The organism is Arcanobacterium pinnipediorum (assembly GCF_023973165.1).
Taxonomy (GTDB): Bacteria; Actinomycetota; Actinomycetes; order Actinomycetales; family Actinomycetaceae; genus Arcanobacterium; species Arcanobacterium pinnipediorum.
In genome coordinates this window covers 461,371-692,056 of sequence record NZ_CP099547.1, presented here as the reverse complement: position 1 = coordinate 692,056, position 230,686 = coordinate 461,371, and the positions used below count along the sequence as shown (strand labels likewise).

The following is a 230,686-nucleotide window of genomic DNA, read 5'->3' as shown; positions in this document are numbered from 1 at the left end:
TCCTCACACAACTCATTCCTGCTAGCCAGGCATGGCTAGAGCGAATAGGCGGAGTGTGGGTTCCGTGGCCTGACGGTGCTCCACAAGGATATGAAAATCCGCACCTAGACCTCAACGCGCCCGAGATCTCTCTGCCATCCTTACAAAGCCAGCTCTCTACTATTTCAGACAAACTCAGTGCCACTGACAATATTGATCCACACCTATCTGTTTCTATCGCAACCAGTGCCCGCACTTTCGCCGCCAATCTAGCAGACCCAGCACAACGTCTAGAAATATGTTCAACTCCCGATGTGGCGGCTCTTAGCAGCGCAGTAAACACCGCCCCAGCAATCGTCAATGTCGATACCGCTCGGCAATGGCTTGAATATCACGCTGCCCTCCTTGACCCAGGTGCTCGCCAAATTGAACTACATAAAATCAACCTACTGACCGAGCTGACTCATAGTGCTTTAGAAAACGGCGGAAAAGACGAGCGCCATCCCATAGCGCCACTTCCCCAATCAGCCGATGTCGATACCTCCGTCAGCTCACTAATCGCAAGCGAGCTACTTAGCCACGCACCCCAACTCGATCACCAGCAGCGCACTGCCACCGTAGCGTTGCTATGCATACTAAGCCCCCAATCCCCCATAGCTGTTCTTCCAGGAGCACAATAGACACACTCAGCCCACCCAGCTAACGAGCATTAACGTTTGCACATCCATAATGACTCCATCAGCCTTCAAATATGTTTGTGGGGAGCTACCAAAGTAGCTCCCCACAAACATAGGTAATATCAACCCACACCATCCAGTGCAGGCGAGTCACATATTACTGCGCGTTGGCCATAACCTCATCGAGCTTAGCCATAGCATCTGCTACTGCCACTTCGAAACTTTCGCCACTGCGCCGATCACGTACTTCAACTTTGCCGTCGGCTAAACCGCGACCAACCACGATCGCGAACGGAACACCGATAAGCTCATAATCGGCAAATTTCACACCGGCTGAAACCTTCACCCGATCATCATAGAGAACGTCGAGACCACGATCGGAAATCTGTTGCGCAAAATCTGCGGCAGTACCGAAAATCTCCTCACCCTTACCGGTGGCAATCACGTGCACCTGTGCCGGAGCTAAGTGCAACGGCCACTTCAAACCAAGATCGTCCGAATTGAGCTCAGCAAGAGCAGCCATCACGCGCGAAACGCCAATACCATACGAGCCCATTGTGACAACGGTGGTCTTACCATTTTGGTCCAAAACAGTAAGCCCAAGCGCTTGAGCATACTTGCGCCCCAACTGGAAGATATGCCCAATTTCAATACCGCGCTCGATTGTGAGCGGACCCGAACCATCGGGAGCTTCGTCACCTTCGCGCACTTCCACAGCTTCAATGGTTCCATCTGCTTCAAAATCACGGCCGTAGACAAGATCAAAAACGTGCTGATCTACCGCGTTTGCACCCGAGATCCAACGCGAACCGCGAGCAATATGCGGATCGAGCAAGTAACGTACCGATCCAGAAATCTCACCTTCATCGTTGACCTGGCGGTCAACAGAATTCGGGCCGATAACCTGCGGACCAATATAACCCGCAACGAGTTGCGGATGCTTAGCTAGATCTTCTGGCGTAGCCATCTCAACTTCTGCCGGCGAAACACTCGCTTCAACCCGCTTGAGATCAACTTCGCGATCCCCTGGCACACCAAGAACCACAACTTCACGTTCACCATCAGGATGCACAAAACTCACTACGACGTTCTTCAACGTATCGCTTGCCTCCCACCGGCGATCCGCACGCGGCGCAACCTCGTTGGCCATCTCTACCAACGAAGCAATCGTTGTTGCCCCCGGCGTTGGTACCACGTGTGGCTGAGGAACGTTCGAAAAATCTTGCTCAGGCTGAGGTGGAGTAGTGACAGCTTCAGTATTGGCCGCATAGCCCCCAGCAGACATCACGAACGTATCTTCACCAATAGCGCACGGAGCAAGAAATTCTTCCGAACGCGATCCGCCCATAGCACCAGACTGTGCCGAACAAATGACGAACGGGACACCAAGACGATCAAAAATACGCTGATATGCGCCACGCATAGTCTCATACGAACGATCCAAACCGGCGTCGTCAATATCAAAAGAGTAGGCATCCTTCATAATAAATTCGCGAGTGCGGATAATACCAGCACGCGGACGGGCCTCATCACGATACTTATGCTGAATCTGGTAGAGCGAAACCGGAAGATCTTTATACGAAGAATACATGTCCTTTACGGCAAGGGTGAACATTTCTTCATGGGTAGGCGCCAACAAGTAATCGTTATCGCGCCGATCCTTCAACCTAAAAAGATTTGGCCCATACTCTTCCCAACGATTAGTAGCCTCATACGGCTCGCGAGGGAGCAACGCCGGAAAGTGCATTTCCTGAGAGCCAGCAGCATCCATTTCTTCGCGGACAACTGCTTCAACCTTACGAAGGACTTTGAGTCCTAGTGGCAACCAAGTGTATATTCCTGGCGCAGCGCGACGTACATATCCGGCACGTACGAGGAGTTTATGGGAGCGGACCTCTGCATCGGCCGGATCATCGCGCAGGGTTCGGACAAAGAGTTCAGACATTTTTAACACATAACTAGTCTAAGCTGTTTGCGAGGCCTGACCCTATTCGCATCCGCTCATCTTTCGTGGCGTTGACAACATCTTCCACAACACAAGCGATCTAAAGCATGACCGTAGCAAATTCTCCGACGACGTCGAACCCAGCCTTGTCATAGGAACGTATCGCAGCGTAATTGTAGTCATTGACGTAGAGGGATACCGTAGGGGCAATCATCTGCGTAACGTATTGCGCCACCGCAAGCATCGCCGGGCCGGCTAAACCACGCCCGCGCACATCAGGATGAACCCATACGCCCTGAATCTGCGCCACTCCACCGCCAAGGGCACCAATATCAGCTTTGAACTCAACGAATGGGCTACCCTGGCGCGAACCCATACGCACAAAAGTTTGACCATCGCGCACCAGGCTATGGACACGTTGGGCATAGGCCGGGCCATAACTGGTCGGATCATAACCAACCTCTTCGATAAACATCGCTACCGACGCCGGAACAATTAGCGCACTTTCTCCGAGATGAGCGAGGCGAACTGTAGGGTCTGGGGCACATCGCCCAGTTCCACTCCACACCATAGACAGTTGGTGGGCGCGGATATCTCGTGGCTCGGGGAACCAGGCCTCGATCCGATCCCACAGCCCAAGAACTTGGTCTGCTGGACCAACAATAGAGCTTGCCCGCCGCCCATGGCGAATAATATAGCGAGCCAACGAATCCAAGCCGTCCTCAGTAAACCCTAACGGAACAATATTTGCACCGATATGGCACAATGCACTAAGGCCAGCTCCAGAAGTGTAACCTAGGGTGTGAGCCATTCCCGGCGCTTGGGCTTCAACAGGCACCCGTGCTAACACTGAAGCTACCGGATCCTTGTTGAGAAAATCTCTGACCTGGCCCAGATCTGCCGGACCTAGTCGGCGAAGCCGCGATTCACGACGTCGTGCCCACCGCATCTTAGACGATCACTTCAGGTGAAGCCTCTGCGTCTTCTTTCAAACCAAGTTCTTCAGCAACAATCCGTGCGCGGGCAATAAGCGTTGGCACAATATCGGCTTCTGGAACAGTATCAACAACCTTGCCACGAACGAAAATCTGACCTTTGCCATTACCCGAGGCAACGCCCAGATCCGCTTCACGTGCTTCACCCGGACCGTTAACAACACAGCCCATCACCGCTACTCGAAGCGGGAACGAAACATCCTTAAGACCTTCAGAAACCTGCTCGGCTAACGTATAGACATCAACTTGGGCACGTCCACAAGATGGGCACGAAACAATTTCGAGCTTCTTGGGCCGCAAATTCAACGAACGTAGAATCGCTTCGCCAACTTTAACTTCTTCTACCGGAGGCGCAGAGAGCGAAACCCGGATAGTATCACCAATACCTTGAGCTAACAGGGCGCCAAATGCAACCGAAGACTTAATTGTTCCTTGGAATGCAGGGCCTGCTTCAGTTACCCCCAAATGTAACGGCCAGTCTCCTGCTTCGGAGAGTAACTCATAGGCGCGTACCATCGTCACCGGATCGTGATGTTTGACCGATATAGCGAAATCATAAAAGCCCGCATCTTCGAAAAGTCGAGCCTCATTAACAGCTGACTCTACCAGGGCTTCCGGAGTTGCTTTGCCATACTTTTTCAGCAAACGCGGATCGAGGGAACCGGCATTAATACCGATACGCATCGCCGTACCATTGGCATTAGCTGCCGCAGCAATCTCCGGGATTTTGTCATCAAACTTTTTTATGTTTCCGGGATTGACGCGCACACCGCACCCCGCCTCAATAGCCGCAAATACGTAGCGTGGCTGGAAATGAATATCAGCCACCACCGGAATCTGAGACTTTGCGGTAATAATCGGCAACGCCTCAGCATCTTTATCTGTCGGGCAAGCTACTCGGACGATATCACAACCAGCAGCAGTCAATTCAGCAATCTGCTGCAAGGTCGCGCCAATGTCGTGGGTTTTCGTCGTCGTCATTGATTGGACCGATACCGGAGCATCGCCCCCAACCAAAACATCGCCCACACGTATCTGGCGTGTTTTCTTTCGTGGAGAAAGAACCGCAACTGGTTCTTTGACGGTTGGTATTCCTAAAGCAACTGGCATATTCACGATCAGTATTATTCCACTCTTAATCAGTTCTCACACGATGGGATTAACAATATCTACCACGATAAGCAAGATAGTCATAAAAACAAAGAACATAATCATGGCATAGCTCACTGGCAATAACCGGGCAGTATCGAAAGCTCCGGGATCTGGTTTTCCTTGAGCGAATGCGATTTTCCGGCGAGTTCCTTCGATGATCGCACCTAGAATGTGCCCGCCGTCTAGCGGCAACAACGGGATGAGATTAAAGATGAATAACGTCATGTTCAGCCCTGCGAGTAGCATGCACAAGTCCGCGAGTCGATCAACGAATCCATAATTTTGTGCTTGGGTGGCACTAATTGATCCGGCAACATCAGCAATGCCCACTAAACCGACAACAGAGTCTGGGCTACGCTTTTCCCCAGTTACTAAAGTTGATGCTGCGTCCCACAATTTCATCGGAAGCTGGAGCAGAATCTTCGCTGTTCCACTAGCCATCTGCCATGCTTGATGAGGAACATCGGCAATACTACCGGGCTGCCGATCAATAACTGGACCAATGCCCACATACGGCTTGGTTATGACATCCCCACTACTATCTGTGAACTCACGCAAAACTGGGGTAACTTCGACGCTTTCTTTCTTCCCGGCACGCTCGAGAACGACGTCGATCGGCTCGCTGCCGTGGGCGAGAATCGCCTGTTGGATTTCTTGCCATGAATCTACTTGAGTTTTTCCCCAGGAAATGATTCGATCGCCAGGATCGATGCGGTCCCGCGCCGGAGCTGGAGTACAAGAGATCGTAGAATCAACACAGTCAGCCACCGTAGCAATGGTGGTTGAGGCATGTGGCAATCCGATACCTAACGTAACCCCAGCGAGTAACAAAACACTCAATACTAGATTCGTCAACGGGCCACCGAACATCACAATGAATTTCAATCGCGCAGGTAGACGCCAAAAAGCACCCGGTTGGGCCGGGTCATCAAATTCCTGGGCTGATTGCCGGCGCGCTTCTTCGGCTAACGTCAGCGAGCCATCTTTCTTCGTAATAACAGTGTGTGGCCCAGCTGGTGGCAACATTCCAGAAATCGAAACGAATCCACCCAGTGGGATCGCCTTGATTCCCCATTCAGTTCCGCCCTTATGAGTAGACCACAATGTTGGCCCAAATCCCACAAAATATCGGCTCACTTTTGCGCCGAACTTTTTTGCTGGAATTAAGTGCCCTAACTCGTGGATCGCCACAGAAAGCACAAGGCCAACAATCATAAATAAAATTCCAGGAAGCATCCCAGCCATCCGTCCTTAATTCGCTCGGCGAGACATCAACATGTGGGCATATTCGCGGGCACGACGTTCAGTATCAAGAACGGTCTCGACGTCGGTACCGCATGGGAAATCCAATGTTTCCAAAACCTCACGCACTGTATCAATAATACCTAGATAGGGCAGTTTTCCTGCAAGAAAAGCATCAACGCATTCCTCGTTAGCTGCATTAAGTGCTGCCGGATGCAAGGTAGAGGCCGCAACGGCAGTTTGAGCTAACCTAACCGCGGGGAAAACCTCATGATCGAGTGGTTCAAACCTCCAGGCTACCGGCTGATCCCAGGCATTGGGAGTGGCGATATTCGGCAAACGCTGTGGCCAGGAAAGCCCCAATGCAATCGGCAAGCACATATCTGGCGGTGAGGCTTGCGCAATTGTTGATCCGTCACGAAACTCCACCATTGAATGAATAATAGATTGTGGATGAACTACTGGGACAATATTTTCTGGTTCGACGTCGAATAAGTAGGCTGCTTCAATAAGTTCAAGCCCTTTGTTCATCAACGTTGAAGAATTAATAGTAACTACCGGGCCCATCGACCATGTTGGATGATTCAAGGCTTGTTCGGCTGTCACATCGCTGAGTTCACTGCGACTCATCCCCCGGAACGGGCCTCCCGAAGCGGTAAGGATAATACGCGAAACTTCGCTAGAACCATCCACAATGGGAGAGGTCAGACCCTTGTGATGGCGTCCAGATCGCAAGGCTTGCGCGATAGCAGAATGTTCAGAATCAACTGGCACTATCTGGCCAGGCCATGACATCGCATCGGCGATCAAAGCGCCACCAACAACTAGGGATTCTTTATTTGCCAATGCGAGCGTAGCTCCAGAATGCAAAGCAGCTAAGGTAGGTAACAGGCCAACTGATCCTGTTATACCGTTAACGACAACATCAGAATCACTTATGCTAAATCCACTACCTAGTCTTGCGAGCTCAACCATTGCCTGGCTGCCACCCACAAGATGTGGCATCGTACGATCACTATAGCGTTGGGACCAAAGCTGGCTAAATTCTGTCAGCTTCGCTTCAGTTGCGATCCCAACAACGTCAGGTTCAAACAATGCCACCTGCTGTGCTAAGAGTTCGAGCTGATTGCCTCCTGCCCCCAACGCACGCACCTGGAATTGGTCACGGTGGCGGGCGATAACATCAAGAGTCTGGGTGCCGATAGAACCAGTAGACCCAAGAATAATAACGTCACGCATTACTCAACGCTCATCAATACCGAAACGACCCGGTCAAGGAAGACATCCACGACGCTCTCTTCGTAGGCATCCGCACCCTTTGCCCGGGTAAAAGTTATATTGCGAACTTCATTGGAACTCAAAGGTTGCGCCTTATCAAAGAATGCGATCACACGCTCAATGAGCTGATCTACTTCGCTAACTGAATACCCATGCCGCTTCGGATGCGCAAACCGCTTACCTTGTGGGCGACGCAAACGCGGATACAAGCTAGTTGCCCGATCATAAATCATGCGGACCCATTCTTCTTCACCTTGATCACGCACACAGATAGCTCGGCGTCGTTGCACAAAGGCTCGTTCGAGCCGATCTAAAGCTGCATCGACAAGCTGAGCATGATAGCCGTTGCGCACCCAGGGGAAAGAAACATCTCGCACGCTTGCCTCGGTAAACTCTTGCGAGTGTTCACTAGCATTATCGTAAGCGAGTTTTGCACGCTCAAAAAATGAATCAACCTCAGCCGGGCTATACCCAGAATGTAGCCAACCGACCCTCGAGAAAGTATCACTCATCGTCGTCATCTCCATTATGTGTGGCAGAAATTGCTGCCAGTGTTGAATCAAAATCTTGCGGTTGATGGCGGTGAGCATCAATACGAGCATCCACCGCTGCTTGGGCTTGTGCAGCTCGGCGCGATACATGGTCACGATCAACGACTTCAGCTGCCAACTGCCCGCAGGCACCATCAATATCTGAACCACGAGTATCGCGGATAGTGGTCGAAATTCCGGCGCGAGTCAATGTTTTGACGAAAGTATCAGTAGCGTGGGCAGTTGAAGCAGTCCAGATCGAACCGGGTGTAGGGTTTAGCGGAATCGGATTGACATGCGCCCAACCCCGCCCACGCGAATTGAGCTCGGCAGCAAGTAATTGGGCACGCCATTGGTGGTCATTCATATCTTTAATTAAAGCGTACTCAATAGAGACTCGGCGTCCAGTTCGCACAAAATAGTGGCGAGCAGAATCTAAAAGTTCGCCAACCTTGTGGCGCGAATTAATCGGAATCAAATCATCGCGCAACCCATCGTCAGGAGCATGCAACGATACAGCTAACGTCACCGGCAAGCCTTCGTCAGCAAGTTTGTTGATCACAGGTACTAGCCCCACAGTCGAGACAGTCACGTTGCGTGCTGACATTCCAAAACCTTCCGGCGCAGGATCAATCATGCGATGTAACGCATCTCGCACGGCGCGATAGTTCGCCAGTGGTTCTCCCATTCCCATAAAGACCACATTTGATACTCGAACAGGCTCTCCAAAAATACCCTCAGCTGCTGCTTGGCGTGCATAGCGCAACTGTTCGATAATTTCAGCTGTGGTGAGATTGCGGGTCAGACCCGCCTGGCCAGTAGCACAAAACGGACACGCCATTCCGCAACCAGCCTGCGAAGAAATACATAAGGTGGCTCGATCGGGATATTTCATTAACACAGATTCAACAACTGCCCCGTCGAAAAGTTTCCACAACGTTTTTATCGTCTTGCCCTGATCAGCTACCTGATCACGAACTTTTGTGATAAGTGGCGGGAGGAGTTGTTGCACAAGATCTAAACGTTGGGATTGCGGGATATCGCTCATCTGTTCCGGATCGATACAGTTATGTTCAAAATAATGTTTCGATAGCTGATCGGCACGATACTGTGGGTAACCAAGATCAGCTACCAGTTCCCGGCGTTCAGTGCGCGATAGATCAACCAAATGGCGTGGTGGTTTCCCGTGTCGCTGAGCAGTAAATGACAATGATGGCCGTGGCCCTTGCTCAACTCGTGGTAAAACCTGTTTCGTTTTCTTCATTCCAGTCCTTCACAACCCCTCAACTGCGCCCTCAATTGCCTCTGGCTAGTTCAAGCCGAATCCATAGGTGAGGACCACGTAGAGAATTGGCGCGCAAAACAACAATGAATCTACCCTATCGAGGACGCCACCGTGGCCTGGAAAGATAGATCCCATATCTTTAACGCCAAGATCACGTTTCAACAGTGACTCCGAGAAGTCACCAGCAGTAGCAAATATCGGGATGGTTAATCCGATAATTACCGCTGCATACCAAGGCAAACCAAGCCCTAACCAGACGGTGAGAAATGCAGCGAGCAGTGCCCCGAGAGTGGATCCGACGTATCCCTCCCAGGATTTCTTCGGTGAAATCGAGGGCGCAATGGGATGCTTGCCAAACGTAATACCGGCAAGCCACCCACCGGTATCGGAAGCAACAGGAAGCAAAACCAAGGCCACAACAGCAAATGCACCATGTTCGAGTGCAGCCAAAGCGAGGGCAAACATGGAAAATATCCCGATCCATGCCAACGCAAAAACCCCAGCAACGCCATCTGTAAGGGCGTTGCCTTTAGGCATATATGTTCGCCACAGCATTGACAGTGGCGCGGCAACAACAAAAACGATCAGGCCACTTTCCAAACCCCAAAACCATGTTGCCAACATCATGCCTACTCCGGCAATGATCAACGGAATAAACGGGATCCGTATGTTGCGTGCAAGAAATGCACCCGCAATCTCCCAGAGCCCGGCAACCATAAACGCGATCGCCAAAGCAACAAAGATTTCGATCTTGTATGCCAAGGATAGGCCCACCACGCTCAACAATCCCAGCCCAGTGGCAACTGCCGCCGGGACGTTTCTACCTGCACGCGAGGTCACCTCTTGTGGCGGCCGCGGTGGGTGCGGCACGAGGCGGCTAAGAAAAGTTGAGGTTTTTGTTGAGCTTGGAACGGCCAAAATCAGATCTCCATTAATTCCTTTTCCTTGGATTCAAGAAGCGCATCCACTTTATCAACATACTTCTTAGTCAGGGTTTCAAGTTCTTTTTCCGCGCGCTCGACGTCATCTTCACCCGCATCGCCGTCTTTCTTGATCTTATCTAGCGTTTCTTTGGCCTTACGGCGGATAGCCCGGATAGAAATACGCGCATCTTCACCCTTAGTTTTTGCCAATTTGACGTATTCGCGACGACGTTCTTCAGTTAGCGCCGGAAGATTAATCCGCAACACCTGCCCATCATCGGTTGGGTTTAAGCCAAGGTCTGACTCTTGAATAGCGCGCTCAATATCTTTCATAGCAGAACGATCATATGGAGAGATAAGAACGGTGCGCGCTTCTGGTACCGAAACAGTTGCTAACTGTTGGAGTGGGGTTGGCGCACCATAGTAATCTACAACCAGCGATGTGAATAGTTCTGGATTTGCTCGACCAGAGCGGATTTTAGAAAAGTCGTTGTGGGCAACCTCAATCGCTTTACCCATCTTCTCTTCAGCTTCAAGCAGTGTTTCGTCAATCATTATTTTTCCTCAATTGTTGGTAGTTGATGTCACTAGGGTACCGATCTTTTCGCCGCGTAGCGCGCGCGACACGTTTCCTGGGGTACCCATCCCAAAAACGCGCATAGTCATTCCGTTATCTTGACACAGCGAAAATGCTGCAGCATCGACAACCTTCAGGTGGTCTCGCAATGCCTGCTCATAGGTCAGTTCCGCTAGCATCACGGCATTAGGATCGGTGCGCGGATCAGCGGTATAGACGCCATCAACACCATTTTTACCAACCAATAATTCGTTACAGTGGAGTTCAAGTGCACGCTGGGCAGAGACTGTATCTGTAGAGAAGTAAGGCATTCCAGCACCAGCACCAAAAATAACGACGCGCCCTTTTTCCAGGTGACGGATAGCACGCAACGGGATATATGCCTCAGCAACTTGGCTCATGGTGATCGCGGTTTGCACTCGCGATGGAATACCTGAATTCTCAAGGAAATCTTGCAAAGCCACTGCGTTGATCACAGTTCCCAGCATTCCCATATAATCTGCTCGCGCTCGATCCATTCCGTTTTCTTGAAGTTCAATGCCACGGAAGAAATTTCCGCCACCGACGACGACGGCGACCTGCACCCCGGCACGCACCGCTTCGGCGATTTCTTCGGCAGTTCGACGCAACACTTTGGTATCGAGGCCAATGCCGCCACCACCAAACACTTCGCCAGAGAGTTTGAGTAAAACACGGCGAGTACCGTGTGGAGCTGGTTGAGAAGACATAGACTACCTTTCCTCTAATTCACGCTACCCAAATTCTACCCTATGTGACCATAGTTAGAATCACGTCGACGAATTCGGTCCAATTCGCGTCGCTCTTTCTTCGTTGGTCGCCCAGTTCCGCGCTCCCGGGTAAACAGTGGAACATAGACTTTGGGGCGGTGCGGGCTTTTATCTATGTAACAAAGTTGTGCTTGGGTGGCACTGGTGCGTTTGGTTATCAGCGCACTGACCTGCAAGACCCGGTCAAACCCTTGGAATCGGTAGCGCACTTCGTCGCCTATTTTTACTGGCGACGACGGTTTGGCTACATTGCCGTTGATACGCACATGCCCGGCTTTACATTCACTTGTGGCAAGGCTGCGCGTCTTGGTTTGGCGTACCGACCACAACCACAGATCTATTCGAACCGACTCACTCATAACATCTACCCTAAATGGTCAGGAAAATCACCACAACATTGTGCCCACCAACACTTTAGTTGAAATCTAAATAGACTAAACTCAAAGTGTTAAAAAGATAAAAAGTAACGCCGTGTTAATCGATATCTGAGCACGATAACACCACATTCTTAACCTACATCAGGTTTCGAATCAGCTCGATAATAGCTGGACGAACTGCGATATGAAGATCACGGCACTTAGAGGAGTAAACGATGGCACCACATGAATTTAGCGTTCCTGGATCACCGCGCATATATGATCGCCGCCAACTACTTGCCGTTCTCCTCATTCCATTGATGATGGCTCTTGTTCAGGTAAGCTCAGTAAATAACGCACTCCCAGCCTTGACCCAAGCGCTAGGATCTTCACCGTCGGAAGTCCAATGGGTGCTTTCTGGTTATACCCTCGCTATCGGCGTGATCCTTGTTCCCGCTGGCAGACTCGGCGATATCTTCGGACGCTCTTCGCTATTTATGATCGGACTGGTGTTATTCACCCTCGCATCTCTAGCCGCTGGCCTGGCTCAAACCACCATGACGCTCAACATCTTGCGTGTTTTCCAAGGACTGGGCGCTGGAATACTTTCACCACAAACCACCGGATTGATTGTGCAATACTTTCAAGGCAAAGCTCGCACCCAAGCATTCGCATTATTCGGCCTAGTTGTTTCGATATCAGTAGCAATCGGGCCTATTCTTTCTGGCTTGCTCATTGGCTGGTTCGGCAATGATCTAGGCTGGCGTGGCGGCTTTGCAGTCAACGTACCGCTAGGTGTTCTCGGGCTTATCCTCGGCGCTCGATGGCTACCGTTTGGAAAAGAACGCCGCACGCTCGGACCAGATCACGAAGCTGTCCAACAAGAATATCGCGACCAGGAAATAGCAGCCGGCAACACCGTCGTCGAACGGCGCGAAAAAATCGATATCGATCCGGTGGGCATAACGTTGCTCACGGTAGCTGTTTTGTTCGTTATGTTGCCCTTTATCCACCCCACACCTACATTCTGGATATTGCTCCCCCTCGGTGTTGTCGGTGGCGTGGCCTGGATAGCGTGGGAAAAACGCTATAAGGCACGCGGGCACTATCCGATGATGGATCTCGATCTTCTTAAACTGCCCAGCTATGGACTAGGAACTCTAACCGGTTCGCTCTTCTTTTTAGCCGGCCCAGCGATCATGGCGATCGTCGCGATCTACCTACAAAACGGTATCGGAGTAAGCGCACTCAACGTCGGACTCCTAACCTTGCCAAATGCTGTTTTTTCTGCAATTGGAGCGATGTGGAGTGGCCGACGAGCCTACGATAACGGCGGTGTAATCCAAGTTCTTTGTACACTCATCATCGTATTGTCCTCGGTGGCTCTGGCATTCATCGTCTGGGAAATCGAACACGGTGCAAACTTCTGGTGGGCTACCCTGCCGCTGGCGTTCCAAGGCTTTTCTTTCGGCGCCTTCGGGGCTGCCAACCAGACCCTAACAATGATGGACGTGCCGCGAGCACACGGTGGCATTGCAGGCGGCTTCCTCCAAACCGGACAACGCATGGCCACAGCCATCAGTATCGCAATGGTCACTGGCGTATTTTTCGCAGGTCAAAACCTCGGATCTACCAGCCCGAACTGGCTAGCTGGAATGTTGCTAGCCTTAGGACTCGTCACGTTCTTAGCCTCACTCACCGCAACATCGGCATTCGTCATGTTGCGCCGAGTTCCTAAACCAATCCGCTAAACTAGGCCTCAGCCTTCGCGGTAGCTGATCCCCATCCCAGATTCCGGATAGTGCCAACTCAACGTTCCAGATGGAGCTAGAGCTAAACACGTGCCACACTCAAGGCAGGCAGCGTATTCGGCAGCAACCGTACCATCAGGATTCTTCGAATAGACCTTCGCCGGGCAGATCCGGATCAACGTATCTGCAAAGCCGCTCGCTGCCAATGCTTCTTGATGGATTTCAATATGCGAATTTCCATCATCTGTTTCGTAGGCATTGCCTGCCAAGCGTCGATTGAGTGGCGGAAGTGAAAACTTGCTCTCAGCCATCACAGACCTCCTTGAATCTTGCGAACAATCTTCGCGAGCTTCCACACGCTCAACCCGGATGCCTTCATCTTCTTAACTATGAGAGAGGAGAGCTTCCTACGCGGAGTTTGATCCATGCGGTAAACACCGCGCAACGCGCTAGCCGCATACTCCCCCAACTGACCGTAGAGCTCTGGCGTGCTAGCAAGAAGCTCTGGAGCTTTCTTAAACGTAGCCATATCCTTACCCAGCCACGATGCGGCAATATTTTCCGCATACGCCGCCAATCCGGCTGCCGAATAATCTCCTGCGCGCAACGCGACGCCGATTGCCTGAGCAGCGCAGCGTCCCGATTCAGCAGCTAAATCCATGCCGCGAATAGCAAAACCGTTGTTGATCGTAAACCCGCCGGCATCGCCAACAATCACCGCACCGTCGAACGCGAGGCGGCCGACCATTGCTTGCCCACCTTCGGCAACCATGTGGGTACCGTACTCGAGTACCTCACCGCCGGCAATAAGTGGCTCGATGAACGGATGGGTAAGAAGGTGATCATGGAGATCAACGACGTCGTGCCCGGATTTTGCTAAGTCAGCAACATTGACCACGATGCCTAAACTGATCGAATCCTTATTCGTATAAAGGAACGCACCGCCTGGTACACCGCGGGTGGCATCACCAACGAGCGCGTAGGCAACGCCGTCGTCGCTACTGACTCCGAAACGCTGGTTCACCGCGTCTTCACCGATACGAATAACTGACTTCACTCCCACTCCAAGATGGGCAGGAGCTGGCGCCGGACGCAAGCCCACACTACGAGCGAGGAAAGAATTTACCCCATCAGCCAAGACGACGATCTTCGCATACAACACATCTTCGCCGGCACGAATACCGCAAACTGCACCCGATTCGCTCTTGACCAGCTCATCGACCTTGACTCCGTTCATCACCGTCACACCGGCTTCTTCTGCCTGCTCGGCAAGCCACGGATCTAGCTTGGCGCGCAAAACTGTTACCGCATTTGTTGGCTCGGCAAGCGACGCATCCCAATAGTCCACTGACACAGCTGACTCAGCATTCAGCAAGGTCAATACGTTACGGGTAATCGAACGCTCAACGGGTGCTTGGGTGGAGAAATTTTCGAAAATCTCATCCATCACACGCGAATAGAAAACCCCGCCGGAGAGATTCTTCTCCCCCGGTTCGTTACCGCGTTCTGCCAACAAAACCTCGTGCCCATCTTTTGTCAACAAGTACGCTGCTGTTATGCCAGCAATGCCAGCTCCCACCACGATAACGTCAAAATCGTATTCGATATCCATCAAGCTTCTTTCACATATTGCCGGCGTAGAACTAGTTAATCGGTGTTAGCTGAGTCAGTACCGAACCCAAAAGCCGCAACCTAGTTAGCTAGTGCGGCAGTGAGTTCTGGCAAGACCTGGTATAGATCACCAACAATGCCATAATCAGCAAAATCAAACATCGTTGCCAGCTCATCGTTGTTGATTACCACGATTGTTTGCGAATCAGTCACGCCAGCAGTGTGGTGAATCTGGCCGGAAATACCGATAGCGACATAAAGTTCCGGCGCAACAATCTGACCTGAGACGCCGATGTAGCTTTCGCGCGGCATCCAACCGTAGCCTTCTGCCAACGGGCGCGATACGCCGAGCTCGGCACCCAAGGCGTCTGCGAGGTTCTGTGCGAGCTGCAGATCTTCTTTGTTTTCGAAACCGCGACCAGCGCAGATCACACGCTGAGCATGCGCAATATCAATATCTGAGGTTTCGCTGACGTCGTAGGCGCTGACGCGCGCAGGCAACGGCTGACCGGTAGCGCTTTGTGGCGCTACTGCTTCGCCCTCGATCGCTGAACCGCCGGCGTGAACGCCAACAACTGGACCATCGAACTGGACTGTTTGTAACGTGATGGCGCCAAATCGTGAAACTTGGGCGGTATGGGCTCCTAGTGATTGCACCCCAGTAAGCACTGGCGCATTAAGCTTGGCAGCCACTGCCCCGCCCAAAACGCGATCTGGTGGCGTATCTGCTACGAGTACGACGTCGTCGGGACCTGCTGAAACAGTTTGTGCAACAACTGGCGCTAAGGCTTCAACCGGCATATCGGCGTCGAGAGCTATAGTAATCGCTGAATCTACGCCCGCAACGTCTGCGTCACCAACGACGACGGCGGTGATGCCGTCACCGCGCTGACGGCCAAGTTCAACCAGGTCAGCGATTTCTCCAGTGGAGGTAAGAATCCAAGTGGTTGCCATCAGGCTTCCTTTCCGTCGAGTACGCCGTCTGTGCGCAGGGCTTGAACGAGTTCATTAACAGCGTCTGGGCCAGTAAAAATGATGCGCTTGCGTTCGCGCTCAGCTGGCTTGGCGTGACCGGTGATCGTTACACCAGCAGGTGCTGATTCGACGTCAGCCATCGAAACAACCTCAACTGGCGTCTTTCCGGCAGCGAGAATTTCTTTCATCGACGGCGCAGGGACGCGTGCCGCATCCGAAGTCACCGCAACAACAACTGGTCCAGCAACTTCCACCCTACGACTACCGCCGGGAACCTGCTGGGTAAGGACAAATCCATCGCTTTGTGGCTCAATCTTTTCCACCTGCTGGAAGGTTGGCCAACCAAGGTAACCGCCGAGGATTGCCGAAGTCATGGAAGCACCATTATCGATAGAGGCATCGCCGGTGATAACAATGGTGGCATCTGCGATGCGGGTAACGAGCTGGGAAAGTAGCTGTGCGTATTGGGTTGGGTTGAGATCGGTGGCTTCATCGTCAGCCAAAATCAATCCGCGGCTAAAGCCTTTAGACATCGCGTTCTTGCGCGCCATCGAACCACCGATAACAGCTGGCCCGACGCTGATACCGATAGATTCAGTACCAAGCTTGGCGGCGAGCTCTTTGCCCACCTGTGCCGCTACTGGATCATAATCGCTCATTGCTGGTTTTGCACGTGACCAATCAACTGTTCCATCCTCACTCACCCGAGCATCTTGCGGGTTCGTGGTGTACTTGTAGGCAACAACCACGCTCATGAATGTGCTCCTTAGTATCGCGGACTAAATATGCTATGCGTTCTCGATAACGACGCCGGTTCAGCGCCGAGTACCGCTTAAAACTAGAACTATTCTACCGGGTCGCGGCAGATAGTAGGCATGGGACTACGGTGGCATTAGTCGCTAAACCTTGGGCGGGCTGGTACTACGATGGGCTGGGTCTTTGGCGGGCAAGAACTGTTGCTAGGCTGGAAATGTTGTTAGGCAGGAACTGTTGCAGGGCTGATGCTGGCCCTGGCCTGATGGAAAACCCCTCGGGCCGTGACGCTCCGAGGGGTTTCGACAATTGCTGAGCAAAATGGCTAGCTCAGCTGCGCTAGCTTCGTCTCGAGTTTGATACGTTTCTTATTCAACCGAGCAAGGCCGAACGAATGCTGGACGATAAGTTTTCCGATTTCCTCAGCGCTTGGCAGTCCGCGGCTAGCTAGCTCGTCATCGATATGTGCTTCACGTCCTTCTTCTTTGAATTGTTCGATCAACGCACTAGCTTTGGAAACAGAGCTTTCAGATAACGGATTATTCGCGATTTCGCGATTGACCTCGTCGAGCTCTTGGCGAAGAGTCTCAAGACTTTTCTTCCAGAACACGCATACCTCCTTTTCGTCTGGTTTCAGCTTATTCTAGCAATACGCTCCCTCGGGGTGACAAAAGATGGTGAACTGAGAGCCACTCAGCCACAGTCTTGCGTATGGGCATTCTGGCAAGCAGGGGAAAATAGTTCATCAACACTTTCTGACTATCATCGATCCTGCACACTGCCTGTAGGTCCATTCCGCTGTACCTCCACCTGCGACAACAAGGTCGCGATACAAGCTATACCGAGTCAGCCTCACGATCGCTGTAGCCTTTCGCCTGAGTAGCATAATCTGAGCGTATACTCCACCGGCTGACACTAAAGCATGATGCCTTCCGCTTTCTAGGAGCTGACCCTCACCGATGACTAAAATCTCGTCTGCCATACGCACTGTTGAAAAACGATGAGAAATAAGGATTTTCGTAGCTTGTGAAGCTTCGTCATTTATCTGTTGAAAAACTGCTTCCTACGCATGGGAGTCAAGCGTAGCCGTTGGTTCGTCCAACACGATGATCGGAGTATTACGGAAGAAAGCCCGAGCAAGCGCGACACGCTACCATTCACCGTCAGACAGTTGCAGACCGTCTGCTAAACCATTTTCCAAGTTGTGTGTCAATCCCCTTAGGGAGATGTTCAACTACATCCATGAGCTGAGCTCGTTGAATTGCCCCTAGGACACCTTCAGTATCTTCTAGATTCTCAATACGCCCGAAGCCTACATTCTCACGAAGTGAAGCTTCATACTGAATAAAGTCTTGGAACAACACAGCAAGTGAAGTGTACCGGGTTTTCTTCCTAGGCTTTTGCCCTGGTTGGTGTTTGTATTTTCTGTGTTGTGTTAACGGTGTGCCAGTAGTCGTTTTCAACTTCGAGTGGTGTGCGGTAGTCGAGTGCTTGATGTAGCCGTGTCTTATTCCACCAACTTACCCATTCAAAAGTAGCGATTTCCACTTCGAGTACGTCTTGCCATGTACGAGGATGAATAAGCTCGTTTTTATAACAACCATTGACATTCTCAGCTAAAGCATTATCGTAGCTATCACCCACGCTACCGGTTGAGGGAATAATCCCTCCCCTGTGCTAGGTGCTCGTTATATACAATCGAAGCGTACTAGGAACCATGATCACTATGATCTACTAGCCCGCTGACCTCCTTCGCACAAGCAATTACTTGGTTTAACGCCTGTAGTGGTAAAGCCTGGGTTCGCATAGAATCCGACAACGCCCACCCCACGATCTTAGGGCTGAAAACATCCACAACAAAAGCCGCATACACAAACCCCTGACGTGTTCGACCATACGTAATATCGCCCCACCCATAACTAGCCGGGTTTAACGGCACAGAAATGACGATTAACTAAATCAAGACGAGTATCTTCACATCTTCTTAGTCAACTCACCACCGAGGATCGGCCTTTACCTTTGCCTAACAACCCGGCTAAACACATAAACCTAGCTGTTTGTTCACACCCAATCATGATCCAGGCACGCCCTAAAGCACGCCACATCTTACGCACCCCATACACACCATAATTCGAGGCATGAATATCCACGCATAATCCTCACAAGATCACTATCACGTCTGGCTCGAGCGCTTAACAGAACCGACCTGGCATAACAATAGCCACGAAAGGTAATGAATCCTCCCTCACGATACTTAATTCAACGTCACGCACATGAAACACTACATGCGAAACGATCCTTATGTTCATCAATAAACGCAATCATTTCCCAACACCCACGAGCCAAGTTCGGACGCGAAAAAAGCTGACGCAGCTTATCTGACCTCATTCGTATCACGTAGCTCCTAGATTTCTCGGCCCAGCCGAGCATTTTCCGTAATAACCTCTTCTTAAGCCCGTCTAACCCCACCCGAACGCCGTGATTGTTGAACCCATTGCCACCCCCGAGTACTACGAAACCCCAAGCTTGGGTGCTATAGCTTGGCAAGCAGCCTAGATAGTCAACCCCTCGCTCAGGATCCTATCTTCGACAAGCCGGACCACCCGATCCTTAGCATCCGAAACAAATTTCTTTGGCATGATAAACATTTCCCATCCTCTCAAACGCAAGAAAACCTAGGACACTTCATTACGCCCCTAGATCACTGGTAGACCAACGTTGGTAGCTTCAATCACTATTGGTGTTGAAGCTTCATTGAGGGTTCCGGATATGAATACATCTTGCCCGTCGGGAAAAATATCGGTGTTCTCGGTCAAGAACGCCCCGCATCTCAGTTTTCACGGCTTACCAGCCATTAACTACACCGACTAATGCCATACCGCAGGAAAAGAAAACCCTTTGAAAGCCACGTATTTCCAAAGAAAACACGTCCCAAGGGGTTAATCCCTGGCCCAAATTTTTGTATCAAAATGAGCGTCTTAATGGTTGAATACGGAAAATTAGAAGAACCAAAAAACATTTATAGATATGGTTGGTAATTAAACAGATGGTTCCATTGCTCTAGCCTTTAGATGCGATTACATATTGTTCCTGGGCTTTAAACACAATGTGGATACTGCCGTGTTCGTTGACTACTGCATGGTTGACGAGTAGATTCCATGCGTCGTCGGAGTATTCTAGGGGTGATTGGGGGGCGAGGTAGTCGTGTATTGCTTTAGCTTGTGCGAGACGGTTTTGACGGTTGGTGATTTCGTCAACGGTACGTGCGTATTTCTTGGTGGCTTTCTTACGTCGGGTTTCGAGCATATTGTATTGGGCATCGTAATCGCCTGCGTCCATTGCTACTTCCAATCAATCAAGGTTCAATTCCTCTACATCTTTTGTCACAGCATCCACGCCTCACTCTTCCATCATCACCCGTTTAGCGGCCTCTGCGGTACCTCGCCATGCTTCACGTATTTCTTCATCATTCATCCCCGGTTCCCAAACCCTCAGCAAGATGACAGATACCAGCTCCACAGCTATTGCGAGCACTACCATGATCCCTGCCGACGCCAGAGAGCTAATTAGCACGTACGACGCTGCGAAATAGGTAATTGCTAACAGAAAAAGCTTTACAAATATGGGTCGCCAACCACCTGGAGAATTATGTTTCTTTTTTCTTGCGTAAAACTGATCAAACATGGTCGATAGTGTTTCGCAAACAACCACGCTTAATCCCACAATAATTATCAATAGACGCACAGGCATCTTGTAGGGTATTAGCCAAAACACAATGCCAGAGACTATGAAAACACATAAACCAATAATAAATCCGGTGATTATATGCCCCCACCAGGCGTAAGAAAACGGGACAGGCTTCCACGAAGTATCCATATCACTTCTCCATTCTCACCCGAAGCAAGCGGAAATTACCCCATCAAATCCGAGGATCATCTCGAGAGCTTGAGCACCTTCCTCGCCAATCTCAGCAAGGGCTGCTCCACTTTTAATGGCTCTCCAAATGCCGCTTACACCACCCCAAATTTTCCGTGCCTCTTTCAACCATTTGAGTACTTTGCCCACAGGAAGGCCATACTGAAAAATTATACTTGCTACCTCACCACCACACTGCCACCACGATGCTCGAGTAGCTATCCCTCCAACACTCATTCCGTTCAGCGTTCGAGAAAGCTGCCCCTCATAATTCGGCGTTGTCCTCGGGTTCGCATTCCTTAAGTTTTCTGGAACTCTATCTAACGCCAGAATAAGACGGTCAAGTTCTGCGTCACTCAGCGAAGGCGAAGTCGAATTTAAGTTAACCGATGTCGAGACTACTGGAATCGAAATACCGCTCCCCTCACTCACGCTAGCAGCAGCTACACCGGTACCTGCCAATCCGAGTGCCAAACTTACAGAGGCCCCAATAACCATATTGCGGATTTTCATTTTTCTCCTCCTTTATATTTATCTCGTTGTCGGCATCATGTCGGCAACCTCTGTGCCGCAGTAAGCGCCAGTGCTCGCTGCAGTGAAACAGCATTTGCGCAACAACTTTCGTTGCTTAAATACCGTTATTAATATAATAACGTATCTCACATTGTGCTGTAAACGGGAAATTCTCGTTATCCTACAAAACAGGTAGCTCACGCTGATCGTAGATGCTGCCGTTCATGGTTCTTTGGCCGCATCTGATTGCACGGTCGAGTGCCATGATCGTAGCGACCACACCGTCGATCTTCTCGGTGGGTTTTTGTTTTTCAGGTTTGATGTTGCCGGCCGGGTCGGTACGCACGTAAATGTTGCCCACCATCCACGACAGGACCGGATGGGCGCCGTGAGCGAGCCATCCTTCGAGGGCGAGTTTCATCAGTTCTTTCGGCGGTGGACTCATGTCTTTGAAGCCCTGCCCGAACGGTACAACGGAAAAACCGAGCCCTTCGATGAAGCCTTCAATCGCGCCGTAGTGGACTACATTACCTTCCGCGATCTGCAGAAAACCTTGCTGCTACCACAGGTCATAGGACACGTGGCCACGGACAACGCGGAGTTTGAGATTGTCTTGCGATCTCCAAAATCATGATGCAATCACATACGCCTCAGCACTGAGTACCTAGTACAGTGCCGCCCGAATATTCACTCGTACACGTAGCGCGCACAATCTTATAAATCTCATACCAATACACATTCACCTGCGCATACGATTCAATCAAGCGCGGGGCCACAAACTGCGAACAGCCACGTACATCAAGCCACTGCCACGTTTCCCGGTAAACTAGCTCAGCACCAAGGGGTTTATTATCACGCTGAACCTCAGAAAGATAATCCGACGGTTCGGGCATCACTTCACCAGCAAGCACCACACCATCACCAATATCGGCACCAATGAAGTCGAATGGCTCATTGAGTGGATCTTCCAGCCGAGTAGCCGAGCGGCCTGCTGCGAGCTTCTCATTCAACGCATCAAGCTTCGCTCCCGCTCGCACACGCCGGACACCTCGGCTGGTGCCATCTTTAGATATAATAGACTAAATCTTCGATTAATATTAAAATTTTCCCTACATACTAACTCTACCTTTTCGACGCTTGAGACAAGAACGAAGCTGAACTTAAGGTCGAAGTATTGAAGTATGAAGAGAACTGAAAGTAAACACCATACCAACAATGAAGTCGGCAGTCCAATCGGCAGTTGCTACAATTCTGGCAATCCTTCTTGCAGTCGGGTCAACAGGTAGTGCCAACGCGACAGAACTACATTCATCCAACCAGAGCCTATCGCTTCACGGTACGACAATCCAAGCTGAGTCATCCGCACGCTATCCGGAGCCGTCTGTGCAGGACATTCTACTCTTTGGCACTGATGATCCGGAAACAGTTTATCTCCTCAATCAGATGAGTGAAGACTTTGCAAAGTTTGGAGATAAGGGCGCTTACGATAGTTTAATAGTGGGTTCTGATGCTCCTATACGTCCAGGAACCATAACGACACAAGACTGGAACTCTTTCGCGTCATGCGTAGGTAGCGGATTAGCGCAAAGCTTCGGATTGGACGTTCTTAAGAGGGCGTTCGATAGTCAAGTCCGTAACGCCCTAAAATCACATCAATGGAAAGTTGCCTCCTCTATTATGCACCGCAACCTAACAAGACTTCTTGGAAAAAAAGGGGCCTCCTTTGTGATTAAAAAGATTGCCGCCAAGGCCTTGCCGGGAGGATTACCTGGCCAGATCGCATGGTAAGTCGGGAAATGCGCCTTAGGGGAAATTTGGTGAAAATAGATGAAAAGAAATAATAAGGTTTTACCTAAACCGCTCGCTCTCGCCTTTACGATTACAGTCATTCTTGCCATCCCGTTACCTTTTGCACTATATCTTGGCGGCATCGACTGGATTATCAGCGGAAGTCACGCGGGCTTGAAAGAGTTTGTCATTTCCTACCTCGTTGGACTTTTGGTGTTATGCGGCGGCCTCGCGATCACCATCTTTAAAGACCGTCGAGAAAAGCGTAACAGAAAGCTCCATAGCCCCTCCCAGAACAATGGCAAAAACCTATAAATTCTGTTGTCATCTAAAAACAGCGAATCAAGCAGGTAATATCCTGTTTGATTCGCTGTTTTTGTCTACGGCGAGCCCCGCCCGCTGAGGAGCAGACAGCCGATAGAGATTCGAGACACCCAGCTTGGGTGCGACCACCTGACAGGCGCCTGCAACGACAGGCCCTCTAGCCAAGAATACGGTCTTCACCCGTGCGGACGATAAGGTCCTTCGCATCCTGATCAAATTTCTTTGGCATAGTCCAGACTATGCCCATCTACTCAAACGGAACAAAACCTGGGACACTTCACACCCCCTAAAGCACGCCACATCTTACGCACCCCATACACACCATAATTCGAGGCATGAATATCCACGCATAATCCTCACAAGATCACTATCACGTCTGGCTCGAGCGCTTAACAGAACCGACCTGGCATAACAATAGCCACGAAAGGTAATGAATCCTCCCTCACGATACTTAATTCAACGTCACGCACATGAAACACTACATGCGAAACGATCCTTATGTTCATCAATAAACGCAATCATTTCCCAACACCCACGAGCCAAGTTCGGACGCGAAAAAAGCTGACGCAGCTTATCTGACCTCATTCGTATCACGTAGCTCCTAGATTTCTCGGCCCAGCCGAGCATTTTCCGTAATAACCTCTTCTTAAGCCCGTCTAACCCCACCCGAACGCCGTGATTATTGAACCCATTAACGCCCCGAGTACCACGAAACCCCAAGCTTAAGTGCCACAACCTGGCACGCAGCACTAATAGTTAGTCCTTCTGCAAGGATCCGATCTTCAATAAGACGAACAACCCGACCCTTAGCATCCGAAACAAATTTCTTCGGCATGATAAACATTTCCCATCCTCTCAAACGCAAGAAAACCTAGGACACTTCAACGTTCGCAAAATCAGCATAAGCCTGCTGACGCAAGATTGCATCGACGTCGGGAATCTCCGGCACAAAGGAGAACAATATGATCCGCACCCGCACCCCATATGTATGAGCGTATCTTTTGACATGCTCGTAACCTGATCTATTTACACAACCGAGAGGTGATCAAACCATAGATCAGTATTTATTGCGACAACTGTGGACACTTTGATGTGCGGGATGATTTCTTTCATTAATTCAACGCGCTGTCCGACGATCACCAGTGACCGGATGCTTGCCTGGCGAAAGTAATGAATAGCCTCGATTAGATCATCGATTTCATAAGATGTGAAGGTTGCCGGCATAACGTAATGTCCGTTGGCGCACGCCAGACGTTCAAAGGCATAAAACGCCTACATACGACCATAGGGAAGATTACCAATCGTGAGCATACCGATGGCTTTTGAGGTGCCTGAAGCCAGCATCTACCCTGCAATGGAAGGTTGATAGCCTAAATATTCGATAGCATTCCGCACGCGCCGTTCAGTTTCTGGGCGGACTGTGCCTTTACCGGACAACACGCGTGAGACAGTTTGCGAAGATACTTTAGCAAGCTTGGCAACGTCGGCCATAACAACACGTCGCTCCACAACACTCTCATCACAATTAGTACCTTGGAGTATATATGCCACCAATAAGTCGCAAGTTACCCTCCCCTGCGAAAGGTCCTGCTCAATCTCAAAACCTTATCGGAGTGGGTGTCCCGCGAATAGAAACAATAATGGCGAGGTTTTTCAACCTCGCCATTATTGAGAGTAAGTATCTAGCTATAAGCTATGTTGAACTCCGAAGAGTTTCCTAGCTTCTAGCTCACTCAGCGTCGCTGGCAGCTGCTGCAGCAGCTTCGCCTACGCGAACGCGCTTGAAACCAGTGACCTTGCCGCCAGCAGCGTCAACAACTTGACCAACCGAGAGCTTCGGATCACGAGCAAATGCTTGATCAACAAGCGTAATCTGCTTGAAGAAGCCCTTGAGGCGACCTTCTACGATCTTTGCCACGGCAGCTTCTGGCTTGCCTTCTGCGATAGTGATTTCGGTAGCGATGCGACGCTCGTTTTCCACAACCTCAGCTGGGACATCTGCTTCGGCCAAGTACTGTGGATTCATAGCTGCAACGTGAACTGCAACATCGTGTGCAACTTCGCTGCCAGCCTTGTCAGTAGCTACGAGAACCGCAACCTGTGGTGGAAGATCGGTTGCAGTGCGGTGCATGTAAGCTTCAACATGCTCACCGGAGAGAACTTCGAGGGAGCTAATTGCAAGCTTTTCGCCAATAACACCGGTGAAGGTGTCAATGCGATCTTTAACAGTGCCTTCTTCGAGTGCAACACCAAGGAGTTCCTCAACGGAGGTGGACTTGGAGTTAACAGCGGCTTGGAGAATTTCCTCAGCGAAAGCAATGAACTTTTCGTTCTTTGCAACGAAGTCAGTCTCAGAGTTAGCTTCGAGAATGTAGCCGGTCTGGCCTTCCTCAGAGTCAACAATCTTAGAAAGAACAAGACCTGCACTTGCGGTGCGGCCTTCGCGCTTTGCAGCAACCTTGAGGCCCTTTAGGCGTAGCAGTTCTTCAGCCTTAGCGGTATCGCCGTCAGCGTCAGCCAAAGCCTTCTTGACATCGAGCATGCCGGCGCCGGTCTTCTCACGAAGAGCCTTAATATCAGCAACAGTGTAGTTTGCCATAGAATTTACCTTCCAGTATGCCTAAGATCAGGCTTCAGTCTTTTCTTCTGTGGACTCAGCTTCTTCAGCAGGAGCTGCTTCCACTACGGCTTCTTCCGCTGCCTTCTCCTCAGCCTTTTGCGCTGCGAGCATCTCGCGCTCCCATTCAGGCATTGGATCTTCTTCAGCGTTCTTGCCACCGCCACGAGCGAGCAAGCCTTCTGCAACTGCGTCAGCTACAACGTTGGTGAGGATTTCGATGGAACGGATAGCATCATCGTTTCCTGGAATTCCATAATCGACGGTATCTGGATCACAGTTTGTGTCAAGAATGGCAACAACTGGGATATTGAGCTTCTTAGCCTCAGCAATAGCGAGGTGCTCCTTGTTGGTATCGACAATCCAGATCGCGGAAGGAACCTTGCCCATATCGCGAATTCCGCCAAGAGTGCGCTCGAGCTTTTCCTTCTCGCGGCGCATCATCAACAGTTCTTTCTTGGTGAACTTAGAACCAGCGACGTCGTCGAAATCGATGAGTTCAAGTTCCTTCAATCGCTGAATACGCGATGCCACAGTGGAGAAGTTGGTGAGCATACCGCCCAACCAACGCTCGTTGACGTACGGCATGCCAACGCGCTCAGCAAGTTCGCGGATTGGCTGCTGAGCCTGGCGCTTGGTACCAACGAAAAGGATGTTTCCACCGTGTGCAACGGTTTCCTTCACGAAATCGTAGGTGGAGTTAATATCGTCAACGGTTTTGCGAAGGTCAATAATGTAAATGCCGTTGCGTTCGGTCAAGATGAAACGCTTCATCTTTGGGTTCCAACGACGGGTCTGATGACCAAAGTGGACACCAGCTTCAAGCAGCTGGCGCATAGAAACGACTGCCATGGTCGTCCTTTCTCAGGCGCAGATATCCTGCGCATAGTTACGGTTACTGTTTACTGACCGGATTGCCAATAAACTCTAGCGCGCCAACCAGCACAACATAAGCACCGATGCACTGCAGGCCTTTCGGCAAATACGCGCGTGTATTTGCTATTTTCATAGCCTGTTCATTCTAGCTGAATACGCGAAATAGTGCGACTAACGCTGTTTCTTCGCAGCGTGGTATTGGCAACATTGTCCACCCTTACACCTTCCCGCAAAGATATCCACAGTTTCCCGGAAATTACGCGGTACTCCCAGCTCATCACCAATACTAGCTATATGGTTTATTTACGTCAGATTCTTTCTTTGGCTGGCGCCGTCGGCGCTGTTACAGCTCTTACGCTGGCAATTCCCACCGCACGCACCGAGCAGCCCTCTATCTCAGAAAACTTGAGTTTCCCGGCGCAGGCACCGGCTGCTATATCCGAGGCTCAATCTCCGCCATATCGCATCGAGTTTGATCGAATTGATACTGACCGCAGCCTTGATCTGGTTGATGGTGGCAGTGGCAGAAAAACACTGCGGTATTTATGGCCCACTGGTAGCCCGGCTGAGGTACTAAGAGATTTTTCGATCGCGGAACATAACTGGCTACCGGGCCATCGTGGCGTGGATCTAAAAATAGATACTGGCGGCTCAGTTTTTGCGCCGGCAGATGGCATGGTTATTTATGCGGGCCGCATCAATGATCGAAGCGTTGTTTCCATCGAGCATCCAGATGGTATTCGCACCACCTATGAACCAGTTCTTCCACTAGTTACAGCGGGCCAACGCGTTAAACAAGACCAAATAATTGCAACGGTAGAGCCGGGCCATTGCCCAGAGCACACCTGCTTGCATTGGGGAGCAAAGCGCGCTCTAAATCGTTATCTTAATCCGCTCCATCTTTTGGAAGGTGCAATAATTTTGCTGGAGTAGGAAAACCTCATCGAACCATAGCATCTGCCAGGTACTGCTCTTTCCGTGAAGCTGGCACAGTGTTACCTGCTAGATACACCCTGCACGCTAATACCGCGAGCGCGCAATCAAACTCAAGCCCGTGGATGGGCTTGACCAAAAGCAGCTCGCAAGCGCTGGGCGCTAACATGGGTGTAACGTTGAGTAGTTCCAATCGAAGAATGGCCCAGTATCTCTTGAACAGTGCGCAGATCCGATCCGCCATCGAGAAGATGAGTGGCAGCCGAATGGCGTAAATCGTGGGGAGTGATGTCTGGAAGGTGAGCATAGGCAGTTAATTTACTCAACGACGCACGCACGATTCGTTGGTCGATTCTTTTTCCGTGCGCACCGATAAACAGTGCTTGTTCCGTTCTGCGGTATGCCTGCCCAGCTACATCTTGCTCAACTACATTCTGCCCAGCTACATCTTGCTTACCCCTATCGTGGGCAGCTAAAAGCTGAGCACGGTCAGCCAACAGGCGCGCGCGAACAGGTAGCCATTGCATGAGTGTTTCTCGTGCCGGGCGGCCAAAAGGTACGATACGCTCTTTGTTCCCTTTTCCGATCACACGCAAGGTTCCTTCAGGGGAAATATCTGCGATATTGGCACCCGTCAGTTCACTAACACGAATCGCAGTAGCATACATTAGCTCAAAGATCGCTCGATCTCGAATAAGAATCGGATCGCCTGTTTCAGCTCTCTGGCGCGCGGCAGCAAGTAACGTTCTGGCTTGTTCTACGGAAAGTACATGCGGAAGCTCATTTGCTGCCCGTGGTGCTTTGAGTTGAATTCCTGGATCTGAGTCGATCACTGCAGTTTTATACATCCACGCCGTGAAAGTTCGTATTGCTGCGGAATGGCGGGCAATGGAAGAACGCGCATGGCCCGACTTTTGCCGCTGGGCCAGCCAGGCACGTAAGTCTCGAATATCGATATAGGCTAAGGCTTGACCGGCATCGTCACTGCGCTGAACCAAAAAATTCAGTAGGGATCGCGCCTCACTAAGATAAGCACGGCAGGTGTGGGCTGATAACCCGCGCCGGACTTGCAATTCACGGCCATAGTCATCAAGAATGGTTTCTAATTCTACCGGTAGCTCAATGTTCACCATTCGATCTTAGCGTTTCCATCCGCGAACTGAACGACTGACTCGGCCGTTCAGTTCAAGCAATGCTAGTTTTGCTTGAGCTTGCTGCACACTCACGCCAGCTACCCGCGCGATGGCAGTCACATCGGCAACCGAACGCACAGGAACAGCCTCCCAGACCCGTTCAATCAACGGATCATAACCATCGTCGCTGGGCATGGAGAAAATATCTTCCCCCACAGGTGCCCCCAATTCGAGTTGCTGCCAAGAGACCATTTCGCGCACATCATCCGCATGGCGAATCAAAGTAGCTCCATCGCGAATAAGTGCATGGCTTCCTTGCGCGGCTGGCGAATCTACCTGCCCAGGACACGCCCCTACCGGCCGGCCAATTTCAATCGCATGGCGAGCTGTTGATAATGCTCCTGATCTCATCGGAGCTTCAACCACCACGGTTCCAGTGCCCAGGGCCGCAATAATCCGGTTGCGAGATAAAAATCGGTGCCGGTGAGGCGCAGAGCCGAGCGCCGATTCTGATATTACGGCACCATGCGCAATTGTTTGACTAAAAAGATCAGCATGAGCGGCGGGATAGGGCCGATCTACACCACCGGCAGAAACAATAACCGTCGCTTGTGAATGATGTAGAGCACCACGATGCGCTTGAGCATCAATACCGAATGCTCCGCCAGAAATAATGACGTGACTATCAGAAAGTTCGTATGCCAGGTTTCGTGCGAGGCGTTGCCCGTAGCCACTAGCAGCACGCGAACCAACAATTGCTATCCCAGCTGTGTTTAACACTTCAACATCCCCGCGTACCCATAAAGCTAACGGAGGATGAGGTATCTCGTTAATCGAAGGTGGCCACTGGCGATCTGTTGGGATAATACATTGTGCCCCTAGTCGTGCCAAAGACACATCTGAGATTTCACTGTAATGGTCTAGACGAAGCTGCCAGGCCCGGATCGTGCGGTGAATAACTGCTTTGCTATGGCCAAGCCGGGCCACAGCGTCTTCACATTCTTTACCAATCGAACTGCCTGTTCCATACTCTGCCACCCACGCCAATGCGTGTTCGTAAGAGCTGGCCTTAATGAAGGCATGAGCTACTTGGTTGCCGCCTTCAGCAATATAGCTCCATGCTCGGGCGGCGCGATGTTCGGCGTCGGTCATGATGCCTCCAATGCAGTGCGCAGTGAAAACGCAAGCGCAATATCGTCGTCACTTGGTTGGTCATGGCCAGCTAGATCAGCCACACTCCATGCCATCCGCAACACTCTGTCCATTCCACGCATCGATAATTGCCCCGTGCGCAGCTTGGTATCTAATAGCGCCGATATGGTCGAACTCAGCGCAGTATTTTTACGCAGCCACGAACCAGGCAACCGGCTATTGAGCATATTGGCTCGAGCATACTGTTTTTCGCGTGCGCACATCACGCGGCTACGAAGCTGGGCTGATGAGGGGGCTGAAATCTGCAAATCGCTGCGCGTTGGTCGGATAAGTTCAACGACGACGTCGATACGATCGCGTACCGGTCCGCCCAGTTTTGACTGATAGCTTCGTAACTGCCGTGATGAACACGTACATGCCCCCGGACCGTCGAGTATTTTTCCGCAAGCGCACGGATTTGCTGCCGCAACAAGTTGAAACTGCGCCGGAAAACGTACCGTGGCACGCGAGCGTGCGATTTCAACATACCCACTTTCTAGAGGTTCTCGCAGAGCTTGAATTGTGCGTACCCCAAATTCGGCAAACTCATCGCAAAACAAGATGCCGTGATGAGCCTGGCTCACGGCTCCTGGCCGCGCGATTGCACTACCGCCTCCGATAAGTGAGGTAGTAGAAACCGTGTGATGTGGTGCAGCAATGGGAGGTCGTTGACGCAACCGAGTGATGTGCTTTCCTTGAATCGAATCAATAGCAGCTACATCAACTGCTTGATCATGACTAAGATCGGGCAAAATCGAAGGGAGACGGTGGGCGATCATCGATTTTCCCACCCCAGGTGGTCCCACCATTAAAATATGGTGTCCGCCAGCTGCCGCTACTTCAATCCCAGTAATCGCCGCTTCTTGGCCGTGAACGTCAGCCATATCCACAGCTTGGTCATCATCATAGGCATTGTGAGATATGTGCTCGGTGTTGTTCACTGCCACCAAGGTTGAGTGTGGAACCGGGATATCACTGCCCATCCACTGTGCCACTTGGGAAATATGGCTGACTGCAATGATCTCGATGCCCTGAACTAATCTCGCCTCATCAGCGTTTGCCGATGGGACGATTGCGTGGGTGAAGTGGTGTTCTTTGGCCGCGATAATACTTGGCAAGATCCCACGTGTTGGTCTGATAGTTCCATCTAACCCCAGTTCACCAATCACTACCGTGGTCTGGCTCAGCGGCTTATATCCTTGGGCAGCTAAGAGCGCTACCGCAACACCGAGATCTAACGCCGTACCTGTTTTGGGTAGTGAAGCTGGCGAAAGATTGATCGTGACCCGTTCATGCGGCCAGCGCAAGCCCACGTGAGAAAAGCTTGCCCGCAAGCGCTCTCGCGCCTCGGTAACTGCGACGTCAGCTAAACCCACCATCGACCAATGCGGTAGGCCAGGCAAGATTACTGCTTCAATAACAACAATATGAGCTTGGATTCCAACGAGAGTCATGCCAACTGCGCGTCCCACAATTCCGGTACTCATGCGACACCTTTTAGGTGGCGGAGGCGAAAATCGTCAGCAGAATGGCAGGTCAGAGCGATAACGTCAATCGCCATACTTGAAGCGCGCCGATGTTGACTATAGAGCCAGGCGGTAAACGTTTTACGAATCCGAGTTAGTTTCTCGGTTGTTATCGACTCTTCAGCTATTCCAAAGCGTTGCGAACGCCGAGTCTTGACCTCTACTGCAACTAGGGCATCTCGTTGCGGATCGAATCCGAGAATATCTATCTCACCACTGGCACATCGCCAGTTACGATCTAGAATTGTCCAACCATGGGATTGCAAATAGCGCGAGGCTGTTTCTTCACCCCACACACCAATCGCTTGTGCATCATCTATGTTTTCCATACTTCAATAAGACCAAACCCCGCTATGCCTGCGTTGTTAAAAAGACGAAGGTGTGGAAAACCGTTCCAGTACTCGATTCTGTGGATTAAGTGTCGTGGTAAGTGCTGGATTAAGTGTTGTGGGAGGTGTTAGCCTTCTTGACGCATCTGTAATTCGTGCGAAAAATCTGGCTTGTTCAATTCTTCAACATTGACGTCCTTAAACGTCACCACCCGCGCCTCACGGATAAACCGAGAGGGCCGGTAAATATCCCATACCCAGCCATCTTTGAGCATGACTTCGAAGAAAATATCTCCGGAGGCTGAGGCACGAACCTTGACATCGACGTCGTTAGCTAAGTAAAAACGTCGCTCAGTTTCGACAACGAACCGGAACAGATTAACGACGTCGCGATACTCCCGATACAGCGCGAGCTCGGCGTCGGCTTCAAAGTTTTCCAACTCACTCATGTTTACTCCCGTTCGTAGTTGCTTGCGCTACCCCAGGTAGCTTCCATGCAGTGCGATGAACACTGCTAGGCCCTAACCTGGTAAGAGCCGCAATATGGGCCGGCGAAGAATACCCCTTGTTCTGTTCAAAACCATACTCTGGAAACTGTTGGGCAACCTCAACCATCATTGTGTCACGTTCGACCTTGGCAAGCACGCTTGCCGCAGCAACAACCGCACACCGGGCATCGCCTTTAACTTCCATCCGCACCGGAACAGCAGGCAACGACGCACCCGGATCGAAAAGACCTTCTGAAGACCACCAATCATGGCTGCCATCGAGCAATACTGCGCCGATCGGGAAATCACTAAGCTGCCCCACCGCCCGGCTAGCTGCAATCCGTAAGGCACCCATAATGCCAAACTGGTTCACCTCTTGGGCACTGGCGTGTCCCACTGCATAGCTGCGCACCCAGGCGCGCACTGGCTGCACTAAATTCTCGCGTGCGCGTGCAGAAAGTAGTTTTGAATCGCGCAGACCTGCTGGAAAACTATCCGAAGTTTCGCCATCAATCACCGCAATGCCCACCGTAGCTGGTCCAGCTAACGCGCCACGCCCCACCTCATCAACTCCAGCCACAAACATTCCGTTGGCGGTTGTGTCAAGTAGTTCTCGTTCAATGGACCGATCTGGAAGTAACACCCACTCCAGCCTTTCACTGCTTGGGCGCGCGAACGCCTTCGAATACCTCGGAGGCGTCTGGAAGTTGCCCGAATCGTGAAAGAGGCAAGATACGCAACCATGCTCGGCCTTCAACATTGCGAATCGGCACGAACCCTGAGCCTTCGACTCGGTGATGATAACGCGAATCGCTCGAATCTGAGCGGTTATCTCCCATCACCCACAGATGCCCGCGCGGTACCGTGACGTCGAATGGTTCATTGGAAGGCGAAACACCGGGCTTGAGATACGTTTCATCTATTCCAACGCCGTTGACTGTGACTCGGCCTTTATCGTCACAGCACGCTACATGATCGCCAGGCAAACCAATAAGACGTTTGATGAGATGGCTATCAGCATTGCGAGGCAACAATCCGAGCGCTTCACCAACAGTTTGTACGCCGCCGCGCCAGCCTGAAAGCTCTTGCTGTGTAGTGCCGACTAACCAATGCCCTGGATCGAGGAAAACAATGATATCACCACGGTTTAGCTCCTCGGCGCTATCGGCTAGCTTATTAACAATGACGCGGTCATCGATGATGATCGTATCTTCCATCGACCCTGAAGGGATTTCGAAGGCTTGTAAGAAAAAGGTTTTCAGTATTACCGAAAACAGCAAGGCGATAGCGAGCACTGTTCCTATTTCGAGCAGTGATGAAAGAATTTTGCGTCCCAGACTTACCTCTGTTTGCTGTGAATCAGGCACAATAATGCGCAAGCGTTGCGCGCGAGCTTCCTCAAGTGATTCCGGCTCAAAACTCGGTGGCATCTCTTGTGGAGCCGGCGCGTAGCGTTCGGCATCAAATTCTGCATCGTCGTGCGATGACATCGTGCTCCCTGACCTTAAATAACTCTTCTTCTTAAGATTACATAAGTGTCTGGGATTGTGTGTAGGGCACAGCCAGCGAGTCAGGTATCAGTTCTATCACAAAACAAAATGCCCTGGTAAAACCAGGGCATTTCGACGATTGTGATCAGCGAGCTTCGTTACGCTTTTCCTTGATCTTAGCTGCCTTACCGCGTAGGTTACGTACGTAGTAGAGCTTTGCACGACGCACGTCACCACGGGTAACGACCTCGATAGAATCAACATTTGGCGAGTGCAATGGGAACGTACGCTCCACACCAACACCGAACGATGCCTTGCGAACCGTGAAAGTACCATTAACACCGTTACCGCCCTTGCGAGCAATAACTAGGCCCTGGAAGACCTGAATACGGTGACGGTTACCTTCAACAACCTTGACGTTGACCTTAACGGTATCGCCTGGACGGAAGGAAGGACGCTCAGTGAGCTGGGACTCAGTAATTTTCTTTAGAAAATCCATGATTCTCTCAACCATTCTGCGCGCAGGCCAGAATGCTTTCCGGGATATACCCCGTTCGTATCTGCATTATTCTTGCCCCATATACCGCCCCCTGCGGCAGGCGTGCGTATATGTTTTTACAGCAAGCTATCTTATTCTGCCAGATTTAATGGCCGTACTAAAGTGACATCAGTATTATCCACGTCACCTACAACGAAAATTCGTTTCCCATATTGAGTAAAACCAGTTTTTTTATAGGCGTTGATAGCTAGTCGGTTAGTTTCATTAGTTCCCACCCACACCAAAGTTTCGCCTTCTTGAGGAAGAATTAAACGAATTTGAGCCAAAGATGCTTCCATAAGCAGACCCGCTAACCCACTGCCGCGCCATCGTCGCTCGATATAAAATTTCGACAAATACGCTAGCTGATCATTATCGCCTACCGCAGGCGCACCTGGGGCGCGCGCTTCGCTAACGCCTGTGAAAACCACGCTATAGCCAATAAGTTCATGTTCAATCTCAGCTACCACGACAATGGTGTGTGGATCGTTAATCCAGTCCCCAAACTCATCTTGTGTCAAGTGTGTACGCAGATGCTCATCAATAGCCTCGCGGGGAAGATCAGGTGGACATGCATCTGGAAACGTTAAGTGCGCAAGTGAAACAAGGCGTTCGACGTCGTTCTCCCGCGCGGTTCGCAACGTAACTGGCCGTAACGGATCGGTTGTTTTTCGGGGCCGAATCCAGCCGTAGCGTGCCAGCACGGCGCAGTCTTTTTTGTCAAGATCGGTCAAGCGCGCAATCATGTCGGGGCGACGCTGGGCGGTACGTTCAAGGGCACGGTCGCGGCGCCAACGATCAACCGCCTGATGGTTTCCCGACGTTAAAACCTCTGGAACTGGGATGCCTCGAAATTCTGCCGGACGGGTATAGACCGGATATTCGAGCAATCCGGATTTGCCGTGGGATTCTTCAACGAGCGACTGTGGGTTGCCAACCATTCCCGGAACGAGGCGACCAACTGCTTCGACAAGCGCGGTGGCCGCTACTTCCCCGCCGTTGAGAACGTAGTCGCCGAGCGAATATTCATAGACGACGACGTTGGGTTGTTCGGCGTAATATTGCGCGACACGTGAGTCGATGCCTTCGTATCGGCCGCAAGCAATAATCATGTGGGCTGTTTGGGCAAGCTCGTAACATTTTTGTTGCGTCAACGGCTCACCTGAAGGGGTGGGAATTGCAAGGACGCATGTTGCTTGGGCATCGGTGTAGCTGCGCACTTCGTCAATGGCACGCCCCCACACGTCCGGCTTCATCACCATGCCAGCTCCGCCACCAAATGGGGTATCATCAACGGTTCGGTGTACGTCTGTTGTCCAGTTGCGAACATCGTGGACGTCGATACTTAACAATCCGCGCTGGCGGGCTTTGCCGACGAGAGAGACGTCAAGTACCGAGAAGAACTCCGGGAAGACCGTCATGATGTCGATACGCATTAGTCGATCTCCAGCTCTGCATCGGAAAACAAGCCGGTTGGGGCATCAATAATAACGCAGTTATCGTCCAGATCAACTTCAGTAACAATGGCTTTAACAAATGGGACACGAGTTAGGATCCCATCTGGTTCACGCACAACCAGATAATCGTGGGCCGGCCCAGGTTCTAGGCCGGTGACTTCGCCAAGCTCATACCCTTCTGGGTCAAGTGCTTCTAAGCCAACTAATTCGTGGGCATACCAGGCATCTTCTTCGATGTCGTCTTCGTCGGTTTCGACGACGAGTTTGACGCCTCGCAGCGCTTCGGCACCGGTGCGATCTGCGTATTCAGCAAAAGTGACGTAGGTGGAACCTTTGTGCGAGCGTACCGAGGCGATAGTTACTGGCCCTAGTTCTGCTGGTTCGGTTTCATACATTTTTCCGACGACGAGGCGACGCTCGGGTGCATCAGTACGCACATTGAGTTTCACATCGCCTTTAAGCCCGTGTGGCGCCCCAACAATCGCAACAGTTAACAGCATCAATAGCCTTTCTAAGAAATAGACCCGCCCTCGATGTTCAAGGGCGGGTCTATGACACGTAAATTCAGCGATCTGTTTCGATCACATCAACGCGAACGGAACCGTTCGTAGCCAGTGCGCCCATAACGGAACGCAATGCCTTGGCCGTACGGCCATTGCGGCCAATCACGCGACCCAAGTCCTCCGGGTTTACGCGAACTTCAAGAAGTTCGCCACGGCGGTTGGTTCGTGAGGAAACCTCGACATCGTCGGGGTTATCCACGATTCCACGGACGAGGTGTTCCAAGGCTTGGGCTAACATCAGGCTTCCTCAGTCTCTTCAGCTGGGGTCTCAGCTTCGGTTTCTGCTTCAGCAGCTTCGGCAGCGGCCTCAGCTTCAGCTTCTTCACGAGCCTTAGCCTGAGCAGCACGACGCTTTTCGGCTTCGTCTTGGACAGCTGCGATAGCTTCTTCACGAGCCTTTTCTGGATCGAGCTTTTCGAGAGTCTTAAGGGTGGAACCACCTTCAAGACCCTTAGCTGCTTGCCAATCACCGGTGATCTTCAACTGGGCGAGTACTGCTTCAGATGGCTGTGCGCCAACGCCGATCCAGTACTGAGCACGCTCAGAGTTGATGTCGATAACTGACGGGTTGGTGTTTGGGTTGTAGTAACCGATCTCTTCGATGACGCGACCGTCACGCTTCTTACGAGAATCGACAACAACAACACGGTAGTGCGCTTCACGGATCTTACCCATGCGCTTTAAACGAATCTTGACTGCCACTGTAGTGGTCACTCCTGGTTCTTTAGTTGGGCGGAATTCTAAGAATTTACGGTGGGAAATACACGTAGAATCTCATTATTCCTAACTGAGGTATTCATCCGGTGAGAGGCCCGAATTGCAACCTGAGTACAACGTTCTATTGTGCCAGAATTCGCGCTACTTCGCTATTCTTCGGACAAAAGCTTAAAGGTGGCATCCCTCACCTATCATTGTGCGAATGGCCACGATCATGGGCACAATAGGAGTATGAATTCATCGCCTGATTCACCGCGTGACTTATCCAAGTATGCTTGGCTTTCTGTGGGGGCTGCAACTGCCACCATCGCTTTGAAGTATATTGCCTACGAGATTACCGGATCAGTTTCGTTGCTTTCCGATGCGATGGAGTCGGTCGTGAACCTCGTAGCAGCTATCGTGGCGGTTATTTCGCTCAAACTTGCCGCGCAGCCAGCTACTGCTCGTTACACCTTCGGACGTGCAAAGGCAGAATACTTTTCGGCTGCTCTAGAAGGAGCAATGATCTTCGGGGCGGCCGCGTTAATTATCTTCTCTGCTATCGGCCGGATTTTACACCCGGCTCCAGTCGAATCGATCGGGCTCGGTATCCTCGTCTCCTTCGTCGCCGGTCTCATTAATCTCGCAACCGGGCTGGTATTGCTCCGGGCGGGCAAACGCCACCACTCCCCGTCGTTAACTGCTGACGCTCATCATCTGTTCACCGATATCGTCACTTCACTCGGGGTTATTCTCGGAGTTAGTTTGGTGGCACTGACGCATTGGGTCTATCTCGATCCGATCGTTGCGATTCTCGTGGCGCTCAACATTATCTATGTAGGGATTCGCCTGATGCGAGATGCCCTAGCCGGGCTGATGGACGTGGCACTACCAGACGATGAAAACCAGATAATCGTGGCGATTCTCGCGGCCCATTCGCATCCGCGAATGATCGCGTTCCACGGCTTACAGACTCGCGTTTCTGGTCACCAGCGTTTCATTAAGTTCGATGCGCTGGTTCCTGATTCATGGACAGTGAAAAAAGGTCATGATTTTGCTGAGATGCTCGTGACCCAGATAAAAGAGAGCCTTGAGGACGCCGTCGTGACCGTGCATGTCGAGCCAATTAACGATCCAGAATCCTATAAAGATATCCCGCAGGGCTTTATCCCGTTGGCGGAATGATTCCTTGCAGTGTGCCTAAAACTGGCACGTGACATATCTGGAAACTTGTTGCCATTATCGACGCCGGTGTGGAGGCTTTCCATTCGTGTCAATCAACTTCGTTGTAGACTCTTGTGGGCATTATGATCTTGCATGCCGTATTGGTGATGTTGACGATGTATAAGCTGTGTTCTTGCTCACGCCTGTCAAACAATAAGTCTGTAATCAAAGCTTTTCCGAGATCACGTATACCTCTTGGCATGGTAACTAGACGAGGCTCTTAAACTCTGACATCCAATGAAACCGCCGTCTATACGAGAATAGTAGCAGCGAGGTTAAAAGCACTCATAGTAAATTATTCATAAAAAGAAGAACGAACGATCTTAATATCTCCAAGATTATCAGCACTAAAATCCGACCACGTATACGTCACCCAATTATGGATCACCCGATCAAACAACAACTCATCCGATGCCACCTTCACATCTTCAACCGACACCCCATGATCAGCCAAATACTCCCGCAACTCCGCATCGTCTAAAGGAACAGCAGGACCATTTTCCGATCGCAGATAAACATTCTCTCTCAACACATGAGCCTGAAAATCATACCCATACGTGATAGTCAAGTCGACGCCTTTTTCTTCATCGTGACCGTTGAAAAATATAGAAAACTGCTCATCACCAGGAATGTAACTAAAAAAGAAATCAATCTTCCAGCCATCTAGTGTTGAGGTATCAAACTCAGCCGCATACGCCTCATCGATAGTATACGAATCCAACTCAAAAGCTCGAGAACGTATAACAAAATATTCTTGCCCTAAAATATTTGGCAGATCACGAAACGAACTCCACGGCAAAACCTCAGTGAAAATGCCACGCTCATCTTCATACATCTCCTCAAACACATTCGCATACTGCGGCGTGATCCACCACCACACCACCACGCCAACAGCAACCAAAAACGCACCAAAAACACCCCAACGATACGTCTTCTTCGACATCACAGCCCCCCCCCTTCACAACCTCGACCGTTCTTCACTTGCTGAGCAACTCACCGAGCCTTCAGCTCATTATTCCCCTGCTGTAAATTACAAACAAACTTATGCCCAACAGGATTCGCTTCCCGAAGAGCTTCTAGATCGCCCACTTCAACACCAGCATCCTCACAGATTTCTTGGATAACATAATCAATACCTTGAGTATTTTCATCACCGCCAACGTTCTTATCGAATAGATCCACTCTGTTCCATGCGCCAGTTGCCATATTCAGCTCGTTATTATTATTTTTCCCCTCATCTATCCACAGGCTTACACGTTCGTTATAATCCATCAGTAGCTTCTTATAAGAAGTACCAGGATGTTTCCTTATCATAGAATCAAGATTAACCGCATCAATATCAGCTTTATAATCGTCAGCACCTAATGACGGATCCTTCTCTAATAACCATACACCCGTAGCATCACCACGCCAGCCCGCTAGCTCACTGACTTTTTCAGACGACAAACCATTCAGCACCGGCAAGTTACTCCCCCACAGTAAGCTAGCCGTGGTAATAGACTGGTGAGCAAAATCAGTTCTACCGGAGAAACTATCCTGATTCCTATCCCACATAGCCACAAATTCATCCTCCGATAAATCTGCACCATAAGCTTGGCGAGCTGCGATTAACTCTTCGTTGTATTTTATTGCCATTTTGTTCTGAGTATCAGCATCTTTCCCCGTCGCAATCCCCTGAGCTGCTTTGCGCATATCATCAGCCAACCAAATCTCAGGTGCACCCGCAAAACGATTCTGAATCTCGATACTGTATTTCATTTTCTGATACTCCGCTAGCGTTAGGCCCAGTTGCTCAAAAGCCCACGCACGATCAGGCTTTGGTGTATAAGCAACACCCGGTCCCTTTGCCGGCAGATAAGAAACCCTTTCTAAAACAAAATCTGCATAATCAAAATAATCGGACCAAGACCCGGCAGTCACATCCCATACAATTCCGTCATAAGCAAACGAGCCCATGAGTCGATTAAAGAGATGCGCCTGTTCTGCTGGAGTCATATCTGGGAACTTCTTTTCTATTCCTTCAAATGCCTTAACAACTATTGACGCTGTTTCATGGTCAAAACCATACGCATCCATGACATTGGACACAAACCTCATACGCTCAGCTTCAGCTGGATCAAGCTGACCGGGCAACAACCAGTTCCGGTGAGTAGATAATAAAATAATAAATAGCCCTCTAGCGCCTATGCTTTGCCCGCCAGCTTCCCGGAAAGCCTCGGCAATATCTTCAATCCACAAACCAATACGCTGCACATAATCGACAGAGATTCGTAAATGATCAAAAACTCGAACCTCAGATACTTCTACCCAGCTACATGTGTTACAAAAGAGCCTAAAAGCACTCAAACAACTATCTAAATCCGCACGCAATGCGTCGCTAGCGCCACGTACCCAAAAGCTAAAAGATTCCAGCCGGACAAGATCTGCGGAACACTTATCAGAACTCAAAAAACCAGCAAAAAACGGAGTATGAACATCAATACTCGCATGAGCATGGAGTTGAGGGGCAGGCAATGGGAACTCGCGTATCGCACTAAGTTTCACTCGAGGATTAGGAGCAAATCTTTCATACGCTTCCCATCGCGCAATCTCAGCACGCCGCTTACGTTCTTCACGAGCCATAACAATTGCCTGACGTACTTGATCAGACAAATCTTCGCAAGCGTTCCTCACCCGTACCTGATTACCAGCTACCGCCTCGCAATGTTCTTTAAACAAATTCGCATACGGCCCTACAAAGTCAACCACAGCATTTTCTACCTGGACACGCCTTGACAACTGCTGGTCTTCTAACGTCATACACAATCTATCGATTGCCGCAAGAAACGTCTCAGCACTTTGGAAATGAAAAACATATCCACTATGAGCTACCTTCCCAAAACAACATCTAACCCGCCATAACTCCCGAAATTCTCGATAAATTCTAATATGCAGTCGATAGGGTCATATGTTTACGATCGCGGTAGCGATGATAGCACTTAGTAGGTTCTCCACTACCACCAAACTAGAAACTATTAGTAGCACACCCTGGAAACCGGATCCCATCGATAAACACCGAGGCGGGATGTAACGTGTGCGTAATATCTACTTCCGGATCGCTATCGTAGATGACGAAATCTGCCGGAGCACCTTCTTCCCAGGTGGGGAATCCGAGCCGGCGCCGGCCTTCATAGCTCGCGTTTGCCATGGCGAATTTTGGAGAAAAACCGTCTTCAACCGCATCAATGAGTTCGTGGGGCATAGCGACCTCGGTGACATTTTCCGCTGTGTCTGTTCCCATCAGCATCGCAACACCGGATTCAATCATCAGTTCAAGATGCTCGCGGCGGCGGGCGTCCATGCCCAACATTCGCTGCACATACTTCGGGAAACGCGCTCCGGCACGCGCAAATTCCGGAAATCGGCGGATCTGATGAACAGTAGGAGTAATCAGAATTCCGCGATGCGCAGCTTCTTGTAGATGTTCGGCGGTCATTCCAGTGCCGTGCTCGATACCATCAACTCGCGCTTCGAGTAAATCATCGATGGTTTCAGTACAAAACGAATGCACAGTCACTTTTCCGCCACGCTCATGCACAGCAGCGACTGCCTCAACGAGTGCTTGGCGAGGCCACACCGGAAGGTTGTCCCCTGCTTCACGATCGATCCAATCGCCAACGATTTTGATCCACCCATCAGATTTTTCGTATTCGATCACTGCTTGCGCAACCAGATCTTCAGGTTCGACTTCTACCGCCAAATGCCGGGTGTAGCGGCGTGGACGCGAAATATGTTGCCCGCAATGAATAATACGTGGAAGACCATCGGCGCGATCATTGCTCGGATTTTGTTGACCACCACTATCACGTACCGCAGTCACACCCCAACTACGCAAAGCTTCTAATCGCCTGCGGACCTCTTGGCGCGGTAACAGGTTACCGTCGCGGTTCAGGCCCGGATGAGTATGGGCATCAAGCAAACCTGGGTAGACGTACCCACGCATGTCAATCACTCGCCCTTGTGGCGAGCGATACGATATCACCCCATCGACGATCCACACTTCGTGACGTTGGGTTCCACGCAACGTGCCACTGAGGCGATAGTTTGCCATCGGACTTTCTACCTCGCTACTTACCGCAAGAACTTCGCAAGGCTATCGATATCTACCTCTGGTTGGCCGGTATCAGTGGCACCAAAAGCTCCACCCTTTTGCTGCTCTTTCTTCTGCGCAGCTTGAAGTTCTTGCTGGCGACGCTTTGCTGGATTACCCGAGCGTCCCTTCTTCGAACCGTTCTTCTTCTTGGCCTTTTTGTTTTGCTTCTTAGTAAAACCACCGCCTACGCCCGGCAAGCCAGGCATCTGTGGCATCCCAGGCACACCACCGCCACGAGCCATGGAGGTCATCATCTTCTTTGCCTGCTCGAAACGCTCCATCAGCGAATTAACTTCTTGGACGGTAGTACCCGAACCCTTCGCAATACGCTGGCGACGTGAGCCGTTCAGGATCTTCGGATTTTCACGTTCTTTTTTAGTCATCGATAACACGATGGCTTCTTGACGATCAATCTCACGCTCATCGAAACTTTCAATCGCATCACGGAACTGCCCCATACCAGGGAGCATTCCCATCAGTTTCTTCATCGAGCCCATCTTACGCATCTGGTTTAGCTGAGCTAAGAAATCTTCAAGCGTAAACGTACCACCGGCCATCTTCGTAGCCAGATCGACGGCTTCTTCTTCGTTCCACGTGCGCTCAGCCTGTTCAATAAGGGTGAGGATGTCACCCATATCGAGAATACGTGACGCCATTCGATCAGCATGGAAGCGCTCAAACGCATCAAGTTTTTCGCCAGTGGAAGCAAAAAGCACGGGCTGACCAGTTACCCCGCGAACCGAAAGTGCCGCACCACCGCGCGCATCGCCATCTAGCTTAGAAAGTACGACGCCGGTAAAGCCAACGCCATCGCGGAACGCAAGCGAAGTATTGACCGCATCTTGACCAACCATCGCATCAAGGACGAACAAAATTTCATCTGGAACAACTGCATCACGAATCTGGCGAGCCTGCTCCATCATCTCTTCATCGATACCCAACCGGCCAGCGGTATCGACCACGACGACGTCGAAACCGTTCTCACGAGCGTGCGCCACACCCGTGCGAGCAACCTGAACCGGATCACCAATACCATTACCTGGCTGCGGCGCCCAGACCGCTACCCCAGCTTGCTCGGCAACAACCGAGAGCTGCTGAACAGCGTTTGGCCGCTGTAAATCCGATGCCACAAGCAATGGCCGCTTTCCACTTTCCCGTAACCACCGGCCAAGCTTTCCAGCAAGCGTCGTCTTTCCAGCACCTTGGAGACCAGCAAGCATGATAACCGTTGGAGCATTACCGGTTGCCCAGTTCAGCTCACGGGTTTGCCCGCCAAGAACCGAAATCAGTTCTTCATTAACGATCTTGACAACCTGCTGCGCTGGATTCAGCGCCTGCGAGGCCATTGCCCCGACAGCTTTTTCACGGACAGCTGCGGTGAACATGCGAACTACGGGAAGTGCGACGTCCGCATCAAGTAGCGCCCGGCGGATATCTGAGATAACCGCTTCGACATCCTGCTCAGATAGCCGGCCCCGCTTACGTAAATTACGTAATGAGCCAGTTATGCGATCAGACAGGGAGTTGAACATGAGGTGCCTTTCAACGGTTATTTATTCACAGACTACAAGGTTATCAACAGTAGCGGTATCGCGAAGCGCTCGGAGCCGCTACGTAACTCACTAAGCAAGCAAAGAATCGACGAAGTTTTCTGCATCGAACGGTGCGAAATCATCAGCGCCTTCGCCAAGGCCAACGAACTTCACTGGAACGCCAAGTTCACGCTGCACCGAGATAACGATTCCGCCCTTGGCAGTTCCATCAAGCTTGGATAAAACAATTCCGGTGATACCAGTAGCTTGCGCAAAAACCTTGGCCTGGGCCATACCGTTTTGCCCGGTAGTGGCATCAAGAACAAGCAAGACTTCAGAGGTAGGAACCGTCTTTTCCATCACGCGCTTGATCTTAGCGAGCTCGTCCATCAAACCGGCCTTGTTTTGCAATCGGCCAGCTGTATCGACGACGACCACATCCACATTGTGATCAGCTCCATGTTTCACCGCTTCGAATGCTACCGACGCTGGATCTGCACCTTCGCGATCCGAACGCACAACCTCAACACCAACTCGTTGCCCCCAGGTGGCGAGCTGATCGGCGGCAGCGGCACGGAACGTATCAGCTGCCCCCAAGACTACGCTGCGCTCTTGAGCAACAAGTAACCGTGCTAGTTTTCCGGTGGTAGTAGTTTTACCAGTTCCGTTTACGCCAACCATCAAGATTGTAGCGGGCTTGCCCGTGAGATTCAGTGAGCGATCCTTATCAACCGAAACTGCTTGTAAAAGCTGCTCGCGCAGCAACTCGCGCAAATCAGCATCGCCTCCGGCTACCTTAACCGCAGTGCGGAGATTTTCCAGGATCTCGGTTGTGGCGGTTAAGCCCACATCGGCCATGAGTAACGTATCTTCGAGCTCTTCCCAATCACTGGCCGAGAGATCACCTCGAGAAAGAATACCTAAAAGTACCTTGCCTAGTCCGCCAGAGTGTGCCAACCGCGCACGCAGGCGCTGCATGCGAGAAGGAATAGACTCTGGGATTTCTACCGCAGACTCTTCTTCCACGCCTTCGGCTGTGGCAGGCAGGCTATCTAGATTTTCTTCTTCAGGTTCTTCACCAGCTGGCAAACCTTCACGACGAACCGGCGGGAGCTGGTTGTTTCGCCGAGTTACGACGTAAGCGATTGCGCCACCGATAACGGCAACACTGAGTACAGAGATGACAAGGACAATGAGCGTAAAAGTATTCACCTAATAATTTTCTCCCAGAAGACGAGAAAAATAAACTCTAGGCGGCGTGATCTTCCTTTTTGAAACGATCTGCGACTTTTATAACCTTATCCACACCTGCCACTGCGGTTAATTCGTGGACCGCGGAGTTCAGTTCACGCGGGCTCATGTAGGCTTCGCCCTCAAACTGGGTGAACGAAGAAAAAACATCAGCTACCGCAATATCGTGGTGTTCGACGTCGGCCATGACGTCGTCTTGGCGATGATTACGCAACGCTTTAACGCTTTCCTTGTAAGCCTCAACAAAACCTTGTCGGGGACGACGTTGAAATGCAACAAGTCCAATAACACTTGCTGCGCTGCCAGCAACAAAAATAACGATACTCAAAGCGATCCACACACTTTTAGTGTGCCCAAAAATCTCCACAGATACGAAGAAGCAACGCTATATAGTCGATCACATTTTAACGTCGCGCTCACGGGCTAACATCTTTGAGGCGTTGCGAAATAACTGAGGTCACACCGCCCTCACGCATCGCCACTCCGTAAAGCGCATCGGCTATCTCCATCGTACGTTTGTGGTGAGTGATAACCAGCAACTGCGAGTTGTCTTTTAACTCATTAAAAATATCGAGCAACCGCGTTAAATTAACATCATCTAACGCAGCCTCAACCTCATCCATCACATAGAACGGAGAAGGGCGCGCCTTAAAAATTGCCACCAAGAACGCCACCGCCGTCAACGACCGTTCCCCGCCAGAAAGCAGCGACAAGCGCTTTACTCGCTTTCCTGGGGGACGCGCTTCAATATCAATCCCCGTCGTCAAAATCGACTCCGGATCAGATAACACTAACCGACCCTCGCCACCGGGGAAAAGCCGGGCAAAAATATCGGAAAATTCGCGCGCCACATCCGTAAACGCCTCCGCCATCACATCGTGAACGCGCTGGTCGATATCGGCAACAATACGTAACAAATCCGTACGTGATTGACGCAGATCGGCAAGTTGCTCCGAAAGATAGGTGTGGCGTTGTTCGAGCGCAGCGTGTTCTTCTAACGCCAACGGGTTAATTTTCCCTAACTTCACCAAATCACGCTCCGCGCGCGCCAAACGCTTTTCTTGCTCCGCGCGCACATACGGGTAACGACGAACTGTAGGCGTATCGGAATCTTCGTCGCTAGTAACCCCGCTGCGGTCATCTACCTTGGGCGTATGATCAGCAACTGGCTCAATTTCTTCGATCAGTTGGTGCGGCCCGTATTCATCGATCAACGTCTCAGCTTCCATGCCAACTTCCGCAATTGCCCGCTCAGCTAGCTGACGGTAGGTCAAAGTCAGCTCTGCCAACACTAACTCATGTTGGTGGCGAGTATCGGCTAACTGACGTTGCTCGGCCAACGCAACATCGAGAGCTTTGCGGGCTAACCCAAGCTCGGTTTCACGCATCAGATGGGCTTGTTGAAAATCGGTTCGCTGGGCACTGGCCGTATCAACTATACGTTGAGCAATTATCAGGGCTTGATCAGCATAATCATAAATCGAACGGGCAACCGTAGCTGCTTGTGCCCGGCGTATAGCTGCACGTTCTTCTTGGGCAATCCGTCCCGCCACCGACTGCGCCATATTTTCCAAACTCTCTGCCCGTCCGGCAATTGCACGCAATCGTTCTTCAGCAGTGCGCAAGGCCAACCGTGCCTCAGTTTCGCTAGTTCTCAGTTCAACAGTTGTGCGATGTGCTTCTTCGCGCTTGTTGGTGAGCTGGAGGAGAATATCTCCATCGTTATCTGGATCAGTTGTTGCTCGCTGCTCGCGTTGGACTAGCTCTTCTTGCTCGGCACGGCGCGCACGAAGATCAGCATCGATTCGCTCGATTCGTTGCGCATACCGTTCCTCCTCACTTTGAGCCCCAGCCAGGGTTTGACGCAAGACGCCAAGTTGGGCGCTAACAGCTGCCATATGCGAATCACGGCTAGTGAGTTGGCTTTGAAGGACGTCGAAGTATTCTTGGGCCTGAACTACTTGTGCCTGGGCTTGTTCGATCTCCTGGCGGGCTTGGGCTTCATGTTCGCGCGCTGCGTGGGCTTGGGCAACAGCATCATCGTAGAGGGCTTGGCGCGCTAACGTTGCACTGTGTTCGACTTCGCCCCCACTTGCCGTTGCCGGGGTCAGCAGATCGCCGGCGAGGGTGGCCACGCGTTGGGCTCCAGCATGCATAAGTTCGCGTGCGGTTGCTAAATCTACCGCGATAATCGTATCGCGTAACGCATAGCGCAAAGCATGTGCAACCTCGTCCGTTCCGTGAATAAGTGAGGGAGCAGAACGTGCCTGGTTATGTGCAATCCCCGATTTTTCGACGACGGCGAGCGCGTCGTCTCCGTCAGCTTTCACTCCCGAGACCAACAGCTCGACGTGCCCCGCGTCAGCCTCTCGCGCAGCGCGCAACGCATCGATTGCGTGATCAATACTGCCAGCTACGACTCCTTCAGCGATACCGCGTAGTCCAGCTTCGATTCCGGCTTCCCAACCGGAGTCGATATGAATTGCGTCCCGCACAAGTCCACTGATGCCACTGCGATAGGTATCAAGTGCCCATGCGGTTGCATCTTCTGGAGCGAGGGATAGTTTGAGGGTTTCGGCTTTGGTCTGCCAGGCCACCGTTTGCCCCTGGGCCGAAGTGAGTGCGGCCCGGGCGGCTTCACGTTTTTCTTTAGCCTGAGCTAGATCCTTGGCAGCCTCCTCATGCTCGATAGCGAGCGTATCATCGCCATTCGTATGCGCCACAACGTCTTGTTCGAGCTGGGCTACCTGCTGGGCAGCTTCGTGGGCACGCCGCTGAGCGTCGCCAGCAGCGCTCACAACACGTTCACGTTCGGCATTCAATGCCTCAAGTTTCGATGAGACGGTTGCCAGTTGCCCGGTAAGCCGGGCGCGCGCTTCTCGCCGGTCAGCAATCGAACGATTAAGCGTGGACAGCTCGGCATCGACTTCTCGTTCGGCGCTTTCTGCTTTTTCGCGGTTGGCGACGACGACGGTGAGGTTGTCGTGGGCTTGCTGGACCGCGCCGCGCAACTCATCTTCTTCTTTGCGCGCAGCCTGGGCCCGTTCCCGGATAGATTCTGGTGATTCGCCGCGATGGATCTGCGGGCCCACCTGGGTTAGTGAGCGCTGGCGTTCCAGCGCCAGGGCACGCAGGGAAGAAAACCGTTCCGTAAGAGAGGTGGCTCGTTGCCAGGTATCGGTAAGCTGCTCAAGTTTGGGCATTTCTTGGGCAAGTTCAGCTTCGAGAGCGTCAACTGCTGTGCGGGCGCGAGTTACAGACTGGTCGATCTCGGCGCGGCGCTCGGCTAGGACCACTTCGTTGGTTGTGTGGCTTGCCAGGCGTGCCTGGGCTTGAGCTACATCGTCGGCAAGGAGGCGAGCCCGGGCGTCAAAAACATGTTGCTGGATGGCTTGGGCGCGCCGTGCTGTTGAGGCTTGGCGCGCCAGTGGGCCAAGTTGCCGCCGCAGTTCAGTAGCTAAATCTTCGATACGAGTGAGATTTACCTGCATCGCTTGGAGTTTGTGCAACGCTTTTTCTTTACGACGGCGATGCTTAAGTACCCCGGCAGCTTCTTCGATAAAGGAGCGTCGATCTTCGGCGGTTGCAGTTAAAACTTGATCGAGTTTCCCTTGGCCAATAATGACGTGCATTTGCCGGCCCATGCCAGTATCGGAAAGTAGTTCTTGGATATCGAGTAATCGGCACGCAGTGCCATTAATGGCATACTCAGATCCTCCGGCACGAAACAGTGTTCGCGAAATTGTTACTTCTGAATAATCAATAGGTAGTGCCCCATCGGTGTTGTCAATCGTCAGTGAGACTTCAGCTCGACCTAGTGCCTGCCGGGAGGCCGTACCAGCGAAAATAACATCAGCCATATTTCCGCCGCGCAGATTCTTAGCCCCTTGTTCTCCCATCACCCACGCCAGAGCATCGACGACGTTAGATTTCCCTGATCCGTTAGGGCCGACAACACAATTGATCCCTGGTTCAAAATGCAGGGTAGTTGCCGATGCAAACGACTTAAAACCACGCAAGGTGAGGGTTTTGAGATGCACGAGTCTAGCTCACAGATTCATGTAGTGCCTGGAAGATCAGTTGCGAAGAAGCTGCCCCTGGATCCATGTGCCCTACAGTTCTCTCACCTAAATATGATGCCCGTCCCTGAGTGGCGACCATGTCGATTGTTGCCTGCGCAGCCTCGCAGGCACTTTGATCAACCAGCTCGCACAACTCCACGATATCAGCGCCATTATCAACGCCTTGATTGGCCACATCGGCAACTGCACTCCACACGTCGAACATCGTTTTTTCGCCCACCTGGACGTGTCCACGTTTTTGTATTCCGCCCATTGCTCGATCAAGCATGGCTGCGATCACTGTTGGGGTGAGCGTAACAGCTGCTACCTCCCCCATACGGGTAAAGGCAGTTCCGTAGAGCGGACCTGATGCTCCACCTACGTGAGCAATCAACGTAAACCCAATACCTCGCAGCAAATCAGCTGGCGTTTCCTGATCGGTTGTAGCTAAATACTCAACCACAGCACGAAAGCCGCGGTCGAGGTTTTCACCATGATCGGCGTCGCCGATAACTCGATCCAACTCAATCAGATATTCTCGATTTTCGGTGACTAACTCCGAACAACGCCGCATCCACTGCTCGATCCACATCAAAACCACACAGCCAATTCAAGCTCGGCAGATTCTTGAGAATCCGAGGAATGGATAAGGTTCTCGATCGCGTCCGAACCGGTGTCATAACCAAAATCGCCCCGAATAGTTCCTGGTGCTGCGGTGGTTGGATCAGTTGCGCCACTAAGCGTACGCACACCTTCAATCACTCGATATCCGCTGACTCGCACCGCTACCAACGGGCCAGACATCATATAGCGCACAATCCCGGGATAAAAAGGTTTGCCCACATGCTCATGATAGTGGGCGGCTAGTTGTTCCTCGGTGGCTTGAAGTATACGAATATCGTCAAGGACATATCCTTTGGCCTCGATGCGACCCAGAATCGCGCCGATCAAACCGCGCCGAACACCGTCAGGCTTGATCAAAACTAAGGTTGTTTGTTTCTGACTCATGGGTGGGACTCCATATCAACTCTGCTCGCCCCCAGCAGGTCACGAGCATGTCCAGCTAACATTATAGATCCTAAAATCGTAACCGATGCCGGAGCGATTGCATCCGGATCAACAGTTTCGGCAATATCGACTGCGAGCGTAATCGCATCGAGAAGTTCAGTTTCGATACGTACTCGTTCGTCACCAAAAATATCAACAGCGATCTCGTGCAGGTCGTCAATGTCCATCGCTCGCTCTCCTGGCATTTGCGTTAAAACGATCGAATGGAAAGCAGGTTCAAGTTCAGTCAATATGCCGGTAACATCTTTATCTGCCATCGCACTAAAAACAGCTACTCGCGGACCTGGGAAGTACTCTTCGAGCCCTTCACGGCTAACGCGAGCACCCGCGGGATTATGTGCTGCATCAACAATAATCAGCGGTGACGACCTCACTATCTCTAGCCGGCCCGGTGAGGAGGTAGACATTAACGCATGCTCAACTACATCTGCCGGTAGCGCCGCACCGCCAAAGAACGCTTCAACCGCACTGAGGGCTGCCGCAGCATTTTCTGCCTGATAGGCACCGAGCATAGCTAGCGGAATATCTTCATACACAGCCGCCGGGGTACGCAACGTAATGAGCTGGCCACCAACAGCTGCCTCGCGACTAATAACACCAAAGTTATCTACAATATTGGCCTGGACGCGGTGAGCCTGTTCATAGGCCATCCCACGCACATCTGGATCTTGCGGAGCCAAAATAAGCGTCGAACCGGGTTTGACGATCCCTACCTTTTCAAAAGCAATATCAGCAAGCTCATGCCCTAGCCACTTTTCGTGATCTTGCGAAATCGGCATAATCATGGCAACGTCGGCGTCGATCACGTTGGTAGCATCCCAGCGTCCGCCCATACCAACTTCAACAACAGCCACGTCCACTGGGGCCATTGCGAACGCGGAATACGCCATCACTGTAAAGACTTCGAAGAAAGACATTCGCGGCCCACCATCTGCCTGAGATTGAGCATCAACCATGGCAATAAATGGTTCAACATCTTCCCAGGTTTGCACAAAATCGGTAGCTGTTATCGCCTGTCCATCAATCGAGATCCGCTCCCGAACCGAACTCAAATGCGGGGAAGTAAAGCGCCCAGTGCGCAAACCGCGTTCACGCAACAATGCCTCAACGATGCGGGCAGTCGAGGTTTTCCCGTTCGTTCCAGTGATATGAATAGTCCGGAAAGATTCATGCGGATTGCCCATCAAATCCAGCGCACGCCGTACTCTATCTAACGACGGTTGCACCTTATGTTCGGGGGCACGACTAACGATATCTGCATAGATCTGTTGAACTCGGGCGTGGGTTTGCGCATCTTCTACCCATTGGGCAGTTTCGGCATCTTCTTGGCGCTGGACGTCAGAAATGACGCTTGGATCCGGCCCAGCAAAAAGCGGGGAAGCAAACAGCGCAGCTAAAGCTTCGTTGTTCTCATCTACCTCATCGGGCATAGAAGCCGGATCCACAGCGTCATTCATTTAATTCACCTTTTCTACAGCGACCTGGAATTGTCCGCCCACAAGTTCACATTCTACCGCAAGAGTTTCGGTGCAAATCATCTCACGATACGTTTGCACTGCAGCCATGCGTTCTTCTGGAACAGTCAAAGTTAGCCGAATGCGATCAGCAACGTGCAAATCTTCTGCCTTACGCTGATCTTGGACTGCACGAATCACGTCACGCGCATAGCCTTCAGCTTCAAGTTCTTCATCAACTACAGTATCGAGCACAACGAAGGCACCTGAGGCAAGCACACTGGCAACAGAACCTGCTTCGGCACTTACCGACGTCGTCAATTCATATTGATGTGGTTGGAGCACAACTTCGGGATCAATGAGCATCTTGACTCCGCCGTCAACCTCTTCCCACTGTCCACTCTTAGCTGCCTTGAACAAAGCCGAGGTGAACTTACGAACTGACGGATCAAGCTCGCGCGGCAACACAGTCAAATCAGTGGAGACTTCCAAACCAGATTCGTGTGCTGAACGAATCTGAACGTCCTTGACATTGACTTCGCTCTTGATCAGTTCCGCATATGGGTCTAAATCAAGGCTAGTAACAACTGTCAAGGTACGCAAAGGTTGGCGAACACGCAGCTTGTGTGCCTTGCGCAATGAATGGGCAGCCGAGACCACGTTGCGCACCTCATCCATCACCGCAACCAGATCGGCGTCGATCTCGCCAACTTCTGGATAGTCGGTCAAATGGACTGAACGCCCACCGGTCAAACCACGCCAAATTTCTTCCGAAATCAGTGGAAGCATCGGCGCAGCAATACGCATCAAGGTTTCCAAAACCGTAAACAACGTATCGAAGGCAGCCTTATCTTCGTTCCAGAAGCGATCCCGGGAAGTACGCACATACCAGTTAGTCAGCAAATCAAGGTAGGCGCGCACTGCTTGAGAAGCTGCCGGGATATCGAGCGCGTCAAGGTGATCGCGCACCTCTTGTGTCAGCATTGAGGTTCGCGATAGTAAGTAACGATCCATCACGTCAGTTGGTTGGCTGGTCAAGCCCTTCGAGACATATCCCTTACCACCATCAACCGTGCCAGCATACAGTGCGTAGAAGTACCACGTATTCCACAGTGGCAAAATCACGTGCCGCATGGCTTCTCGAATACCAGCTTCGTCAACGATTAGGTTTCCACCACGCAAAACTGGTGAACTCATCAGCATCCAACGCACTGCATCGGAGCCATAGGCGTTAAACATCTCCATTGGATCTGGATAGTTTCGCAAAGACTTAGAGGCTTTACGCCCGTCGTTGCCGAGAATAATACCGTGGGAAATACACGAGGTGAAGGCTGGCTTGTCGAACAGCGCAGAAGCTAAAACATGCATGACGTAGAACCAGCCACGAGTTTGCCCAATGTATTCGACGATGAAGTCACCTGGGAAGTGAGAATCGAACCAGTTTTCATTTTCAAACGGGTAATGTACCTGAGCGTAAGACATCGAGCCGGAATCGAACCACACATCGAGAATGTCGGTGATCCGACGCATGGTTGATTTGCCGGTTGGATCATCTGGGTTTGGTCGAGTGAGATCGTCAATAAATGGGCGATGTAAATTCGGTTCGCCGTCACGTCCACGAGGCAGACGCCCGAAGTCGCGTTCGATTTCTTCGAACGAACCGTAGACGTCGATACGTGGATAGTTCGGATCATCAGACTTCCATACCGGGATCGGAGTTCCCCAGTACCGGTTGCGTGAAATTGACCAGTCACGCGCGCCTGCAAGCCAGTTTCCAAAAACGCCGTCCTTGGTGTGCTCTGGCTGCCAAGTGATCTGTTGGTTGAGTTCAACCATGCGGTCCCGGAACTTAGTGACGGCAACAAACCATGAGGTCACTGGCTTGTAAATCAGTGGTTTACGGCATCGCCAGCAGTGTGGATAGGAATGCACGTATGACTTTTCTTGAACTAGCACTGCGCGCACCGATGGATCGCGGCGGGCCATCGGGCCGGTGGCGTCGCGCAGATCGTTAATGATTGGCCGGTTGGCCTCAAAAACGTGCATACCAGCGTAATCAGAGACGACGTCGAAGAATTTCGCTCCCGCATCAACGGTTTCGACAATTTCTACTCCGGCTGCCGCGAGTACAAACATATCGTCTTCACCGTATGGTGCGGTGTGTACTAGTCCGGTTCCATCCTCGGTAGTGACATAGTCAGCTAGGCAGAATTGCCAGGCGTTTGGGCCCGGGGCTTCACTATCACGGGTGTAGTAGTCAAAAATTGGCTCATAGCGCAAGCCTTCTAGGTCGCGACCTTTGAGTTCTTTGATCAGGCGCGGTTGTTCACCGAGTTCTTTTGCGTAGGCGCTTAACCGTGCTTTGCCGATCAAGACGTGTTCGCCAGCAAGGTCACCTTCGGTTGGTTCGACGACGACGTAGTCAATATCTGGGCCGACGGTGATGGCAAGGTTAGATGGGAGCGTCCACGGGGTGGTGGTCCAGATCAGAGCCAATTCACCAGTTTCCATACGCAAGCCAACGGTGACGGTTTGATCTTGACGATCTTGGTAGATGTCGTCATCCATCTTCAATTCGTGGTTGGAGAGCGGGGTTTGATCGTTCCAACAATATGGCAAGACGCGATAGCCTTCGTAGACCAGGCCTTTGTCATAGAGGGACTTGAATGCCCAAATCACTGACTCCATATAGGTTGGGTCAAGAGTTTTGTATCCGCCATCGAAATTAACCCAGCGCGCCTGGCGAGTGACGTATTCTTTCCATTCGCCAGCGTATTTCATCACGGAACTGCGGCAGGCATCGTTAAATTCTTCGATACCGATTTTTTCGATCTCAGATTTATCTTCGATACCAAGGATACGCTCTGCTTCAAGTTCGGCGGGCAAACCGTGGGTATCCCAACCAAAGACCCGCTCTACGCGGTTTCCCCGCTGGGTTTGGTAGCGGGCCACGAGATCTTTGACGTAGCCGGTGAGCAGGTGACCATAGTGCGGCAGACCATTAGCAAACGGAGGGCCATCATAGAAAACGAATTCGCGGCCGTGGCGCTGGTCGATTGAGGCCTGGAAAGTCTCATCTTTTTCCCAATAGGCCAAAATGTCTTCCTCTAGGCGCGGGAAGTTAGGGGATGCCACCACATCATCGGTGCGGTGGAGCGGATAGCGGCTAGATGTAGACTGCTCGCCCATGAAAGAACTCCTTGGTAGGTTCGGTCAGGCGAGGACGCATAGCCACCTTGGGGCGTTTGCGCGGTACCACCTCGCTTGCCAAACCGTGATCGCGCACCGAATAATCTTCAGCATGCGGAGCCTCGGCGTGGCCACTCGTTCTAGGCGATGACGAGCCCATCCGTTCGGTTCTAGTAAGCAGGCTCCAAGCACTGCCGTTCTTCCGAATACTCCCCGGTGATTGCCGGATCTTCGCACTTTTCGAGTGTAGTCAATCTTTAGCTACTTTTCTACAGCGGATGCGGTTTTCTCCACGTGATGTGCATCGCCAGTTCTGCCTCGTCTACTCGGCTCTCACCGTCGTTATAATCCTGATCACATTCACCACTTATGGTAAACACTTCAATCTGATAATGTCGCTATCTTCGGTGAGGTGGACAGCGCGCCTATAGTGCGCTTTTCACTGGAACCCACTCAAGCCTGTGTCGCGAAAGCGCCAGATTCGATGCCCAAAAAACCGCCGTCGTACACTGTCGCATCCACCAGACTCAGGGTACCCTTAGTAAGCAGTGAACAATAAGTATTGTCTAGCATGGGAGAACGCCGTGTCTAAAGCTCAACGACGCGATCACCGCCCCAAAGTCCAGGTCATTTCGCCCGCCGGATCCAAAGGCACCCGCTACACCGCAATTATGCGAGTACTGGTCGAATTAGGCAGCGCGGTTGCACTCGGGGCGACCGCCCACCAACTCGGAACCTATCTGGGGGGTGCAACACCTGCAGGTCGTGGCTGGATCATTGGCGGCATCGCCGCTGTGGTCGCCGGTATCTTCGGCATCTTGGAAATAGTTTCCGGAGTATCTCAGGCGCGGGCGGAAGAAAAACGTATTCGGCACCGGATACTGTCCCATATCTTCACCTCGAAGTCCTTGCCCAAGAACGACTCCGATCAGTTCTCCTCAGCTAAGCTCATTCAGCTAATGACCGATAATGCCGAACGGCTAACCGATTTCCGTCAACAATACCTCGGCTCAACTCTAGCCGCACTACTCACCCCGGTGCTGCTCGTGGGCTACATCGCCACCCGGATCGATGTGCGCCTCGGACTGGGAATGGCGATCAGCATTCCGCTCGTCCCCCTCCTCGTAGGCGGTTTCCTGCGCGTATTTCGCGGAGTTTCGGCCCGCTCTCGCGCCGAACGCGCCAAACTCACCACCCAATACCTAGACGCGATTCGTAACCTGACTGCCGTGCGCCTCTTCGGCGCCGGCCCCCGCCTAGAAACCACACTACGTGCTCAAGGTGAAACCAACCGCAAAGCCATTATGAAAATCCTGGCAGGCAACCAGGTCGTCATTATTGTTTTAGACGGAGTGTTCTCTCTCGTCTTTATCTGCTGGTCGGTGTTACTTATTTCGTGGGGTATCGACGCCGGGCGCATCGGCATCACCGAAGCACTCACCGCACTATTCTTGCTCGTGCTTTTACTTGAGCCACTGAACCAAGTAGCCGGTTTCTTCTATATTGGCATGGGCGGAATCGCTGCCCAACGCGCAATCAAACGCTATCTCGAACAACACCCACAACCCGAACCAAACACCCCGAAACCATTGGAATCGGCACCAAGCGAACACCTTATCGACGTGCGCGAAGTCAATTATGACTACGGGCGCGGCGAAGTATTACACAACGCACATCTGCACGTCGATACCGGGCAAAAAGTCGCCGTTATGGGACCATCGGGAGCAGGAAAATCCACACTCCTCGGACTGCTCAAAGGTTCCCTGCCACTCCAAGACGGTTCCATCGTAATTTCAGGCCAACAGCTAGCAAGCCTGTCGCCAGCAGACATCCGCAAACTCGCCGCATCGGTTTCCCAAACTACCTGGCTCTTCACCGGCACCATCGCAGACAATCTGCGCTTGGTACGAAAAGACGCCACTGAGGAAGATATGTGGGCAGCTCTCGAACGCGCCCACGTCGCCCATGATATCCGCCGTATGCCCGCTGGCCTCAACACCGATGTAGGCGAACGCGGTTCGCGCCTATCTGGCGGCCAAGCCCAACGTATTTCACTGGCACGGGCGTTCTTATCCGGACGCGAGATCGTCTTCTTAGACGAACCAACCTCGCACGTCGACGTCGAATCCGAAGCTCGTATTATCGATGCCATCGCTGAAATTGGTAGTGATCTGAGCGTCGTCATGGTCACCCACCGCGAAGCACTGCTACGCATCGCTGACAAACTCTACACTGTCACCGACGGCACCGTCACCGAAGGAGCGCGCTCATGAGTGAAGCAACCACGCACACCCAGCCAACTAACTCCGGGCAACCTCTTGCCGCTGAGCAATCGTCGCTCACTGCGCAAGTAACCGAACCACGCCCACTTGCCCAACCCACTAACCGAGAACTGCTCTCCTGGCTAACTTCCATCACCCGCCCAGTTCACGCTCCACTACTAGTATCGACCTTCTTCCGGTTTATTAACCTGATAATGGACGTCGTGCTCTTCGCATGGGCGGCATGGACAGTTGTTCACGCCTTAGCTGGCGAGCCAATCGGCTCCCATCTTCTTGCCATCGTAATTGTGGCAGTTATTAAAGCACTTGCCTACTATTTAGAACAATTCCTCGGGCATTTCGTAGCATTTAAGGCACTGGAACTATTGCGCGGCTACGCCTTTTCTAAACTCTGGCCGCAAGCCCCCATGATTACTACGCGCACCCGATCTGGCGATCTCCTAGCGTCTTTGACCCGCGATGTAGACCGTATCGAAGTGGTCTATGCCCACACGTTTGCCCCGGTCGTGTCTGCGATCGTCGTCCCACCAATCATTTTCCTTGCGATCGGAATGAATATTGGTTGGTTGATTGTAGCCCCACCAGCACTATGCTATCTGCTGGCTATGACGCTCGTGCCGTGGCTGGGCGCACGTCATTCCTTCGAAGCAACCACAACTCAGTTGGCACACCGCGCCGACCTCGTCTCCCACGTCACCGATTCGGTGTTCGGTGCTGAAGAAGTTGTTGGTTATGGTTTGGAAGACGAACGCTTAAGCGTGATGGAAAAATTAGGCACAATCGTGGCTGGCGATACCCGTCGCCCGGCGCTCTTCCGGGGTCTGCGTCGCGGCCTGAATATTTCCCTCGCACTGTTGTCAGTTATTGGCATGGCCGCAGCCGGTTATGCTACTGGGGTTGAACCCGCACTTGTTATTGCGCTCAGTGCCGGTATGTTACGAATTTTTGAAGGCCCAAAGGGAGTTGAAGACGCTGTAGGCGCACTCGACGCTTCCTTCGCCTCCGCACGCCGGATCTGGACGATTGCCCACAGCGATTACGGTGTTGACGACGGCGAACTGGACTATCCGACGTCGTCTGCTAACTCGACGATCGAATGGCGCAACGTCACCTACCACTACCCGCTAGCTGGCGAGGATTCCCAGCCTGCACTACGCGAGGCTAACATCGTCGTTGCGCGCGGTTCGCACACAGTTTTCGTGGGCCACTCTGGTTCGGGAAAGACGACGGCGGCGCAGTTACTCTTGCGCTTCGACGATCCGAGCACCGGAGAGATTCTGATCAACGGCGTTAATGCCCGCGATATTCGCCTCGATGAACTGCGCTCCCACGTGGTGCTCGTGACTCAAAAGAATCAGATTCTTGACACCACTATTGCCGACAACGTTCGCCTCGGTGCACCAAACGCAACTGAGGAAGAGGTCTGGGCTGCGCTCGAGATAGCGGAACTGGCTGATGAAGTTCGCGCTATGCCTGATGGTTTACACACTCGAACTGGTCAAGATGGCACCCAGCTTTCGGGCGGTCAGGCCCAACGCTTAGGTTTAGCACGCGCGCTTATCATCAAGCCAGAGGTGCTGGTGCTTGACGAGTTTTCCGCGAATTTGAATGTTGAACTCGATGCGCGGATCCGCGAGCGCTTAGCGCGTGACCTGCCTGAGGTGACGATTATTGAGGTTACCCACCGGTTGGCGCACACCGAGCATGCCGATCAGGTCTACTCTTTCGATCGCGGAACGGTGGTTTCTCAATAAAGGTTGATGCTAGTGTTTTACTATGCATAGCTGGCAAAAGATTCTCCAAAATCAAATCCAAGCACCAGATCCAGTTAGGGACAGCGCCACTGGACATGCCGTATTTGCTAAGTTAGCCGGCGGCGAGCTCGCCGATATGGAGCTATACGATGATGTTTCGGATCTAACTGACCCCGTAAAACTTCGCCTACTCCTGACGCATAAAGCTGGCGAACGAAACACTGGTAAGCATTGTGTGGTTATTGGAATGAATCCTTCGACGGCTTCGGCTTTCCAAGGAGAAAAAGCAGACAATACTGCACGGCAAGTTTACAATTGGTTCGCAAAAGCTTCAGCTCTTGAGGACTATGAGCGGCTTACGATGATTAATCTTCTGCCAATTATCGAAACAGAGAGCAAAAAGGTATCACAGCTTCTCGATAGGAATTCAGATCACTATCGAGAAATCTTTCATCGGACGCTCGACGCACTGCTTCGGACCGAAAAATACGATCTCGAACGCATGCTATTGATCTGCGCATGGGGTTCATCGAGCAATAACCGTTGGGTTCGGGACGGACAAGCATGGTTCTACGAATACCTAGATGCGCACGAAGAAATACCGCGTAGCAATATCCAAAGACTAAAATACAAATCCCTAGGATCTCAAACATGTTATCCTCCTCATCCGCGTGGTTCTAAAGCGCTACAAAACGGAAATGTACTAACCGAAATGCCTAAGCAAAATCCTGACAGAAAATCTCGGCGGTAACCTCATGACGACTCTTGGTTTTATTGGCGCCGGTTCGATGGCCAGCGCGATCATGAACGGTCTTGTTTCTTCCGGAACACCTGGCGAGCAGATTATTTTTTCGCGGCGCAACGCCGACGCCGGCGCCCAGCTTGCCACCGAACTCCGCGCCCGCTTCACCACAGATAACACGGAGGTGGCGGCGGCCAGCCAGATCCTCGTCCTCGCAGTCAAGCCTTATTTGATTGGCAGTGTGCTCGACGAGATCAGCCCTCACCTGTCCCCTGACACGCTTCTGGTCTCGGTAGCTGCTGGAGTTTCGCTCGCAGATATTGCCAGCCATGCCCCGGCCAATCAGCCGATTGTGCGCGCAATGCCAAACGTTAATTCCCATATCAGCATGGGTATGACGGGGTTGTGCCCTAACGATTTCGTTTCCTCCACTCAATTCGCCGACGTCGAAGCCCTCTTTGGCGCGATTGGAGAAGTTGCGACCCTTCCAGAACATCTTTTCTCCGCATTTTCCGCGATCGCTGGTTGTTCACCGGCATGGACATACACCTATATTGATGCGTTGGCACGTGCCGCGCTCGCCGAAGGCATGACGAAGCGCGAAGCCGTGCGCGTTGCCGCCCAGGCAGTGCTAGGTTCAGCTCAGATGGTTTTGGATTCACTCGACTCTGCTGTCCCAGCCGAACTGGTCGATCGCGTAACCTCACCGGGCGGCACCACGATCGCTGGTTTGTTAGCGATGGAAGATGCCGGGTTCTCCCCAGCCGTCGTCGCTGGGGTGCGCGCCGCCGTCGAACGCGACAACGCATAGGTATCTACAAAACCCTAACGTGATACCTGCCACTGTTCTCATCGGCGCACGGCAGGACTAAATCATGGAAGAATAGAGCCATGACTGAAAATAATTCCGCATTGCTCGATAACACCGAGGTTCCGGACAAAGTATCACTCGAAGGCCTTGAAGACCGCTGGGGTAAGGCTTGGGCCGAAAACGGCACCTACCGTTTCGATCGCGACACTGAGCGTAGCCAGGTCTATTCAATCGACACCCCACCACCAACAGTTTCTGGTTCACTGCACGTTGGCCACGTATTTAGCTATACCCATACTGATACGGTTGCGCGCTATAAGCGTATGCAAGGCATGAACGTCTTTTACCCGATGGGTTGGGACGATAACGGCTTGCCAACAGAACGCCGGGTACAAAACTACTATGGCGTGCGCGTAGATCCGTCCCTACCCTACGTGCCAGATTTCGTCCCCCCACATGATGGTGGCGATGGCAAGTCGATTAAATTCGCAGACCAGATGCCCATTTCTCGACCAAACTTTGTTGAGCTATGTTGGAAGCTAACCCAAGAAGACGAGCAACAGTTTGAAGCATTATGGCGTCATCTTGGCTTGTCCGTTGATTGGGAGCAAAACTACCAGACGATCGGCGCCAAAGCCCAAAAGGTGGCCCAGGCTGCATTTATTAAGAACTTCCAGCGTGGGGAAGCCTACCAAGCCCAGGCTCCTGGCTTGTGGGATGTTACCTTCCAAACTGCGGTTGCCCAAGCTGAACTAGAAGCGCGCGAATATCCAGGCGCCTACCATTCGCTTGCGTTCCATCGTAGCGACGGCGGTGCCGACGTCGTTATCGAAACCACTCGCCCAGAGCTGTTACCGGCGTGTGTGGCACTCATTGCTCACCCAGATGACGAGCGTTACCAGGCGTTGTTTGGCACGACGGTTATCTCCCCTGTTTTCGGGGTTGAAATTCCGGTTTTAGCCCATCCACAAGCCGAAATGGATAAGGGTGCCGGTATCGCTATGTGTTGTACGTTCGGTGATGTGACTGACGTGGTGTGGTGGCGTGAACTTGATCTGCCAATGCGTTCGGTGCTCAGCAAAGATGGTCGCCTCCTCAACGAAACTCCACAGTGGATTACGGATGCCGCCGGCGTTGCCATGTATGAAGAGATGGCTGGCAAAACCACTTTCTCTGCTCGTAAGGCACTGGTTGAGAAATTGGCTGAAACCGGGGAAATGTTGGGCGAACCAAAGCCAACCACTCGTATGACGAACTTCTTCGAAAAGGGCGATAAGCCACTCGAAATCGTCACCTCTCGCCAATGGTATATCCGCAATGGTGGACGCGCCTATGTACAAGATAATGGCAAGGATTTGCGCGATAACTTAGTTGATCGCGGTGCGCAAGTTGCCTTCCATCCGGATTTCATGCGGGTGCGCTACAACAACTGGGTTGAAGGTTTGAACACTGACTGGCTGGTTTCGCGTCAGCGCTTCTTTGGTGTTCCGTTACCGTTGTGGTACCGGGTGAATGAAGCTGGCGATATTGATTATGACGACGTTATCGTTCCGTCCATTGACCAGCTCCCTATTGATCCAACCACCGACGTTCCAGATGGCTTCACTGCTGAGCAACGCGGCCAAGCAGGCGGTTTCGTTGGCGAAGTAGACATTATGGATACTTGGGCTACCTCCTCACTAACCCCACAGATCGCAGGTGGCTGGTTAACTGATGAGGAACTATTTGCCAAGGTTTATCCGATGGATGTTCGCCCCCAAGGCCAAGACATCATCCGTACCTGGCTCTTTTCCACCATGGTTCGTGCCCATCTTGAATTTGACGATGTGCCGTGGAAGCATGCCGCTATCTCAGGCTGGATTTTAGATCCCGACCGCAAGAAGATGAGTAAGTCGAAGGGGAATGTTGTTACCCCGATGGGCTTGTTGGAAAAGCACGGCTCAGATGCAGTACGGTACTGGGCTGCTTCGGCTCGTCTTGGTACCGATGCGGCTTTTGACGAACAGCAAATGAAGATTGGTCGCCGCTTGGCGATGAAGCTTCTCAATGCGTCGAAATTCGCGCTCCAAATGGGTGGCACCGGGACTAAGATCGATCTAGATTCGTCGGCAGTGACCGAACCAATTGACCGCGCGATGCTTGCCGAGTTGGTTCAGGTTGTCGAACAAGCTACTCAAGCCTTTGAAAACTATGACCACACGCGGGCGCTGGAAATTTCCGAAACCTGCTTCTGGGCTTTTTGTGATGACTACCTAGAATTGGTCAAAGATCGCGCCTATGATCGCGACGGCACGTATGCTCAGGCTGGTCAAGAGCAGGCTGTGCGTTCGGCTCGGGTTGCATTGAACTTAGCTGTTGATACCTTCGTTCGTCTCTTCGCTCCGGTACTGCCCTACGCGGCTGAAGAAGTATGGTCATGGTATCGTACTGGTTCAGTCCACCGGGCACAGTGGCCCTCTATTGTTCCGTTGGCTCAAGCCGCCGGCGATGCTGATCCAGCAACCTTGCACGTTGCCGGGCAGGCTCTAGCTGCATTGCGCAAGGTTAAGTCGGAAAATAAAGTTTCTCAGCGTACTGCGTTCTTATCCGCCACACTCAGTGTACCCGCAGCTGATGAAGCTAAGATCGCAGCTGTTCGAGGCGATCTTCTCGCTGCCGCCCATGTTACTGGTGAATTCACCGTGGTTACTGACGGTACCGAAGGCGCTCATGTAACTGGTTACGAGTTGGCTGAACCAGAGCCAAAGAAGAAGTAGTTTTCGGCAATTATTCGGAGGTGGGGTTCGCGTTGTAGCCAACCCCACCTCCGTCGTCGTACATGCCTACCCAAACTTTTAAGTCTTCATTGGCGGAAAAGTCACACGGCAAAAATCACCCACAAACTCATAACTTACGGTATCGTAGGAAACGATAAACTTTCCTAGGAGGACCTCCGTGAGTAAATATATTGAAGACGAAGGCGTAGCGTTCATTCCCGGTCTCGTCAAAATAGAAGACAAAATGACCGTGCCAGCAACAATCCGTCGCTACGGTGAAGAACGATCAAAACACGTCGTCATTGAACGTAAATCAAATCTTGGTAACACTTGGGTACCTGTCACCTGGCATCAACTCATCGACGAAGTCCGAGAACTAGCCCGTGGTTTTATCGGATTGGGCGTCCAACCCGGTGACCATATCGCTATCATGGCCCATACCTCCTACGAATGGACCCTTTTCGATTTCGCCATCCAGTTCGCCGGCGCACACGCCATCCCTATCTACGAAACCTCATCTACCGCCCAGGCCGAATGGATTATTAGCGATGCTAAAATCCGATTTGCCATTGTTGAAGATCAGGGAATGCACAATATCGTCGCTCCTATTCTCGACAAATACGATCACTTTGAAAATATCTTTGTTATCAGCGACAACGCCCAAAGCAAAATTGCAGCGCACGGACGAATACAAGACGATCACATCATCGATGAACGAATCGACGCACTGCGCGCCGATGATCTGTGGACCATTATTTACACTTCGGGCACCACCGGGCGTCCCAAGGGAGCAGAGCTCACCCACCGCAATGTCCTACATGTCTCGCTCAACGGTCCGGCAGATGAAGGGCTGATCAACGTCATCTCCTACAAGGGCTCACGTACGCTCCTATTCCTGCCGCAGGCCCACGTCTTTGCTCGTTTTATCAATATTGTTGCCATGATTGGCAACGCCACTGTGGGATATTGCGATACGAAGAATCTGGTGGCAGATATGCAGTCATTTAAGCCAACTTTCATTTTGGCAGTGCCACGGATTTTCGAAAAGATCTACAATTCTGCTGATGCGAAAGCTGGCAAAGGATTGAAACTGCGAATGTTTCGCACGTTTGCCAAAGTGGCGATTAACTATTCGCGAGCACTGGACACCGAAGAAGGGCCTTCTGCGAAACTTACCGCACAGCATCGGTTGGGAGATAAACTCGTTTACGCAAAGTTGCGTGAGATCACCGGCGGAAAACTCCGTTGGGCCGTCTCTGGCGGCGCACCTCTCGGCGAACGTCTAGGTTCATTTTTCCGCGGCGTAGGGCTTACCGTTTTGGAAGGTTATGGCCTAACCGAAACATCTGCTCCAACCACTGTGAACCGTTCGAATAATATACATGTGGGTTCAGTTGGTCCGGCTTATCCGGGGTGCTACGTCAAAATTGCTGATGATGGTGAAATCCTTGTTAAAGGTGACCACGTCTTCCGTGGCTATCATAATAACCCTGAAGCTACTCAGGCAGCCTTTACTGAGGACGGCTGGTTCCGAACCGGAGATATTGGTCAACTTGACGACGACGATTTCTTGTGGATAACAGGGCGAAAGAAAGAGCTCATCGTTACTGCTGGTGGGAAAAACGTGGCACCTGCCGCCCTTGAGGATCGGTTGCGTTCCCACCCGATTATCTCCCAGGTCGTTGTTGTTGGAGACCAAAAACCATTTGTGGCTGCCCTAGTCACTCTCGATGCCGAAGCGCTACCACAGTGGTTAATTAACCACGAACTTCCGCCGATGACGGTTGCCGAAGCGGTGAAGGATCCACAGATTCTAGCTGCTATTGACCGCGCAGTTAAGCGAGTTAATGAAAAAGTCTCCCGGGCTGAGTCGATTCGTAAGTTTACGATTTTGCCTACTGATTTTACGGTGGAAAATGGCTACCTCACACCTTCATTAAAAGTGCGCCGCAATGTTGTCTTAGAAGGGTTTGCCGATAAGGTCCGCGAAATCTATGGTGAATAGTTTCTGCATGTAGTAGGTGGGGCAGTTCATTGAACTGCCCCACCTACTTTGATGTAAAACTCTACTTCTTATGTAAAACTCTACCTCTTATGTAAAACTCGCCTCTTACGTAAAAGTCTAACTCTTATGTAAAACTCGCCTTTATTTATTTCTAGCTACAGCGTGTGTTGGGTTTGGTCTACCGGCGCTTGGCTAGGCGCTTTGGTGTTCGGCTCCGCGCAATACTAGTCTTGGCTCGGCTTTACCAGCAACAACATCAGCGTCGATAATTGCGCGCTCGACGTCGTCGCGCGAAGGAATGTCAAACATCAATTCACGCAACAAATTCTCCAAAATAGAGCGCAGACCGCGAGCGCCTGTGCCACGCTCAATTGCTTCTTCTGCTATCGCACGCAAGGCATCATCAGTTAAGTCAAGCGTTACGCCATCGAGGTCAAACATCTTTTGGTATTGCTTAACAAGTGCATTCTTCGGCGTCGTCAGGATTTCAACCAAGTCATCAACTTTGAGTTCTTCGACATTCGTAATAATCGGCAACCGGCCAATTAGTTCTGGAATGATACCGAATTTGTGGAGATCTTCTGGAGTGACTTCGCTAAAGACTTCAGCGCCACGATCGCCCTCGTGCAGCTGTGCACCAAAGCCAATCCCACGCCGGCCAGTGCGAGAGGTAACGATATCTTCCATTCCGGCAAACGCACCGGCGAGAATGAAGAGCACATTCGAGGTATCTATCTCGATGAACTCTTGTTGAGGATGCTTGCGCCCGCCTTGCGGTGGCACCGAAGCTACAGTGCCTTCGATGATCTTAAGCAGTGCTTGCTGGACGCCCTCACCTGAAACATCGCGAGTAATCGATGGATTTTCTGATTTGCGGGAAATCTTGTCGATTTCGTCGATGTAGATGATTCCGCGTTGGGCACGCTCGATATCATCACCAGCTGCCTGAATAAGTTTGAGCAAGATATTTTCTACGTCCTCGCCAACATACCCGGCTTCGGTTAAAGCCGTAGCGTCTGCAATAGCAAACGGCACATCAAGCATTTTCGCTAACGATTGAGCGAGGTAGGTTTTCCCTGTTCCAGTTGGCCCCATGAGTAAGATATTGGACTTGCCGATTTCGATTTCGTCGCCATCTTGCTTGTTTTTAAGCGACGAGGCACCCTGTTGGGATTGGATCCGCTTGTAATGGTTATACACAGCAACGGCAAGAGTGCGCTTGGCTCGTTCTTGCCCAACAACGTATTGATTAAGAAACTCAAAAATTTCAGCAGGTTTAGGAAGCTCTTTTTCTTCATGAGGCTGGGCATCACTGCCAAATTCCTCTTCAATAATCTCGTTACATAACTCGATGCATTCGTTACAGATATAGACACCTGAACCGGTGATCAGTTTGCGTACCTGACGCTGACTCTTTTGGCAGAAAGAACACTTGAGTGCGTCTGCCGCATCGGCGGTCCGTGTCACGTAAGTCTCCGTTCGTTGAGATTTTCTTCTGTCTCTATTCCACACTATATTTGTGCCAGTGTGAAGTTCTTCGTCTCTGGGCGTGTATAGCTTCACGTTTGCCGTGCTCGGCGTCGCACTACCGTGGCAATAAGTAAGCTCGCCCGTCACCATAAGTCAAGCACGCACGTAGATCTGCACGTTGCGATAAGTTAAGTCCGCATGTGGCCCGAAAAGGTTACGGTGGAGTCAAACGTCACGTTTGACTCCACCGATGATAGAACGATTATTACGTCCTACAAGTATTTCGCTGATCTGTTACTTTCCAACTTGTGGGGAAACAGCTTTACGCGATGTCAAAACCTGATCGACTAGGCCGTATTCTTTAGCCTGTTGCGCGGTAAGAATCTTATCGCGTGCGATATCCTTCTTGATGATTTCGCGATCCTTGCCGGAATGAGCGGCAAGGGTATCGATTAGCCAGTCACTCATACGGTCAATTTCATCTGCAACAATGGCGATATCGGAGGCTTGTCCTTGCATACCTTCCATAGCTGGCTGATGAATGAGCACACGGGCATTTGGCAACGCTAACCGGCGACCAGGCGCACCTGCAGCGAGCAGAACTGCAGCAGCCGATGCGGCTTGTCCCAAGCACACGGTCTGGATTTGTGGCTTGATGTACTGCATGGTGTCATAAATTGCAGTGAGTGCAGTAAGTGAGCCACCCGGAGAGTTGATGTACATCGTGATGGGTGATTCTGGATCAATTGACTCTAAGACGAGCAACTGTGCCATAACATCATCTGCGGAGGCATCATCAACTTGAACGCCAAGGAAAACGATGCGGTCTTCGAAAAGCTTGGCGTAAGGATCTTGGCGCTTGTAGCCATAAGGCGTACGCTCTTCGAAGTTCGGCAAAATGTATCGGTTTGATGGCATTTGAGGTGCGGTACCACCGGGCATCATTCCCTGCATTCCAGCCCCCATCATTGGCATCTGATTCGGGTTCATTGCGTTCATCATTTGCGTCTCCTTCCTCAGTTTTCGCCTAGTTCTGCAGAGCCACGGTCGACTCCGCCACCACCCACAACAGCTGATGAGTCTTCAATAATATGGTCAACAAAGCCATACTCAAGTGCTTCTCGAGCGGTGAACCAGTGGTCACGATCGGAATCAATGAGAATCTGCTCAACGCTCTTGCCAGTGTGCTTAGCGTTGAGTTCCGAAAGCTCTTGCTTCATCTGCAAAATTAAGTCAGCATTGATACGAATCTCAGTCGCAGTACCACCTGCGCCACCTAACGGTTGGTGCATGAGCACACGTGTATGTGGCGTAATGTAGCGCTTGCCCTTTGCGCCCGCAGTTAATAAGAACTGCCCCATTGAGGCTGCTAGTCCCATTCCTACAGTTGCCACATCTGGCTTAATGTATTGCATGGTGTCAAAGATTGCCATACCTGCTGTGACCGATCCACCTGGGGAATTGATGTAGAGGTAAATATCCTTATCTGGATCTTCTGCAGCAAGGAGAAGAAGCTGGGCACAGATCATGTTTGCGTTTTCATCTTTGACCTGATCTCCGAGCCAAATGATGCGCTCTTTGAGAAGACGATTGTAGATTGAATCACCGAGTCCGAGGTTATTTGATGAACTTCCGGCGAGCTGTGGCGTAGTAGTCACGTATTCTCCTTCGTTGTGGCACGATGCCATAAGTTTCGTAAATGTAGGAACCGCACATTCTCTCGCTACTTCTTCTCCGTATGAGCAGATAGCATGTTTTCACATGGCCGCCACTCATGCGAGGCGAGCGAGTTTGTTGAGGTACTACACGTTCCATATATGAGAGTACCTTGTTTGTCGTGTTATACCTATATACGTTCGCTAGTGGCGTGGGCAAGATTGAGATTTACCCTTTAATTATGACCTTGAACCACTTACGAAAATTATGACCTCGGATCACTTAAGAATCGGGATCTACATTGAGTACGGTAATTTAGGGACAAAACCGGGGTATTTGGGGAGATAGCCCTTTATTCAATGACATCTGCCCATATACCCCGGTTTCCAGACGTTTCGATGCCTTAAGAGCACTTACATTGCAGACATTCTAGATTTTGGCTACTTTCGGCATGAAAAGTGCACCAAAAAAGAGGAGCCACATAGTGGCTCCTCTTTTTTGAAACTCTGGACTACTAGAATCACCTAAGTCACGATCGATTGGATTCGACCTTCATCGCAACTGGCGCACACTAGAGATCCAAGACGATAGTAATCAGGCAAGCGCCATGATGGTCTTACGCGCTTTACCAGCCTTTTCAGCTTCCAAAACACGTACCTTCTCAGCTTCATCAGCACTCTCAAGGTAGGCGACAACTTCGTCAACCTTGTGAGCCGATGGATCGAAATCACCAGCTGGAGCTTCAGCCTTGTCAGCCTTCTCAGCCTTCTTCTCTGCCTTGGCCGTTACTTTGACCTTTTTCTCTTGAGCAGAGAAATCTGGAACGGTCTCGCCTTCAGGTGCATCACCGAGAATAGCATTGACATCAACAGCGTTACCGTTTTCATCTTCAACCTTCGCCAAACGCAATGCGGCAATGAGCGCCTTGTTTCGGGCAATTTCACCGGCAAATGCACCGATCTGGTTGGTCTGAGCAGCAGCCTGGATGAACTGGTTTGGATCCATACCATACATCTGAGCTTGAGAGATAAGGAATTCAATGAGCTCTTCTTGTGCTACATCGACGTTGAATGCCTTGGCGTAAGCATCGAGAAGAAGCTGAGTACGCAAGCCTTCTTCGATTTCACCGCGAATCTCTTCGCCATGTGCATCGTTTTCTTCCTTGCCCTCACGCTCGAGGTGGTTCTTGATTTCCTCTTCAACCACTGACTGTGGAAGTGGGAACTCTACTGCATCGAGAAGAGCATCAGAGAGCTTTTGGGTACCCTCAGCAATTACTTCATCACCCTTAGCCTTAGCAGCCTTAGTGCGCAAGTCTTCCTTAAGTTCAGCGATAGTATCAAACTCAGATGCAAGCTGGGCGAAATCATCATCGGCTTCGGGGAGTTCTGCTTCCTTAACGGAGTTGACGGTAATCTTAACGTTGGCGTCTTCACCCTCGTGTGCGCCACCCATAAGCTCAGCAGTGAATTCGACTTCGTCGCCTGCCTTTGCGCCGGTCAGGGCTTCATCCTGACCTTGAAGCATATTGCCATCACCGATCTTGTAGGAAACGCCGGAGACGTCATCAATCTCTTGACCGTCAATGGTAGCAACCATGTCAATATTGACATGATCGCCCTTTTGCGCGGCGCGCTCAACGTTGGTCAAAGTTGCAAAACGCTCGCGAAGTGCATCGAGCTCGGCGGTGACATCATCATCAGAGACTTCCAAGCCGGAAACCTTCACGGTTAAAGTTGCCGGATCAGCGAGGATGATTTCCGGGCGCACATCAACTTCAACGGTGAACTTCAGGGCGGTCTTATCGTCCTTTCCCTTCATTTCAGGGACTTCATCAATGGCGATTTCTGGGCGCGACATCGGGTACAGATCAGCTTCGGCTACTGCCTGCTGATAGAATTTGTCCATGCTATCGTTGATGGCTTGCTCGATAATATAGCCTTTGCCGATCTTCGCTTCTAAGATGCGACGTGGGGCATGACCTGGGCGGAAGCCTGGGATATTGACCTGCTTGGCGAGAGTCTTCGCAGCCTTTTCGTAATCTGGGCCAAATTCTTCGGCTGAGATTTCGACGTTTAACTTGGCGCGGGTCTCGCTGAGGTACTCAACGGAATTCTTCACTGGGATTTCTCCACTCACGTATTCGGGGGCCGTAGCCCATTGGGTTCACTGTTGGGTGAACATCTGTCAGAGGCGCAATGCTTTTGCTTTTACATAACAACACCGGATCGGCGCGTTGCGTTTGCGCATACCGTCCTATTCTAAAACACATAAGGGGTTTGGTCTGCATTAAGCGGCAATGAATGTAGACACAGGTTTTGCCTAACGGCATCTAGAAGATTCGATACGACAATCTCCCCCAACTGTATCAATGCGCATAAAAATCCTTCCAACTATCTCAAACCGCCCTGATTGCCCACCGCCCGCTCAGAACATGTTTTAAAACCGGGGAATACGGGGAGATGTCCCCATATACGACCCTATCGCCCCGTATTCCCCGGTTTCGTAACACGTTATGGTCTTATCCGGGCTGGAAGAGGGGGCTGGATAGTAGATGGAGTGGGATTACAGCGGGTGACGGCCGATAGAAGTGTGGTGTGTGGATGAAGTGTAAGAGAACTAGTGTGGGATTTGAGCAGATTCGCTTGTTGATGAGCTGCATTTTGGATTGATTAGCTGGTAGGCAAGCTGAAGTTTAGATGGATTAGCTGGTAGGTAAGCTGGGGTTTGTTGATAAGATCGGCATACGTGTCTGTTTACCTGGTATGGGATAGCTAGTCCATGGTTCCAGAACACATCGAAGATTCACGCAACACACGCGATGCTGAGACCACAACACGAATATCTTTCAAACTCACAAGCCGAGCAAGAATTACGGTAGGATCATAAGCGGTGAAGGTACGTTCAAGTTTTTGATTCACACTCTAAGCATGAACTACCTTCACCACTTCTACATCTCCACACCCCACCAAAACGCGAAGAGCCGGGAATACGGCGCGATAGGTCTCTATACGGGTAAATCTTTTTCCAGATGCCCGTGAGACTATGAGTCGATTCCGAAAAAATCCCCTGAGATATTCGAACATATCTCAGGGGATTTCGATGGTCGGGATAGCGGGATTTGAACCCACGACCTTCCGCTCCCAAAGCGGACGCGCTACCAACCTGCGCTATATCCCGTGCTCTAAAAACTTTAAAACAGTTTGTAGGAAATTCATAATTGATTCAAAACTTGAGTCTCAGATCACGTTCGCTGAATTAATTTTGCACTTTTGCTCCTCGTCTTGCTATAGTCATTTAGTCAGTTTCGACTGGCAAGCGAGTGTAGCTTAATGGTAAAGCCTCTGCCTTCCAAGCAGATGACGCGAGTTCGATTCTCGTCACTCGCTCTTTTCATATCATCCCCCGCATCCACATTCATTTACCTCCGCCACCCTTTCCCTTCATGGCCATAATTCGTTTCATCTCGTATTGATGCTAGGTAATTAGCAACAAGTGATTAATCTCATACACCATCTCAATACTTTCTGAACGAGTCTGGGAATTGCCTGAGAACGGTGCAATCTCAGGCGTGTCTAATTACCGAAGTAACCACTAAAATGGACATTAGTGCGTCAGCTCGCATGGGAAACTAAAATTTTGCGTAGCAAGCCTCGGTCTTACAACCCCGGCTTTCGCAGTCAAGGATGGCAGCTGCGATAACCTTACTCCAATGTCCGCACGTATCGCTTGCCTCAAGGCCGACCCAAACGTTCGCGCCCTTGTAGGTGAAGATCCAATTCCAGAGCCCGAAACCCTCGGCACTGAAGAAGATGCAATCGCTGATCAGGATGGTTTCGGTGCAGAAGCTGACAAGCAGGAGCAAGAACGCTTCAAAGCTGCCGAAGCTGCAGTCGCTAAGTATCGCTCGATGCCAACTTCTACAAACTACGAAGAAGCAAAAGCAGCCGCTCAGGGCTACGATGAGTTGCTGATGAATCTTGAGACCGCAAAGGCCAATATCGAGAACGCCACCGCTGGCCTCACTGACTTCCTCAAGGATAAGACAGCCGAAGAAGATATGGCTGAAGGTACCGAAGACCAAACGGATAACGGCCGCGATGGTTTCGAACTTGAGTCCGAAAAGCAATTCAAGGAAGCTCAGGCTGCTCTGAAGGCTTGGCGTGCAAAGCCTTACTCAAAGGAACTCTACAACAGGGCTGCTGAACTTGCTAAGCCATACCCAGATCTCGTTAAGGCTCTAGCAGAAGCTAAGAAGGTTGACGAAGCTAAGAAGGGTGAACTCGCTAAGACTGGTGTTGCACTAGGCGCTCTGGCCGGTATTGCAACTCTCTCCACTATCGGTGGTGTAGTAGCAGTTCGCCGTCGCAACCACTGATCTGCGTTAGATAGAGTGTAACGCTATACTTCTACCTAACTTCATAACTAGAGTGTGGCCCGCAGGAATTCCTGCGGGCCACACTTGTTCTACCACTAGCGTGATTCGTTAAATTTTGCCGCTACCTCTAGCGTGATTCTTTGAATTCCACATGCTGGCGGATAACTGGATCATACTTTTTGAGCACCATCCGCTCTGGATCATTGCGACGGTTTTTCTTAGTCACATACGTAAAACCAGTACCAGCACTCGAGACAAGTTTGATTACCGGGCGTACATCGGATGTTTTTGCCATGGGACTACCTCACAACTCTCCGTGCCGAATGAGTTCGGCAACTACTGAATCAATTCCTCGCGAATCAATTGTTTTAATGCCCTTTGCACTTAACGTCAATGTGACTGTTCGTTTTAACGACGGCACATAGTAACGTTTGGTCTGCAAGTTCGGATTAAAGCGCCTACTGGTGCGTTTATGCGAGTGGGAAACGGATTTTCCAAACCGCACCCGCCGCCCAGTTACTTGGCAGTATGTTGCCATTATCCTTGCCTCCCCTTAAATTTCGGATTGAGCTTATTAATCACGTAGACGCGGCCACGACGTCGGACCACTTTCGATCCTGGCTGGTTCGCTAAACTGTGTAACGAGGCTCGAACTTTCATTATTCCTTCTTTCTCCCGCACCGCCAGTATCACTGCAGTGTGCCGGGCAATTCGTTAATACATCACCGCTTTTTTCACCAAGACGATTTTGTGACGCCTGGTAGTTTGCCCGCTAACGCCATTTTGCGGAACCTAACCCGAGACAAGCCAAACTTGCCAATATATCCGCGCGGTCTGCCGTCGACGACGTCACGGTTACGTAGTCTTGTCGGTGAAGCGTCACGCGGCAGCGCATGGAGTTTAGCCAGCGCAACGTGTCGCTCTTCTGTCGAGAGATTGACGTCAACTGATGCCCGTTTTAATTCTGTGCGTAGCTGAGCATATCGCGCGACTTTGGCTCGCCGTTGCTGTTCGGCTGCGATTTTAGATTTCTTTGCCACAAACACCCCTTAATGAGAATTGTTCTCAAACGCCTACTCATGCAATAATAGATAACGATTCTCAATAAGGCAATATTCCCGCACGTAAGGAGCTTATGATGCACCGCACATTACATCTCATATCTAGTGCTGATCCAATCCTCTCCGACCTCCTTGCCTTAACCCTAGTTACAACACCAGATAACATCTGGCAAACGCGACTGGAACAAAACCATGCGACCTGCGACATCGGAAAACTCATCTTTTCTAACGCCGTACACAGCGAAATCACCCTCGAGCTTCAAGGCCAGTGTGTTACCTGCGCAGTGCGTCAAGCAATCATTGCCTTCCTCAACCAGCCCGACATACTAACATCAAACATCTTTCTCATACTCCCCCTCGGAATCGAACTGCCTCACCTGTGTCCCGCACTCACCGACGATCTAAAACACAGCACAACCAGTCTCGGAGCAGTTATGCACGCTTTAGACGCCACGAACGCTCTCGACGAATTACTGACCCACATTCCGCTCACTGAGCGCGACGCTCAGCTCATTGCGGGCGATGAGCGTTGCCTTGCCGAAGTTCATGCAATAAATACCGGCTATGCTGATCTCGTCTTGCTCAGCGGAGACCACCAAAGCCCAGGAGGCGAACTCGTAGAACATCTGCGTCCACACGATACCCTGCTCGCTCACCCCTTCGAAGACGACGTCGAAGAGCTGGTTTCAGATATAACCCATGAACCACAGCGAGCTTTAACCCGCATTCACCCATCTACTCTCCAGGCATGGGGCGGCCCGCAAATCCATGGAACATGGACACTCGATCTCACCTCAACAAAAGCCCTACATCCGCAACGCCTTTTCGATTTCGCTGAGCTAATCTGCGAACTCAACGTCTATGCACGCGGCTGCTTCTGGGTTCCAGCACGCCCCGACGTCATCTGTTCCTGGGATGCACTTGGCACACAGGTAGCTATCTCTAACGCTGGAGTGTGGGAACCAAACTCTGCAGCTACTACCCATATCGTCGTCGTCGGAAACGGCAAACCAGAACGAACACAACAAATAGAACAAGCCTTCGCCCAGGCGCTTGCCACGCAAACCGAAATGCTTTTCGCTGAACCCGATGACGGTCTAGACCAATGGTTAGGCCAAAGCATTATCGAAGAATAACAACAGCCCCTGTAAGCACAACCAGAGGACCATAAACATAAGGCCACCACACAAGCGAAAGTGCAACAAACTCGCGCAGAAAACTCACCGATGTCAGATAGGTGGGAGCAGGTGCGCCGAAGATAGCCCAGTCAAGCCCTAGCCTGCGCACCAACACCTGGGTACGAAGTACGTGGTAGTTACTCGTTGCCACTCCTACGCGCGAGGAGGGTGTGCACACATCGCGTACTATCGAAGCCGAATACATAAGATTTTCGTAGGTGGAGGTTGAGCTTTCCTCGCGCCAGATCCGAATCGGTACCGAAGTGACCTCGCGCGCATACGTTTCCATCGCTTGAGCTTCGGAAATAACCTCATCGTCTCCTCGCCCACCCGAACAGATCAACAATGGCTGTTTACCGCGCTGGGCAGATGCGCGCACAAGTTCTATGCCACGATCAACGCGGCGTGCTAAGAGCGGGCTGACCCGATCACCGATTAAACCTGCTCCCAATACGATAACGACGTCGAAAGATTGCGCACTGTCTCGAGCCTGAGCATGCCGGGAAAACCAGGCGAAACCGAGCAAAAGTAGCCCGAGGTATCCTGAGGCAAGGACGAACCAGTAACCAGCTGATAGCAAAGCAGGTGCCAGGTTGCCACCGGCCAACACCACCACACAGGCAATCGAAACTAAACCCGGGCCAGCGATGAAAAAGGCTCCCGTATGGCGGCGTCTGGGATTAGTAGCGTAGCGCCGAAATCCCCACACCACAATGGCCCAACCCGCAATAACTAATGTAACTGCCATGGCATCGAAGACGTTCATGCTCTTATCCTACCCACACCAGAGAAACACCAACGAAGGTAAAACTCCTGCCCGGACATACAACTGCAGGAACAGTATGGGAAGAAACTGTTCCTGCAGTTGGGTATTAAAATGTGGCTAAAAGGTCACTCTTACTTCTCGTGAGCTTCGTGCACCGCGCGGGCCACCTTCTCATGGGCATCCCAGATTTCTTGTGGAAGATTCGGGAACTGCTCAAGATGTTCTTTACGTGCCTGGATCTCTTGCTCCCACAACTGTGGATCGATCTCAAGCAATACTTCGAGATCTTCGCGCGAACCAGTGAAACCATCGAGGTTGAGCTCTTCAATCAACGGCACGATACCAACTGGCGTTTCGCGGCCAGTTGCGCGCCCTTCTTTAAGATCCAACAACCACAGCAATGCGCGGAGGTTATCGCGGTAACCTGGCCAGCGGAAATGACCATCTTGCGGGTCACGCTGGAACCAGTTGACGTGCGCAAAAATCGGGGTTTCTTTAGCTTGACCGATGATCTTTAGCCAGTGTGCAGCATAATCGCCTTCGGCGTAAGACATGAATGGACGCATCGACATTGGATCGTAGCGCAATACGCCTTCTTTGCCTTCCGCAGCGAATGTGGCCTGAACACCCATGGTGAGACCATCGTAAACGCCTTCAGCAATATCAGTAATTGCACGGATCAACGGCTCACGGTTTGCTACTCGGCCACCGAAAATAATGGCGTCGATCGGCACGCCAGCAGGCGCATCATAATCGGGCGCCACATTTGGCACGTTGGCAAGCGTAGTTGTGAAGCGAGAGTTCGGATGTGCCCACTCATCCCCCTTAGCTGAGGAACGCTGACGATCGAGTGGACGCTGTGAAATTGGTTCACCCTTCCAGTCCAGCCAGCCGGTAACATCTTCTGGATAATCTGGGGTCTTGCCTTCCCACCAGACGTCTTCAAGATCTGGGTTGTAGGCGACGTTGGTGAACAAGGTACGTGTTCCAGGAGCCAAGGACTCCATTGCGGTTGGGTTAGTATCCCAGTTGGTATCCTTAGCGACGCCGAAGGCACCGAATTCTGGGTTCATACCGTAGAGTCGGCCATCTTCTGGATCAACACGCAACCAGACGATGTCATCGCCGTAGAAGTAGACTTCATAGCGATCGCCGAGAGCTTCTGGGGCAAGCATCATTGCAAGGTTGGTCTTACCCGAAGCTGATGGGAATCCTCCGCAGACATAGTATGTGTGATCTTCTTGCTTGTCTTTGATTCCGATAAGCATGAATTGTTCGCCGAGGAATTCGCCAGAAAACCAACCATCGAAGGAGCCTTGACGTAGACCGTGAGCGATCTTGCCAAGGAGTGCGTTACCGCCATATGACGAACCGTAGTGGAGGATGGTTCGCTCATCAGCAACTGTGGCAAAAAGTCGCTGATCATTGTCGGTTCCTTGGCCGAGGTTTTCGAGATCGCCGGTTACGTGGACTGCACGCACGAACTTCGATGGGTCTTCTAAATCGTTGAGATACTCTACACCGACTCGAGCCATACGAATCATGTGGATTGCTACGGTACGGTTATCGGTGAGTTCAACGCCGCGAGCGTAATCTTCAAGCGGTGAGCCTACAGGGGCCATGAGGTAAGGAACGACGTACATCGTTTTACCCTTCGAAGCACCGCGCATGTGCTCGATTTGGCGCTCCGTGACTTCTTTAGCATCACGCCAGTTGTTGTAAACTCCGGCATCGGTTGGGCGGTGAGTTGCCACAACGGTTCGTTCTTCGGAGCGAGCAGTATCCTTGTAATAGGAACGTGAGTAGTAGCGGTCTTTTCCGGCTGGGAAGATTTCTCCTGCCGCTAGAGCCTCGTTGACGATACGCTCATCATCGGAAGCGTTAATTACTTCGATAGCATCGGGTTGAGTGATACCAGCCCAATATGTCACATACTCTTCTACTGCTTGGTTGCGAAGACCAGCAGCCTGGAGAATCTCAGGAATGTTCATCCTTTTCCCTTTCTCAAGCGGATTACCGCGTATTGTTCGGAGGCTCCGAACTTATTTCTTATCCTATACCGAATATCATAGCTCAAGATATTTACCTTCACTAGGATAAAAGGCACAGATTGCGAGAACGCCAGCCTAGATTTTTATCTCAGGCTGGCGAAACTCAAAGGAATGGCACTTCTAATCGTTGCGTCGAACACGCATCGCAACTATGCGCCGTTGGATAGGAATCGTTACCGCAACACAACCCAGCGTCAAACCGATCCCTAAACCCATCATGATGAGCAAAACCCTCAAATTATCCCAATTACCCATCACTGGATTAATAAGAGCAGGAATAGCCGACAAAACGCTGACGATAATCAACACCGCAATCAACGGATACATCACCTGGATAAACCGGGCCCGAATCAACGTCGCCAACGGTGTACCAACATACACCAACGCTCTAGACTCCTCGGCCCGATCAAAGACATCCGAAACCTGATGGATCGAGGTAGACACCGCGCCAATAATCAACGCGAAAGCAAACGCGATATAGACCCCTTGCGTAATATCGTGCGAAACCATGGCAACATAAGAACGTTCCACTGCCTTATCAGGAGCGTCGATTGACACCACCGTCAACGTCGTCACCAAGGTTGCCACAGCCCCAATCAAAGCCACCGCCGAAATATTACGCCACGCCGCACGCGAATCTGAAACCACCCGGCGAATACCGACCAACCGTGCCGGTGAACCAGTAAAAACAAGTGGACGCATCGTCAACTGAATAAACAACGGACCCGCAATCGCGATGCCACCAAAAAACAAAACGAAAGCAACTGCGATTGAAATAATCGAACCCAACATCGCCCGCGAAACTGTAAACGTCGACGTCACATAAACCAAAATAATCAACGTCGTCACAACGATTCCCATCCGCCACATCTTAACCTTGGCTGGAATGATCCGCTGAGCTACCCCTAGCGGAGAAATAGATACTCGCTGTAACCCAACAATTGTTGAAACCACCGCAATAACGATCACCAAGAGATACGTCAAACACTGTACCCACCAGGGTAACAACATGTCATAGCTCGAAATCGGCAACGTACCAAACGTGATATTCTTCCATGCTGGCAACGTTACGTAATACAGCCCTAAACCCAGCACAAAACCTAACGATGCCTGGATCATACTCTCCACAATCGACATCACAATAACTTGCCGGGCACTCATGCCGATCAGGCGCAACGAAGCCAGGCGTCGCTCACGGCCACCAGCACCCAACCGAGCTGCACCCCCGCCGAGCGAGGTCAGCGGAACAATCAACAACGCCAACGCAACAATTGAGAGCGAAAAATAAATACTTCCGATTACTTCAGTGTCCAAAGTGCCGTTAAACTCGCGTACCACTGCCTGGTTAATCGCATCTTGACGCGAATAAAACATCGCTACCCCACCCAGCGTCGTCAACGTCAACCAAGCTGAAACCGAAAACGCGGCAATGGCGAAAATATCGAGAATCCCGCTGCCCGTGCGCGCCGCTAGCCGCGCCCGCGTAAGCATAGTAGCTAAAGATAACGGGCTCATCGGGTCACCGCCCCATCGTAATGAATCAAACCGTCACGGATTTCCACAAGACGCTGACACCACGAAGCCACCTGCGTATCGTGAGTAATAACGACGAGGGTGGTACCGTTCATTTTCGCCGTCGCCGTCAATAACTGCATAACCTCATGCCCAGTAGCCTGGTCGAGTGCACCAGTTGGCTCATCAGCAAACAAAATCGCTGGGTTATGAACCAGCGCACGCGCAATCGCTACACGCTGAGCCTGACCACCAGACATCTCCCCGGGGCGCTTAGCTGCCTGGGAACGAACACCCAACCGATCAAGCCACCCCTCCGCCGTCTTTAATGCTTTGCGGCGCGAAACACCATTCAACAACAACGGAAAAGCAACATTTTCCCGCGCCGTCAATTCCGGAACAAGCTGACCATCTTGGAAAACAAAACCGAGAACTGAACGACGCATCTGCGAACGTTGCGGGTCATTCATCGCAGAAATGTCCAAATCCCCAATCCGCACTGTGCCTTCATCACTAGACAAAATGCCAGAAAGCACGTGGAGCAACGTAGACTTACCAGAACCCGAAGGCCCCATAACTGCCACATGCTCACCCTGAGGGATATCAATATCGACGCCCGCCAAAGCATGGACGTCACCATATGTTTTCATTAAACCGCGAGCGCGGAGATTCTTTTCGTTCATAACAATAAGTTTTGTCTGCTCCAGAGTTTTTCACCATAGTGCCACCTACCATCTTTTAGTAGACCTAGCTCTACTATGACAATGTGAAGCGGTAAGCTCGGCGCCTACCAGCTATATTAGTCGTATGGGTTTCTTCGATCGGCTACGAGCTAAACATAGCGGTTCGTATGCGAACCAAATTGCGCACTTAACTGAGTCACGTCGCGAAATAGTGGCCGCATTTGAAATCGAACGACGCCGAATCGAACGCGATCTCCACGACGGCGCCCAGCAATACCTCGTCGCCACCGCAATAGCGCTCGGCGAAATAGAATTAATCGTTTCCCTCGCCGGCGATCTGCCTGCCGAGCTTGCCGACTTACCAGAGATTATCGCGCGCGCTAAGTCAGCAAACGAGTCCGGGCTAGCTTCGTTGCGTGCCACAGTCAATAACGTACACCCCAAAATACTTTCAGATATGGGCTTAGCGAGTGCAGTTCACGATATTGCTGAACGCAGCGAGTTACCGGTTCGAGTTGTTATTCCGCATCCCCTCCCACAATTAGCTGAAGGTGTGGTAGCTGCAGCCTACTTTTTAATAGCCGAAGCATTAACGAATATAGCAAAGCATGCGCCAAACGCTGAAGCAACCATCATGTTGGCCGCCGACGAAGATTTGCATGTATCAATTGTTGATACCGGGCCGGGTGGGGCACGGATAGTATCGGGACACGGCTTAGGCGGTTTGCGAGAACGCTTGGCAGCATTTGGCGGAACGTTGGACGTTTCTTCCCCGCCTGGCGGGCCGACTAAAGTTACGGGAACAATCCCGCTGCTGTTACGTTTTGGAGAATCGGGTATCGTTTTAGAGCCAGGAGAAAATCAGTGACTACCAAGATTTTTATTGCCGACGACGCTACACTGATGCGCGAAGGTCTATCGGGCATTTTGCAACGAGTCGGCTACGAGATTGTTGGCCAGGCCAGTTCTGCCCCCGAACTTGTTTCCGGGGTGCGCACGATTATGGACGACGGCGGGCAGATTGACGTTGTGCTCACTGATGTGCGTATGCCACCAACAATGACCGACGACGGATTGCGGGCTGCTGACGAGCTACGCACTGCCTACCCGCACCTAGCGGTTATGGTGTTATCACAATATGTGGCTCCAGCCTATGCCGCATCATTGTTTGGTGCCGCGCATGGTATGGCACGTGGCGGAATCGGATATTTACTTAAAGAGCGCGTGTCAAAGGTTACTGATTTTGTAGCTTCGCTGGATATGGTTGCAAGTGGTGGCGTCGTCGTCGATCCAGAAGTTGCCGCCGGGCTGATCCGAGGGCGATCGACGGCGCTAACTGCACTGACCTCACGCGAAAGTGAAGTTTTAGAATTGATGGCGCGTGGTTTATCGAATGCACAAATTCAAACCGAACTGTTTTTGTCAGCAGCTGCCGTATCCAAACATGTAGCGAATATTTTCAGCAAACTCGGACTTGCGCCTGGGGAGGAAAACCGGCGGGTGCGTGCAGTCTTGAGGTATCTGACTGAAAATAGTCCGGGTTTGAGACGCTAAGCTGCTACCCGATTGTTGATACTTTCACCGCTGTGCCTCCTGGACTCGGGTAGCACTAGAGTACTGCCTACACCAAAGCGTTTTGCTATGCCCTATGCCCTAAGCACTCGGGTAACACGCACACATAGTGCCGTTGTTGCACACAACATGACGCTCGGGGATGAAATGTGTATAGTTATATCGTTGGCTTTCGCCACTGCGGGCGTAGTTCATCGGTAGAATGGCAGCTTCCCAAGCTGCAGAGGCGGGTTCGATTCCCGTCGCCCGCTCCATTATAACGTCGAAAATGATAAGTCGGCGTTTGCGTTAGCGAGTATGCCCCAAGGGGGTCAAGAAAAACGCTTGCGTTAGCGAGTGTGTAGCGCGTTAGTTCTGACCTGTGGAAACACTTCCCGAGCACTATCGCTTCCCTGTTGCCACGATTTCTGGGCATGAGAAAAGCCCGTCCGCGCACTCATGCACGAACGGGCCAGAATCTTCATTTCAGATCTAAAGCTGGACGCTCACTTCCTCACCAACCCGGAACACGAACCGGATCGCATCCTCACTAACCACAGCGTGGTCGATGAGTGCGCTCCACTGCGCGGGGTGAAACTCGCTCACTGGCTCACCCGTCAGATCGCCTAGGGCAGCAGTCACGGCAGCATGTTTGGCGGTGTTCGCTGCAATATCCGCTTCCAGGCTCGCTTTGCGTGCGAGCGTCTTACGGTAGGTCGCATCTAGCTCGGTGAACTTAGATTGGTAGGCATCTTGATCGAGCGCGTTTCGCTGGTTTTCGATAATCAACGCCTCGATCTGATCGGTGAGCTCCGCGAGTTTTGTTTGGCATGCGGCGGCTTGCTCTTCCAAACGGCTCGTATTAAACATGTCCCCAAGCACCTGCGGCAGGCAGCTTTGCTGTGGTTGATGGGCGATCAGCTGATTTAAGGCTTGAACGAAGGCATTCTTGATCTGCTCGTCTTTCACGGTCGCAGTACTACAAGGGCGTTCACCTACGTATTTGTGATTGCATTGCCAGACTGTGTACTTGTATTTCGTGTTCGACGCCCACGTCTTACGCCCATACCACGCTCCACATTGGGCGCATTTGAGCCGGGTGGAGAATAAGCCGACTTTCGCTGAAGAAATGTTGCCATGCCTGGTGGCGAGCTCGTATTGCACCTGATCCCAGATGCGCGGTTCGATGATCGGCTCGTGGTTGCCCGACACGTAGTATTGGGGCACTTCACCCTCGTTGACTTTCATGCGTTTGGTTAAGAAATCTGTGGTGAACGTCTTTTGAAGCAGTGCGTCGCCTTTGTATTTTTCGTTGGACAGGATTGAGCGCACTGTCGATGTTGACCACACTTCTTTCCCGCGCGGGGTGAGAATCCTGCGCGCAGTGAGTTCAGATTTGATCTCGCTGATCGCCATCCCGTCAAGGAAAAGTTGGTAGATCAGCCGGACGGTTGGTGCCTGGGTCTCGTCAATGACAAGGCTGCCATCCGCTCCTTTCTTATATCCGAGCAGTGACTTGTAGGGCACCATGACTTTCCCATCGGCAAAACGCTTCCTGTGTCCCCAGGTGACGTTCTCGGAGATAGAGCGGGATTCTTCTTGAGCCAGTGAACTCATGATCGTAATCAAGAGTTCGCCTTTGGCATCAAAGGTGTAAATGTTTTCCTTCTGAAAATAGACTTCGACGCCTGCGTCTTTGAGCTTGCGCACGGTGGTCAAGGAGTCGACGGTGTTGCGAGCAAACCGGGAGACACTCTTGGTGAGGATCAGGTCGATTTTGCCTGCCAGTGCGTCATCGATCATGGTTTGGAATCCTTCACGGCGCTTCATGGAGGTGCCAGAAATACCTTCATCGGAATACATGCCCGCGAACTGCCAATCATTGCGGGAGCGAATGTAGGTGGTGTAGTAGTCGATTTGCGCCTCATACGATGAGGTTTGTTCTTCCATCTCGGTAGAGACTCGCGCGTAGGCGGCGACCCTTCTGCGTGCCGGTACCCCGGATGTGGTTGTGACAGTCCCGGGTTTCTTTGTTGCGGGTATCGCGGTGACTGTGCGGGTCATGCCAGCCTCCCCTCACTGGTTAAGCCCACCGGCGTCATAGTTCCATCCGTAAGGTGGAATGTGAGCTGGTGTGGGAAAGCTTCAATCATCACGATCTGCTCATCAACCGACACAGGGTCGAAACTTTGGGTGCCGAGCACATCTGCGCAGGCGCGTTCAATGAGTGTTTCGCGTAGGTTGTGCCCGCTACAGGGGTTGCCGTTCCCGGTGCAGGCACTCCAGCATCTCCAGAACTTGTACGAGGTTCCAGACTTGTAGGTGCGGGTTTTGCGTTGATAGTTCTTCCCGCACGCCCGACAGTAAATCCGCCCGGTGAACACGCCCGTGTTCTTTGACGGGGTCGCAGCCGGGCCAGCTTCGCGCCGATAGGCGATTTCTGCTTGCACCGCGTCAAACATCACCTCGTCAATGATTGGCGGGAGGGCTTGATCGACCCAGTAGCGCGGCAACTCCCCGTCGTTGAGGGAACGTGTGGGTGCTTGGATCGTAGGGCGATACATTTTCTGCAGCATTTGGCAGCCCTTGTAGCGCTCGTTTTCGAGCATGCGGCGAAACACGGACCCGTAAAAGCGTCCTCCACCGCGCGAACGCACACCTTGCTCATTAAGGATCGCGGCTGTCTTTTCGGGGCTAATCCCCTTGAGGTAGTTGGAGAACAGGAGGCGCACAATCTCAGCTTCTTCATCAATGATGGCGAACTTGCCGGCTGCCCAGTGGTAGCCGTAGACGACGAAGGAGTTTGTTCCACCATTCTTGTACCGGTTACGGATTGCCCATTTGACGTTGTGGGATAGTGAACGTGATTCTTCTTGAGCAAACGACGCCAACAAGGTCAGCAGGAGTTCCCCGTCAGCGCTGAGGGTGTCGATGCGTTCGCGTTCGAAGCGCACAGCCACGCCAAGGTCTTTCAGCTCACGAACCGTAGCGAGCAGGTCGACAGTGTTTCGGGCAAGGCGTGAGATCGATTTACACAACACAAGATCGATCTTTCCTGCTCTGGCAGCGTTCATCAGGTCGGCCAAGCCTTGCCGGGATTTCGTTGACGTACCCGTAATACCCTCGTCCGTGAACACCCCGACGTAGGCCCATCCGGGTGTGGATTGGATCAGGCGCGAATAATACGAAACCTGCGCCGACAATGACGCTAACTGCTCCGTACCGTTGGTTGAGACCCTCGCGTATGCTGCTACGTTGACCAGCTTCGGGGCAGGCGGCCGAACCGGTGTCACCACACTAACCTGTGCCACATTTTCTCCTTTCGCGTTAGGTCTATACACGCTCGAAAACCAATGTTTATCCAGTCGTTTCGCCCACAATCTGTGACTGATAGATCGGGCTCCACGTCTGGAACAACAACCGATAGGCACGCCGATACTCTGCGGGGGTTAGCACTCCTCGACCTGCCAGCATGCTCAAGACGTGAGCGTCGGCAATGAAGGCGATTTCTCGGGCGAACACCTCGGGCCTTGTCATCTGGTCGACCGGGGTGGCGAGCGTGTTCATGAGCGCCCACCTCGGGTGCCAAAGCGAGCACGTACATAACAAGCGTGACAGCAGTACTTTTGGTCTGGCTTGTCCACGATCGCGAAGCGGTGGCCGCAGTGCGCACAGGACCGCCCGCGCACTGGCTCGGTTTTCTGTCGTTCCCGCCAAGCTTTATGTCTGCATACGGGTGAGCAAAACCGAGCACGAGCACCTCCCCGAATAGGGCTGGCACACCACTGGCACACCCGCTCAACCACCACTGAACCGGCCTCGAGATTTCGGCTGGTGCAATATGAGCGGACCTGGTCGCGGGTCAAGGCGCAAAAATCGGCAATCGCCTTATATCCCCATCCCGCCGCACGCAGGTTACGGATACGTTCTTCTTCAATGTTCTTCACAGTGGGGTCACTCCCTTCACCCCACTGCCGACAAACCCGCAAGTGTTAAATCACCTGAGCGTGCCCGCCGTGCGAAGTGGCCTGTGAAAAGTGTGTTAACCAGTGCTGCCATCTAGAATTTGGTGTGTATGTGAAATGAGTGAGGCCGGAGGTTGATGGTGGCGGCAGCGAAAACAGTGACGTTGTTCTTGATGGATGGTTCGCCATCTGGGCGTATCAAGTCTTCACTGACGAACTGAACAGGGAAGGTCTACCTGATCCCGCGCACTGACTTAGCCAAGAGCAAGGATCGCCCCGAGCTCAACCAAACCGGCGTCTACATCCTGCTGGGTAGCGATGATGAGACTGGCGAAGAAAAGGCCTATATCGGTCAGGCTAGGGAACGCAAAAACAGCAAAGGCATATTGGCACGGACCATCGAACATGTGGGCGAAGAAAAGCTCGACTATTTCACGCACGCGATCATGATCATCACCTCCGATGATTCCTTTGGCCCTACCGAGATCTCCTATCTGGAAAATGCGTTCTACCAGCAAGCACTCAAAGCAGGCCGTGTACGCACCGCCAACAGCAACGACCCATCACCGGGCAAAGTCACCGAAGAGAAGGAAGCAGAGCTCAACGAGTTCATCGAGTTCGCCAAGATCGCGATCCGCTCCCTTGGATACCGTCTATTCGACCCGGCAGATGAAGCTAAAACAACGGCAGACGCCACGACTACAAGCATCGAACAGGTCGAGCCACTGCTGTATCTAGACGGCTCGGGTGCTTCAGGACGTGGACGCCAGACCGCCGACGGTTTCGTCGTCCTTGCCGGATCGAAGCTCCGCGAAGAAATGACACACTCTGCACCAGATTCAGCGAAGGCGAACCGAGCTAAATACGCCGAGCGCATCAGCCCTGACTTCGAACTCCTTCAAGACACACTATTCAGCTCTCCCTCAGCGGCCTCGGATTTCCTCACTGGAGCATCAACAAGCAGCAAGGTCTACTGGAAAAACGATCAAGGCATCACGCTACGTGAACTCGAACGAAACGAACTCGAAATCACAGACAACTAAGCCCAGAAATGACTAAAAGCCCCGCCACCACCCATAACGGGTAGCAGCGGGGCTAAGTTTCGCCATAGCGACGTGTGTCAGTAGCCGAGCTTTTGGTTCACTCGCGCCTGCACGGCACTGTAGAGGTTTCCGAGGCGGCGCTTACGCTCCTCGCCGTTGCCGTACTCACCGCGAATGACGGCGTCGGCCAAAGCATCAATGTTTGGCCCGGCAGGCTTAGACAGACCGGCACCTGAGAGCTTTTCGTTCACGCGAGCTTGGACGGCACCGTAGAGGTTTCCGAGGCGGCGTTGGCGTTCCTCCCCGTTCCCGTATTGACCGCGAATCACCGCATCGGCGAGAGCATCGATGTTCGGTGCTGCAGGTGTAGGCTCCACTGGTGCGGGCGCAGATACCACGGCCGTCCCGGTCATCTGGTCGTACCAATACTGGGCGCGGGCCATGTAGGTGGCATGCTGGGAACCTGCCAGGGAGGCTGGGCAAGCAGTGGCCGAGAAATCACAATGTCCGAAAACGTTCTTGCCCCAGGTCGGTCGGCCCAGTCCGTAGTACTGGCAGATCGCCGCAACGAGATGTGCTCCGTTGTCGAGGCAGGCCTCGGATACCGACCAAGGATCGGAAGAAACATCTGCGTGTTCGATGCCAATACTGGTGGTGTTGGCGGCGAAGTTGCCTGCATGCCAGGCAGTATCGCGATCCCATACGAGCTGGCCGATTGTGCCGTCGGTTTGGACTTGATAGTGGGCCGAGGCAGGCCGGGACTGCCACACCTCATAACAGCCTCGGATGGTGAGGTTGCCTGCGTTGTGGTGGATGATGACCTTATCGATCCGCCTACCGTTGCGTCCCTTGGTGTAGTGCTTGTTCATGATGAGGTCGATGTCAGCCTCGAGTGTGGTCCAATTCTTCATAGCGAGTTCTCCTTCGTGGTTTCAGTGGTTGGTTGGGTCAGGGATGGTCGGGTCTCGGCGCGGTTAGCGATCGCATCGAGTGCTTGGCGCATTTGGGCTGGAACGGGCAGGCCGAGTCGGGTGGCGTTCTCGATCAGCGAGATGCCTTCGTTGGACAGGTAGAAGAAAATGACCGCCGCCCGCAGAACCCCAGGCGCGCCGAGAATATGGACGTCGATCAGGTGTGCCAGGCCAACGAGGGTGAAGATGAGGATTTTGCGCGAGATTCCTCGAAAACCGACCGAGCTGGAGAGTCGGCGCTCACTGATAGCTGCCAGTACGCCGGTGATGTAGTCGGCGATGGCGAAGACGATCAGGGCATAGGCGAGGCCGTCGAGTCCTCCGAGGTAGGCGGCGAGCCAGGCACCGATACCAGCGATCCCGGTTTGGATGGCGTGCCAGATGGCGTGAAGAGACATTGGTGGTCCTTTCTGTGGGCATAAAAAATTGCCCACACCCACCTGGGTGAAGGCATCAAAAATCGGTATAGCGCAGCGGGTTACATGGTCGGGTCGGTCAAAACCTCGAGAATCGGCACGCTCAAGTCAAATGCCGCTGCCTGCGGCTCAGGCAACGTGGTTTCCTCAAGCTGCCTTGCTGGTGGTGCAGGTGTGGCATCGGATTCGACCGGGACGATCGGCATCTGCACCTCGCCCTCATCCGGGGTCGAGCTGTCGTCGGCTGGTTCGGTCAACTTAGTGTTGTCTCCTTCGACTCTCATTGGTTCTCCTTGGTGATCGCGTCGTAGAGGACGTCATATGCCTCAGCCGCTTCGCCGGACAGTTCACCGTCATAGCCATCGAGGAGTGCTTTCACGTCCTTGTCGTGGCCGTCGTAGGTCGGGCCGGAGACTTCCGCAACCGAGGCTAGCAACGCGGCACGCGCCTCGAGGAACTCGCCCGTCTTGTTCGGATCAGCGAGCACGAACGTGCCGTCGTCTGCGAACACTGGGCGACCACTCTCGTCGAGGGTCGCATAGGCGGTGACGAGGTCGTATTCGTCTTCCCCAAACCGGGCAATCGCCTCCTTCACCAACGTCAGGAGCTTCGAGCGAGCACGGGACTGCGCCGCCTTCAATGGCATCTGGGTGAGCAGGTCTGCGATGGGTTGTAGATGGTGGTTGGCGAGCATGATCTTCATGAACGTGTTTCCTTTACTTATGCGAGGGTGGTGGACATGGCTGACAGGCCGGTGTTGGAGAAGTACTGCCACGTGATATTCGAACCGCTTCCAGAAATCGACTTGATCCACCCTTGGTTCAGCAGGCTCAGGATCGCGTTCATCCGCGACATGAGATCTTTGGTGCGATCAAACAAGCGCGTCATGTTGTAATACGAGCCGTTGGTGACAACCATGACGTCATAGGTATGGAAAACAATTTTTGATAACCGGCTAGGGCCAACCCAGCCAGGATGTGTGCCTTCCCCGGTTAACGTACAGTCTTCTAATGTCAGGTAGCGTCCCTGGTCGGTATAGAATTTGTACCCGCTTGTGCGTATATCGGCCCCCAGGTGGATGCCGGGGCTGCCGTTGAATTTTCCTTTCGGATCCAACGTCAACATCGTCGTATACGACTCGTCACTGGCTTGTTTCTTATACGACCAGGTGATGTAGTCACCGGTGTATTCGAGTTGATTGGATATTCCACGTATTGATGTGTTCCCGTTTTTGTGTGAATGTCCCATCGTGCCAAGGAAACGTGTGTCGTACCAAAACCGCATTCCTGCACTCGTGATCGTTCCTTCCAGCGTGGACCCGTTATACCAGGCGATCTGCGTGGGTGTGATGCGGATCGATTGTGTCCAGCCTGCCAGTCCTACTTGAATGGCGTTGGTGGCAAGTTTGTCTGCCGTAATTGACCTGGCACCAATCCGAGCGGCGTTGAGATAGCCGGTGGTGATTTTCCCAGCATCCAGTGAAGCGATCTTCGCGGATGTGACCGCGAGGTCTTTGATCATCGCGTTCTGGATAAACCCGTTGGCGATCGTCAACTTGTCAGACGTGATGGAACCGGCCGCGATCCGTGCAGCCGACAAGGTTCCGGTCGTGAGCTTGCTTGCCGAGAGCGACCCGATTTTCGCGTCCGTGATCGCCGCGTTAGCGATCATCGCATTCGTAATAAACCCATCATTGATCGTCAGCTTGTCAGAGGTAATACTGCCTGCTGCGATGCGGTCAGCCGACAGTGTTCCGGTGGTGATCTTGTTTGCTGACAAGGAAGCGATTTTCGCGTCTGTGATGGCCGCGTTGGCGATCATCACGTTCGTGATAAAACCATTGGCGATGGTCAGCTTGTCGGACGTGATAGAGCCTGCTGCGATGCGGGCGGCGTTCAACGTGCCGGTGGTGATCTTCGATGCCGACAAATTGGCGATCTTGGCGTCCGTAATGGCAGCGTTCGCGATCATGGCGTTTGTGATAAACCCATCTCTGATCGTGAGTTTGTCGCTGGTGACTGCCCCTGCCTGAATGTTGACGGCGGTGATGGCGTTGGCCGCGATTTTCTCGCCGGTGATCGCCCCGTTCTCAATCAGCACGCTCGGGGTTAAACGCCTAATCCGAACGGAGCGGATTGTGACTGCCACCCCAGAAGGCCCAGCGCCGAGGGCGAAACCGAAACGCAGCGCGTCCACATCCCCTGGCACAGTGATCACACTGGAGACGACGGTGGTTTCGTTTGCTCGCAGCGTGGCGGCGGCTCCTGAGTTCGGCCACGAATTGTAGGGAATGTAATGGCGTCGATATACGAGCTGGACGCTCTGGCCTGGATCAGTGCGTTCGCACTCGAACGTCACTGAATACTTTTCACCGGGCCGCGCCGAAATATCGGTGGACGCGAAGTAGTCAGCGATATAGGTGCCGGTCGAGGTGCGAGTGAGGAAACCTTCACCTGTGCGGCTCCACCCTGGGTAGGTGGCGGTGAAGTCTTGATCGCGCCACAGATTCGACGCATCACCCACAACAATCCGGTTCGCCGCTAATATGCCGAAGAAGGCTGCGTCACCGACAATGCGCTCCACGACGGCTTTACCCATCCGGGCACTGCCTGCAACCAGGGTTGCGGTGTCGACGGAGGCGATGATCTCGTGACGCAGTTTCCGTGGTACCCAGGTTGTTCCGTCCCATTGCCACTGACCACGCAGCTCACCACCGACCTGCCACCACCACGTATCACCAACACGGCTCCCTGACCCAGATGGCGTAGAATCAGAGTAGGTGATGGTGTTTTTCGTATTCGCCGAGGCAGCAATCAACGAATTCACCTGCGCCGTGGTCGGCCTGCCCGAGGCGAGCGTGTAAGCCTCGTCCGCGCGCTTACGAGCACTCACCACATCAAACGCTGCTTTGCTCACAGCCTGCTTGGTCGATGCCAACTCGCTACTGGCTGCAGAGAGCTTCGTGTCGATCTGCTTCGCCGTGTCCTCGACCTTGGTAGCTGTGAGTTGAGCATGTTCTGCCGCATTCTTCGCTACTTGAAGGTCAGTCGTGTGTTGGTCGACAACAGTGGCGATCTCGGTCGCAAACTGGTTCACCTTCACGGCTTGATCTCGTGCTGCTTGCGCGTCGCTGCGGGCTTCAGAAAGCTCTGTTTTGGCTTCGTCGAGACGACCACTCAACATGCTCATCGCACTATCAACCCGGATTGTCTCAGCCTTAACGTCGATCACTTCTTTGCGGGCAGCATCCAGCTCCGCACTGATCTGGGCATGATTCAGATCGGTGGCGAGGGCGACCCAGCCAGGCTGGCCGGTATCGGTGATCTTGTAGATCCAGATCTCCGTCATCTCACCGTTGCTCTTGAACCATGTGTCACCAAGCTGCGCCCTCTCGGGTTGGGTGGTGCCGTAGTGGTTGGTGTTCTTCCCATCCGCGCTAGCTAACGCGAATCCTGCCGCATCCGACGCTGAAACGGCCGTGCTGATGGCGGTCTTGACCTGCCGGGTGACAGACGTAAACTTCCGAGCGGTGGAGCCAAGTTCGACCGAAATGTATTGACCCGATAGTGGGTTGTATTCGTAAGAACCTACCCGCGCCGTCAGCGCAATCCCAAGATCGGTGTGGCGGATGGTGACGGTGTCGCCAATCTCCACGGTTTCCAGCCGCGCGAGGTCGGCATATTCACGGGTGGTGGCGAGGTCAACGAACCGTACCTTATACGAGCCCGACGGCTCATCAATGTGTCTTGTGCTGAATTCTGCTATAGCCAGGCGGCGCAGCTGCTCGTGTGCTTGGTCGAGTGGGAGCTCACCCTCACGCGGGTTGTCCTTATCCGTGATGGCTTTGACCTGACCGTAGCGGATCACCCTGATACGCGGCACCACATAATCATCAAGTTTTGGGCTATCAACATACAGTTCAGGCAGGAGCAGGCCGTCGTATCCGACCGGCAAAATCCGCGTCACCACCGTCGAAAAATCAACAGCCGACTCAAACCCGGTGAGGTTCTTCCGATCACGGATGACCACCCCGTGGTTGGCTCCGCGCATGGGCGTGTGGTGGATCAGCCAGTTGTCCCGCGCAATCTCGCCTCCCCAACGCGAGGCGAACGTGTTGTCCTCTCCAGCATCCATGAGCGCTGTGGCGATGGGCATGCGCACCATCCGCGCCGACGAGTGCGTCACCGTATCCGAGGATGTGGCAGTGAAACCATGGCTGGTGTTCGCCGCCGCCAAGATCTGCGCCAGTGCACCTTTCGCAGTCTTATTCACCACGAAGGTATCGGCGATCAGGTTCGCGGCCAGATCATAGAACACATGAAACGCCGTGATCTCCAACAGTCCCTCAAGGGTGGTGACAACCTCGCTGATCCGGAAGCCCTGCCTGAGTGTCAACCCCGGCACCGGCGCGGCCACAATGTTCTCTAGCGTTAGGTGCGTAGCTGCAGGGCCGTCTGCTGGGTAGGTGAAGGTCAGGGAGAATTCACCGCCGAGTTCCTCAACCACGATGGGGTTGATGATTTCTCGGTCGAGTAGGCCGAGGCCGGTGGTGGTGAATGTGGTGGCGGTGCGGTCGTGAACCGTAATCATAAGGGAGCCTTCCAAACAAAACACAACGACCACCCAGGCTAAGGGGTGGCCGTCAAAGAGAGGTAGTGAGCGGTGGTTTAGGGGTTGCGCCAATTCGGCACAATCACGATCTTCGAAATACCAGCGCCGAGCGTAATCCGATTGGGTCCAGGCCGAAGGACTGGGAAGGCTTCGGTGAGCGCATCAGTCTGCACCTTCCCGCCAACATGTGCGACGAGACGTTCACTGTCGAGCGTGACCTGCCCGGCCGGTGAGTTCACGTGATAAATGCTTGTGTTGATCGTCAAGGACAAGGCTCCAGTCCCGCTGATAGTGATGAGGGGATCAGCATCCAACAAGCCGGGGTTCGTGATGGTCCCAGAGCTGGTCAGCGTCACCGGTACAAGCCCACTCGCCAGGTAGGCGAAGGGTTGGCAGGTCAAACGCGCGGTGAACAACCCCCACCCCGACAACTCCCGCCGCAGCTCACTGACTTCGCAGTGCTTGACCTTCCGATACACACCCGACTCACCAGTAAAAGAGATGGTCTGGGCATGGGTGAGTTGGTGGGCAGCTATCCGATACCTGTCCAGCCCGCCGCGAATGGGAACGGCGAGGTCAAGGTCAATCTCGCTATCCTCCCACCCCGTAAACCGCGTGAGCATCCCGGCGCGACCTGCCACCTCAATATCATCCACCGCCCGCACCGACGCAGGGATAGCGACGGGTGCTGTGAGCCGCAGGCCAAGCGAAGCAGAAGTGGTCTGGTTGCCCAGGGTGAAGCCGAACATGATTAGTAGCCTCCTGCCATCACGGTCTGCCTGCGGTCTAGGCGAGCCAACTGTTTGTCGATTTCTGGCGCGAGTTTGCCCACCAGCGTCCCATCCGACAACGTCACCGAAATATCCAAAGAGCCCAGAATCCGCTTTGCGGTCGCATCCACAATCCCCGCCACATCCACACGCTCACTATCAGTCCCGCCACGCGTGTCGCGGCTGAACGTTAGCGGTTGTGGGGTGAGATCAACGGCCGGTACTTGCAGGTCCGCGACAGCGTCGATCGGTACATGAAGTCCGTCTTCAAGGTCGGCGAACGCGTCCATCGTGTCCTTAGCTAAACCAGAGGCAGCGGTGACAGCCTTATTCCCGTCAGTCTTGATGGAACCTGCCAGGCCTTCGACAAGCATCCGACCTGCCCACGCCATCTTCCGAGACGGGCTGTGAATGCCAAAGAAGCCGGTGATCGAGTCCCAAATCCCTGATGCCCAGTTCGAGACCGAATCCCACAGCCACCCAGCCAGGGATTGGATGCCGTTCCACAGGCCGTAGACGAGGTTTTTGCCCGCTTCAGCCATTGCAGAAACACCCTGCCCGACAGCCGACACAATCCCAGAAATGATCTGTGGGATTGCTGCGACGATCGTGGAGATGATCTGCGGCAGCGCCCGCACCAACGCGGTCAAGAGTTGGATGCCTGCTTGGACGAGTTGCGGGATCGCCCCACCAATCGCCGACACAATGCTGGCAATAATTTGCGGCAGCGCTGCCACAATCGTCGTAATAATCTGTGGCAGCGCACCAATCAGAGCAGTAAACAACCTGATACCAGCGTCGATAAGTTGAGGTATCGCACCGACAACTCCATTCACGATTGCGGTGATAACCTGCGGCAAGGCAGCGACGATCGCGGTAATAATTGTTGGTAAAGCCCCAATCAAAGCAGTCAAGAGATGAATGCCTGCTTGGATGATTTGTGGGATCGCACCGACAAGGAAGGTGATGATGCCGGTGATGATCTGTGGCAGTGCCTCAATAATCACGGGGATGGCTGCGATCAAGCCTTCTGCTAGTCCGGTGATGAGCTGCAACGCCGCATCAAGAAGCAATGGGAGGTTATCGACCAGGATCTGCACCAAAGCGACAAGCATCTCCACAGCCGCAGGAACAAGCTCCGGTAGTGCTTCGCCAATTCCGGAGACCAAGGTAGCGATGATTTGAATCGCCGCCTCCAACAAGGACGGTAGGGCTTCGATGATTGCCTCGACCAGCGCGATAATCAATGTCACCGCCGTCTCCGCCACCTGCGGGAGGACTTCGATGATGCCATCGAGCAGGGCGGTCAGGATTGACATGCCGGTCTCGACAACCATGGGCAACTGCTCAGCAATAAACGCCAATGCTTCCTGTAACACGGTGCCGAGGGTGTCGATGAGGGCGGGTGTTCCACCTTCTTCAAAAGCAGCGGTGAGTTCATCAATCCAGCCGTTAACCATCGGCAACACCGAACCCGCCAACGCCTCCGACAATCCGCTTGCGAGGAGGCCCTTGAGGTTCTCGACCCCGTCCTGCATCGTCGCGAGCTGCCCAGAAAACGTCTGTGACTGGGCGTCCATGGCCCCGTAGAAACGTCCGCCCTCAGCAGTCGCAGAAGCGAAGGCGTCCGCGACCATGTCAGCCGATATGGCGCCCTTGGCCATATCCTCCTTGAGTTCACCGATGGACTTGCCCGTTTTGCGGCTGATTTCCTCTAAGGGGTTGAATCCGGCGTTGATCATCTGCAGCAAGTCCTGACCCGTCAACTTGCCCGTGCTACTCATCTGGGCGAAGGCAAGCGTCAGCGATTCCATCTTTACCGCATCACCCTGGCTAATGTCGCCGATCTCGTGCAGGTGTTTCTTCGCATCCTCCAGACTCATGCCGAAGCTAAGGAGGGTTTGCATGTTCGAGGCAAGACCCTCCATACCAAACGGAGTCTTAGCCGCCTCCACCTTCAAATCATTAACCAGCTGCTGAGCTTTGGCCTGATCACCCAGCATGGTCGTAAATGAGGTGGTGTATTGCTCCATGCGGGCGTTATATTCCACGCCCTCCTTCAAGGCGCCAACCATGCCGCGCCCAATACTGGCGATCGCATGCCCAATACCTTTAACGCCTGCGATGATGGCTTCTGAGGCGAGATTGGCTTTCAGGACATCACCGAAAATGCGGGTCTTAGAGCTGGTGGTGTCCATCTCGTCACCGAGATCATCCACCGCGCCCTCAAGACGCCCTGCGTCCTTCGCCGCCCCCTTAGCATCATCACCGGCACCGTCAGCCTCATCCCCGAAATCCGATAAGGCATCATTGTTGGCTTTGAGCTCACCCTCTAGGTCGTTGAGTGTAGCCTGGGCATTGTTGAGTTGGATCTGCCAATTCTTCGTCCGGCTATCGTTCTCACCAAACGATGAGGCAGAGTTTTCGAGCGCGGCACGCAGGGTCTCAATCTTCGACTTTTGAGCCTCGATCTCTTTACCGAGCACCTGGTTACGGGCGGTGAGAGCTTCGGCGGACTTGTCGTTCTTATCAAACGAAGACGCCACGAGCTTCATCTCCGAGCCAAGCACCCGCATCTCACGGTTAATATCCGTGATCGCTCGCTTAAACTCACGCTCACCCTCAAGCCCAATCTTCAAACCAAACGAGCTGTCAGCCATCAGATTGCCTTTCAGTTTTGGGTAGCTATGTCGCTAGACACGAGGGACAGTGAAGAAATGAGTAACTACGACGTCTTCGAAAAAGCGGTTAAGAACAAGTTCAGTAAGATCGAAAATGCGCCCAAACCGCGTCAGGATGACCATTTCTTAACGGAGAAAGATCTGACTGCCGAAGAACGCCAATATCTTCGCTATGCTCATTTGAAGCCAATGAAGGTAGAGGCAGCACCGTTGGCATTCTCGATGGTTGCTGCAGTGTTTGCTGCATACAAACTTGACACGCGTTCGTTGGATGTCTGGATTGTGGTTCTGCTCGGCGTTCTGGTCCTTATTGCCTGTGCACCCGCCGCATATCAAGCCGTGTTCTTGCCGTTTCGCGAGAAGGTGTCGGACGCGACGAGCAGAATTATTCATTATCGAATGACGGGAGAGTTCGACTGCTAGATCCCAGCTGGGATGACGTCCTCGATAAACCATTGACGCAACGGCTGGGCTCGGCCGGTCTCTAACCGCCAGCAGTCGACGAGGTCGAGGAGTTCTCCGAACACGGTTAAGCCCACCTCCACCCGTGACAGGTGGAGGTGGGCCATGCCGATGTAGGTCAGCCGTGTGAACACAGCTTGGTCGTTTTCGACTATGCGTCCACCGCTGGTGCTTTTGGGGCTGGCTCGGTCAGGATGTCTCGGCGTGTGCCTCGCTGGAGGGCGTCGGCGATCGCACCGCGATAATCCGCCAAATCGGCAGGGACGGTAAGGAGCTCTACCTCGTCCTCGCTCAGCTCTGGGCGCTTCTTATCCGGGTGGCGATAGTTGTGAATCAATACTGACTGGTTAGCCAGCAAGGTGATCAGCCAAATTACTTGCGCCAACGTTTTACCCAAATCGTCCGAGGTTTCGAGCGCGTCACCCAAATGTTCGAGCCCGCCGTAACGCTCGGCGATCAGACGCGTGGCTTTCGTCGTGAGCACGAGCTCGTAATCCTCCCCACCGATCGAGACGATCGCAGAGCGCTCTGGTTCAACACCAGAATCAGTGTTCTTCTTGGTTGTCATGGCTTACGCTCCTTAGTCTTCGGTTGAAGCGGCAGGTTCGTAAACCTGTGCATACCAATTAGTGATCGTCTCCGGTTTCACACCGGGGCCACCTTCGGTGACTTCGGCCTTCCACGGATGCCGCCCCTTACTATCGGGCTTGTTACGGCGCAAAATCGTGCCCTCAATGCTTGGGGTGGAGAACGTGATGGAGTCGGCTTTGGTGGCCAATGTTTCGGTGGGCAGGGCGAACTTGACCCGGTAAAGCCAAAAATACTGATACTTCCCATTGGAGCGTGCGGCGCGGAAACCGATCGCCACCGGAGCACCGCCATCCTCGGAGGCAGAGATGAGCACGCCGTTCGCATCCACGCTCGCGCCTGTGAGTGCGGCAGCAGCTTCACCACCCAGATCATCAATCCCCAAAGTCAGGGTGCCGGATTTAAACTCCTTGACAATCTCGGACGGGCCGTCATCGGCATACAGGATTGCTTCAGCGACCTCGACGGAGAGTTCTGCGCTGATGGCTTTAGCCAGCGGTTTGGGTTTTGCGTAGGTTTCCTCACCCGTATCGGGGTTTTCGGTTATGCGCGCGTAGTAGAGCTTGTCGAGACCAATCGTTGCCATGGTTGTGTTCCTTATCTGTAGGTGTGGTGGGTTGCGACGTCTATCGCGTAATGGTGGAATCCGGTGTCGTTTTCGAAGCCGACATAGGTGCGGCCGGTGATCGTCAGTCCTGCGTCGAGCAGGGCGCGTGTGATGCGGTTGCGCAGGTCGAGGTAATTCCCGCGCGTGAACAAAGCGAGGCGAACTTCTTCGACCTCAAGACCGGGTTGATTATCGGCAAACACCTCGAACGTGTCTGCCAGTGGGGTTGCTACCAGATACGTCTGCGGTGCTGGCGTGGTCGCGCACAGGCCAACTTCGAACGGTAGCCCGAGCTTGTCGGCGATGTTGGTGAGGCGTTCCAATAATGCGGTCATGGCCCCACCTGTTCAATCTTCGCAGTGAACACTGTTTTCATGGCTTCAATCGCTCCCTTGCGGGTTTGTGACCGGGTGGGTGCGAGGAACGGACGGGCGGATTGATTGGATCGGCCGTGTTCGAGCACGTTAGCGATCAACGCGTTCGACCTCCCGTCTCGGCGGTTCTCAGCAAACCCGACCTTGATGTTGTGATCTCCTTGAGAGTTCGCCTTCACCGAGGTCGTTCCCAATGCACTAAGTAACTGCCCTGTTGAGCGGGAGGTATGCTTGGTGGCCCGTCCGATCGCGCCGGTGAGATTGGCTCGCATGCGCGACTCAACGACTGCTGCTCCCGCTTGGAGTACTTCATCTGCAGAAGCCTCGAGCACCCGGCTGGCAGCATCGAGGGAATCAATGAACGCGTTCGGTAAGCGAATCTGCATTTTAGCCATAGCTATCTCCCTTCAGGCGTAGTTTGGTGAGCAAGGATCTCTACATACCTGCCGATCACCTCGACCGCGTCAATCACGTACCTGCCATCTGGGCCGCTGATCTCCATATCCGTGGTCACGGATAGTCCGGGAATGGTGCGGATACGGACGAGAACGTCGGCTGTCGTGTAGGCGACGCGGTTCACCCACGCGCTCGATGCATGCCGAACCTCGATCTGTGCCCGAACTGTCGCTTGGATGTCGTCCCGCTTGGTCGTGAACCCTGCTGTGTCCCGCATAGTCGTTGGGGTGATGAGATCAATCTTGGTGGTCATGGATCCAAGGGAAGCCATGTTTACACCTTCCACTCCCTGTCTAGGCGTAGCAGGTTGTTCACCGCATTCCATACCGCCCGCGCAGCATCCGGTTTATCAGCCCAAAATCCTGCCGTGGAACCATCACGCGACTCATAGAAATGAGAAGCGAGCATGACAATGCCCTGCCGAGTCGCCCCGCTCATCTCGCGCGTTTCGTAGTGGTTTTCGGGCAGGTGCTGGAAGGAACAGGCGTAGGAGGTGGCCGCATTGACTAGGGCACCAATCAGTGTGTCGTCGTCATCGAAGGTGATAAGCAGGTTCGCCTTCACCTGCGCAACCAAATCAACCGTGGTCACGTGCGGTCACCTCCTCTCCATGGTTAGGCTCCAGTCTTCTGAGTCAACAGCTTGACCGCTTCAGGCAAGACGAGCTTTCCGTCCAAGCGCTGGGAAGCCAGGAAGCCCACCTGTCCGGTGGTTGCGAACAGTTCGTTGAGCCGCTTAAAGGAGCGTCCCTGTCGGTCGGCGATCCAGTAATACGACAAGTCACCGAACGCCACCGTCGACGCCCCAGCCTTAATCTCAGGCACGAATGTGGACGTGTGAACTGGGCGGCCGAGAACCAGATCAGGCGTCCCGGCGGTCAGGGCTGGCTGCCATAGGTATTGGCCGTTGCCGTCCTTGAGCTTGCGCACGGTCTTCACGGTGGAGTCGTTCATCAGCCACACCGCGTTCTTGCGGTACGGGGCGCGCAAGCCGTAGTGCAGGTCGATGAGCTCATCAGCCGTAATATCCGTCACCTTGCCCGTCGTTACAGCAGACTGGCCGCCGCCAGTGGCGTTGAAGATACCTGTCGGTTTGCTCTTACCATCACCGACTAGGAAGGCTTCTTCTTCAGCAGCGCCGATACGGCGAGCAAACTCGGCCGCCAGGTATTGCTCGACATTGAACGCAGCATCGTTCAAGAGTTCCTCTGAAATCTTGAGGAAGGTGCCGAGCTTAAACGCGCTCAGCGTCACCTGCGTGAACGCTTCATCCGACTCGGTATAGGGCTTGCCCTCATCAAGCCACCCAGCAGTTCCATGCGTCGAGACGACCGGAATCTTGCGGTCCCCCGAGGTGGTTTGGATAACCTTCGCCAAGCCTCGCATGATGTTCTGATCCTGAAGCGAAGAAATCAGTGTGCGTTCGAACTCGTCGGGCACCAGATAGCCGCCCTCAGTATCGACGCCTTCCGATAGTGCGTTGCGCACCTCCATCGGCGAGACGTTCAGGCGCATCGCATCCCAAAACGCCCGCTTGTAAGCAGCGGTCGCGCGCGGCGCAGACGGCTTTACCTCGTCATTGTCTGGGTTGATTCCCGGCATGGATGTCAGCGGCATATTGGTTGCCTTGGCCAGATCAGCGTCGCGGCGCAGAGCTCGATCCGAGCGTGCGATCTCGTTGGTGAGCTGGTCGATCTCGGCTTCCATCTTCGCGTAAGCCTGATCGTCTTCCGCCGACAAACAGCCAGTAACGCTGTCGCGGCGCTCATCGAGGAAAGCCTTCGCACGCTCCCACACATCGGAGCGCTTAGTACGAAGATCAGAAACAGAAAGTGAAGTAGTCATGAGTATTGGTCCTTTCAATGGGGTTGATTGATCAATTCGGCGTACAAATCACAAACCCGCCGACCAACAGGCACAGCGGGCCCAGCAGTGGGGCGTGGTGGGCGCACCGGCTTCGACGGCGGCGACGAGGCGGTCAAATGCGCGACGAGGCGTTGCTCGCTGGCGCGGCGTGAAAACACCACACCCAGGGCCTCGTTCTTGGGCGGGAACGGCGGGCGCTTCGGCTTGTCGTCGTCTTCGTCGGGTTCATCGGGCGACTCCACCTCATCCTCGTCATCGTCCGGGTCGTCGGACTTCTCAGGCGAGACCGCAAACATGGGGTTGCGTTGGCCTGTGAGAAGTTCGTCGGCGAAGCCCATGTCGATCGCGGCTCGCGCGTCCATCCAGGTTTCGGCGTCCATGAGCTTGGACAGCTTCGCCCGGCTCATTCTGGTTTTGACCTGGTAGGCGTTGAGGATTGATTCTTTGACCGAATCAAGCATGCTCATCGCCTTGGCGAGTTCGTCCTTGTCGCCGACCGCCATCGTCGCGGGGTTGTGAATCATGAGCATCGACACCGGGCTCATGGCCACGCGGCTTGCGGCCATGGCGATCACAGACGCGGCACTAGCGGCGATCCCGTCAATGTTGACGGTGACTGTTCCTGGGTAGTCGATGAGCATGTTGTAGATCTGTGCCGCAGCAACCACGTCCCCTCCGGGACTGTTGAGCCAGATTGTCACCGGCCCGCTACCCGCGTTCAGCTCTGATGCGAAGATACCTGGGGTGATGTCGTCGTCGAACCAGGATTCTTCGGCGATTGTGCCGTGAATGCGCAAAACCCGGACACTACCTGCGTCCGGGCTATCGTTGTGTGGCTCGGGTGTGAGCCAGTTCCAAAAACGTCTCATATCCTCCTCCTTAGGGGAAGCTCGTTACTCGAAGGTTCCTGGGCCAGTTCAGACTCCGGCTCAGATGCGGTTGTCTGCGCGTAGGCCCCTGCGAGACCGAGCGGGAGCATGTTCCCATTCACCAAGTACAGGTCTCCGCCTGCCTCGATGCTGATGCGGTCGAGGTTTTCTAATTCGCGGATATCGTTGGCGCTCATCCACCCGTTCTGTCTCGCCACCGCATACCCATCCATGCGTGACTTGTAGTCACCTCGCAGTAAGCCTTCGAGGTTGAACTTCACATACACGCCCGGCTTCTCACGCTCGCTCAGCAGTGTTTTCGTGATGGCTTGCTCCCAGCGGATCACCCACGGGTCCAACGTGTATTTCACAAACTCCAACGACTGCTGCTCAATGTTGGAAAAAGAACTCTTTTCGAGGTCGCCGATCATGTGCGGTGGGATACGGAAGATACGGGCGATTTCGCCCACCTGAAACTTCCTCGTCTCTAAAAATTGTGCCTGCTCAGGGGACACGGATATGGGCGTGTACTTCATGCCCTCCTCGAGCACCGCGATCTTGTTCCCGTTCTTCGCGCCGCCAAACGTGGACTGCCACGACTCACGAACCCGCGCCGGGTCTTTGATCGTGCCCGGATGCTCCAACACACCACCCGGAGCCGCACCATTCGCAAAAAAGCTCGCCCCGTAGTCTTCGGTCGCTTGAGCAAGGCCGATGGCGTTCTTCGCCATCGCAATCGGGCTATATCCGACCAGCCCATCAAAGCCGAGCCCCGGAATATGGAGCACATCGCAAGCCTGCAGCGTGACGGTTTCGAATCTGCCGGATGGTTCGTCCCACGTGCGCTGATACTCGTAATAAAGGCGACCTTGCTCGTCACGGCCGACGGTCATCCTGTTTGGCATGAGCGGATAGAGTCCAATGACGTCGTCGCGGCCGTTACGGATCACCTGAGCAAACGCATTACCCCACAGCAGCAAATGGGTCATGAGGGTTTCGCGGAACACGAAGGACGTCATCTCCGGATTCGGCTCATCATGAAGAAGCCGATACAAAGGATGATCCAGTGCCTTCACCTTCGACCCATCCGCGTCCTGACGGTAAACATGCAACGGCAACCCCGCAATAGCCTCAGCCAAAATACGCACACACGAATACACCGCAGTCATTTGCATCGCGCTGCGTTCCGTCACCGGACGACCAGAGCTCGTGGCCCCGAAGAAAAAGCTGTAACCAGAGCTGATCGCGTGATCGTCAGCGGTGCGGGTGGTGTCACCACGCAGCCAATTCAGGAAACCCATGTGTGCTTACCTTTCTGAGATAATCAAAGCAATACGAGAATGAGAGGTGTGTGCCATAGCTAGTGACGAGTCGTACTTGGAGTACGTCCTTGATCTGCTTTCCGAAGTCGATCAGGTGTCGAGTCGGAAGATGATGGGCGAATACCTGCTCTACGCCAACGGCATCCTATTCGGCGGAATCTACGACAACCGCTTCATGCTGAAAGTCACGCCCTCAAGCAAAGCCCTGTGTGCAGATAGCACGTTTGAGGCTCCGTATCCCGGCGCGAAGGACATGATTGTCGTCGATACCGATAATCCCGAAAAGATCGCCGCAACCATCACAGCCATGCTGCCCGAGCTACCCGAACCCAAGAAACGAGCAAAGTAACGCTAGAGTACGAGTAGCCCGCGCTCATCATAAACACTGCCCAAAGTGGGTGCGCTGCCGTTTCGAATTGCTCGGTCGAGAGCCATGATCGTGGCGACCACGCCGTCGATCTTCTCGGTCGATTTCTGCTTGTCAGGCTTGATGTTGCCTGCCGGATCTTGGCGGACGTGAATGTTGTCCACCATCCAGCTCAATACCGGGTGCCCGCCATGAGCTAACCGACCTTCAAGCGCGAGCTTCATCAGCTCCTTTGACGGTGGGCTCATGTCTTTGAAGCCCTGCCCGAACGGAACCACCGTGAAACCGAGCCCTTCGAGGTTTTGGGACATTTGGACAGCGCCCCAACGGTCGAACGCAGTCTCACGAATATCGAACCGTGTGCCTAGTTCTTCGATGAAGGCTTCGATCGCGCCGTAGTGAACGACGTTTCCTTCCGTGGTCTGCAAGAAGCCTTGCTGTTGCCACAGGTCGTAGGGCACGTGATCACGGTTGACGCGGAGTGTGAGGTTGTCTTGCGGGATCCAAAACCATGGCGCGATCACATACGGTTCATCCCCGGTTTGGGGTGGGAAGACGAGCACGAACGCGGTGATATCCGTTGTGGAGGCAAGGTCGAGCCCGCCGTAACACACTCGCCCCTCGAGGTCGGATAGATCAACGGGTGCTGAGTTTTGGTTCCAGACGTGCATGGGCATCCACCGCACGCTTTGTTTGACCCACTGGTTTAAACGCAGTTGTCTGAAGGTGTTTTCTTCAGCCGGATTCTGTCTCGCGGACGTGCAGGCTTGGCGGACTTTCTCGATCGGGACAGTGATCCCTAAGCTCGGGTTAGCCTTATGCCACACCTTCTCATCTGTCCAGTCATCTTGCGCGTCGGCACCATAAATCACCGGGTAGAACGTCGGGTCATGCTTCTTGCCAGCGAGAATGTCTTCGGCCTTCTCATGCTGCTCATAACAAATACTGTGCGTGTCGGTGCCTGCAGTTGTGATCAGGAAATACAGTGGCTGGGTTCTTGCGTCGCCCGATCCTTTCGTCATAACGTCGAACAAGGCACGGCCTGGTTGGGTGTGGAGTTCGTCGAAGACGACGCCGGAGATGTTGAACCCGTGCTTCGAATACGCCTCAGCAGAGAGTACCTGGTAGAAGCTGTTGGTGGGCTTGTAAATGATGCGCTTCTGGGAGGCCAGGATCTTCACGCGCTTCGATAGTGCCGGGCTCATGCGGATCATGTCTGCGGCCACCTCGAACACGATGGATGCTTGCTGGCGGTCTGCTGCACACCCGTAGACTTCAGCGCGTTCTTCACCATCCCCACACGTCAAGAGCAGCGCGACAGCTGCGGCGAGCTCGGACTTGCCCATTTTCTTGGGTATCTCGACATAGGCGGTGGTGAATTGCCGGTAGCCGTCTTCTTTGACGGTGCCGAACAGGTCGCGGATGATCTGCTCTTGCCAATCAATGAGCCGGAAGGGTTTACCTGACCAGCGGCCCTTCGTATGCTTCAAAGCTTGAATGAAAGCGACCGCATAGTCGGCTTTGCGCTTGTCATAGCGCGAACCATCAGCCATAAACCGGGTGGGAGTGTAGTCGGTGAGCGTTCTCACGCAGGTCGCCTCCTCTCGATTGCCAGAAGAAAAGCCCCAGAAGCTGAGGCGTGGTCAGAGCACAGCGCGCCTAAACCGTGGAGGTTCAGGCACTGTGTGGGGTTTAGATCAGCTCGTCGAGCAGCCGGTACTCCATCCGGCGCTGGTTGAGCTGGTAAGCAATGATGGATGCGCGGAAGCCGTTTTTCTCTCGCCTGAGCTTCGCTTCCAGGACAGTGATCTCGGCCTTGCGGCGGCGCATGACCTCGATGGTGTCGCCGCCTCGGATGGTTTTCCGGTCGCGTTCAAAGCTGTTCATTACTTGGCCTGCTTGCCGTGTTTGTAAGCAGTTTGGCAGGCGCGTGTGCGACGCCCGCAAAGGTCACTGACTTTGTGTTGCAAGGCCAGGGCTTGCTCGCAAGCATCTGCTTGGGTTGGAGTCAGGTTGCCTCCCGTGGCTTGGATGAGGGCGGTGCGCTGTTCGAGAGCCGTGTTGAAGGCGTCAACTGCGTATTCGGCCGCGTCGCCTGCCTTGAAAGGTGCGCCGGCTGCGATCAGCCTTTCTGCCCAATCCAGGTTGTGGTTACAAAACCGAATCATGTCGGTGAGGAAAAACCAGGCCTCAGAGGCTTCGTCGTGACTGGTAACCGTGTTCATGACCCTGCTCCATTATTGTCTTGTTTAGTCATGTATATATAGCCATAAAGCGACGCTCTTATCCAGTCGTTTTCGGCATATTACCAAGGGAAAATAGCAGTGAATCGCCACTGGCACACGAAGCGCTGTCATGGGCCAAACAAGACCGAAGTTACATGCCCCGCTCGTGCGTGAGCGTCAAACTCAAAGAGCCGCGCCCTAGCCGGTTGTGGCCGGAACGCGCTGGTTAGTTGGTGTGGTCCAGGGCCCAAGCGATGGCGTGTCCGGCATCAGCGAACAGCTCGCTAGCTTCGGCGACGAGATCGAGTTCGCATTCGATGAAGCCTCGCGCCTGAGGCCCCCAGCCGGGAATGGGCTGCTGGGCGAGCTTGTAGACGCGGGCATCATTACCTGTCTTGCCTTTGCCAAGATGCCTATATGCTGAGGCAAGGACGAAGTCCCCGTAAGCGATCACCGCGCCATAACTGTCGGTTGCCATCTGCAGGTGTTCCATCGTGGTCTTCTCGTTGTGCATGACCATCCTCCCTAGCTGTTCTTGTTTACTCATGTAACATACAGCCATAGGTGTGGGCGCTTATCCAGTCATTTTCGCCCTGTATATCAACGAAAAAGAGAGATGATCATCCCTCCCGTTCGACATCCTTCACCAGATCCAAATACGCATACTCTTTACCGCCTCGCAGACACGTGACCCCAGCCGCGTCCCCAGTATGTTCGGCATACCGCCTGAGGATAACGGAGGCATATTTCTCGTCCAGCTCCATGCAGTAGGCAATGCGGTCGGCAGCCTCGCACGCCATCAATGTCGATCCTGAGCCTGCGAAGGTATCGAGCACGATCGCATTCGCCTGCGTCGAATTCTGTATCGGATACGCCAGCAAGTCCAGGGGCTTGGACGTCGGATGGTCACTGTTTTTGCGGGGTTTGGCGAAGTTCCAGATCGTCGTCTGCTTCCGATCCGCATACCAGCGATGCTTACCCGTTTTCACCCAACCAAACAGAACTGGCTCGTGTTGCCACTGGTAGGGAGATCGACCGAGAACAAGGGAGTCTTTCACCCAAATGCAACATCCGGACAGGTAGAAGCCTGCCTCTAGGAAGGCGCGGCGGAAATTTAGCCCTTCAGTGTCAGCGTGGAACACGTAAGCGGATGCGCTTTTCTCACACACCCCAGCCATGTTAGTTAACGCTGCGTGGAGGAAGTCGTAGAACTTATCGCCAGCCATCTTGTCATTCTTAATCGACAAGCCAGAACCAGATTCAAAAGCGACGTTATACGGCGGATCAGTCAACACCAAGTTGGCTTTCTTACCACCCATCAACAGTTCAACATCGGTTTGTGAGGTGGCGTCGCCGCATACCAACCGGTGGCGGCCTACTGTCCACACATCCCCGCGTTGGACAAACGCGGCGGCTTCTAACGCTGCGGTGAGGTCGAACTCGTCGTCTTCGACTTCGCCTTCGTCCAACGAGCCGATGAGTTGGGCGATCTCGGCGTCGTCAAAACCAGTCAGTTCCGCATCGAAATCACTCGCGTCAAGGTCAGCAATAAGGAGCGCGAGTTTGTCGTTGTCCCATTCACCGCTGATCTTGTTCAACGCGATATTAAGGGCTTTCTCCCGCGTCTCGTCATACTCAACAACAATCACGTCAACGTCCGTGTGTCCAAGGTTTTCGAGGACCTTCAGACGTTGATGACCGCCGACGACATGGCCAGTCGTCTGGTTCCAAATGACCGGTTCAACATAGCCGAACTCGGTCAGGGAACGCTTGAGCTTCTCATACTCGGCATCACCGGGCTTCAGGTCCTTGCGGGGGTTGTAGTCAGCGGGTTTCAGCTCACTAATCGGCATTGTTTTCATAAGCATACTTGGTCACCGCCTTCTCTAGCGCGTCAACGTGAGCGAACGAGTTCTCCCAATACAGCCTGGCATGGCCGAAGTGCCCATAGGTTGAGTAGCGCATATAGCCGGGTGCTCGCAGACCAAGAGCATCAATAATCGCACCGGGGCGAAGCGCGAACACCTCGGAAGCAGCCTTAGTGAGGATCTCGTCCGAATACTCACCCGTGCCGAGCGTATCGACGGTGAAAGCCACCGGGTCGGCCTTCCCAATCGCATACGAAATCGCCACTTGGCACTCGCGAGCCAAGCGAGCATCAACAATGGTTTTTGCGATCAGGCGCGCCATGTATGCACCCGACCGGTCAACCTTCGAGGCGTCCTTGCCAGAAAACGCACCGCCGCCATGTGGGGCAAGACCGCCGTAAGTGTCGACCATCAGCTTGCGACCCGTGAGTCCAGTGTCAGCTTTCGGCCCGCCAATCGTGAACGATCCTGATGGGTTGACGAGGATGTCCGTGTCAGCGCTAATCGGCAGATACGGCTTGCAAGCGGGTGCGACGATGAGAGTTTTCACCTCAGCCAAGAGCTCGTCCAAATCCTTCGCCACCTCGTGCTGGATGGACACCACCACGGTTTCGATCGCTACGGGTTGTCCGGCGTCGTCGTAGCGGACACTCACCTGCGCTTTGCCGTCGGACTTGATGCCGGTGATCGTGCCGTCCTTGCGAGCCTTATCGAGGCGGGCACAGATCTCATGTGAGAGCACGAGCGGCAATGGCAAACGCTCTCGCGTCTCATTCGTGGCGTAACCGTAGACAGTGCCTTGATCGCCAGCTCCTTGGAGTGCGAATTCGGTGTCATCACCGAACCGTGCTTCAAGCGACTTCGATACTCCGGCGTTGATGTCTGGGGACTGTCTGCGTGTCCACACGAACACGAGGAACTTCCATGGCACATACCCCGCCTTCACCAGCGCGTAACGCACGGACTGGCGAATACGCGGCCGCTTGACCGTGGTGATCTCGCCGGTGACGATGATCCGATGGCCAGAGGCCATGACTTCTACTGCGACGTGTGCGGCGGGGTCTTCGTAGAGAATGTCGTCAAGGATGGTATCGGCGATCAAGTCGCAGAGCTTATCGGGATGGCCAACACACACAGCCTCAGCAGTCTTCGTAGACATACACACACTCACTTTCTAAAAAATCAGGGCACGAAAAAGTGCCCGCCCATCCGGGGCAGGCACACAAAAATCAAAGGGCGTTTAGGAGCGGGCTTTAAGCAACTGCTCCATCACATCATCACCAGGAGCGCCGCCCGAATAATCACTCGTGCACGTAGCACGCACAATCTCGTAAATCTCATACCAATACACATTCGCCTGCTTACCAAAGCTCTGGGACATAGCAACGAACGGAGACGCGATCGCAGCACCCGTCGTCGGATGCTTACCCAACAGACCGAACTTGGAAATCGCCTGCTCACACTGCACATACCGAGCAAACGCCTGCGCATACGCCTCAATCAGCCGTGGTGCCACAAACTGCGAACAGCCACGGACATCAAGCCACTGCCATGTTTCCCGATACACCAAATCAGCACCGAGCGGCTTACCATCACGCTGCACCTCAGAAAGATAATCCGACGGCTCGGGCATGACCTCACCAGCAAGCACCGCGCCATCACCAATATCGCCGCCCTCGAAATCGAACGGCTCATTGAGTGGGCCTTCAAGGCGGGTAGCTGGGCGGCCTGCTGCGAGCTTCTCATTCAAAGGTTCAGGCTTCGCTCCTGCTCTCACGCGGCGTCCGCCACGGTTAGTGCCATCTTTCGCCACGCCCTAAGCCTCCTCTACTAATTTCGTGCAGTCCTGTGTTTCAATTAGGTATGGCCCGAGCGAAAACGAAAACAGAACTGCTGGAAGCAACCACTTCCCAATGGGACGTGCTGCAGGCGTTAATTGACTCCATGCGACCCGAGATAGAAAGTGTCAGCCTGTTTTTCGGCGCTGACTTCGACCATCATGAAGCCCACTGGGGCAGGGACAAGAATCTGCGCGACGTCCTTGCCCACCTCTACGCGTGGCAAAAAATGCTGTTCGACTTCGTTGAAGCCAATCAAAACGGGACCGCCTGCCCATTCCTGCCCCCGCCGCACACGTGGCGGACCACGCCAGCCCTGAACACGCAAATCTGGGAGCACTACCAAGACACGCCGCTGAGTGAGATTCAAGAGATGCTGACCTCGAGCCATTCACAGATCCTCGAGCTCATCGAAAGCTTCACCGATGAGGAACTGTTCACTAAAAAGTACTTCCCGTGGACAGGAACCACCTCGTTAGGCTCCTACATGGTCTCAGCAGCACCCAGCCACTACGCCTGGGCCATTAAGAAACTGCGCGCCCACCAGAAAGCCAACAAATCACACCCGAAAACCCCAAAACAGAAACCGTAAAACGCGCCAACTCAGCACGACGGGGTCAATACCCTGTTTGATTCGTTCATTTTGCGCACGGTTGGCCCCGCCCGCTGACCTCCGACCAGGTCGTAGAGATCTGACCGCCCCTACCCGTCTGTGAGAAAATGGAAACGACGAAGACGGCTTCTTTAGAGAGGGCGAACGATGGGCAAATGGTTTGATCAGGCTCGGGAAATCGAGCGTTTACGGCGCGAGAATCAGCGACTCTTGATACTCGTTGCGCAATTGAAGGAACGCCTCGGCGATGAGGCAAGCAATGTCGACGTTTTCGGCGTGTCAGCTGAGGAACGTCAGCTTGCCACCTCTGGACGTAAGGTCGAGGCCATCAAGGCGTACCGTGAACGCACCGGAGCAGACCTCGTGACAGCGAAGAACGCCATCGACTCCGTTGGCTAATACGTGTAGACCCGAGGCGCTTGCCTCCACCGGTCATCATCGAGCGCGCTCTGGCGTGAATGGCAGGGCTTGCACAAGCTCCGCAGGTTGTCGAAGTCGTGGGTGCCGCCGTGTTCAAGCGGGAGCACGTGGTGGACTTCCTGCACGGGTGTGTACCGACCGGCCTCGAGGCAGTCTTCGCAGAGCGGGTGCTGGGCGACGTAGGCAGCGCGGATCTTACGCCACCGCGACCCGTAGCGGCGGTTGATCTTCCGATCACGCTGATACTTCCGATACCGCACATCCTCAGCCTTGGCATGGGTCTCGCAGTAGCGTTCGCGGGTCAGTGCTGGGCATCCGGGGTGGGAGCACGGGGAGGCTGGTTTGATTGGCATCGCACTGGCTCCTTTCCCTAGCATGGTGAAGCCCCAAGTTCCCGTGTGGGTTCTTGGGGCTTCTCCTACTTTTCAACCACTTACATGTTCTCACACTGATATGCGGTTTTCTATCGCATGTTTCGGATACCCGCTAACGCTAGAGCTGCCCGTACAAGGCGGTGGCGAACCTGTCGAGGGCACGATTCTTACGCCGATAGACGGTGTCACGTTCGACGTAGAAGTGATCGGCGATCATCGACACCTTCTCGTCCTGTGTCCCCTCGCTGAGGAAGAACCCTTCGAGGATGTACCGGTCGTCTTCAGCGATGACTTCCCACGCGGGCAGAAACCAGTCCATGTACTGACGAGCCTGCAAGTAGCGGGCCTTGTACGCATCGATCCGCTCAATGCTGGCAACGATCCTGTTCTCTGAAGCGTGGAGATCACCTGATGGTGGTGTGCCGTCCATACGTGGGGATGCGGGGCTGGACGCGTCAGCATAAGCGGTTTTGATGGCGTCGTCGGTACTCTCGATAATCTGCTCCATCACCGCATAATCCTGCAGGGCGGCGATCGCGGCTTTCTTTGTGTCGAGGTATTTCGTCATCACATGCATGAGCTTGTCCTTTCAGTGGTTGTGCGGATTTCGTGTGTGACCGCGTCAATCAACGCAGCCTGTGTAGCGTCTTTCGCATCGAGGGCTTTGAGGACGGCTTCATCGAGCGTCCCTTCAGCGACCAGGTGCGTGATCGTGACCGGCTCACTCTGCCCTTGCCGATAGATCCGCGCGTTGGTTTGCTGGTAGAGCTCCAAACTCCAGGTCAGTGAGAACCACACCAGCAGATGCCCGCCCGCCTGCAAGTTCAGCCCGTGACCCGCGCTCGCGGGATGTATCAGCCCAAGCGTGATCTCGCCTCTGTTCCAGGCCTCGATATCCGCGCTCGTTTTGAGCTCCCGTGCTTGCGGGAGCTGGGCGGTGATGCGCTCGCGGTCATGAGCAAACCAATACGCCACCAACAGCGGAGACCCGTTGGCTGCTTCGATGAGGTCTTCGAGAGCGTCAAGCTTCCGCTCATGCACGCCCGCCCACTGACCGTCGCCGGTGTAGATCGCGCCCGACGCTAACTGCAGGAGCTTCCCCGACAAGGCGGCGGCATTCGCGGCGTCAACCGTCTCCCCATCAAGTTGGAGGACGAGATCGGCCTTGAGTTGCTCATACACGCGTCGTTCTTTCGGCTCCAACGTCACGGGCATCGTCGTCACCGTCAGCTCCGGCAGCTGCAGATGGTCGGTGGTTCTCATCGACAACGTCATGTCACCGATCGCTCCGTAGATCTCATCCTCAGCACCCACACGCGGCTTGTAGGTAAACACCTGCATCCCATTACGCTTATCAGGCACGAACCAGCGCTCGCGATAACGGGTAATGAACCTACCCAAACGTTGCCCGCCGTCGAGGAGACGGAATTGCGCCCACACATCCATCAGCCCGTTCGATGCGGGCGTACCGGTCAGCCCGACCCACCGCTTCACATAGGGTCGCATTTTCACCAGCGCCGTGAACCTTTTGGCTCGGTGGTTTTTGAAGCTGGAGAGTTCGTCGATGATGACCATGTCGAACGGCCAGCTATTGCCGAGTTGGCCGATGAGCCATGGGATGTTTTCACGGTTGATGACAGTCACCATCGCAGACGCAGCTAACGCGTCAAGCCGGTCGTGTTTGGTTCCGACAGCGACCGCGACGGTGAGACCGTCAAGGTGATCCCACTTGGCTACTTCTGCGGGCCACGTATCGCGAGCAACACGTAAGGGTGCGATGACGAGGACGCGGCGGACGGTGAAGTAGTCGAGCATGAGCTGCCAGATCGCCGTCAACGTGATGACACTCTTGCCTAAGCCCATTCCGAGGAGGATCGCTGCTTCGGGGTGGTCGATGATGTATTGGGTCGCGGTGGTTTGGTAGTTATGTGGCTGATAGTGCATCAAGCACCTCCCGTATGCCGTCCACCGAATCGACGATGAAGGTCTGGAATCCTTGGTCGCGTAGCTGGTTCATCCGACGCACTTGGATTGGGCGAGGTTGTTTTCCTGATGCTTTCAGCTCAACAAACACGATCCGGCTGTTCATCAGGCATATCCGGTCAGGTACGCCTGTGGTTCCAGGGCAGACAAGCTTCCAGCACAAGCCACCAGAGGCTTCAACGATTTTCTTGAGCTGGTGTTCTATGCTTCGTTCGTTCATAGTCACTCCTTGAGTTCGTATTTTCAGGGGTGATGGCATGTGACGAGTCGTTCCTAACCTTTTATATAGAGAAAAACACCATGTAATTTCACATGCGTAAGGTAGGGAATGGTTCGTCACAGCTCGTCACCATGGGGTTAGTTGTCGAACTCGGATTTGATTGCGAGCCCGTAGACGTACATGCCGTGCTTGTTCTTTTTCCGCACGAATCCGGCCTGTTCGACCGCAGCGTTGAAGTCAACCATGGGGCGCGCCCACCCGGAGGTGTTTTGCGCCCACGCCCGATACGCCTGGTAGAGGTCACCAGCGCGCTCTGACAATCCGTCCTCGACGTCGCATGAGTCTTCAAGGAACTGGGAGAACCAGTCGTTGTCTTCCTTATAGGCCTGTGAGGCTTGAACGACCTGAGGCGGCGGGATGAGCTTGTAGCCCTCGGCATGGATGAGGCGAGCTCCTTGCATAATCCACGCAAGGATCGCCCCGCCAGCGTGTTCGTAGAGGTGGTCGGCATAGTTCTTTACATCCGTAACGCCTTCGATAGTGGCGTTAAACGGGATGACGATGAGCCTGCGCCAGATGCCTGCGTCCATGGCTCCCACACGCGGCAGATGGTTCGTATACAAAACCAGCGTGTGGGAAGGAGTAAAGGCGAAAGGATCCTTGAACTTTTTCTCTGCCGAGATCTGATCGGTTGATGCAAGCTGTTTGACGTTCGAGGTCGATAGGCGCATGCCTTCTTCGGTTTCAGCCGCGATCAAGAGACGTTTACCTCGAGCTTCAGCGAGTTCAGGTTTGACGTTACGGCGAACCCCAACCGTGAGCGCGTCAGCTGAGATCGTACCCGAATACGTACCCAACACGCGGGCAATCGTGTTCCAAAACGTGGATTTGCCGTTACGTCCATCCCCATAGGCGATCACGAGAGCTTCAACGAAGACCTGCCCGATCACCGCCAAGCCGACAATACGCTGCACGTAACCAATCAACTCGACGTCTCCTTGAAAGAACACATCGAGCGCGTCAGCCCAGATCTGTGCGCCGTCATCGCTTGGCCCAACAGCGGTCTGCTTGGTCAGCAGATCTGCCGGGTTGTGCTCGTGGCTGGCACCGTCGCGGAGATCCCACGTCCCGGTTGGGGTGTTGAGCTGGTAGGGGTCGACGTCGAGGTCGCGGATACGTACCTGCAAGATTGGCCCGGCTTCTTTCAACGTGGCCGTAATGTTGCGGGACAAGCGCCTGGAGAGAACGAACTTGTGGTAGTTCTTTGCCTCATCCCAGGTCCGAAACGCGGCCGCCTGCACTGGCGTGAGCTTGGCAAGTCCGCGTGCTTTCGACGAGGCTGAGGCCATCACGATATCTGCGCCGGTTGCTGTCATGGTCTCCCACGTGGATGCGATGAGGCGGTCTGCTTCTTCGAGTTGGCGGGAGGTTAGCTCCTGAACCACGCCTTGTGCGGACAGGTCGTTCTCATCCCACACGCCCCGGTCGTAGACGAGCCACTTGGTGGCTAGTGAGTAGCGGATCTTGTTCGCATATTCGCCAGCTAATGTGTCTGCCTGACCGACATCGGAAAAATCATCCGGACGCAAACCCGCCAATGCTTCATACGCCTCGGGCGGCAGATAGCCCGGGTCGGAGGCGACTTTCGAAGCAAACCTACAGGCACTATTCCAAATCGTCGTCAGCTCACTGTCACTGAGCGGTGGTTCGCACAGGTTGGCTTTCCGGTCGAAGAGGTCGCGGGCTTGGTCGGTCTCGCCGTAGCGGATGAGCACCCTGCCTGCGAAGCGCGAGAGGGTGGCGTTGCGAGAGCCTTCGCCAATGACCAAAGTGCTCTGGTCGAAGGCGGCGAACACGTCCTGCTCATCAGCCATATCCAACCAGCCATCAAGCAACTGGTCGCCCCCATTCACTGTAACCACCGGGTTCGACGTGCCGTAGATAAACCTTCCTGCATCGAGAGCGTTGCGATCGAAGAACCCAAACCTGCTCGCGAGGCGGTGCTTCAACCCCGCATACTCGTCCGCGTCGCGTACTTCTCGGATTGGGAAGTAGACGTGGAAACGCGGCCGCGCCGAGAGCACACCCTTTGATTTCATGTGGTTGCGAGAAGTGGCGGTCATGAACTCCACACCAGACATGAGCTCACCCAAGCGTTCTGGGGTGATCCAGTCGGTTTGGGTTTCGGTGTGGTCGTTGTCGATATCCATCACCACGCAATCCGAGGAGATGAACGCTGCCGATGAGCGGCGCTTATTCACATACGTGGCTGCCACATGATCAAAGGCAGCGGCTGCAGACAGGGATGCCGCGTCGGCGACCAGATGTTGGTTTGGGTAGTGGTTGTTGTTCTGAACGCCGGTAACCGTGGCGGCGAACAAGGTGAAGGGCGTGGTCATGGGGTGACCTCCTTGAAATCAGAATCGAAAAACTTAATCGGCAACTCGAGGTCGCGCGCCCACCCGATCTCCAGACGCATACCAGGGCTGACGTGTCCGACATACGCCCACAGGGCTTCGCACTTGGCGAGCAGCACCCTGTTGAAAAACATCGCTAACTCACGCTGATCAGGATCGTCGTCATCCATGAACTGCGGATAGTGCAGGTGTGGGGCGAACGGGATCTTGCCCGCCGCCACTGCGAAGGCGCAGAATTGGCGGGCGAGCTCAACGTTCGCTTGCGTGTTGCAGGAGTAAGGCGAGCAGATGTAGATGAGTGGACGGTATCCGAATTGTTCACGCTGGAGCTTTTTCAAAGCGTGGTAGCTCGTTAGATCCAGGTACCCTTCGGTGTTCTTCTTTGAAAACCCAATATCGAGAGCCGTCGTGCTCATGCTTGCACCTGACTTTCACGCTCAATCACCGGCAGGATCCCGAGCTGGTTCTTGAGCAGGTCGTAGATAAACAGGCGACCCTTTTGCGTCCAGTACATGTGGGTGCGAGTCTGACCCTCGCCGTATTCGTGGGTCTTGGACTGGGTGTATCCCTGCTCGGCGTACTTGGCGTAGAGGAACCAACGACCAGACTGGTGGAACTGCACGTGAGCATCACGCAGGATCCGGTTGAGCTTCTTCGCGCTCAGCCCGTAGTCCTTCGCAATCGCGGTCGTCGTCAGCAACGAATCGGATTGCAGCACGAGGTCGTAGTAGGAGACTTTCGGTGCCGCTTCAAGTAAGGCTTGCTCTGCGGCGAGGCGCTTGGCTCGCTCGGCACGCAGCGTGGCGATGGCATGCTCAAGGAATTCATCATCGGCGAGGAGTTCGTCGTATGCGTACATGCCGTGGCGGCGAATCGTCGGCAACACCTCATCGAACACCCAGGCTTCGAACTTCTGCGCTGCTGGAAGTTTGGAGGAGATGATGAGGCGGTAGAGGTCACCTTCGGTAATGAAGCGGGCGTTTTGGGTTCGGCCGAGTGCATCTTCGATGGGGTGGTAATTTGCCACCCCACGGCAGTGCAGCTTTACGGCGTTCGTCGGATCCTGGTATCCGAGTGCGGTAGCGACGTCCTTCCCACAAAACAGGATCTGGCCATCGTTAGTGATGGTGCGGATGGTGCCGAACACGTCATTGGTAAATGATTGAATCTGGTTTCCCATGGCGGGGTTCCTTCCCGAGACCCCGAAGAGAAAAAGTCATGCCGGGCGGCACAAGCGTTAAGGGCCTCACCACACTGCCGACAAACCCACAAGTGTTAAATCCATGCCGGGTATACCCCGCAGACAATCGATAGTGCGCGGGCGAACATGGGTGGTGTGAGTGAGATTGATAAGGCCACGGTGTGGGCGATGGCGAAAAACATGCGCCTCTTTGCCTTCATGGAATACCTGCGCGACCTCGACAACGACCCAGCACCGAACGCTGCGAATCAGCAGATCGCCGTGTACCTGCGCGAATTCATGGAAACTAACCCGAACTTGCTGCTCAGCGACGAATAGGAGTTAGTCCTTGCGGTAGTAGTCGCATTCGTATCCGTCCGCGTCCAGTGGTAGGCCTTCTGCCCAGGCTGGGAGTGTGGACATGAGCTTGCATGCATCGGATACGGTGAAACCTGAGTCTGTGGGTTCGTCGATGACGATCTCGTCGTGCACGTGCAGCACAATCTGGTGTCCTGCGTTGGCGACGGCGTGCATGCCGGTGACGAGCAGGTCGCGGGCGATGGCTTGGACGATGTTCTCGACCAGCTTGCCGCCGTAGGTTTCGAGCTGTCCCCATTTTCTGGCGGTGGTGGTGCCGGTGTAGGTGATCGAGGTGCCACCCCAACGATTTTCACCAAGGCGCGGCTGCACATACGCCAACCGCCTACCGGACGGTAGTTCGATGAAGAGAATGCCAGACTCGAGGGTAAAGCGCAGGTTGCGTAGCCGGATTGGTTGGCGTGAGGTGATCGCGGCGATGGCTGCTTCTTCGACGTCTGCCCAGAGCTGCACGATGTGTGGGTTGGCGGCTCGCCATGCGTCGACGATCGGTTTGAGCTCGTGTTCGGCTAAGCCCATGGTGAGTGCTCCCATTGCTTTAAGTGCACCGACAGAGCCGCCATAGCCACAGGCAAGCACCGCAATCTTCCCCTTCTGACGAAGCTCACCATTAACGCCGTGTTTTTCAACTGGGACGCCAAACATGCGCGATGCGGTTTCGCAGTAGAGGTCTTTACCTTCACGGAACGCGTCCAAGGTGGTTGTTTCTCCTGCGAGCCAGGCGATAACACGCGCCTCGATTGCGGAAAAGTCCGCAACGATAAACCGATTGCCGGGACTAGGGATGAATGCGGTGCGGATGAGTTGGCTGAGCGTGTCAGGTACCGAGTCGTAGAGCAACTCCAACGCATCAAGGTTGCCACTACGTACAAGTACTCGTGCTGTGTCGAGATCAGGCAGATAATTCCTGGGGAGATTCTGCACCTGCACTAAACGTCCGGCGAACCGTCCGGTGCGTCCTGCCCCGTAGAACTGCAACAGGCCACGGGCACGGCCGTCGTCTCCTGCGACGTGCTGCATCGCCTGGTACTTCTTCACGCTCGATTTTGCCAGATCGCCGCGCAGTTCGAGGACTTCTTTCACCTCGCCAGTAGCAGTGTCGAGGGCAGCATCGACGTCAGCCTTCGATAGTGATTCGAGTTCGCAGCCATGGTTATGGAGCCAGTCTTTGAGCTGGAGGGGCGAGTTTGGATTCTCCAACCCCGTGAGTTCTTTCGCGTGTTGCAGGAGTGTGTCGCGGTGGGCGTGGTCGATGGTGACGGCGTTGTTGACCAGCGTGTGGTCGAGCAGGATCCCGGTGTCGTTGATGCGTTGGTCGAGCGCGTAGGTATTCCACTCGGCCTCTGGCATCGGGAACGCTGAAAGCCGCTCATGGATGGCGAGTTCGACCTCGACGTCGCGCCGGTTGTACTCAATAAACCGCGCCCACCCAGTCGGATCAGCGGATGGTGGGTTCCTGCGTTTGCCGCCATTCAAGACTGAGGGCATGGCAGGTGTGCAGAACTGCTTGATCAGCTTGCGCCCCGCAGTATCTTTTTGAACATCGAGCTTGAGGACGGTCGCCACCGCGTCCAAACTCATAGGCAGGCCAAGGTAGGCCGACCAGATCATGGTGCACCGCCACTGCGCTGGATCAAGAAACCCCTCAGTGAGAAGGCTGGGGTAATGGCGATGCAGCCATGCGGACAAGCAGACCCGCTCGAAGGCGGCGTTATGAGCCCACTTGACCACACCCGGATCCACCAGTGCCGCGAGAACGCCTTCGGGGATGGTCTGCCCGCTGGCAAGATCAACCACCTCGACCGGCCCGCCGTCGATCGAGTAGCCGAAGAGAAGCAGGTCAAAGTCTGGGTGTTCGGAATACGGGTAAACGCCCGTCTTGGCGAGCTGGACGGGACTGAAAGTCTCAATATCGCAGGCCAATGAGTGCATAGATCATTCCTTTCACATAGAGGGGAAAAGTGGAGGGAACCACCGAGATTGGCAGTTCCCTCCACGAATCGGTTACTTACAAGGGCGAGGCTTCTGCCGTCGCGATGTTGCTTGCCTTGATGCGTGCTCGTTCTTCTTCGAGCATCGCCACGTATCGGCGTTCTTCACGCTTGTCCATCACCCACGAAACAAGAGCGACAACGCCGTTCGGGATGAGGTAGTAAACCCAGTAAGCCAAGGTGATGGCCCAGAAACATTCCATAAACATGCTGCGTCCTCTCAGTTCAGGAAGTCGTCGTCGGCCGGGGCAAAGGCACCAAAGTCAGTCTCAGCAGAGACACGCCCACCGCCAAGGGACTCACCGTCGCGGGTCTTTTGGATATTGCCCAGGCCGCAGGCAATGCCACGGTTGCCATTCGTGTTGAACGCATAGAAGGACAGGGACACTCGCGCGTAGCAGCCGGAGTAGACCTCGGCGCGGTCCAAGATTGGTGCCACATGCTCGTCGACGATCTGCGGAGCGGTCAGTGAGTTGGCATTGAGGAAATAGGCGTTCGCGTAGGCTTCGTCGTCACGCTCAATATCCCCATCACGTAGCGGTAGCTTGAGGGCCGCCTTGTTCGGGCGCTTGCCCCCAAACTTGCCAATGCCCTGCTCGATGGCCGCGTCCACTGCCTTCTCGATCGCGGCGATCGTGGCTGTGTCGGACTTGGGGATGATCAGGGAGACGGAGTACTTGGGCTTTCCGCCTTGGATGGAGTTTGGCTCCCACACGTGTGCGTAGGACAGTCGAACTTCGCCAGTGACGATACGGGTCGGATTGGTCGTTGTCATAATCTCTTCTGCTTTCTACTTGTTACTTGTTTGTTTGAAAATCGGTGGCCGCGCTCACCAGTTCAAGCGCTGGCCGTTTATCTGATGCAGGCACCAGGGTTGGCTTGCCCGCGGGTTTGGTTACGAGGTCGCCGAGGATCTCGTTGAAGGTGGATTTGCCCATCAGCGTTTCCATGGCTGTGAGGGTGATGAGCTTGCGGTCATAAATGTCCCGATAGCCCGCTGCTTCAGCCGCTGCAGCCACCTCGGTTTCGGAGGTGTATTTGCGGATCGAACGTCCGGCAACGAGCTTGAACCCCTCAAACGTGACGCCTTGGTTGACAGCTCTGGACAGGGCGTAGGCTTCCACGTCCGATGCCCAGGTTTTGAGCTGCGGAATCCGCGCCAAGACATCAGCAATCTCCGCGTCACTCAGTTCTGCTGGTGGGGCGAACTCCAACTTGGCCAGCGCAAGGTTCGCTTCGGCTCGTGCCCGGCAGGTGGGCGCGATCTTGCAGAACTGGCACCACGAACCAGGACAAAACTCGCCGCCACCAGCAGCGGCGAGCTCGGCCTTTGGCTTCACTTCTGTTTCGGCCCAGTGCTCGAGCTCAGCAACAGAGATTTCCCAGGTGTCGACGTTCGCCCGACGTGGCTGATAGATCGTCACCGCCACCGTCTCGATGTCGTAGAGGTCCCCGAAGGTGTGGAGCGCTCCGAGGGCATAGAGCATCAACTGCGGATTGTTGTCCGCCTCAACCAACACGCCTTGCCCGTACTTCAAATCGATAATCCGGAGTACAGGTTCGGCGATGATGACGCAGTCCCCGGTGCCAAAACCTCCCGGCACAATATGGGAGAAGTCGAGGCGCTGCTCGATCAACACCTGCGGATCACCACAGGACTCCTCAGCGATCGAGATGTGTTCTTGCACGTATGCGACATAGTCGTCGGTCAAGGTTTCCATCTCGTCATCAATCCAGTCCGAGACTGGCCGCTTCGAACGCTGCTTCAATGCGCGACGGAGTTTGTGTTCAGCCAGGGCGTGAGCGGCGGTTCCTTGCTCAGCAGCATTCGACGTCGACTCCGGCTCGTTGGATTCGAGGCGCGCCGACGGTGTGCAGTTGAGCCACCTGTGAGCACCAGAGGCGCTCAATAATGCGTGGTCAGATGGTGCCATCAGCGATCTCCTTCGCCCGCTCGAGCAGCCAGCCAAGCTTCGACGAATCCACGGCGGAGAGCTTGTCCGCACCGGCCGCAACGATCAGCTCCCGAACTTTCGCAGTGAGGCCTTGCGCCGAGAGGTCAGAGAGAAAAGCACGTACTTCTTCGAGCGTCACGACTGGTTCAGGCTCAACCTCAGGATCGTCCACAAGCAGTTCTGGCTGGGCCTGCGTGGCCGTGATGGTTTCGACGGGTTCCTTGATCTGCAATGCGAGCTCCGGACGTTCACCTGACATACCTGCGTGATCTTCGAAGCTCTCCTCAGCAATCTGCTGAGCCCGAGCAAGCAAATCAGCAAGCGATCGCATGACCTGGTTTCCGTCACGAATAAAGGCATTGAGTTCTGGCATCATCATTTGGATCCACCTGCCTTGAGAGCATCCGCTAACGCCATGAGGTCGTCGTCAGTGTTTTCGGTGATGTCGATCTGCTTGACCGAGTCACCGGGGACAAGGATCATGACTTTGCGCGGGGTGCCAAGCAGCAGACGCATGAGCCGTTCACGTAGCGTCACGGTTTTGGTGGCGACGATTCCGGGATCGTCAGGGATACGCCGGGCAATATGAAGCTTGAGAATATGTCGAGTCATTGGGCTTACCTTTCTTCCATGTTGGTGGGAGTAGCCCGGTTGGCTTCTCCCTTCACCCCACTGCCGACACCGCCGAAAGTGTTAAATCGGGCCTCCTCAACCACCTGCCGAATCAGCGATTTCACCTCTGCCACCAGCTGCGAAACCCGCGCACGGGTCAACCCCATATCCCGTGCCACCTGCGCCTGGTTGAGCTTGTCGGTTGCGAGCAGACGAGTCATCACCTCACGATGCTGAGGATCCAACCCAGCGATGGCGTCACGCATAGCCTCGAGCTCACGGACATGCTGAGCACTGTCTTCACGTTCAATGACCTGGTCCTCGGCACTGATACCTGGCGAGGCCGGGTCTTGGTCGATTTCGAGCATCTGCTCATACGAGAACGGCGTGTTGTTCGGCAGACGGCACCCACGACGAGGACCGCACCCAGCCCCGCACGTGCACTTCTTCTTGCCTTTGCCACGATCTCCACGAACCGCCTTATGTGTGGCCGCTTCTTCTGCGTTCCACAGCTCGTCGAGAATCTTCTGCGGTGTGCGGGGTTTGACCTGATCAAGCGGAACACCCAATTCGGCGGCGCGTTGTTCAAGGTCGGTAGCGATCATGAGAGCGAACTCACCAGGGTCGATATCGAAAGTGTCAGTGATGGACTCGTTCTTGTTGTTTTCCGCTTCGTGCTTGAAAGTGACCTTCATCGAAGGATCTCCATTTCTCCGGGAATCCCGGTGATTTGGAGACCTGATCTGTTTGGCTCAGATCACTGGTGAGAACTGCTAGGAAGACGACAAAGGCGAGCCACCCCACCCGCCCTCACAAAAAGAGGGTTGGGTGAGGTGACCCGCCGAGCGCTCCCAGAGCAGGTCTCACTAGTGAATCTTTTGTCCAACCCCACGGCCTGCACCCGCCATAGGGCTTGCCCATCCGCCAGATGAACTCCCGAACAATCACGCTCAGGCATGGAGAACGTCAGTACTGGTGGCCACCAGCGCTACCGCCTCCACCCGCTCTGGTGCGAAAATCACTCACACCAGAGCAGGAGTGGTTGCGGCTACTTGCCGCGCTTGGATGGCTTGGCCTGCGCCAACGCTGACGCGGCAACAGATTTCGAGTCCTTGCCATACCGGCCATCGGTCAGAATCTTCGATGCCTTGGACGCCACCTTCGCAGACGTCTGCATACGGTTCTTACCCATGTGCTTCACCTCCTCACAGATCTGGGCCAATAATTCTTCGCAACCGCGAGATAATTTCGGTAGAATCAGTGGGACTGATGTTTTGCTCAGTTAGCTCGCTGCCACTGTCAATGACGCTACGGAGGCACTCGAGACGAACTGAGACATCAATTGAGACAGGGTTGAGACGAGGAGGCGCTGGTGGAGTTCAAGGACTTCTTTAAGCTGTTGAGCTCGAATCTCGACCTTGGATCCAACCGGGAAGAACGGATGCGGAGTCTGCTGTCTCTGGTGTGTGAGGCAGAACCGGGTTTTGAGGGCACTGATGACGATCCAGTGATGGCCCCTCCGGCTGCGTCGTTGAACCACATCGCCAGCGGCAACAGGCCCTTCAACTCAGATATTGCTGAGCCAGTCTTGAGACAAAATTTCGAGCCCTACGGACTCGTTGCGAAGTTGCAGGAGCGTAGCCAACCTCAGCTGGAACGCATGGCGGAAGCGATCCACCCGTTCGAGCCTTCGATCACGTGGGATCGTGTCCCTGAATGGTGCGCTGATTACTTCACACGAGCATTAACTGCGGCTGTGTCTAACCGGCAGCTGGTAGAGGATGCTCAAGAAAAGGTTCGGCGTATCCAAACGGTCGCAGCGCACAAGCGTTTGGGTCAGGCGTTGCAGATGGAAGCCGGGTCTACCTGCCCTGCCTTGGGTTGTATGGACCAACTTCTTCAGGTCAACGATCAAGGCGTGGCGGTCCCGAGCTTCGAGGTAACCGTCATTGATCCCGCAGGTGATCCGCGATCTCCTGCGAATCTGATCGCGCTCTGCCCCCATCACCATGCAATGCACACGGGAACTAACCCACAAGCCGTGCAAGAACTCAAGGCAATCAAGGATCGACTCGTTTCGCAGTTCAAATCTCGCCTAACCATGTCCCCGGAGGGGATGGAACAGTGGATACGACAAGTTCTGGAGAAGATAGTCGGCGCTAACCGAGTCGATTTGCATCAGCCGATCACAGAGCCACTGGCAGTCGAAACAAAAATTCCAGATGACTTCATGTTGCAGGAGACCGTTTTAGCGCACGTCGCAACGTGGTACGCCTTCATCGAAGCGACGTTAAAACAGATTGACTACAGCGACGGCTGGGACTTCGACGAAATCCGACACTCGATCAACTCTCAATACCGCAGACTCAAACGCCTTGGCATTGCCCAGGACGACGTGTTCGCTCAGCTCACGCAATGGCTACAGACCACCACCGGCGGCAAACCCATCGCATGCCAGGCAGTGGTGTCCTACTTTATCCAAAAATGTGACGTGTTCGAAGCCCCGCAACCACCAGCCACCAGCGGGAAGGAGCCTCAGTATGCGCTTTCCTAACAAGCTCTACCCGTTTGGGGAGTCCACGCTCGCGCTATTCGCGCCCATCCTCACTGTTCTTGAGGCCGAGCCAGTCAGCATCAGCGAGCTCCGCGCGAGGCTCGATAATCCCGCGATCGAGGACGTTCTCGATGCGCTCACTGCCTTGTTTGCTCTTAAACAGATCAACCTCGACTCCACGACAGGGGTGATTGTCCGTGCTCGTTAGCGTCTGGTCAGACAAGTTCCGCAATAACGGCAAGGTTCGTCCGCCGATCGTGTTCCATCCGGGATTGAACACGGTGCGCGGCGGGCAAAGCGCACAGAACTCGATCGGCAAGTCCACTCTGCTGTTCATCGTCGACTACGCGTTCGGCGGCTCAACATTTGCAAAATCCAAAGCCGTCAGCGCGAAGGCTGAAGGCCCGCACACGATCTACTTCACCTTCCGCTTTAACAACGTGGACTACTACTTCTCGCGCACCACCAACGTGCCAGGATTCGTCCAAACCTATGAGGACCCCGAATACAAGAACCCCGCTGAGCGGTGGGAGTTCGACGAGTACGTAGGCTGGCTCAAACGGCAATACGGTCTAGCAGACATGGATGCTTCCTTCCGGCAGATCGTGACGAGATTTGCCCGCATCCAGCAAAAAGCACTGAGCAACGTTGAGACCCCACTGCAAGGCCCCGGCCGTGAACCAGTCGCCACTGGGTTGGCTGTGATGCGTCAACTTTTCGATGTCTACGACTACCTCAAAGAGCTCGAGCAAGCTCTCACCACGGCCACGGAAAACCTCAAAGCCGTGCAAAAGACCCAAAAGATTGGTGTCTTCCAAGCGCAAAAACTGCGGTTGAAGAAGGAATACACGCAAGCAGTCAAGCACGTCCACCAACTCGAATCAGAACTCGACGCGCACATCAAAGGCACCGATCAGGCCATGCTTGAACTCGACGTCGAACATTCTGACCAAGCAGCCACTATCAAAAGCCACCTTCACGGGCTACGAATTACACACGGCAGACTGAAAGCAAAAATTCAGCGCCTCACACAGTCCCTGAATGAAGATTTCCCTGCAATCAGCGACCCAGATCTCGCACAACTGCACGTATTCTTCCCCGACACGGACCTTGAGCGAATCGAAGACGTGCAGCGCTTCCACCGCACCATCGCCCAAATCGTCTCCGACGAAGTAGAAGACCAGATCACCACCTACCAGCAAGAGCTCGCCTCACTGACCACGTACATTAAGGAGGCCGAGCAACAGCTTCGAGATTTGAATGTGCCCATCCACGTCTCGGAGAAAGAACTGCGCCGTAACGCGGAAATCGGCGGGCAGCTTGCACTCGTCAAGGAACAAATAGAGGCATGGGAAGCAACCCAAGACCTCAAATCAGCGAAAAAAGAGGCTGAAACCAGCCTGAATGAGACCCGCAAGAGCTACGACCATGAGATCGAAACGAAACTCAACGCAGAGATCGCACACCTCGACCGGTTCATCCATGAAGGCTCAGGAGACTGGTACCCACCAGTGCTCACATTCTCCGACACCGGCAAGAGCTACACCTACGGCTCCGAAGTCGACGACGGCACCGGCACCACAGGAAAGAACCTGATCCTGTTCGACCTAGCCATGCTGGAGCTGACCGCGCTTCCATACGTGATCCACGATCACCCACTCCACCAAAGCATCGAAGACGCAACCGTCGGAAGAATCCTAGAACTATACCAACAATTCACCAACAAGCAGATATTCATCGCCTTCGACAAAGACGAACACTACACAGAAGCGCCCGCAGTCAACGCGATTGTCACCCAGACAGCAGTAATCGAGCTCGGCAAAGAACACGAAGCACTCTACGGATGGACATGGAACAAGAAACCCAGCAAGACTCTCAAGAAAGAGGAAAGTGCGCGATGAAGATCAATTACAAGCCATTATGGAAACTACTAATTGGACTGAACCTGGTTTTGGACCGTTTTCTTTAGGGATGTAAACACTTCAGGAATCCGGAGTTATAACACAGACTCCGATTGGAAGATACAGATGCGCTAATAAAAATGCCATGGGGAAAGTCAGCGGTATAATCTTGAATAAAGTCCGCCCTGAGCCAAAAGCTCAGTGTGGGTACCAGACTCAACAACTGCTCCCTCATCCATGACAAATATCTTGTCAAAGTGGCGTATCGTTTCTAAGCGATGCGCCACGACCACAATAGTTTTAGACATCCGTGAAAGATACGAAAAAACTTTCGTTTCCGATAAGCTGTCGAGAGCACTGGTAGGTTCATCAAGCAATAAGAATTCTGCCTCGGAAAACAGGGATCGAGCTAGTATGATTCGCTGTTTCTGGCCACCTGAAATATTGGAGCCTCCGTTGGATATGTTTGTGTAGAAACCCATCGGGCTATTGGAGACTAACTCAGAAACACCTAGCTCATCGCAAATGTCGCTGAGCTTTAAATAGTCCGCCTCACTCAATTTCTCACTAAGGGAAATATTTTCGAGAATGGAACCAGAAAAAAGAGAAGAATCCTGAGATGAATATGCAACGTAACGACATAAAGAATTCCTATGAAATTTCTTACTATCAACACCATTGACTGTGACAGTTCCAGAATATGGATACAGCATTCCGGACAACAGCTTAAGAAGCGTGCTTTTGCCTGAACCGCTTGGCCCCACTATTGCGATACGATCGCCACGATTGATACAAAGTGAGAGATTGTCAACACACAGCTGCTCAAAGGCGCTATACCGGAATGAAACCTCTTTAGCCTCGATTGACGCTGGCAACTCATTTAGCTCCAACAAACCTGAGCGCTCGCCAGCTGGAGGCGCAAAATCTAAAATCTCAGACACTTTCGAGATGTAGGTTTTGACCGTAATTAGCTGAGAAAGCGACTCAAGCACCGTTGTCACTGGCGTTAAGAATGCACCGGAAAGCGACAAAAACCCAATTACTGTACCAAGTGAAACGTCGCCCTCAAGAGATAGCATAAGACCTACGCAGAGCAACGCCATTGGAAGGATAAAGCTCAACGCCTCGCCAACTGTGTTCAGTCGTGCAGCAAGGATCCCCTTTTTCAAATCAAATACCTGCTTATCAAGGAAGCTACGTTTCCAGCGATTGAGAACCTGTTCCTCAATACCCAATGACTTATATGTCTCAATAGCTCCAAAATACTCTGCAAGAATTTCTTGCGCCGCGACCTCACGGTGAACTCCGCGTGAGACTAGGTTCCTGTTCTTAACCGAGTACGCTATAGAAATCGCTGCTATGACAGCCGTCTGTATAATAACAATACAGGCTAAAATTGGCGAGAACATTATCATCACTACCAAATAGACCGAAGCAAACATGACGTCAACCACAGCTGTGAGAATCCTCTGCGAGATAATCTGCTGAACAAGACTCGTTGAATGAATTCGGAACAGTAGATCACCAGTCCCATGAATCGCGAAGAACCTCATAGGAAAATCAATCATCCGTTGCATAAATTTAAACTGAACAAGGCGCTCAAATGCCAGTTGAAATTTAGTTGTACATAAGATACGGGTACTCTGGAGGATATAATAAACGAGAGCCGTAAATCCTAGAGATAGGCTCAGTACAAGCGGTGAAACACCGCTCTGTAGACTCGTTATATTATCAACTACCCAACGCTGGACGAAAACAAATGCAAGAGATAGCATTTGAGCTGCGAGTGTTAGACCAGTAATAAAATATACTGAACCGGACAGCTGTCTTACCAACACCACAATTGAATTGCCGAAGAATGTTCGAGTTGGCTTTAACCGAGATTTTACATCTATTCCTTCGATTAGTATAACCATGCCCGTGAAGGAGTCTTCAAATTCTTGCTTAGAATACTTCAATCTCCCGCGAGCTGGGTCTATAACTGTAAATGCGCCCCTCCTATACTTCTCAAATACAACAAAGTGATCACTGTTCCAATGACAGATAGCTGGCATTTTAAGCAATCCAAGATCGCTGGCATTGCGCACTCGAACGCCTTTACATCTTATGCCGTAGTCAATCAGAATCGACACCAAATTTGAAAACGACGTCCCCCCTCGTGGTACTCCATAGCGCTGCTCTAAGTCCAAAAGAGTGACCGTGAAGCCAAAGTATTTCAATATCATTGCAACGACAGCAATGCCGCATTCGCTTTTATTGTTCTGCTCGACGAGAGGAATGCGTTTTTTCATTTAGACCTACCGCCTGAGTTAAGATACTGCTGCAACGAGTCGTAATCGAACCATCCTCTTTCCTCCCAGTACCTAGGTTCGGCGAGGTCGCGAGGGCGGTTAGCGAAAATGCGCTTATAATAGGTAAACTGTTGCTCCGCTATTCTTCCTACCCTTGGTTTCCGACCAGGCATCAAAGCTCTATGTATAGCTTCATAGACCTGCCTTAGTTGAGAATCAAAGCGCCCTTGCTGATCAAGTAACACAACGTCCTCGATGAGCTCAACCCCAAGACTCTCCATGATGAACTCAAGGTAGTTCTGCACCTCGGTAAATCCGTTATTTGAGGCAGAAACGATAGAGACCCCAGGCTTTCCTAATAAGCGAAAGATATGCAACCAACCCGAGATTCGCTCAATAAGCAGTTTGATATCCGCTGAAACGGCGTGTGCATATACAGGTGTCCCAAGGACAAGAAGGTCACAGCTAATTAATTTTTCCTTGAGCCATTTCCCGGAGTCTTCCTCGATTTCATCAGCGCTATCAATCCCCGTAACAAACACTGAGCCATCCTTCACCGAGTGAAGTTTCCAGTCATTAGGTGTCAATATTTCACAATCGACACCATCTTTCATGAGAAGCCCCGCCAGCGACCTTGCGAACGCTAGCTGTTTCGATTCGACATTCCTGGAACCCAGGATGAATAGGACATTACTCATTATGTCACTCCCCACCTTTTGACAGGACTAGAATACTAGGAATATGCGCGTTTGTGAGCCTTAAAAGCGTGTACCCTATACCGGTAAGAGATTTAAATAGTCCTACGTTAGGGAAACCAGGACGAGTTTCCACCGCAAAAGCGCCGGCCATGTTCGCTCGATCTACCATTGCCCTCGCCAAGTCCCATGCGTACTCTATAAAGCGTTCTTCCCCAGATGCTTGGTACGCCGAAATTGCGGCGTCAATAGTACCGCAATTCCCATGACAGAGACAATCACTACGCATCAGGTCGTAGTTGAAGAATCCCGTAGCATCCGCAGCTAAAATCAATTCTTCCTTGTCGAGAACGCCACTCTGGACTGCATCGCTAACAACATGGAGGAAGCCGGCAATTCCTCTGCAATACGAGCGAATCCCCTCAAGACCCCAAGGGTGCTCGCCCACGACTTTCAAAACACTCTTCGCGACATCCGTGTGCCTCGGCGAGTCCATCTCCGTGCCGTATCTCATTAGACTCAACGCAAGACCTAATTGTCCATGTGCTACACCCGCATCGTTGAACGAAATCTTTGTAATAGATTCTGCAAGCTGATCGGCAAGGGCATGCGTAGGACCCAACCAAATGTCATCACCAGTTATCTCGTAGCAGTCAATTAATAACGGTAGCAGACTGGATACACCCGTCAGCCAAGAAAAATCATCAAACTTTCCGCTTTCCACGACACTTCGAATACTAGTCATGCCGTCAATCATAAATTTTCGATTTGTTCGGTTTTGGTTCAACGCGTACAGTTTAAGAGCAAATGGGACACTGGAAGTCGGACCAACAAATGCAGATAATCCGGGCGACATTGATGGTAGTGGAAGTAATAGTGTGTCGCGTATTCGCTCAGCCATTTGAAGATAATCTGCACGCCCTAATACATCTCCAAGTTGGAGATAAAATAAACCTACCCCTGCCATACCGGAGTACACATCACTTTGCAGGGGGACAGGGATGAAGTCATGGTCTTCATCCAAACTGAGCCACGAAACAGAATTGTCGATATTCGATTGGACTGAGCATCTCACACCTGCATCGGCAATTTTAGAAATCGTATCTTTGAACATTGCAAGCGATTGTTCATGGTTCTTGCTACGTGAAAATCCGTGAAAATCTGAATCCAGTGAATCTGCAGATGTCGCCTCATCCACCGAACCAATCTTGGCACGAATTAGAGTTTTTTGCGCATTGACGGACAATGCATCAACGCCCGTACGAAGATGGTGAACCACAATACGTTGTGCGCTTTCCTCGAATGCATTGTCGATGCGATTGCCAAGAGAATCTATTATGTCGGTGGAATTTATGGGGGTCGTGAAATACGGCACATCACCATGAGACATGTCGTAATACTCGGCTAGATAAATTTCAGGCGAAATGCCTGGCATTGCGAATAGATTTTCAAAAATCTTATCGGACTCGCGGCGATCTTGCATACAGCTCGGGTGTAGTGAAAAGTCAAGTAGTCTAGCGTAAGAACTAGTAGCCCGGATTAGAACTCTACTTTCAGCATCGCTGAAGCCTTGAACAATCTTCACTAGTTCATCGGCACAATGTGAAATGCAGTCAAGGGCAGAGGTGAAGCCTAGCAACACTTCATCTGTGTATTTACGATAGTCCGTAACCGAATCACCATGTCGAATTTGATTCTTAGCAGCCGGCACGACACCTGAACTACGTTCAAATCGCACATTCACATTGTCTACGTCCTTAAGAACCAGCACGCCATCAACATTCTGTTCACCAGCACTAATAGCGCCTAAATCAACACTTCTGAGCGAAGCGTCAAGATATATCTTGCTTGGTAATAATATTGAGCTTGTAACAAATCGTGCTGCTTGTTTCAATACTTCAGCAGATGCTTTTGAGAAGCCACTAGTATCAAAACTAAGTCGATTTGCGATGAAAGTTTCCGCATCAACAATGATGGGGTGTTCACCCGAGATGACAAGATTTTCCATATGCAAATCTGTGAACTGAAAAATATAACTTATTCCCAATAATTCACCAAATCGGCGATAGGCTCGTTGCACTTGGGTATGACTCTCGCACGGAAGGTAAGAAACCTCTCGCGAAATAGAAAACCCGTTGAACCACCAGATTTTAGGAAGCGAAAGTGGCAAAAGGTCGCTATAGTTATTGAGATGCTCGACCACTTGGTGAAATAATTTCTCTGACTTTAAAACGTGAGGTTTGTAGTACATTACGTCATCAGTTTCAGTTTGAACTCGCGCAACGGTACGCCCTCCACGATGAGTATCCCCTTCTCCTATTGTGATGTTACTAATGCGGCAAGTTCGGCTAAGACCAATCTGGGAGGAAACATCAGTGAGATTCCTGCACATCTCTAAGGTGAAATCAATGTGGCGGCTAGTCGTTTCGCTCATACAGCGCGCTAAATTCGGATATTCAGAATAAAAGGTTTCAAGATTTTGACGTTGCGCGTATGTGGAAAGAAAGTCGACCAAACGTTCACCTGTTTCGTCGTTGCTACCATCTACTACCCCGTGTACCTGTAACGCATGAATTACGCATCGCACGCAAAGGCGATGAAGCGAACTGGCCAAGTTGATAATAAATGATTCGAGAATCCGCTCAGTAAAAATATTTGATGCGTTAATATAGGGTGTTACGGACTCAACTAGACGAGAAATGAATGGCGCATAGAGTAGCGCATAACCAACTTCAGCAGCCTCATCGAAATTATGATTTTGCATGTCAAGGTAGATGTCCTTAAACCAATGTGACCCCTCAACAGCTTCGGCGAGAACTGTTTTAACTTCTGAATCTGGATTTGGGTCGCTCGCCATCGAGATTATCTCTCGCGAAAACTTTCGCATAGACATCACAGAGCTCATCTGGTCATTGGTTAGCGATTTCTTTCGTTCAATCCACTGAAACCAAGCCAGCTCTACGAATCGAGGCTCGAGCCGATCATCCTCTATGGCGCGCTGGATAGCTACACAGCGTTCATTGAGGTCGAGTGCACCAATAAAATTTAACGGATCCATTACTACTTTCCTATCGTTTCAATTTTTGCACTGGTGTTGAGAACGTCGATTCAAATCGGAGCTACAACGTTTTACACTTTTAGAAGTTGGGGTGTGAACTAGAAGTTAAGTCACACCCCAACTTCTAAAAAATAATTAGCATGTCAGTCTCTACATTTTGTCCAAGCGGACGCAACGAAACTGACAGTCCAGCTAACTAGTGCCCCCGAGACGGCCTTGCTAACAGTCGCACAAGGGACGGACGAGGTTGTTACTGTCGGTGTCGCATTTGGTGTGATTCCACCCATTGCGCCCGTAACAAAGTCCATTTCCTCCTGCGACAGCCCCTCGAAGCTGGGACCGAGTTCTTCGTGTTGTTTCATGACATTTACCTCCTTATATGCACCGCTTTGTGTATGAAACTAGTCCCGAGAGAGCAGAAACACCTCCACTAATACAGACCCAGGAACTAGTGGTGATATTGATACATGGAAATGAACTGGTTGTCACGGTAGGTGTTGCATGGGGTTGTGCTGAACCATTCGCTCCCGTAATGAAGTCCATTTCCTCTTGCGTAAGTTCTGTGAACGAGGCGCCAAAATGTTCGCTGTTCATAATTAATCCTTCCAAAGTAAAATAAGCTATAACCAACCTTGTGTGTAGGTGAGAAGCCCTAAGACCCCCCCTATTCCGAGACCCAGCAAGAGCCACACATCGCACCTCCATAGAGAGCGATCTTCATCGGTTTTATGGCTCGAATCGAAGTTCTCTTTTTGTTTTGTCACCGATTTCTCCTTTCTGTTAGAGAGTTGATCATTCATCTGATTTTCTGTGGGCTTCAGCGAGAATGCAATCCGGCGACGATCTTGTTTGGTGGCGCTAACCGCTCGGGTGTTACTTGTCCTCTGTAGCGGAGGATGAGTGATGAGAGTTGCCAATACCTAGCTGGTTGAGACCTCTTGAAAAAGTGCGTTCAATACACGGTCGCTGTACGTTTGAACCCTGATGCCTATAACGTCAGACCACCTCCCTAGGCTGATTTTGCAGATACTCCATCGTGCCTGCACACCTAAATATTACATGAATATTAAGCCTAAAGAAAACTGAATTTCCATAATTTTTGAGGGTTAGCGCCCCAATCGAGTTCAAAGCCGATAAGCTCGTGGCAGCCATTTTCCACGGCACGAATTGCGTACGAGATAACTGTCAGCCAGCCCAGATATCCCCCCCCTAGTGACGTGACTACAACCAGATACTTACCACTCGGGATAAGGACTTTGCCAACATCCAAAAGCACTTGAACGATAATGGAATATAGGAATTCACTTGAGAAGCCCCCTCGCTTATTACTCGCTAACGCGAGCCTGCTCGCAGACCCCCTCAGCCAAGAACGCGCGCCACCCCAACGAGCAGAACAGCGAAGAACGCTAGATCGCCGAGGCTAGAACACGCCAGCTAACAGCCCTACATACAACAAAACCCCTGTTCAAAAGAGGTTTACTTGGCGCATACAGCTTTTATCATTTTCGACGTCTAAGTATCCACTTAGACGTCGAAAATGATAAGTCGGCGTTTGCGTTAGCCCTTATGCCCCAAGGGGGTCAAGAAAAACACTTCCATTAGCGAGTGTTTAGCGCGTTAGCTCTGACCTGCGGAAACACTTCCCGAGCACAATCGCTTCCCTGTTGCCACGATTTCTGGGCATGAGAAAAGCGGCTCTTCGCGTTTTAGCGGCTCTTCGGATTTTGGCGGGGTTAGGGGAAGATTGTGTTGAGGAGTCGCCAGTTGGGTTTGCCTGCGTAGAGAAGGCATCTGATGCGGTAGTTGGTGAAGTTGGTAAATCCGTAGCCGATTCTTTTGATGCGTTTGATGAGGTTGTTCATGGCTTCGGTGATCGAGTTCGATAGGCGGGCGTGGTGGTAGGCCAGGATCTGGTGATACCAGTTTTTAAGTGTTCGGCTAAGTTGTTGGATTTCTTGGGGCATGAAGTCCTGGCTGGTGTGGTTGATGAGTTGATCAAGCATGGTTTGAGCGGTGGTGATGTTGTCTTGAGCGTAGAAATTTCGGAGGCGTTCTTTGACACGGTAAGCGATAGCGACTTCACCATGAGGGTCTCCTAAGCGTAAAAGTGATTCGATCCGATGTTGTGTTTTATCGGTGAGTTTTTCTTGTCCGTAGACAAGTTGGCGTCTTATACGGTAGAGCGGGTCGGTTTTTCGTCCGCGGTGTCCAAGTGTTTGTTGTTGAACACCCCGGCGTACACGATCAAGGGCTCGGTTAGCTAATGTGATGACGTGGAAGTGGTCAGCGACTTGGGTAGCGTGTGGTGTGATGAAGTGCCCCGGGTTTTGTTCCTAGGCACGTGCCTTGATTTCTATTATTTCATGGCCGGTGTTGCCGTTCCAAAACTCCTGTTCAACCTCAGCCGGTGTACGGTAGCCCAAGCTCTGGTGAAGTCGTGACTCGTTCCACCACGAAACCCATTCAAACGTCGCGATTTCTACGTCAACCACGTCCGCCCATGACCGCCTATGAATCAGCTCATTCTTGTAAGAACCGTTGACGTTCTCAGCCAAAGCATTGTCATAGGAATCGCCAACCGTCCCTGTCGAGGCAGTAATCCCATGCTCGGCAAGACGCTCATTGTAAACAATGGACACATACTGCGAGCCGTGGTCTGAATGGTGAATCAGCCCAGTTGTTTTCTTCGCACATACGATCGCCTGATTGAGCGCCTGCAACGGCAACGCTTCAGTTCGCATTGAACCGACTAGCGCCCACCCGACAATCCGTCGGGAGAACACATCGGTCACAAAAGCGGTGTAGACAAACCCCTTACGGGTACGGACATAGGTAATGTCACCCCACCCACAACCGATTCGGCCTCGGAGCTCGAAATTCACGTTTCACCAAGTCCGGGCGAGTATCTAGCCCCCGAGGTTTGCGAGTTGTCACAGGCAAGCGGCCCTTACCTTTACCACTAACTCCAGCAAGGCGCATCAAACGAGCGGTTTGCTCACGACCAATATCGATCCCCTCATGGCGCAACGCGTGCCACATCTTACGAATCCCGTAGACATTGTAGTTACTTTCATGAACCTCAACGATATGCACTATCGGCAGCAGCATCACGCAGGCTACGAGCACTCACACCACGGGATTTTGATTGACGATAGCCACGAGAAGTGATGAAACCACCAACACGGTGAGTGTTTAACGTCTTGCAGATGAACTCGACAGAGAAACGATTTCGATACTCATCAATGAACCGAATCATTTCCGACGTTTCGGGTCGAGTTCCGACGCGAAAAAAGCCGACGCTGCTTTCAACAACTCATTAGTATCGCGAAGCTCCTGATTTTCACGGCGTAGCCGCGCATTTTCGACTTCCAAGTCCTCCGGCAAGCGTTCAAGAACGCGTCCTTCACGACGAGCTACCTGAGTCCATTGCCGAGCAGTGTGCCAAGAAACACCTAGTTTCGGTGCCACAATCTTGCACGCTTCTTGCAAGGAAACATTCTCCGCCACAATACGGTCTTCTACCAAGCGGACGACGCGATCCTTCGCATCCTGATCAAATTTCTTTGGCATAGTCCAGATTATCCCATCTACTCAAACGGAACAAAACCTGGGGCACTTCAACGGCTTCCATTGCAACACATACGCACTAATCGCTCTAGCTGTAGCACTACACTCCGGGCTATACACATCCAAGCAAACCACCCAAATAAGCTCCATCTGGTTTTGGAGAAAATCATACAAGCAGAACTTTACACAACACTATGGAAGCGCCCAGTGAACACCGATACTCGCAAACAAGTTTGATAGTTTGGCGGATTCTAGTGGTGGTTACAACGTCTTTGTTTCAACTGCTGAGTTCTAGTATATATTTAGACAAAACATGCTAAGGCGTGCGACTACTAATTCTGCTTCTACGGTACAATGTCCCGCAAAACGTGAGGGAGCTGCAAAATGAGAAAGACAGCTATGCTTCTTTGTCCACTACAGCATATTTTGCTGGCGCGTGGCTTTTCTGTTTCCGCTCGATGGTGTTGGTTCCTTAGCTCATATTGATTCTATTTCTCGACTTCTGAGCCAGTTTTCCATTCCCACCGTTTGCGCTCTTGTTGCTGGTGGTGTGGCACTTGGACAAGACTCAATCAATTATTCATAAATGAATTCAGCTAGCTTTCGGCAAGCGGTCAGACACATTTCTTCCTTGAATATGGAGGCAGAAAAATGAAAGAGCACAACGTTAAGTACGAGCATTCATTACCGCCAACACGCGCTACTATCCTCAAATATTGCGCTGTTATAGGCTCATCCCAGTTATTCGCTTTTATGATGTTCCACTTCGTAAGTAAAGTGAATGAAGCAGAAGACTTTCTAGTTTCCATACTTGAAATTAGTTCGCTGACAATATTGTTTGGTTTGTTCCTCAAAAGCGGAATTTTGCCCGCTATGGCGATAGCGTTCCTACTTATCACCGCCGCGGTTTTCACGACAGTCGGGATACGCACGCGCACGTACAACCTGTCTATGTTTTCTGCACTCTCCAGTATGAGCTTAGGCGTGATGTTGTATTCTCCAACCGTGAGTAGAATTGTTTTGTTAGACACATATCCAATACTGCAGGTGCCCGTCGTTGTTCCTATCCTTTTCGCAGCTCCTCTCGCGTCTCTTGTCTTGCACAGATTGATTCGAAAAAGTAACTAAGGGGTCTGCGATATTTTTGCTATAGTGCGTTCTTATCGCAGGCCCCTTAGCTATCTACGGGTTACTCGAAACAGCGTTTTGCTAGAGCAGCTGACACTGGTTCAACGAAATCTACAGGAGTTAGATCAGATAGCTTTGCGGTAACGCCAATTGCTGTGTATTCTTTTGTTCCTCCATAATAGGATCCGGACATGACGGATGCGAATGTTTTGGCCGCTTCGAATTCGTTTGAGGCGCCAACAGACTCAGCGATCACTCTGAAGCGGTATGAACCTTGTGGGAGAGCCATGAAATATGATTGCATGCAATTGCTCAGCAAGTGTTTTCCAGAGAAATTAACATTTGTCAACATGCGGTGTAGAGCTATTGCATCGGCGTCCGCACAAAGATCCATTCGACTGAATTCGTTACGAACTTGCTGCTGACTTTTTGTTCCGGCCGCGTTTGTCGCCTCTCCCTTGAGTATGAGATTTGAAAACTCAAGCCACAACTCAGGGGTCGAGTCTTTCTTTCCTACTAGCGCATCTGCGACTTGAAACCTTTGAATCTTTACGGGCGGGTGAGCGTTGTTAAACTGCTCAACATATCGTACGTTTTTCATCGCGGTTGCCAGGTCACCCGCCCACCCCGTAAATTCTCGAGGAATGATCTTGTCATTATTGTATCCCAAAATTACCACGAATAGATGTGCCATGTCGAGACGCTGACCACTAATATCCGTTATCGTTACTTCGCTTGAAGATAGTTTCACATAACGGTCCAGCTGTTGCAGAATTTGTGCCGCAACTCGATCGGATCTCAACGCTTCGTTATCCTTTGTGCGATACGATTGCGCCGAAACCGTCCATTTAAATGCGCTACTGTAGCCACTATTCAGGTAATGAGCTGAAAGCAAATTTAGAATGACGGTAGCAATGTTTTCTTTCACCCATGTCTTTTCACCGTTCACATACTGAAGATTCCATCCAACTTTGCCACTGGCTTGCAGATCGGCAACCCGGTTTTCCAAATGCCAAATAAGACTGGTCATATCAAGCTGTGAGTATTGCGTACTGGGGTTGATCTGTTTACCAGCAACATCACCTGTACCGGCGTAATGAATCACACCTTGAGTGGAAATAACTTGATCAACACCGCCAAATTTTGGCGAATAAGCCACTCGATCGAGATCCCACTTTCCTCGGTATCCGCTGATTTCGTGGAATTGGTCGAATACCCAGTTGTTTGGGATTGGGAATCCCAGGTTTCCTGAAAAGCCTGTGGACATGTCTGAAACAAAGGACGCTACTGCGTATCCTGCTTGTGATACGCGGCTGCAGATATTTCTTGAGGCATAGATCCCTACTCGGTATCCTCCACCAAGACTTTGAGTTACTGCCTGGAAGTACGGAAGGATATGGCTGGGCAACCTACTTCGACCTCGCGACGAATCGACACCCATCAAGCGCTTCAGAACCATCACACGCACGCTCCAAGCGAATCCATCACATGAGGAAGAAAACGAAACCCTCACTGAACTCATCGCCGAAGCACTCAACCAAGGCAGCATCGAAACGACTCGAGTACTTCAGCCACTTAAACGGTCCGATGAAACACCCCACTCGAGCTGAACAGCCGACGAAAGAGATGAACCGCACCCTTCTTCGCAGAGCAACGCAACTCTTCAGTACAGGACAACTCTAGGGCGGCACCAGAATGCTGTAAGCTGAAGTCTACAACTCGCCCATAAACAACAAGACCCCTGCTCAACTGTGATTCAAGGATTCGAGAAGTCTTATCATTTTCGACGACTTTGTTGCCGTTGAACGATTGGAAATTGTTAGTCGGCGGTTACATTGGCGCGGCTCTGGCCCGTTATCTCCGCATAGCAAAAGTTTCAGCATTTACTTTTCACTTTCAGTATCAGTTATACCAATTCATCTGTACAGAAAATATGTCGGTGGTGGGTTCTAGAATAGAGATATGTCCACAACGATCAACATCTACCCCACGACGAATATTTTCCCACTCGTGGAAGAAACCCGTGCACGGAGTCAAGAACTGTTCCAATCGTTGCTCCACCAATACATGATTGAATCAACGATTGAGATCAAAGCGTTCTACACCTATGCCAATTATTCAAAACTTCACTACGCCGAGCTAGATCTACGCTGGACCCCAGGCTTAGAGATTGGCTTTAGCTATTGGATTGACGGTAAATGGGATTCGAGTTCATGGCCAAGCTGTTTGCCAGTTGAAGATGATGACCTGATCACCGCGGAGGATTTAATCTACCCGTTTAGCTCCAAGCCCGAGCATCTAGGTCAGTGGGCCATTGTTGAAGAGTTCGAAGACGTACTACCTCCTGAAGTTCTGAAGAAACTGCTCGCTCAAGATCATTACTGGTCCGAGTACCGGAATGTAGCTACGCCAGCTGTCGCCTCAATCGGCTACGGCTTCGTTGCCATTGCACTAGCTGAAGCAACAAACGGTATTCTCGCCTCATTTGACGGCGCATTTGAAGAACCTAACATCCAAACGGCTCAAGATTTTCTCTCGTGGTGGGGTGAACGCCACGTCGGGTTGCTACTGCGAAGCTAGTGCCACGACACTCAACCCCGAGATCACCAAGTAAGCTTCACTATTTTAAGATCTATGTCTTGGAGGATTTCGATGAAAATAGGCTCTTCGCGTTTTAGTGGGGTCAGGGTGGATCATGTTGAGGAGTCGCCTGTAGGGATTGCCGGTGTAGCATAATGGCCGAGTGTAGTAGTTAGCGGGCATGGTGTTTCCCTGATTCTGGGGCGTTAGTGTTTAACCCGGATGCTCAGCTCTGACCCATAGGCGGAACACAGCCTACTTGCCATACCGTCTAGCCTCTGAATATCTCTTCCAAACCGCCGATGATCCTAGCTAATACCTCACAACTACTTCTCATCTTGTCTAATAAACCCATAACTACCACTTTTATTCTGCTTACTAGCCCGCAGCAATCTATAACTGACGTTTTTCGCGCCGACCACGCCATAAAAACCGTTTATCTTGTCGGCCAATCCGCAGCAATCTACTTAAACAGCCGCACCCGACCAACCGAACCCGGTTTTATTCTGAAATGTCGGGTTTTCGAGGCTGGTGATGAGGTTGGCCTGTCGCAAAACCGGGGTATTTGGGGCGATGTCCTCGTATACGGGGTCATCACCCCAAATACCCCGGTTTCGGCACAACTTATACTCCTATCCGGACTGGAAGCAGGCTGGATAGGAGGTGAAACGGGATTGTAGAGGCTGGTAGAAAGTCGGATTTGGCTGGACTGGTTGCTAGTTGCGATGGATTTGGACGGATTGACCGCTGGTTAAGCCGAGCCCATATCAAGAGTGAGCTAACAAATGTGTTTTCTTCCATGCACTCATGCTTTGAGCGCACTGAGCTAAAACGCTTCTCCTAGCTGATCCATGGCTTCACAAAACATTAAAGAATCAGCAATACACGCAATGGTGAGACGAAAACGCGAACGTCTTTCCCGCTAACTAGCCAAGACACAATTTTTGTAGGATAAAACTGGTGAAAGCAGCGTCATACTTTCCGATCCTGCGTCAAGCCTGGGCATGCTTTCACCGTTTTTCATATACCGTATCCCACCAACGCCCATGCCAAGACAAGTAATAGCAGAACTACCCTTTGAGGTCTAGCGGCACCTCGCCGATGCGGCATACGGCAACTCTGTAAAGCCCACAACACCTATGTTATTAAGGTCTGAACAATCACCACATTAAGGTCCAAACAATCACCATATTCGACGTTGGGGTAGCAAGAGGGTGTACTGTAGGTATATGAATGATCAAACTATAGATGTCGTTGTAATCGGTGCCGGGCCTGTAGGCGAAAACGTGGCACAGTACGCCCACGAAGGTGGACTCTCCGTACTCCTTGTTGACGAAGAGCTCTTCGGTGGCGAGTGCTCCTACTATGCATGTATGCCAAGCAAGGCACTCCTTCGTCCCGTCGATGTGGCTCACACAACCCGTCACCTACAAGGCGTCAGCGATGGAAGCCTAGACTCACAAGAAATGATGGCTCGGCGCGATTACTGGGTAAACAACTACGACGATGGCTCCCAGGTAACGTGGGCACGCGATACCGGTCTAGAAGTAGCACGAGGACGCGCACGCATCATCGGAGAAAAGCTCGTTGAAATTACTCCAGTGGGTGAAGAAAAATCCGATACGGACTCACACGCTTCTACCCCTTACACTGTTCACGCTCGTGTAGCAGTTGTCCTCGCTACCGGCTCGACACCGGTAATTCCGCCTATGTATGAAGATCTGCAGGCGTGGGGATCGCGTGACGCAACCGGCGTCGTTGAAATTCCTTCTCGTCTAATTATTGTGGGTGGCGGCGTTGTGGCAATGGAGGCAGCAGCCTGGATGCAAGCCATGGGAAGCCAAGTGACAATGCTTGTGCGCGGGCCATCGTTGCTCGAGGCGAGTGAACCTTTTGCCGGCAAGTTCGTCCAAAAATCACTCGAAGACCAAGGCATCGACGTCGTCACTAACGTCGAAGTAAGATCAGTCAAGCGAGATCCCAGCTCCAACCCGAATACAGAAATCGGACGGATTCACGGTGGCACGGTACACGTCGACGTCGATATTGCTGACGCTTCGAACGGGAGTGTTGCGAAGACTTTCGACGCCGATGAACTACTGCTCGCAACTGGTCGCCGCCCGGCGGTAGACAATGTTGGACTCCAAAGCGTTGGTTTGACCCCTGAGGATGTGCGCGCAGGAAACCTTCCCGACTGGCTACATGCAATCGGGGACGCCGGACCAGGCGCATCGCTAACCCATCAGGGTAAATATGAAGCGCGAATGCTCGGCGCGAAACTCTCCGGTATGCAACAAACACCCGCAATCGGTCCGGTTCCTGTTCCACAGGTAGTGTTTACTGATCCGCAGGTCGCGTCGGTTGGATTGACCGAAAAACAAGCGGTTGAGCAAGGACACGAAGTGGCCACCAGCGAGGTTGAACTTAGTTCAGTTGCTGGAGTTGGATTGTTGCGTGATGACGTCGAAGGCAAAGCAAAACTCGTGGTAGATGCCCAAACCGGCGTAGTGCTCGGCGCTACATTCGTCGGTCCAGATGTGGCAGAACTTCTCCATCCGGCTACGGTTGCGATCGTTGGCGAGCTTCCGGTGCGTGTTTTACGCCATGCTGTGCCGGCTTATCCTACGTCGTCTGAAGTATGGCTCCGCCTGCTTGAAAAATTCCCGGTAAATCTCAGATAACGGGACAGTGACGCGGCAGCGTGGTGATGGATTCTTCACGATAAGCACATCATCACGCGGCCCGTGACTAAATCGCCCAATTCGAATGGCGTGCTAAACCTCGTCACACACCTTAGCCAGTCGGTTCCGAAGTCAACTGGAAACGGCACAATCGAGATAGAATCGTCTCTTGGAACATTCGGTACCGAGGAGGTCATCATGTCTCAACCGCGCGCTGCTTCGCGTTCGTTCAAGATAGCAGGAGCCTTCTTTCTCCTCGCCATAGCGTGTATTGCTTTCGTTTATGATATGCCACGTTCGGCTCTGGCAGTTACTGGAATGCTATTCATTATCTCTGCAATCATTGGATACGCCTTCGTTTTTCAAGGCATCTACCGCCTCGTCGAACAGTTAGTCACACGGCGAATGAAAAGCAAAAAATAAACCAAAAACCAGGTGTATCCTTGACAGGATCCGAGCACAACCACATCGGTACTAAATCCGGGGTTTACGGGGAGACAGGCCCGAATAGCTTGATATCCCCCCGTCTACCTCGGTTTCATACACACGCTGCGCATTAAGTGGCATGGACGTTTGGTAGATACCCACGTTCCTACACACACTGCGAACAATAAGCGACAGCCACTACTCATAAGGCTGTTTTTACGCATGTTCTACAGCTATCTGCGCTTTATTTAATCGTGTTTTTGGGCAACGATGATAGCATCGACGGGTTTATCGCGGCGGCCTGCATCCGAGCGGCGTTCCACATCGGTTCGCTCAACATCTTCAGCTCTCGAAATGAAATACCCTAGGCGATGCAATTCGGCACGCAGTTCTGCTACGTCCCACAACGTTTTAGGATCGGGTGGACCGCCAACATCTCGACCAGCTTGCTTGCGCGAGTGACCAACAAGCACTATTTGTCCACCAGGTTTTATCCACGTATCAATATTTGCGAGCTGTTGGGGAAGTGAAAACTCGGGCTGATGGAGGTAGGCCACTAGAACGAGATCAACAAGTTGAGAAGGCATATAGGTGCGAACATCACCAAATGTCCAGTCGATGCGTGAACTAATATCCGTTTCTTTTCCGATATGTGAGTGATTTTGTGGAGTCTGACGGTGATGTTCAACCAGACTCTGCGCAGATTCTAGTGCGATCACTGAATACCCACGGCGAGCTAGTTCTTTCGAATGACGTCCCTCTCCTGCCCCAACATCAATTGCAAGGAGTGGTTGGCTATGGGAGTCTTGAGGTTGGCCACTCATTGAGTCGAGTGCTTGGACGACTAACAGTGCTGGCTCGTCGGAAAATAACTTCTGCCCAGTTTCAATAGCAGCACGGTATCGTTGATCCCATGTCATAACAGACCTACTTCATTCATTTCTATTTGCTCACGATTTTACGCCATACCTTTAATCTAGCGCATGATAGCTGCATCAATCGCAACCATGGGCAGTTGTGAACTGCTCACCCCTCATCCCAAGAAGCTAGGCAACTTCAAGACGTTCGAGAATGAGCGCACCAGATGGGCACCGGGCGATAACATCGGCAAGATGGTGAGCGTCTTGAGCAGTAGTTACACCGGACTGGTTAATCCAAGGACGGGCATTTACATTAAAAACCGAAGGCATCCCGCGAACACATTCCCCTGCATGTTCACAGATCTCTCGATCAAAGCTCACATCAGTTAAGGTTCCGTTGTATAGTTTGCGCGTCATAGCAGTTCCTTCTTTCCTGACACGGGCGAATAAGTTTTACACCAACCATAATAGTACAATTTTCAACTTTATCAATCCCGCTAAGCATCGAATAAGATCCGCGCGCCCACCAGCTAGACCTGTGCACATCAACCAGGACGGGTGACCCATCTTCACAGACAATCTCTCTGTGCGTTAGAGCCTTCTTTTCTGTGCGTTAGAGCCTTCTTTTCTGTGCGTTAGAGCCTTCTTTTCTGTGCGTTGCGACCTTCTTTCTGTGCGTTACAGCCTTCTTTTTATACGTTGCTCGTGCGCACGGGGAGAGATTATTCTCTGCGAATAAACCATTGTTCCCACGAGTGCCCATGATTACGATCAATAGTGATTATTACGCCCAATAAGAGCTTCGTAACCTCTCATTACCCGGCCATAAAAGAGAGAAAGCACGTTTATAGATGCCACCGCACGATCAGCACCGCGCCACTGAGACTCACCACTCACACCACACCGGCCACTCAAACCATACAGACCACACCAGCCACTCAAACCATACGCACCACGCCGGCCACTCACATCACGTCGCCATGTTCCGTAACCTATTTTGGATCATGCTAGCGTTATCAATTCCTACAACAATCTTTAGCTCCACGTTTGCCAGTTTTATTGGCTATGAGCTCCCCACATCTACCCTGATAACCTGGATCTCTCCGGTTCTAGCAACCATCATCTACGTTTGGGGTGGAAAACCATTTTTATCCGGAGCGCTCTCCGAAATCAGGTCACGCCGCCCTGGAATGATGCTACTCATCGCATTGGCTATTTCAGTGGCTTTCTTCGCTTCCCTAGCCAGCACACTCAACCTCATTACACTCCACCTCGATTTTTGGTGGGAACTAGCTCTCCTGATCGTTATCATGTTGCTCGGGCACTGGATCGAGATGCGCTCACTTGCCCAAACTTCTTCTGCACTTGAATCTCTCGCTTCGCTTTTGCCCGACGAAGCAGAACTCATCGAAGGCGAAACCATTACCGTCGTCCCAGTTCATGACCTGCAGCCTGGTGATATAACGCTCGTGCGCCCCGGTAGCGCAGTACCTGCCGATGGAAAGATCCTCGAAGGCACAGCTCACGTAGACGAATCAATGATCACCGGCGAATCAACCCCGGTAAAACGTAGCGTTGGCGAAACCGTGGTGGCTGGCACCGTCGTCGCCGATTCCGCACTCCACCTCGCTGTCAGCGCAACCGGAGAAAATACTGCACTAGCCGGAATTCAAAAACTGGTCCTCGACGCCCAATCTTCAACCTCACGCGCCCAACTTTTAGCCGACCGCGCAGCTCAATGGCTTTTCTGGTTTGCCCTCAGCGCAGCTCTGATCACGTTTATCGTATGGAGCGCCCTAGGTAACCCCACTAGCGCATTGACGCGAACCATCACGGTGCTCGTCATTGCCTGTCCACACGCGCTCGGACTCGCAATCCCTCTGGTGGTGTCAATCGCAACGCAGCGTGCCGCTCAAGCCGGCGTTCTTATCAAAGACCGCCACGCACTGGAAAACATGCGCACTGTCGATACTGTGTTCTTCGACAAAACTGGCACCCTGACCCAAGGGCACCCGTCGGTTACCGCTATACATAGCACTATTGACGACGACGAACTTCTGGCACTAGCAGCCGCGGTGGAGTATCGTAGCGAACATCCTTTGGCTCGTGCGATCGTTACTGCCGCAGCTGAGCGTAGTCTTGATATTCCAGATTCTAGTGAGTTCCAGATGGAAGCTGGTGTTGGGGTTCATGCGCTAGTTGACGGCCGCACGATATCGGTGGGTGGCCCGGCATTGCTTGCTCAATATAATCACGATGAGCTTCGAATCGCTGCCGAATGGAAAAAAGAAGGCGCAATAATTTTGCATGTGCTCGACGAAGAAAAGGTGCTTGGCGCTGTGCGGCTAGCTGACGATGTCCGTCCCGAATCGCGTCAGGCTATCGAAGAATTGCATGCGCGCGGTATCGGGGTGGTTATGATGACTGGCGACGCCGAAGCGGTTGCACATACCGTAGCGCATAACCTTTCCATCGATCGTGTTTTCGCCGGTGTTAAACCTGACGGGAAAGCAGAAACAGTTCGCCACGTACAACGTGAAGGCCGGTTCGTGGCTATGGTCGGCGATGGGGTTAATGACGCTCCAGCACTTGCACAAGCCGACGTCGGCATTGCTATCGGTGCTGGTACCGATGTAGCGATTAGCTCCGCTGGCGTTATTCTCGCCAGCTCTGATCCACGTGCAGTACTTTCAATTCTCACGTTATCAGATGCCTCGTATCGGAAGATGAAGCAAAACCTGTGGTGGGCTGGCGGATACAACCTCATCTCGGTGCCATTGGCTGCCGGAATCCTGGCTCCTATCGGATTTACGATGCCGATGAGTGTTGGCGCCCTCCTCATGTCTGCGTCAACGGTGATCGTCGCGCTCAACGCCCAACTTTTACGGCGATTAAAACTGCGCTAAGTTCGTGCAAGATTGCCCGTTATTTACCGGTGTTTATGCGCACCGAGAGCAGTGTAACCTCAATAAGAAATAGACGTACCACAACGCGATTGATACTACATATCGCCTACCTGCTGACGATTAACCCTACATTTAGCGGATCTCCTCACATCTGATTACCAAGCAGTTAGGCTAGTAGCGTACTAAAATTAACGCCGTATAGATTATGTACCGCATTTTCCGCAGTGGAATGTTGATAAGCATTAAGGAGAACCATGCTCGTCGTTGGAGGGATGATCGGGGTTGGTAAAACAACTCTCGCATCAATTATTGCAGCAGATCTCAACATAGATCTTTATACGGAAAACGTCGAAGGTAATGATATTCTCCCTCTTTTCTATACTGCTTCAGAAGAAGAGCAAAACCGCAAACGTTATCCTTTTCTACTACAGTTAGAGTTTTTAACGTCACGGTACCGCGATATTAAGCACGCCTTATTCGCTGGACCATCAATTATGGATCGCTCAATCTATGAAGATTGGTATTTCGCAAAAGTTAATACTGATCTCGGGCGAATCTCACCTGAAGAGTTTAAACTCTATGCGAAAATTCTCGATGAAATGATGAAGGAGATTTCACAGTTTCCAAAGAAAGCTCCCGATCTAATGATCTACCTCCATGCGTCTTTTGAGACCATTTTGGAACGCATTGGCTCGCGCGGTCGCGATTTCGAGCAAGACGATAAACTTGTGTCGTATTATCGATCGTTATGGGAGGGCTACGATGATTGGGTGCACAACCATTACGCCGCCTCCCCTGTCTTGCTCGTCGATGCTGATCAGTTCGATTTCTATCGGGCTGAAGATCGCAAACATCTTGTAGATAGCGTGAAGAACTTACAACATAACCCAACTGGTCAATATATGACGTTAAATCGTCCGTAGTAGAGCAAGAACAAGAACATTTTGCTCAATGTCTAGTTGAGAGCTCTGAGCCGATAGAGCTAACTCCAGAAATATTCTAGGAATATAGGTGAAGGTGGAGACATAAAATTGTCTCCACCTTCACCTATAGCGGTATGCTTTTGGCCGTTAAGCCATGCTTTTAGTTTGAACAGATACTGTGACTATTAACTAGGCGTGTTTGTGGTGGGAGCTAGCATGCTAGCTTCCACCACAAACCCAGCTAGCTACTTACGTCGGCGTGAAACGTAGATTAACACACCACTAGCAGCTAACAATGCCGCTACGAGGCCTATCAATCCACCAATAGTCACACCAGTCTTGGCCAAACCATCCTTAGTCTGTTCAACAATTACTGGCATCTTCGTATTGCCAACCTTACCCAGATCAACAACCTGACCATCAGAAGCAATAGATACAGACCACACCTGATCTGAGAGCATGTAGCCCTTAGGTGCTGTCACTTCACGAACGTCGTAGCTGCCATAACGCAGACCCTCAAAGCGAACCATGCCGTTAGCATCTGAAACTTGAGTATCAACAACACTACCAGCACTCATGCCAGCAACATCAACAACTCGAATCTCAAACACTCCACCTTGCAATGGATCACCAGAAGCAGCGTCAACCTTCATCAAGCCAACACCACCACGGATCAGCTGGTTGCCAACCTTACCCAGATCAACAACCTGACCATCAGAAGCAATCACCACGCCATAAACCTGTTCGGAAAGAACATAACCATCTGGCGCTGTTACTTCACGAACCTCATAACTACCGGCGAGCAAGTTATTGAACCGAACCATGCCGTTAGCATCTGAAACTTGAGTATCAACAACACTACCAGCACTCATGCCAGCAACATCAACAACTCGAATCTCAAACACTCCACCTTGCAATGGATCACCAGAGGCAGCGTCAACCTTCATCAAGCCAACACCACCACGGATCAGCTGATTGCCAACCTTACCCAGATCAACAACCTGACCATCAGAAGCAATCACCACGCCATAAACCTGTTCGGAAAGAACATAACCATCTGGCGCTGTTACTTCACGAACCTCATAACTACCGGCGAGCAAGTTATTGAACCGAACCATGCCGTTAGCATCTGAAACTTGAGTATCAACAACGCTACCAGCACTCATGCCAGCAACATCAACAACTCGAATCTCAAACACTCCACCTTGCAATGGATCACCAGAAGAAGCGTCAACCTTCATCAAGCCAACACCACCACGGATCTGTTTATTCGTCACATCGCCTAGATCAATCACGGCACCATCGGCACTTACAATCACACCAAAGACTTGGTCGAGACCAACAAAGCCTTCCAATGGCTGAGTTTCACGCAACTCATAGGTGCCGTAACGTACCTGGTCAAATACTACCCGGCCATCATTACCAGAAATAGCCGCATAGGTAGGTTGAGCATTATCAATAACAATGCCCTCGTCGTCGGTAGCAAACAAACCAAACTCTACACCTTCAAGAGCGACTCCTGAATCTGACTTTTTCACCAACTGAACAACACCCATAATGGCCTTGTCAGTGATAACACCTGCATCCACATTCAGGTGCTGGGCATCGATAACAACCTCGGTTGAAGTATCAGACAGCGTGTAACCTTCTGGTGCGCTTATCTCGCGAAGCACATAGCTACCCCATGCTACGTCAGTGAATACAGCCTGACCATTCTCATCTGACTCAGCACGCTTAACCGGCATATCACCAACGACGCCGGTATCCGATTTAATGAACAAGCCAAACTCGGCACCAGCCAACGCTTGACCAGCTTCGTCATGCTTGATAACACTGACCGTGCCAAGAATCTGGTTATTAACAACCGTGCCAGCGTCGACGACGAATACTACCTCGCCAGCCACATCAGTCCTTGTTACCGTATCAGCGTTAATGTCAACGGCCACATCTGCATCAGACTTGACGTAACCTTCCGGAGCGCGCAGTTCACGCACAACATACGATCCCCACGCAACATCCTCAAACTCAACTAGTCCTCCTGCGTCAGATGTGGCTGCCTTGACCGGATCAGTACTTAGACCAACATCCGTCTTGGCGAACAAACCGAACTCGGCACCAGGCAAAATCTGACCTTGATCGTCATGTTTGACCACACGTACCACAGCAGCAGCAGGATTATCTACCACCGAAATAGTCAACGGGCTTACCCCATCGACGCCTACATCTTCGCCACTGGCATCAACAACTACTTCGCGAGCTTCAATAGCTTGATAGCTCGCAGGAGCTTTCGTCTCAGTAAGCGTATAGACACCGTATGGAACAGCTGGGAATACTACCTTACCCATCGCATCGGATTTTCCAGTCCACGTGGTCACAGTGGGTTCGACCGTCTTACCGGCAGGCGGCATTTCGCCTGCCAACCAGTTCTTAAACGTTAAGGTAAACTCTGCATCTGCTAACGGCGCCTGAGTATCTGCACCCGTCTTGACAAGGTGGACATCACGCTTACCGGCCAAGCCTGCATTGCGTTCAACAGTAGGAGAAAGCGGCGTCAAATTGAACTTATCAGTATGACCTTCCTCAGTAACATCGGACTCAATTCGATCAGAATCATCACGAGCACTATTAGTCCAGTACAATCCTCGTTCCTGAGCTTGAGGCGACTTAGTGAAGATTATCGAGCGATCTGCACCTCGTTGATAAACGTCGGAGAAGTAGCCATCGATATTGCCAGAAGTACCACTAACCGCATTGTCTGGACCTGGTGGCATGGTTGGGTCAATCACAACACCTGTCCCGTCTGCCTCAAGTAGCTTCCAGGAATTACCATCGAGTAATGTCTCGCCATCATCGCGGATGCCGTTCGCGTTCAGATCACGGAATACCGCACCTGAAACTGAATATCGAGCTATCTGTGCAGAAATCTCGTTAGCCTCAACATAATTGTTGCCCGCACCTGAAATAGCAACTGACATCAACGCCGTTGAACCATTTTCTAGAATCTTTGTCGAATCATCGAACGGAATATGCGCCGGAACTACAATCCGCACTGTTTCCTTCGATGCAACCGCTTTACCCGCAATCAAATCGGCTTTGATAGCCTTGACGTCAGCGAACGTATGGCCTGCAGCTGTTAACTCTGCTTCTGTGTACCACACTGCATCTGTCACAGACGCTAAATCAGGACCTTGCGCCGTTACCGAATACCGAATGACGAATCGATCGCTCGCATCGCTAACAACGCCATCTTCACTCGCTACCGATAAGGTTGCTGGGCCAGTTAATGGAGTAACAAAAGCAGAATGATCACCTTGCAGATCCCCATTCTCCCAGTGACGATCACCGTACATTCCGTTTTCGTCAGCAACAATCTTATGATCATCTAACGCCGGAAGAACCGACAAAATCGACAAGTAATTGATGGGAGTCAACGTGTTGTTGATAGCACTCAACCGGTATGAAATATCGGAGTTGAGATCTTGTGCAGGGCCATTCAATAACCAATTCGCATCAACTCCATGCGCTGGAGAGACTTCGATCTTTCCAAGTACTTCGAGTGGTGCAGATAGCGAGATAGTTCGATGTGCTACCGAAAATACTTCATCAGTTGCCCCATTGTTGTTGAGATCCAAGGCGTCTGGATACTCCATGCCAGGCTCTGCTTTGACCGTTTGCGAGTTATCCCAAACAGAATAGGCAGTAATCTCATTGGGTCCATAGTTAGCGTACTTAGAGGTATCCACACTCAAGAATGCAGAATTGTAATCTTCATTTACCTTTTGAGAAGGTCCATCATACGTTACATCACCGTAGGAATAAATCAGAGCAGTCAAACCAGTATTCTGATAATTTTCTATAACCTCAGGTTTCGCAGCGCTAGTGGAGATAGCGTTGTCAGTCACTGAAGCAAGGGTATCGATATAATCAACACCTGGCGGTAGGACGATAATCTGTCGCAGATTTGTGATCGATGTAGTTCCACCTGACCACAATCCAGATGGTGAGGTACGAACCTCGAGAATTTTCACCCGCGAACAGTTCTGCGCGGTGAGCACACCATCGTCGCAGTTTGCGAATGTGGTTCGTGTATCTTCGGCAACAAAAGCTTCGTGCAACTTGGTCACATCGTCAATGTCCGAAATAGATTCTCGTGACGTGGTCAAAACCTGAGTACTTAACCGTGGGTCTACGCGAACAACAGTTACACCATTGTTGTTGCGGGAACGATCTAACGTTTCTTCGCCTGCTAAGAACTCAGCGTTCGCTTCTCCCTCAGGGGTTAGCGACCTCAGATCAGCCTTTATCCTATTGGAGTAAATCTTTTCGTTACCTTCGATGAGATCGTTATTCCATCTTTCGATTTCTTCATCGGTCACATTAGCCCGCACAAAGAAGCCGAAGGTAACATTGTCTAGTTCAAGTGGCGTGGGGAAGGCAAGTTCAAGCTGAGAATATTGCCGAGTCTTATCCTTGATGGCAATATGCTGACCTACCTGGATGTTTTGTGCAATCTCGGTTCGGCTTCCATCAGCACCAATGCCATAGAGCGTATTAGGGACGCTATTAACGTATGCCTTTTGTTCCTTCTCCGATAGTGCTGGGTTGTCACTAGAAGAAACTCGAAGATCCAAGGTTAGTTGTTGATAATACAACCCGGGATCAAGATCGTAGTCAGTAATGCTTCGAAGGAAACTATGCTGTCCCCCAGCGGAATTCTCAAAATCAGAACCATTGTTAGTATTCTTCACTCTTGCATACCAGCGAAGCCCTGGCAATTCAGCTTTGTCGGCAGGAATAGGACCTACGGCAACATCATCGGGATTGGTAAACTTCGGGCCGTTGAGATGGATAGCTCCGCCACGAGGAGTGACAACCGAAATCGCTTCACCGTCGAAAAAGTATTTAGCGCCGTTTGAGCTCGCGCTGACATACTCACGGGTTGGGTCAAGGGAACTTGCTGTCTTGGACATTTGGACTTTATGAGTTCCAGCGAATTCTTGAACTGTTTCAATGAAAGCGATAGCGAGTGTCTTTTCTCCGACTTTTTGCTCGTTAGCAGTGCCTTTGTCAACCCAAGTATTGAGAATTGGCTGGAATAGCCGCATGGTACCATCTGGATTGTCAATTGCCGCACCGTTGAATTTCAGCTTGAACGACAGTAAGTTGAATCGGTTTGGACTACTGCAATTATTCCTAGCGTTATTTTTAGCAAATGGAACATTTGCGACGATGACCTTGCGTTGGTCATCTTTCCAATCCCAGCCGAATCGAGTGAAGTCGTCTGCAACAACAGCATCTTGTGGAATCGTTACTTCATACGTGACGACCTTTCCCTCATACACTCCCAGACCATCAGGAGCTTGGGTGGTAGGTGCTGTGTCTAAACAAACATAAAACGTTTTCGGATCTTCATCAGCAGGCACAACGCCTGTGGCAGTAGAGGTTAGCCGTTCCTTGCCGTAAATTGTGCCGCCGTTACCATCTGGAAGTTCCGTGTTGTATTGTGGCGAAAAGAGACGCAGCTCAGTGACATAAGAACTAGTTGCTTTTGATGTGAAAATAACGTCTGTTTCTTGAGTTTTCACTCCAGCTATCGACATCGTCAACGTCGGAGTCACAGTCGTTCCATTTGGTGTTATTTTATTTTTAAATGCGAAATCAAATGGCAATTGGGTAAGTTGTCCACCTTTTAACGTGTCGAACTTGTAATCCATATACCAAAAATCATCGTCTTCTCGAGGAGTGCTGGAATTTGCTACCTGGGAGTCCACGAAGCTCGGGCGATCAACAAGCAAAACACCATCAGCATCGCGCACTTTGGGAAATTCCAATGTTAATAGCACATCTGCTAGATCGGTTTGTGGACCGGAAGCGTTCATTGAAGCTACCGCATGGATGGTTTCACCCGACCAGTAGTCTAGCTTGAGAGTTCCACCTTCGAGATTTTCTGCAGTGCCCACATAGATATCAACTTTAGATGGATCGTCAACCTCACCAGCTGCCACTGCATCTTCAGCAGCAACGGTTGGCTGCGGGTCAGTGCCATCACCAATGGCCGCATACGCCGGAGTGAAGTTGGGAATAAATAGCATTGCCGCGAGCATTGTAGCAAGCAGCGGTACAAAAAGACGCCTTCTCAGCGCGATTATTGTTCTCATATATTGAGCCTATAACACTGAAACAATTTGAAATATAAACCACAGTGAATGTTACCAATAGCACTATTGACATTTCTAACACATTAAAATATACACACCATTGGAGAACATACTACTCATAACGCTACGTAGTAGAAAAACCCCCGAAATCATTTTCACAAAACACATAAACTCGATTCGATATTGAGTTATCTTTATATAGAGATAACTCACTGCGTCAGCACAACCTTCGTCACTCATCCTCTTTTTGCGTATCGGAGAACACTATGAGCATCATCGTAACGAATTCGTCAACTGAGCATCCGCCGATCGATGACTACAATCCACCAGAACCTAAAGTCTGGATTATCCGAGCAATCGGGTTACTTGGTGGAATAGTTGCCGCACTTGCCATCTACTTCATCATGCCTGATTCAGCTATCGACATCGCCCAGCGCGCCGCAGAAAATGACCCTCCAGAGAACTTCAATCCGGCCGGCCTGAAAATAACAGCTGCCACCACTATCCTGATGGGGATCTGGTGGATGACTGAAGCGATACCGCTTGCTGCCACCGCACTCGTACCTCTGGTGGTTTTCCCGATATTCCAAGTCACCTCATTTGGTACTGCGTCTGCCCCATACGCCTCAAGCACTATCTTCCTTTTCATGGGAGGATTTATTCTCGCGCTCGCTATGCAACGCTGGAATCTGCATCGCAGGGTTGCCCTAGTAACTATCTTGCTCCTAGGCACCACCCCCAAGCGCATCATCGGCGGGATCATGCTCGCAACCGGCATTATGTCTATGTGGGTATCAAACACCGCTACCGCAGTTATGATGCTCCCGATCGGCATATCGATTCTGCATCTAGTTGGGCACATTGCCGGCACCGATGACAGCGACGAAAACGCAATAGCTCATGAAGTTCAAGACATACCCGATGTAGCACGAGACGCAACCAAAGGTGGGGTTGCGGCAGCACTTGTTTCTAAAGGCAAGGACGCCGTCGATGTTATTAAAGAAAAAGCCGGACTTCACCATTCAAACTTTGCAGTTGGGCTCATGCTCGGAATCGCATATTCTGCCTCGATTGGATCGCTAGGGACTTTAATCGGCACTCCACCCAATACGCTTCTTCAAGGCTATCTTAAAGAAACACACGATATCGAGATTGGTTTTGGCCAATGGATGCTGGTTGGCGTTCCGTTAGCTATCGTATTTATGATTATTGGCTGGTTTGTACTCACCCACGTTATCTTCAAACCTGAAATCGACCATATTCCTGGCGGAAAAGAACTAATCCGCAAAGAGCTGAGGAAAATGGGGAGGATGTCACGAGGCGAAAAGCTTGTTGGGATTATCTTTCTTCTTGCAGCTCTTTCGTGGATCATCGTCCCGATCATTACGCAGAAGTATTTTCCTGATATTAAAATAAGCGATTCGGCTATAGCAATGACGGTTGCCGTCTTGTTATTTATCATCCCAGCCGACCCAGTTAAAGGAATCCGCCTGATGAATTGGGAGACTGCGAAAAACCTGCCGTGGGATGTCTTGCTACTTTTCGGTGGCGGGTTAGCCTTATCTGCACAATTTACCAGTAGTGGACTGTCATTGTGGATCGGGGCCCAGGCAGCGGGATTATCGAATTTCAATATTCTGGTCATGATCGCCGTCGTCACTACGCTTATTATTTTCCTCACTGAGTTAACCTCAAATACGGCAACAGCTGCGGCCTTCTTGCCGATTATGGGTGGAGTCGCACTCGGTACGGGAACAGATGTACTGCTGTTAACTATCCCAGTTGCCTTGGCTGCAACGAGTGCTTTTATGTTGCCAGTTGCAACTCCACCAAACGCTATTGCTTATGGTTCGGGCTATATCCGTATGGCAGATATGATACGTGCGGGCGTTTGGCTCAATATCATCGGAATAGTCCTCATTACAGCAACTATTTTTGGTTTGGTGGTTCCGGTTTTCGGAATATCACTGTGAGGCTGGATCCCCGTACATCATCTCCGTATAGCGCGCATAACGCTCATATTGCCCTAAGACATCATAGATAATTGCTTCTCCGGAGTATCCCATGATGTCATACGGCTCATCGCCGCTACTGGTGTGAACTTCTAACCGGGTAGAGCGATCGTTTTCGGTAGGAATTTGAGTTCCATACACGAGTGCCGGAGCATCGATTGAGGCTACCCGATAGAAGAATTCACCGTGAGCGTTTTCAATGCGTAGGGAAAGATGATCGTAAACTGTGCGTTCGACGTCGAGATCACGGTAGTGATCATCCTCGCCTCGCACAATACGCACCGAGAAATCACCTTGCTTATTCATCTCACCGACGAGTGTTTCGAGTGCCGGATAGACGACGCGATCGAGATAGTTTTGTGCTTGGGCCGGGCTGACTGTGCCAAAAATTTGTGCTAGCCATTCGTGCCAGGACGCACTGGCGAGCATAACGTTAGAAGATACTCCAACTGGGGGCCGATAGCCTGCTGGCCGCAAAGCCATATTCTTAGCGTCTTGACTTATCTCCTTATAGAAGCCTGCCATGGTAAATGCGATAACAAAGGCAAATGGCAAGCCCATGATCACTGATGCCGACTGCAGAGCAGGAATCCCTCCCACCAGCAGCATACCGATAGTTAACACTCCAGTGATCGAGGCCCAAAAGATTCGAAGCCATGAACGCGCGTCCGTCGTCGGCGTGGGCAAATGGGAACACAGGTTTGCCATAACGAGCGCTCCCGAATCAGCCGATGTTACGTAGAACAAGAAGCCCACGGCAGTTGCCAAAAGGATAATTGGCGTGCCGCCCGGGATTTCTTGAAGCAGATGATAGAAGCCTAGTTCGGGAATTTTGAGGGTAATCTCAGCGAATTCACGGCCGTCAGGTGCATGCAAAATATAATCGATGGCACGGTTGCCGAAAATCGAAATCCACAGCACAACATACATAAAAGGAATAGTCATCACACCAAAAACGAATTGGCGGATTGTGCGCCCTCGAGATATTCGAGCCAAGAACATACCAACGAAAGACGCCCATGCCACCCACCATGCCCAGAAGAATAGTGTCCAGGCATTTTCCACAATTCCGCATCAGAGTATGCCATAGTGTCCATCGTCATTTGCGGGAAATAGGCAACAAGGTCACCTATATTGCTCACCATTGTGTTCAAGAGGAATTCTGGCCGCCCGGTGATGAGCACCCAGCCGATCAGAGCTAACGCGCCGATGACGTTGATCTGCGAAAGAATACGAATACCGCGCGCAACGCCAGAAACTGCTGAAATAATTGCTAATCCGACGGCGATAAAGATCAACACGATTTGCGCCGGTAGGCCTTTGTCGATTCCGAACATAATATCTAGGCCTACGTTGATTTGGACGACGCCGATACCCAGCGTTGTCACTACCCCAAAGACAGCGCCGAGAATTGCGGCGATATCGACGACGTCGCCGAGAACTCCAGCCATGGCGCGCTCGCCGAAAATGGGTTCGAGTGCGGTGCGCGCTGCGATTGGGCGACCGCGCCGATAGGTGAAATAGCCTAACGCTAAGCCCATTAAGGCATACATCGCCCACCCGGTGATTCCGTAGTGAAATATCGCCCATACCGGAGCTTGCTCAGCGGCTTGGATGGATTGCGGCACACCTTGGGGCGGATTCATATATTGGGAAACGGGTTCAGCTACCGAGAAGAAGAGGATGTCAGTGCCGATGCCGGCGGCAAACAACATCGAGGCCCAGGCGAGGTTGGAGTATTCTGGACGCGAATTTGGCGAAGATAATCGGATATTGCCGTAGCGCGAGAACGCAATATAGAAAACGAAAATCACGCAGGCTGTGCCTAGAAGGATGTAAAACCAGCCAAACCACCGGCCAATCCACAGTGTCGCTGCGCCTAAGACATCCCCTGCGGTGTTAGGTCCTAGGATCGTCCAGGCAGCGAGGGCGGTGATGGATAGCGCAGATCCCCAGAAAACTCGCTTTTTGACTGTGATGGATTTTCTTGAATTGTCGGTGGTGGTTTGCACGAGCGTAGTCCTTTAGGGTTGATGCGCAGTGGCTTGTCAGTGCCAGTTTAGTCAAGCATCTGCTGAAAAACACCACTGAAAATACTTTTCTCGTATTCTGCACTCGTTCTGCTGGTCTCTAGTGCCAGGGTTGCCGGGGTTCGCGAGAGGTTCTTGGTAACTGACAATGAGTGTCGTTATCATTTAGTTAAATATATTGCAATTTATTTATATGTGTGCGATGGTTGAGATATGGAAACCTCACCAGATTTCGCGCGAGTAGCCGAGATGTTCAAAGTACTAGGCAATGAGTCTCGGCTAGAACTTCTCGTCGCTCTTGATACCGAATCTATGACGGTTAGCCAACTAGCACGACAAACCCACCTATCACAACCGCTGGTATCACAACATCTGCGAACCTTGCGCACTGCCGGAATGGTCACTGCTACTCGCCAGGGCAGAGAAGTGATTTATCAGCTAGCTGATGAGCATGTTGCACACGTTGTTACTGATGCCATAATCCATGCTCACGAAAAACTCGAGTCTTAGATTTAACCAACCCCATCAACTATTTAAGGAAAAACAATGACAATTCAAGATATCCACGCAGAGCATAGTGTTGCTGAACACCAGCACGGCGAAAACTGCGGGCACGAAGCAGTCCAGCACGGCGATCACGTCGACTACGTGCACGGCACCCACCACCACGCACTTCATGGCGATCATTACGACGAGCATGAAGCAGTAGCCGAACACACTATTGCTGAACATCAGCACGGTGAAAACTGCGGGCACGAAGCGGTCCAACACGACGATCACGTTGACTACCTCCATGACGGCCACCGTCATGCCAGCCACGGAGAGCACTACGACGAGCACTGAGGATAAGCTAATCTTCTCTGCCCCTCTTTCGAGGCTCACCACGTCACATATTTACTAGAGTCAAAATAGCGGTATTTAGCGCACGCGCGGCCCACACGCCCGATTGCGTTCATTTGCCGCTATTTTGCATATCTTGACTCACGGAACTCCAGCACCCGGTTGCCACTTGTACATATCGCCACCAGCTGCGAACATACCGCCACCAGGTGGGTAAATCTGCAGATTGCGCCACAAGAGAGAATATGACACAACTACCGCCAAGCGGTTCCTGTTGCTTAAATTAACCGATTAGGCTCGAGGTATCTATATTCTGACGAACGAAAGGGTTGACCATGATTCCAACACTCCCCCTCAATGACGGGCGCAACATTCCTCAACTTGGGTATGGAACATTCTTAGTGCCACCACAAGATACCGAAGCCCAAGTAAGTCAGGCATTGGAAGCCGGTTATCGCCATATTGATACTGCAGCTATTTACCGCAACGAAGAGGGCGTAGGTCGAGCTATCGCACACTCTGGAATCGCGCGTGATGAACTGTGGATCACGACTAAGCTGTGGAATGATCGCCGCGGTCCAGACGCAGTGCGGGCAGCGCTAGATGAATCGCTTACCAAGCTCGGCCTTGATTACGTTGATCTCTATCTCATTCACTGGCCGGCACCGAAAAATGGTCCGATTGCCAGTACCTGGGAAACTTTTGGGGAACTGCGATCCCAAGGTTTGACCCACTCAATTGGCGTATCTAACTTCGATGAACGCTATCTGCCAGATATTATCGCAACCGGCCTGATTCCTGCTGTTGATCAAATTGAGCTTCATCCTCAATTCCAGCAAAAACCAACGAAGGAACTAGCTAAGACGCATCACATTGAGCTTCAGGCGTGGGGGCCTTTGGGCCAAGGAAAAGTTGATTACCAAGCCGGCCTAATAGGCGAGATTGCCCAGCGCCACCAAGCTAGCTGGGCGCAAGTGACATTGGCCTGGCATATTGCCAAGGGCCATATTGTTTTCCCCAAGAGCTCATCACCGCAACGCATGAGAGAAAATCTTGCCAGCACCAACGTGGTTCTCACTTCAGAAGATATTGCTGCCATTGATGCTCTAGATCTTGGCCTGGCAGGCCGCGTCTCAGCAGATCCGGCAGACCTGAACTGAACATAACTGTGCCCGGTGGTTTGAGATCTATCCGATCTAAACCACCGGGCACAGAGTTATCAATGCCGAGCTGAGCGCATTAGCAACAGCGTGCTTGGACGTTGTTTTCCGCCTCGTCAGCTCTAGCGCGCCAAAAATCGCGTTCGCTCATCGGCTCATGGTCAGGGTGGTCTCGAGAATGTCGAGCCAGATAAGCATCATAGGCTCCTTCTCCGGTCATTTCACGCCAAAGGTAACGAAAATGCTGATAGCATTTGGCTACTTTGTCGAGATATTCTTTCATGATTCTTCCTGACTATATTCCTCGATCTGCTTGGCTCATAACACTGGGCTCATAACACTGGAGCCAAAGCCATGAACTGCTCTTAAAGGCGGCTATGGCTTGATCCCTAGTGAGTAGCTGGTTTCATTCCCGGAATCAGGTTAGGATCTCCAACCTGTTCGTATTCCACAACCAGTTTCTTTTCCAGTGGGCTAGCAATAAGGTTGACCGGAGCAAAGAAGTTTGATTCTTGATACGGATCTTCACTATTGCTATATGTGCCAGAGCTAATCGTTGAGTAGATACGAATAGCTGCAGCTACGATGACGAATGCTACTGCCGCAACAAAGATCACCGAAAGCGTACCTTGGATAAAGGTATTGCGGATAACTGCTGCGTTATCTTCAATGGCAACCGGATCAGTAAGCGAATCTGCCTTTGCCAGCGCATCACGCCACTGCTGGAAGTAACCAATCTTGGCGTCGGTGGAGAAAATCTTTTGATAAGAGGCAGTAAAGGTAACAGCGACATCAAAAACAAATGGAATCATCGGAATCCACAGGTACTTGATAAAGCCCTTACGTGCCACTACAACAGTGCATAGCAACAGCGCAATCGCGGCGATAAGTTGGTTGGCAATACCAAAGAGTGGGAAGAGTGTTTGGATACCGCCTCGCGGATCAGTTACTCCCATCAGCAGCAAAGATCCCCATGCGGCAACAACCAAGCCGGTGGCAAACCAGGCACCGACGTTCCAGTTAGGATCTTTGAACTTTGGAATAACAGAACCGAGTGCTTCCGATACTTGGAACCGCGCCACACGCGTCACAGCATCGACCGCTGAGAGAATAAAGAGTGCCTCGAACATAATCGCAAAGTGGTACCAGAAGCCCATCATGCCCTTACCACCACCAACCTGGTGCAAAATGTGTGCCATGGACACAGCTAGTGTTGGCGCACCACCAGTTCGCGAAACAATGGAAGGTTCACCCACGTCTTTAGCCACAGCCTTAAACGCATCTGCGCCAGAGACAACAACTTCATTGCCGTTGGCATCTTCGGTTTCCCATTGCGGCACAACCTTGCCACCGTGAACGTTCGTTACACCTAGATTCCCTACAGCAACTGAGGTAATTTCTTCGCGATCCCCGTCGTATTGTTCGACGACGGCAGTCCCGGCCAGTTTATCGACTGTGCCAGCCGAGGTGTTCATACCAAAATAAATCCCTTGATTCAACGAGGCAGCTGCTGCTAATGCCATGATTGCCACGAACGACTCCATGAGCATACCGCCGTAACCAATCATTCGTACCTGGGACTCTTTTTGAAGCATTTTTGGTGTTGTACCAGATGAGACTGTTGCATGCATTCCTGAAAGCGCACCGCACGCGATGGTGATAAACAAGAACGGGAAGAGTTCTCCGGCAAATACTGGACCATCAGTATTAGAAGCAAACTCAGTAACAGCAGGCATCTCCAAGATCGGACGCACCACAACAATGCCTACTGCCAAGATCGCAATAGTTCCAACCTTCATGAATGTAGAGAGGTAGTCGCGAGGAGTAAGGAGCATCCAGACCGGCAACACTGCAGCGAAGAATCCGTAAATCACCATGGCGATCACCAAGGTTGTTGGGCTCAGATGCAAGTATTCACCAAAGGATGATTCGGCAACGTAGCGGCCGCCGATAATGCACAAGATCAATCCGATACAACCAACGATGGATACCTGAGTGATCTTACCGGGTTGAACAAAGCGTAACCACAATCCCATTGCAATTGCCAACGGGATAGTCATGCCTACTGAGAACACTCCCCAAGGGGAGGCTGCAAGCGCATTGACACATACCATAGCGAGAACAGCAAGCACGATCATCAACATAACTAAGACGATGACGGTTGCTACAGCTCCACCGATCTTGCCAATTTCATCTTGTGCCATCTTGCCCAAGGATCGGCCACCACGTCGCATGGAGAAGAAGAGAACCAGCATGTCTTGGACAGCTCCGGCAACAAGCACACCGAAGATAATCCACAAGGTTCCTGGAAGGTATCCCATTTGAGCAGCTAAAACTGGTCCCACGAGTGGGCCGGCCCCAGCAATTGCAGCAAAGTGATGCCCATAAAGAACTACGCGGTTAGTCGGATCGAAGTCACGACCATTATTGATTCGTTCTGCCGGGGTTGCGTTAGTATCATCGGGAATCATGATCTTGCGCTGGATATACAATGCGTAAAAACGATATCCGATCGCATAGGTACACAGTGCAGTGATAACAAACCAGATGGAATTAACCTCTTCACCGCGCACGATGGCGAGCATTGTCCATCCCAACCCACCGAGAAGGGAAATTCCTACCCATAGAGCGATTTTCAGTGGCGTCCATTTCTGATGTGGTTTAACACCAACAGGCACGCCTTGTTTGTTTCGTAGAATATATTTTTCTTCATCCGCGGTGTAAACCGTGGTGGCCGGAGTAGACATAAGTCCTCCAAACTATTACGTAACCGACTTCAAGCTCACGACAGCGATTTACCGCCTCTGCAAAGAACATGGCGATCTACATCACTCCCATATAACAAGAATAAACTCCACGCTCTTAGCGACACTTAGTACACAAGTCCCATATCTCACGATTTCCCCCAATTCGTAAAGATCACTTTCCAAAAAGGTCAATTTAGTGGAACGCCGAAGGAAAAATCCATCTATAAACACACCTAACAATGCGCGTTATCTGAATCAACTTTTACCCTCCTTAGCGACACTCCGATAAATTAGCGAACACAACAGACCAATCTCCTAATCCCGGGCTATGAATACAGTTACACAATCCCATCTAGATCTGCGCCCACCGTTAACGAGAATTATTCTTAGATATATTGAGAACGATTATTAACTGAGAGGGGTACTGTGAAACGACTGCAGGCAATCTTGCTATGTGCCGCAATCCTCATCAGCGGTTGTTCGACCACCACCTCGCCAGCGCAAGAACATAACGTCGTCGCCTCTACCCCGTTCCTTGCTGATATCACACGCAATATCGCCGGTGATCGGCTCAACGTCACCGCACTGGTACCACCCGGACGCGATCCACACACCTACGAGGCAACCTTCTCCACAATCCGGGCTATCGCCTACGCTGATCTAGCAATCACCAACCAACTCCTGCTCGAAGATGCCGCCCTCATGGACTCCCTGCACGCCAATCTGCCCGCAAATGCCCCAATAATTGCACTCGGCGATGAAGCAATCCCATTTGGCGCCTACCATATCCCACTAGTAGAAGACCTCGCCTTATCCACTGCATGGCTAGGACTACGCGTCGATGGCTCTGGCGGAACCCAAGACTCAGTATCCTTTACTGCCACTGCAGCCAAAGGCCCGGGCAACATGGCAGCCTTCACCACTGGAACATTTGGCCAAGCAAACGCGTGGCTAACAACCTCCGATGGCATCTCTAGCGCCGATACCCTCGCACTACCAACGAATGCCCATACCCATATGTCGTGGGCATTTAGCAAACCCGGCACCTACCAGCTCACGCTGGCTGCCACACTTAACTCAGGCTCGCACACCACTGAACTTGGGCAAACCACACTCACGTTCGCCGTCGGAATCGATCCAACCGACGTCGAACCAACGCCCACCCGAATCATCAGCTCCGGACACGTCGACATCACCGCCTCCCTAGCAGGTCGCCTAACGTTACGCGGCGAAGATACCAACGCAACGCCCTACGACGTCGACCCACACACCGCAGTTATCGCAGTCCCCCACTCAACCGCGACTGAAATTCCAGCCAAAGGCAACTGGCGCTTCATCGGAAAACCCGGCGAACAAGTATGGATATTAGCCCAAGCAGTAATCGGCAAACATGTCCACGGCGAAATAGATCCCCACATGTGGCTCGATGTACGCAACACGATCGCCTACGTCGATGTCATTACCCAAGCGCTATCCACCTACGATCCCCAAGGCGCAACAATTTACCAAGACAACGCTCAACGCTACAAAACTCAGCTAACCAAACTCGATCGCTGGATGCGCCTAACTCTGGCAATGATCCCACCCAACAACAAACGCCTAGTTACCAGCCACGACGGCTACGGATACTTCGCCAAAGGTTACGGACTCGACGTCGCCGGCTATGTTTCACCAAACCCCAGCCTAGAACCATCAACACGCGATCTAGCCAATCTATCAGCAACTCTAGCGTCATTAAACATCCCGGCAGTATTTACCGAACTAGGTGGCGCAGGACAATCACCGGCCCTAACCAACCTTGCCCACGCAAACAACATTGATATTTGCCCTATCACTGGCGATGTCATTCAAGAAGGCCAAACCTACATAGATCTTATGACTTCGTTAACCACAACCGTATTCACGTGTCTGAACCCTGGCGCTCTGCCGCCATGGCCCGCAGACCTCGATATTCCAAAGGTAGAACAATGAAACTTCGTCTATTTGCCCTATCTGCAACCGCAGCCCTACTCTCCATTTTTGCTCTGCCCGCCGCAGCAACAACCACCCCTAGTTCTACCGAATCCGATCCAGCACTAACCCAGCGCGTTGACGCCAACGAAAACATTGCTAGTGCCGGTGAGCGCGTAGAACGCAGCGCTGGGCATATCGATCTGGGACCAAAACTCATCGATAACCAATGGACTTTGATGGCACGCGACGATACCGAAACTACCCCCGTGTGGCGCCACGTAGCCGACATGATCTATCGGGTCAGTGACGAAGGAATTCTCGAAGTTCCCCAAGATCAAACATATTCCTTCATTAACGACGCTGATCACAAGGTGTGGGTTGTCCCCCAGCAAGAAATCGCGCAGGTAGTGTGGCTCGGGTGGAATACTCAAGATCCCGGTGTTACCGACAACGTCAACGGCACAGTAACTTTAAGCTATGGCGGGCATGAAGGGCCAGGCCAGTTCACCGTCTTCGTCCAGGCTGGTAATTTCGGTGCACCACAAGTGTTGTGGACATCGGATAAGAACGAACAACAACCCATCGACGTCGAGCTGCACTCCCATACCCACGCCAACTGGGTATTTACCGAACCTGGGATCCATCACGTCCACCTCACTGCCAGTGCAACCCTCAACGATGGCACCACCGTCTCCGACACCCAGACTCTGACCTTCGCAGTTGGAACTGATACGGACGCTACCAACGCTTATGAAAGTGCTGAACGCGCCCACAAATCTACACCGGAACAGACATCTGAATCTGGCGTCTCCGAACGCACCGAATCAGCAGCGCACAACGCCGAGGCTGACTCTTCATCGTCGATATTGCCACTGGTAGTAGGTCTGGGGGCTGGTGTTGTTGTGATCGCACTTATCGCCTTTGTCCTGCTCAAGCGGCGTGAAGCTACCACGAAGAAGGAAGCACGAGGTGAGATGTGAGCTCCCCCGCCTTGCTCAACGTTGACAATATCAGTGTGCGCCTAGGTGGACGCGATGTGCTTTCCAACGTCAGTTTTGATGTGCATCCCGGCCAGCTTATCGGGCTTATTGGCCCCAATGGCGCTGGAAAAACAACGCTGATGCGCGCGATTAATGGTTTGTTGCCGACGTCGGGCGGACGGATTGAACGCCATGCCAAACTTGGCTATGTTCCCCAGTCACGCCAAATCGAATGGGACTACCCAATGTCTCTCGAGCAGCTCGTTGCCACGTCGTTTATCCCGCAACGCTCCTGGTTTTCCCGGCTGGGGAAAACAGAATGGCAAGCTGTTTATCAAGCTCTTGACACTGTTGGGTTGGCTGAGTATTCCGAGCGTGCACTTGCCGAACTTTCTGGCGGGCAAAAACAACGCCTCCTTGTTGCTCGCGCCTTAGTAACTCAACCGTCGTTGCTATTGCTAGATGAGCCGTTTACTGGTTTGGACCACCCCAACCAGGATTCACTCACTGACCTTTTTACCTCCTTAGCCAAACAAGGCGTAGGCATTATTATGTCGACGCACGATCTGCCGGGAGCTGTAGATATGTGTAGCCACCTATTGATGCTTCACGGCACGGTACGCGCTTTTGGTGAACCTAGTGCGCTACGCGATCGCCAACTATGGATGGATACTTACGCAGTGCGCGCTGATTCTTCACTACTGAAAAGTTTGGGACTGGCATGAACCTTATTGATTTTCTTAATGATTTGACCAATCCGGCACTGAGTTTCTTGCCGCGTGCACTAGTGGTGGCTGTTTTAGCTGCAATTGTTTGTGGAGTTGCCGGCGCACATGTGGTCTTGCGAGGCATGTCATTCGTTGGCGACGCTCTGGCCCATGCCGTATTTCCCGGCGTAGCAGCCGCGTTTGCACTCCAAGGCTCTATTCTGCTCGGGGGCGCTATTGCAGGTGTGATCGTGACGCTGCTGATCACATTATTTGCTCAGCATCGCAGATTAAAAGAGGACTCGATTATTGGAGTGTTTTTTGCGGCAGCATTTGCGCTAGGCCTAGTGATTATGTCACGAATTCCTGGATATACTGGTTCCCTGGAATCGTTCTTATTCGGCTCCCTCAACGGCTCTACGGACTCCGATATGCTCGCCGTTGCTGGTTTAGGTTTCCTCATTATTGCCGTACTAGCGTTTTATCATCGCAAGCTAGTAGCAGTGAGTGTGGATCGTGATTATGCAACAAGCCTGGGCATTTCCACATTGCGCGCAGACCTAGTCGTCTACTTGGCCGTGGCAGCTGCGGTAGTTATTTCAGTCCAAACCATTGGAAATATTCTTGTGCTAGCTCTGCTTATCACTCCGGCTGCTGGGGCTCGAATGCTTACCGACCGGGTGGGAACCATGATGATTATTTCTCCAGCGATCGGATCATTGGGTGCATTTTTAGGAATTTGGGCTTCATGGACGTGGGATGTTCCAACCGGCGCCATGATTGTTTTGATTTTGACAGCCATTTTTATTGTCACGTGGCTCTTTGCCCCACGCCGTGGCGTAATCACTGGCTGGTTACGCGCTACGCGCGAGCGCTAAGGTCCATTGCCACAATTCGTTGTTTCGTTCTGCGACGACAATAAGGCGATCTTCGTGCCATAGCGCATCGGAGTATCCAAATTCGCCGTCGTCAAAGCGGTAAACGACGTCTCCGCTTTCCATATCGACGATACAGCCTTGTTGGCGCCCGACCATTGAATGCGGGTGTATGAACAGATTTCCGATAGCTTTTGCGTTGCATCCCGGATCTGGCAAGGAACGATATTCTAAGGAACTAAACTCAAACCCATCGGCACTCTTCGCCACCAAACGTCCCCCAGCTCCACGCCCTTCGAAACCTTGAATACGGGCATTGAGAATAATGTGGTTGTTCTTATCGAGGGCTAGTGACGTTTCATCAATGAGAAAGTCTGGCGAAGCAATGGGGGCAGACATCCCCACATACTGCCCGTCACGGAAGTGGACTACACGCACATGGGTTTCATCTTGGATACGCACAACATACGGAACCAGCGCATGCCCGTTGAACATTACAGTAGAACCGGAGGTAGCAAACAAAGCATCGGCATGGGTTTCTTCGTATAAAATATCTAGCCGATGGTGGGTGAAATCTTCACCGGTTCGGGCAAAGCCTAGCCACGGCACCAGTCGCGGGCCGGCATAGGTCGAAGACATATAGCTCACTTGGCCTTCCACCGAACTGTATGCCACCGTTATTTGTTCGTTGCTAGAGGCCACTGCCGCGTCCGAAGAAATCGCTGGATCTTCAACAAAAGTAGCGCTATGTAACGTACCATCCAAGACGACGTAGGCAATCCGGTTCGGGTTGGGAAGATCAGATGCCATCACTTCACCAGTAAATGTTCTTCCACTACCTGTTAGCGGAGCTGGACGTAGATCATAAAAGCACACGGGTTGTGCGTTGCGGATACCTAATGCTGGGATCCGCACTTCACCGCCGTCATGTGGCCGAGCAATCGGGCGCGGCTGGCAAGCTTCAACAAACACTACTCTTCGTTCCCAGACGCGTTCTCGCCCTCCACACCGGTTTCGCCATCTTCGCTTTCACCGCTTGAACTACCGAGAACTTCAGGCACAGCAAATGTTTGTTCTACATGGGATCTAACCTCATCAAGGGCGGCCTCATCAGCTGCATTGAGGGTTAATTCATAGGAGATTCCATCAAGCTCGAAAGCATAAATCTCAGCCAACTGACTCCCGCCTTGTATGGCAAAGTGGTGGGCAGATACTTCACCAAATAAGACTGTGTCAATATAGGTAACAGTGCGCCCAGAGAGCTGGGCAGCTTGGGTAAGAAACTCAGCATACTTTTCGCCGTCGGAAGCAATACCTGCTATGCCGGCAATACTGAGCACAACGGTGGTGCGCTTTTCACTATCTTCCCACATACCAATACGCCCTGGATTCTCAGAAATCTGGCGCGTTAACCGGCTAGGAAGCACGATACGTAACAAGGGAGCTTCGGCGATAAGCTGATCGGCTTCAACCCGGTCCGCAAAATCAGCTTCTTTCATTGCTCGGCGTAAGGTCACCTCGGAAAGAGAAGGCTCGGCCTGCTCTGCTTCTTGTGGCTCTTGGGAAACATGTTGTTCTTCAGATGTTTCGGGCACGCTGGAGTGTTGCGGCTGGGAACTACATCCGCCAACCAAAAGGCCCAACGCAATGACGAGACTTAAATACTTGCCAGACACTTCTATTCCTTACACCACATCAACAATTTTGGTTTTAGTTTACGCTAGAGCTAAAGAGCGCACATTATAAGAATGACTCCAGTTTTTTAACTGGAGTCATTCTTATTAGCTTAAATTAGTCAAGCAAGCCCTTTTGTGCAGCCTTTGCCAAACGGCGCGGAATACGAACCTCGCGGCCACCAAGAGACTTTACGGTCTGAAGCTCAGTGAGCTCAGCCTTCCACTGGGAGCGGCGAGAGCGGGTGTTGCTACGGGACATCTTGCGCTTAGGTACTGCCATGAGTCCAACCGCTCCTTTCATATAAGATCTATGTGCTTGGCTTTCACCAAGTAGCTTGGTTTTCCAAGCAGACAAGCAATTACTTTAGCACGTTTGAAGATTTTCTATCATTCATCTGGCATGTTTTGTGCGCAGAACCACTGGCGTATGCTTGATAGACTAATCATCGATGACTACTTTACTGCGTTTGCCTGCCGGCACCGAATTACGTTCCGAGCTCGAGATTAAGCGTTCGCGCTTCATTACTCTTATTCGCCGCGTGGAATCACTGCACTCAGCGCGCGATCTACTCGCCCAAGCCCGCGCCGAATTCCCCGACGCCCGCCACCATTGTAGCGCCTACATCGTCAGCGTTGCCGGAGCCCAACCGCTTAACCATTCTTCTGACGACGGCGAACCCTCTGGTACTGCTGGCCGGCCAATGCTCGATGTTTTGCTCGGGGCAAACCTCACCGATATTGCTGCAGTTGTGGTGCGCTACTTTGGTGGAACACTGCTTGGTACCGGCGGGCTCGTTCGGGCATATTCTGATTCCGTACGCAACTGCCTAACCGGAGTCGAACTGGTTTCGCCGGTAACGCGCTCAGTCCAACGCATCACCCTCCCCCACAGTTGGGCCGGAAAATTCGACGCCGATGCCCGCACTCGTGGCTACGACGTCATCGATACGCTCTATGAACATTCTGGCGTGACGTTTCGAGTGGCTGTTAGCGACGTCGAACAATTCGCCGTCTATGTATCTGAGATAACCAAAGGCGCACGAACTGCCCAACCCGACGGCGTCGTCGTACTTGATATTCCGGCCGGAACACTAACTTTGTGAAACTTCTTCAACGCTGAGGGTGAACACGCCAGCCACAATTTTGCACGCCACGATTTTCGACATAAACTGTAGCTGTTTATTTTTCAATAAAATCTTGAGGCGGAAAGGATGGCGTGATGTACATTCGCAGTAACACCCTAACCGCACGTTGTTCTACCTGTCTGATGGGCGTCAGGCTCTAACCGTGCGTATGAAGACGCATGCTTGACGCTCGCTGTTAAACAATATTCTTGTAAAAACAATTCGATAGGACCGCATTATGCTATATAACAACGCAACTGAACTCGTAGGAAACACTCCACTTGTGCGCATCAATCACCTAGCTGGAGATAACGCCACCGTCGTAGCGAAACTAGAGTTCTTCAACCCAGCGAACTCAGTTAAAGATCGCATCGGAGTCGCTATTATTGACGCCGCCGAAGCCTCCGGCGAACTCAAACCCGGTGGAACAATCGTAGAAGCCACATCGGGCAACACCGGAATCGCACTCGCCTGGGTGGGGGCAGCACGTGGCTACAAAGTCATCCTCACCATGCCAGAATCGATGTCTAAAGAACGCCGTGCTCTCTTGCGCGGTTTTGGAGCAGATCTTATTTTGACTCCCAAGGCCGAAGGCATGCGCGGAGCAGTTCAAGCAGCAGAAAAACTCGTTGCCGAAACCCCCGGCGCTATCAAAGCCTCCCAGTTTGCCAACAGCGCAAACCCGGAAAAGCACTACGCCACCACCGGTCCAGAAATCTGGAATGATCTTGAAGGTAAAGTCGATATCTTTATTGCTGGAATCGGCACCGGCGGAACTATCACTGGCGCTGGTCGCTATTTGAAAGAAAAGAATCCGAACGTAAAGATCGTCGCAGTTGAGCCTGCAGAATCACCACTTCTTTCCGAAGGAACAGCTGGACCACACGGTATCCAAGGCATCGGAGCAAACTTTGTTCCCCAAGTTCTTGATACCGAACTCTACGATGAAGTGCTTACAGTTTCTACTGAAGAATCCTTGACTTTTGCCCGTCGTGCAGCACACGAAGAAGGCATCCTCGTAGGAATCTCATCCGGAGCAGCCCTCGCAGCAGCCGCTCAAGTGGCAGCTCGTCCCGAAAATGCGAATAAAACGATCGTCGTCATCATTCCAGATTTCGGTGAGCGCTATGTTTCCACACCGCTCTTTGCCGGGCTAACCGACTGAACGGATACCCTGATATGCACCAGCACCAGCCACTCTTTCAACAAATGAAAGAAGATATGCAAGCTGCTATCAACCACGATCCGGCAGCGCGCAATCTGGTGGAAGTTTTCCTCTCCTACCCCGGCGTCCACGCCGTGTGGGGTTATCGTATTACCCACCGCATGTGGAGCCACAACCGGTTGAAAACCGCGGCTCGAATATTTGCTCAAGGTATTCGTGCCCTGACTGGGATCGAGATCCACCCTGGAGCAGAACTCGGCAGACGTTTGTTTATCGATCACGGTATGGGAGTCGTCATCGGTGAGACTGCTGAAGTTGGTGATGACGTCGTCATCTTCCACGGCACCACACTCGGTGGAGTGTCAATGTCTGAAGGCAAACGTCATCCCACTATTGGAGATCGCGTCGTTATTGGAACTGGTGCAAAAATTTTAGGGCCAATCGAGGTTGGAAACGATGTCGCAATTGGAGCCAACGCCGTCGTCGTTAAAGACGTCCCTAGTGGGCACACCGCCGTTGGAATACCAGCGAAAAACCGGCCAGCGCCGGATATTGCGGTGACTAGCGAACAGATCGATCCGGCTATCTGGATCTGAAATTCCACTCCACTAGGCACGCAGTTACACGAGCAGACACCTAAAACCGCGGTATTAAGCACGCTAACCCGTTATCGGGCAGTTGGTCTTAATACCGCGGTTTTGAAGTCTGGCTACACCAGGTTCATCGGCAAGCGAATTCAATCACGCGCCTGTGAGCTGGTTACTTCTCGTAGTCACTCATCATGTCAATGCGCGATTGATGGCGCGAGTGCGGATCGAAGCCCGTTGCTAAGAAGATATCGACGAACCGAGTTGCTTCATCCACAGAGTGCTGGCGGGCGCCTAACGAAATAACGTTGGCATTATTATGCTCACGAGCTAGCGCGGCAATCTCCTCATTCCATACCAAAGCTGCGCGTACCCCCACAACTTTGTTCGCAGCCATCTGCTCGCCGTTGCCTGATCCACCAATGACGATTCCCAAAGAACCCGGATCGCTCACAACGCCTTCGCCAGCTGCGAAACACACCGGCGGATAAGCATCCATTTTGTCGTATGTTTCGTATCCATGGTCAATAACTTCATGCCCATTAGCACGCAAATGCTCAATAAGATGGGCCTTTAATTCAAAACCGGCATGATCTGCCGCAATATGTACTCGCATACCACCAGTTTACCCATAAATGTCAGTAGCTTCGACAACTACGGTAGACTTACTACATGAGTATAGATAACACAACCCAAAAAGTTTCCGATGAATTACATCCATCGGTACGGCCCCAAGATGATCTCTTCCGCTACGTTAACGGAACATGGATCGATGCCACCGAGATTCCAGCAGATCAAGCCTCAACTGGTTCATTTATAGATCTGCGCAACCAAGCCGAAGAAGATGTCCGCACAATTATCACCGAACTGGCCAGTGCCGGCTCATCTGATCCTAACGCAGCTAAAATCGGCGATCTGTATAACTCGTTTATGAACGAAAGCGTCATTAACGGCCTGGGGGCAATTCCTCTCGCGCCCGAATTTGAAATCCTTGACAACGCGCAAAACAAACAAGGCCTTGAAATAGCTATTGCTAAGTTCTACACCACTGGCGTTACTGGCCCATTTGGTATCGCAGCCAATGCTGATCGCAATAACCCAGATAGCTATATTCCGTGGGCATACCAGTCCGGCATCGGTCTTCCTGATGAAGCATTCTATCGCTCCGAAGAATATGCGCCGATCTTAGATGCCTACACCCAGTTCATCCCTACGCTTTACTCCCTTGCAACTGGCCTCACCGACGTCGATGCTAAGGAAGCGGCAACAAAGATCCTTGAAGTTGAAACCGCAATTGCTTCCCACCATTTCACTGTTGTGGAATCGCGTGATGCAGAACTAACAAATAATGTCATGTCCTATGACGAATTCGCTGAACTCGCCGGTGAATTTGACATGAAAGCCGTACTCACTGCCCTGGGTATCACTGCACAAAACGCGCCACAAATCTTGTGTATGACTCCGCGGTCCTTCACTGGTCTTGGGCAGGTGTGGGCTCAGTTCGACGTCGATACGCTACGTACCTACATCCGCTGGCACCTCATTTTGGCTCGTGCACCTTACCTTTCAGAAGATATCGTCACCGCCCATTTCGCCTTCTACGGCACGATGCTCTCTGGCCAAGAAGTTCAGCGTGAACGCTGGAAGCGCGCTGTTGTGCTCGTCAACGAAGGCCTAGGTGAAGCGGTTGGAAAAGTCTATGTAGCTAAGCATTTCCCACCGGAAAACAAAGCCAAAATGGAACAGCTTGTTGACGATCTCCTCAGCGCTTACCACGCCTCGATTTCAAGTCTTGACTGGATGACGGACGAAACTCGCGAGCGAGCCTTGGAAAAACTAGCTACCTTTACCCCCAAGATTGGCTATCCGGTTAAGTGGCGTGATTATTCTCAGCTCGAGATTCGTGCAGATGATCTCCTTGCCAACATCCGGGCAATTGCCAAGTTTGAGTTTGAGGAAAACATCGACAAGCTCGGCACCCCGGTAGATCGTGATGAGTGGCATATGACTCCGCAAACTGTCAATGCCTACTACAACCCCATTATGAACGAAATCGTTTTCCCGGCAGCAATTCTACAGCCACCATTCTTCGATGCCGATGCTGATCCAGCATGGAATTATGGCGGAATTGGCGCAGTTATCGGCCACGAAATCGGCCACGGGTTTGACGATCAAGGATCGAAGTACGATGGCAGTGGTCGATTGAATAACTGGTGGACGGATACTGATCGAGAAGAGTTCAATAAGCGTACAAAAGCTCTCATAGACCAGTACTCCGCCTACGTTCCCGCACAGTTTGATGCCGATTCGCCACACCATGTCAATGGTGAATTGACCTTGGGTGAAAATATCGGTGATTTAGGCGGTATCTCCATTGGTCTAAAGGCTTATGAAATCGCCTGCCAGCGCGCCGGTTTCGCATCGGCACATGATGTTCCAGTCCTAGCTGGTTTGACTGGAATCCAACGCGTCCTGCTCTCCTATGCTCGCATTTGGCAAGAAAAGCGCCGCGATGAGTTAATGATCCAGCGGGTAGCTACCGATCCCCATTCACCTGCGGAGTTCCGATGCAACGGCGTGGTGAAGAATGTCGATGCCTTCGCTCAAGCGTTTGATGTCCAGCCAGGCGATGAGCTTTACCTTGCTCCTGAAGATCGCGTTCGCATCTGGTAACTATGTCTACTCGCTTCCCCACTCGTGAGGAATTCGCTTGTATCGTAGAGACCATCCTGATCCCGTCTTTTCCGGCTGCTGAGCGGCCGGAAAAGACGGGATTTATGGAGATGTTTGATGCCGGAGAAATATATGCGCTAGCTACATTCGACCAGCAAACGCCAACTGGTATCTCGATTAGTTTCCTGCCCTGTGCTGGCAATGGCAGCATCGACCACGCTGACACTATGGCCGGCCGGTCGCATAGTAACTGCACCGTCATTTTGCTCTCCTGGCTTGCCGTCGGTGAAGCTGGGCGCGGTAAAGGTGTTGGCTCGCGGTTACTAGATGAAACCGTCGAGATTCTAACCAAAGAACATGACCCCTTCCTCATCCTCATCGAAGTTGAAGATCCCCACGTCCACACTGAGGTAACCGCATACGGCGACCCCCTTGCTCGAATGAAATTCTATGAGCGCGCTGGGGCGCGTCGCATAAATCTTCCCTTTGCGATGCCACGCGAAGATATCACTGCTGATGTCTTACCTGGGATGTTGCTTTACTCCATTGGTGGATATGCCCATCATGCTCCCCCTGAATCAGATTTACCTCTTGGAAGGTGCCTGACACGCTTCTTGCGCGCCTATGCCCAGCGTGCTGGCGAACCACAGCATAGCGATGGCAGTTTCGTCCATCCGGACATTGATCGCATGATTCGCCACGCCCCCATGGCAACATTTGCCGATCGGTAACTGCCCTTACCACGAACGCACCCGGCAGTGCAGATGCGATTGAGATCTATGTTGTAAAAAGTATCGGTCATTACGCCGCCAGACTGTGCCCGGATTTTCGCACCAACTATTCCACAGAGTAGACTGAACTATGACTGTCTGCCGTATTCCAGGTAGCACACTACTACTGCTACTCGTTCACACCGCAACCACGCAGTATCCAACTGAAAGGACAATCCGTGCCCGGACAAAATCTCACCCGTGTTGAGGCCGCACAGCGTGCCGATATCATCACAACCCATACTTACCGCGTCGAACTTGATTTACGTGGAGATACTACCTTCCGTTCTCAAACCAACGTAAAGTTCAGTGCGCTTCACGGAGCATCAACATTTATTGATTTGATTGCCCAGTCAGTGGAAAAGATCGTACTCAATGGGGTGGAGATTCCAACCAGTGCATACTCCGATTCACGGATCGCGCTGGAAAACTTAGCTGACGAAAACGAACTCTATGTTGATGCGACGTGCGTTTATTCCCACACCGGCGAAGGCCTACACCGCGCTATTGATCCGGCAGATAACGAAGTTTATCTCTACTCTCAGTTTGAGGTTCCAGATTCACGCCGAATGTATGCGGTATTCGAACAGCCTGATTTGAAAGCCGAATTCACCTTCGTCGTCACTGCGCCAAAGCACTGGAAGGTATTCTCCGTCTCCCCCACTCCGCAACCAACTGCTGCCGAAGAAGGCTTTGCAACGTGGGAATTTAGCCCAACTGAGCCCATTTCGTCCTACTTGACATGTATTATTGCTGGCCCTTACGAAGGCGTGACCGATTCGCATCCATCTTCTGATGGTCGCACAATTCCGATGGGAGTCTATGCCCGTAAGTCCTTAGCTGAATACCTTGATGGCGATGAGATCATCACCATCACCAAGCAAGCAATGGATTTCTTCGAAGATGCGTGGGATGTGCCCTACCCATTCCGCAAATACGATCAGATCTTCGTACCCGAATACAATGCTGGAGCGATGGAGCATCCGGGCTGTGTGACGATTCTAGATGATTATGTTTTCCGTTCTCGCCCAACTGAAGCTCTTGTTGAACGCCGCGCAATCACCGTCGTCCACGAGCTGGCTCACATGTGGTTCGGTGATTTGGTGACGATGAAGTGGTGGGATGACTTGTGGCTTAACGAATCCTTTGCTGAGTTCACCTCGCATGTGGCAACCGCCGAGGCTACGCGTTGGAGTGATGCGTGGGTAACGTTTAACTCCTCAGAGAAGTCCTGGGCGCAGATGCAAGACCAGCTACCATCGACTCATCCGATCGCTGCCGATATTCGCGATTTGGAAGATGTGCAAGTTAATTTTGATGGTATTACCTACGGTAAAGGTGCTTCGGTATTCCAGCAATTGGTTGCCTATGTTGGACGCGATGCGTTCTTTACCGGGGTATCGAAGTATTTGAAGAAGAAGGCGTGGGGCAACGCTACCCTTGATGATCTATTGGTAGAGCTTTCGGCAGCTTCCGGGCGCGATTTGACCGAATGGGTCAAGGTCTGGTTGCAAGAATCCGGTATCAATATTTTGCGTCCTCGGTTAACGATGGATGGTGGAACGTTATCCGAAATGGTTATCGAGCAAGGTACAGATGGCCGCGCCTCAATGCGTCCACACCGTATTGGCGTTGGCGGTTATTCGTTAAACGACGAGGGCAAACTGGTACGTGTTGCACATACGGAATTGGATATCGACGGCGCTGAAACAGTTGTTCCAGCATTTAGCGGTATCGAGCGCCCTGAGTTAATTTTGATTAACGACGGCGATTTAGCGTACGCGAAAGTGCGTATGGATGATGAGTCCTTGGCGTTTGCAATCAAGCATATTAATGCTTTCAGCGACCGCCTGGCGCGTACGTTGGTGTTGTTCTCTGCATGGGATATGACCCGCGATGGTGAAATGCCTGCTTCCGATTATGTTGAGTTAGTGCTTAAAGCCTTGGAAACTGAGGATCATGGTACGGTGTTGCGCTCGCTCATTAATTCGCTCTCGACGGCGGTAAAATTATATTCTGCCCCGGCAAAACGTTCGGCTTTGCAAGAAAAGGTTGGCCAGCGACTAGCCGAGCTTGCTCGTGATGCTCAAACTGGCACTGATCGCCAATTCCAATTGGCGATGGCCAGTGTTTCCTTGGCCTACACTGATGCTCAGATTGATACTGTTGCTGGCTGGCTAGAAGGTAGAGATGTTCTAGACGGGTTAAGTGTTGATGCTAATTTCCGCTGGGGTATTCTGGCGCGGTTGGCCGCAAGCGGCCGCGTGGATGCTGATGTGATCGAACGCGAGCGTACCGAGCGAGATAATACCGCCTCAGGTGCAGCTCATGCGGCACGGGCACGCGCAGCACTTTCTTCTGCTGAGGCTAAAGAAGCAGCTTGGCGTGATATTACCGGTGGTGAGGTTCCTAACTCTATTCAACGTTCGGCAGCTCTTGGATTTACTGATGGTGATCCGCAATTGCTGGTGGCCTTCGTCGATCGGTATTTTGACAATATCGAATCACAGTGGGCTGATCGCACTGTTGAGATTGCGTCGAACTTCATTGCTCACGCTTTCCCAACCGTATTAACTGGCCGCGATGACTTGGGCGTCGATATCGTGGCCCGTGGTCAAGAATGGCTCGCAAACCACACTGAGGCTGCTCCAGCGTCTCGCCGGTTATTCTCCGAGGCGCTCGCTCACGCTGAGCGTGCAGCTCGGGCCCAGCAGGCAGATGCCTAAAGTCTTAGAAATAGGTACCTAAGCAACTGTAGAGTGGGGCCGTGGAATAATGCCACGGCCCACTCTTTGAACTGAAGAAAGAAACTGATGGAGACCTTAACGCAAACGATTGAACGTCAAGCTGAAACCGGCGTCGCTAAGTCAAAGAAGGCAAATAATTTCGGTGGCTACCTCGCTGGTGGCGCACTGGCCGGTGCTTTTGTTGGTATTGGCTGCTTGTTTATGTATGCAGGTGTTTCGGGGATGTACGTCCACGGTTCTGATTTAGCTGGAACCATGATGGGACTGGTCTTTGGGATTGGCCTAGTGCTAGTTGTTTTCGCCGGCGGTGAGTTAGCTACGTCAGGCATGATGATTATGCCGTTGGCGGCAATTCGCCGCAAAATAAGTGCGGTGCGCGCTGGATGGATGATTATCTTTATGCTCCTTGGCAATCTGGTTGGTTCGATTGCTATTTCGGCTCTCATTACCGCTGCACATGTGTTTAAAAAGGATTCGCTCAACTATCAGATGCTTGATGCAGTTGTGTCTGGAAAACTAGGGAAAGATTATTCCGAAGTATTCTTCCGTGCAATCATGTGTAATGTTATGGTCTGCTTGGCAATGTGGACTATTGTTCGCATGAAGAATGAAGTTGCTCAGATTATTGTGATCTCGTGGGCGATTACGGTTTTCGTTGCAGCTGGTTTCGAACACGTCGTTGCAAATATGACGTCATTTTCGCTAGCCATAATGAACGGCGTTCCAGGAGTGACCTTCACGGATTCGGCCTTGGCTCTGGTGGTGGCAGCTGCGGGAAATATCGTGGGCGGCATGGTGGTTGTGGGCGGCTCGTTCGTCCTTGCAGCGCGGATGGAAGCCTAGCTTATAGTGTAGTCATTGTGGGGCTACGCTCTTATGACCTGCTCTGCCCTCTTCCCTCGCATCTAAATACTATGTAAGTCTACGCCCGGCGAATATCGCCGGGCGTAGACTTACATAGTGCATTGAGCTATGCACTCAAAGGATTGCACTAAGTTTCGAGCTGTTGGACTCCCATTAGCCAACTACTGGGCCTTCAGTGTTTGGGATCCAGCCGAGGGCTGGGGCGACGTGCTTGGCAAAGTTATCCAAAATGCGCACGTTCATATCGACGCCCATTTGGTTAGGGATTGTCAACATGAGAGTATCTGCCGCTGCGATAGCTGGATCGGCTTTGAGTTGTTCGATGAGAACATCGGGTTCGGCTGCGTAGGTACGTCCGAAGGTTGTCTTTGTGGCCCCTTCGAGCATGCCAATTTGATCTTTGTTTGAGGCAAAGGTTCCGAAAAGTTTTTGATCTTCGGCGGTAACAATTGGGAAAATGGATCGCGATACCGATACTCGCGGTGTCCAATCGTGTCCGGCATCTTCCCAGGCTTGGCGATAGACTCGGATTTGCTCGGCTTGAAGTTCTCCGAGGCTAGAACCATCTGCTTCGGATACTAATGTTGAGCTCATCAGGTTTACACCATCTTTTGCTGCTTGTTCTGCAGTGGCGCGGGTTCCCGAACCCCACCAGACGCGCTTTTGAAGTTCTGGGGAGTGTGGGAAAATCGGCAGTGGAGTTCCGGGCTGATACATCTGTGGGTATTGCTGCTCCAATGGCGCAGCTTGGGCTAGACCATAGCCTTGAATCGCAGCGAGGAATAGTTGCCACTTTTCGCGGGCAATATCTGCACCGTTGGGTGCCTCACCTTTATATCCGAAGGATTCCCAACCACGCAATGCAGGTTCAGGTGAGCCACGTGAAACGCCTAGCGCTATTCTTCCTTCAGATAACAGATCGAGTGCGGCTGCTTCTTCTGCTAGATGCAGCGGGTTTTCGTAGCGTAAATCGATAACCCCTGTGCCCACTTCAATGTGTTTTGTAGCACCAATAATTGCGCCGAGTAACGGCATTGGCTCTGCGCCCTGGGGTGCAAAGTGGTGAACCCGGAAGTATGCACCATTGACGCCGATCTCATCAGCAATCTTGGCAATCTCCAGACTGTCGCGTAAAACTTGCCCTGCGTCGGGCCCGTCTTGGCCAGTAATTGAGTGGTGGCCAAAACTTAAAAATCCAAATGCTTTCATAGTTTAATTATAAACTATTTGCGACGCATTGTCCACACTATGAACACAACTGCTCCGCCGGTCCAAAAATCACCTAACATAACAAACCATAAGTTACTATTTTCCGCACTCCCGCACATTAGTAACTAACACGAAAGGACCACCATGGAGCCCCCTATTCTTCACCGACTTAGCAAGAACCTGCTGACCTGGATCATTCTCGCAATCATCCTTGGAGCTCTTCTCGGTAAAGTTCTCCCTTCAGCCGCAATTGTTCCCTTCGCAACATTCAACGATATCTTCGGCAAATTCCTCTCCTTCGTCGTTCCACTGATCATCGTTGGTCTGGTTGCCCCAGCCATTTCCGACTTGGGTAAGTCTGGTGGACGCTGGGTAATACTGACAGTTGCATTGGGATACTGTTCTACCGTCATCGCCGGTTTAGGTACATGGGGTTTGGCTACCGTCGTATATCCATGGCTCTTGGCAGGCCAAAAAGTTTCTGATGTTGAAACTCCAGAACTTGCTGTGCCATCCCTCATGGATGCTTCCTTCACACTTCCGCCAGTTTTCGGTGTACTTACTGCACTCATCCTCGCCTTCCTTCTCGGCTTTGGAGCAGTGGCAACAAACGCACACAAGATCATCTCGTTAATGCATGAGTTCCGCGAAATCATCTATACGATCATTAAGCGTTCAATCGTTCCTCTCTTGCCACTATTCGTCTTTGGCACCTTCTTAAACATGTCGAAATCTGGGCAATTTGAACAAGTTGTTGTTCTCATGGCTAAAGTTATTGCCTTCGCCTTTGTTTTAACCGTCATCATGTTGTTGTTCCAATACTTCATCGCCGGCAGCCTCGCCCGACGAAATCCGTTCATCGCACTATGGAACATGCGTGACGCCTACGCAACTGCGCTCGGTACTGCCTCTTCGGCAGCAACCATCCCAGTCACATTGCGCTCTGCCCGCAAGAACGGCGTCTCTGAAGATGTTGCCGGATTCGTTATTCCGCTGTGCGCAACCATCCACCTCGCCGGTTCTACCATCAAGATCACCGCATTCGCTCTCGCTTTGCAATACATGCTTGGTATAACTCATCCTGCCGCAACCATGGTGAGCTTCATCTTCATGCTTGGCATTATCATGGTGGCAGCCCCTGGCGTTCCTGGTGGCGCAATTACCGCCGCACAATCAGTGGTTCAAGGAATTCTCGGATTTACCGAGCCAATGTATGGAATCATGATCGCACTCTACGTTGCCGTCGATTCGTTCGGTACCGCAACAAACGTTACCGGCGACGGCGCTATCGCCATGATCGTCGAACGTCTATCGTCAGGCAAACAAAAGGCCAAGAAACACTCTGTGCGTTAATTAACGCCCAGGCAGATAAGCCCCATATACTCGTGAGGCAGTTGCGTAGAATTTTACGCAGCTGCCTCAAGAGCTTCTGCAAGTTCTTGAGCGTGAGCTCCTACGATAAGCTGGAGTTGGCCTTTTTGACGCACCACACCGTAAGCGCCAGCAGCACGCAGCAGTTCATCAGAAACTGCCGCCATTGATACAACCTTGACCCGGATGCGCGTGAAAGCAGGAATAGCTTGCACAATATTCTCACGGCCACCAAGGCCAAGAATATAATCTTGGGCTAAGTCCACTGCTATTTCCTCCGTTCACAACTCTTAGCTAAGGTGTGCACTGCATATCAATCTGCATGTACACACCCGGGCTTATCCGTAAGCTAGCTTCGCCTAAGACGCCATAGCTTTCGTAAAAGATTCAACGAGGGAAAGCAATCGCGGATTCTTTGCCAAGTCTTCAATCAAGACTACCTTTTCAGTCCCATCTGCCAACGGAATCTTCCAATTAGGATACTCTTGATCGGTTCCGGGCTGATTTTGTGCTCGGCGCTCGCCCACGGCATCAACTAACGAAACACACAGTAGCGCAGACGGTGTTTTTGTTAAATACACGTGCAAAGCTTCGACGATCTCGCGCTCTGAAGGATTTTCGCCAATCAGATCGTATTGACGCAACCGAGTAAGGACTGTCTCAAGCTCGCGATGAGCCTGAGCCAACACGACTTCTTCAGGTTCGACCAGCAAGCCCAAGCGCGAACGCAATGAAACATGTTCTTGCGCCAAATAGCCAGCCGCAGGTGGTAGATCGTGAGTATCGACGGAAACTAGTGCGTCGCTACGGTAGTCTTCGGCACGAAGCGGGTTACCTTCGTCGTCTTTCTCAAACCAGAAGATAGACGTTCCCCATATTCCACGTTCGCGCAGATAATCGCGCACCCACGGTTCAACGTTTCCAAGATCTTCACCAACGACGACGGCGCCGGCACGGTAGGCTTCAAGCAACAAGACACCCACCATTGCTTCATGGTCGAAACGCACATACGTGCCTTGGTGTGCCGCAAACCCCTCTGGAACCCACCATAAACGGAACAGTCCCATGACATGATCGACTCGCAGCAAACCGGCGTGGCGCAAAACAGTGCGGACCATATCCCGCAACGGCGCATAACCCATCTTTTCCAATGCGTCTGGACGCCACGGTGGTTGTGACCAATTTTGTCCCTGCTGGTTATACATATCTGGTGGAGCCCCCACACCGATGCCGTGTGCAAATGCCTCCGGAATCGTCCAGGTATCAGAGCCTTGTGGGTGAACGCCAACCGCCACGTCGTGGGCGATACCGAAAGTCATGCCAGCAGCTTTAGCCGCGCGCTGCGCGTCTGCTAACTGTTGATCCATAACCCATTGGAGCCAGGCCCAAAACTCAATACGGTCACGCAACTTCACTCGTGCCCGAGCAACACCATTGCTACGCACATCGCGTAACTCTTCGGGGAAGTGCGCTCCATCATAGAATTCGACCAACGCACACCACAAAGCGAAATCTTCTAGGCCTTGCCCTTCACTGCGCCGGTATCGAGCAAACTCTCGTTCTCGCGCCTGGGAACGTCCAGCTTTGAAAATAACTTCTAATGCTTCTCGCTTCGCCTTCCACGCACTATCGCGATCGATATGCGAATTCTTCAACGAGTCTTTCTTAACTGTTTCCCCAGCCCAAGTAATCAACGAACGTTCTGGTCCAGAAAGATAAGCAGCTTCACGAATATTTTCGGGGCGAATATACAGCGGATTAAAGAATCGTCGCGTTACAGGCAAATAAGGTGAAGGGGATAATGGTTCAATAGGTTGGGCGGCATGCAAGGGATTGACAAGCAGATAATCTGCCCCCATCGAGCCAAATAGTGAAGCCATTTCGAGCAAGTCATCGGTATCTCCAACACCCCACGACTGTGCCGAACGAGTGGAATAAAGTTGCGCCATCATTCCCCAAGAGCGCTGCTCACTCAAACTGCCCTTAGTTAAAGTTCCTGGCGTGACAATCAGTGGCGTGGAGTCCTGGGCACTATTATCGGTTTGAGAATGGCTCACCCGCGCATGCAAAGTGTGATAGCCCAGTGGCAAGCCTGGCTCAAGAACAAAGGTTGCCTGACCAATCGTATGGCCTTCAATAACTCGAGGTGGAGTAAAGTCCTCCCCTTGGCGAACACTTCGTTGCGTGCCGTCTTCACACTCAATCCACAGTTCCACATCCCACCCGTGTGGTACATGGACGGCAACGCCATGTTCTTGATCATCTCGGGTAACAACACACGAAGGGAGGATCTGACGCCACGGAGCTTCTTCTTTGGCAACTAACTCGTTGTCAATCGCCTCATCACTTTGAGCGTCAACTCCCATTGCTGCCAAGACCGCAATAAGGGTCTGTGCCGAAACATGTTCGTGCTCTCCGTGAAAACCCCAAAATTCGGTGGCAACATTGTAGGCGTGTGCCAGCCGATGCAACTTTTCAAGATCAACTGTTTGATCTGGCATTGTCTCTCCTCGCAGGATGTGCAGTAGCATCCTTACTACTTTTATTCAGTTTAATTGTGCCAGAATGTATCGATTTTCTGTAGCTGACAGCAAGAATTTGCAACGAATCGATCCCGGTTAGTTATCGTTATTTCGCCAAAATGCTCAAAAATACGTTACAGATGAGGATCGAAACTGCCGTATGATGAAAATACATCATCCCCGGGAGGTCATTATGCCAACTTATCTTTCTGTACCAACAACTACCGAAGAACCCCTATCGTCAATTTTGAATACCCTTCGATTGACCGTCTCGGAACCGGGGAGCTACATCGGTCAAAATCTGTCGCAATTTAACGGGCGCGTCTATGGCGGGCAAGTATTTGGACAAGCAGTAATGGCCGCATGGGCGAGTGTTATCGATCATTATCCGCAACGCGAGATCCATTCAATCACGGCTGCTTTTATGCGCCCTGGCGATCAACATGAACCAATTTCGTTCGATGTGGAAGAAGTCAATGACTCTCGATCTTTTTCTACCCGGCGCGTCCATGCCTCACAGTTCGGGAAAACGATCTTATCGTGCCGAGCTTCCTTCCAAGAAGTCCAGCCCGGAGTAGATCATGCAGCAGAGGTTCCGTTCGCACCTAGCCCACTAGAGCTAGAATCCTCAGTCGATTTCTTTTCCAGCTTTAATCATCCTGCCTCAAAACATATGCACATGACGAACGCCATCGACATGCGACACGTCGATGGTCCGATATGGGTTCGCCCTGCCCGCAAACGCGATAGCCATACGCTTATCTGGTTTAAGGCACGAAACGATGTGCCCCAAGGCGCACCTCAATTGCTACATCGAGCGCTCTTAGCATACGCCACCGATCAATTCATGCTCGAACCAATAATGCGCCGCCACGGCATGTTCTGGCTAAGTCCCGATATCTCGTTGGCGACGTTGGATCACGCGATCTGGTGGCACCGTGATGTCGATATGTCAGATTGGGTGCTGGCCGAACTTGACTCTCCATCAGCACAAGGTGGGCGCGGTCTATCTGTTGCAAAATTCTTCCAAAATGGAATACATATTGCCACGATGGCTCAAGAGGGAATGACGCGCTCGAAAGACATTCTCTAAATGTGGATAATAGCCTGCCTTCTGAGTACGTGTGAGCGTTAAAAACACTGCTGGCTTGCAGTTCTGGCTTGTGTGTGGACCGAAACATCACCTAGCAGCCACACGAACTGCCTCATAGCTTGACATACACCTCGGGGCGTGAACCTATAAAATAGGTTCGCGCCCCGGCGGTTATGATGTTTAAACTAGTTATTTTCCCAGGTTTGAGTCACGGTTATCCGCGAGTGAGCTTACGATAGGTTGAGGCACCGGGCCGGGCAGCTTCTTCCCCTAACCGGGCAACCTTATTCTTCTCGTATGCTTCGAAGTTTCCTTCAAACCAATACCAGTTTGCCGGATCTTCCGCACTACCTTCGTAAGCCAAAATATGAGTGGCGATACGGTCAAGGAACCAGCGATCGTGGGTGATCACCACGGAACATCCCGCAAAATTGAGCAGTGCATTTTCTAACGAGCTGAGCGTCTCGACGTCTAAATCGTTAGTCGGTTCGTCAAGAAGGATAACGTTTCCGCCCTGCTTCAACGTCAAGGCAAGGTTAAGCCGATTGCGCTCACCGCCAGAAAGCACGCCGGCTTTCTTTTGCTGGTCAGCTCCCTTGAAACCGAAAGCAGACACGTAAGCGCGCGAAGGCATCTCAACATTGCCAACTTGAATATAATCCAACCCGTCAGAAACCACTTCCCATAGCGTCTTCTCCGGATCGATTCCGCCACGGTTTTGGTCCACATAACTCAGTTTTACCGTCTCGCCAATCTTGAGCGTGCCCTCATCAAGCGGCTCTAGACCAACGATCGTCTTAAATAAGGTGGTTTTGCCAACTCCGTTTGGCCCGATAATGCCAACGATACCGTTGCGCGGCAAACTAAACGAGAGATTATCGATCAGGACTCGATCACCGAATCCCTTCTTGAGATCTGTTGCTTGCAGGACAACGTTACCCAATCGAGGACCTGGTGGAATCTGAATCTCATCAAAGTCGAGCTTACGAGTACGATCAGCTTCAGCCGCCATCTCTTCATAGCGCGCCAACCGAGACTTCGACTTGGCTTGACGGCCTTTAGCCGAACTACGAACCCATTCGAGTTCTTCTGCTAATCGCTTCTTGAGCTTGGCATCCTTTTTACCCTGAACTTCAAGACGCTCTTGCTTCTTCTCTAAGTATGTTGAGTAGTTTCCCTCGTAGGGGTAGAGATGACCACGATCTACTTCTGCAATCCACTGCGCGACATGATCGAGGAAGTATCGATCGTGGGTGACGGCAATGACAGCACCAGGATACTTTGCCAAATGCTGTTCGAGCCAGAGCACTGACTCAGCATCCAAATGGTTTGTTGGTTCGTCCAATAGCAGCAAATCGGGAGCTTCTAGAAGGAGTTTACACAACGCGACACGACGGCGTTCTCCACCAGAAAGTACACTCACTGGAGTATCTGCCGGCGGGCATTGCAAAGCTTCCATGGCTTGCTCTAACTGAGCATCAATATCCCAGCCGTTTTCCGCATCGATCTGAGTTTGCAGCTTGCCCATTTCTTCCATCAACGCATCGAAATCAGCATCTGGCTCAGCCATCTCCATGCCGATCTCATTGAATCGATGAACTTTGGTCAAAAGCTCGCCAACACCCTCTTGGACATTTTCCAGAACCGTTTTATCTTCATTCAACGGCGGTTCCTGCAACAAAATCCCCACAGAGTAACCTGGGCTCAATCGAGCTTCACCATTCGATGGCTCATCGAGACCGGCCATAATCTTCAAAATCGTAGATTTACCGGCACCGTTAGGGCCGACCATACCGATTTTTGCACCCGGATAGAACGACATTGTCACATCGTCCAAAATGAGTTTGTCCCCGATCTTCTTGCGGGCACGAACCATATTGTAAATAAACTCAGCCACGTTTCTCCAATAGCTAGCAAATGGAACTGGTTAACCACCTCAACCTTAGTCGACGAGTGGGTTGAAGCTCAACCACAACAACACTATGAGGTTAAGACATCACCTTATCCAAAACACCAGCCGGATCATGGCTTTCCTCAGTCACTATCTGCGAGTCATTAAACTGCTCATCGATCTCATCATTAACTGGACCATGAGATAGCTGAGGTTCTCCAGCTACTGGCTGGAGAGGAACCGCAGAAGTCTTTTGGAAAACAGCACTCCCGGTCGAAAGTTCGATTCCGCAACTATCGGCAATGATAATGTTTTCTGACCGTAGCGCACCGGTTTTATCTTCATAGTGGCGCACAACTAGGCGGCCACGCACGATAACTGGACTGCCCTTAGTCACGCTCAGGGCAACATTTCCAGCCAAGGCACCATATGTGCGTACCGAATACCATGCAGTAGGGCCATCTTTATATTCTTGTTCTGCACGCGAATAATACCGCGAGGTAACCCCCACCCGAATAACAGTAGTTTTCGTTTCAAAGACTTCACCGGTATCGCGATCAGTTGAATTGGTAAAAACAGTGGGGTTTCCTCCAGCATATCCCTTGATAGTTACATAGGTTTCGTTTGACATGGCATTCTCCTTTAACATAGCCAGTAATAGGGTCACGACTATTGTTAAAAATTACTCAAACCCTTAGCTGAAGAATGCCTAAGGCTGTGTATAACGCAAGTAACTCGCACAAAATCTGTGCGAGTTACTTGCGTTATAGTTGCTCAAATTTTAAGTCCCACCGACCAACTGCTCGAATAGCGACTTTTAGGTCTATTCTTGGACTTTATCGGCCTCATCAGCAAAAGTTTCGAGTGCTTGTCGAGTGATCCGATGCTTATCTAACACCGCCGCCGGACCGTTGACCATCGTCTCATCGAAAACGTCACGAACTGCCGCCAGTGCCGTCTGCTCGTATTCTCGGGCACGTGCAATACCTTGGCGCCGCAACAAATACATAGCTAAGAAATACAACGCTCCAGCGATGACCAATCCCGCAACGCCAATCCCTACGCGCCATCCCACAGCGGAAAACGGCAACCCCAGCACAGCTGAAGTTATCCCCAAAATGGCGCACAAAATCCCAACAAAAACCATTGCCCATGATCCGGCGCGGCGAATTTTAGGGAGTGGGATTGAACGCAAGGCAGTGCCAACCGAATTGCGTAGTCGTTCCGAACTCCCCACCTCGGTAATAACAGCTTGTTGCCAAATCTCTGGCAAGCCTTGCTTTAAGAATCCCATCCAACTATCGCGAATAGCCATCGCCATAGAATTCCCGAGCTTTTCTGGACGAACCAAAGCCGTTGCGCGAAGAGATTGTCCGGCATTTCGTAACGATTCGCTCGCCGCCCCAACACCACTTGCTTGCGCGATACGGGCGACGACGTCGTCGTGCACACTTCCAGAAATATCAGCTTCGCTAGAACCAACGTTAAACCGTAGCCGACGCCCAATAGCATCAAGTTCTGCCGCTGCAGTCACCGCCGCTACCGATGGACGATCACTAGCCTGGCCAATGGCCTGAATCAAGCGGTCCACACCTTCCCCAGTCAATGCAGAAGTAGCAATCACTGGCACATCTGCCAACCCATCGCGAGTGAGCAAACCACGCAGATCATCTAACAGGATCTCGCGCTGGGATTGACGAATAGTATCAATCTGGTTAAGCGCCACTACCATAACATCAGAGCGTTGCGTGAGCTTTTCCAAATATGTAGCATGCAGGACTTGGTCGGCATATTTTTGCGGATCGAGAACCCAAATCAAAATATCGACCATGGGCAATAATCGTTCAACTTCAAGAGAATGGTTAACTGCTACCGAGTCGTGATCTGGTAGATCGATGAGAATAAGGTGATCGAAAGCTTCCTTGCCAGCATTGAGCTCAGAATTATGTTCGATTCTGCGATCGTAATCAATAGCTAGATAATCCAAAAGAGCAGTAGCATCAACACCATAGGTACATGCTGCAGGACGCTCAGTCATCGGGCGAATATCTCCCGAGTCTGCAAAATCTAAACCAGTAATCGCGTTGAACAACGAGGATTTGCCCGAGCCGGTACCCCCAACAAGAGCAACCACCGTGGTGTCTATCCCAAGATGCATCCGTTCTTGAGTATTGCGCAGATCGTCTTGGGCGCGAGCTGAAACGTAAGGGTCAAAATATTGTCCACCAGCTGCTACCGCCTGCTGCAAATTTTTTAATCGCGTGGCGATGGCTTGTGCACTTTGAGAACGCGCTGTCATATTGTCAACCATAGTTGTTCATTAATCCTTGAATCTCATGACTTTAGGTATGTGCGATATATTCAGTGGCTCGTAGTCGTAACTGGGTGCTGTCACTGACTGAGACTTCGTCTGCCACTTCAACATAGGTGTGGGTCAGATCTGAGAGGGCTTGCTCGAGGCGTTCAACCAGTGCTTGGCGAGCCTGGGCAACATAGGATTCGATACCGGTGTTGCGTGCCACTGAGACTGCTCCCGAAATACCGCCAGCCGCACAGCCCAAAAGTGAGGCAACACCAGCAGAAGACAGCCAAGGATGGTCGTGTACCTGTTTGGCTATCGCTATAAGATCTTGCTTCCATCCCACGGCATGCTTTTCAATGATAGCGTCGATATCGAGGCGCTCAGCTACTGCATTACGCAATTTAGTGGTGTTAACGACGTCGTTCTTCCAGGCTTCGTCTGCACGCGTACGGGCAGTGATGAGCGCTTGGGATAGTGCTACTTTGACTGCCGCATATAAGATGTCAAAGGTTGCCGTGACTGCGTTATCGCGGACGGTCACTTTGCGGTCGTAAAACCGCGGGGTTGCCCGGGAGACCATAGCCGATAGAACACCACCAGTTGAGGCGAATGAGAGCCATGACGCAGTTGGCGCTCCTTGGCCAAATCGACCATGGCGAATATTTGTTCGTAGCTTGTCAAGGGGAGTTTCGCTGCTTTCAAGCGCTTTGTCTTTAAGGTCTTGCAAGGCGTGCTCTTGGGCTTCTAAAGCATCTGCCAGATGGGAAAGTTCTTCACGCAAGGCCGGCAATGTGGCACGGGTTGTTCGGTCGATAAGTGACTGCCCCATCTTCGTCGCCGAAATCATATCTAGCCATGAGCGGATTTCACGGATCTCACTTTCGGGCAAAAGCCCGTCGTGCGCTCCTTGATCTGGGATGACGAATAGCGGCGCATCTTCCAAACCGAGCTCAACCATCCGTGAGGCGAGGTCAGTTCGCACATTGTGTAACGAGTGCTGTGGCACTCGGTCTAAAACAACAGCACAGGTCACGCCGCGCTGGTGGGCGCGTTGGAGTGTATTCCACGATACGGCATCCCCGTAGCGCGCTGCGGTGGTGACAAACACCCACAGGTCAGCAGCATCGAGTAGGCGCGCTGATAGTTCTCGGTTGGTATCGTCTACGGAGTCTAAGTCTGGAGCATCCACGACGACGACGCCGGGAATCGCAGATTTAACATAGACACTTTGCCCCATCTCTAACAAAACATGGTTTTCCATGGCTTGCGAATCTTCAGGATGCATAACAAAGACTGGGGTGCGCGTTGTAGGGCGTAGAACAGAGGCTTGAGTCACCTCAGCGCGAACGATTGAGTTAACTAAAGTGGATTTTCCAGCCCCCGACGAACCTCCGAACACAATAGTTGTAGGAATGTTTGAGGCTTGGATGTGTGGCAAAATTCGCGATTCCAACTGGGTTATCAAGTGTTTGCGCGATTCTTCTAGCGCAATTGAGCCAGGCATTTCCAGTGGCAAACTTGCCGCACGCAAGGAGTCAAGCGTGCGATCAACAAGATCGATCAAATTGTTATTGGGCATTGAGCTAGAATTCACCTTCCCATTACAGCGCATTTTTCATCATTTTGGTATGAAGACACGATAATAAGTTGTTATTTGTGACAGTCGCAATTGATTTTTGCCCACACCTGTTATCGTAGCTACCACTATGGGTGGGAAATACTGCTTCTTATCTGGTGTGACGCTGTTAAAGTTGCCTAAGTAAACCATTTGAGCTCTCGTGGTGTAAAATCCTTTGCGTATGCCTCGATAGCTCAATGGATAGAGCAACAGACTTCTAATCTGTAGGTTGCGGGTTCGAGTCCCGCTCGGGGTGCTCAGTGGCAATCCACGTTTCTTCTTGCCTACCGTAGAAGCGTTTTCGCCTCCCGATTCATAAGCCAAACTTGGTATCCTGAACAAGTGAGTAATTTTTCTGCGCAAAATACGCCGATCGTCTGGATCGACTGTGAAATGACTGGCCTAGATTTAGAACGCGATGCGCTGGTCGAGATCGCTATCGTCGTCACTGATCCTGATCTTAATCCGCTCGATAACGGTTTAGATATTGTAATTAAGCCACCCGAAGATGCTGTTGCAAATATGGATGATTTTGTTCGCAATATGCACACCACCACTGGCTTGATCTCTCGTTGGGATGAGGGTGTATCACTAGAGGAAGCCCAAGCCCAATGCTTGGCCTACATCAAGCGTTTTGTTCCTGATGCCCGCAAGGCTCCGCTTGGCGGGAATTCAGTGGGCACCGACAAGGCATTTCTCAGCCGTGACATGCCAGATCTCACTGAGCATCTGCATTACCGTATTGTTGATGTTTCTTCGATTAAAGAGCTTGCAAAGCGATGGTTTCCGCGAGTTTATTTTGCTGCACCAGAAAAAACTGGGAACCATCAGGCGCTTGGAGATATCTACGATTCTATCGATGAGCTACGCTACTATCGCGCTGTCTTGTGGCCTGAAGGCGATGGGCCAACTAGCGAGGAAGCAAAAGCCAAAGCTGAGTTGATAACGAGTGATTTGACAATAGACCGGGCCCAGCGGGCACATCAGGCGCTGTAGCTGTCAGCCTCAATACATCCATCAGGTCGGACCCGTCTCTATGGGTTCGGCCTGATTTTTGTTTGACTCTTTGCATTTTGATGGGGTTAGGGAAGATATTGTTACGGAGTCACCTGTTGGGTGTGCAGGCGTAACGCATGTGCAGGTGTGATCACCTGGCATCAGCCGTGTTAGACCAGCATCGCGCCGTAGCGTAGGGCACGACATAGTGATGCGCAGGTATGGTAGTTCCCAGACTCTGGGGTTATGGTGTTTTACCTAGATTCTCATTTCTGATCCAAGTGTGGACTCCCCTTGGAGTGGAACACAGCCTCAGCCGACATCTCTCCAGCGTTTTCACTCTGTGGACTCCCCTTGGAGTGGAACACAATCTACTTTGACTGGGACACAATCTACTCGTTGGGCCTTTCCTCCCCTTCTCATCTCGAGACTTCTCTTCCAAACAGCATTCATCCTGCCTGCCATCTCACAACAATCTACATAAACAGCCACTATAGGCCAAACAAACTCGGTTTTATTCTGAAATGTCGGGTTTTCAAGGCTGGTGATGAGGTTGGCCTGTTGCAAAACCGGGGTATTTGGGGCGATGTCCTCTTATACGGGGACATCGCCCCAAATACCCCGGTTTCGGCACAACTTACAGTCTTATCCAGGCCAAAGCCAAGCCGGATAATAGATGAAATGGGGTGTGGAAGGATTGGCCGGTGGTTGAATCGGGATTTGGCGGGATCGGCCGGTGGTTGTGTTGAGGTTTGTTGTTAAAACTGGCATAACGGCCCGTTCACCAAGTATGAGATAGCTACTTCAACATCACGTCCCGCTATGGCGAGCATACTTCCTAGCTAGTGGCCACAGTATTTCCCCGAATCACGCGGCAACAATATCACCGTCGTGGATCTCGTCAATTACCGGGCTAAGCGGCCAAATAGACCATAAATCTTTACACCGCCAGCGTTGCTGCCCCACTCGTCCAACCATGACGAATCGTTTTACTGCCGCATATATGGGACTATAGGACAAAATGTGTTGTTGGGGGTTAGTAGGTTTCATGCCAGGTTGCTCCGTGGTGGAGGTCGGTCCAGTTGACCGCGGTCCCGCAGCGTTCGATCTGGGCTTGTGGTGCAGCAGGTCATTTTCGGCTTATAGGCCAAAATGTGTTGCTGGGGGTTAGTAGGTTTCGTGCCAGGTTGTTCTGTGGTGGAAGTTGAGTCCAGTTGACCGCTGTTCCCAAGCGTTCGATCTGGGCTTGTGCGCTGGCTTGATGGCTGGCTTGTTCGAACAGGTCAATGATTTGTTCGTCAGTGATCACTGTTTGTAGGATGCGTGCTGGTGTTGCGGGTAATTCAGTATGCAAGTAGCACCACCACAACACGGTTTTCACTTGACGATCAAGGCTCATTCCCCGGTGAACACGTAACAGTGACCGTAGCTGGGCGTTAATCCCACCCTCGATATGATTCGACGTCGATGCAATAGGATCACCATCGATGTGGAGTGCGGGGTCAAGATAGGTAAACAAGGTACCTTTCTTCACCAGGGTGTTTAACGAGTTCTTAGCCTGAACCAACCGGGCATGAGTGGGAACCCAGCTGCCATGTGGTAGCCGGGTTTGTTGAGCTAAAAACGTGTGATACGTGGTGTTCCAGTTTGAGAGTTGGCTCATCCATTCCACTACCCTGATCAAAGCTTGTGATATGTAGTAATGCTTTTCCCAGAGCATATAGGTCAACACCTGCCTGGGTGTAAGGACGGGTCGTGGTCTTGCGTTTGACCATGCTAAAGGCATGGAAAACACAGCGTTGAATTCGCGTACCAGGCCAGGTGGTCTTTACCGCGCTAGCTATTCCTTGCCCGCCATCACACACCACAACATCTGGGGGCGCGATCCGAGACATTAACGCCTGCCAGGCACGCATTGTTTCTCCTTTAGCCACATACCAGCCAAGGACATGGGTTTTCGTGCACGCTATCAACACCACGAGTGTGCGAGAAAGATAGATGCCATCAATAAACACCACATGATGGACCTCATCAACAACAGGACTGACCGGCCATAGGTGCCAAAAACGCTCGTTACGTCGTCGTAGCGTGCGTGCTTTTACCCCGTGATCAGCCAACGTGTATTTACCAGTAACAAAGTCTAAAAACGCTGTGAAATGACGAACGCGAACATCATAAGAACGACTCTGGGTAGACGAACAAGGCTTACACCACAAACGCTGCCGGCCAGCACTTGTCTTACCGTGTTTGATCATGACATTGCCACACATTTTGCATCGAGGATATTTCATTCCTCAATCCATACCGAATTCAACACCAACTTTCGGGCAACACACCAAGTAAAAACCACGTTTCCAGCAACACGAAATGGCCAACCACGAATTCGAGTCAAACCCAAATCAAAACCGACTATTACCTGCTACATCAACGAAAAGTAGCCCGAAAAACAACACGATCTGGCCTATAAGCGGCTCTTCGGATTTTGGCGGGGTTAGGGGAAGATTGTGTTGAGGAGTCGCCAGTTGGGTTTGCCTGCGTAGAGGAGGCATCTGATGCGGTAGTTGGTGAAGTTGGTAAATCCGTAGCCGATTCTTTTGATGCGTTTGATGAGGTTGTTCATGGCTTCGGTGATCGAGTTCGATAGGCGGGCGTGGTGGTAGGCCAGGATCTGGTGATACCAGTTTTTAAGTGTTCGGCTAAGTTGTTGGATTTCTTGGGGCATGAAGTCCTGGCTGGTGTGGTTGATGAGTTGATCAAGCATGGTTTGAGCGGTGGTGATGTTGTCTTGAGCGTAGAAATTTCGGAGGCGTTCTTTGACACGGTAAGCGATAGCGACTTCACCATGAGGGTCTCCTAAGCGTAAAAGTGATTCGATCCGATGTTGTGTTTTATCGGTGAGTTTTTCTTGTCCGTAGACAAGTTGGCGTCTTATACGGTAGAGCGGGTCGGTTTTTCGTCCGCGGTGTCCAAGTGTTTGTTGTTGAACACGCCGGCGTACACGATCAAGGGCTCGGTTAGCTAATGTGATGACGTGGAAGTGGTCAGCGACTTGGGTAGCGTGTGGTGTGACCACGTTGAAAACAGCCCGGTAGGCCGGGCTCATATCGAGTGTGGCATAGCTGATTCCTTGTTTCCAATAGGTAGGGAAGCGGTGAAGGAAACGGGCAACCTCAACATAGTTACGGCTTGGAATAATATCAATGATCTGGTGGTTGGCTACATCGCATAGCGTGGTCACATATTGGGTAGGGCGTTTGTTCAAACGAACGAAACTTGTCTCGTCAAGACCGATTGCAGGAGTTTGAGATAAACGTTTACGATCAGCATCAAGTAAGGCCTGCCCGTAGACGGTCACGGTATGGTTAATCGTGTGCCAATCACAGCCCAGCTCGGCAGCGACTTCACTTATTGTCCGTCCCATTCCTACTTGCCTGGTCGCCCATTTAGCTGCCCTGGTCGTTAACCGACAGTGTCTACTAGCAATGCGTTTGTCCTGGCTTGTCCATGACCCCATATCGCATTGATGGTTAGGACAATACCAGCGGTGTTTACGCCAGATCAAACCCATGGGGCGTCCGTAAACGGGCAGATCGATATAAGGAACTCGTGGCCTATCCTTGACTCGTGCCCGTACCTTGCATCGAGGACACACCACGGTGTTAAGATCTTGCTCGATCTCGATTGACTGGTGTGGTCCGTGACGATGATAAGCCACAGGCACAACATCTTTTAAACTCAGCAAACGAGCCACGATTACGTTAGGATCAGAACTGGTGAAGATAGTTTCAGGTTTTTTGCTCACACTCTAAGCATGAACTATCTTCACCACTTTCACATCCCCTAACCCCGCCAAAATCCGAAGAGCCCTATAAGCCTCATTTTCCTGTTATAAACGAAAAAGATCGTTGGGAATCCAACGATCTTTTTCTTGGGGTGGCTGACGGGGCTTGAACCCGCGACCCCCTGGACCACAACCAGGTGCTCTACCACTGAGCTACAGCCACCAAAGTTGCACTGCAACGAAGAAAAACTATACCGAGTTTCTCGCGTATAAGCTAACTATACTGTACGTGATTAGAGTCACCAATCGACGCGCATCTGGATAGCATCGGCGAACATATTGAGATTTTCCTCGTTTTGGCTCAAATAGAGCGAGCCGTCAATCAACGAAATTTCAACAACATAAAACTCTTCGGGAGAGTTTTGATCACCGCGCACAATATCAACGCGGTTAAAGAGCAGAAGTTCATCTTTGCCGTTGACGTCTTTAATGTGACTATGCAAAGCTTTGCGGATACGTTCGCCCCAGCGCCAAGTTTCTTCAGTCGCGTTTGAGGCATGAGCTACTTCTTCAATAACTCCCTCATGTCCAACACTGCGGAAACGCGGATGGAGCATTGCTTCTTTCTCAACTTGATATGACGGCAAACCATTGAGATAGACCAAAGACGTTTCACCTTGGCTATCAATTTCTTCCAAATAACGCTGCACCATCACGGTTCGCCCCCGGGAAAGCTCGTACATGGCATGCTCAACAGCTTCGCCGCGCTGCTTAGCATCTATGGCAGAGTAGCGTCCACTGCCTCGACCACCGGAGGCAACAGCAGGCTTGACCACAAAATCGCCAAAGGCAGGGAAACGCGAATGAATCTGCTGTTTCGATAAGCCCTGCGAAGGCTCTAGCCACGTCGTAGGGATCATCGGCAAACCGTATTTTTCTAGGGTTTGCAAGTAGTGTTTATCTGAATTCCACGCGATCGTAGACGCTGAATTCAACACTCGCGGTAACGACGCCGCCCAGTCAAGGAACTTTTGCCGATCACGGGCATAGTCACGCACCGAACGGATAATAACCGTTCCAGCCTGACTCCAATCAACACTAGGGTCATCCCACACTGCTATTCGGGGTTCAAGCCCACGTTCTCGCAATGCATCGGGGAGATTTTGCTCGTCCGCATCCAAATGTGGAAGATCAGCTGATGTTGCTAGAGTCACGACTGGTGCAGACACACTTACCGCCTTTTCATTCACTTCTACGTTCTAACGCCATTTGATGGGCGATGGCTATACGATCCACAAAACGCGAATCAAACTCAGTCTATCTGGTTGTGCTCAACTTCGCCTTACCATATGCCTAGTTAGCAGATTTTTGCGTCACTTCAGGGTAGGCTAGTTGCCTATATTCAACAGATTTATGCAGTTAAGGAGTTGTTATGAACTGGTGGGAAATAATTGGCTGGACCGGATCAGTGTTAGTAGTTGTATCGCTCATGATCCCCAGCGTACGCCGCTTTAGAATTTTGAACTTAACGGGATCGTTAATCGCCACAATTTACAATATCTACTTCGGAATCTGGCCTTATGCCGCCATGAACGGTGTAATTGTTGGCATAGACGCCTACTGGCTGATTCGCCTTTCGCAACGAAAGACGACGCCACCTCGCGGCTATGCCGTGGTAAATGCTCAAGCCTCCGACCCCCTCGTTGAACATTTCTTATCCCGTCACCTACTCGATATTCAAACCAACTACCCGCATTTCTCACGACCAGACTTAGATTCAGCACACATTCAGCTCATTATTCACGAAGATGAAATTGTTGGAATTTTTGCGATGACGACGGCGGACTCCACCGCCACAATCATCGCTGATTACGTCACCGCCCGATTCCGCGATTTAGGACCAGGGAAATTTGTGTATGCGCAAACGGATTTCTTTACCCAGCTAGGAATCGGCGAACTTCGTATTCCGTTGCAGGCAACGGCTGATCCTGACTATTTCACTAAGCAAGGATTCCAACGTGCACACACCGACCTCACCCGTGCTCTTAGCTAAGTTCTACGGAATTTCTCCTTATCCCCGCAGAACAATCAGCCGTTAAAGGGTGCCTGTGATCACATAGTAATTACCGCTAAAAATTTGCTCTGCAAAACATCGGTGCGATACAGTATTAGCTGTTGCGCACCGCTAGCTCAACTGGCAGAGCATCTGACTCTTAATCAGAGGGTTCTGGGTTCAAGTCCCAGGCGGTGTACGAATAAAATCCCTAGATTCGTCTAGGGATTTTAATTCTCAAGAACATTGTTCTTAGATGAGCACCGCTAGCTCAACTGGCAGAGCATCTGACTCTTAATCAGAGGGTTCTGGGTTCAAGTCCCAGGCGGTGTACAACAATGCTAGGGGTGGTTCGGATGATTCCGAACCACCCCTAACGTTTCTATTAGAATCGAATCGCATCAATAGGGCGCATCTTTACCGCAATAGTTGCTGGAATAATTCCACATAACGCGCCAACTGTAGCCGAGATACCTACTCCAATCAGTGCAGCAGACATCGGGTATGCAACAGTAGCGGCGATATCGGAAAACTCTGCGAGTAAAAATCCACTCACATTCAGCGTGGGCAAGATTCGGATCGTTATCACTGATAGCGCCACCCCTACAAACCCGGCAGCCGTAGTTGCAACTACTGATTCGAGGAAAACTGCGAAAAATACTCGTCGTGCCGAGGCTCCCACTGCTCGTCGAATACCGATCTCACGTACCCGGTTCTTCACAGTTACGATACTCATCGTCAAAAGTCCCAACGCACCAAGCAAAATCACGATACCGCCGATTCCGGCAACAATTGCTTGCATCAGATTGCCCTGCTGTTGGCTTTGTTGGGCGTATCCCTCATCCCAATAAGCCATAACCTCATAGCCTTCACCTAGGAAGGATCCAAGGACGGATTGCGCAACGATCTTAGCTTGTTCTTCTTCTCCGCTTGGCGGCAAAAAGAGAAATGATGGAAGCTGTGACTGCGCCGTGTCCGGGAATACATAAGGTAGGGCTTGGGCTGGAACGTAGAGCATGGCACCTTCGAAGACGTTAGTATTTTTTATCACACCAACAACAGTAACCGAACGGTTATGGTTGGCATCTAGCCAAAGTCTGGGGTAGGTCGCCAGCGCCGGACTGCCCATAGCCGCCCATGTTGATTCATTGACCACAACCGGATTCATTTGCAACTGACCATCATGAGTATCCATAAATCTGCCCTCAACGAGTTTATGGGCGTGTAACGAAAAGTAACTCGGATCAACCGCAATTGCCGAAGGGTGTTCGGCTGGGCACGAGCCACCATATTGTGGCGGGCACGGATCAAAATCCGGGGCATCTAAAAACGGAATAGAAAACTCTAGTTTAGTCGTCCATATAGTTATTCCGAGTTTTTCTACTGTTTGAAGAACGGATTGCCGAAATTCCTCGAAATGTATGCTGCCTTGCTCAGGATTAACCGATGCAGCGAAAGGATCAACTCCACTGGCCCCATTTTCTGCCCGCACATTGGCAATAACTGTGATCGTACCGGGCTGACCATTCCAATGCGCAATCACTCGTTGCTGGGCTTCATTCAAAATCGTGCCCAGAGCGATAACCGTTGCCATCGCCCACACCGCAGCGCCAACACCAATCAGCGACAAAATAACGCGCGCCCGATTGATTTTTACTTCTTCCCATGCCTCGATAATGGCTCCGATAAAATTGTGAATCATCGAGTGCTCACCTCGCTGGGTTCTGCTTCGCCCCTATTAACGGAAAGCGGATCGACGTCGTGAAGTGGCGTTAAGACTCCATCTGCAATTCGGTACACTGTTTGGGCACGCTGGGCAATATTCATATCGTGACTAATAACAATCAGCGCAGCGTTGTTCTCGCGTGCTGCCTCTTCAAGCACTTCCATCACATGCGTTCCGGTATCTGGATCCAAAGCACCTGTTGGCTCATCAGCCAAGATCAAGCGCGGCCCGCGCACCAAGGCGCGCGCAATCGCAACTCGTTGCTGTTCGCCGCCCGAAAGCTGGCTCGGAAACGCATCCAATCGGTCACCTAAACCAACCGAATGTAAAATCCGGGCAGCTTTTTCGTGCCGCTGATAAAGATCTAAGCCAGAATTGTAAAACAACGGGATCTCGACGTTGTTTAACACTGTTCGCGAAGAAAAAAGATTGAATTGCTGAAAGACGAATCCTACCGATCCACCGCGTAACCGCGAGCGCTGAGCATCAGAAAGCCCAACAACGTCAGCCCCATCCCAGGTATATGTTCCGGCATTTGGTTGATCTAGCAACCCGATAATGTTGAGCAACGTAGATTTTCCAGTACCCGAATGCCCCACGATCGAGATATGTTCTCCGCCAGCCACATCACAATCTACTCCACGTAAAATATGGAGGTCTTGGCCATTAGGCAAAGTAACACTTCGAGTAATATTGCGTAACCTCAGCATCTATTACTCCTAATATCCCATCGGATAGGGTGGCACTTCGGAGTCATCAGATTCTTGGGATTTGCGCGGTACAAATTCCAAGACTTCAGTTTGTTCATCCAAGCCTTCGGTGATCACCACTCGCTTGCCATCATTGATACCTAACTTAACAACAACCGCAGTAGGCTCGTCGGTAATATCTTGCATCGGAAGATAGACTTTTCCTTCTCTAAATCTTCCCTCTACCGCAGTAACAGGCAACAATAACGCATCGGTGACCTGTTCGCCAGCAATATTAAGCGTGGCCTTAATCCCATCGAACACTGTTTGATCGCCTGGAATATCGCAGATGAGCACAGGCGAGGAACCTTGGGAGATGCCGTCGCCACTTTGGCTGGCGGATTTAACTGACGTGGTGCGCAAGTTAGTACATGTAAACGGAGCTGGCCCGTTAGCGATCGCCAACTGGGCTTCTTGCGGGATAGATTGTAGTGCGTAAAGCTGATCTGGAGTGACATTAACAGTTGCGTGGAATGACGCTGGCACGATGGTGCCCACCGGATCATTGTAGGTAACGTGCTGTTTGATGATGGCATCGAAGTGGACTGTGCCGGCAATAGGGGCAACAACGTTGTTATAAGACACTGAAGTTACCGTCGAGGGTTCACTGTCCCTTTCGTCTTCACTATCTTCAGATTTTGCTGCCGGCGCCATAATCTGTTCCGTAACCGTCGTTTTGACTTGTAGCAGCGGCGCTCCTTGTTCTACCTGGGCACCATCGGCGACGAAGAAATGCACGATTTCGCCCTCGGCTGTGGACTTAACTGCTTTGGATTCATCGCGCAATACGGTTGCCTCGAACTGGGTATCGTTCTTAATATCGCCACGTTGCGCGCTGACAGTGGGAAGTACGAACTGCCCTTGGCCTACAAGTGGTTTGCTCGTCTCTTGATCAGGAAAAAACGCAAATTTCGTAAGGGCAACTGCGATCACAGCACCGATGATGAGCCGGAGAATACTAAAGATAAGTTTACGAGTTGGATGTGCTTCCATGGACATACCCTCAAAGATGAACTCAAACAACCACGAGTTGTTTTTCTGACACCAATTTTTATGATTCAGGATACCCTACTTTAGCTCCAGCTAGGAACTATTGCTACGGGTATTTTTCCAAAATGAACAATTTAAGACTGGAATAAACCTGCTATATTTGGCACTAGTAGTTGATCTTGATGGAGAGTATGAATGAGTGCCGCACAACCTGGTCTAAATATCGCACTGGACGCTTTAGAAGATGACCACGGCTTAAACCCCTCACCTGAAGATATCTATGACGCTTTTACTCGCTGGGTTCAATCCACGGGCAAACAAATGTATCCTCACCAAGAAGAGGCGCTACTAAATATCGTTTCCGATGATCATGTTATCGTCTCCACCCCAACCGGTTCGGGCAAATCCATGATCGCGATGCAAGCCTTATTTACCGCCTTAGCTACCGGGCGAACCGCCTACTATACCGCTCCACTCAAGGCTCTGGTATCGGAAAAGTTCTTCGAACTCATTGGAAACTTTGGCCCCCATAACGTCGGGATGGTCACCGGCGATTCATCAATCAACGCCGATGCTCCCATTATCTGCGCAACGGCCGAAATACTAGCAAACATTGCATTGCGTGAGGGCGACCAAGCCGATGTAGGCATGGTGGTTATGGACGAATTCCATTTCTACGACGATCCGCAGCGCGGCTGGGCCTGGCAGGTCCCCTTACTGACCTTGCCACAAGCCCAACAGATACTTTTATCGGCAACCTTGGGTGACACCACTACTCTAGTAGCAGATTTAACTCGCCGCACTCACCGCCAGGTGAGTCTTGTTACCGACGCCGTACGCCCAGTTCCGTTACATTTTACGTGGTCTACTGAGCCTATCGGAGAAGTCATTAAAGAACTCGTCGCAACCCACATGGCTCCAGTATATGCTGTGCATTTTTCCCAACGTGACGCAGTCTCTCAAGCTCTAGCACTCCAATCACTGTCGATTGTTTCCAAGGAACAAAAGGAACGCATTGCCCAAGCACTATCATCGTTTACCTTTTCAGCCGGGTTTGGAAAAGTGCTTTCAAAACTTTTACGCGCCGGCATCGGCGTTCACCATGCTGGCCTACTGCCCCGCTATCGGCGATTAGTTGAACGCTTAGCTCAAAACGGTTTACTCAACGTTATCTGCGGCACTGACACCCTTGGAGTCGGTATCAATGTTCCGATTCGAACCGTCGTGATGACCTCCCTAACAAAATTCGACGGCACGAAACAACGCCATATTACCGCCCGTGAATTCCACCAAATCGCCGGACGAGCCGGACGCGCCGGCTACGATACGGTCGGCTACGTCGTCGTACAGGCACCCGAGCATGAAATCGAAAACGCACGCCGGTTACGCAAAGCCGGAGATGATCTGACCAAGATTAAACGTGTGCAAAAAGTCAAAGCACCCGAAGGGGAAATTAGCTGGTCCGAAACTACGTTCACTACCCTAAAAGATAGCCAACCTGAGACGCTTTCGTCTCGGATGCGCGTCGATCATAGTTTGATCCTCAACTTGCTGCAACGCCCAGATCCAATTGCGGGTGCAAAAACAATCCTGTGCGATAACCATGAACCGCATCGCGAGCGCAATACCCTAGTACGCAAAGCCATCACCATCTATCAATCATTGCGCACTGCCGGGGTCATCACTCACGAAGACCGCAACTGGCGAGCTATTCATGGCCCAGAACATGCCATCCATTTTACCAAAGATGTTCCTTCAGATTTCGCACTAAACTCTCCGCTTGCCCCCTTCGCCTTGGCTGCCTTTGACCTGTTGGATACTGGCAGTGCCACCTATCCGCTTGACGTGGTATCAGCAATTGAAGCCGTCAGCGAAGATCCAACTCCGGCCTTGTATGCCCAACAACGTCAAGCGCGCGGGGAACTGATTGGCAAATTAAAAGCCGACGGCGTGGACTACGACGAGCGCATGGCGCTCGCAGATGAGGTCACCTGGCCGAGACCACTAGCCCAGCTCCTAGAACCAGCACTCGAAACGTATGCGAAAACAAATCCGTGGGTGCGCGGTCAAGAACTCAAACCTAAATCGGTGGTCCGCCAACTCATTGAAGAAGGATTAACGTTCTCGGAATTTATTTCTCGCTACGATCTAGCCCGCTCCGAAGGCGTTTTACTGCGCTATATCACCGATGTTTATCGGGCCATGCGCCAGTCGATTCCACTTGCTTCCCGCACTAGCGAAGTTGAAGACATCATCGACTGGTTAGCCCGCTTAGTACGCTCTGTTGATTCATCGTTACTTGATGAATGGGAAGCGCTAGCTGATGGTCGAGTTACTTTAGAAGAATTGACCTCACTCGGCGCTAATGATTCAGTTCACGGCCAGGAGGTAGCTTTCGGCGCAGGCGAAGACGGTACGATTGCTTTTACTCGAAATACGCACGCATTACGGGTAGCTGTTCGTAACGCGATGTTTTACCGCATTGAGTTACTCGATAGAGAAGATTATGCCCAACTTCAATCCCTTGATGGAGCTAGCGGTTGGGATGCCGAGCGTTGGGCGGATGCTATAGAGCCCTATTTTGATGAATATGATTTCCTGGGTACCGATCAACATGCTCGTAGCTCGAACTTCTTCTCAATTTTAGAAGATCCGTCTTTCCCAGATCTCTTGCAGGCCGGCATGGATGCCGATGAAGCGTCCAATTTGCTCGAAACCCATCACAGCGCACGAATCTGGTTGGCGCTCCAAGTTCTTGACTCTGGCGATGATGCAGCTGCTTGGGGCTTGTGGGCGCTGATCGATCTCGACGCTAGTGACGAAGCGAATTCACTAGTCATAAGACCAATCCGGTTAGGCGAACGCTAGTTTTTACTGCTCAAGATAGACAGGGTGAACAATGACTACGACGTCGAGTATTTGCGACAACATTGCACGTATCCGAGAACAGATTCAACATTATGGCAATGGCCGCGCCGTAGAACTCATGCTCGCAGCAAAACATCAACCACTGCCACACCTTGTTGCAGCCTATCAGGGTGGCGGTATGCTCATGGGACACAATCTTATCGACCAGCTTGCAACTGCCACTGCCGGTTTACGGGCACAGGGTTTAACTCCAGTTACTGCCGTGATTGGCCATGTGCAGTCAAATAAGCTTTCCACTGCCATGCAATGGGCGGACCGGATAGATACTGTAGACTCACTGACAACTGCCCAACGGATTAATCGCCGCCAAGAACAACGCATCGCGAGTGGACAAGCAACTGGCGCTTATCCGGTGCTATTGCAACTTAACTCCGCACAATCTCCAACCCAATACGGTTGTTCACCAGATGAGTTTCTCAACCTGGCATATGTGGTTTCAGAGCTGGAGTATGTGCGCATTGCAGGTGTTATGACCATCGGTGCTCGAGGTAGTGAAGCTGATATTCGTTCCTCTTTTGTGCGCACCCGTCATATGGCGGAAGCTATGCGTAAGATCCCTGGCCTTGACAATGCAGACGTGATTTCTATGGGGATGAGTGGTGATATGCGGATTGCGATTGAAGAAGGAGCCAGTGTTATTCGGGTAGGAACCGCTGTTTTTGGGCCCCGAACGGGGCTATAAACTCATACTTGTTGATTTTTAGACCTATGCCTACCGGCACTCACGCTACCGCAGGGCTAAAAAACAATTAAACCACGGCTACGGAAAACATCGCGAACTGCTTCGGTGGCCTCTTTCGACGGCGGTTCGACGTCGTTTAATTGGTATTCCAAACCCAGTGAGGACCATTTATCACGAGCCATCTGATGGAATGGTAATACTTCGACTCGTTCTACACTAGAGGCCCAGCCGGCAACAATATCTGCAACGGCATTGACGTTTTCTGGATCGTCCGTAAGGCCGGGCACGAGCACAAAACGAATCCATATCTTATTACCGCGCTCAACTAAGCGCTGACCGAAGCGAAGCGTCGGCTCCAGATCACGGCCTGTCGTACGCTTGTAATGGTCTGGGAGTCCCGATTTAACATCGAGTAAGAACAAATTAACGTTATCGAGCATCTCGTCAGTCATATTTGCGCCCAAGAAACCAGACGTATCAACTGCAGTATGGATGCCCATATCTTGGCAGCCTTGTAAAAGTTTGGCAAGGAATTTTGGCTGCATCATCGGTTCACCTCCGGAGAAGGTGACACCGCCTTTTGACACCGTAAATACTGCCTTGTATCGAGAAATTTTTGCGAGCATATCAGCAGTGCGAACTGCTGTGCCCTCTTTCATTTTCAAGGTGTCAGGGTTGTGGCAGTATAAGCAACGCAGTGGGCAACCAGCAAAGAAGGTTGTTAGCCGCGTGCCCGGACCATCTACTGCCGTGACGAGTTCCCAGGAGTGGACAGAGCCAATGTCACCTGCTTGCACACCAGAAACATGTTCATGATGTGACATTGGCCCTGCCAGCGAAACTCCGTCTAGACCTGCTCCACTTAACCGTGGGACTTCATCTTCAATTGGTTGGGGACGATATTCGCCTGTGCTCCCTTCGGAGCCCCAATACCGAGTAGCGTCAAATTCTTCAGCGCTTGGGTGTGCAGTAGATGTAGTCATAGAAGCAGATCAGTCCTTAAAGGAATCTCACATACCTTCGTGGAAGGTACGGGAGATAACGTCGAGCTGCTGTTCGCGGGTGAGGCGAACAAAGTTCACTGCGTAACCCGAGACGCGAACAGTAAGCTGTGGGTACTTTTCTGGGTGCTCCATTGCGTCCTCGAGGGTATCACGGTTGAGCACGTTAATGTTTGCGTGGTAAAGACCTTGTACGCCACCCTTTGCAGCGCGCTGTGCCTTCATCGATTCGAGACGCTCTTCATACGAAGTAGCCATAATATTTTCCTTTCGTAGGGTTTGTTTCGTGGAGCGAAACTGGGCATTAGCCCTTCTTGATGAAGCCAGCATCCATGATGCCAACCAGATTATCGACCTGCTCAGCCAAATCACGGCCAAGCGACGATGGGACAATAGTGTTTGTCAAGGAAATGCCATCAAGAGCATCCTTGTAGTGAAGCTTTCCAACGGAGAGCATCGAGGCCAACATACCGTGGGTATCCATTCCGTTTTCTGGGTTTGCACCCGGAGCGAATGGGGTACCGGCACGGTGTCCGGATGGGAAGTTTCCAGTTGCCTTACCGTAAACAACATTCGATGTAATGGTAAGAACCGACTGAGTTGGAATAGCATTGCGATACATCGGAATGCGCTTGATCTTTTCCATAACGGTATGAACGATTGTTGCCGCGATATCGTCAGCGCGATCATCGTCGTTACCGTAGGTTGGGAAGTCACCTTCAGTCTTGTAATCAACAATCAAACCAGTCTCGTCACGAATTGGTGTAACGGTGGCGTACTTAATTGCTGCTAAGGAATCGGCGACGATAGATAGACCTGCGATACCGCAACCCATCGTGCGGATAATCTCCGAATCATGCAAAGCCATTTCCATGGCTTCATAGGCATACTTATCGTGGCTGTAGTGAATGATGTTGAGTGCTTCAACATAGGTACCCACTACCCAATCAAGCATATCTTCATACTTTTCCCAAACTTCATCGAAGTCGAGTGGGCCATCACCCTTAATGGGTTCATAACCTTCAACGATCTGCTTGCCAGTCATCTCATCGCGACCACCGTTGAGGGAGTAGAGCAAAGCCTTTGCTGCATTGACGCGAGCGCCAAAGAACTGCATCTGCTTGCCAACAGCCATCGGTGAAACACAGCACGCAATAGCGGCGTCATCGCCCCAGTAGCCACGAATCTGCTCATCAGCTTCGTACTGAATCGATGAGGTCTCAATAGAGACGCGAGCACAGAAACGCTTATATCCCATAGGGAGTTTGTCAGACCAGAAGATCGTAATATTTGGCTCTGGTGCTGGGCCGAGGTTGACGAGAGTTTGAAGTAGGCGGAATGAGGTCTTAGTGACGAGCGGACGGCCATCCTCACCGAAACCACCATCTGACCATGTTGCCCAGTATGGATCGCCGGAGAAGATCTCATCGTATGCTGTAGTGCGCAAGAAGCGGACAATACGAAGCTTGATCACCAGCTGATCGATAATCTCTTGTGCATCTTCTTCGGTGATACGGCCAGCAGCTAGGTCACGTTCGAAATAAATATCGAAGAAGCCAGACAACCGACCAAAGGACATTGCAGCGCCGTCCTGGGACTTCACTGAAGCCAGGTAACCAAAGTAGGTCCACTGAACTGCTTCCTGAGCGGTCTTTGCTGGGCGGGAAATATCAAAGCCATAGCTGGAAGCCATATTCTTCAGCTTCTTCAATGCCTTGATCTGCTCAGAAATCTCTTCGCGATCTCGAGCCCAATCTTGACTAAATGGCTGATCTGCGTACAGATCCTTATCTTTAGTCTTCTCTTCAATCAGGTAATCAACACCGTAGAGAGCAACACGGCGGTAGTCACCAATAATACGACCACGCCCATAGGCATCTGGCAAACCAGTAATGATGTGGGAAGAGCGTGCGGCGCGAATACGTGGGGTGTAAACATCAAATACACCCTCATTGTGGGTCTTGCGATACTTAGTGAAGATCTCCTTCACTTCAGGATTTGGCTCCTTGCCTGCTTCTTTGATAGCAGTCTCAACCATACGCCAGCCACCATTTGGCATCATTGCGCGCTTGAGCGGTACATCAGTTTGCAGTCCGACGATAACGTCGTCATCTTCTGAAATATAGCCTGGACCGAACGCATCGACATCTGCCGGAGTATCAACGTCGACGTCGTAAACACGCTTTTGGCGTTCGACAGATAGGTACTTTTCTTCCAAGGTTTCCCACACGCGACGAGTCTTCGCTGTCTCGCCGGCGAGAAATTCTGAGTCCCCTTCGTAAGGGGTGTAGTTCTTCTGAATGAAATCACGAACGTCAATGGCATCTTGCCAAATGCCGCCCTTGAAACCTTCCCACTCAGGACGTGTAGCAGTTTCGGCTGTTTGAGTCACGGTATACTACTCCTTCTCATTGCGACCAGCGGGACTTTTGTTATAGGTTAGTCCACCCTGACCACTATTGTTCCCCAGCAACTTACTGCTGGCGCTACTTCAAGATTAGTCCCCTATTGGTCTGGATACTTAGTGAAAAGAGCTATGAGCATAAAACAAACGGTATCCCTTCTCACAGTCACTAAAACTCAGGGACTAAAGTCCCCATACTGGAAAAACGGAAGTTTGTTTCATCACATCCATTGCTCCGAAAAAACCAAGAATCACACCGCATCAGCTACCTTATACATCCATCCGAAACGATCCGCAGCGCGGCCGTAGTGGATATCTGCCAACGCAGAAAATACCCAGCGCGAAAACTCAACCGAACCCAATTCTACCCGCTGACTGCTCACAGTTAATGAACCAATTGGAACCACACTAGCAGCAGTGCCGCAGGCGAACATCTCCGTCACGGTACCGTCTTTGATACCCTCCCACACCTCATCCAAGGCCAGCGATTCCTCGAAAACGTCAACGCCGTCGTCGTCAAGCATCTGCAAAATCGCAGAACGAGTAGAACCAGGAAGAATCGTGCCAGATAGTGCCGGAGTTCGCACCCGTCCATCTGCCATCACCACAAACACGTTCATCGCACCTAATTCATCGAGACGTGAATTAGTCGCCGCATCTAAAAACAAAACCTCGTCAAAACCACGTGCTTGGGCATGCGCCTTCGCAAAAAACGACGCCGCATAATTTCCGCCAGTTTTCACGTTACCCATACCCCCTGGCCCAGCCCGATGATGGTCACGCTCAACCCAAACGTTAATTGGCTTTAACCCATCAGAAAAATAAGGACCCGACGGCGAAGCCACCACCGCGTAGTCAAAGCGTTGCGCACCACGAACCCCCAAAAACGCTTCGGAAGCAAAAATAAAGGGACGTAAATACAGCGATGCGCCAAAATCTTGTGGCACCCAGCGCCGATCGGCGCTGACCAATCCAACAAGCGAAGCCAGAAAATCAGGTATCGGAAAATCTGGAATCATCAAACGCTGCGAAGATTCATTCAACCGAGCAGCGTTATAGGCGGGGCGAAACGTCCACACCGAACCATCGGCATGCCGATATGCTTTCAAACCCTCAAAAACCTCTTGGCCGTAATGCAAAACAGCGCCTGCCGGATCAAGGCTAAGCGGCGCATAGGGCTCGATCCGATGCCCATGCCAACCACGGTCAGCATCCCACGACGCCCGTGCCATATAGTCAGTGAAATGGGCGCCAAAATCCAGCTGAGCCATCACCGCATTGTATTCGTCGTCAGTTTTTAGCCCCTGATGCGGGTAACGCACAAACCGATCCTGTAACGCCTGCGCCAACGGCCACTGGCTGCTAGCTTGTTCTTCCAAGGACGTCATCGGGCGTACCATAGCTCAATCCCCTCACTTCATAGCGAATAACAGATAGCTCTATGGTACGCCCGAAACAACAAGGCCCTGACAACACCTAGCTATCAGCATCCTCAACGAACGTCTGCCCCATATATCGAGGAGCCATGAGATTTTCCAAGGACAAAGCTCGGTCAAGTTCCGCTTGACTCATCAAACCGCGTTCTAACACAATTTCACGGACAGATTTTCCGGTACGCGCTGCTTCTCTGCCAACGAGATCACCGTTATGATGGCCGATAATATCGTTGAGATATGTGACAATACCGATAGAATTCATCACATAGCTCATGCACACTTCTTCATTGGCAGTGATCCCATCAACGCAGCGCTCACGCAAGGTCACAAGTGCGCGTTCAAGTAGTGAAATCGACTCGAAAATAGCTTGGCCAATAACCGGCTCCATCACATTTAGTTGCAACTGGCCAGCTTCAGCCGCCATCATGACCGTAGTATCGTTTCCGATAACCTTAAAGCAAATCTGATTAACCACTTCGGGAATCACGGGATTGACTTTGGCTGGCATAATCGAGGAACCAGCCTGCATTTCAGGCAAGTTAATTTCATTCAACCCGGCGCGTGGACCTGAAGATAGTAACCGCAAATCGTTACATATCATCGAAAGCTTTGCTGCTAGCCGCTTGAGTGCGGAATGTACGGAGATATAAGCCCCGGTATCCGACGTCGCTTCAATAAGATTAGGCGAGGCGACGACGTCGAGCCCGGTTACTTCACCAAGTCGGCGCACCACAATTTCCTGGAAATTATCTGGCGTATTAAGTTTCGTGCCGATAGCAGTGGCCCCGAGATTCACTTCCAAGAGCAGTTCTGATTCGCGGTTAAGATTGCGGATCTCTTCGGCCATCAACACGCTAAACGCATCGAATTCTTGCCCCAAGGTCATCGGAACGGCGTCTTGAAGCTGAGTGCGCCCCATCTTCAACACATGAGCATATTTTTCTCCGATATTGCCAAACGCTACTCGCATCCGCTCAACCTCATCCATCAAATGATGAATCATGGTATAAACAGCAATACGGAAACCGGTAGGATAGGCATCGTTGGTCGATTGGGACTTATTGACGTGGTCATTAGGATGAACCACACTGTAGTTGCCCTTCGGCTCTGACAACACCTCTAACGCCAGATTTGCAACCACTTCATTGGTATTCATGTTCACCGACGTGCCTGCACCACCTTGGAAAACATCGACCGGGAATTGATCCATACAACGTCCCTCATCTAAGATCAGGTCGCAGGCTTGAACAATGGCTCGGGCAACGCGTCGAGGTATGACGTGGGCATCGGCATTAGCTAATGCTTCAGCTTTCTTGACATAGACCATTCCCCGAATAAGTTCGGGAACATCATTGATCGTTTTTCCAGAAATGCGAAAGTTCTCGATTGCGCGTTGGGTATGAACTCCATAATAGGCATCTTGAGAAATTTCGCGGGTCCCTAACAGGTCCTCTTCTATCCGAGTGTGCACTACATCAGCTCCTTGAATCGCCGTCGATTCTTACATACTCAAGCATAGTCACCTTCTCGACACATGTCACAATCAGCCCACACCGAGATTCTCTTTTTCCACATATCCACCACATCGCCTTGATAATGACATTATCCGGTGGACATAAGCCGTAAACTAGCTCACAATTATATAGACGCATTGTCCAGGTGCAATGTATTGTAGAACACTTCCTCAGGAGTCCAATGTCATATATATTTCAGCTCTTTGCTGACAATCAAGTGTTGCTTCTTTTCTTCCTTGTAGGCTCAGGAGCTATACTCGCCAAAATTCGCATCAAAGGTGTCTCGCTGGGCGCTGCCTCTGTACTCTTCTTATCGATTGGACTTACGGCATGGGCACTACATTCAGGGTACAAAATTGAAGTCGAACACGATCTAGGAGTGCTAGGGCTGGCTTTATTCGCCTTCGCTATCGGAATCTCTTCTGGACCAAACTTCTTCAATACGATTAAATCGTCGGTTTTGCCCATTATCTTGATGCTGGTGTCCTACGTTCTTGCAGCTGGTGTAGCTGCCGGAATTGGGCGCGGTTTTGGTATGGACTGGGCACTTATCGCCGGCACTTTCGCTGGGGCGACGACGAACACCCCGGCACTTTCCGCAGCCAGCGCCGCTTCCGGAAATCCTGCGTTAGCAACTGTAGGCTATGCGATTTCATACCTCTTTGGCGTTATCGGAATGCTCATTATCGCCTCGATTGCGCTGTCTCGGCGCAGCACCGATAAAGATAAGCCTTCCCCAATTAGCAACCGCACTATCCGAGTTGAGCGCACCGATCATCCAACTATCGAATCACTGCGCGACACTATTGGCGGTACCGTCCACTTTTCGCGTATCCGACGTGGCGAAACTGGCCCGATTTGGTTGCCCTCAGGCAAAGATGTGCTTCACCAAGATGATCTCGTCACCGTCATTGGAACAGATGCCGAAGTCGCGCAAGCAATTAAATTGGTTGGACACGGCTCAAGCCATTCACTTATTGCCGATCGCCGGTATCTCGACTTCCGCCGGGTTACTATTTCAAATTCGGCGATTGCTGGACGAAAGATTGGCAGTCTTGACCTAGAAGAAAAATATGGCGGAACTATTTCGCGTATTCGCCGTGGCGATACTGATATGGCCGCAAGTCCGCGCTTACGCCTCCAGCTCGGAGATCGAGTTCGAATCGTTGCTCCCACACATTCTATGGCGGCTATCTCCAAATATTTTGGTGACTCCGCACATGGACTTACCGATATTAACCCGGTAGCACTTGGCTTGGGTATGGCACTTGGCATCTTGATCGGAGAATGGGAAATCCTCACTCCTTCTGGTCTGACGTTCTCTATCGGCTCAGCAGCCGGTACACTCATCGTCGGATTGGTTATGGGCCGGCTAGGACGGGTAGGAAACATTGTCACAACGTTGCCTTACACTACGTGTCAAGTACTTTCCGAACTCGGTTTGCTAGTATTCCTCGCATATGCTGGCACCAAGGCCGGCTCTCAAATCTTAGTTGCTTTCACCGGCGGAGCCTGGGTTCAAATTATGTTCTTAGGCATCGTTATTACCACAATGGTTGGCGGTAGCTTCTATCTTCTCATGCGCATGTTTACCTCAACTGGAGGCACCCGATTGGCTGGCGCAATTGGCGGTATCCAAACTCAGCCTGCTGTTTTGGGATTCGTCAATGATCGCACCTCTTTCGATCCACGTGTCGCACTCGGCTACGCAATGGTCTACCCAGTGGCGATGGTAGCAAAGATCTTTATCGCACAAATCCTCGGCTCATTTGCCGGCCTATAGCGGCGCGTATGCATCTAGTCCTACCATGAGAATATAGCTGTGGTGGCGGGTTGGATTCCAACCCGCCACCACAGTTATATCGAAGGGTTTGCGGCCTTTACCGGCTACGCAATGATTTATACCGCATCGCGTATGTCAGTTTCTAACGTGTCAGGCAAATGCGATGTGTCCGTATCGTGACGCCATCCTTCATCCATCACCACTCGTGCAATAGCTAGACCAAAGCCGATGGACATGATGACGAAGAATACCTTCGCGAAAATAGCCAAAGCGCTTTGGAAATCTCCTTCATTAATTGCGACAAGAGCGCGATAGAAGGGAACACCCGGGATCATAATAACTACGGCTGGAACAGATAGTGACACACGCGAATGGGAGGTCTGCCATGCGACGAGTGTTGCCACAATACCCACAACCATGGCAGCTAGACCGACGCCCAATTGCCACGGTAGATTGACGTTCTCTTGCAGTAAAAGCCGACCGGTGTTGGCAAATGCGCCCGCAACCGCAGCAGCGGTACACACTTTCCATGGCGCGTTGAAAAGTATGGCGAAGCCATAGGCTGCGACGAACGATGTTAAAATCCGCAAAAAAGTCATAGTCCAGAAAGACAACGGCTCAGTAACACCTGGTTCAACCTGCCAATCAAGGGTATGGACAACAACCCATACCGATACACCTGCAGAGCCAATAACCATGATGCAATATGAGAAACGCGCTAATGCTGATTGCGTATCATTGCGGACGAAATCAAGCATCGCCGTCGTCAATGGGAAACCCGGAATGAGGTAGAGAATCGACGAAATTAAGCCTGACTCATACTGGTGGAGCACGAGTAGTCCACCTGCGTGTCCAGCCTCAAGTAGCAAAATATAGACCAGTGTAGAAGCAACCGCACACAAGATCCATGTCAGGAAGTGTGCATAGCCACGTCCCAAGAGGAGCTTGCGGATCAACTGCCCGATGCCGGCCGCGAAAAAGACGGTCGCGCATTCAACAGAACGCCCGCCGTTTAAGAAACAGAATCCAGCACAGGCAACAGCCGATGCGAGGACGGTCGTCCACAATCCGTAGTGGCGGTCCTTGGCACTTGTTTCGCGCAACATAGTAAGCAGATCATTAGCTGTCATACCTTCATGCAGATGAGCAACACCTTGCATGATGCGGTCCAGTTTTTCTGCGTTGACGCCCACTCGCCGCTGCTCGGCAAAACTGGTGTACGATTCTTGACCGCGCCATGCAGTTGCCGTGATATCAGTCATGGAGACTGACGATTCAAGGCGGGTTAAACCGATAGCTTTTGCAGCCCGAGACATGGCTGCTTTTACGCGGTAGGCGCCCGCACCACAAGCTAGAAGCATGGTTCCGAGCATCAGAATTGAATGCACTTTTTCAGCTATCGTTTCTGGGCTTTGTACAGGATTATTTGTGGGCTGATCGTCCATACTTCTCTCACAATTAGTCAAAACGGTATTTATGCGAAACCTATTTTATGCAGATTTTGAGATATTAGCCGGGCCCTAGCTCCTATTTCGACGAGAATAGAGAGCATTATTTATCACATTATTGACGCACTGCACACCACGCGTAAGTTACGTAAGGTAACTCGAGAATGTGCTCATCACGGTATTGGAGTTTGTCGTATAGATACCATCGTAGATTTCGTTGCATCTTGTCTCGGTTTTCCTTACTGGACCTAATCCAAGAAGATCTAGTAGTACCAAGACGCATCACATCTTGTGGTGAGAGTCTATCTTGCCAGGTGGCCATCGCAAATTTAGGAGCTGAAAATTGGGGGCCAAATTGTGGCGGGAACGAGCGCCGATACACGTCTCCCGAGCGCATGATCCGCGACAATCTTCGTACCCACGGAATAGAAACATCTAGTTGATTAGCGATAACGACGGCGGTGCCGCCCGGTTTAAGTATTCGTACAGCTTCGATGAGGGCAGATTTTTGATCTAACCAGTGCCAGCTTTGACTATAAAAGATTGTGTCGCACGAGTGCGTGGGCAGTCCGGTTGCTTCAGCGGTACCTGAGATGATGGAGGCAGATAGTTGTGGGAATTGGCTGATGAGTTCAGCACGCATGCTCGGGCTGGGTTCAACTGCCCATAAGCGTTGCTCTTGTGAGCCTAGAGCGAGCAACAAACCCGTTAATTTTCCGGTTCCTGCGCCAATGTCAGCGATTGTAACACTGGGTTGATCGGGGATGAGGCTTTGGACTAAATCGCGCGGATATCCTGGACGGACGTGCGGGTATAGCCGAGCTACATCATCATTATCAGCATACGGATTGCTAAGCATGGACATGAATACTATTTTGCCTTAAAAACCAGCTCTGGAACGTATGTGGCAGTCGCTGAGGTCAATTTTTGTTGTGTGTATGGGAGTAGGCCAGGGAGCGTGTGACACGATAGCGTGTTGTATGCTTCCTGGCCTACTCTTATGATGAAGTTGTGTTGACGGCGGTGTCCTACTCTCCCACACTCCCTCGAGTGCAGTACCATCGGCGCTGGTAGGCTTAGCTATCCGGGTTCGGAATGGAGCCGGGCGTTTCCCTACCGCTATGACCACCGTCAAAAATCTTGAGTTTAATACCACCACCACTGTATTTTAGTGTGGGGGTTGGGAATCGTATAGTGAACGCGAAACATGTTAATATCGTGTCTTTTGTTAAGTGGTTGGCCATTAGTACCAGTCAGCTCCAACAATTACTTGTTGTCCACGCCTGGCCTATCAACCCCATGGTCTATAGGGGGCCTTCAAAACATTAAATGTTTATGGAAACCTTATCTTAAAGCAGGCTTCCCGCTTAGATGCTTTCAGCGGTTATCCCTTCCGAACGTAGCTAACCAGCCATGCACCTGGCGGTACAACTGGCACACCAGAGGTTCGTCCGTCCCGGTCCTCTCGTACTAGGGACAGCCCTTTTCAAGTTTCCTACGCGCGCAGCGGATAGGGACCGAACTGTCTCACGACGTTCTGAACCCAGCTCGCGTGCCGCTTTAATGGGCGAACAGCCCAACCCTTGGGACCTACTCCAGCCCCAGGATGCGACGAGCCGACATCGAGGTGCCAAACCATGCCGTCGATATGAACTCTTGGGCAAGATCAGCCTGTTATCCCCGGGGTACCTTTTATCCGTTGAGCGACGGCGCTTCCACAAGCCACCGCCGGATCACTAGTTCCTACTTTCGTACCTGCTCGACCTGTCGGTCTCACAGTCAAGCTCCCTTGTACACTTACACTCAACACCTGATTGCCAACCAGGCTGAGGGAACCTTTGAGCGCCTCCGTTACCATTTAGGAGGCAACCGCCCCAGTTAAACTACCCACCAGGCACTGTCCCTGAACCAGATCATGGTCCAAGGTTAGACATCCAGCACGACCAGAGTGGTATTTCAACAATGACTCCATCACCACTAGCGTGGCAACTTCACAGTCTCCCACCTATCCTACACAAGCCGTACCGAACACCAATACCAAGCTATAGTAAAGGTCCCGGGGTCTTTCCGTCCTGCTGCGCGTAACGAGCATCTTTACTCGTAATGCAATTTCACCGAGTTCGCGGTTGAGACAGCGGAGAAGTCGTTACGCCATTCGTGCAGGTCGGAACTTACCCGACAAGGAATTTCGCTACCTTAGGATGGTTATAGTTACCACCGCCGTTTACTGGGGCTTAAATTCACAGCTTCGAACACAAACGTGTTCTAACCGTTCCTCTTAACCTTCCAGCACCGGGCAGGCGTCAGTCCGTATACATCCACTTACATGTTCGCACGGACCTGTGTTTTTGATAAACAGTCGCTTCTCCCTGGTTTCTGCGGCCATCACCCCTAGCCAGAAAAGGCTTCAGGATCAGGCCCCCCTTCTTCCGAAGTTACGGGGGCATTTTGCCGAGTTCCTTAACCACGATTCACTCGCTCGCCTTAGTATACTCTACCCAACTACCTGTGTCGGTTTCGGGTACGGGCGGCTAAAACCTAACGTCGAGGCTTTTCTAGACAGCACAGGATCACTCTACTTCCCCACAATAATGGGTCATCATCCAGCCTCACCCTTCACGCTTCCCGGATTTACCTAGGAAACAGGCCGCACTGTTAAACGTGGCAAGCCATTAGCCACGCGAAGCTACCACTCTGCGTCACCCCTGTTAACACGCTTGCCTACTACATGCTCAGGCCCCACGCTCCCCACACACCATCAACCCGAAGGAAGACAATGGCAGATCGGATGGTTAGTATCACACGATTCAGCATTGACGGTCTTTCGCCGGTACCAGAATATCAACTGGTTACCCATCGACTACGCCTGTCGGCCTCGCCTTAGGACCCGACTAACCCAGGGCGGACGAACCTGGCCCTGGAACCCTTAGTTATACGGCGGACGGGATTCTCACCCGTCATTCGCTACTCATGCCTGCATTCTCACTCGTACGAAATCCACAACCAGTTACCTGTGCTGCTTCACCTCACGCACGACGCTCCCTACCCAACAAAACACTAATGTCTCATTGCCACGGTTTCGGCGGTGTGCTTAGCCCCGCTACATTGTCGGCGCAGAATCACTTGACCAGTGAGCTATTACGCACTCTTTCAAGGATGGCTGCTTCTAAGCCAACCTCCTGGTTGTCACAGCAACTCCACATCCTTTCCCACTTAGCACACGCTTAGGGGCCTTAACCGATGGTCTGGGCTGTTTCCTCTCGACTACGAAGCTTATCCCCGCAGTCTCACTGCCGTGCTCTCACTTACCAGCATTCGGAGTTTGGCTGACGTCAGTACCCCGATAAGGGCCATCGGCCATCCAGTCGCTCTACCTCCAGTAAGAAACACACGACGCTGCACCTAAATGCATTTCGGGGAGAACCAGCTATCACGGAGTTTGATTGGCCTTTCACCCCTACCCACAGGTCATCCCCTCCATTTTCAACTGAAGTGGGTTCGGTCCTCCACACGCTCTTACACGTGCTTCAACCTGCCCATGGGTAGATCACCCCGCTTCGGGTCTAGAACATGCAACTAAAATTCGCTTTTTAAAACTCGCTTTCGCTACGACTACCCCACACGGGTTAACCTCGCTACATGCCACTAACTCGCAGGCTCATTCTTCAAAAGGCACGCCATCACCCCTACCAAGGAGGCTCTGACGGATTGTAAGCGTCCGGTTTCAGGTACTATTTCACTCCCCTCCCGGGGTACTTTTCACCATTCCCTCACGGTACTATCCACTATCGGTCACACGAAGTATTTAGGCTTACACAGTGGTCTGTGCAGATTCACACGGGATTTCACGTGCCCCGTGCTACTCGGGCACCACATAAGACAGACTGACATGTTACAACTACCGGACTCTCACCGTCTACGGTCCAGCTTCCCAACTGATTCGCCTACACACCAGCATTTATCACTATCCGACCCCTCATCGGCGGGATCAAACATGGCCCCACAACACCACACACGCAACGCCCGACAGCTATCACACGCACATGGTTTAGCCTCATCCGCTTTCGCTCGCCACTACTCACAGAATATCTTTTCCTACGGGTACTAAGATGTTTCACTTCCCCGCGTTACCCCCAAACACCCTATACATTCAGATGCTGGTAACTAGAAATAACTCTAGCCAGGTTCCCCCATTCGGACACCCCGGATCACAGCTCGTTTGCCAACTCCCCGAGGCTTATCGCAGGCTACAACGTCCTTCATCGGCTCCGTATGCCAAGGCATCCACCGAACGCTCTTGAACACTTACAAAAAACCAAAGATGCTCGCGTCCACTATACAATTCTCAACCACCACACCAACACCACACCCCCAAACACCCCACAAAAGAGCATCCAGAAACACAGGCAGCACGGAGTATTACCCCACACCCCAACAGCATGCCAGCAATCCATAACAACATTTCCACTAAAACCACCACAACCAACACCCCCAAAAAACAGGGACATCAGCCACACCCACAATAAACAAAACCAGGTGTGAAGGCAGCTCCTTAGAAAGGAGGTGATCCAGCCGCACCTTCCGGTACGGCTACCTTGTTACGACTTCGTCCCAATCGCCAATCCCACCTTCGACCGCTCCCCCAAAAAGGTTAGGCCACGGGCTTCGGGTGTTACCAACTTTCGTGACGTGACGGGCGGTGTGTACAAGGCCCGGGAACGTATTCACCGCAGCGTTGCTGATCTGCGATTACTAGCGACTCCGACTTCATGGGGTCGAGTTGCAGACCCCAATCCGAACTGAGACTGGCTTTAAGGGATTCGCTCACTCTCACAAGCTCGCAACCCTCTGTACCAGCCATTGTAGCATGCGTGAAGCCCAAGACATAAGGGGCATGATGATTTGACGTCATCCCCACCTTCCTCCGAGTTAACCCCGGCAGTCTCTCGTGAGTCCCCACCATAACGTGCTGGCAACACAAGACAAGGGTTGCGCTCGTTGCGGGACTTAACCCAACATCTCACGACACGAGCTGACGACAACCATGCACCACCTGTACACCACCCCCGAAGGCCACACTATCTCTAGCATGTCGCAGTGTATGTCAAGCCTTGTAAGGTTCTTCGCGTTGCATCGAATTAATCCGCATGCTCCGCCGCTTGTGCGGGCCCCCGTCAATTCCTTTGAGTTTTAGCCTTGCGGCCGTACTCCCCAGGCGGGGCACTTAATGCGTTAGCTACGGTACAGGACCCATGGAAATGAAGCCCCACACCTAGTGCCCAACGTTTACGGCATGGACTACCAGGGTATCTAATCCTGTTCGCTCCCCATGCTTTCGCTCCTCAGCGTCAGTAACGGCCCAGTAACCTGCCTTCGCCATCGGTGTTCCTCCTGATATCTGCGCATTCCACCGCTACACCAGGAATTCCAGTTACCCCTACCGCACTCTAGTCTGCCCGTACCCACTGCAGCCCCGGAGTTAAGCCCCGGTCTTTCACAGCAGACGCGACAAACCGCCTACGAGCTCTTTACGCCCAATAATTCCGGACAACGCTCGCGCCCTACGTATTACCGCGGCTGCTGGCACGTAGTTAGCCGGCGCTTATTCAACACCTACCCTCAACTCTCGCCTTGTTCAGTGTTAAAAGGAGTTTACAACCCGAAAGCCTTCATCCCCACGCGGCGTCGCTGCATCAGACTTGCGTCCATTGTGCAATATTCCCCACTGCTGCCTCCCGTAGGAGTCTGGGCCGTATCTCAGTCCCAATGTGGCCGGTCACCCTCTCAGGCCGGCTACCCGTCGAAGCCTTGGTAGGCCATCACCCCACCAACAAGCTGATAGGCCGTGAGCCCATCCCCCACCAGAAACCCTTTCCAACACCAAACATGCGTCCAGTGCAGAATATCCAGTATTAGACCCCGTTTCCAAGGCTTATCCCGAAGAAGGGGGCAGGTTACTCACGTATTACTCACCCGTTCGCCACTAATCCACCCCAGCAAGCTGGAGCATCATCGTTCGACTTGCATGTGTTAAGCACGCCGCCAGCGTTCGTCCTGAGCCAGGATCAAACTCTCCAAACAAAAACCAAACACCCCACAAAAGAGGCATCCAATCAATACACGTCCGAAAAGCCCAAACAGGCTCAACAAAACAGACAAACCAAAAACTAGCTCATCCAAAAAAATCAAAAACAAACCACAAAAGCTCGCCCTTGAAAAAACATAAGAGCAAACACACCAACCACAAAGGCCAGCACGCAAACCCTTACAAAACAATCATTATAAAAAGCTGACACACTATTGAGATATCAAACAACACACCCACACCCAACAACCACCCACAACAGGCAACCATCAAGAAGGATAACCGCGAAAAACACCAGCCCAGAAAACCAAACCAGTCATTCGCAACGAATAAAAACTATACCCACCCACCCACACAACCGTCAAACCAAAACAACGTAACCCCCATCACACCCAGATTTCGCCGTGGCGTTACCATTTGGTTGGCATACCCAGCTACACACGCGCGAACATGCGTTGCATGTTTTTCAGGATCACAGGTTTTTGAGGGGTGAAAAGGGCGGAGCGGAAAATTCCGCTCCGCCCTAGATTCCTCATCACTGTAGAGGCAAAAGCATATAGCGCTACAAATTTAACGCATTAAGCCACCGTGGGGTTCTTGAACTCTTGCCGGATAGCGCGGGCAACATCCTTAGCAGCAGTTGGATGGAATACTCCTGGGATGATGAAGTTAGTGTTGAGCTGCTCAGGCAGAACAGTTTCTGCGATAGCTCGTGCTGCAACAACTAACATCTGGTCAGTAACTTCAGTCGCCTTCACATCAAGCATGCCACGGAAAATACCAGGGAAGGCTAAAACGTTATTGATCTGATTTGGGTAATCAGATCGACCAGTTGCCACGATTGCCGCATGTTCACCAGCTTCAATTGGATCAACTTCTGGAGTCGGATTTGCTAGCGCGAAGACGATAGAATCCTTTGCCATCGTAGCAATATCATCACCGGTTAAAAGATTTCCAGCAGACACTCCGATAAACACATCAGCCTCACGCAGCACATCCGTTAAAGTTCCTTGCTGGCCGCGAGGATTTGTATGCTGAGCGAGCCAATTTCGCTCTTCACCGGTCTCTTCACGGAACGGACCCAGAGCACCATTTCGACCTACGCCAATAATATCGCGCGCACCTTGCTTCAACAGTAACCGGATAATCGCATTTCCAGCAGCTCCAACACCTGAAACAACAATTCGAATATCTTCAATTTTCTTATCCACAACTTTTAATGCATTAATCAACGCTGCTAACACAACTACTGCAGTTCCATGTTGATCGTCGTGGAAGACCGGAATATCTAGTTCCGCACGTAACCGGCGTTCAATTTCAAAACACCGCGGAGCTGAAATATCTTCAAGATTAATTCCACCAAAACCAGGTGAAATAGCTTTGACAACATTAATGATCTCTTCAGTATCCGTGGTGTCTAAGCAAATCGGCCAAGCATCAACATCGCCGAATTTCTTAAATAACGCCGCTTTACCTTCCATAACTGGCATTGCGGCTTTTGCGCCAACATCGCCTAAACCAAGCACAGCTGTACCATCAGATACCACAGCAACAGTATTTCGTTTCACCGTAAGTTTGCGGGCTTGTTCTGGATCTTTAGCAATCAACTGCGAGATACGCGCCACCCCTGGGGTGTAAATACGTGCCAAATCTTGTCGCGTATTTAACGGACGTTTGAGCGCAATTTCAATCTTGCCACCTAGATGCGCCTGCACGGTCGAATCGTGGATGCCATGGACATGTACGCCTTCAAGTGATTCAAGCTTTGCCGCAATCTGTTCGGCATGTTCAATATCATCAACCTTGGCGGTAATATCTGTAACTAAATTTGATTCATCTGATTCAACCATGTCAACGCCGGTGACAATTGCACCAAAGTCAGCAAACTCTTTAACTAAAGTCGCAGTTGCACGGGGTTCAAATGGTAGCTCTATACGTAACGTCACGTTGTAGCTAGGCAGTGTTTTAGACATTAAATCTCCTTCTATCGCCACCATAATTAAAGCGCAGGGAAGACAAATTATTCCTCTTCCCTGCGCTTTTTATTTTCAGAGCTGAACTCGCTCCATAATTAGTTCGCGGACGCGATTAGCATCTGCTTTGCCTTGGGTAGCTTTCATAACGGCTCCCACGATAGCTCCGGCAGCTTGTACTTTTCCGTTGCGAATCTTATCGACGACGTCGGGATTAGCAGCCAGGGCTTCATCAACAGCAGCGTTGAGTGCTCCGTCGTCGTTAACTACTTCCAAACCACGTGCAGCTACGACGTCGGTGGGCGAACCTTCGCCGGCAAGGACGCCAGCAAGTGCCTGCCGGGCCAGTTTGTCGGTAAGTTTTCCAGATTCAACGAGTCCATCAAGTTCAGCAACTTGCTCGGCAGTAACTGGAACCGAGGCAAGCTCAAGCTCATTGTCTTTTGCATACCGAGCCAGCTCACCCATCCACCATTTACGCGCGCCAGCTGATGTGGCACCGGCTTTAACTGATTCTTCAATCAATACCAAGGCGCCGGCGTTGACGATATCACGCATTTCTTTCGCCGAAACTCCCCATTCGTCGAGCAAACGGCGACGCTTTTGTGCCGGCAACTCTGGCAAGGTGGCACGTAGTTCTTCGACCCACTCGCGCGATGGGGCCAACGGGACGAGATCAGGTTCAGGGAAATACCGGTAATCATCGGCATCAGACTTTGGCCGTCCGGGCAAAGTTGTACCGTCTAGTTCTTGGAAGTGGCGAGTTTCTTGAAGAACACTACCACCGGAAGCTAAGATTGCCGCCTGGCGACGCATCTCAAACTCCACGGCAGCCGAAATTGACCGGAAAGAATTAACATTCTTTGTTTCAGTACGAGTACCAAGTGGAGATTGTGGAGTCTTACGCAAGGAGACGTTAATATCTGCGCGCACATTTCCGCGCTCCATACGCGCCTCAGAAACACCGATCGCACGTGCGATATCGCGGATAGTTTGCACATATTTGGCAGCGACTTCTGGAGCTCTATCGCCACACCCTTCAATGGGCCGAGTAACGATTTCCACCAGGGGAACCCCTGCTCGGTTGTAATCAACCAGTGAGTGATCTGCGCCGTGGATTCGCCCCTCGCCGCCGATATGGGTATTCTTACCGGCGTCTTCTTCAACATGGGCACGCTCGATGTTTACCCGGAAGACTTCGCCGTCGTCTAGTTCGACGTCGAGGTAACCATCGTATGCCAATGGTTCATCGGATTGGGACGTCTGGAAGTTCTTTGCCAAGTCCGGATAAAAGTAGTTCTTGCGCGCAAACCTACACGATTGAGCGATCTGACAATTGAGCGCCAAACCGAGTTTAATCGCATATTCGATAGCTTTCTTATTCACTACCGGCAAGGAACCAGGCAATCCGAGTGATACTGGGGTGATGAAGGTATTGGGTTCCCCACCGAAGGCGTTGGGGGCACCATCAAACATTTTCGTCTTGGTCGATAATTCGACGTGGACTTCGATACCCAAGACGGGGTCGAAGTTGTCAACGACATCGGTGTAATCCATCAGGTCAGTCATGTTCTTAGTCCTCCCACATATCCATATCGGGATGTGATGCAGCTCGATCAGCTACGTTTTCTACCATTGCCGCTACCTTGTACATCCGTGCGTCTTGGAAAGTTGGTGCCATGATCTGGATTCCCACCGGCAACCCCTGAGAAAGACCAACCGGAATAGTCATTGCTGGCGTTCCAGCCAAATTCGCTGGGATCGTCGTCATGTCATTTTTGTACATCGCCATCGGATCATCAAGCTTTTCGCCGAACTTGAACGCAACAGATGGCGTTGCTGGGGTCAGTAAGACGTCTACCTTTTCATATGCTGCTTGCATATCTCGTTGGACCAAGGTCCGAACACGCTGGGCTGAACCGTAGTAGGCATCGTAGGTTCCAGCAGACAGCGCGTAGGTTCCTAGAATCAACCGGCGCTTAACTTCTGGACCAAAACCGGCTTCCCGAGTGGCTGCCATCATTGTTTCTGCAGTTACTGGCCCTTCTTGTGGAAGCACACGGTTACCAAACCGTACGCCGTCGTAGCGAGCTAGGTTCGAGGACATCTCAGCGGGCATAATCAGATAGTAGGCTGACATCGCATAATCAAAGGACGGGCAAGAAACTTCAACGAAGTTTGCACCGGCGTTCTTCAGCTTTTCGATGACGCCATGGTAGGTGTCAAGGACACCTTGGCTAAAGCCTTCCCCATCGAGCTCTTTGACGATACCGAAGGTTACGCCACTAAGATCGGTGAGCTGTTTTCCTTCATTAACTGCCGCTACGAGATCAGAAAAATCGTTGGTCAGCGAGGTTGAGTCAAGCGGATCGTGCTTGCTGATAATTTCTTGGAGCGCTGCAGCATCGCGCACGTCACGGGCAACTGGTCCGACTTGGTCAAGTGAGGACGCTAACGCAATAATGCCGTATCGTGATACTGCGCCATAAGTTGGCTTAGTGCCAACAGTTCCGGTCATGGCACCTGGTTGGCGGATCGAGCCACCAGTATCGGTTCCTAAAGCCCACGGCGCAAGATAGCCGGCAACTGCCGCTGCAGATCCACCGCCCGAACCACCAGGAATCAGATCCCTGCCCCACGGGTTTTGGGTTGGGCCAAACGCCGAATGTTCAGTGGATGATCCCATAGCGAATTCATCCATGTTGGTGTGACCTAGAATTGGCAATCGTGCTTCTTTAAGCAATCGGACAACGGTTGCATCATAGGGCGGTAGCCATCCTTGGAGCATCTTTGATGCAGCAGTGGTCGGGATACCGCGCTGGCACATGTTGTCTTTTAGCGCTACCGGCACACCTGCGAAAAATGGTAGTTCTTTGCCGGCTAACCGATCAGCGTCTACCGCGCGGGCTTCTTCACGTGCTCCGTGCTCGTCGACGGCGAGGAAGACATTCATCTTCGGGTTAAGCCGTGCGATTCGCTCCAAGAAGAGCTCGGTGAGAGCCAGCGAAGTAATCTCACCAGCTTGGAGCTTTTGGGCAAGTTCCCACGCGGTTTTCATGTGTAATTGTTCAGTCATATTTACTCCTCGCCCAAAATTGCTGGAACACCGAATTTACCATCGTCAGATTGCGGTGCCATTGCTAGAACTTCATCACGATCGAGTCCGGGAACAATCTCATCTTCACGCCACACATTAGTGAGTGGGATCGGGTGAGATGTTGGTGGAATATCAGCTTCTACAACTTCCTTTAGCCGAGAAACTGATTCGTTGATAACTTCGAGTTCAGCTGCGAATTGTGCCAATTCGTCCTCTGATAGCGAGATACGTGCGAGGTCTGCCAAACGGGCAACCTCTTGTTTTGAAAATGTCGACATACTCTTATGGTATCGTTCCCTACCCGGTTGAGGCGAAACGTATCGTAAACTGAATGTATGTTGTCGTCGAAGAAATCTCGAACTTTGTCACCTAAACGTGTGGTCAAGTACGCGCTACTGACTGGATTGAGCGCACAAATCGCTGCTATAGCAGCGGTTATTGCGGTTGACGAAAAGCGAAAGCGGCGTAATCCGCAACGTGGTGAGTTTCCACATCATCCACCTCTGAGCACCCAAGTTTCCGATTCAGAAGTGACAGTTTACACATTTGGTAACCATCTTTATGATGACATGATCGCCGCCATAAATTCTGCCACGAATCGAATCTATTTTGAATCGTATATATTTAAAGCCGATGACGTTGGCTACCGGTTCCGTCACGCTTTGATAAATGCTGCGCGCCGGGGTGTTGAAGTGTTTATCATCCTCGATACGCTGGGGAATTTAAACCAAGATCCGCGCTCGCGTCAATTCCCGCCGTTGCCTTCTTTGCACGTCGTTCATTTCCCATTACTGCGCCCCTGGATTTTCACTGCCCGATCAAAGGATTCAGGTTTTGATCATCGCAAGATTCTCATAGTTGATGGCAAGGTTGGGTTTGTTGGTGGATATAACATCGGCCGGCTTTACGCTGATCATTGGCGAGATACCCACATCCGCGTCACTGGAGCGCGGGCGTGGGAATTAGAAAATGCGTTCATCGATATGTGGAATCAATACCGTTCTACTCATCATCCACACTTGCCAGACGACGTCGTTCGCTCGTGGGTTTCGACCTTCACAGTGTCACAAAACGTGCCCGCTTATCGTTCCTATCCTATTCGCGCCAATTATTTAGATGCGATTAACCGGGCATCGAAGAACATTTGGATTACGATGGGGTATTTTATTCCGGACTACGCTATTCGTAATTCTTTAACCAGCGCAGCTCGGCGGGGTGTTGATGTCCAGATACTTATTCCACAATTTTCTAACCACATTATTGCCGACTGGGTAGGGAGACCACATTATGCGGAATTACTTGCTGCAGGTTGCCGGATTTTCCTCTACAAAGACGCGATGGTGCACGCGAAAACTATGACTGTTGACGGCATTTGGACCACGGTTGGCACCGCGAACCTAGATCGACTATCTATGGCGGGGAACTATGAAGTCAATGCCGAAATTTTTGATGCCGGTTTAGCCACCGTGATGGAAGAAATCTTCGAGCTCGATGTGACTAATTGTGTGGAACTAACTTTAGAGTCGTGGCAAAAACGCAGTCGCCTTGCTCGGCTTGCCGAACGTTTGATGAAACCGTTAGCGCCGTTTGTTTAGCGCGCTGGCCGAGCAACACTGTTTGTCTAGCTAACCTTTCTTCTGGGGTTCCCGGCAAGACCTATTCTTCCTGCGTTTCGGGCATAACCCCCGTGCGCAAGAGTTCTTCAAACTGTTCTTCGGTAAGTATCGGGATCGCCAACTCACTAGCCTTAGTTGCTTTCGATCCTGCGTTTTCTCCAGCCACGACGACGTCGGTCTTCTTCGATACCGAACTGGTGGCTTTGCCACCTGCGGCCACAATCGCTTCTTTGATTCCATCTCTGGTGAAGTTGCGTAGCGTTCCAGTTGCAACAATAGTTAAACCACTCAAGGTCTGTTGCGTATTGCGCGGTAGGTCCCTTCGGGTAAAGTCCACACCGTCGGCGCTCCACTGGTTGATGATCTCTTGGTGCCAATCTTGGCTAAACCAATCCAGGAAGGAGGACGCAATGATGTGGCCAACACCGTCGATAGCTGACAATTCTTCGAGATCAGCTTGGCGCATCTGATCCAAGGAGGAGTATGTCTGTGCCAACGCCTGGGAGGCAACCGGACCAACGTGACGGATATTGAGTGCGACGAGTTTTCGCCACAGGTCTTTACCTTTGGCTTTGTCAATCTCGTTGAGCATAGTTGTTAGGGTTTTTGAGGCAACAGATGGCTTAGATATTGTTCGTTCTTCGCCTTTGCCAGACCACTGCGGTTTAGTCCACGCAGCACGAACATATTTCCAATTTCCGGTTACTTCTCCGGCTACTTTTTCTGCCTGCCAGATCCACACGTCTCGTAAATCCGTAGCGCTGAGCTGGAATAACTTCGCCTCGGTGCTCAAAACTGGAATTTGTGCCGGCGGCAGGCCAAGTTCTTCTTGGACACTAGGCGCAATAATGTTCTCATGATCAATAATCGCACCGTGCTCATCAACGATTCCGCGTGCGCGCCGTTCTTCAAATCCTAAACTAGCTGAACAGCTCTTTCCGCCTTCGCCCTCCCAAGTCAAGGTATGGCCAGTGGCTAACGCAGTAAGTGCGTCTGCTCGGTTCTGATCTGGATGGCACAGCCACCGTGCTGCTTCTTCGCCCAGGCCTTCAATATCTAATGCCCCACGCGAACCGATATGCGCCACGCGTTGCGTCAATTGAGCTGGGCAGGAGCGTTGATTTGTGCAACGCAAATCAATATCGCCTTCGCTAAGGGCTTTGATCGGTGCGCCACACTCTGGGCAGTGTTTGGGCATCACAAACTCAGTTTCAGTGCCGTTGCGTTCAGAGACGATGGGGCCAAGAACTTCGGGAATAATATCGCCAGCTTTACGCACGACGACGACGTCGCCGATTTTTACGCCTTTGCGAATAACTTCGGATGGGTTGTGCAGCGTTGCTTGAGAAACTGTTGATCCGTCAACGAAAACTGGTTCCATCACGGCGTACGGGGTTACGCGTCCTGTTCGACCAACTTGGACTCGGATGTCGAGGAGTCGTGTTTGAACCTCGGTTGGAGGGAATTTATAGGCCACCGCCCACCGTGGCACACGGGTAGTATAGCCGAGGCGCTCTTGGACACCTCGATCATCAATTTTTATGACAACTCCGTCAAATTCGAATGGCAGGCTATCGCGGGCGTGCTGATATTTATCTAGGAATTCGTTGATCTGAGCCAAGGAGGAATGCGTTTGGGTCACATCTGAAACCGGTAATCCCCACTGGGCGAATGCTCGATAAACTCCTGCTTGGTGAGCTAATTGTTCTTCTAGTTCGGCATCGATTCCTTTAATTGCACCAATGCCGTGGGCGATGAAATCTAAGGAACGTAAAGCTAGCGAGGCCGAATCTTCTTGCCGCATCGTTCCTGATGCGGCATTGCGTGGATTGACAAAAGTTTTGAGGTGGCTTTCGCGCCGCTTGAGCGCAATCTCTTCTTCCCAGTCAGCGCGCGGGCGAGAAAGGTTAGCCAGTTTAATCTCACGGTTTCGCATCGCTATTTCTTTGTTGGTTTCGCTGATCCGAGCGTTGCGTTCATCGATGAGCGCATTGCGTTGGGCGACGCTGGCGTTGTAGGCGTGAAATGCTTGGACGGGGAAGAACACTTCTCCGCGAACTTCGAGAAGTTGCGGGATATGAGAGCCGCGCAACTGGTGTGGAATAGAAGAAATTGAGCGGACGTTGCGCGTGACGTCCTCGCCAGCGATTCCATCTCCGCGAGTGGCAGCGCTTTCGAGATAGCCATCTCGATAGGTGAGGTTGAGCGCTAGCCCGTCGATTTTAACCTCCGTAGTCAAAGACGTATCGGAAGGTAATTCGCCAGAAATTCCAGCAAACCATTGAGCTAGTTCTTGCCGAGAAAACACGTCTTGGAGCGAATACATCCGCTGGATATGAGTGATAGGCGCAAGAGTGTTGTGGACGGGTTTAGCACCGACTTTCGTCGTCGGTGAATCTGGGGTCCACAGTTGTGGAAATTTCTCTTCGAGCTCGCGTAGCTCGCGCATAAGGCCATCGTAGGTGGCATCAACCATTACTTGATCACCGGTCGAATAATAAACACTTTGTGCGTGAAGCAAGCGCGGAGCAAGTTCTTCCCAGCGCGAGCGCGCCTGATCTAAATTTTGTGTACTCACATCGCTTATCGTACCGAAAAACACGTATTCTAAAAGACATGAATGAAAAATTGGCGGAGCGTTTCCCAGTTAGCCTTGAGGTGATACTTGCCTGTCTCGTGGGTTTTTCTGGTGCCCAGCCCCTCTTGACGAAATTTTTCATCCTCTCACCCACCCAGATCGCCATGATCTGGATGTGGAGTGTGGCTGGAAGCGTTGTGCTACTTACACATCGGCGCTGGCCAAACACTGCTATCGCAATCTTCCTCACCGTGCTTTTTATGCGAGCTCTCTTCCTTCCCAACATCCTCATGATTCCTGATGTTGTGCTTTTGGTGATGATTTATTCCGCTAGCATTCGAGCTCACATCGTTCTTGCTATCGCAGTCGATCTAGTAGCACTCTACACAGTAACTTTGACGTGGATCTGGCATCTACCAATACACACCAGTTCCCAGGCGCTCTTATTTGCCACCACCCTTGGTCTGCTAGGAACAATCGCGTTCGCGGGTTTTGCCCGCCGTCGTCGTATCACTGACTCTGAAAAACTCCTCACCGCCCAACAACTCATCCAACAAGAAACACAAGAACAGCAACACGGCGCATTGGTTCGAGAACGCACTCGAATCGCTCGCGATCTCCATGACATCGTCGCCCATACGCTCGGAGTCGTTATATCCCAAGCAGACGGTGGGCGGTATGCTGGGCGCAAAGACCCACAAAAGGCTGTCCATGCCCTTGATACAATCGCAGACATGAGTCGAGCAGCTTTGGCTGATATTCGGTCGATAGTTGGCGTTTTACGCGAACCTAACGATAACGGTGCGGCGCTCAGGCCCCAGCCGGTATCCCACGATATCACTACGCTCATAACGCAAGTGAAAGAATCTGGATACGATATTAGTTTCATTCAGATGGGAGCCGTTGCCTCACTGCCAGCTGGTATTGGAAATATGTTGTACCGAATATGCCAAGAATCGATCACCAACTCAATGAAACATGGCGGCCCGAAGATTTCGATCGTCGTCAAACTCCAATGGCACGAAGATCGCGTGACTCTTTCAGTTATAGACAATGGTCGCGGAGCTTCGGTTCCCAACGACGGTAGAGGGCATGGAATTATTGGCATGACTGAGCGGGCAGAATTATTTGGTGGCACCCTCGAGGCAGGTCCACGGCCAGGGGGTGGATTCTTAGTCCACGCAACCATACCCTATGACAAAGAATCCCGAGAGGAGCGCTTGTAATGACTGATAGCAAAATCCGGGTCGGTTTGGTCGACGATATGGATTTGATGCGGTCGGGACTCGAAATGGTCATCGATTCATTAGATGATATGGAGGTTGTTCTCTCAGCTAGTGATGGCCAACAAGCCTTAAACCGCCTCCAACTTGTTCCAGTGGATGTGATTTTGATGGACGTGCGGATGCCTAAACTCGATGGACTAGCCACAACCCAAGCCATTACCAAAGCACCACTGCCTACCGGGGTTGATCCCAAGATCATTATTCTCACAACCTTCGATGAGGATGACTACATGATTGAAGCTATACGTGCAGGAGCTTCAGGGTTTTTGCTCAAAGATGCACCTACTGAAACCACCATTGAAGCTATCCGCACTATCTACCGCGGAGACGCAGTCCTTGCGCCTTCTACTACTCGCCGCCTAGTAGATAAGTTAGCTTCGGAATCTTTGCGAGTTCCCACCACCAATCCTGAAATTCTCGATAGCTTAACAGAACGCGAGCGCGAGGTGTTTCATCTGATTGCCCGAGGGTTGACGAATGCTGAAATCGCGGCGCATCTTTTCGTTGCTGAAGCGACAGTCAAAACCCATATCACGCGTATTTTCGCTAAACTGGGCATTCGCGATCGAGTACAAGCTGTTGTGATGTCCTACGAAGCGGGCATAGTTACTCCAGGACACAATGACCTATGACGGTTGCTCGGCTCATCGATGTTTCAGTTCAGCGATCGGCGCGCAATGCGGATCGAGAGCTCACCAATGTCTCAATGTCTTT

The 230,686-nt window shown here is 51.8% G+C and carries 205 protein-coding genes, 7 tRNA genes, 3 rRNA genes and 3 pseudogenes (2 of these 218 running past the window's edge); 61 read left to right on the top strand and 157 right to left on the bottom strand.

Annotated features, from left to right (window positions below):
• A protein-coding gene (locus tag NG665_RS03035; protein ID WP_252673820.1) for a hypothetical protein crosses the window boundary here: on the top strand, window positions 1–659 show its 3' portion. It extends 253 nt beyond the left edge of the window; 659 of the gene's 912 nt are visible here — the last part of the coding sequence; the start codon falls outside the window, past its left edge; it ends in the stop codon at window positions 657–659.
• Between the two features lie 154 nt (window positions 660–813).
• Here the strand turns inward: NG665_RS03035 and NG665_RS03030 are convergent, their stop codons facing one another.
• The 11 genes from NG665_RS03030 to NG665_RS02980 form a co-directional block, all read right to left on the bottom strand.
• Entirely contained in the window at window positions 814–2,601 is a 1,788-nt protein-coding gene (locus tag NG665_RS03030; protein ID WP_252674077.1) for a proline--tRNA ligase, read from the bottom strand.
• Window positions 2,602–2,701: 100 nt separating this feature from the next.
• Complete coding sequence (locus tag NG665_RS03025; RefSeq protein WP_252673819.1) at window positions 2,702–3,550, bottom strand: GNAT family N-acetyltransferase; 849 nt, start codon at window positions 3,548–3,550, stop codon at window positions 2,702–2,704.
• A gap of 1 nt (window position 3,551) precedes the next feature.
• A complete protein-coding gene (gene ispG / locus NG665_RS03020; protein ID WP_252674076.1) occupies window positions 3,552–4,706 on the bottom strand; it encodes a flavodoxin-dependent (E)-4-hydroxy-3-methylbut-2-enyl-diphosphate synthase in 1,155 nt (384 codons plus the stop codon).
• Between the two features lie 36 nt (window positions 4,707–4,742).
• Window positions 4,743–5,993 (bottom strand): M50 family metallopeptidase, encoded by a 1,251-nt coding sequence (locus NG665_RS03015; protein ID WP_252673818.1) that lies wholly within the window; start codon window positions 5,991–5,993, stop codon window positions 4,743–4,745.
• A gap of 6 nt (window positions 5,994–5,999) precedes the next feature.
• On the bottom strand, window positions 6,000–7,229 hold the full coding sequence (gene dxr / locus NG665_RS03010) for a 1-deoxy-D-xylulose-5-phosphate reductoisomerase (protein ID WP_252673817.1): 1,230 nt from the start codon (window positions 7,227–7,229) through the stop codon (window positions 6,000–6,002).
• Window positions 7,229–7,780 (bottom strand): cell division protein DivIVA, encoded by a 552-nt coding sequence (locus tag NG665_RS03005; protein ID WP_252673816.1) that lies wholly within the window; start codon window positions 7,778–7,780, stop codon window positions 7,229–7,231. Before NG665_RS03005 ends, dxr begins: the two co-directional genes overlap by 1 nt.
• A complete protein-coding gene (gene rlmN, locus NG665_RS03000; protein ID WP_252673815.1) occupies window positions 7,773–9,062 on the bottom strand; it encodes a dual-specificity RNA methyltransferase RlmN in 1,290 nt (429 codons plus the stop codon). Before rlmN ends, NG665_RS03005 begins: the two co-directional genes overlap by 8 nt.
• 45 nt (window positions 9,063–9,107) lie before the next feature.
• Complete coding sequence (locus NG665_RS02995; protein WP_252673814.1) at window positions 9,108–9,953, bottom strand: phosphatidate cytidylyltransferase; 846 nt, start codon at window positions 9,951–9,953, stop codon at window positions 9,108–9,110.
• Window positions 9,954–10,003: 50 nt separating this feature from the next.
• Window positions 10,004–10,561 (bottom strand): ribosome recycling factor, encoded by a 558-nt coding sequence (gene frr / locus NG665_RS02990; protein WP_252673813.1) that lies wholly within the window; start codon window positions 10,559–10,561, stop codon window positions 10,004–10,006.
• 9 nt (window positions 10,562–10,570) lie between these two features.
• Window positions 10,571–11,311, bottom strand: a complete 741-nt coding sequence (pyrH, locus tag NG665_RS02985; RefSeq protein ID WP_252673812.1) for a UMP kinase — start codon at window positions 11,309–11,311, stop codon at window positions 10,571–10,573.
• A 35-nt stretch (window positions 11,312–11,346) separates the two neighbouring features.
• Complete coding sequence (locus NG665_RS02980; RefSeq protein ID WP_252673811.1) at window positions 11,347–11,730, bottom strand: RNA-binding S4 domain-containing protein; 384 nt, start codon at window positions 11,728–11,730, stop codon at window positions 11,347–11,349.
• A gap of 233 nt (window positions 11,731–11,963) precedes the next feature.
• On the opposite strand from NG665_RS02980, the gene NG665_RS02975 reads away from it, so the two are divergent.
• The gene (locus NG665_RS02975) at window positions 11,964–13,478 is read left to right on the top strand and encodes an MFS transporter (RefSeq protein WP_252673810.1); all 1,515 of its coding nucleotides are present in this window, start codon (window positions 11,964–11,966) and stop codon (window positions 13,476–13,478) included.
• An 8-nt stretch (window positions 13,479–13,486) separates the two neighbouring features.
• On the opposite strand, the gene NG665_RS02970 is transcribed toward NG665_RS02975, so the two are convergent.
• The 13 genes and pseudogenes from NG665_RS02970 to NG665_RS02915 form a co-directional block, all read right to left on the bottom strand.
• Entirely contained in the window at window positions 13,487–13,789 is a 303-nt protein-coding gene (locus tag NG665_RS02970; RefSeq protein WP_252673809.1) for a ferredoxin family protein, read from the bottom strand.
• Window positions 13,789–15,090, bottom strand: coding sequence for an FAD-dependent oxidoreductase (locus NG665_RS02965; protein ID WP_252673808.1), 1,302 nt, complete (start codon window positions 15,088–15,090; stop codon window positions 13,789–13,791). Before NG665_RS02965 ends, NG665_RS02970 begins: the two co-directional genes overlap by 1 nt.
• Window positions 15,091–15,170: 80 nt before the next feature.
• Window positions 15,171–16,043, bottom strand: a complete 873-nt coding sequence (locus tag NG665_RS02960; RefSeq protein ID WP_252673807.1) for an electron transfer flavoprotein subunit alpha/FixB family protein — start codon at window positions 16,041–16,043, stop codon at window positions 15,171–15,173.
• A complete protein-coding gene (locus NG665_RS02955) occupies window positions 16,043–16,819 on the bottom strand; it encodes an electron transfer flavoprotein subunit beta/FixA family protein (RefSeq protein ID WP_252673806.1) in 777 nt (258 codons plus the stop codon). Before NG665_RS02955 ends, NG665_RS02960 begins: the two co-directional genes overlap by 1 nt.
• A gap of 323 nt (window positions 16,820–17,142) precedes the next feature.
• A complete protein-coding gene (locus tag NG665_RS02950; RefSeq protein WP_216402757.1) occupies window positions 17,143–17,427 on the bottom strand; it encodes a hypothetical protein in 285 nt (94 codons plus the stop codon).
• A gap of 782 nt (window positions 17,428–18,209) precedes the next feature.
• Window positions 18,210–18,461 (bottom strand): integrase core domain-containing protein, encoded by a 252-nt coding sequence (locus NG665_RS02945; RefSeq protein ID WP_252673805.1) that lies wholly within the window; start codon window positions 18,459–18,461, stop codon window positions 18,210–18,212.
• Between the two features lie 64 nt (window positions 18,462–18,525).
• Entirely contained in the window at window positions 18,526–18,672 is a 147-nt protein-coding gene (locus NG665_RS08715; protein ID WP_353888248.1) for a hypothetical protein, read from the bottom strand.
• A gap of 133 nt (window positions 18,673–18,805) precedes the next feature.
• Window positions 18,806–18,967: an IS3 family transposase gene (locus NG665_RS02940; protein ID WP_252673609.1), complete on the bottom strand. Its 162-nt coding sequence runs from the start codon at window positions 18,965–18,967 to the stop codon at window positions 18,806–18,808.
• A 910-nt stretch (window positions 18,968–19,877) separates the two neighbouring features.
• Complete coding sequence (locus NG665_RS02935) at window positions 19,878–20,156, bottom strand: hypothetical protein (protein ID WP_216452588.1); 279 nt, start codon at window positions 20,154–20,156, stop codon at window positions 19,878–19,880.
• 60 nt (window positions 20,157–20,216) lie between these two features.
• Window positions 20,217–20,693 (bottom strand): hypothetical protein, encoded by a 477-nt coding sequence (locus tag NG665_RS02930; RefSeq protein ID WP_216380398.1) that lies wholly within the window; start codon window positions 20,691–20,693, stop codon window positions 20,217–20,219.
• Between the two features lie 15 nt (window positions 20,694–20,708).
• Window positions 20,709–21,245 carry a hypothetical protein gene (locus tag NG665_RS02925; protein WP_252673804.1) on the bottom strand — a complete coding sequence of 179 codons (537 nt, stop codon included), beginning with the start codon at window positions 21,243–21,245 and terminating at the stop codon, window positions 20,709–20,711.
• 181 nt (window positions 21,246–21,426) lie between these two features.
• Window positions 21,427–21,873 (bottom strand): annotated as a pseudogene (locus NG665_RS02920) (terminase TerL endonuclease subunit); the annotation flags it as partial.
• A 22-nt stretch (window positions 21,874–21,895) separates the two neighbouring features.
• Window positions 21,896–22,318 carry a terminase gene (locus NG665_RS02915; protein WP_252674075.1) on the bottom strand — a complete coding sequence of 141 codons (423 nt, stop codon included), beginning with the start codon at window positions 22,316–22,318 and terminating at the stop codon, window positions 21,896–21,898.
• A 142-nt stretch (window positions 22,319–22,460) separates the two neighbouring features.
• On the opposite strand from NG665_RS02915, the gene NG665_RS02910 reads away from it, so the two are divergent.
• Both NG665_RS02910 and NG665_RS02905 read left to right on the top strand, forming a co-directional pair.
• Complete coding sequence (locus NG665_RS02910) at window positions 22,461–23,033, top strand: hypothetical protein (protein WP_252673802.1); 573 nt, start codon at window positions 22,461–22,463, stop codon at window positions 23,031–23,033.
• Window positions 23,034–23,072: 39 nt separating this feature from the next.
• Window positions 23,073–23,348 (top strand): hypothetical protein, encoded by a 276-nt coding sequence (locus tag NG665_RS02905; protein ID WP_216380386.1) that lies wholly within the window; start codon window positions 23,073–23,075, stop codon window positions 23,346–23,348.
• Window positions 23,349–24,048: 700 nt separating this feature from the next.
• Here the strand turns inward: NG665_RS02905 and NG665_RS02900 are convergent.
• The 5 genes from NG665_RS02900 to rpsB all read right to left on the bottom strand — a co-directional run bounded on the left by NG665_RS02900 (window position 24,049) and on the right by rpsB (window position 26,826).
• Window positions 24,049–24,201, bottom strand: a complete 153-nt coding sequence (locus NG665_RS02900; protein WP_252673801.1) for a hypothetical protein — start codon at window positions 24,199–24,201, stop codon at window positions 24,049–24,051.
• 182 nt (window positions 24,202–24,383) lie between these two features.
• Window positions 24,384–24,581, bottom strand: coding sequence for a hypothetical protein (locus NG665_RS02895; RefSeq protein WP_216402809.1), 198 nt, complete (start codon window positions 24,579–24,581; stop codon window positions 24,384–24,386).
• 120 nt (window positions 24,582–24,701) lie between these two features.
• On the bottom strand, window positions 24,702–24,866 hold the full coding sequence (locus NG665_RS02890; protein WP_252673800.1) for a LacI family DNA-binding transcriptional regulator: 165 nt from the start codon (window positions 24,864–24,866) through the stop codon (window positions 24,702–24,704).
• 220 nt (window positions 24,867–25,086) lie between these two features.
• Window positions 25,087–25,956 (bottom strand): translation elongation factor Ts, encoded by an 870-nt coding sequence (gene tsf / locus NG665_RS02885; protein ID WP_252673799.1) that lies wholly within the window; start codon window positions 25,954–25,956, stop codon window positions 25,087–25,089.
• A 27-nt stretch (window positions 25,957–25,983) separates the two neighbouring features.
• Window positions 25,984–26,826 (bottom strand): 30S ribosomal protein S2, encoded by an 843-nt coding sequence (gene rpsB / locus NG665_RS02880; RefSeq protein ID WP_252673798.1) that lies wholly within the window; start codon window positions 26,824–26,826, stop codon window positions 25,984–25,986.
• A gap of 318 nt (window positions 26,827–27,144) precedes the next feature.
• On the opposite strand from rpsB, the gene NG665_RS02875 reads away from it, so the two are divergent.
• On the top strand, window positions 27,145–27,783 hold the full coding sequence (locus NG665_RS02875; RefSeq protein WP_252673797.1) for a M23 family metallopeptidase: 639 nt from the start codon (window positions 27,145–27,147) through the stop codon (window positions 27,781–27,783).
• Between the two features lie 113 nt (window positions 27,784–27,896).
• Here NG665_RS02875 and NG665_RS02870 read toward each other — a convergent pair whose 3' ends face one another.
• The 12 genes from NG665_RS02870 to rpsP all read right to left on the bottom strand — a co-directional run bounded on the left by NG665_RS02870 (window position 27,897) and on the right by rpsP (window position 37,200).
• Window positions 27,897–28,913: a tyrosine recombinase XerC gene (locus NG665_RS02870; protein WP_252673796.1), complete on the bottom strand. Its 1,017-nt coding sequence runs from the start codon at window positions 28,911–28,913 to the stop codon at window positions 27,897–27,899.
• A 9-nt stretch (window positions 28,914–28,922) separates the two neighbouring features.
• Window positions 28,923–30,068: a DNA-processing protein DprA gene (gene dprA / locus NG665_RS02865; protein WP_252673795.1), complete on the bottom strand. Its 1,146-nt coding sequence runs from the start codon at window positions 30,066–30,068 to the stop codon at window positions 28,923–28,925.
• A complete protein-coding gene (locus NG665_RS02860; protein ID WP_252673794.1) occupies window positions 30,065–31,594 on the bottom strand; it encodes a YifB family Mg chelatase-like AAA ATPase in 1,530 nt (509 codons plus the stop codon). Before NG665_RS02860 ends, dprA begins: the two co-directional genes overlap by 4 nt.
• A complete protein-coding gene (locus NG665_RS02855; RefSeq protein WP_252673793.1) occupies window positions 31,591–31,962 on the bottom strand; it encodes a YraN family protein in 372 nt (123 codons plus the stop codon). Before NG665_RS02855 ends, NG665_RS02860 begins: the two co-directional genes overlap by 4 nt.
• A 128-nt stretch (window positions 31,963–32,090) precedes the next feature.
• Window positions 32,091–32,411, bottom strand: coding sequence for a DUF2469 domain-containing protein (locus NG665_RS02850; protein WP_252673792.1), 321 nt, complete (start codon window positions 32,409–32,411; stop codon window positions 32,091–32,093).
• Window positions 32,404–33,093 carry a ribonuclease HII gene (gene rnhB, locus NG665_RS02845; RefSeq protein ID WP_252673791.1) on the bottom strand — a complete coding sequence of 230 codons (690 nt, stop codon included), beginning with the start codon at window positions 33,091–33,093 and terminating at the stop codon, window positions 32,404–32,406. The genes NG665_RS02850 and rnhB overlap by 8 nt, the downstream gene beginning before the upstream one ends.
• Before the next feature lie 13 nt (window positions 33,094–33,106).
• Complete coding sequence (gene lepB, locus NG665_RS02840; protein WP_252673790.1) at window positions 33,107–33,940, bottom strand: signal peptidase I; 834 nt, start codon at window positions 33,938–33,940, stop codon at window positions 33,107–33,109.
• A 145-nt stretch (window positions 33,941–34,085) separates the two neighbouring features.
• Window positions 34,086–34,439, bottom strand: coding sequence for a 50S ribosomal protein L19 (gene rplS, locus NG665_RS02835; RefSeq protein ID WP_289812928.1), 354 nt, complete (start codon window positions 34,437–34,439; stop codon window positions 34,086–34,088).
• A gap of 131 nt (window positions 34,440–34,570) precedes the next feature.
• Entirely contained in the window at window positions 34,571–35,914 is a 1,344-nt protein-coding gene (gene trmD / locus NG665_RS02830; protein WP_252673789.1) for a tRNA (guanosine(37)-N1)-methyltransferase TrmD, read from the bottom strand.
• Window positions 35,914–36,435 carry a ribosome maturation factor RimM gene (rimM, locus tag NG665_RS02825; RefSeq protein ID WP_252673788.1) on the bottom strand — a complete coding sequence of 174 codons (522 nt, stop codon included), beginning with the start codon at window positions 36,433–36,435 and terminating at the stop codon, window positions 35,914–35,916. The genes trmD and rimM overlap by 1 nt, the downstream gene beginning before the upstream one ends.
• A 64-nt stretch (window positions 36,436–36,499) precedes the next feature.
• Entirely contained in the window at window positions 36,500–36,736 is a 237-nt protein-coding gene (locus NG665_RS02820; protein ID WP_252673787.1) for an RNA-binding protein, read from the bottom strand.
• Window positions 36,736–37,200: a 30S ribosomal protein S16 gene (gene rpsP / locus NG665_RS02815; RefSeq protein WP_252674073.1), complete on the bottom strand. Its 465-nt coding sequence runs from the start codon at window positions 37,198–37,200 to the stop codon at window positions 36,736–36,738. Before rpsP ends, NG665_RS02820 begins: the two co-directional genes overlap by 1 nt.
• 246 nt (window positions 37,201–37,446) lie before the next feature.
• Here rpsP and NG665_RS02810 point away from each other — a divergent pair, with 246 nt between their 5' ends.
• Window positions 37,447–38,379, top strand: coding sequence for a cation diffusion facilitator family transporter (locus tag NG665_RS02810; protein ID WP_252673786.1), 933 nt, complete (start codon window positions 37,447–37,449; stop codon window positions 38,377–38,379).
• Window positions 38,380–38,713: 334 nt separating this feature from the next.
• Here the strand turns inward: NG665_RS02810 and NG665_RS02805 are convergent, their stop codons facing one another.
• The 12 genes from NG665_RS02805 to NG665_RS02750 form a co-directional block, all read right to left on the bottom strand.
• Window positions 38,714–39,361: a TipC family immunity protein gene (locus NG665_RS02805; protein ID WP_252674072.1), complete on the bottom strand. Its 648-nt coding sequence runs from the start codon at window positions 39,359–39,361 to the stop codon at window positions 38,714–38,716.
• A 50-nt stretch (window positions 39,362–39,411) separates the two neighbouring features.
• Window positions 39,412–41,217, bottom strand: coding sequence for a hypothetical protein (locus NG665_RS02800; RefSeq protein WP_252673785.1), 1,806 nt, complete (start codon window positions 41,215–41,217; stop codon window positions 39,412–39,414).
• Between the two features lie 205 nt (window positions 41,218–41,422).
• Complete coding sequence (locus NG665_RS02795) at window positions 41,423–42,508, bottom strand: amidohydrolase family protein (RefSeq protein ID WP_252673784.1); 1,086 nt, start codon at window positions 42,506–42,508, stop codon at window positions 41,423–41,425.
• Between the two features lie 20 nt (window positions 42,509–42,528).
• Window positions 42,529–44,082 (bottom strand): signal recognition particle protein, encoded by a 1,554-nt coding sequence (gene ffh, locus NG665_RS02790; protein WP_252673783.1) that lies wholly within the window; start codon window positions 44,080–44,082, stop codon window positions 42,529–42,531.
• 90 nt (window positions 44,083–44,172) lie between these two features.
• Window positions 44,173–45,294, bottom strand: a complete 1,122-nt coding sequence (gene ftsY, locus NG665_RS02785) for a signal recognition particle-docking protein FtsY (RefSeq protein WP_252673782.1) — start codon at window positions 45,292–45,294, stop codon at window positions 44,173–44,175.
• Window positions 45,295–45,331: 37 nt separating this feature from the next.
• Window positions 45,332–45,673, bottom strand: a complete 342-nt coding sequence (locus NG665_RS02780; protein ID WP_252673781.1) for a hypothetical protein — start codon at window positions 45,671–45,673, stop codon at window positions 45,332–45,334.
• A 76-nt stretch (window positions 45,674–45,749) separates the two neighbouring features.
• On the bottom strand, window positions 45,750–49,373 hold the full coding sequence (smc, locus tag NG665_RS02775) for a chromosome segregation protein SMC (protein WP_252673780.1): 3,624 nt from the start codon (window positions 49,371–49,373) through the stop codon (window positions 45,750–45,752).
• A gap of 4 nt (window positions 49,374–49,377) precedes the next feature.
• Window positions 49,378–49,986, bottom strand: a complete 609-nt coding sequence (gene dhaL / locus NG665_RS02770; protein ID WP_252674071.1) for a dihydroxyacetone kinase subunit DhaL — start codon at window positions 49,984–49,986, stop codon at window positions 49,378–49,380.
• The gene (gene ndk / locus NG665_RS02765; RefSeq protein WP_252673779.1) at window positions 49,986–50,402 is read right to left on the bottom strand and encodes a nucleoside-diphosphate kinase; all 417 of its coding nucleotides are present in this window, start codon (window positions 50,400–50,402) and stop codon (window positions 49,986–49,988) included. The genes dhaL and ndk overlap by 1 nt, the downstream gene beginning before the upstream one ends.
• Window positions 50,399–51,919, bottom strand: a complete 1,521-nt coding sequence (locus NG665_RS02760) for a bifunctional folylpolyglutamate synthase/dihydrofolate synthase (RefSeq protein ID WP_252673778.1) — start codon at window positions 51,917–51,919, stop codon at window positions 50,399–50,401. The genes ndk and NG665_RS02760 overlap by 4 nt, the downstream gene beginning before the upstream one ends.
• Window positions 51,920–55,105, bottom strand: a complete 3,186-nt coding sequence (gene ileS, locus NG665_RS02755; protein ID WP_252673777.1) for an isoleucine--tRNA ligase — start codon at window positions 55,103–55,105, stop codon at window positions 51,920–51,922. It abuts the gene before it with no gap.
• Window positions 55,083–55,265 (bottom strand): hypothetical protein, encoded by a 183-nt coding sequence (locus tag NG665_RS02750; RefSeq protein ID WP_252673776.1) that lies wholly within the window; start codon window positions 55,263–55,265, stop codon window positions 55,083–55,085. Before NG665_RS02750 ends, ileS begins: the two co-directional genes overlap by 23 nt.
• A gap of 424 nt (window positions 55,266–55,689) precedes the next feature.
• Here NG665_RS02750 and NG665_RS02745 point away from each other — a divergent pair, with 424 nt between their 5' ends.
• The 6 genes from NG665_RS02745 (at window position 55,690) to NG665_RS02720 (ending at window position 65,455) form a co-directional block, all read left to right on the top strand.
• Window positions 55,690–57,378, top strand: a complete 1,689-nt coding sequence (locus NG665_RS02745) for an ABC transporter ATP-binding protein/permease (protein WP_252673775.1) — start codon at window positions 55,690–55,692, stop codon at window positions 57,376–57,378.
• A complete protein-coding gene (locus tag NG665_RS02740) occupies window positions 57,375–59,141 on the top strand; it encodes an amino acid ABC transporter ATP-binding/permease protein (RefSeq protein ID WP_252673774.1) in 1,767 nt (588 codons plus the stop codon). Before NG665_RS02745 ends, NG665_RS02740 begins: the two co-directional genes overlap by 4 nt.
• 22 nt (window positions 59,142–59,163) lie before the next feature.
• A complete protein-coding gene (locus NG665_RS02735; RefSeq protein ID WP_252673773.1) occupies window positions 59,164–59,892 on the top strand; it encodes a DUF1643 domain-containing protein in 729 nt (242 codons plus the stop codon).
• 4 nt (window positions 59,893–59,896) lie between these two features.
• Window positions 59,897–60,694 carry a pyrroline-5-carboxylate reductase gene (proC, locus tag NG665_RS02730; protein ID WP_252673772.1) on the top strand — a complete coding sequence of 266 codons (798 nt, stop codon included), beginning with the start codon at window positions 59,897–59,899 and terminating at the stop codon, window positions 60,692–60,694.
• 80 nt (window positions 60,695–60,774) lie between these two features.
• Window positions 60,775–63,450, top strand: a complete 2,676-nt coding sequence (gene valS / locus NG665_RS02725) for a valine--tRNA ligase (RefSeq protein WP_252673771.1) — start codon at window positions 60,775–60,777, stop codon at window positions 63,448–63,450.
• Window positions 63,451–63,628: 178 nt separating this feature from the next.
• Window positions 63,629–65,455, top strand: coding sequence for an AMP-dependent synthetase/ligase (locus NG665_RS02720; protein WP_252673770.1), 1,827 nt, complete (start codon window positions 63,629–63,631; stop codon window positions 65,453–65,455).
• A 192-nt stretch (window positions 65,456–65,647) separates the two neighbouring features.
• On the opposite strand, the gene clpX is transcribed toward NG665_RS02720, so the two are convergent.
• The 6 genes from clpX to NG665_RS02690 all read right to left on the bottom strand — a co-directional run bounded on the left by clpX (window position 65,648) and on the right by NG665_RS02690 (window position 71,761).
• On the bottom strand, window positions 65,648–66,922 hold the full coding sequence (gene clpX, locus NG665_RS02715) for an ATP-dependent Clp protease ATP-binding subunit ClpX (RefSeq protein WP_252673769.1): 1,275 nt from the start codon (window positions 66,920–66,922) through the stop codon (window positions 65,648–65,650).
• A gap of 297 nt (window positions 66,923–67,219) precedes the next feature.
• Window positions 67,220–67,894, bottom strand: a complete 675-nt coding sequence (locus NG665_RS02710; RefSeq protein WP_435366690.1) for an ATP-dependent Clp protease proteolytic subunit — start codon at window positions 67,892–67,894, stop codon at window positions 67,220–67,222.
• Between the two features lie 47 nt (window positions 67,895–67,941).
• Window positions 67,942–68,613, bottom strand: coding sequence for an ATP-dependent Clp protease proteolytic subunit (locus NG665_RS02705; protein ID WP_252673768.1), 672 nt, complete (start codon window positions 68,611–68,613; stop codon window positions 67,942–67,944).
• A 562-nt stretch (window positions 68,614–69,175) separates the two neighbouring features.
• On the bottom strand, window positions 69,176–70,702 hold the full coding sequence (tig, locus tag NG665_RS02700; RefSeq protein WP_252673767.1) for a trigger factor: 1,527 nt from the start codon (window positions 70,700–70,702) through the stop codon (window positions 69,176–69,178).
• Between the two features lie 653 nt (window positions 70,703–71,355).
• Entirely contained in the window at window positions 71,356–71,502 is a 147-nt protein-coding gene (locus tag NG665_RS02695) for a hypothetical protein (protein WP_252673766.1), read from the bottom strand.
• A gap of 182 nt (window positions 71,503–71,684) precedes the next feature.
• Window positions 71,685–71,761, bottom strand: a tRNA-Pro gene (locus NG665_RS02690).
• 138 nt (window positions 71,762–71,899) lie between these two features.
• Between NG665_RS02690 and NG665_RS02685 the strand changes: the two genes are divergently transcribed.
• A tRNA-Gly gene (locus tag NG665_RS02685) sits at window positions 71,900–71,970 on the top strand.
• Window positions 71,971–72,293: 323 nt separating this feature from the next.
• Window positions 72,294–72,959 (top strand): LPXTG cell wall anchor domain-containing protein, encoded by a 666-nt coding sequence (locus NG665_RS02680; protein ID WP_252673765.1) that lies wholly within the window; start codon window positions 72,294–72,296, stop codon window positions 72,957–72,959.
• Window positions 72,960–73,086: 127 nt separating this feature from the next.
• Here the strand turns inward: NG665_RS02680 and rpmG are convergent, their stop codons facing one another.
• The 4 genes from rpmG to rpsN form a co-directional block, all read right to left on the bottom strand.
• Window positions 73,087–73,254, bottom strand: a complete 168-nt coding sequence (gene rpmG / locus NG665_RS02675; protein ID WP_252673764.1) for a 50S ribosomal protein L33 — start codon at window positions 73,252–73,254, stop codon at window positions 73,087–73,089.
• A gap of 9 nt (window positions 73,255–73,263) precedes the next feature.
• Window positions 73,264–73,497, bottom strand: a complete 234-nt coding sequence (gene rpmB / locus NG665_RS02670) for a 50S ribosomal protein L28 (RefSeq protein WP_252673763.1) — start codon at window positions 73,495–73,497, stop codon at window positions 73,264–73,266.
• Window positions 73,497–73,619: a type B 50S ribosomal protein L36 gene (gene ykgO / locus NG665_RS02665; protein WP_252673762.1), complete on the bottom strand. Its 123-nt coding sequence runs from the start codon at window positions 73,617–73,619 to the stop codon at window positions 73,497–73,499. The genes rpmB and ykgO overlap by 1 nt, the downstream gene beginning before the upstream one ends.
• A 74-nt stretch (window positions 73,620–73,693) precedes the next feature.
• On the bottom strand, window positions 73,694–73,999 hold the full coding sequence (gene rpsN / locus NG665_RS02660) for a 30S ribosomal protein S14 (protein ID WP_252673761.1): 306 nt from the start codon (window positions 73,997–73,999) through the stop codon (window positions 73,694–73,696).
• A 98-nt stretch (window positions 74,000–74,097) separates the two neighbouring features.
• On the opposite strand from rpsN, the gene NG665_RS02655 reads away from it, so the two are divergent.
• Entirely contained in the window at window positions 74,098–75,156 is a 1,059-nt protein-coding gene (locus NG665_RS02655; protein WP_252673760.1) for a CobW C-terminal domain-containing protein, read from the top strand.
• Here the strand turns inward: NG665_RS02655 and NG665_RS02650 are convergent.
• The 4 genes from NG665_RS02650 to NG665_RS02635 all read right to left on the bottom strand — a co-directional run bounded on the left by NG665_RS02650 (window position 75,143) and on the right by NG665_RS02635 (window position 80,210).
• The gene (locus NG665_RS02650) at window positions 75,143–75,964 is read right to left on the bottom strand and encodes a YdcF family protein (protein WP_252673759.1); all 822 of its coding nucleotides are present in this window, start codon (window positions 75,962–75,964) and stop codon (window positions 75,143–75,145) included. The genes NG665_RS02655 and NG665_RS02650 overlap by 14 nt on opposite strands.
• Before the next feature lie 131 nt (window positions 75,965–76,095).
• A complete protein-coding gene (locus NG665_RS02645; protein WP_252673758.1) occupies window positions 76,096–77,955 on the bottom strand; it encodes a phosphoenolpyruvate carboxykinase (GTP) in 1,860 nt (619 codons plus the stop codon).
• A 180-nt stretch (window positions 77,956–78,135) separates the two neighbouring features.
• Entirely contained in the window at window positions 78,136–79,530 is a 1,395-nt protein-coding gene (locus NG665_RS02640; protein WP_252673757.1) for an FtsX-like permease family protein, read from the bottom strand.
• The gene (locus NG665_RS02635) at window positions 79,527–80,210 is read right to left on the bottom strand and encodes an ABC transporter ATP-binding protein (RefSeq protein ID WP_252673756.1); all 684 of its coding nucleotides are present in this window, start codon (window positions 80,208–80,210) and stop codon (window positions 79,527–79,529) included. Before NG665_RS02635 ends, NG665_RS02640 begins: the two co-directional genes overlap by 4 nt.
• Window positions 80,211–80,334: 124 nt before the next feature.
• Between NG665_RS02635 and NG665_RS02630 the strand changes: the two genes are divergently transcribed.
• From NG665_RS02630 to NG665_RS02620, 3 genes are all read left to right on the top strand, one after another.
• Entirely contained in the window at window positions 80,335–81,078 is a 744-nt protein-coding gene (locus NG665_RS02630; protein WP_252673755.1) for a sensor histidine kinase, read from the top strand.
• A gap of 35 nt (window positions 81,079–81,113) precedes the next feature.
• On the top strand, window positions 81,114–81,764 hold the full coding sequence (locus NG665_RS02625) for a response regulator transcription factor (protein WP_252674069.1): 651 nt from the start codon (window positions 81,114–81,116) through the stop codon (window positions 81,762–81,764).
• A 198-nt stretch (window positions 81,765–81,962) separates the two neighbouring features.
• Window positions 81,963–82,036: transfer RNA gene (locus NG665_RS02620), tRNA-Gly, on the top strand.
• Between the two features lie 217 nt (window positions 82,037–82,253).
• On the opposite strand, the gene NG665_RS02615 is transcribed toward NG665_RS02620, so the two are convergent.
• From NG665_RS02615 to NG665_RS02600, 4 genes are all read right to left on the bottom strand, one after another.
• Window positions 82,254–83,825, bottom strand: a complete 1,572-nt coding sequence (locus tag NG665_RS02615; protein WP_252673754.1) for a recombinase family protein — start codon at window positions 83,823–83,825, stop codon at window positions 82,254–82,256.
• Window positions 83,822–85,072 (bottom strand): recombinase family protein, encoded by a 1,251-nt coding sequence (locus NG665_RS02610; RefSeq protein WP_252673753.1) that lies wholly within the window; start codon window positions 85,070–85,072, stop codon window positions 83,822–83,824. Before NG665_RS02610 ends, NG665_RS02615 begins: the two co-directional genes overlap by 4 nt.
• 46 nt (window positions 85,073–85,118) lie before the next feature.
• Complete coding sequence (locus tag NG665_RS02605) at window positions 85,119–85,328, bottom strand: BlaI family transcriptional regulator (RefSeq protein ID WP_252673752.1); 210 nt, start codon at window positions 85,326–85,328, stop codon at window positions 85,119–85,121.
• A gap of 652 nt (window positions 85,329–85,980) precedes the next feature.
• Complete coding sequence (locus tag NG665_RS02600) at window positions 85,981–86,166, bottom strand: hypothetical protein (protein WP_252673751.1); 186 nt, start codon at window positions 86,164–86,166, stop codon at window positions 85,981–85,983.
• A gap of 6 nt (window positions 86,167–86,172) precedes the next feature.
• Here NG665_RS02600 and NG665_RS02595 point away from each other — a divergent pair, with 6 nt between their 5' ends.
• A complete protein-coding gene (locus tag NG665_RS02595; protein WP_252673750.1) occupies window positions 86,173–86,769 on the top strand; it encodes a DUF4357 domain-containing protein in 597 nt (198 codons plus the stop codon).
• A gap of 77 nt (window positions 86,770–86,846) precedes the next feature.
• Here the strand turns inward: NG665_RS02595 and NG665_RS02590 are convergent, their stop codons facing one another.
• The 7 genes from NG665_RS02590 to NG665_RS02560 form a co-directional block, all read right to left on the bottom strand.
• The gene (locus NG665_RS02590) at window positions 86,847–87,680 is read right to left on the bottom strand and encodes an N-acetylmuramoyl-L-alanine amidase (RefSeq protein WP_252673749.1); all 834 of its coding nucleotides are present in this window, start codon (window positions 87,678–87,680) and stop codon (window positions 86,847–86,849) included.
• On the bottom strand, window positions 87,677–88,138 hold the full coding sequence (locus NG665_RS02585) for a phage holin family protein (RefSeq protein WP_252673748.1): 462 nt from the start codon (window positions 88,136–88,138) through the stop codon (window positions 87,677–87,679). The genes NG665_RS02590 and NG665_RS02585 overlap by 4 nt, the downstream gene beginning before the upstream one ends.
• Window positions 88,139–88,218: 80 nt before the next feature.
• A complete protein-coding gene (locus NG665_RS02580) occupies window positions 88,219–88,440 on the bottom strand; it encodes an acetyl-CoA carboxylase (RefSeq protein WP_252673747.1) in 222 nt (73 codons plus the stop codon).
• Complete coding sequence (locus tag NG665_RS02575) at window positions 88,437–88,859, bottom strand: DUF1617 family protein (protein WP_252673746.1); 423 nt, start codon at window positions 88,857–88,859, stop codon at window positions 88,437–88,439. Before NG665_RS02575 ends, NG665_RS02580 begins: the two co-directional genes overlap by 4 nt.
• Before the next feature lie 17 nt (window positions 88,860–88,876).
• Window positions 88,877–92,746, bottom strand: coding sequence for a phage tail spike protein (locus NG665_RS02570; protein ID WP_252673745.1), 3,870 nt, complete (start codon window positions 92,744–92,746; stop codon window positions 88,877–88,879).
• Window positions 92,747–92,823: 77 nt separating this feature from the next.
• Entirely contained in the window at window positions 92,824–93,423 is a 600-nt protein-coding gene (locus NG665_RS02565; protein ID WP_493335903.1) for a hypothetical protein, read from the bottom strand.
• 95 nt (window positions 93,424–93,518) lie between these two features.
• Window positions 93,519–96,197, bottom strand: a complete 2,679-nt coding sequence (locus NG665_RS02560) for a phage tail protein (RefSeq protein ID WP_252673743.1) — start codon at window positions 96,195–96,197, stop codon at window positions 93,519–93,521.
• Between the two features lie 57 nt (window positions 96,198–96,254).
• On the opposite strand from NG665_RS02560, the gene NG665_RS02555 reads away from it, so the two are divergent.
• Complete coding sequence (locus tag NG665_RS02555; protein WP_252673742.1) at window positions 96,255–96,641, top strand: hypothetical protein; 387 nt, start codon at window positions 96,255–96,257, stop codon at window positions 96,639–96,641.
• Between the two features lie 190 nt (window positions 96,642–96,831).
• Here the strand turns inward: NG665_RS02555 and NG665_RS02550 are convergent, their stop codons facing one another.
• The 9 genes from NG665_RS02550 to NG665_RS02510 are packed head-to-tail and all read right to left on the bottom strand — an operon-like array spanning window position 96,832 to window position 102,740.
• Window positions 96,832–97,248 carry a hypothetical protein gene (locus tag NG665_RS02550; RefSeq protein ID WP_252673741.1) on the bottom strand — a complete coding sequence of 139 codons (417 nt, stop codon included), beginning with the start codon at window positions 97,246–97,248 and terminating at the stop codon, window positions 96,832–96,834.
• Between the two features lie 12 nt (window positions 97,249–97,260).
• Window positions 97,261–97,854, bottom strand: coding sequence for a major tail protein (locus NG665_RS02545; protein WP_252673740.1), 594 nt, complete (start codon window positions 97,852–97,854; stop codon window positions 97,261–97,263).
• An 11-nt stretch (window positions 97,855–97,865) separates the two neighbouring features.
• The gene (locus NG665_RS02540; RefSeq protein ID WP_252673739.1) at window positions 97,866–98,210 is read right to left on the bottom strand and encodes a hypothetical protein; all 345 of its coding nucleotides are present in this window, start codon (window positions 98,208–98,210) and stop codon (window positions 97,866–97,868) included.
• Complete coding sequence (locus tag NG665_RS02535) at window positions 98,207–98,644, bottom strand: HK97-gp10 family putative phage morphogenesis protein (RefSeq protein ID WP_252673738.1); 438 nt, start codon at window positions 98,642–98,644, stop codon at window positions 98,207–98,209. Before NG665_RS02535 ends, NG665_RS02540 begins: the two co-directional genes overlap by 4 nt.
• Before the next feature lie 2 nt (window positions 98,645–98,646).
• A complete protein-coding gene (locus NG665_RS02530; RefSeq protein ID WP_252673737.1) occupies window positions 98,647–98,976 on the bottom strand; it encodes a phage head completion protein in 330 nt (109 codons plus the stop codon).
• A gap of 2 nt (window positions 98,977–98,978) precedes the next feature.
• Window positions 98,979–99,296 (bottom strand): head-tail connector protein, encoded by a 318-nt coding sequence (locus tag NG665_RS02525; RefSeq protein ID WP_252673736.1) that lies wholly within the window; start codon window positions 99,294–99,296, stop codon window positions 98,979–98,981.
• A gap of 23 nt (window positions 99,297–99,319) precedes the next feature.
• Window positions 99,320–100,549, bottom strand: a complete 1,230-nt coding sequence (locus NG665_RS02520; protein ID WP_252673735.1) for a phage major capsid protein — start codon at window positions 100,547–100,549, stop codon at window positions 99,320–99,322.
• 14 nt (window positions 100,550–100,563) lie between these two features.
• The gene (locus tag NG665_RS02515) at window positions 100,564–101,439 is read right to left on the bottom strand and encodes a head maturation protease, ClpP-related (RefSeq protein ID WP_252673734.1); all 876 of its coding nucleotides are present in this window, start codon (window positions 101,437–101,439) and stop codon (window positions 100,564–100,566) included.
• Window positions 101,436–102,740: a phage portal protein gene (locus NG665_RS02510; protein WP_252673733.1), complete on the bottom strand. Its 1,305-nt coding sequence runs from the start codon at window positions 102,738–102,740 to the stop codon at window positions 101,436–101,438. Before NG665_RS02510 ends, NG665_RS02515 begins: the two co-directional genes overlap by 4 nt.
• Window positions 102,741–102,816: 76 nt before the next feature.
• Between NG665_RS02510 and NG665_RS02505 the strand changes: the two genes are divergently transcribed.
• The gene (locus NG665_RS02505) at window positions 102,817–103,110 is read left to right on the top strand and encodes a TfoX/Sxy family protein (protein ID WP_353888241.1); all 294 of its coding nucleotides are present in this window, start codon (window positions 102,817–102,819) and stop codon (window positions 103,108–103,110) included.
• Between the two features lie 2 nt (window positions 103,111–103,112).
• Here NG665_RS02505 and NG665_RS02500 read toward each other — a convergent pair whose 3' ends face one another.
• The 7 genes from NG665_RS02500 to NG665_RS02470 all read right to left on the bottom strand — a co-directional run bounded on the left by NG665_RS02500 (window position 103,113) and on the right by NG665_RS02470 (window position 109,034).
• Window positions 103,113–104,717 (bottom strand): terminase large subunit, encoded by a 1,605-nt coding sequence (locus NG665_RS02500; protein WP_252673732.1) that lies wholly within the window; start codon window positions 104,715–104,717, stop codon window positions 103,113–103,115.
• Between the two features lie 103 nt (window positions 104,718–104,820).
• Complete coding sequence (locus NG665_RS02495) at window positions 104,821–105,015, bottom strand: hypothetical protein (protein ID WP_252673731.1); 195 nt, start codon at window positions 105,013–105,015, stop codon at window positions 104,821–104,823.
• The gene (locus NG665_RS02490) at window positions 105,015–105,353 is read right to left on the bottom strand and encodes a hypothetical protein (RefSeq protein WP_252673730.1); all 339 of its coding nucleotides are present in this window, start codon (window positions 105,351–105,353) and stop codon (window positions 105,015–105,017) included. The genes NG665_RS02495 and NG665_RS02490 overlap by 1 nt, the downstream gene beginning before the upstream one ends.
• A gap of 226 nt (window positions 105,354–105,579) precedes the next feature.
• Window positions 105,580–105,867, bottom strand: coding sequence for an Nmad4 family putative nucleotide modification protein (locus tag NG665_RS02485; RefSeq protein ID WP_252673729.1), 288 nt, complete (start codon window positions 105,865–105,867; stop codon window positions 105,580–105,582).
• A 106-nt stretch (window positions 105,868–105,973) separates the two neighbouring features.
• Entirely contained in the window at window positions 105,974–107,221 is a 1,248-nt protein-coding gene (locus tag NG665_RS02480) for a DNA methyltransferase (protein ID WP_252673728.1), read from the bottom strand.
• Complete coding sequence (metK, locus tag NG665_RS02475) at window positions 107,196–108,380, bottom strand: methionine adenosyltransferase (RefSeq protein WP_252673727.1); 1,185 nt, start codon at window positions 108,378–108,380, stop codon at window positions 107,196–107,198. Before metK ends, NG665_RS02480 begins: the two co-directional genes overlap by 26 nt.
• An 81-nt stretch (window positions 108,381–108,461) precedes the next feature.
• Window positions 108,462–109,034 carry a P27 family phage terminase small subunit gene (locus NG665_RS02470; RefSeq protein ID WP_252673726.1) on the bottom strand — a complete coding sequence of 191 codons (573 nt, stop codon included), beginning with the start codon at window positions 109,032–109,034 and terminating at the stop codon, window positions 108,462–108,464.
• Window positions 109,035–109,069: 35 nt separating this feature from the next.
• Here NG665_RS02470 and NG665_RS02465 point away from each other — a divergent pair, with 35 nt between their 5' ends.
• On the top strand, window positions 109,070–109,651 hold the full coding sequence (locus NG665_RS02465) for a ClbS/DfsB family four-helix bundle protein (RefSeq protein ID WP_252673725.1): 582 nt from the start codon (window positions 109,070–109,072) through the stop codon (window positions 109,649–109,651).
• Window positions 109,652–109,819: 168 nt separating this feature from the next.
• Window positions 109,820–110,071 carry a 50S ribosomal protein L7/L12 gene (locus NG665_RS02460; protein WP_252673724.1) on the top strand — a complete coding sequence of 84 codons (252 nt, stop codon included), beginning with the start codon at window positions 109,820–109,822 and terminating at the stop codon, window positions 110,069–110,071.
• On the opposite strand, the gene NG665_RS02455 is transcribed toward NG665_RS02460, so the two are convergent.
• The 7 genes from NG665_RS02455 to NG665_RS02425 form a co-directional block, all read right to left on the bottom strand.
• Window positions 110,068–110,445, bottom strand: coding sequence for an HNH endonuclease (locus NG665_RS02455; protein ID WP_252673723.1), 378 nt, complete (start codon window positions 110,443–110,445; stop codon window positions 110,068–110,070). The genes NG665_RS02460 and NG665_RS02455 overlap by 4 nt on opposite strands.
• A 139-nt stretch (window positions 110,446–110,584) precedes the next feature.
• Window positions 110,585–111,043 (bottom strand): hypothetical protein, encoded by a 459-nt coding sequence (locus NG665_RS02450; RefSeq protein WP_252673722.1) that lies wholly within the window; start codon window positions 111,041–111,043, stop codon window positions 110,585–110,587.
• Window positions 111,034–112,410 (bottom strand): DEAD/DEAH box helicase, encoded by a 1,377-nt coding sequence (locus tag NG665_RS02445; protein ID WP_252673721.1) that lies wholly within the window; start codon window positions 112,408–112,410, stop codon window positions 111,034–111,036. Before NG665_RS02445 ends, NG665_RS02450 begins: the two co-directional genes overlap by 10 nt.
• Window positions 112,391–112,669 carry a VRR-NUC domain-containing protein gene (locus tag NG665_RS02440; RefSeq protein ID WP_252673720.1) on the bottom strand — a complete coding sequence of 93 codons (279 nt, stop codon included), beginning with the start codon at window positions 112,667–112,669 and terminating at the stop codon, window positions 112,391–112,393. The genes NG665_RS02445 and NG665_RS02440 overlap by 20 nt, the downstream gene beginning before the upstream one ends.
• Window positions 112,670–112,806: 137 nt before the next feature.
• Window positions 112,807–115,068: a phage/plasmid primase, P4 family gene (locus tag NG665_RS02435; protein WP_252673719.1), complete on the bottom strand. Its 2,262-nt coding sequence runs from the start codon at window positions 115,066–115,068 to the stop codon at window positions 112,807–112,809.
• Entirely contained in the window at window positions 115,065–115,502 is a 438-nt protein-coding gene (locus NG665_RS02430; RefSeq protein WP_252673718.1) for a DUF7768 domain-containing protein, read from the bottom strand. Before NG665_RS02430 ends, NG665_RS02435 begins: the two co-directional genes overlap by 4 nt.
• On the bottom strand, window positions 115,499–116,266 hold the full coding sequence (locus NG665_RS02425; protein ID WP_252673717.1) for a phage antirepressor: 768 nt from the start codon (window positions 116,264–116,266) through the stop codon (window positions 115,499–115,501). Before NG665_RS02425 ends, NG665_RS02430 begins: the two co-directional genes overlap by 4 nt.
• 147 nt (window positions 116,267–116,413) lie before the next feature.
• Here NG665_RS02425 and NG665_RS02420 point away from each other — a divergent pair, with 147 nt between their 5' ends.
• Entirely contained in the window at window positions 116,414–116,605 is a 192-nt protein-coding gene (locus NG665_RS02420; RefSeq protein WP_252673716.1) for a hypothetical protein, read from the top strand.
• Window positions 116,606–116,608: 3 nt separating this feature from the next.
• On the opposite strand, the gene NG665_RS02415 is transcribed toward NG665_RS02420, so the two are convergent.
• The 8 genes from NG665_RS02415 to NG665_RS02380 all read right to left on the bottom strand — a co-directional run bounded on the left by NG665_RS02415 (window position 116,609) and on the right by NG665_RS02380 (window position 122,394).
• Complete coding sequence (locus NG665_RS02415) at window positions 116,609–118,576, bottom strand: DNA polymerase (protein ID WP_252673715.1); 1,968 nt, start codon at window positions 118,574–118,576, stop codon at window positions 116,609–116,611.
• Between the two features lie 76 nt (window positions 118,577–118,652).
• Window positions 118,653–118,838: a hypothetical protein gene (locus tag NG665_RS02410; protein WP_252673714.1), complete on the bottom strand. Its 186-nt coding sequence runs from the start codon at window positions 118,836–118,838 to the stop codon at window positions 118,653–118,655.
• A 17-nt stretch (window positions 118,839–118,855) separates the two neighbouring features.
• The gene (locus NG665_RS02405; protein WP_252673713.1) at window positions 118,856–119,410 is read right to left on the bottom strand and encodes a DUF2815 family protein; all 555 of its coding nucleotides are present in this window, start codon (window positions 119,408–119,410) and stop codon (window positions 118,856–118,858) included.
• 22 nt (window positions 119,411–119,432) lie between these two features.
• A complete protein-coding gene (locus tag NG665_RS02400) occupies window positions 119,433–120,569 on the bottom strand; it encodes a DUF2800 domain-containing protein (protein ID WP_252673712.1) in 1,137 nt (378 codons plus the stop codon).
• On the bottom strand, window positions 120,556–120,969 hold the full coding sequence (locus NG665_RS02395) for a hypothetical protein (protein ID WP_252673711.1): 414 nt from the start codon (window positions 120,967–120,969) through the stop codon (window positions 120,556–120,558). Before NG665_RS02395 ends, NG665_RS02400 begins: the two co-directional genes overlap by 14 nt.
• Window positions 120,966–121,202 (bottom strand): hypothetical protein, encoded by a 237-nt coding sequence (locus NG665_RS02390; protein WP_252673710.1) that lies wholly within the window; start codon window positions 121,200–121,202, stop codon window positions 120,966–120,968. The genes NG665_RS02395 and NG665_RS02390 overlap by 4 nt, the downstream gene beginning before the upstream one ends.
• 5 nt (window positions 121,203–121,207) lie before the next feature.
• Entirely contained in the window at window positions 121,208–121,897 is a 690-nt protein-coding gene (locus NG665_RS02385; protein ID WP_252673709.1) for a sigma factor-like helix-turn-helix DNA-binding protein, read from the bottom strand.
• Window positions 121,898–122,250: 353 nt separating this feature from the next.
• The gene (locus NG665_RS02380) at window positions 122,251–122,394 is read right to left on the bottom strand and encodes a hypothetical protein (protein WP_252673708.1); all 144 of its coding nucleotides are present in this window, start codon (window positions 122,392–122,394) and stop codon (window positions 122,251–122,253) included.
• 249 nt (window positions 122,395–122,643) lie between these two features.
• Here NG665_RS02380 and NG665_RS02375 point away from each other — a divergent pair, with 249 nt between their 5' ends.
• From NG665_RS02375 to NG665_RS02365, 3 genes are read left to right on the top strand one after another with little or no spacing between them, the layout of a single operon-like run.
• Window positions 122,644–123,756 (top strand): ABC-three component system protein, encoded by a 1,113-nt coding sequence (locus NG665_RS02375; protein WP_252673707.1) that lies wholly within the window; start codon window positions 122,644–122,646, stop codon window positions 123,754–123,756.
• A complete protein-coding gene (locus NG665_RS02370) occupies window positions 123,743–123,964 on the top strand; it encodes an ABC-three component system middle component 7 (RefSeq protein WP_252673706.1) in 222 nt (73 codons plus the stop codon). The genes NG665_RS02375 and NG665_RS02370 overlap by 14 nt, the downstream gene beginning before the upstream one ends.
• A complete protein-coding gene (locus NG665_RS02365) occupies window positions 123,954–125,657 on the top strand; it encodes a DUF2326 domain-containing protein (RefSeq protein ID WP_252673705.1) in 1,704 nt (567 codons plus the stop codon). Before NG665_RS02370 ends, NG665_RS02365 begins: the two co-directional genes overlap by 11 nt.
• 155 nt (window positions 125,658–125,812) lie before the next feature.
• Here NG665_RS02365 and NG665_RS02360 read toward each other — a convergent pair whose 3' ends face one another.
• The 7 genes and pseudogenes from NG665_RS02360 to NG665_RS02335 all read right to left on the bottom strand — a co-directional run bounded on the left by NG665_RS02360 (window position 125,813) and on the right by NG665_RS02335 (window position 137,855).
• Complete coding sequence (locus NG665_RS02360; protein ID WP_252673704.1) at window positions 125,813–127,948, bottom strand: peptidase domain-containing ABC transporter; 2,136 nt, start codon at window positions 127,946–127,948, stop codon at window positions 125,813–125,815.
• Window positions 127,945–128,646, bottom strand: coding sequence for a flavodoxin family protein (locus NG665_RS02355; RefSeq protein WP_252673703.1), 702 nt, complete (start codon window positions 128,644–128,646; stop codon window positions 127,945–127,947). The genes NG665_RS02360 and NG665_RS02355 overlap by 4 nt, the downstream gene beginning before the upstream one ends.
• A gap of 4 nt (window positions 128,647–128,650) precedes the next feature.
• Entirely contained in the window at window positions 128,651–131,701 is a 3,051-nt protein-coding gene (lanM, locus tag NG665_RS02350) for a type 2 lanthipeptide synthetase LanM (protein WP_252673702.1), read from the bottom strand.
• Window positions 131,702–131,844: 143 nt separating this feature from the next.
• On the bottom strand, window positions 131,845–131,988 hold the full coding sequence (locus NG665_RS08710; RefSeq protein WP_435366689.1) for a hypothetical protein: 144 nt from the start codon (window positions 131,986–131,988) through the stop codon (window positions 131,845–131,847).
• A 1,446-nt stretch (window positions 131,989–133,434) separates the two neighbouring features.
• Complete coding sequence (locus NG665_RS02345) at window positions 133,435–133,971, bottom strand: transposase (RefSeq protein ID WP_252674067.1); 537 nt, start codon at window positions 133,969–133,971, stop codon at window positions 133,435–133,437.
• A gap of 63 nt (window positions 133,972–134,034) precedes the next feature.
• Window positions 134,035–135,271 (bottom strand): annotated as a pseudogene (locus NG665_RS02340) (IS3 family transposase).
• 1,186 nt (window positions 135,272–136,457) lie between these two features.
• Window positions 136,458–137,855: a glycoside hydrolase domain-containing protein gene (locus tag NG665_RS02335; protein ID WP_252674066.1), complete on the bottom strand. Its 1,398-nt coding sequence runs from the start codon at window positions 137,853–137,855 to the stop codon at window positions 136,458–136,460.
• Between the two features lie 503 nt (window positions 137,856–138,358).
• Between NG665_RS02335 and NG665_RS02330 the strand changes: the two genes are divergently transcribed.
• The 3 genes from NG665_RS02330 to NG665_RS02320 all read left to right on the top strand — a co-directional run bounded on the left by NG665_RS02330 (window position 138,359) and on the right by NG665_RS02320 (window position 142,080).
• Window positions 138,359–138,976 (top strand): hypothetical protein, encoded by a 618-nt coding sequence (locus tag NG665_RS02330; RefSeq protein ID WP_252673701.1) that lies wholly within the window; start codon window positions 138,359–138,361, stop codon window positions 138,974–138,976.
• Window positions 138,977–140,205: 1,229 nt separating this feature from the next.
• Window positions 140,206–141,657 carry a dihydrolipoyl dehydrogenase family protein gene (locus NG665_RS02325; protein ID WP_252673700.1) on the top strand — a complete coding sequence of 484 codons (1,452 nt, stop codon included), beginning with the start codon at window positions 140,206–140,208 and terminating at the stop codon, window positions 141,655–141,657.
• 198 nt (window positions 141,658–141,855) lie between these two features.
• On the top strand, window positions 141,856–142,080 hold the full coding sequence (locus tag NG665_RS02320; protein WP_252673699.1) for a hypothetical protein: 225 nt from the start codon (window positions 141,856–141,858) through the stop codon (window positions 142,078–142,080).
• Between the two features lie 251 nt (window positions 142,081–142,331).
• On the opposite strand, the gene NG665_RS02315 is transcribed toward NG665_RS02320, so the two are convergent.
• Together NG665_RS02315 and NG665_RS02310 are read right to left on the bottom strand one after the other, a co-directional pair.
• A complete protein-coding gene (locus NG665_RS02315; protein WP_252673698.1) occupies window positions 142,332–143,003 on the bottom strand; it encodes a class I SAM-dependent methyltransferase in 672 nt (223 codons plus the stop codon).
• A 126-nt stretch (window positions 143,004–143,129) separates the two neighbouring features.
• A complete protein-coding gene (locus NG665_RS02310) occupies window positions 143,130–143,360 on the bottom strand; it encodes a (4Fe-4S)-binding protein (RefSeq protein ID WP_252673697.1) in 231 nt (76 codons plus the stop codon).
• Window positions 143,361–143,947: 587 nt separating this feature from the next.
• Between NG665_RS02310 and NG665_RS02305 the strand changes: the two genes are divergently transcribed.
• Both NG665_RS02305 and NG665_RS02300 read left to right on the top strand, forming a co-directional pair.
• The gene (locus NG665_RS02305; RefSeq protein ID WP_252673696.1) at window positions 143,948–145,849 is read left to right on the top strand and encodes a heavy metal translocating P-type ATPase; all 1,902 of its coding nucleotides are present in this window, start codon (window positions 143,948–143,950) and stop codon (window positions 145,847–145,849) included.
• Between the two features lie 254 nt (window positions 145,850–146,103).
• Window positions 146,104–146,772 (top strand): deoxynucleoside kinase, encoded by a 669-nt coding sequence (locus NG665_RS02300; RefSeq protein ID WP_252673695.1) that lies wholly within the window; start codon window positions 146,104–146,106, stop codon window positions 146,770–146,772.
• 245 nt (window positions 146,773–147,017) lie between these two features.
• Here NG665_RS02300 and NG665_RS02295 read toward each other — a convergent pair whose 3' ends face one another.
• Entirely contained in the window at window positions 147,018–152,930 is a 5,913-nt protein-coding gene (locus NG665_RS02295) for a SpaA isopeptide-forming pilin-related protein (protein ID WP_252673694.1), read from the bottom strand.
• A 266-nt stretch (window positions 152,931–153,196) separates the two neighbouring features.
• On the opposite strand from NG665_RS02295, the gene NG665_RS02290 reads away from it, so the two are divergent.
• Window positions 153,197–154,903 carry an SLC13 family permease gene (locus NG665_RS02290; protein ID WP_252673693.1) on the top strand — a complete coding sequence of 569 codons (1,707 nt, stop codon included), beginning with the start codon at window positions 153,197–153,199 and terminating at the stop codon, window positions 154,901–154,903.
• Here the strand turns inward: NG665_RS02290 and NG665_RS02285 are convergent.
• The gene (locus NG665_RS02285) at window positions 154,895–155,944 is read right to left on the bottom strand and encodes a BCCT family transporter (protein ID WP_252674065.1); all 1,050 of its coding nucleotides are present in this window, start codon (window positions 155,942–155,944) and stop codon (window positions 154,895–154,897) included. The genes NG665_RS02290 and NG665_RS02285 overlap by 9 nt on opposite strands.
• Window positions 155,887–156,954, bottom strand: coding sequence for a BCCT family transporter (locus NG665_RS02280; protein WP_252673692.1), 1,068 nt, complete (start codon window positions 156,952–156,954; stop codon window positions 155,887–155,889). Before NG665_RS02280 ends, NG665_RS02285 begins: the two co-directional genes overlap by 58 nt.
• Window positions 156,955–157,185: 231 nt before the next feature.
• Here NG665_RS02280 and NG665_RS02275 point away from each other — a divergent pair, with 231 nt between their 5' ends.
• The 3 genes from NG665_RS02275 to NG665_RS02265 all read left to right on the top strand — a co-directional run bounded on the left by NG665_RS02275 (window position 157,186) and on the right by NG665_RS02265 (window position 158,972).
• The gene (locus tag NG665_RS02275; protein WP_252673691.1) at window positions 157,186–157,482 is read left to right on the top strand and encodes an ArsR/SmtB family transcription factor; all 297 of its coding nucleotides are present in this window, start codon (window positions 157,186–157,188) and stop codon (window positions 157,480–157,482) included.
• A gap of 36 nt (window positions 157,483–157,518) precedes the next feature.
• Entirely contained in the window at window positions 157,519–157,815 is a 297-nt protein-coding gene (locus tag NG665_RS02270; RefSeq protein WP_252673690.1) for a hypothetical protein, read from the top strand.
• Between the two features lie 332 nt (window positions 157,816–158,147).
• Window positions 158,148–158,972: an aldo/keto reductase gene (locus NG665_RS02265; protein WP_252673689.1), complete on the top strand. Its 825-nt coding sequence runs from the start codon at window positions 158,148–158,150 to the stop codon at window positions 158,970–158,972.
• Between the two features lie 79 nt (window positions 158,973–159,051).
• On the opposite strand, the gene NG665_RS02260 is transcribed toward NG665_RS02265, so the two are convergent.
• Window positions 159,052–159,255, bottom strand: a complete 204-nt coding sequence (locus NG665_RS02260; protein WP_252673688.1) for a YbdD/YjiX family protein — start codon at window positions 159,253–159,255, stop codon at window positions 159,052–159,054.
• A 106-nt stretch (window positions 159,256–159,361) separates the two neighbouring features.
• Window positions 159,362–161,719: a carbon starvation CstA family protein gene (locus NG665_RS02255; RefSeq protein ID WP_252673687.1), complete on the bottom strand. Its 2,358-nt coding sequence runs from the start codon at window positions 161,717–161,719 to the stop codon at window positions 159,362–159,364.
• 426 nt (window positions 161,720–162,145) lie between these two features.
• On the opposite strand from NG665_RS02255, the gene NG665_RS02250 reads away from it, so the two are divergent.
• The 4 genes from NG665_RS02250 to NG665_RS02235 are packed head-to-tail and all read left to right on the top strand — an operon-like array spanning window position 162,146 to window position 166,237.
• Window positions 162,146–163,690, top strand: coding sequence for an anchored repeat ABC transporter, substrate-binding protein (locus tag NG665_RS02250; RefSeq protein WP_252673686.1), 1,545 nt, complete (start codon window positions 162,146–162,148; stop codon window positions 163,688–163,690).
• Window positions 163,687–164,652 (top strand): choice-of-anchor M domain-containing protein, encoded by a 966-nt coding sequence (locus tag NG665_RS02245; RefSeq protein ID WP_252673685.1) that lies wholly within the window; start codon window positions 163,687–163,689, stop codon window positions 164,650–164,652. Before NG665_RS02250 ends, NG665_RS02245 begins: the two co-directional genes overlap by 4 nt.
• Window positions 164,649–165,377 (top strand): metal ABC transporter ATP-binding protein, encoded by a 729-nt coding sequence (locus tag NG665_RS02240; protein WP_252673684.1) that lies wholly within the window; start codon window positions 164,649–164,651, stop codon window positions 165,375–165,377. Before NG665_RS02245 ends, NG665_RS02240 begins: the two co-directional genes overlap by 4 nt.
• A complete protein-coding gene (locus NG665_RS02235; RefSeq protein WP_252673683.1) occupies window positions 165,374–166,237 on the top strand; it encodes an anchored repeat-type ABC transporter permease subunit in 864 nt (287 codons plus the stop codon). Before NG665_RS02240 ends, NG665_RS02235 begins: the two co-directional genes overlap by 4 nt.
• On the opposite strand, the gene NG665_RS02230 is transcribed toward NG665_RS02235, so the two are convergent.
• From NG665_RS02230 to rpmF, 3 genes are all read right to left on the bottom strand, one after another.
• Window positions 166,214–167,206: a sialidase family protein gene (locus NG665_RS02230; RefSeq protein ID WP_252673682.1), complete on the bottom strand. Its 993-nt coding sequence runs from the start codon at window positions 167,204–167,206 to the stop codon at window positions 166,214–166,216. The two genes, NG665_RS02235 and NG665_RS02230, sit on opposite strands and share 24 nt — an antisense overlap.
• Complete coding sequence (locus NG665_RS02225) at window positions 167,206–167,910, bottom strand: hypothetical protein (protein ID WP_252673681.1); 705 nt, start codon at window positions 167,908–167,910, stop codon at window positions 167,206–167,208. Before NG665_RS02225 ends, NG665_RS02230 begins: the two co-directional genes overlap by 1 nt.
• A 115-nt stretch (window positions 167,911–168,025) precedes the next feature.
• Window positions 168,026–168,190 (bottom strand): 50S ribosomal protein L32, encoded by a 165-nt coding sequence (gene rpmF, locus NG665_RS02220; RefSeq protein ID WP_013169725.1) that lies wholly within the window; start codon window positions 168,188–168,190, stop codon window positions 168,026–168,028.
• A gap of 169 nt (window positions 168,191–168,359) precedes the next feature.
• Here rpmF and NG665_RS02215 point away from each other — a divergent pair, with 169 nt between their 5' ends.
• The 3 genes from NG665_RS02215 to epsC all read left to right on the top strand — a co-directional run bounded on the left by NG665_RS02215 (window position 168,360) and on the right by epsC (window position 170,795).
• Window positions 168,360–169,013 carry an IMPACT family protein gene (locus NG665_RS02215; protein WP_252673680.1) on the top strand — a complete coding sequence of 218 codons (654 nt, stop codon included), beginning with the start codon at window positions 168,360–168,362 and terminating at the stop codon, window positions 169,011–169,013.
• Between the two features lie 259 nt (window positions 169,014–169,272).
• Window positions 169,273–170,199 carry a cysteine synthase A gene (gene cysK / locus NG665_RS02210; RefSeq protein ID WP_289812926.1) on the top strand — a complete coding sequence of 309 codons (927 nt, stop codon included), beginning with the start codon at window positions 169,273–169,275 and terminating at the stop codon, window positions 170,197–170,199.
• A gap of 14 nt (window positions 170,200–170,213) precedes the next feature.
• Window positions 170,214–170,795: a serine O-acetyltransferase EpsC gene (epsC, locus tag NG665_RS02205; protein ID WP_289812925.1), complete on the top strand. Its 582-nt coding sequence runs from the start codon at window positions 170,214–170,216 to the stop codon at window positions 170,793–170,795.
• Window positions 170,796–170,958: 163 nt separating this feature from the next.
• On the opposite strand, the gene NG665_RS02200 is transcribed toward epsC, so the two are convergent.
• The gene (locus NG665_RS02200; RefSeq protein ID WP_252673678.1) at window positions 170,959–171,402 is read right to left on the bottom strand and encodes a ribose-5-phosphate isomerase; all 444 of its coding nucleotides are present in this window, start codon (window positions 171,400–171,402) and stop codon (window positions 170,959–170,961) included.
• Window positions 171,403–171,458: 56 nt separating this feature from the next.
• On the opposite strand from NG665_RS02200, the gene NG665_RS02195 reads away from it, so the two are divergent.
• The 4 genes from NG665_RS02195 to NG665_RS02180 all read left to right on the top strand — a co-directional run bounded on the left by NG665_RS02195 (window position 171,459) and on the right by NG665_RS02180 (window position 177,819).
• Window positions 171,459–173,459 (top strand): M13 family metallopeptidase, encoded by a 2,001-nt coding sequence (locus tag NG665_RS02195; protein ID WP_252673677.1) that lies wholly within the window; start codon window positions 171,459–171,461, stop codon window positions 173,457–173,459.
• Between the two features lie 2 nt (window positions 173,460–173,461).
• Window positions 173,462–174,190 carry an N-acetyltransferase gene (locus NG665_RS02190; RefSeq protein WP_252673676.1) on the top strand — a complete coding sequence of 243 codons (729 nt, stop codon included), beginning with the start codon at window positions 173,462–173,464 and terminating at the stop codon, window positions 174,188–174,190.
• Window positions 174,191–174,408: 218 nt separating this feature from the next.
• Window positions 174,409–176,955, top strand: a complete 2,547-nt coding sequence (gene pepN / locus NG665_RS02185) for an aminopeptidase N (RefSeq protein WP_252673675.1) — start codon at window positions 174,409–174,411, stop codon at window positions 176,953–176,955.
• An 87-nt stretch (window positions 176,956–177,042) separates the two neighbouring features.
• Window positions 177,043–177,819 (top strand): formate/nitrite transporter family protein, encoded by a 777-nt coding sequence (locus NG665_RS02180; RefSeq protein ID WP_252673674.1) that lies wholly within the window; start codon window positions 177,043–177,045, stop codon window positions 177,817–177,819.
• Between the two features lie 174 nt (window positions 177,820–177,993).
• On the opposite strand, the gene NG665_RS02175 is transcribed toward NG665_RS02180, so the two are convergent.
• On the bottom strand, window positions 177,994–179,049 hold the full coding sequence (locus NG665_RS02175; RefSeq protein ID WP_252673673.1) for an LLM class flavin-dependent oxidoreductase: 1,056 nt from the start codon (window positions 179,047–179,049) through the stop codon (window positions 177,994–177,996).
• 144 nt (window positions 179,050–179,193) lie between these two features.
• Between NG665_RS02175 and NG665_RS02170 the strand changes: the two genes are divergently transcribed.
• A complete protein-coding gene (locus NG665_RS02170) occupies window positions 179,194–180,402 on the top strand; it encodes a dicarboxylate/amino acid:cation symporter (RefSeq protein WP_252673672.1) in 1,209 nt (402 codons plus the stop codon).
• A 53-nt stretch (window positions 180,403–180,455) separates the two neighbouring features.
• On the opposite strand, the gene NG665_RS02165 is transcribed toward NG665_RS02170, so the two are convergent.
• Both NG665_RS02165 and malQ read right to left on the bottom strand, forming a co-directional pair.
• The gene (locus NG665_RS02165) at window positions 180,456–180,686 is read right to left on the bottom strand and encodes a PTS sugar transporter subunit IIB (protein ID WP_252673671.1); all 231 of its coding nucleotides are present in this window, start codon (window positions 180,684–180,686) and stop codon (window positions 180,456–180,458) included.
• Window positions 180,687–180,779: 93 nt separating this feature from the next.
• Window positions 180,780–182,921, bottom strand: coding sequence for a 4-alpha-glucanotransferase (gene malQ, locus NG665_RS02160; RefSeq protein ID WP_252673670.1), 2,142 nt, complete (start codon window positions 182,919–182,921; stop codon window positions 180,780–180,782).
• 214 nt (window positions 182,922–183,135) lie between these two features.
• On the opposite strand from malQ, the gene NG665_RS02155 reads away from it, so the two are divergent.
• The gene (locus tag NG665_RS02155; protein ID WP_252673669.1) at window positions 183,136–184,035 is read left to right on the top strand and encodes an acyl-CoA thioesterase; all 900 of its coding nucleotides are present in this window, start codon (window positions 183,136–183,138) and stop codon (window positions 184,033–184,035) included.
• Window positions 184,036–184,249: 214 nt separating this feature from the next.
• Here the strand turns inward: NG665_RS02155 and ettA are convergent, their stop codons facing one another.
• From ettA to NG665_RS02135, 4 genes are all read right to left on the bottom strand, one after another.
• Entirely contained in the window at window positions 184,250–185,932 is a 1,683-nt protein-coding gene (gene ettA, locus NG665_RS02150) for an energy-dependent translational throttle protein EttA (protein ID WP_252673668.1), read from the bottom strand.
• 91 nt (window positions 185,933–186,023) lie between these two features.
• Complete coding sequence (locus NG665_RS02145; RefSeq protein WP_252673667.1) at window positions 186,024–186,557, bottom strand: single-stranded DNA-binding protein; 534 nt, start codon at window positions 186,555–186,557, stop codon at window positions 186,024–186,026.
• A gap of 192 nt (window positions 186,558–186,749) precedes the next feature.
• Entirely contained in the window at window positions 186,750–188,237 is a 1,488-nt protein-coding gene (locus NG665_RS02140; protein ID WP_252673666.1) for a GTP-binding protein, read from the bottom strand.
• A 31-nt stretch (window positions 188,238–188,268) separates the two neighbouring features.
• Window positions 188,269–189,807, bottom strand: coding sequence for a GTPase (locus NG665_RS02135; protein WP_252673665.1), 1,539 nt, complete (start codon window positions 189,805–189,807; stop codon window positions 188,269–188,271).
• Window positions 189,808–190,029: 222 nt separating this feature from the next.
• On the opposite strand from NG665_RS02135, the gene NG665_RS02130 reads away from it, so the two are divergent.
• Window positions 190,030–190,102 (top strand) — tRNA-Arg (locus tag NG665_RS02130).
• 137 nt (window positions 190,103–190,239) lie between these two features.
• Entirely contained in the window at window positions 190,240–190,842 is a 603-nt protein-coding gene (orn, locus tag NG665_RS02125; protein WP_252674063.1) for an oligoribonuclease, read from the top strand.
• A gap of 867 nt (window positions 190,843–191,709) precedes the next feature.
• On the opposite strand, the gene NG665_RS02120 is transcribed toward orn, so the two are convergent.
• The 5 genes and pseudogenes from NG665_RS02120 to NG665_RS02100 form a co-directional block, all read right to left on the bottom strand.
• Window positions 191,710–191,892, bottom strand: coding sequence for a hypothetical protein (locus NG665_RS02120; RefSeq protein ID WP_252673664.1), 183 nt, complete (start codon window positions 191,890–191,892; stop codon window positions 191,710–191,712).
• Window positions 191,893–192,009: 117 nt separating this feature from the next.
• Window positions 192,010–193,133: pseudogene (locus NG665_RS02115) on the bottom strand (IS1249 family transposase).
• Window positions 193,134–193,333: 200 nt separating this feature from the next.
• Complete coding sequence (locus NG665_RS02110) at window positions 193,334–194,644, bottom strand: ISL3 family transposase (RefSeq protein WP_252672635.1); 1,311 nt, start codon at window positions 194,642–194,644, stop codon at window positions 193,334–193,336.
• A 127-nt stretch (window positions 194,645–194,771) separates the two neighbouring features.
• Window positions 194,772–194,846 (bottom strand) — tRNA-His (locus NG665_RS02105).
• A gap of 76 nt (window positions 194,847–194,922) precedes the next feature.
• A complete protein-coding gene (locus tag NG665_RS02100; RefSeq protein WP_252673663.1) occupies window positions 194,923–195,852 on the bottom strand; it encodes an ATP-grasp domain-containing protein in 930 nt (309 codons plus the stop codon).
• 203 nt (window positions 195,853–196,055) lie between these two features.
• Here NG665_RS02100 and NG665_RS02095 point away from each other — a divergent pair, with 203 nt between their 5' ends.
• From NG665_RS02095 to NG665_RS02085, 3 genes are all read left to right on the top strand, one after another.
• Window positions 196,056–196,676: a hypothetical protein gene (locus NG665_RS02095; protein ID WP_252673662.1), complete on the top strand. Its 621-nt coding sequence runs from the start codon at window positions 196,056–196,058 to the stop codon at window positions 196,674–196,676.
• A gap of 126 nt (window positions 196,677–196,802) precedes the next feature.
• Window positions 196,803–196,875: transfer RNA gene (locus NG665_RS02090), tRNA-Lys, on the top strand.
• A 61-nt stretch (window positions 196,876–196,936) separates the two neighbouring features.
• Window positions 196,937–197,009: transfer RNA gene (locus tag NG665_RS02085), tRNA-Lys, on the top strand.
• Window positions 197,010–197,061: 52 nt separating this feature from the next.
• On the opposite strand, the gene NG665_RS02080 is transcribed toward NG665_RS02085, so the two are convergent.
• The 3 genes from NG665_RS02080 to NG665_RS02070 are packed head-to-tail and all read right to left on the bottom strand — an operon-like array spanning window position 197,062 to window position 200,144.
• Entirely contained in the window at window positions 197,062–198,378 is a 1,317-nt protein-coding gene (locus tag NG665_RS02080; RefSeq protein WP_252673661.1) for an ABC transporter permease, read from the bottom strand.
• Window positions 198,375–199,112, bottom strand: a complete 738-nt coding sequence (locus NG665_RS02075) for an ABC transporter ATP-binding protein (protein ID WP_252673660.1) — start codon at window positions 199,110–199,112, stop codon at window positions 198,375–198,377. The genes NG665_RS02080 and NG665_RS02075 overlap by 4 nt, the downstream gene beginning before the upstream one ends.
• Window positions 199,113–199,121: 9 nt before the next feature.
• On the bottom strand, window positions 199,122–200,144 hold the full coding sequence (locus tag NG665_RS02070) for an efflux RND transporter periplasmic adaptor subunit (RefSeq protein WP_252673659.1): 1,023 nt from the start codon (window positions 200,142–200,144) through the stop codon (window positions 199,122–199,124).
• Between the two features lie 192 nt (window positions 200,145–200,336).
• On the opposite strand from NG665_RS02070, the gene NG665_RS02065 reads away from it, so the two are divergent.
• Together NG665_RS02065 and NG665_RS02060 are read left to right on the top strand one after the other, a co-directional pair.
• The gene (locus NG665_RS02065; protein WP_252673658.1) at window positions 200,337–203,009 is read left to right on the top strand and encodes a DEAD/DEAH box helicase; all 2,673 of its coding nucleotides are present in this window, start codon (window positions 200,337–200,339) and stop codon (window positions 203,007–203,009) included.
• 31 nt (window positions 203,010–203,040) lie between these two features.
• Complete coding sequence (locus NG665_RS02060; protein ID WP_252673657.1) at window positions 203,041–203,751, top strand: YggS family pyridoxal phosphate-dependent enzyme; 711 nt, start codon at window positions 203,041–203,043, stop codon at window positions 203,749–203,751.
• A 56-nt stretch (window positions 203,752–203,807) separates the two neighbouring features.
• On the opposite strand, the gene pflA is transcribed toward NG665_RS02060, so the two are convergent.
• The 5 genes from pflA to aspA all read right to left on the bottom strand — a co-directional run bounded on the left by pflA (window position 203,808) and on the right by aspA (window position 210,063).
• Entirely contained in the window at window positions 203,808–204,734 is a 927-nt protein-coding gene (gene pflA / locus NG665_RS02055) for a pyruvate formate-lyase-activating protein (protein WP_252673656.1), read from the bottom strand.
• A gap of 27 nt (window positions 204,735–204,761) precedes the next feature.
• The gene (gene grcA2, locus NG665_RS02050; protein ID WP_289812923.1) at window positions 204,762–205,010 is read right to left on the bottom strand and encodes an autonomous glycyl radical cofactor GrcA2; all 249 of its coding nucleotides are present in this window, start codon (window positions 205,008–205,010) and stop codon (window positions 204,762–204,764) included.
• A gap of 46 nt (window positions 205,011–205,056) precedes the next feature.
• Window positions 205,057–207,144 carry a formate C-acetyltransferase gene (gene pflB / locus NG665_RS02045; RefSeq protein WP_252673655.1) on the bottom strand — a complete coding sequence of 696 codons (2,088 nt, stop codon included), beginning with the start codon at window positions 207,142–207,144 and terminating at the stop codon, window positions 205,057–205,059.
• 263 nt (window positions 207,145–207,407) lie between these two features.
• Window positions 207,408–208,544 (bottom strand): branched-chain amino acid aminotransferase, encoded by a 1,137-nt coding sequence (locus NG665_RS02040; protein ID WP_252673654.1) that lies wholly within the window; start codon window positions 208,542–208,544, stop codon window positions 207,408–207,410.
• 88 nt (window positions 208,545–208,632) lie between these two features.
• The gene (gene aspA, locus NG665_RS02035) at window positions 208,633–210,063 is read right to left on the bottom strand and encodes an aspartate ammonia-lyase (protein ID WP_252673653.1); all 1,431 of its coding nucleotides are present in this window, start codon (window positions 210,061–210,063) and stop codon (window positions 208,633–208,635) included.
• Window positions 210,064–210,287: 224 nt separating this feature from the next.
• Between aspA and NG665_RS02030 the strand changes: the two genes are divergently transcribed.
• Complete coding sequence (locus NG665_RS02030; RefSeq protein WP_252673652.1) at window positions 210,288–211,889, top strand: aspartate:alanine exchanger family transporter; 1,602 nt, start codon at window positions 210,288–210,290, stop codon at window positions 211,887–211,889.
• Between the two features lie 116 nt (window positions 211,890–212,005).
• Here the strand turns inward: NG665_RS02030 and NG665_RS02025 are convergent, their stop codons facing one another.
• The 9 genes from NG665_RS02025 to gatC form a co-directional block, all read right to left on the bottom strand.
• Complete coding sequence (locus NG665_RS02025) at window positions 212,006–213,334, bottom strand: threonine/serine exporter family protein (protein ID WP_252673651.1); 1,329 nt, start codon at window positions 213,332–213,334, stop codon at window positions 212,006–212,008.
• Between the two features lie 118 nt (window positions 213,335–213,452).
• Window positions 213,453–214,202, bottom strand: coding sequence for a class I SAM-dependent methyltransferase (locus NG665_RS02020; protein ID WP_252673650.1), 750 nt, complete (start codon window positions 214,200–214,202; stop codon window positions 213,453–213,455).
• A gap of 150 nt (window positions 214,203–214,352) precedes the next feature.
• Window positions 214,353–214,470: ribosomal RNA gene (gene rrf, locus NG665_RS02015) — 5S ribosomal RNA — on the bottom strand.
• 90 nt (window positions 214,471–214,560) lie between these two features.
• Window positions 214,561–217,648, bottom strand: a 23S ribosomal RNA gene (locus NG665_RS02010).
• Window positions 217,649–217,893: 245 nt separating this feature from the next.
• Window positions 217,894–219,418 (bottom strand): 16S ribosomal RNA (locus tag NG665_RS02005).
• The 16S, 23S and 5S rRNA genes sit together here, the layout of an rRNA operon.
• Before the next feature lie 582 nt (window positions 219,419–220,000).
• Entirely contained in the window at window positions 220,001–221,395 is a 1,395-nt protein-coding gene (locus NG665_RS02000) for an NAD-dependent malic enzyme (protein ID WP_252673649.1), read from the bottom strand.
• A gap of 75 nt (window positions 221,396–221,470) precedes the next feature.
• Window positions 221,471–222,964, bottom strand: a complete 1,494-nt coding sequence (gene gatB / locus NG665_RS01995) for an Asp-tRNA(Asn)/Glu-tRNA(Gln) amidotransferase subunit GatB (protein WP_252673648.1) — start codon at window positions 222,962–222,964, stop codon at window positions 221,471–221,473.
• A gap of 4 nt (window positions 222,965–222,968) precedes the next feature.
• Window positions 222,969–224,471: an Asp-tRNA(Asn)/Glu-tRNA(Gln) amidotransferase subunit GatA gene (gene gatA / locus NG665_RS01990; protein ID WP_252673647.1), complete on the bottom strand. Its 1,503-nt coding sequence runs from the start codon at window positions 224,469–224,471 to the stop codon at window positions 222,969–222,971.
• A 2-nt stretch (window positions 224,472–224,473) separates the two neighbouring features.
• Complete coding sequence (gene gatC / locus NG665_RS01985) at window positions 224,474–224,770, bottom strand: Asp-tRNA(Asn)/Glu-tRNA(Gln) amidotransferase subunit GatC (protein WP_252673646.1); 297 nt, start codon at window positions 224,768–224,770, stop codon at window positions 224,474–224,476.
• Window positions 224,771–224,827: 57 nt separating this feature from the next.
• Here gatC and NG665_RS01980 point away from each other — a divergent pair, with 57 nt between their 5' ends.
• The gene (locus NG665_RS01980; protein ID WP_252673645.1) at window positions 224,828–226,087 is read left to right on the top strand and encodes a phospholipase D-like domain-containing protein; all 1,260 of its coding nucleotides are present in this window, start codon (window positions 224,828–224,830) and stop codon (window positions 226,085–226,087) included.
• Between the two features lie 61 nt (window positions 226,088–226,148).
• Here NG665_RS01980 and NG665_RS01975 read toward each other — a convergent pair whose 3' ends face one another.
• Entirely contained in the window at window positions 226,149–228,686 is a 2,538-nt protein-coding gene (locus NG665_RS01975) for an NAD-dependent DNA ligase LigA (RefSeq protein ID WP_252673644.1), read from the bottom strand.
• A 38-nt stretch (window positions 228,687–228,724) separates the two neighbouring features.
• Here NG665_RS01975 and NG665_RS01970 point away from each other — a divergent pair, with 38 nt between their 5' ends.
• The 3 genes in view from NG665_RS01970 to NG665_RS01960 are tightly spaced (each overlapping or abutting the next) and all read left to right on the top strand, a layout consistent with a single transcriptional unit that may run on beyond the window.
• Window positions 228,725–229,912: a sensor histidine kinase gene (locus NG665_RS01970; RefSeq protein WP_252673643.1), complete on the top strand. Its 1,188-nt coding sequence runs from the start codon at window positions 228,725–228,727 to the stop codon at window positions 229,910–229,912.
• Entirely contained in the window at window positions 229,912–230,604 is a 693-nt protein-coding gene (locus NG665_RS01965) for a response regulator (RefSeq protein WP_252673642.1), read from the top strand. The genes NG665_RS01970 and NG665_RS01965 overlap by 1 nt, the downstream gene beginning before the upstream one ends.
• Window positions 230,601–230,686, top strand: the 5' end (the start) of a protein-coding gene (locus tag NG665_RS01960) for an ABC transporter ATP-binding protein (protein ID WP_252673641.1). Its footprint extends 643 nt past the window's final position; only the first 86 of its 729 coding nucleotides appear in the window; its start codon is at window positions 230,601–230,603; its stop codon lies off the right edge, out of view. Before NG665_RS01965 ends, NG665_RS01960 begins: the two co-directional genes overlap by 4 nt.

Excerpts from the sequence above, each read along its gene's own strand:
- valS (WP_252673771.1), top strand. The coding sequence starts at position 60,775 with ATGACTGAAAATAATTCCGCATTGCTCGATAACACCGAGGTTCCGGAC.
- NG665_RS02245 (WP_252673685.1), top strand. The coding sequence starts at position 163,687 with ATGAAACTTCGTCTATTTGCCCTATCTGCAACCGCAGCCCTACTCTCC.
- NG665_RS02235 (WP_252673683.1), top strand. The coding sequence starts at position 165,374 with ATGAACCTTATTGATTTTCTTAATGATTTGACCAATCCGGCACTGAGT.
- rpmG (WP_252673764.1), bottom strand. The coding sequence starts at position 73,254 with ATGGCAAAAACATCCGATGTACGCCCGGTAATCAAACTTGTCTCGAGT.
- dprA (WP_252673795.1), bottom strand. The coding sequence starts at position 30,068 with ATGACCGACGCCGAACATCGCGCCGCCCGAGCATGGAGCTATATTGCT.
- NG665_RS02070 (WP_252673659.1), bottom strand. The coding sequence starts at position 200,144 with ATGGAAGCACATCCAACTCGTAAACTTATCTTTAGTATTCTCCGGCTC.
- ykgO (WP_252673762.1), bottom strand. The coding sequence starts at position 73,619 with ATGAAAGTTCGAGCCTCGTTACACAGTTTAGCGAACCAGCCAGGATCG.
- metK (WP_252673727.1), bottom strand. The coding sequence starts at position 108,380 with ATGTCTACGAAGACTGCTGAGGCTGTGTGTGTTGGCCATCCCGATAAG.
- NG665_RS02310 (WP_252673697.1), bottom strand. The coding sequence starts at position 143,360 with ATGACGCGCAAACTATACAACGGAACCTTAACTGATGTGAGCTTTGAT.
- NG665_RS02680 (WP_252673765.1), top strand. The coding sequence starts at position 72,294 with ATGTCCGCACGTATCGCTTGCCTCAAGGCCGACCCAAACGTTCGCGCC.
- NG665_RS02355 (WP_252673703.1), bottom strand. The coding sequence starts at position 128,646 with ATGAGTAATGTCCTATTCATCCTGGGTTCCAGGAATGTCGAATCGAAA.
- NG665_RS02560 (WP_252673743.1), bottom strand. The coding sequence starts at position 96,197 with ATGGCTGACAGCTCGTTTGGTTTGAAGATTGGGCTTGAGGGTGAGCGT.
- NG665_RS02635 (WP_252673756.1), bottom strand. The coding sequence starts at position 80,210 with ATGAACGAAAAGAATCTCCGCGCTCGCGGTTTAATGAAAACATATGGT.
- NG665_RS02515 (WP_252673734.1), bottom strand. The coding sequence starts at position 101,439 with ATGAGACGTTTTTGGAACTGGCTCACACCCGAGCCACACAACGATAGC.
- NG665_RS02445 (WP_252673721.1), bottom strand. The coding sequence starts at position 112,410 with ATGCACTATCAGCCACATAACTACCAAACCACCGCGACCCAATACATC.
- NG665_RS02080 (WP_252673661.1), bottom strand. The coding sequence starts at position 198,378 with ATGATTCACAATTTTATCGGAGCCATTATCGAGGCATGGGAAGAAGTA.
- NG665_RS02490 (WP_252673730.1), bottom strand. The coding sequence starts at position 105,353 with ATGAACACGGTTACCAGTCACGACGAAGCCTCTGAGGCCTGGTTTTTC.
- NG665_RS02960 (WP_252673807.1), bottom strand. The coding sequence starts at position 16,043 with ATGGCAACCACTTGGATTCTTACCTCCACTGGAGAAATCGCTGACCTG.
- NG665_RS02645 (WP_252673758.1), bottom strand. The coding sequence starts at position 77,955 with ATGAACATTCCTGAGATTCTCCAGGCTGCTGGTCTTCGCAACCAAGCA.
- NG665_RS02420 (WP_252673716.1), top strand. The coding sequence starts at position 116,414 with ATGGGTGGTGTGAGTGAGATTGATAAGGCCACGGTGTGGGCGATGGCG.
- NG665_RS02270 (WP_252673690.1), top strand. The coding sequence starts at position 157,519 with ATGACAATTCAAGATATCCACGCAGAGCATAGTGTTGCTGAACACCAG.
- NG665_RS02320 (WP_252673699.1), top strand. The coding sequence starts at position 141,856 with ATGTCTCAACCGCGCGCTGCTTCGCGTTCGTTCAAGATAGCAGGAGCC.
- NG665_RS02705 (WP_252673768.1), bottom strand. The coding sequence starts at position 68,613 with ATGGCATCGTGCCACAACGAAGGAGAATACGTGACTACTACGCCACAG.
- NG665_RS02170 (WP_252673672.1), top strand. The coding sequence starts at position 179,194 with ATGGAGCCCCCTATTCTTCACCGACTTAGCAAGAACCTGCTGACCTGG.
- gatB (WP_252673648.1), bottom strand. The coding sequence starts at position 222,964 with ATGACTGACCTGATGGATTACACCGATGTCGTTGACAACTTCGACCCC.
- NG665_RS02625 (WP_252674069.1), top strand. The coding sequence starts at position 81,114 with ATGCGCGAAGGTCTATCGGGCATTTTGCAACGAGTCGGCTACGAGATT.
- NG665_RS02800 (WP_252673785.1), bottom strand. The coding sequence starts at position 41,217 with ATGACGTTAGAAGACCAGCAGTTGTCAAGGCGTGTCCAGGTAGAAAAT.
- NG665_RS02145 (WP_252673667.1), bottom strand. The coding sequence starts at position 186,557 with ATGTCAAACGAAACCTATGTAACTATCAAGGGATATGCTGGAGGAAAC.
- NG665_RS02595 (WP_252673750.1), top strand. The coding sequence starts at position 86,173 with ATGATCATCACCTCCGATGATTCCTTTGGCCCTACCGAGATCTCCTAT.
- NG665_RS02555 (WP_252673742.1), top strand. The coding sequence starts at position 96,255 with ATGAGTAACTACGACGTCTTCGAAAAAGCGGTTAAGAACAAGTTCAGT.
- NG665_RS02615 (WP_252673754.1), bottom strand. The coding sequence starts at position 83,825 with ATGACCCGCACAGTCACCGCGATACCCGCAACAAAGAAACCCGGGACT.
- NG665_RS02060 (WP_252673657.1), top strand. The coding sequence starts at position 203,041 with ATGACTACGACGTCGAGTATTTGCGACAACATTGCACGTATCCGAGAA.
- tsf (WP_252673799.1), bottom strand. The coding sequence starts at position 25,956 with ATGGCAAACTACACTGTTGCTGATATTAAGGCTCTTCGTGAGAAGACC.
- NG665_RS02750 (WP_252673776.1), bottom strand. The coding sequence starts at position 55,265 with ATGGGCTCGTCATCGCCTAGAACGAGTGGCCACGCCGAGGCTCCGCAT.
- NG665_RS02980 (WP_252673811.1), bottom strand. The coding sequence starts at position 11,730 with ATGAGTGAGTCGGTTCGAATAGATCTGTGGTTGTGGTCGGTACGCCAA.
- NG665_RS02405 (WP_252673713.1), bottom strand. The coding sequence starts at position 119,410 with ATGACAACGACCAATCCGACCCGTATCGTCACTGGCGAAGTTCGACTG.
- NG665_RS02460 (WP_252673724.1), top strand. The coding sequence starts at position 109,820 with ATGGGCAAATGGTTTGATCAGGCTCGGGAAATCGAGCGTTTACGGCGC.
- NG665_RS02910 (WP_252673802.1), top strand. The coding sequence starts at position 22,461 with ATGAAGTCGGCAGTCCAATCGGCAGTTGCTACAATTCTGGCAATCCTT.
- rpmF (WP_013169725.1), bottom strand. The coding sequence starts at position 168,190 with ATGGCAGTACCTAAGCGCAAGATGTCCCGTAGCAACACCCGCTCTCGC.
- NG665_RS02975 (WP_252673810.1), top strand. The coding sequence starts at position 11,964 with ATGGCACCACATGAATTTAGCGTTCCTGGATCACCGCGCATATATGAT.
- NG665_RS02040 (WP_252673654.1), bottom strand. The coding sequence starts at position 208,544 with ATGACGTCCTTGGAAGAACAAGCTAGCAGCCAGTGGCCGTTGGCGCAG.
- NG665_RS02330 (WP_252673701.1), top strand. The coding sequence starts at position 138,359 with ATGTCCACAACGATCAACATCTACCCCACGACGAATATTTTCCCACTC.
- cysK (WP_289812926.1), top strand. The coding sequence starts at position 169,273 with ATGCTATATAACAACGCAACTGAACTCGTAGGAAACACTCCACTTGTG.
- NG665_RS02900 (WP_252673801.1), bottom strand. The coding sequence starts at position 24,201 with ATGTTTATCATGCCGAAGAAATTTGTTTCGGATGCTAAGGGTCGGGTT.
- NG665_RS02655 (WP_252673760.1), top strand. The coding sequence starts at position 74,098 with ATGCACCGCACATTACATCTCATATCTAGTGCTGATCCAATCCTCTCC.
- NG665_RS02410 (WP_252673714.1), bottom strand. The coding sequence starts at position 118,838 with ATGGAATGTTTCTGGGCCATCACCTTGGCTTACTGGGTTTACTACCTC.
- NG665_RS02290 (WP_252673693.1), top strand. The coding sequence starts at position 153,197 with ATGAGCATCATCGTAACGAATTCGTCAACTGAGCATCCGCCGATCGAT.
- NG665_RS02020 (WP_252673650.1), bottom strand. The coding sequence starts at position 214,202 with ATGTCCATGCTTAGCAATCCGTATGCTGATAATGATGATGTAGCTCGG.
- NG665_RS02300 (WP_252673695.1), top strand. The coding sequence starts at position 146,104 with ATGCTCGTCGTTGGAGGGATGATCGGGGTTGGTAAAACAACTCTCGCA.
- gatA (WP_252673647.1), bottom strand. The coding sequence starts at position 224,471 with ATGACTGAACAATTACACATGAAAACCGCGTGGGAACTTGCCCAAAAG.
- NG665_RS02550 (WP_252673741.1), bottom strand. The coding sequence starts at position 97,248 with ATGACAACCAAGAAGAACACTGATTCTGGTGTTGAACCAGAGCGCTCT.
- NG665_RS02275 (WP_252673691.1), top strand. The coding sequence starts at position 157,186 with ATGGAAACCTCACCAGATTTCGCGCGAGTAGCCGAGATGTTCAAAGTA.
- ispG (WP_252674076.1), bottom strand. The coding sequence starts at position 4,706 with ATGCCAGTTGCTTTAGGAATACCAACCGTCAAAGAACCAGTTGCGGTT.
- rplS (WP_289812928.1), bottom strand. The coding sequence starts at position 34,439 with ATGGATTTTCTAAAGAAAATTACTGAGTCCCAGCTCACTGAGCGTCCT.
- NG665_RS02315 (WP_252673698.1), bottom strand. The coding sequence starts at position 143,003 with ATGACATGGGATCAACGATACCGTGCTGCTATTGAAACTGGGCAGAAG.
- NG665_RS03030 (WP_252674077.1), bottom strand. The coding sequence starts at position 2,601 with ATGTCTGAACTCTTTGTCCGAACCCTGCGCGATGATCCGGCCGATGCA.
- NG665_RS02925 (WP_252673804.1), bottom strand. The coding sequence starts at position 21,245 with ATGAAAATCCGCAATATGGTTATTGGGGCCTCTGTAAGTTTGGCACTC.
- NG665_RS02415 (WP_252673715.1), bottom strand. The coding sequence starts at position 118,576 with ATGCACTCATTGGCCTGCGATATTGAGACTTTCAGTCCCGTCCAGCTC.
- NG665_RS02710 (WP_435366690.1), bottom strand. The coding sequence starts at position 67,894 with ATGATGGGGGCTGGAATGCAGGGAATGATGCCCGGTGGTACCGCACCT.
- trmD (WP_252673789.1), bottom strand. The coding sequence starts at position 35,914 with ATGCGTATCGACATCATGACGGTCTTCCCGGAGTTCTTCTCGGTACTT.
- NG665_RS02820 (WP_252673787.1), bottom strand. The coding sequence starts at position 36,736 with ATGTTAGCCCAAGCCTTGGAACACCTCGTCCGTGGAATCGTGGATAAC.
- rpmB (WP_252673763.1), bottom strand. The coding sequence starts at position 73,497 with ATGGCAACATACTGCCAAGTAACTGGGCGGCGGGTGCGGTTTGGAAAA.
- NG665_RS02305 (WP_252673696.1), top strand. The coding sequence starts at position 143,948 with ATGCTAGCGTTATCAATTCCTACAACAATCTTTAGCTCCACGTTTGCC.
- NG665_RS02265 (WP_252673689.1), top strand. The coding sequence starts at position 158,148 with ATGATTCCAACACTCCCCCTCAATGACGGGCGCAACATTCCTCAACTT.
- NG665_RS02495 (WP_252673731.1), bottom strand. The coding sequence starts at position 105,015 with ATGAACAGCTTTGAACGCGACCGGAAAACCATCCGAGGCGGCGACACC.
- NG665_RS02575 (WP_252673746.1), bottom strand. The coding sequence starts at position 88,859 with ATGAAGATCATGCTCGCCAACCACCATCTACAACCCATCGCAGACCTG.
- NG665_RS02850 (WP_252673792.1), bottom strand. The coding sequence starts at position 32,411 with ATGAGTGAGTTGGAAAACTTTGAAGCCGACGCCGAGCTCGCGCTGTAT.
- NG665_RS02540 (WP_252673739.1), bottom strand. The coding sequence starts at position 98,210 with ATGACCGCATTATTGGAACGCCTCACCAACATCGCCGACAAGCTCGGG.
- NG665_RS03025 (WP_252673819.1), bottom strand. The coding sequence starts at position 3,550 with ATGCGGTGGGCACGACGTCGTGAATCGCGGCTTCGCCGACTAGGTCCG.
- ndk (WP_252673779.1), bottom strand. The coding sequence starts at position 50,402 with ATGAGTCAGAAACAAACAACCTTAGTTTTGATCAAGCCTGACGGTGTT.
- NG665_RS02435 (WP_252673719.1), bottom strand. The coding sequence starts at position 115,068 with ATGACCACGCCCTTCACCTTGTTCGCCGCCACGGTTACCGGCGTTCAG.
- rlmN (WP_252673815.1), bottom strand. The coding sequence starts at position 9,062 with ATGAAGAAAACGAAACAGGTTTTACCACGAGTTGAGCAAGGGCCACGG.
- NG665_RS02395 (WP_252673711.1), bottom strand. The coding sequence starts at position 120,969 with ATGATGATGCCAGAACTCAATGCCTTTATTCGTGACGGAAACCAGGTC.
- NG665_RS02095 (WP_252673662.1), top strand. The coding sequence starts at position 196,056 with ATGAACTGGTGGGAAATAATTGGCTGGACCGGATCAGTGTTAGTAGTT.
- NG665_RS01965 (WP_252673642.1), top strand. The coding sequence starts at position 229,912 with ATGACTGATAGCAAAATCCGGGTCGGTTTGGTCGACGATATGGATTTG.
- ffh (WP_252673783.1), bottom strand. The coding sequence starts at position 44,082 with ATGTTCAACTCCCTGTCTGATCGCATAACTGGCTCATTACGTAATTTA.
- NG665_RS02360 (WP_252673704.1), bottom strand. The coding sequence starts at position 127,948 with ATGAAAAAACGCATTCCTCTCGTCGAGCAGAACAATAAAAGCGAATGC.
- dhaL (WP_252674071.1), bottom strand. The coding sequence starts at position 49,986 with ATGTGGATCGAGCAGTGGATGCGGCGTTGTTCGGAGTTAGTCACCGAA.
- NG665_RS02570 (WP_252673745.1), bottom strand. The coding sequence starts at position 92,746 with ATGATTACGGTTCACGACCGCACCGCCACCACATTCACCACCACCGGC.
- NG665_RS02430 (WP_252673718.1), bottom strand. The coding sequence starts at position 115,502 with ATGAGCACGACGGCTCTCGATATTGGGTTTTCAAAGAAGAACACCGAA.
- pyrH (WP_252673812.1), bottom strand. The coding sequence starts at position 11,311 with ATGTCTTCTCAACCAGCTCCACACGGTACTCGCCGTGTTTTACTCAAA.
- NG665_RS01970 (WP_252673643.1), top strand. The coding sequence starts at position 228,725 with ATGAATGAAAAATTGGCGGAGCGTTTCCCAGTTAGCCTTGAGGTGATA.
- dxr (WP_252673817.1), bottom strand. The coding sequence starts at position 7,229 with ATGCGTGACGTTATTATTCTTGGGTCTACTGGTTCTATCGGCACCCAG.
- NG665_RS02135 (WP_252673665.1), bottom strand. The coding sequence starts at position 189,807 with ATGCCCAATAACAATTTGATCGATCTTGTTGATCGCACGCTTGACTCC.
- NG665_RS02795 (WP_252673784.1), bottom strand. The coding sequence starts at position 42,508 with ATGGCAAACTATCGCCTCAGTGGCACGTTGCGTGGAACCCAACGTCAC.
- NG665_RS02535 (WP_252673738.1), bottom strand. The coding sequence starts at position 98,644 with ATGGCTAAAATGCAGATTCGCTTACCGAACGCGTTCATTGATTCCCTC.
- rimM (WP_252673788.1), bottom strand. The coding sequence starts at position 36,435 with ATGCTGTTAACTGTTGCGATTGTTGGGGCGCCACACGGGCTTAAAGGC.
- NG665_RS02585 (WP_252673748.1), bottom strand. The coding sequence starts at position 88,138 with ATGTCTCTTCACGCCATCTGGCACGCCATCCAAACCGGGATCGCTGGT.
- NG665_RS02140 (WP_252673666.1), bottom strand. The coding sequence starts at position 188,237 with ATGGTTGACAATATGACAGCGCGTTCTCAAAGTGCACAAGCCATCGCC.
- NG665_RS02510 (WP_252673733.1), bottom strand. The coding sequence starts at position 102,740 with ATGGGTTTCCTGAATTGGCTGCGTGGTGACACCACCCGCACCGCTGAC.
- NG665_RS02180 (WP_252673674.1), top strand. The coding sequence starts at position 177,043 with ATGGAGACCTTAACGCAAACGATTGAACGTCAAGCTGAAACCGGCGTC.
- frr (WP_252673813.1), bottom strand. The coding sequence starts at position 10,561 with ATGATTGACGAAACACTGCTTGAAGCTGAAGAGAAGATGGGTAAAGCG.
- NG665_RS02530 (WP_252673737.1), bottom strand. The coding sequence starts at position 98,976 with ATGGCTTCCCTTGGATCCATGACCACCAAGATTGATCTCATCACCCCA.
- NG665_RS02190 (WP_252673676.1), top strand. The coding sequence starts at position 173,462 with ATGTCTACTCGCTTCCCCACTCGTGAGGAATTCGCTTGTATCGTAGAG.
- proC (WP_252673772.1), top strand. The coding sequence starts at position 59,897 with ATGACGACTCTTGGTTTTATTGGCGCCGGTTCGATGGCCAGCGCGATC.
- pflA (WP_252673656.1), bottom strand. The coding sequence starts at position 204,734 with ATGACTACATCTACTGCACACCCAAGCGCTGAAGAATTTGACGCTACT.
- NG665_RS02450 (WP_252673722.1), bottom strand. The coding sequence starts at position 111,043 with ATGCATGTGATGACGAAATACCTCGACACAAAGAAAGCCGCGATCGCC.
- NG665_RS02640 (WP_252673757.1), bottom strand. The coding sequence starts at position 79,530 with ATGAGCCCGTTATCTTTAGCTACTATGCTTACGCGGGCGCGGCTAGCG.
- grcA2 (WP_289812923.1), bottom strand. The coding sequence starts at position 205,010 with ATGGCTACTTCGTATGAAGAGCGTCTCGAATCGATGAAGGCACAGCGC.
- NG665_RS02385 (WP_252673709.1), bottom strand. The coding sequence starts at position 121,897 with ATGAAGGTCACTTTCAAGCACGAAGCGGAAAACAACAAGAACGAGTCC.
- NG665_RS03015 (WP_252673818.1), bottom strand. The coding sequence starts at position 5,993 with ATGGCTGGGATGCTTCCTGGAATTTTATTTATGATTGTTGGCCTTGTG.
- NG665_RS02590 (WP_252673749.1), bottom strand. The coding sequence starts at position 87,680 with ATGAAGAATTGGACCACACTCGAGGCTGACATCGACCTCATCATGAAC.
- orn (WP_252674063.1), top strand. The coding sequence starts at position 190,240 with ATGACTGGCCTAGATTTAGAACGCGATGCGCTGGTCGAGATCGCTATC.
- NG665_RS02860 (WP_252673794.1), bottom strand. The coding sequence starts at position 31,594 with ATGAGTACCGGAATTGTGGGACGCGCAGTTGGCATGACTCTCGTTGGA.
- lepB (WP_252673790.1), bottom strand. The coding sequence starts at position 33,940 with ATGTCATCGCACGACGATGCAGAATTTGATGCCGAACGCTACGCGCCG.
- NG665_RS02455 (WP_252673723.1), bottom strand. The coding sequence starts at position 110,445 with ATGCCAATCAAACCAGCCTCCCCGTGCTCCCACCCCGGATGCCCAGCA.
- NG665_RS02370 (WP_252673706.1), top strand. The coding sequence starts at position 123,743 with ATGCGCTTTCCTAACAAGCTCTACCCGTTTGGGGAGTCCACGCTCGCG.
- NG665_RS02335 (WP_252674066.1), bottom strand. The coding sequence starts at position 137,855 with ATGGTTCTGAAGCGCTTGATGGGTGTCGATTCGTCGCGAGGTCGAAGT.
- NG665_RS02630 (WP_252673755.1), top strand. The coding sequence starts at position 80,335 with ATGGGTTTCTTCGATCGGCTACGAGCTAAACATAGCGGTTCGTATGCG.
- NG665_RS02075 (WP_252673660.1), bottom strand. The coding sequence starts at position 199,112 with ATGCTGAGGTTACGCAATATTACTCGAAGTGTTACTTTGCCTAATGGC.
- lanM (WP_252673702.1), bottom strand. The coding sequence starts at position 131,701 with ATGGATCCGTTAAATTTTATTGGTGCACTCGACCTCAATGAACGCTGT.
- NG665_RS02855 (WP_252673793.1), bottom strand. The coding sequence starts at position 31,962 with ATGGAAAACATAGATGATGCACAAGCGATTGGTGTGTGGGGTGAAGAA.
- NG665_RS02260 (WP_252673688.1), bottom strand. The coding sequence starts at position 159,255 with ATGAAAGAATATCTCGACAAAGTAGCCAAATGCTATCAGCATTTTCGT.
- NG665_RS02425 (WP_252673717.1), bottom strand. The coding sequence starts at position 116,266 with ATGGGAAACCAGATTCAATCATTTACCAATGACGTGTTCGGCACCATC.
- ileS (WP_252673777.1), bottom strand. The coding sequence starts at position 55,105 with ATGGGCGAGCAGTCTACATCTAGCCGCTATCCGCTCCACCGCACCGAT.
- NG665_RS08710 (WP_435366689.1), bottom strand. The coding sequence starts at position 131,988 with ATGGGTGGAATCACACCAAATGCGACACCGACAGTAACAACCTCGTCC.
- NG665_RS02440 (WP_252673720.1), bottom strand. The coding sequence starts at position 112,669 with ATGAACGAACGAAGCATAGAACACCAGCTCAAGAAAATCGTTGAAGCC.
- NG665_RS02175 (WP_252673673.1), bottom strand. The coding sequence starts at position 179,049 with ATGAAAGCATTTGGATTTTTAAGTTTTGGCCACCACTCAATTACTGGC.
- NG665_RS02605 (WP_252673752.1), bottom strand. The coding sequence starts at position 85,328 with ATGAACACGCTCGCCACCCCGGTCGACCAGATGACAAGGCCCGAGGTG.
- NG665_RS02255 (WP_252673687.1), bottom strand. The coding sequence starts at position 161,719 with ATGTCTACTCCGGCCACCACGGTTTACACCGCGGATGAAGAAAAATAT.
- NG665_RS02805 (WP_252674072.1), bottom strand. The coding sequence starts at position 39,361 with ATGTCGAAGAAGACGTATCGTTGGGGTGTTTTTGGTGCGTTTTTGGTT.
- NG665_RS02650 (WP_252673759.1), bottom strand. The coding sequence starts at position 75,964 with ATGAACGTCTTCGATGCCATGGCAGTTACATTAGTTATTGCGGGTTGG.
- NG665_RS02580 (WP_252673747.1), bottom strand. The coding sequence starts at position 88,440 with ATGAGAGTCGAAGGAGACAACACTAAGTTGACCGAACCAGCCGACGAC.
- NG665_RS02000 (WP_252673649.1), bottom strand. The coding sequence starts at position 221,395 with ATGTCTAAAACACTGCCTAGCTACAACGTGACGTTACGTATAGAGCTA.
- malQ (WP_252673670.1), bottom strand. The coding sequence starts at position 182,921 with ATGCCAGATCAAACAGTTGATCTTGAAAAGTTGCATCGGCTGGCACAC.
- NG665_RS02970 (WP_252673809.1), bottom strand. The coding sequence starts at position 13,789 with ATGGCTGAGAGCAAGTTTTCACTTCCGCCACTCAATCGACGCTTGGCA.
- NG665_RS02295 (WP_252673694.1), bottom strand. The coding sequence starts at position 152,930 with ATGAGAACAATAATCGCGCTGAGAAGGCGTCTTTTTGTACCGCTGCTT.
- NG665_RS02955 (WP_252673806.1), bottom strand. The coding sequence starts at position 16,819 with ATGAGCGTGGTTGTTGCCTACAAGTACACCACGAACCCGCAAGATGCT.
- NG665_RS03005 (WP_252673816.1), bottom strand. The coding sequence starts at position 7,780 with ATGAGTGATACTTTCTCGAGGGTCGGTTGGCTACATTCTGGGTATAGC.
- NG665_RS02895 (WP_216402809.1), bottom strand. The coding sequence starts at position 24,581 with ATGCCGGCAACCTTCACATCTTATGAAATCGATGATCTAATCGAGGCT.
- NG665_RS02735 (WP_252673773.1), top strand. The coding sequence starts at position 59,164 with ATGCATAGCTGGCAAAAGATTCTCCAAAATCAAATCCAAGCACCAGAT.
- NG665_RS02200 (WP_252673678.1), bottom strand. The coding sequence starts at position 171,402 with ATGCGAGTACATATTGCGGCAGATCATGCCGGTTTTGAATTAAAGGCC.
- NG665_RS02810 (WP_252673786.1), top strand. The coding sequence starts at position 37,447 with ATGAATTCATCGCCTGATTCACCGCGTGACTTATCCAAGTATGCTTGG.
- NG665_RS02195 (WP_252673677.1), top strand. The coding sequence starts at position 171,459 with ATGAGTATAGATAACACAACCCAAAAAGTTTCCGATGAATTACATCCA.
- NG665_RS02740 (WP_252673774.1), top strand. The coding sequence starts at position 57,375 with ATGAGTGAAGCAACCACGCACACCCAGCCAACTAACTCCGGGCAACCT.
- NG665_RS02545 (WP_252673740.1), bottom strand. The coding sequence starts at position 97,854 with ATGGCAACGATTGGTCTCGACAAGCTCTACTACGCGCGCATAACCGAA.
- NG665_RS02030 (WP_252673652.1), top strand. The coding sequence starts at position 210,288 with ATGTCATATATATTTCAGCTCTTTGCTGACAATCAAGTGTTGCTTCTT.
- NG665_RS02480 (WP_252673728.1), bottom strand. The coding sequence starts at position 107,221 with ATGCTTATGAAAACAATGCCGATTAGTGAGCTGAAACCCGCTGACTAC.
- NG665_RS02380 (WP_252673708.1), bottom strand. The coding sequence starts at position 122,394 with ATGGGTAAGAACCGTATGCAGACGTCTGCGAAGGTGGCGTCCAAGGCA.
- NG665_RS02905 (WP_216380386.1), top strand. The coding sequence starts at position 23,073 with ATGAAAAGAAATAATAAGGTTTTACCTAAACCGCTCGCTCTCGCCTTT.
- NG665_RS02935 (WP_216452588.1), bottom strand. The coding sequence starts at position 20,156 with ATGGACGCAGGCGATTACGATGCCCAATACAATATGCTCGAAACCCGA.
- gatC (WP_252673646.1), bottom strand. The coding sequence starts at position 224,770 with ATGTCGACATTTTCAAAACAAGAGGTTGCCCGTTTGGCAGACCTCGCA.
- NG665_RS02025 (WP_252673651.1), bottom strand. The coding sequence starts at position 213,334 with ATGGACGATCAGCCCACAAATAATCCTGTACAAAGCCCAGAAACGATA.
- NG665_RS02065 (WP_252673658.1), top strand. The coding sequence starts at position 200,337 with ATGAGTGCCGCACAACCTGGTCTAAATATCGCACTGGACGCTTTAGAA.
- NG665_RS02325 (WP_252673700.1), top strand. The coding sequence starts at position 140,206 with ATGAATGATCAAACTATAGATGTCGTTGTAATCGGTGCCGGGCCTGTA.
- NG665_RS02485 (WP_252673729.1), bottom strand. The coding sequence starts at position 105,867 with ATGCACAACGAGAAGACCACGATGGAACACCTGCAGATGGCAACCGAC.
- NG665_RS02390 (WP_252673710.1), bottom strand. The coding sequence starts at position 121,202 with ATGACTCGACATATTCTCAAGCTTCATATTGCCCGGCGTATCCCTGAC.
- NG665_RS02400 (WP_252673712.1), bottom strand. The coding sequence starts at position 120,569 with ATGGCACCATCTGACCACGCATTATTGAGCGCCTCTGGTGCTCACAGG.
- epsC (WP_289812925.1), top strand. The coding sequence starts at position 170,214 with ATGCACCAGCACCAGCCACTCTTTCAACAAATGAAAGAAGATATGCAA.
- NG665_RS02285 (WP_252674065.1), bottom strand. The coding sequence starts at position 155,944 with ATGTTCTTGGCTCGAATATCTCGAGGGCGCACAATCCGCCAATTCGTT.
- rpsB (WP_252673798.1), bottom strand. The coding sequence starts at position 26,826 with ATGGCAGTCGTTTCTATGCGCCAGCTGCTTGAAGCTGGTGTCCACTTT.
- NG665_RS02875 (WP_252673797.1), top strand. The coding sequence starts at position 27,145 with ATGGTTTATTTACGTCAGATTCTTTCTTTGGCTGGCGCCGTCGGCGCT.
- NG665_RS02375 (WP_252673707.1), top strand. The coding sequence starts at position 122,644 with ATGCGGAGTCTGCTGTCTCTGGTGTGTGAGGCAGAACCGGGTTTTGAG.
- NG665_RS02155 (WP_252673669.1), top strand. The coding sequence starts at position 183,136 with ATGCCAACTTATCTTTCTGTACCAACAACTACCGAAGAACCCCTATCG.
- NG665_RS02760 (WP_252673778.1), bottom strand. The coding sequence starts at position 51,919 with ATGAATGACGCTGTGGATCCGGCTTCTATGCCCGATGAGGTAGATGAG.
- NG665_RS02930 (WP_216380398.1), bottom strand. The coding sequence starts at position 20,693 with ATGGATACTTCGTGGAAGCCTGTCCCGTTTTCTTACGCCTGGTGGGGG.
- NG665_RS01980 (WP_252673645.1), top strand. The coding sequence starts at position 224,828 with ATGTTGTCGTCGAAGAAATCTCGAACTTTGTCACCTAAACGTGTGGTC.
- NG665_RS02965 (WP_252673808.1), bottom strand. The coding sequence starts at position 15,090 with ATGGATATCGAATACGATTTTGACGTTATCGTGGTGGGAGCTGGCATT.
- NG665_RS02215 (WP_252673680.1), top strand. The coding sequence starts at position 168,360 with ATGACTACTTTACTGCGTTTGCCTGCCGGCACCGAATTACGTTCCGAG.
- NG665_RS02520 (WP_252673735.1), bottom strand. The coding sequence starts at position 100,549 with ATGACTACTTCACTTTCTGTTTCTGATCTTCGTACTAAGCGCTCCGAT.
- NG665_RS02120 (WP_252673664.1), bottom strand. The coding sequence starts at position 191,892 with ATGAAACCTACTAACCCCCAACAACACATTTTGTCCTATAGTCCCATA.